This window comes from Photobacterium kishitanii (assembly GCF_003026355.1).
GTDB lineage: Bacteria > Pseudomonadota > Gammaproteobacteria > Enterobacterales > Vibrionaceae > Photobacterium > Photobacterium kishitanii.
Map to the genome: position 1 here is coordinate 57672 of NZ_PYON01000002.1, position 230686 is coordinate 288357.

196 protein-coding genes, 8 tRNA genes and 2 pseudogenes (1 of these 206 running past the window's edge) are annotated in these 230686 nt (G+C 38.4%); 115 read left to right on the forward strand and 91 right to left on the reverse strand.

Translation table 11 applies throughout. The features are described from left to right. The 10 genes from C0W29_RS02455 to C0W29_RS02500 all read left to right on the forward strand — a co-directional run. Positions 1–2195: the 3' portion of a GH92 family glycosyl hydrolase gene (locus C0W29_RS02455; RefSeq protein WP_045045329.1), read on the forward strand. The gene continues 718 nt to the left of window position 1, outside the view; 2195 of the gene's 2913 nt are visible here — the last part of the coding sequence; its start codon lies beyond the left edge, outside the window; its stop codon occupies positions 2193–2195. Between the two features lie 389 nt (positions 2196–2584). Then, entirely contained in the window at positions 2585–5110 is a 2526-nt protein-coding gene (locus C0W29_RS02460) for a GH92 family glycosyl hydrolase (protein WP_045045330.1), read from the forward strand. A gap of 541 nt (positions 5111–5651) precedes the next feature. Beyond that, the gene (locus C0W29_RS02465) at positions 5652–5894 is read left to right on the forward strand and encodes a hypothetical protein (RefSeq protein ID WP_036791784.1); all 243 of its coding nucleotides are present in this window, start codon (positions 5652–5654) and stop codon (positions 5892–5894) included. 256 nt (positions 5895–6150) lie between these two features. Further along, the gene (locus C0W29_RS02470; protein WP_107174120.1) at positions 6151–7302 is read left to right on the forward strand and encodes an iron-containing alcohol dehydrogenase; all 1152 of its coding nucleotides are present in this window, start codon (positions 6151–6153) and stop codon (positions 7300–7302) included. Positions 7303–7531: 229 nt separating this feature from the next. Next, positions 7532–7607: transfer RNA gene (locus C0W29_RS02475), tRNA-Gly, on the forward strand. A 350-nt stretch (positions 7608–7957) separates the two neighbouring features. After that, entirely contained in the window at positions 7958–8620 is a 663-nt protein-coding gene (locus tag C0W29_RS02480) for an HAD-IA family hydrolase (RefSeq protein WP_045044222.1), read from the forward strand. Positions 8621–9586: 966 nt separating this feature from the next. Continuing rightward, the gene (gene cspE / locus C0W29_RS02485; protein ID WP_045045873.1) at positions 9587–9799 is read left to right on the forward strand and encodes a transcription antiterminator/RNA stability regulator CspE; all 213 of its coding nucleotides are present in this window, start codon (positions 9587–9589) and stop codon (positions 9797–9799) included. Between the two features lie 339 nt (positions 9800–10138). Continuing rightward, positions 10139–10348, forward strand: coding sequence for a hypothetical protein (locus C0W29_RS02490; RefSeq protein ID WP_036791796.1), 210 nt, complete (start codon positions 10139–10141; stop codon positions 10346–10348). A 225-nt stretch (positions 10349–10573) separates the two neighbouring features. Then, positions 10574–10786: a transcription antiterminator/RNA stability regulator CspE gene (gene cspE, locus C0W29_RS02495; RefSeq protein WP_045044215.1), complete on the forward strand. Its 213-nt coding sequence runs from the start codon at positions 10574–10576 to the stop codon at positions 10784–10786. A 52-nt stretch (positions 10787–10838) separates the two neighbouring features. After that, positions 10839–11051: a cold-shock protein gene (locus C0W29_RS02500; RefSeq protein WP_036791793.1), complete on the forward strand. Its 213-nt coding sequence runs from the start codon at positions 10839–10841 to the stop codon at positions 11049–11051. Between the two features lie 649 nt (positions 11052–11700). Here the strand turns inward: C0W29_RS02500 and C0W29_RS02505 are convergent. Further along, entirely contained in the window at positions 11701–12117 is a 417-nt protein-coding gene (locus tag C0W29_RS02505; RefSeq protein ID WP_045045874.1) for an RDD family protein, read from the reverse strand. A gap of 315 nt (positions 12118–12432) precedes the next feature. Continuing rightward, positions 12433–12717, reverse strand: a complete 285-nt coding sequence (locus tag C0W29_RS21820) for a type II toxin-antitoxin system HicB family antitoxin (RefSeq protein WP_045045876.1) — start codon at positions 12715–12717, stop codon at positions 12433–12435. A 610-nt stretch (positions 12718–13327) separates the two neighbouring features. Here C0W29_RS21820 and C0W29_RS02515 point away from each other — a divergent pair. Further along, the gene (locus C0W29_RS02515; protein WP_107174121.1) at positions 13328–13570 is read left to right on the forward strand and encodes a hypothetical protein; all 243 of its coding nucleotides are present in this window, start codon (positions 13328–13330) and stop codon (positions 13568–13570) included. Positions 13571–13825: 255 nt separating this feature from the next. Next, a complete protein-coding gene (locus C0W29_RS02520) occupies positions 13826–14977 on the forward strand; it encodes an iron-containing alcohol dehydrogenase (protein WP_107174122.1) in 1152 nt (383 codons plus the stop codon). 136 nt (positions 14978–15113) lie between these two features. Here the strand turns inward: C0W29_RS02520 and C0W29_RS02525 are convergent, their stop codons facing one another. Both C0W29_RS02525 and C0W29_RS02530 read right to left on the reverse strand, forming a co-directional pair. Then, positions 15114–15644 (reverse strand): ankyrin repeat domain-containing protein, encoded by a 531-nt coding sequence (locus C0W29_RS02525; protein WP_045045841.1) that lies wholly within the window; start codon positions 15642–15644, stop codon positions 15114–15116. A gap of 2 nt (positions 15645–15646) precedes the next feature. Further along, a complete protein-coding gene (locus C0W29_RS02530; protein WP_052671734.1) occupies positions 15647–17011 on the reverse strand; it encodes a GH-E family nuclease in 1365 nt (454 codons plus the stop codon). Between the two features lie 981 nt (positions 17012–17992). On the opposite strand from C0W29_RS02530, the gene C0W29_RS02540 reads away from it, so the two are divergent. From C0W29_RS02540 to C0W29_RS02555, 4 genes are all read left to right on the forward strand, one after another. Then, entirely contained in the window at positions 17993–18388 is a 396-nt protein-coding gene (locus tag C0W29_RS02540; protein ID WP_146146382.1) for a hypothetical protein, read from the forward strand. Beyond that, positions 18385–18828: a hypothetical protein gene (locus C0W29_RS21780; RefSeq protein WP_045045844.1), complete on the forward strand. Its 444-nt coding sequence runs from the start codon at positions 18385–18387 to the stop codon at positions 18826–18828. Before C0W29_RS02540 ends, C0W29_RS21780 begins: the two co-directional genes overlap by 4 nt. Next, complete coding sequence (locus tag C0W29_RS02550; protein WP_045044163.1) at positions 18828–19214, forward strand: hypothetical protein; 387 nt, start codon at positions 18828–18830, stop codon at positions 19212–19214. Before C0W29_RS21780 ends, C0W29_RS02550 begins: the two co-directional genes overlap by 1 nt. 168 nt (positions 19215–19382) lie before the next feature. After that, the gene (locus C0W29_RS02555) at positions 19383–19691 is read left to right on the forward strand and encodes a hypothetical protein (protein ID WP_045045845.1); all 309 of its coding nucleotides are present in this window, start codon (positions 19383–19385) and stop codon (positions 19689–19691) included. A gap of 328 nt (positions 19692–20019) precedes the next feature. Here the strand turns inward: C0W29_RS02555 and C0W29_RS02560 are convergent, their stop codons facing one another. The 6 genes from C0W29_RS02560 to C0W29_RS02585 form a co-directional block, all read right to left on the reverse strand. Beyond that, positions 20020–20808: a M48 family metallopeptidase gene (locus C0W29_RS02560; RefSeq protein ID WP_045045846.1), complete on the reverse strand. Its 789-nt coding sequence runs from the start codon at positions 20806–20808 to the stop codon at positions 20020–20022. Further along, positions 20808–24086 (reverse strand): type I restriction endonuclease subunit R, encoded by a 3279-nt coding sequence (locus C0W29_RS02565; RefSeq protein ID WP_107174123.1) that lies wholly within the window; start codon positions 24084–24086, stop codon positions 20808–20810. The genes C0W29_RS02560 and C0W29_RS02565 overlap by 1 nt, the downstream gene beginning before the upstream one ends. After that, a complete protein-coding gene (locus C0W29_RS02570; RefSeq protein ID WP_045045847.1) occupies positions 24079–25131 on the reverse strand; it encodes a PDDEXK nuclease domain-containing protein in 1053 nt (350 codons plus the stop codon). Before C0W29_RS02570 ends, C0W29_RS02565 begins: the two co-directional genes overlap by 8 nt. A gap of 218 nt (positions 25132–25349) precedes the next feature. Then, complete coding sequence (locus C0W29_RS02575) at positions 25350–26618, reverse strand: restriction endonuclease subunit S (RefSeq protein WP_045045848.1); 1269 nt, start codon at positions 26616–26618, stop codon at positions 25350–25352. Then, positions 26608–28125: a type I restriction-modification system subunit M gene (locus C0W29_RS02580; protein ID WP_045045849.1), complete on the reverse strand. Its 1518-nt coding sequence runs from the start codon at positions 28123–28125 to the stop codon at positions 26608–26610. Before C0W29_RS02580 ends, C0W29_RS02575 begins: the two co-directional genes overlap by 11 nt. A 3-nt stretch (positions 28126–28128) precedes the next feature. Further along, entirely contained in the window at positions 28129–28737 is a 609-nt protein-coding gene (locus tag C0W29_RS02585) for a restriction endonuclease subunit S (protein ID WP_158260010.1), read from the reverse strand. A 129-nt stretch (positions 28738–28866) separates the two neighbouring features. Here C0W29_RS02585 and C0W29_RS02590 point away from each other — a divergent pair, with 129 nt between their 5' ends. Both C0W29_RS02590 and C0W29_RS02595 read left to right on the forward strand, forming a co-directional pair. Beyond that, positions 28867–29967 (forward strand): ComEC/Rec2 family competence protein, encoded by a 1101-nt coding sequence (locus tag C0W29_RS02590; RefSeq protein WP_045045850.1) that lies wholly within the window; start codon positions 28867–28869, stop codon positions 29965–29967. 5 nt (positions 29968–29972) lie between these two features. Continuing rightward, positions 29973–30602, forward strand: a complete 630-nt coding sequence (locus C0W29_RS02595; RefSeq protein ID WP_045045851.1) for a hypothetical protein — start codon at positions 29973–29975, stop codon at positions 30600–30602. Positions 30603–30604: 2 nt separating this feature from the next. Here the strand turns inward: C0W29_RS02595 and C0W29_RS21980 are convergent, their stop codons facing one another. Both C0W29_RS21980 and C0W29_RS02605 read right to left on the reverse strand, forming a co-directional pair. Next, the gene (locus C0W29_RS21980; protein ID WP_045045852.1) at positions 30605–30976 is read right to left on the reverse strand and encodes a TnsD family Tn7-like transposition protein; all 372 of its coding nucleotides are present in this window, start codon (positions 30974–30976) and stop codon (positions 30605–30607) included. Between the two features lie 194 nt (positions 30977–31170). Then, complete coding sequence (locus C0W29_RS02605; protein WP_045045853.1) at positions 31171–31764, reverse strand: recombinase family protein; 594 nt, start codon at positions 31762–31764, stop codon at positions 31171–31173. A gap of 511 nt (positions 31765–32275) precedes the next feature. On the opposite strand from C0W29_RS02605, the gene C0W29_RS02610 reads away from it, so the two are divergent. Continuing rightward, a complete protein-coding gene (locus tag C0W29_RS02610; protein ID WP_045044185.1) occupies positions 32276–32920 on the forward strand; it encodes a hypothetical protein in 645 nt (214 codons plus the stop codon). A gap of 116 nt (positions 32921–33036) precedes the next feature. Continuing rightward, positions 33037–33642 (forward strand): hypothetical protein, encoded by a 606-nt coding sequence (locus C0W29_RS02615; protein WP_045045854.1) that lies wholly within the window; start codon positions 33037–33039, stop codon positions 33640–33642. Positions 33643–33819: 177 nt separating this feature from the next. On the opposite strand, the pseudogene C0W29_RS21930 reads toward C0W29_RS02615, so the two are convergent. The 4 genes and pseudogenes from C0W29_RS21930 to C0W29_RS02635 form a co-directional block, all read right to left on the reverse strand. Continuing rightward, a pseudogene (locus C0W29_RS21930) lies at positions 33820–33933 on the reverse strand (metal-dependent hydrolase); the annotation flags it as partial. A gap of 279 nt (positions 33934–34212) precedes the next feature. After that, positions 34213–34680 carry a DUF4234 domain-containing protein gene (locus C0W29_RS02625; RefSeq protein WP_045045855.1) on the reverse strand — a complete coding sequence of 156 codons (468 nt, stop codon included), beginning with the start codon at positions 34678–34680 and terminating at the stop codon, positions 34213–34215. Positions 34681–34992: 312 nt separating this feature from the next. Further along, complete coding sequence (locus tag C0W29_RS02630; RefSeq protein ID WP_107174124.1) at positions 34993–36144, reverse strand: iron-containing alcohol dehydrogenase; 1152 nt, start codon at positions 36142–36144, stop codon at positions 34993–34995. Positions 36145–36400: 256 nt separating this feature from the next. Then, complete coding sequence (locus tag C0W29_RS02635) at positions 36401–36643, reverse strand: hypothetical protein (RefSeq protein ID WP_045045637.1); 243 nt, start codon at positions 36641–36643, stop codon at positions 36401–36403. 669 nt (positions 36644–37312) lie between these two features. Between C0W29_RS02635 and C0W29_RS02640 the strand changes: the two genes are divergently transcribed. Together C0W29_RS02640 and C0W29_RS02645 are read left to right on the forward strand one after the other, a co-directional pair. Beyond that, on the forward strand, positions 37313–37744 hold the full coding sequence (locus C0W29_RS02640) for a hypothetical protein (RefSeq protein WP_045043700.1): 432 nt from the start codon (positions 37313–37315) through the stop codon (positions 37742–37744). 912 nt (positions 37745–38656) lie between these two features. Further along, entirely contained in the window at positions 38657–39028 is a 372-nt protein-coding gene (locus tag C0W29_RS02645; RefSeq protein WP_146145248.1) for a hypothetical protein, read from the forward strand. A gap of 68 nt (positions 39029–39096) precedes the next feature. On the opposite strand, the gene C0W29_RS02650 is transcribed toward C0W29_RS02645, so the two are convergent. From C0W29_RS02650 to C0W29_RS02660, 3 genes are read right to left on the reverse strand one after another with little or no spacing between them, the layout of a single operon-like run. Then, entirely contained in the window at positions 39097–39534 is a 438-nt protein-coding gene (locus tag C0W29_RS02650; protein WP_052671717.1) for a hypothetical protein, read from the reverse strand. 40 nt (positions 39535–39574) lie between these two features. Continuing rightward, entirely contained in the window at positions 39575–41716 is a 2142-nt protein-coding gene (locus C0W29_RS02655) for a TonB-dependent siderophore receptor (RefSeq protein WP_045045636.1), read from the reverse strand. 2 nt (positions 41717–41718) lie between these two features. Continuing rightward, positions 41719–42726 (reverse strand): putative transporter, encoded by a 1008-nt coding sequence (locus tag C0W29_RS02660; protein WP_052671716.1) that lies wholly within the window; start codon positions 42724–42726, stop codon positions 41719–41721. Between the two features lie 736 nt (positions 42727–43462). Between C0W29_RS02660 and C0W29_RS02665 the strand changes: the two genes are divergently transcribed. From C0W29_RS02665 to C0W29_RS02680, 4 genes are all read left to right on the forward strand, one after another. Then, entirely contained in the window at positions 43463–44389 is a 927-nt protein-coding gene (locus tag C0W29_RS02665; RefSeq protein ID WP_045043703.1) for a porin, read from the forward strand. Between the two features lie 18 nt (positions 44390–44407). Continuing rightward, entirely contained in the window at positions 44408–45574 is a 1167-nt protein-coding gene (locus C0W29_RS02670; protein ID WP_045045635.1) for an ABC transporter substrate-binding protein, read from the forward strand. Positions 45575–45731: 157 nt separating this feature from the next. Beyond that, the gene (locus C0W29_RS02675) at positions 45732–46241 is read left to right on the forward strand and encodes a hypothetical protein (RefSeq protein WP_045045634.1); all 510 of its coding nucleotides are present in this window, start codon (positions 45732–45734) and stop codon (positions 46239–46241) included. Positions 46242–46303: 62 nt separating this feature from the next. Further along, positions 46304–46441, forward strand: coding sequence for a hypothetical protein (locus C0W29_RS02680; RefSeq protein WP_158260011.1), 138 nt, complete (start codon positions 46304–46306; stop codon positions 46439–46441). 34 nt (positions 46442–46475) lie between these two features. Here C0W29_RS02680 and C0W29_RS02685 read toward each other — a convergent pair whose 3' ends face one another. From C0W29_RS02685 to C0W29_RS02690, 3 genes are all read right to left on the reverse strand, one after another. Further along, positions 46476–46880, reverse strand: coding sequence for a helix-turn-helix domain-containing protein (locus C0W29_RS02685; RefSeq protein ID WP_052671715.1), 405 nt, complete (start codon positions 46878–46880; stop codon positions 46476–46478). Positions 46881–47808: 928 nt separating this feature from the next. Then, positions 47809–47934, reverse strand: a complete 126-nt coding sequence (locus C0W29_RS21895) for a hypothetical protein (protein ID WP_258179209.1) — start codon at positions 47932–47934, stop codon at positions 47809–47811. Between the two features lie 729 nt (positions 47935–48663). Continuing rightward, on the reverse strand, positions 48664–50025 hold the full coding sequence (locus C0W29_RS02690; RefSeq protein WP_036791829.1) for a GntP family permease: 1362 nt from the start codon (positions 50023–50025) through the stop codon (positions 48664–48666). A 167-nt stretch (positions 50026–50192) separates the two neighbouring features. On the opposite strand from C0W29_RS02690, the gene C0W29_RS02695 reads away from it, so the two are divergent. Genes C0W29_RS02695 through C0W29_RS02705 form a run of 3 tightly spaced genes read left to right on the forward strand, consistent with a single transcriptional unit; the run spans position 50193 to position 53152 of the window. Next, complete coding sequence (locus C0W29_RS02695) at positions 50193–50708, forward strand: gluconokinase (RefSeq protein WP_045045633.1); 516 nt, start codon at positions 50193–50195, stop codon at positions 50706–50708. Then, positions 50701–52494, forward strand: a complete 1794-nt coding sequence (edd, locus tag C0W29_RS02700) for a phosphogluconate dehydratase (protein ID WP_045045632.1) — start codon at positions 50701–50703, stop codon at positions 52492–52494. Before C0W29_RS02695 ends, edd begins: the two co-directional genes overlap by 8 nt. A gap of 19 nt (positions 52495–52513) precedes the next feature. Continuing rightward, positions 52514–53152, forward strand: coding sequence for a bifunctional 4-hydroxy-2-oxoglutarate aldolase/2-dehydro-3-deoxy-phosphogluconate aldolase (locus tag C0W29_RS02705; protein ID WP_036791834.1), 639 nt, complete (start codon positions 52514–52516; stop codon positions 53150–53152). 38 nt (positions 53153–53190) lie between these two features. Here the strand turns inward: C0W29_RS02705 and C0W29_RS02710 are convergent, their stop codons facing one another. The 6 genes and pseudogenes from C0W29_RS02710 to C0W29_RS02735 form a co-directional block, all read right to left on the reverse strand. After that, a complete protein-coding gene (locus tag C0W29_RS02710) occupies positions 53191–54198 on the reverse strand; it encodes a substrate-binding domain-containing protein (RefSeq protein WP_045045639.1) in 1008 nt (335 codons plus the stop codon). A 155-nt stretch (positions 54199–54353) separates the two neighbouring features. Then, a pseudogene (locus tag C0W29_RS02715) lies at positions 54354–54683 on the reverse strand (MarR family winged helix-turn-helix transcriptional regulator). A 320-nt stretch (positions 54684–55003) separates the two neighbouring features. Next, positions 55004–55294 carry a cyclic-phosphate processing receiver domain-containing protein gene (locus tag C0W29_RS02720; RefSeq protein WP_045045631.1) on the reverse strand — a complete coding sequence of 97 codons (291 nt, stop codon included), beginning with the start codon at positions 55292–55294 and terminating at the stop codon, positions 55004–55006. Between the two features lie 189 nt (positions 55295–55483). Next, a complete protein-coding gene (locus C0W29_RS02725; protein ID WP_052671714.1) occupies positions 55484–56128 on the reverse strand; it encodes a deoxynucleoside kinase in 645 nt (214 codons plus the stop codon). A gap of 12 nt (positions 56129–56140) precedes the next feature. Beyond that, on the reverse strand, positions 56141–56479 hold the full coding sequence (locus C0W29_RS02730; protein ID WP_036791838.1) for a DUF1971 domain-containing protein: 339 nt from the start codon (positions 56477–56479) through the stop codon (positions 56141–56143). A gap of 361 nt (positions 56480–56840) precedes the next feature. Beyond that, positions 56841–57866 carry a HoxN/HupN/NixA family nickel/cobalt transporter gene (locus C0W29_RS02735; RefSeq protein WP_036791840.1) on the reverse strand — a complete coding sequence of 342 codons (1026 nt, stop codon included), beginning with the start codon at positions 57864–57866 and terminating at the stop codon, positions 56841–56843. A 382-nt stretch (positions 57867–58248) separates the two neighbouring features. Here C0W29_RS02735 and tpx point away from each other — a divergent pair, with 382 nt between their 5' ends. The 4 genes from tpx to C0W29_RS02755 all read left to right on the forward strand — a co-directional run bounded on the left by tpx (position 58249) and on the right by C0W29_RS02755 (position 64624). Further along, positions 58249–58746, forward strand: coding sequence for a thiol peroxidase (gene tpx / locus C0W29_RS02740; RefSeq protein ID WP_036791842.1), 498 nt, complete (start codon positions 58249–58251; stop codon positions 58744–58746). Between the two features lie 394 nt (positions 58747–59140). Then, on the forward strand, positions 59141–60475 hold the full coding sequence (locus C0W29_RS02745; protein WP_045045630.1) for a uracil-xanthine permease family protein: 1335 nt from the start codon (positions 59141–59143) through the stop codon (positions 60473–60475). Continuing rightward, positions 60472–61839, forward strand: coding sequence for an amidohydrolase family protein (locus C0W29_RS02750; RefSeq protein WP_045045629.1), 1368 nt, complete (start codon positions 60472–60474; stop codon positions 61837–61839). The genes C0W29_RS02745 and C0W29_RS02750 overlap by 4 nt, the downstream gene beginning before the upstream one ends. A gap of 292 nt (positions 61840–62131) precedes the next feature. Beyond that, complete coding sequence (locus tag C0W29_RS02755; protein WP_045045628.1) at positions 62132–64624, forward strand: GH92 family glycosyl hydrolase; 2493 nt, start codon at positions 62132–62134, stop codon at positions 64622–64624. Between the two features lie 96 nt (positions 64625–64720). Here the strand turns inward: C0W29_RS02755 and C0W29_RS02760 are convergent, their stop codons facing one another. Continuing rightward, a complete protein-coding gene (locus C0W29_RS02760) occupies positions 64721–65347 on the reverse strand; it encodes a hypothetical protein (RefSeq protein ID WP_045043718.1) in 627 nt (208 codons plus the stop codon). A gap of 728 nt (positions 65348–66075) precedes the next feature. On the opposite strand from C0W29_RS02760, the gene C0W29_RS02765 reads away from it, so the two are divergent. Beyond that, positions 66076–68544: a GH92 family glycosyl hydrolase gene (locus tag C0W29_RS02765; protein ID WP_045045627.1), complete on the forward strand. Its 2469-nt coding sequence runs from the start codon at positions 66076–66078 to the stop codon at positions 68542–68544. Between the two features lie 66 nt (positions 68545–68610). On the opposite strand, the gene C0W29_RS02770 is transcribed toward C0W29_RS02765, so the two are convergent. Then, positions 68611–69483, reverse strand: coding sequence for a hypothetical protein (locus C0W29_RS02770; RefSeq protein WP_045045626.1), 873 nt, complete (start codon positions 69481–69483; stop codon positions 68611–68613). A gap of 257 nt (positions 69484–69740) precedes the next feature. Here C0W29_RS02770 and C0W29_RS02775 point away from each other — a divergent pair, with 257 nt between their 5' ends. Then, the gene (locus tag C0W29_RS02775; protein ID WP_036791856.1) at positions 69741–70019 is read left to right on the forward strand and encodes a hypothetical protein; all 279 of its coding nucleotides are present in this window, start codon (positions 69741–69743) and stop codon (positions 70017–70019) included. 91 nt (positions 70020–70110) lie between these two features. Here the strand turns inward: C0W29_RS02775 and C0W29_RS02780 are convergent, their stop codons facing one another. From C0W29_RS02780 to C0W29_RS02825, 10 genes are all read right to left on the reverse strand, one after another. Beyond that, a complete protein-coding gene (locus tag C0W29_RS02780; RefSeq protein ID WP_036791858.1) occupies positions 70111–71037 on the reverse strand; it encodes a N(4)-(beta-N-acetylglucosaminyl)-L-asparaginase in 927 nt (308 codons plus the stop codon). A gap of 13 nt (positions 71038–71050) precedes the next feature. Further along, complete coding sequence (locus C0W29_RS02785) at positions 71051–72448, reverse strand: leucyl aminopeptidase family protein (RefSeq protein ID WP_045045625.1); 1398 nt, start codon at positions 72446–72448, stop codon at positions 71051–71053. Then, the gene (locus C0W29_RS02790; RefSeq protein WP_045045624.1) at positions 72448–73470 is read right to left on the reverse strand and encodes an ABC transporter permease; all 1023 of its coding nucleotides are present in this window, start codon (positions 73468–73470) and stop codon (positions 72448–72450) included. The genes C0W29_RS02785 and C0W29_RS02790 overlap by 1 nt, the downstream gene beginning before the upstream one ends. Position 73471: 1 nt before the next feature. Further along, a complete protein-coding gene (locus C0W29_RS02795) occupies positions 73472–74458 on the reverse strand; it encodes an ABC transporter permease (RefSeq protein WP_045045623.1) in 987 nt (328 codons plus the stop codon). Between the two features lie 76 nt (positions 74459–74534). After that, positions 74535–76199 (reverse strand): ABC transporter substrate-binding protein, encoded by a 1665-nt coding sequence (locus C0W29_RS02800; RefSeq protein ID WP_045043723.1) that lies wholly within the window; start codon positions 76197–76199, stop codon positions 74535–74537. Positions 76200–76483: 284 nt separating this feature from the next. Further along, positions 76484–78946, reverse strand: coding sequence for a beta-mannosidase (locus C0W29_RS02805; protein WP_045045622.1), 2463 nt, complete (start codon positions 78944–78946; stop codon positions 76484–76486). Between the two features lie 255 nt (positions 78947–79201). Beyond that, positions 79202–80044 carry a helix-turn-helix transcriptional regulator gene (locus C0W29_RS02810; RefSeq protein WP_036791874.1) on the reverse strand — a complete coding sequence of 281 codons (843 nt, stop codon included), beginning with the start codon at positions 80042–80044 and terminating at the stop codon, positions 79202–79204. A gap of 288 nt (positions 80045–80332) precedes the next feature. Then, on the reverse strand, positions 80333–80647 hold the full coding sequence (locus C0W29_RS02815) for a PTS fructose-like transporter subunit IIB (protein WP_045043726.1): 315 nt from the start codon (positions 80645–80647) through the stop codon (positions 80333–80335). Positions 80648–80707: 60 nt separating this feature from the next. Beyond that, a complete protein-coding gene (locus tag C0W29_RS02820) occupies positions 80708–81766 on the reverse strand; it encodes a PTS fructose transporter subunit EIIC (RefSeq protein WP_036791878.1) in 1059 nt (352 codons plus the stop codon). Positions 81767–82093: 327 nt separating this feature from the next. After that, positions 82094–82873: an AraC family transcriptional regulator gene (locus tag C0W29_RS02825; RefSeq protein WP_045043727.1), complete on the reverse strand. Its 780-nt coding sequence runs from the start codon at positions 82871–82873 to the stop codon at positions 82094–82096. 323 nt (positions 82874–83196) lie between these two features. Between C0W29_RS02825 and C0W29_RS02830 the strand changes: the two genes are divergently transcribed. The 3 genes from C0W29_RS02830 to C0W29_RS02840 all read left to right on the forward strand — a co-directional run bounded on the left by C0W29_RS02830 (position 83197) and on the right by C0W29_RS02840 (position 86867). After that, positions 83197–85086: an acyltransferase family protein gene (locus tag C0W29_RS02830; protein ID WP_045045621.1), complete on the forward strand. Its 1890-nt coding sequence runs from the start codon at positions 83197–83199 to the stop codon at positions 85084–85086. A gap of 109 nt (positions 85087–85195) precedes the next feature. Further along, entirely contained in the window at positions 85196–85753 is a 558-nt protein-coding gene (locus C0W29_RS02835; protein WP_045043728.1) for a 3'-5' exonuclease, read from the forward strand. 223 nt (positions 85754–85976) lie between these two features. Further along, positions 85977–86867: a DMT family transporter gene (locus C0W29_RS02840; RefSeq protein WP_036791890.1), complete on the forward strand. Its 891-nt coding sequence runs from the start codon at positions 85977–85979 to the stop codon at positions 86865–86867. Between the two features lie 82 nt (positions 86868–86949). On the opposite strand, the gene C0W29_RS02845 is transcribed toward C0W29_RS02840, so the two are convergent. Together C0W29_RS02845 and C0W29_RS02850 are read right to left on the reverse strand one after the other, a co-directional pair. Beyond that, positions 86950–88209 carry an SLC5/6 family protein gene (locus C0W29_RS02845; RefSeq protein ID WP_107174128.1) on the reverse strand — a complete coding sequence of 420 codons (1260 nt, stop codon included), beginning with the start codon at positions 88207–88209 and terminating at the stop codon, positions 86950–86952. 597 nt (positions 88210–88806) lie between these two features. Further along, positions 88807–90111 carry an L-cysteine desulfidase family protein gene (locus C0W29_RS02850; protein WP_045045620.1) on the reverse strand — a complete coding sequence of 435 codons (1305 nt, stop codon included), beginning with the start codon at positions 90109–90111 and terminating at the stop codon, positions 88807–88809. A gap of 497 nt (positions 90112–90608) precedes the next feature. Here C0W29_RS02850 and C0W29_RS02855 point away from each other — a divergent pair, with 497 nt between their 5' ends. Further along, positions 90609–91967: an NCS2 family permease gene (locus tag C0W29_RS02855; protein ID WP_045043731.1), complete on the forward strand. Its 1359-nt coding sequence runs from the start codon at positions 90609–90611 to the stop codon at positions 91965–91967. Between the two features lie 140 nt (positions 91968–92107). Continuing rightward, complete coding sequence (locus tag C0W29_RS02860; protein ID WP_045045619.1) at positions 92108–93193, forward strand: linear amide C-N hydrolase; 1086 nt, start codon at positions 92108–92110, stop codon at positions 93191–93193. Positions 93194–93223: 30 nt separating this feature from the next. On the opposite strand, the gene C0W29_RS02865 is transcribed toward C0W29_RS02860, so the two are convergent. Further along, a complete protein-coding gene (locus C0W29_RS02865; RefSeq protein ID WP_045043733.1) occupies positions 93224–94390 on the reverse strand; it encodes an MFS transporter in 1167 nt (388 codons plus the stop codon). Positions 94391–95042: 652 nt separating this feature from the next. Here C0W29_RS02865 and C0W29_RS02870 point away from each other — a divergent pair. Continuing rightward, positions 95043–95222 (forward strand): hypothetical protein, encoded by a 180-nt coding sequence (locus tag C0W29_RS02870; RefSeq protein ID WP_036791905.1) that lies wholly within the window; start codon positions 95043–95045, stop codon positions 95220–95222. A gap of 120 nt (positions 95223–95342) precedes the next feature. Here C0W29_RS02870 and C0W29_RS02875 read toward each other — a convergent pair whose 3' ends face one another. Beyond that, positions 95343–95588, reverse strand: a complete 246-nt coding sequence (locus tag C0W29_RS02875; RefSeq protein ID WP_036791908.1) for a Rho-binding antiterminator — start codon at positions 95586–95588, stop codon at positions 95343–95345. A gap of 219 nt (positions 95589–95807) precedes the next feature. Next, entirely contained in the window at positions 95808–96830 is a 1023-nt protein-coding gene (locus C0W29_RS02880) for an acyltransferase family protein (RefSeq protein WP_052671713.1), read from the reverse strand. A 542-nt stretch (positions 96831–97372) separates the two neighbouring features. Here C0W29_RS02880 and C0W29_RS02885 point away from each other — a divergent pair. From C0W29_RS02885 to C0W29_RS02940, 12 genes are all read left to right on the forward strand, one after another. After that, a tRNA-Ser gene (locus tag C0W29_RS02885) sits at positions 97373–97463 on the forward strand. Positions 97464–97510: 47 nt separating this feature from the next. Beyond that, positions 97511–97586: transfer RNA gene (locus C0W29_RS02890), tRNA-Thr, on the forward strand. A 9-nt stretch (positions 97587–97595) separates the two neighbouring features. After that, a tRNA-Tyr gene (locus C0W29_RS02895) sits at positions 97596–97680 on the forward strand. Between the two features lie 19 nt (positions 97681–97699). Continuing rightward, positions 97700–97774 (forward strand) — tRNA-Gly (locus C0W29_RS02900). 6 nt (positions 97775–97780) lie between these two features. Further along, positions 97781–97856 (forward strand) — tRNA-Asn (locus C0W29_RS02905). Between the two features lie 100 nt (positions 97857–97956). Next, positions 97957–98047 (forward strand) — tRNA-Asn (locus tag C0W29_RS02910). A gap of 291 nt (positions 98048–98338) precedes the next feature. After that, positions 98339–98429, forward strand: a tRNA-Asn gene (locus C0W29_RS02915). Positions 98430–98687: 258 nt separating this feature from the next. Beyond that, a complete protein-coding gene (locus C0W29_RS02920) occupies positions 98688–99341 on the forward strand; it encodes an inorganic diphosphatase (protein ID WP_045045090.1) in 654 nt (217 codons plus the stop codon). 277 nt (positions 99342–99618) lie between these two features. Then, positions 99619–100281 (forward strand): EAL domain-containing protein, encoded by a 663-nt coding sequence (locus C0W29_RS02925; protein WP_045045089.1) that lies wholly within the window; start codon positions 99619–99621, stop codon positions 100279–100281. A gap of 140 nt (positions 100282–100421) precedes the next feature. Then, positions 100422–102146 carry a class I SAM-dependent methyltransferase gene (locus C0W29_RS02930; protein ID WP_045042214.1) on the forward strand — a complete coding sequence of 575 codons (1725 nt, stop codon included), beginning with the start codon at positions 100422–100424 and terminating at the stop codon, positions 102144–102146. A 300-nt stretch (positions 102147–102446) separates the two neighbouring features. Next, on the forward strand, positions 102447–103634 hold the full coding sequence (locus C0W29_RS02935) for an MFS transporter (RefSeq protein ID WP_045045088.1): 1188 nt from the start codon (positions 102447–102449) through the stop codon (positions 103632–103634). A 268-nt stretch (positions 103635–103902) separates the two neighbouring features. After that, a complete protein-coding gene (locus tag C0W29_RS02940; protein WP_045042213.1) occupies positions 103903–104838 on the forward strand; it encodes a LysR family transcriptional regulator in 936 nt (311 codons plus the stop codon). A 139-nt stretch (positions 104839–104977) separates the two neighbouring features. On the opposite strand, the gene C0W29_RS02945 is transcribed toward C0W29_RS02940, so the two are convergent. Next, positions 104978–105754: a glycine betaine ABC transporter substrate-binding protein gene (locus C0W29_RS02945; RefSeq protein WP_045045087.1), complete on the reverse strand. Its 777-nt coding sequence runs from the start codon at positions 105752–105754 to the stop codon at positions 104978–104980. A gap of 319 nt (positions 105755–106073) precedes the next feature. Between C0W29_RS02945 and C0W29_RS02950 the strand changes: the two genes are divergently transcribed. After that, the gene (locus tag C0W29_RS02950) at positions 106074–107099 is read left to right on the forward strand and encodes a zinc-binding alcohol dehydrogenase family protein (RefSeq protein WP_045042211.1); all 1026 of its coding nucleotides are present in this window, start codon (positions 106074–106076) and stop codon (positions 107097–107099) included. Positions 107100–107301: 202 nt separating this feature from the next. On the opposite strand, the gene C0W29_RS02955 is transcribed toward C0W29_RS02950, so the two are convergent. The 3 genes from C0W29_RS02955 to C0W29_RS21935 form a co-directional block, all read right to left on the reverse strand. Beyond that, the gene (locus tag C0W29_RS02955) at positions 107302–107619 is read right to left on the reverse strand and encodes a hypothetical protein (RefSeq protein WP_045042210.1); all 318 of its coding nucleotides are present in this window, start codon (positions 107617–107619) and stop codon (positions 107302–107304) included. A 170-nt stretch (positions 107620–107789) separates the two neighbouring features. Further along, positions 107790–108770 carry an oxygen-dependent tRNA uridine(34) hydroxylase TrhO gene (gene trhO, locus C0W29_RS02960; RefSeq protein WP_045042209.1) on the reverse strand — a complete coding sequence of 327 codons (981 nt, stop codon included), beginning with the start codon at positions 108768–108770 and terminating at the stop codon, positions 107790–107792. 138 nt (positions 108771–108908) lie between these two features. Further along, positions 108909–109592, reverse strand: a complete 684-nt coding sequence (locus C0W29_RS21935) for a prepilin-type N-terminal cleavage/methylation domain-containing protein (RefSeq protein ID WP_052671650.1) — start codon at positions 109590–109592, stop codon at positions 108909–108911. 216 nt (positions 109593–109808) lie between these two features. Here C0W29_RS21935 and dbpA point away from each other — a divergent pair, with 216 nt between their 5' ends. The 3 genes from dbpA (at position 109809) to ygjK (ending at position 116477) form a co-directional block, all read left to right on the forward strand. Then, positions 109809–111194: an ATP-dependent RNA helicase DbpA gene (gene dbpA / locus C0W29_RS02970; RefSeq protein ID WP_036791964.1), complete on the forward strand. Its 1386-nt coding sequence runs from the start codon at positions 109809–109811 to the stop codon at positions 111192–111194. Positions 111195–111478: 284 nt separating this feature from the next. Then, positions 111479–113269: a cation:proton antiporter gene (locus C0W29_RS02975; protein ID WP_045045086.1), complete on the forward strand. Its 1791-nt coding sequence runs from the start codon at positions 111479–111481 to the stop codon at positions 113267–113269. A 577-nt stretch (positions 113270–113846) separates the two neighbouring features. Beyond that, the gene (ygjK, locus tag C0W29_RS02980) at positions 113847–116477 is read left to right on the forward strand and encodes an alpha-glucosidase (protein ID WP_045045085.1); all 2631 of its coding nucleotides are present in this window, start codon (positions 113847–113849) and stop codon (positions 116475–116477) included. A 120-nt stretch (positions 116478–116597) separates the two neighbouring features. Here the strand turns inward: ygjK and C0W29_RS02985 are convergent, their stop codons facing one another. Next, positions 116598–117005: an NUDIX hydrolase gene (locus C0W29_RS02985; protein WP_045042206.1), complete on the reverse strand. Its 408-nt coding sequence runs from the start codon at positions 117003–117005 to the stop codon at positions 116598–116600. Positions 117006–117212: 207 nt separating this feature from the next. Between C0W29_RS02985 and eptA the strand changes: the two genes are divergently transcribed. Further along, on the forward strand, positions 117213–118820 hold the full coding sequence (gene eptA / locus C0W29_RS02990; RefSeq protein ID WP_045045084.1) for a phosphoethanolamine transferase EptA: 1608 nt from the start codon (positions 117213–117215) through the stop codon (positions 118818–118820). Between the two features lie 126 nt (positions 118821–118946). Further along, the gene (locus C0W29_RS02995; RefSeq protein ID WP_036791976.1) at positions 118947–119306 is read left to right on the forward strand and encodes a diacylglycerol kinase; all 360 of its coding nucleotides are present in this window, start codon (positions 118947–118949) and stop codon (positions 119304–119306) included. Between the two features lie 82 nt (positions 119307–119388). Here C0W29_RS02995 and C0W29_RS03000 read toward each other — a convergent pair whose 3' ends face one another. The 8 genes from C0W29_RS03000 to C0W29_RS21610 all read right to left on the reverse strand — a co-directional run bounded on the left by C0W29_RS03000 (position 119389) and on the right by C0W29_RS21610 (position 128590). Continuing rightward, positions 119389–120117, reverse strand: coding sequence for an ABC transporter ATP-binding protein (locus tag C0W29_RS03000; protein ID WP_080895392.1), 729 nt, complete (start codon positions 120115–120117; stop codon positions 119389–119391). Continuing rightward, the gene (locus C0W29_RS03005; protein ID WP_045045083.1) at positions 120110–121384 is read right to left on the reverse strand and encodes an ABC transporter permease; all 1275 of its coding nucleotides are present in this window, start codon (positions 121382–121384) and stop codon (positions 120110–120112) included. Before C0W29_RS03005 ends, C0W29_RS03000 begins: the two co-directional genes overlap by 8 nt. 1 nt (position 121385) lies before the next feature. Beyond that, positions 121386–122597: an ABC transporter permease gene (locus C0W29_RS03010; RefSeq protein ID WP_036791981.1), complete on the reverse strand. Its 1212-nt coding sequence runs from the start codon at positions 122595–122597 to the stop codon at positions 121386–121388. After that, positions 122594–123877, reverse strand: a complete 1284-nt coding sequence (locus C0W29_RS03015; RefSeq protein WP_036791983.1) for a TolC family protein — start codon at positions 123875–123877, stop codon at positions 122594–122596. The genes C0W29_RS03010 and C0W29_RS03015 overlap by 4 nt, the downstream gene beginning before the upstream one ends. Further along, on the reverse strand, positions 123870–125012 hold the full coding sequence (locus C0W29_RS03020; protein WP_045045082.1) for an efflux RND transporter periplasmic adaptor subunit: 1143 nt from the start codon (positions 125010–125012) through the stop codon (positions 123870–123872). Before C0W29_RS03020 ends, C0W29_RS03015 begins: the two co-directional genes overlap by 8 nt. 296 nt (positions 125013–125308) lie before the next feature. Further along, positions 125309–126226, reverse strand: coding sequence for an agmatinase (gene speB, locus C0W29_RS03025; RefSeq protein WP_045042199.1), 918 nt, complete (start codon positions 126224–126226; stop codon positions 125309–125311). A 106-nt stretch (positions 126227–126332) separates the two neighbouring features. Then, positions 126333–128252: a biosynthetic arginine decarboxylase gene (gene speA, locus C0W29_RS03030; protein ID WP_107174227.1), complete on the reverse strand. Its 1920-nt coding sequence runs from the start codon at positions 128250–128252 to the stop codon at positions 126333–126335. Positions 128253–128428: 176 nt separating this feature from the next. Further along, positions 128429–128590 (reverse strand): hypothetical protein, encoded by a 162-nt coding sequence (locus tag C0W29_RS21610; protein WP_155395126.1) that lies wholly within the window; start codon positions 128588–128590, stop codon positions 128429–128431. 438 nt (positions 128591–129028) lie between these two features. Between C0W29_RS21610 and C0W29_RS03035 the strand changes: the two genes are divergently transcribed. Continuing rightward, on the forward strand, positions 129029–129940 hold the full coding sequence (locus C0W29_RS03035) for a DUF808 domain-containing protein (RefSeq protein WP_045042198.1): 912 nt from the start codon (positions 129029–129031) through the stop codon (positions 129938–129940). A gap of 95 nt (positions 129941–130035) precedes the next feature. Here the strand turns inward: C0W29_RS03035 and C0W29_RS03040 are convergent, their stop codons facing one another. After that, positions 130036–130764 (reverse strand): oligogalacturonate-specific porin KdgM family protein, encoded by a 729-nt coding sequence (locus tag C0W29_RS03040; protein WP_045042197.1) that lies wholly within the window; start codon positions 130762–130764, stop codon positions 130036–130038. Between the two features lie 105 nt (positions 130765–130869). Next, on the reverse strand, positions 130870–132423 hold the full coding sequence (locus C0W29_RS03045) for a sulfatase family protein (protein WP_045045081.1): 1554 nt from the start codon (positions 132421–132423) through the stop codon (positions 130870–130872). Between the two features lie 396 nt (positions 132424–132819). On the opposite strand from C0W29_RS03045, the gene agaR reads away from it, so the two are divergent. From agaR to C0W29_RS03115, 14 genes are all read left to right on the forward strand, one after another. Beyond that, positions 132820–133596: a transcriptional repressor AgaR gene (gene agaR / locus C0W29_RS03050; RefSeq protein ID WP_036791998.1), complete on the forward strand. Its 777-nt coding sequence runs from the start codon at positions 132820–132822 to the stop codon at positions 133594–133596. A gap of 49 nt (positions 133597–133645) precedes the next feature. Next, positions 133646–134941 carry a tagatose-bisphosphate aldolase subunit KbaZ gene (kbaZ, locus tag C0W29_RS03055; protein WP_045045080.1) on the forward strand — a complete coding sequence of 432 codons (1296 nt, stop codon included), beginning with the start codon at positions 133646–133648 and terminating at the stop codon, positions 134939–134941. A gap of 4 nt (positions 134942–134945) precedes the next feature. Continuing rightward, a complete protein-coding gene (locus C0W29_RS03060; protein WP_045042195.1) occupies positions 134946–136118 on the forward strand; it encodes an SIS domain-containing protein in 1173 nt (390 codons plus the stop codon). A 20-nt stretch (positions 136119–136138) separates the two neighbouring features. Further along, positions 136139–136639, forward strand: coding sequence for a PTS N-acetylgalactosamine transporter subunit IIB (gene agaV, locus C0W29_RS03065; RefSeq protein ID WP_036792004.1), 501 nt, complete (start codon positions 136139–136141; stop codon positions 136637–136639). A gap of 41 nt (positions 136640–136680) precedes the next feature. Then, positions 136681–137451 (forward strand): PTS N-acetylgalactosamine transporter subunit IIC, encoded by a 771-nt coding sequence (gene agaW / locus C0W29_RS03070; RefSeq protein ID WP_045042194.1) that lies wholly within the window; start codon positions 136681–136683, stop codon positions 137449–137451. Further along, entirely contained in the window at positions 137441–138334 is an 894-nt protein-coding gene (locus C0W29_RS03075; protein WP_036792011.1) for a PTS system mannose/fructose/sorbose family transporter subunit IID, read from the forward strand. The genes agaW and C0W29_RS03075 overlap by 11 nt, the downstream gene beginning before the upstream one ends. 85 nt (positions 138335–138419) lie before the next feature. Continuing rightward, entirely contained in the window at positions 138420–138863 is a 444-nt protein-coding gene (gene agaF, locus C0W29_RS03080; protein WP_036792013.1) for a PTS galactosamine/N-acetylgalactosamine transporter subunit IIA, read from the forward strand. Positions 138864–138865: 2 nt separating this feature from the next. Further along, entirely contained in the window at positions 138866–140020 is a 1155-nt protein-coding gene (gene nagA, locus C0W29_RS03085; RefSeq protein WP_045045079.1) for an N-acetylglucosamine-6-phosphate deacetylase, read from the forward strand. A gap of 68 nt (positions 140021–140088) precedes the next feature. Beyond that, positions 140089–140919 carry a 5-dehydro-4-deoxy-D-glucuronate isomerase gene (kduI, locus tag C0W29_RS03090; RefSeq protein ID WP_045042193.1) on the forward strand — a complete coding sequence of 277 codons (831 nt, stop codon included), beginning with the start codon at positions 140089–140091 and terminating at the stop codon, positions 140917–140919. A gap of 81 nt (positions 140920–141000) precedes the next feature. Then, complete coding sequence (gene kduD / locus C0W29_RS03095) at positions 141001–141756, forward strand: 2-dehydro-3-deoxy-D-gluconate 5-dehydrogenase KduD (RefSeq protein WP_045042192.1); 756 nt, start codon at positions 141001–141003, stop codon at positions 141754–141756. A 12-nt stretch (positions 141757–141768) separates the two neighbouring features. Beyond that, a complete protein-coding gene (locus C0W29_RS03100; protein WP_045042191.1) occupies positions 141769–142821 on the forward strand; it encodes a glycoside hydrolase family 88/105 protein in 1053 nt (350 codons plus the stop codon). A 109-nt stretch (positions 142822–142930) separates the two neighbouring features. After that, positions 142931–143665 (forward strand): carbohydrate-binding family 9-like protein, encoded by a 735-nt coding sequence (locus tag C0W29_RS03105; RefSeq protein ID WP_045045078.1) that lies wholly within the window; start codon positions 142931–142933, stop codon positions 143663–143665. Positions 143666–143925: 260 nt separating this feature from the next. Next, a complete protein-coding gene (locus C0W29_RS03110) occupies positions 143926–145533 on the forward strand; it encodes an NAD(P)/FAD-dependent oxidoreductase (protein WP_045042189.1) in 1608 nt (535 codons plus the stop codon). 431 nt (positions 145534–145964) lie between these two features. Beyond that, complete coding sequence (locus C0W29_RS03115) at positions 145965–146642, forward strand: YoaK family protein (protein WP_045042188.1); 678 nt, start codon at positions 145965–145967, stop codon at positions 146640–146642. Between the two features lie 78 nt (positions 146643–146720). Here C0W29_RS03115 and C0W29_RS03120 read toward each other — a convergent pair whose 3' ends face one another. Then, on the reverse strand, positions 146721–147614 hold the full coding sequence (locus C0W29_RS03120) for a dihydrodipicolinate synthase family protein (protein WP_036792032.1): 894 nt from the start codon (positions 147612–147614) through the stop codon (positions 146721–146723). Positions 147615–147878: 264 nt separating this feature from the next. Between C0W29_RS03120 and C0W29_RS03125 the strand changes: the two genes are divergently transcribed. The 8 genes from C0W29_RS03125 to C0W29_RS03160 all read left to right on the forward strand — a co-directional run bounded on the left by C0W29_RS03125 (position 147879) and on the right by C0W29_RS03160 (position 154908). Continuing rightward, entirely contained in the window at positions 147879–148748 is an 870-nt protein-coding gene (locus tag C0W29_RS03125) for a MurR/RpiR family transcriptional regulator (RefSeq protein ID WP_045042186.1), read from the forward strand. A gap of 263 nt (positions 148749–149011) precedes the next feature. Further along, the gene (locus tag C0W29_RS03130; protein ID WP_045042185.1) at positions 149012–149728 is read left to right on the forward strand and encodes an N-acetylmannosamine-6-phosphate 2-epimerase; all 717 of its coding nucleotides are present in this window, start codon (positions 149012–149014) and stop codon (positions 149726–149728) included. Then, positions 149725–150618 (forward strand): N-acetylmannosamine kinase, encoded by an 894-nt coding sequence (locus C0W29_RS03135; protein ID WP_045045077.1) that lies wholly within the window; start codon positions 149725–149727, stop codon positions 150616–150618. The genes C0W29_RS03130 and C0W29_RS03135 overlap by 4 nt, the downstream gene beginning before the upstream one ends. Positions 150619–150664: 46 nt before the next feature. Further along, on the forward strand, positions 150665–152143 hold the full coding sequence (locus tag C0W29_RS03140; protein WP_045042183.1) for a sodium:solute symporter family protein: 1479 nt from the start codon (positions 150665–150667) through the stop codon (positions 152141–152143). A 60-nt stretch (positions 152144–152203) separates the two neighbouring features. Further along, positions 152204–152668: an N-acetylneuraminate anomerase gene (gene nanQ, locus C0W29_RS03145; protein WP_045042182.1), complete on the forward strand. Its 465-nt coding sequence runs from the start codon at positions 152204–152206 to the stop codon at positions 152666–152668. Between the two features lie 50 nt (positions 152669–152718). Beyond that, positions 152719–153876: an N-acetylneuraminate epimerase gene (locus C0W29_RS03150; protein ID WP_045042181.1), complete on the forward strand. Its 1158-nt coding sequence runs from the start codon at positions 152719–152721 to the stop codon at positions 153874–153876. 151 nt (positions 153877–154027) lie between these two features. Then, positions 154028–154687: an HAD family hydrolase gene (locus C0W29_RS03155; protein WP_045042180.1), complete on the forward strand. Its 660-nt coding sequence runs from the start codon at positions 154028–154030 to the stop codon at positions 154685–154687. Positions 154688–154689: 2 nt separating this feature from the next. After that, complete coding sequence (locus C0W29_RS03160; RefSeq protein WP_036792049.1) at positions 154690–154908, forward strand: TIGR02450 family Trp-rich protein; 219 nt, start codon at positions 154690–154692, stop codon at positions 154906–154908. Here C0W29_RS03160 and C0W29_RS03165 read toward each other — a convergent pair. Further along, positions 154892–155380, reverse strand: a complete 489-nt coding sequence (locus C0W29_RS03165) for a methylated-DNA--[protein]-cysteine S-methyltransferase (protein ID WP_045042179.1) — start codon at positions 155378–155380, stop codon at positions 154892–154894. The genes C0W29_RS03160 and C0W29_RS03165 overlap by 17 nt on opposite strands. 67 nt (positions 155381–155447) lie before the next feature. Continuing rightward, entirely contained in the window at positions 155448–156368 is a 921-nt protein-coding gene (locus C0W29_RS03170; protein ID WP_045042178.1) for a M14 family metallopeptidase, read from the reverse strand. A gap of 255 nt (positions 156369–156623) precedes the next feature. Here C0W29_RS03170 and C0W29_RS03175 point away from each other — a divergent pair, with 255 nt between their 5' ends. The 6 genes from C0W29_RS03175 to C0W29_RS03200 all read left to right on the forward strand — a co-directional run bounded on the left by C0W29_RS03175 (position 156624) and on the right by C0W29_RS03200 (position 163944). Continuing rightward, complete coding sequence (locus C0W29_RS03175) at positions 156624–157160, forward strand: Dps family protein (protein ID WP_036792057.1); 537 nt, start codon at positions 156624–156626, stop codon at positions 157158–157160. Positions 157161–157692: 532 nt separating this feature from the next. After that, on the forward strand, positions 157693–160536 hold the full coding sequence (locus C0W29_RS03180) for a xanthine dehydrogenase family protein molybdopterin-binding subunit (protein WP_052671648.1): 2844 nt from the start codon (positions 157693–157695) through the stop codon (positions 160534–160536). Beyond that, on the forward strand, positions 160533–161063 hold the full coding sequence (locus tag C0W29_RS03185; protein WP_036792060.1) for a (2Fe-2S)-binding protein: 531 nt from the start codon (positions 160533–160535) through the stop codon (positions 161061–161063). Before C0W29_RS03180 ends, C0W29_RS03185 begins: the two co-directional genes overlap by 4 nt. After that, a complete protein-coding gene (locus C0W29_RS03190; protein ID WP_045042177.1) occupies positions 161060–162310 on the forward strand; it encodes a cytochrome c in 1251 nt (416 codons plus the stop codon). The genes C0W29_RS03185 and C0W29_RS03190 overlap by 4 nt, the downstream gene beginning before the upstream one ends. A 73-nt stretch (positions 162311–162383) precedes the next feature. Further along, positions 162384–163367 (forward strand): XdhC family protein, encoded by a 984-nt coding sequence (locus tag C0W29_RS03195; protein ID WP_036792066.1) that lies wholly within the window; start codon positions 162384–162386, stop codon positions 163365–163367. Beyond that, on the forward strand, positions 163339–163944 hold the full coding sequence (locus C0W29_RS03200; RefSeq protein ID WP_235604250.1) for an NTP transferase domain-containing protein: 606 nt from the start codon (positions 163339–163341) through the stop codon (positions 163942–163944). The genes C0W29_RS03195 and C0W29_RS03200 overlap by 29 nt, the downstream gene beginning before the upstream one ends. A 66-nt stretch (positions 163945–164010) precedes the next feature. Here C0W29_RS03200 and C0W29_RS03205 read toward each other — a convergent pair whose 3' ends face one another. The 3 genes from C0W29_RS03205 to C0W29_RS21555 form a co-directional block, all read right to left on the reverse strand. Beyond that, the gene (locus C0W29_RS03205; RefSeq protein ID WP_036792071.1) at positions 164011–165063 is read right to left on the reverse strand and encodes a succinylglutamate desuccinylase/aspartoacylase family protein; all 1053 of its coding nucleotides are present in this window, start codon (positions 165061–165063) and stop codon (positions 164011–164013) included. A gap of 243 nt (positions 165064–165306) precedes the next feature. Further along, positions 165307–166638 (reverse strand): peptidoglycan DD-metalloendopeptidase family protein, encoded by a 1332-nt coding sequence (locus tag C0W29_RS03210; RefSeq protein WP_045042175.1) that lies wholly within the window; start codon positions 166636–166638, stop codon positions 165307–165309. A gap of 298 nt (positions 166639–166936) precedes the next feature. Continuing rightward, positions 166937–167248 carry a hypothetical protein gene (locus tag C0W29_RS21555; protein ID WP_045042174.1) on the reverse strand — a complete coding sequence of 104 codons (312 nt, stop codon included), beginning with the start codon at positions 167246–167248 and terminating at the stop codon, positions 166937–166939. 156 nt (positions 167249–167404) lie between these two features. On the opposite strand from C0W29_RS21555, the gene C0W29_RS03215 reads away from it, so the two are divergent. After that, positions 167405–167848, forward strand: coding sequence for a bifunctional diaminohydroxyphosphoribosylaminopyrimidine deaminase/5-amino-6-(5-phosphoribosylamino)uracil reductase RibD (locus C0W29_RS03215; RefSeq protein WP_045045076.1), 444 nt, complete (start codon positions 167405–167407; stop codon positions 167846–167848). A 108-nt stretch (positions 167849–167956) separates the two neighbouring features. Here C0W29_RS03215 and C0W29_RS03220 read toward each other — a convergent pair whose 3' ends face one another. Then, entirely contained in the window at positions 167957–168271 is a 315-nt protein-coding gene (locus C0W29_RS03220; RefSeq protein WP_036792082.1) for a hypothetical protein, read from the reverse strand. A 316-nt stretch (positions 168272–168587) separates the two neighbouring features. Here C0W29_RS03220 and C0W29_RS21615 point away from each other — a divergent pair, with 316 nt between their 5' ends. Then, positions 168588–168764, forward strand: a complete 177-nt coding sequence (locus C0W29_RS21615; protein ID WP_155395125.1) for a hypothetical protein — start codon at positions 168588–168590, stop codon at positions 168762–168764. A gap of 78 nt (positions 168765–168842) precedes the next feature. On the opposite strand, the gene C0W29_RS03225 is transcribed toward C0W29_RS21615, so the two are convergent. The 11 genes from C0W29_RS03225 to deoD all read right to left on the reverse strand — a co-directional run bounded on the left by C0W29_RS03225 (position 168843) and on the right by deoD (position 183456). Continuing rightward, positions 168843–169565: a DUF3726 domain-containing protein gene (locus C0W29_RS03225; protein ID WP_045045075.1), complete on the reverse strand. Its 723-nt coding sequence runs from the start codon at positions 169563–169565 to the stop codon at positions 168843–168845. Beyond that, positions 169562–171268: a hypothetical protein gene (locus C0W29_RS03230; protein ID WP_052671647.1), complete on the reverse strand. Its 1707-nt coding sequence runs from the start codon at positions 171266–171268 to the stop codon at positions 169562–169564. Before C0W29_RS03230 ends, C0W29_RS03225 begins: the two co-directional genes overlap by 4 nt. A gap of 109 nt (positions 171269–171377) precedes the next feature. Continuing rightward, positions 171378–172934, reverse strand: a complete 1557-nt coding sequence (locus C0W29_RS03235; protein WP_045045073.1) for a BCCT family transporter — start codon at positions 172932–172934, stop codon at positions 171378–171380. Positions 172935–173126: 192 nt separating this feature from the next. Then, positions 173127–174116 (reverse strand): membrane dipeptidase, encoded by a 990-nt coding sequence (locus C0W29_RS03240; RefSeq protein ID WP_045045072.1) that lies wholly within the window; start codon positions 174114–174116, stop codon positions 173127–173129. Positions 174117–174125: 9 nt separating this feature from the next. Beyond that, positions 174126–175598, reverse strand: coding sequence for an aldehyde dehydrogenase family protein (locus C0W29_RS03245; protein ID WP_045045071.1), 1473 nt, complete (start codon positions 175596–175598; stop codon positions 174126–174128). A gap of 293 nt (positions 175599–175891) precedes the next feature. Next, on the reverse strand, positions 175892–177886 hold the full coding sequence (gene tkt, locus C0W29_RS03250; protein ID WP_036792101.1) for a transketolase: 1995 nt from the start codon (positions 177884–177886) through the stop codon (positions 175892–175894). A gap of 82 nt (positions 177887–177968) precedes the next feature. Continuing rightward, positions 177969–178919 carry a transaldolase gene (gene tal, locus C0W29_RS03255; RefSeq protein ID WP_045042167.1) on the reverse strand — a complete coding sequence of 317 codons (951 nt, stop codon included), beginning with the start codon at positions 178917–178919 and terminating at the stop codon, positions 177969–177971. A gap of 450 nt (positions 178920–179369) precedes the next feature. Beyond that, positions 179370–179939 carry an outer membrane protein gene (locus tag C0W29_RS03260; RefSeq protein WP_036792106.1) on the reverse strand — a complete coding sequence of 190 codons (570 nt, stop codon included), beginning with the start codon at positions 179937–179939 and terminating at the stop codon, positions 179370–179372. Positions 179940–180120: 181 nt separating this feature from the next. After that, on the reverse strand, positions 180121–180912 hold the full coding sequence (locus C0W29_RS03265; protein WP_146146381.1) for a hypothetical protein: 792 nt from the start codon (positions 180910–180912) through the stop codon (positions 180121–180123). Positions 180913–181058: 146 nt separating this feature from the next. Further along, the gene (locus tag C0W29_RS03270) at positions 181059–182549 is read right to left on the reverse strand and encodes a lactate dehydrogenase (protein ID WP_045042165.1); all 1491 of its coding nucleotides are present in this window, start codon (positions 182547–182549) and stop codon (positions 181059–181061) included. 196 nt (positions 182550–182745) lie between these two features. Beyond that, a complete protein-coding gene (deoD, locus tag C0W29_RS03275) occupies positions 182746–183456 on the reverse strand; it encodes a purine-nucleoside phosphorylase (protein ID WP_045042164.1) in 711 nt (236 codons plus the stop codon). Positions 183457–183904: 448 nt separating this feature from the next. Here deoD and C0W29_RS03280 point away from each other — a divergent pair, with 448 nt between their 5' ends. Beyond that, on the forward strand, positions 183905–184111 hold the full coding sequence (locus C0W29_RS03280; RefSeq protein ID WP_036792112.1) for a DUF3283 family protein: 207 nt from the start codon (positions 183905–183907) through the stop codon (positions 184109–184111). Between the two features lie 94 nt (positions 184112–184205). Here C0W29_RS03280 and C0W29_RS03285 read toward each other — a convergent pair whose 3' ends face one another. Then, entirely contained in the window at positions 184206–184673 is a 468-nt protein-coding gene (locus C0W29_RS03285) for a copper chaperone PCu(A)C (RefSeq protein WP_045045069.1), read from the reverse strand. Between the two features lie 248 nt (positions 184674–184921). Here C0W29_RS03285 and C0W29_RS03290 point away from each other — a divergent pair, with 248 nt between their 5' ends. Further along, complete coding sequence (locus tag C0W29_RS03290) at positions 184922–185320, forward strand: zinc ribbon domain-containing protein (protein ID WP_235862079.1); 399 nt, start codon at positions 184922–184924, stop codon at positions 185318–185320. 100 nt (positions 185321–185420) lie between these two features. Here the strand turns inward: C0W29_RS03290 and C0W29_RS03295 are convergent, their stop codons facing one another. Then, positions 185421–185660: a hypothetical protein gene (locus C0W29_RS03295; protein WP_045042162.1), complete on the reverse strand. Its 240-nt coding sequence runs from the start codon at positions 185658–185660 to the stop codon at positions 185421–185423. A 310-nt stretch (positions 185661–185970) separates the two neighbouring features. Between C0W29_RS03295 and C0W29_RS03300 the strand changes: the two genes are divergently transcribed. Then, positions 185971–186204, forward strand: a complete 234-nt coding sequence (locus C0W29_RS03300; RefSeq protein ID WP_146145224.1) for a hypothetical protein — start codon at positions 185971–185973, stop codon at positions 186202–186204. Between the two features lie 74 nt (positions 186205–186278). Here C0W29_RS03300 and C0W29_RS03305 read toward each other — a convergent pair whose 3' ends face one another. After that, on the reverse strand, positions 186279–186446 hold the full coding sequence (locus tag C0W29_RS03305) for an addiction module component (RefSeq protein WP_107174117.1): 168 nt from the start codon (positions 186444–186446) through the stop codon (positions 186279–186281). A gap of 256 nt (positions 186447–186702) precedes the next feature. Next, complete coding sequence (locus C0W29_RS03310; RefSeq protein WP_045045068.1) at positions 186703–188184, reverse strand: C69 family dipeptidase; 1482 nt, start codon at positions 188182–188184, stop codon at positions 186703–186705. A gap of 293 nt (positions 188185–188477) precedes the next feature. Between C0W29_RS03310 and C0W29_RS03315 the strand changes: the two genes are divergently transcribed. The 5 genes from C0W29_RS03315 (at position 188478) to C0W29_RS03335 (ending at position 193774) form a co-directional block, all read left to right on the forward strand. After that, positions 188478–189146 carry an outer membrane beta-barrel protein gene (locus C0W29_RS03315; RefSeq protein WP_045042160.1) on the forward strand — a complete coding sequence of 223 codons (669 nt, stop codon included), beginning with the start codon at positions 188478–188480 and terminating at the stop codon, positions 189144–189146. Positions 189147–189309: 163 nt separating this feature from the next. Next, positions 189310–190191, forward strand: a complete 882-nt coding sequence (locus C0W29_RS03320; RefSeq protein ID WP_045045067.1) for a 6-pyruvoyl trahydropterin synthase family protein — start codon at positions 189310–189312, stop codon at positions 190189–190191. Positions 190192–190412: 221 nt separating this feature from the next. Further along, a complete protein-coding gene (locus C0W29_RS03325; RefSeq protein WP_045045066.1) occupies positions 190413–192788 on the forward strand; it encodes an ATP-binding protein in 2376 nt (791 codons plus the stop codon). Between the two features lie 318 nt (positions 192789–193106). Next, positions 193107–193433, forward strand: a complete 327-nt coding sequence (locus tag C0W29_RS03330; protein WP_036792119.1) for a hypothetical protein — start codon at positions 193107–193109, stop codon at positions 193431–193433. Positions 193434–193441: 8 nt separating this feature from the next. After that, complete coding sequence (locus tag C0W29_RS03335) at positions 193442–193774, forward strand: hypothetical protein (RefSeq protein ID WP_146145225.1); 333 nt, start codon at positions 193442–193444, stop codon at positions 193772–193774. A gap of 241 nt (positions 193775–194015) precedes the next feature. Here the strand turns inward: C0W29_RS03335 and cspE (C0W29_RS03340) are convergent, their stop codons facing one another. Then, entirely contained in the window at positions 194016–194228 is a 213-nt protein-coding gene (gene cspE, locus C0W29_RS03340; RefSeq protein WP_045027626.1) for a transcription antiterminator/RNA stability regulator CspE, read from the reverse strand. Between the two features lie 519 nt (positions 194229–194747). On the opposite strand from cspE (C0W29_RS03340), the gene C0W29_RS03345 reads away from it, so the two are divergent. Further along, entirely contained in the window at positions 194748–195119 is a 372-nt protein-coding gene (locus C0W29_RS03345; protein ID WP_036792123.1) for a hypothetical protein, read from the forward strand. A gap of 101 nt (positions 195120–195220) precedes the next feature. On the opposite strand, the gene putP is transcribed toward C0W29_RS03345, so the two are convergent. Next, a complete protein-coding gene (putP, locus tag C0W29_RS03350; RefSeq protein WP_045042156.1) occupies positions 195221–196708 on the reverse strand; it encodes a sodium/proline symporter PutP in 1488 nt (495 codons plus the stop codon). A gap of 1559 nt (positions 196709–198267) precedes the next feature. Beyond that, on the reverse strand, positions 198268–198837 hold the full coding sequence (locus tag C0W29_RS03355) for a hypothetical protein (protein WP_045042155.1): 570 nt from the start codon (positions 198835–198837) through the stop codon (positions 198268–198270). Positions 198838–199494: 657 nt separating this feature from the next. On the opposite strand from C0W29_RS03355, the gene luxC reads away from it, so the two are divergent. From luxC to C0W29_RS03410, 11 genes are all read left to right on the forward strand, one after another. Further along, positions 199495–200931: a long-chain-fatty-acyl-CoA reductase LuxC gene (luxC, locus tag C0W29_RS03360; RefSeq protein WP_045042154.1), complete on the forward strand. Its 1437-nt coding sequence runs from the start codon at positions 199495–199497 to the stop codon at positions 200929–200931. A 12-nt stretch (positions 200932–200943) separates the two neighbouring features. Next, positions 200944–201864 (forward strand): activated long-chain acyl hydrolase LuxD, encoded by a 921-nt coding sequence (luxD, locus tag C0W29_RS03365; protein WP_045042153.1) that lies wholly within the window; start codon positions 200944–200946, stop codon positions 201862–201864. Positions 201865–201901: 37 nt separating this feature from the next. Further along, on the forward strand, positions 201902–202975 hold the full coding sequence (gene luxA, locus C0W29_RS03370) for a luciferase subunit alpha (protein ID WP_045042152.1): 1074 nt from the start codon (positions 201902–201904) through the stop codon (positions 202973–202975). Positions 202976–203021: 46 nt separating this feature from the next. Further along, positions 203022–204008, forward strand: a complete 987-nt coding sequence (gene luxB, locus C0W29_RS03375; RefSeq protein ID WP_045042151.1) for a luciferase subunit beta — start codon at positions 203022–203024, stop codon at positions 204006–204008. 22 nt (positions 204009–204030) lie between these two features. Beyond that, complete coding sequence (locus tag C0W29_RS03380; protein WP_052671645.1) at positions 204031–204726, forward strand: LLM class oxidoreductase; 696 nt, start codon at positions 204031–204033, stop codon at positions 204724–204726. A gap of 83 nt (positions 204727–204809) precedes the next feature. Beyond that, positions 204810–205931 (forward strand): long-chain-fatty-acid--protein ligase LuxE, encoded by a 1122-nt coding sequence (luxE, locus tag C0W29_RS03385; RefSeq protein WP_045045065.1) that lies wholly within the window; start codon positions 204810–204812, stop codon positions 205929–205931. Between the two features lie 16 nt (positions 205932–205947). Continuing rightward, complete coding sequence (luxG, locus tag C0W29_RS03390) at positions 205948–206652, forward strand: flavin mononucleotide reductase LuxG (protein ID WP_045042149.1); 705 nt, start codon at positions 205948–205950, stop codon at positions 206650–206652. 160 nt (positions 206653–206812) lie between these two features. Further along, positions 206813–207469: a riboflavin synthase gene (locus tag C0W29_RS03395; RefSeq protein ID WP_045045064.1), complete on the forward strand. Its 657-nt coding sequence runs from the start codon at positions 206813–206815 to the stop codon at positions 207467–207469. A 35-nt stretch (positions 207470–207504) separates the two neighbouring features. Next, positions 207505–208596 (forward strand): bifunctional 3,4-dihydroxy-2-butanone-4-phosphate synthase/GTP cyclohydrolase II, encoded by a 1092-nt coding sequence (gene ribBA / locus C0W29_RS03400; RefSeq protein WP_045042147.1) that lies wholly within the window; start codon positions 207505–207507, stop codon positions 208594–208596. 120 nt (positions 208597–208716) lie between these two features. After that, on the forward strand, positions 208717–209187 hold the full coding sequence (ribH, locus tag C0W29_RS03405; protein ID WP_045042146.1) for a 6,7-dimethyl-8-ribityllumazine synthase: 471 nt from the start codon (positions 208717–208719) through the stop codon (positions 209185–209187). Positions 209188–209419: 232 nt separating this feature from the next. Beyond that, the gene (locus C0W29_RS03410) at positions 209420–210019 is read left to right on the forward strand and encodes a GTP cyclohydrolase II (protein WP_045042145.1); all 600 of its coding nucleotides are present in this window, start codon (positions 209420–209422) and stop codon (positions 210017–210019) included. 80 nt (positions 210020–210099) lie between these two features. Here the strand turns inward: C0W29_RS03410 and hcp are convergent, their stop codons facing one another. The 5 genes from hcp to C0W29_RS03435 all read right to left on the reverse strand — a co-directional run bounded on the left by hcp (position 210100) and on the right by C0W29_RS03435 (position 219674). Further along, positions 210100–211758 (reverse strand): hydroxylamine reductase, encoded by a 1659-nt coding sequence (hcp, locus tag C0W29_RS03415; protein ID WP_045045063.1) that lies wholly within the window; start codon positions 211756–211758, stop codon positions 210100–210102. A 178-nt stretch (positions 211759–211936) separates the two neighbouring features. Further along, positions 211937–213460 carry a nitric oxide reductase transcriptional regulator NorR gene (gene norR / locus C0W29_RS03420; protein ID WP_045045062.1) on the reverse strand — a complete coding sequence of 508 codons (1524 nt, stop codon included), beginning with the start codon at positions 213458–213460 and terminating at the stop codon, positions 211937–211939. Between the two features lie 149 nt (positions 213461–213609). Continuing rightward, positions 213610–217530, reverse strand: a complete 3921-nt coding sequence (locus tag C0W29_RS03425) for an AsmA family protein (RefSeq protein WP_045045061.1) — start codon at positions 217528–217530, stop codon at positions 213610–213612. 279 nt (positions 217531–217809) lie between these two features. Then, positions 217810–218637: a MurR/RpiR family transcriptional regulator gene (locus C0W29_RS03430; RefSeq protein ID WP_045042141.1), complete on the reverse strand. Its 828-nt coding sequence runs from the start codon at positions 218635–218637 to the stop codon at positions 217810–217812. 122 nt (positions 218638–218759) lie between these two features. Continuing rightward, positions 218760–219674, reverse strand: coding sequence for a LysR family transcriptional regulator (locus C0W29_RS03435; RefSeq protein ID WP_158260012.1), 915 nt, complete (start codon positions 219672–219674; stop codon positions 218760–218762). Between the two features lie 101 nt (positions 219675–219775). Between C0W29_RS03435 and C0W29_RS03440 the strand changes: the two genes are divergently transcribed. Beyond that, on the forward strand, positions 219776–223204 hold the full coding sequence (locus C0W29_RS03440) for a molybdopterin-dependent oxidoreductase (RefSeq protein WP_045045060.1): 3429 nt from the start codon (positions 219776–219778) through the stop codon (positions 223202–223204). A 99-nt stretch (positions 223205–223303) separates the two neighbouring features. Continuing rightward, on the forward strand, positions 223304–224209 hold the full coding sequence (murQ, locus tag C0W29_RS03445; protein WP_045045059.1) for an N-acetylmuramic acid 6-phosphate etherase: 906 nt from the start codon (positions 223304–223306) through the stop codon (positions 224207–224209). A 516-nt stretch (positions 224210–224725) separates the two neighbouring features. Here murQ and mltC read toward each other — a convergent pair. Continuing rightward, complete coding sequence (mltC, locus tag C0W29_RS03450; protein WP_045045058.1) at positions 224726–225886, reverse strand: membrane-bound lytic murein transglycosylase MltC; 1161 nt, start codon at positions 225884–225886, stop codon at positions 224726–224728. A 418-nt stretch (positions 225887–226304) separates the two neighbouring features. Here mltC and katG point away from each other — a divergent pair, with 418 nt between their 5' ends. The 3 genes from katG to C0W29_RS03465 all read left to right on the forward strand — a co-directional run bounded on the left by katG (position 226305) and on the right by C0W29_RS03465 (position 230398). Then, the gene (gene katG / locus C0W29_RS03455; RefSeq protein ID WP_045045057.1) at positions 226305–228491 is read left to right on the forward strand and encodes a catalase/peroxidase HPI; all 2187 of its coding nucleotides are present in this window, start codon (positions 226305–226307) and stop codon (positions 228489–228491) included. 514 nt (positions 228492–229005) lie between these two features. Next, entirely contained in the window at positions 229006–229374 is a 369-nt protein-coding gene (locus C0W29_RS03460; RefSeq protein WP_045045056.1) for a hypothetical protein, read from the forward strand. Between the two features lie 259 nt (positions 229375–229633). Further along, on the forward strand, positions 229634–230398 hold the full coding sequence (locus tag C0W29_RS03465; protein ID WP_036792195.1) for a TerC family protein: 765 nt from the start codon (positions 229634–229636) through the stop codon (positions 230396–230398). Positions 230399–230686 lie beyond the last annotated feature (288 nt).

Genomic DNA, 230686 nt, shown 5'->3' on the forward strand with positions numbered 1-230686 from the left:
TTAACTGGGATTACACTTCAGACTCGTTTATTCGTTGGGATAAAGAAAATAACCGTTTGATTGGTCATCGCTTATCTGATGGTTGGGCTGCATCTCAAAAAGAATATTTTGTGATGGAGTTTGATCAACCGATCAAAAATGTCCGTTTTGCTTATTACGATAAAGAAACCAAGCAATATGTTAATGCGCCAGCCGATTTTACTGAAATAGGCTCAATTGAAGGCTCTCAAACCTATGATATCGTTAATGATCGTGATCTGTTTGGTAAGTATCAATATGCGCGTGCTTATGTTGAATTTGATACCGAAAAACAAGAACTAACGGTTGAAGCAAAATTAGCCCTATCAAGCACAGCGATTGGTAACGACGGCACGAATAAAGCACCATTAAGCGGTGCATTCTTAAACTTAACTGAAGTTGCTGATAAAGACTTTGATGCTGTTCGTGCTGATGCCATTAAAGAGTGGGAAGATCTGCTCGGTAAGGTGAAAGTTGAAGGTGATGAAGCCTATAAACAAACATTTTATACCGCGATGTATCATGCTTTCCTTGGTCAAACCACCCACTCAGATCTTGATGGTAAATATTACCGCGCCTTCCAAGGCCGTAATGCTTATCCAAATGGCCGTCCAGCTTGGGGCCAAGAAGCGCCATTAGTCGATGATATTCGTTTAGCTGATGCTAACAATGACGGTAAGGCTGACTTTACTCGCTATGACACTTTCTCTCTATGGGATACATACCGTAACGTGCAACCACTAGCCTCTATCCTTACCCCGAATGCGTTAGCTGATGTTGTGCTGTCGATGTTGTCGTATGCAGAAGAAGAATTTACCCCGTTAAATGCTCAACATGAAGCAGGTCAACCACGTAAAGGCCGTTTACCTGAATGGACGTTTAAAGGTAACGAAACTGGGATGATGATGGGTATGCACTCAACCCCTGTTATTTATGATGTGCTGGCGAAAGGGATTCTTGATGCGCGGATGACTGAACTTGGCTTTAGTCAATTAGAGCAAGATGACATTAAAGCGCGCTTAATTACTGCGATGGTGACGGATGCGCGTAGTGGGTCTGCTGTCTCGTGGATCAAAGAGTACGAGCAAAATGGTTGGGTACCTGCACAGTTACATGATGTAGAGGCTGATGCGTATGGTAAGCACTCACCTTTTAAAGACTCATGGACAGCATCATACTCACTTGAATATTCAATGAATGATTGGATGATTGCTAAATCGATTGCGTTAGTGTTTGGTGAAGATGATCCGCGTTACACTGAATTTGCTGATCGTTCTAATAACTGGCAGGCACAGTTTGATTTCGGTGGTGAGCCTAATACACCGTGGAAAGGTTGGTTTAAAGCGCGTGATTATGATGGCCAATTTATTGATAAAAACTGGACCGATCCAGTCACGGGTGGTACGGCAGGTAAAAACTGGCGCCCTGATATGTTTAACTGGGCGTTCTCAGAGTCAAATGGTTGGCAGTATTTTTTTAGCGTGCAACACGATATGCATGGTTTAAAAGATCTCATGACCCAAGCAGATCGTAAGTTTAATCCAGACGCTAAAGATGGGGCATTATTTGCCGCTCGTTTAGATGAATATTGGTCAACTTACCCTGATCGTAATGCGGGTGACAACCAATTCCCAGTATTTAACACCGGTAACGTTGGTCAGCACGTTCAAGGTAATGAACCTGATTTACACGTTCCTTATTTGTATAACTACGCCGGTCAACCATGGAAGACCCAAGCCGCGATTGTGGCATCAACGAACGTTTGTTATGACAACACTGCCGATGGTATTTGTGGTAATGATGACTTTGGTACACTTTCATCATGGTTTGTTTTCCGTGCCCTCGGTTTCTATCCAGTAAACGCAGGCAGTATCTATGAGATTGGCACGCCAATGTTTGAAACAGCCTCGATTGATGTGGGTAATGGGCAGTCGTTTAACGTAACAGCTAAAAATGTTAGCCGTGAAAATATTTTTATTCAGAATGCGACTTTCAATGGTAAAGCGTTTAACCGTACGTATCTAACCCATGATGAGATTATGTATGGTGGCGATCTGGTATTCACTATGGGTGATACTCCGAATAAACTTTGGGGAGCCGCAGTAGATTTAACTCCGCCAGATACAGGTATTGGTCAATTCTTACATGCTGACTCGCTACCTGCAGGGGCGCGTTAATTAAGTAACCTTGTTTGAATTATAATCATCGATATAAATCCCACGATAATAATCGTGGGATTTTTTATTTAAAGGTAAAAATATTATTAGTGATCGTTATCATGGCTAAATAATAAACTGTGATATCGAGTCAAAATATAGTTATAGAGCAATGAGAGTTTACTCACAGCTATTTATTGCGGTTACAAAGATGCTGTGAATGCGTAATTTATCCTATATCACCTTATTTTTTTATTCTTAATAATACAGCCAATAACGCAGTGATATTTATTATTAGCGATTAGGACTGATAATAAATTACATCAAGCGCATTTCTTTGGTTGTTTTAATAAATATTGTCATCGTTCTGGTAAGGGATGGATGCCACTAAATATAGGGATGGATATACGATGTTTAAACTGTCAATAGTTGCTGCTGCAATCGCACTCTCGATAGGTCTTAGTGGGTGTAATCATGATAATGGATCAGGATCGTCTACCAATAAAGATGATCATCAGCCAACATTGGCGGTATTAAAATATGTTGATCCTTTGATTGGCACTGATGGTTTAGGCAACGTTAATCCAAGCCCTGTTACTCCTGAAGGTATGATTCAGCCAAGCCCTGATAATTGGAATCCTAATAACTGGGGCGGTAAAGGCTCACCTTCGGATTATCATCATTATTTAAATCAATTGTCGGGTTTTAGTACGACGCATATTTCTGGTGCGGGTAAAGGTGATCTCAATGATTTCGCTTTTCTACCCTATACTGGCTTTCATTCGACAGCAGTGACGATGGATAAGCAGACTGAGATCTCAAAAGTTGGCTATTACGCGGTTGATCTGATTGAAACCAAAGTAAAAGCTGAATTAACTGCCACTGATCGGGTTGCTTTTCAGCGGTATAGTTTCCCAGAGGGTACTGATCGTAAAGTAAAAATTGATTTACAACATGAACTGTTAGAGCAGTATGGTAACCATTCACGCAGTATCTACTATAAAAAAGTCGCTGATAATGCGATTGCAGGAGCCCGTACCAGTAATGAATGGGGTCAGTGGCAAACGGTGTATTTCTATGCTGAATTTTCAGAACCGTTCAGTGGCCATATGGCTTATGTTGATGGTAAACAAACAGCAGTGACGGAAGTTGGCCTAGCTGATTATCAAGGTTATGGCGATAAGCGTGATCGTGTTCGTGATGTAGTGACCCATTTAAACTTTGGCGAGGGTAAGCAACCGATCACCGTTAAAATTGCTATCTCTGGCACTGGTATTGATGGTGCAATGGCGAACCTAAATGCTGACACTAATGGCTATGATTTTGATGATGTGGTCGCAGATAATCAGCAGCAATGGGCTGATGTGCTCAATAAATTTACCATTAAAGGTGGCACTGAAGCAGATAAAACCATGTTCTACACGTCACTCTACCGTACTTATATTGCCCCATTTGTATATCAAGATGTTGATGGTAAATACCGTGGTATGGATGGCAAGGTACATCAAGCTGAAGCGGGGTTTACTAACTATTCGGTGTATTCAATGTGGGATACTTTCCGCGCTGCGCACCCACTTAAAACCATTATTGATAAAGATCGCGCTATTGAATATGCCTATGATTTAATGAATAAATTTAAAACAGGTGGGGTATTACCGAAGTGGGAATTACATTCTGACTACACCGGTGAAATGGTTGGCTATCCGGCGGTATCAGTCATTGCCGATGTAATGGTTAAATATCCAGAGGCATTTACTCAGCAAGATTTTGAATTAGCACTTAAAGCAGCCGATGTGTCAGCGAACTTTGATCTTACTATTACGCAAGATTGGGTACCTTATAAAGATGCTTGGAATGGTGATAAACGCTTTACGGTCATGACCCGTCATGGTGAATATGCTGAGCAGCATGGTTATGTACCTGCCGATGCTAAAAAACAGCCGCAAGATGGTGGCGTTGCCCAAGATAAATATGATGAGTTAGTCAATGAATCGGTGTCATACGGTTTAGAAAATGCGTATTACGATTGGTGTATTGCTCAAATCGCTAAGTTAGCTGGTAATGAAGCGCAATATGACCGTTATATGGCGCGCTCACAAGCTTATAAGCCTTACTTTGATCTTGATAAAGCTGAGTATGGTAAATATGGTGCGACTGGATTTATGCGCCCTAAAAATTATGATGGTTCATGGGTAAATAACTATCCATCATGTGCTATTGATAGCCAAGGTGATCCAATTACGCCGTTACCAGTAGACTGTGATATTAGTGATGCCACATCGTTTGATATTTTCTGGCCTTATCGCGCCGAGCACCGTGGTCAAGATTTTACGGAAGGTAATACTTGGCAATGGAGCTGGTTTGCACCGCATGATATTGATGGTTTAAAACAGACCATGGGTGGTGAAGCGAGCTTCTTGCAGAACTTAGATGCATTATTTACTGCCAACGATAAAGCTGATACCTCACAAGGGGATATGACAGGTTATATTGGTCAGTTCATTATGGGGAATGAGCCTGATCATCACGTGCCATACCTATATAACTGGACCGCAGAGCCATGGAAAACTCAAGAGTATGTCGATCAGGCAATGAAACAATTTTTCCATCCCACCAAAGCGGGTTTAATTGGCAATGAAGATGTCGGTCAAATGTCAGCTTGGTACATTATGGGGGCGTTAGGTTTCTATCAAGTAAACCCAGGTGCGCCAATCTATACCATTGGGCGGCCATTATTTGATGAAGTGAAATTTGATGTTGCTGGTGGTCAATTTACGATCACCGCTGAAAATAATAGTCCTGATAACTTGTATGTTGAGTCGGTGACAATTAATGGCAAGCCTCTTAATACTCACTTAACGTTTGCACATGATGAAATACGCGCTGGTGGCGAACTGCATTTCGTGATGACTCATAAAAAGCCAAGCAAAAACTAATTTTATTACAAAAAGGTATTAAACTTTCGTGATAATGGTTAAATAAAAGATAGTTATAATATTATTAGTTGTTGATTATAAATGATAAAAATCCGAGTTTGTGTAACTAGATTCGGATTTTTTTAATTTGAAGCAGTAATTATGAGGTCAAAGCCACAAAATAAAACAACAACTATTGTTTAAGCTAATGTTTGATAATAAATTTATTGTGCTACGAAAATCTTATGCCTCGTTAAGTTGATTCTGAACAATCAGCTTACGAGGCAGTCCTTCCTTGATTATCATTCTGATTTAGTTCTGGTTATCCTCTGATTCACCTTAGTGTGGCATGGGGACTTTTAGTGCGCGCTTTTGTTCAAGATCCTCCTTTTATATGCTAACTCTCGTGTATTCCAAGTCGTTATTCAATATAACTATTACCTGTGGGTAATAATCTTTTGTTTTTTGGTTGTATTGTTTGTTTTTGTGTAATTGTTAATATGACCCCATCGAAACGCAGACAGCGTTGACAAACAATTATAAAGACAAGGTTAGACGACTCATGAAAACAGTTATTAAAGCAATCATCGCTACCGCTATTATCGCCACTTCTTACACGGCATCTGCACGTGATGGCGCATTTACAGGTAACGTTAGTTTCAACAATCAAGCTAACAATGCTGTAGTTGCAAGCCACTATGCAGTCAATGGTAGCGCTGATAAATCACATTCAGGCATTGTGGTTACCAACAAAAACACCCACATGAGCTTTAATGAAAAACTGCTATCAGCCGCTGATAAGTAATATTTCACCACTATGGTAAACAAACGCTTGTTACACCTTCTTATTATTACATCTAAGTAAAAGTGTTTTGGTTTTATCTCTATTGTTACCAAATGGGTAGGGTGTAGAATGACGACATCGACACCAACAAGAACAAATAAACTCGATATAGCTTCTTACGCTATCACCCCTTTATAACGCGCTATCAAACAAATTCAGACTTATGGCTATCGCGGTAAGTCACTATAAATTATTTAAAAATTATCGGAGTTTTACTATGAGCAATGTATTTTACATGCCACCTGTAACCTTAATGGGTCCTAATGCTATCCAATCTTTAGGGGCTGAATTAGCGTCAAAAGAACTGAAAAAAGCACTTATTGTCACTGACGGTGTGTTAGTTGAAGTAGGTCTTGTTAGCAAGCTAACTGATGAGTTAACCGCTCACGGTATTGATTACGCAATCTACGATGGTGTGCAGCCAAACCCAACTGAGAAAAACATCGAAGACGGTCTTACTCTACTTGCACAAAGCAACGCTGATTTTGTGATTTCATTCGGTGGTGGTTCTTCTCACGATACAGCGAAAGGTATCGCATTGGTTGCAGCTAACGGAGGTCATATCCGTGATTACTCTAAAGGTGTGCACCTTTCTAAGAAACCACAACTTCCATTGGTAACCGTGAACACAACTGCGGGTACGGCATCAGAAATGACTGTATTTGCGATTATCACTAACCAAGAAGATGAAACTAAATATCCAGTGGTTGATAAGCACTTCACGCCTATTATTGCGGTTAACGATTCAGAGCTAATGGTCGCAATGCCTAAGTTCCTTACTGCAACCACAGGTATGGACGCATTAACGCACGCAGTTGAAGCGTATGTTTCAACAGCAGCGACACCAATTACTGATGCAGCTGCAATCAAAGCGATTGAGTTAATTGTTAATAACTTAGAAGCAGTGGTGAATAACGGTCAAGACCGTGAAGCACGTGATGCAATGCAGTACGGCGAGTACTTAGCCGGTATGGCATTCTCAAATGCTTCTCTCGGTTACGTGCACTCAATGGCGCACCAATTGGGTGGTGTTTACGACCTGTCACACGGTCTATGTAACGCAATCCTACTTGCAGAAGTATCACGCTTTAATGCACAACAAGTACCAGAGCGTTTTGTTGATATTGCGAAAGCAATGGGTATCGACACTGCAGCGATGACGCAAGAGCAAGCGGTTAATGCAGCTCTTGAAGCGATTGATGCACTCTCTGAAAAGGTGGGTACTAAGCAACGTCTAGCTGACCTGGGTGTTACTGAAGATAAACTCGCATTCATGGCACAAAATGCCCTAAATGATGCCTGTTCTCTAACCAACCCACGAAAAGCGAGCTTAGAAGAAATCGTAAATATCTTTAAAGCACGTATGTAATTACCCTGACTATCGGTAATGACTCTTAAATAAAAAGGCCGCTAAAGCGGCCTTTTTTAGATCTGGATATCGAAGGGATAATTTTTATTTAACCGTAAATTATTTATGCAATCCGAGATTGTAAACCCTGCTCATCAAGGTTAAGTTCAGGATTATTGTCATGGTATGCTTATAGAGAATAACTGCCCGTAGTGGGATGTCATGGGCTATTCTATTTAATGTTAGAAGTGCGGGCTTCGTATAATGGTATTATGTCAGCTTTCCAAGTTGAAGAAGCAAGGTTCGATTCCGGGCAGCCTGCTCCAACATTATAACCACTCATGATGAGTGGTTTTTTTGTATCTTATTTCTAAGATCTCATCAAAACATCACTCCGTTATAGCTTACTAATCACATCTAAAATCTACTATTCGATAACCAGCAAACACATCGTCACAAAGGGCGGTATTTAATATGAAAGATTTTATGTGAACTGAGAGCTGTAAACCCACGAGCTTATTATTTAATGCGTATCTAATTGAGCATCGTCACAAAAATAGTTTAAGTCTAGTGATAAATTTATTTAAAAGGCATTGCTTAAATAAATGTACTGTTCCTTAGTCTATCTCTTTTGAATAACCATTTTTTTAATTGTAACAAATGGAATATTATCTTGATGAACACAATTACAGTACGCGGCTTCATTTTTGACGTAGACGCAACATTGGTAGATACAACCTCTGTAATCGATGAAATCTGGAAAGAATGGTCTGCAGTGAAGCAGCTTAATTTTACCGATGTTCGTCCATTCGTGCATGGTCGAAAAATAAACGAGACGTTAGCTGAAGTTAATCCTAAGTACGATACTGAAGAGGGTGTACTTGAGGTGAAACGCATCGCGGTCGAGAAGATGAAAAAAGCCAAAGCAATCACAGGAGCATTAAAGTTTGTTAATCAAATTCCTAATGGAATGTGGAGCATTGCCACTAGTGGTCCTCGTCAAGTTGCAGCAACAAGTCTAAAAGCTTCAGGATTTAACCTTCCTGATGTCATGGTCTGTGGTGAAGATGTCACCCACGGTAAGCCACACCCAGAACCGTTTTTAACTGCAGCAAAGCAATTAAACCTTCTTCCACAACAATGTGTCGCATTTGAAGATTCACCTGTTGGAATCAGATCAGCACATAAAGCAGGCTGCTTTACTATCGCTCTTACAACTAGTCATGCAAAACATGAGCTTGAAGAAGCTAATGTAATTATTGATGATTTCGCTGATATCAACTTAATCTTTACTAAAGACAAGGAGATTACCCTCGTTTTTCATAAATGGTTGAACTAATAAACATTGAAATAGACGTAGTTATTAATGTACCTTTTCACGGCGTAATTACTTGGTTGTGTATTAAAAATATAATACTTTTTTGATGTTTTTTTTTTGGCTTATGATCTTGAAAATTAAAGATAAAAATCTTTTAATATAAAGCTGGAAACAGCTTTGTTTTACATGCTTCTTCTACAGTCGTTCCTCCTTTGTTTCTGTGGTTCAACCAGGCAAAAAAGCTTTGCAAATGTTTTGTCCCATTCGGGTAACGATCAAGGCTACTAAGTTAAACTGGCACATCAATCGAGCAGCGTATCACCGCTGCACCACTTAGGCTCTACTGCGATATGCTGGAGAGTACATTTACTAAAATGACGGGATTATATACGTCATTGTAGATGGTGAGTAGAAAGGACAAGCCTTGATGAGTGATCAAGGCTTTTTAGCGTATGGTGAATAATGTATTTAACAGTAAGACAATGAAGTGACTCTATATGTTGTAACGTTCAAGTATGAAAAATCACTCTAATTGACGATCATTTAACCTCTAACTTATTAGCACGACACTCATACAATACTAAATTTAATTTTCTTACTAACAAATATTAGCTAGCATAATTATTCAAATTAAAAATCGGCGCTTATTTGGTGATGATGAGTGTTCTTTATGATGTTGATTTATATGTAAAATAAATACTTACCCTTTGCCATGAACAGAATAAAAAGAAGATTGTTCATTTTTCTTTGAATATTTATGTTGACTTAGTTAGGTATTACTCTATTATTGACCTCGCTCTGTTGTTCAGAGTTATTAATTACAAAATGAAAAATCAAGTCCAAGTAAAACCTCAGATACATCTTCTTAGCAGTTTTTGTCCTCAGTTGTTTCCCTTAGCTTCATCATCATAGCAATTTAATAATTCAACTCTCAGCTCGTCGTATTTTCGCGACAAATTTCTGAATATTAAAAATTAAGGGACACATATGTCTAATTCAAATACTGGTCTAGTAAAATGGTTTAACGAAGAAAAAGGTTTCGGCTTTATCACTCAAGATAATGGCGGTGCTGATGTATTCGTTCACTTCCGTGCTATCGCTTCAGAAGGTTTTAAAACTTTACTTGAAGGTCAAAAGGTTTCTTTTGACGTAGAAAATGGCCAAAAAGGTCTGCAAGCAGCTAACGTTGTAGCGCTATAAGAATTTAAGTTGGCGCAAAGAGCAATATGCTATTTGCGCTGCTTTGAAAAGTAAAAATAATTAGTTATACCGTACCATCGAAAATAATAACCACTTCTAATATCTACTTTTGTTTGTATTTGTCGTTACGTTCCTATTTCCCTCGTTACCTATAATAAATAGATTTTATACTCATTTTATAATTTGAATGTACTAAGAAAAATCAAAAACACGCATTTAAGTTAATGATAAAGCTAAGGATATGCTTATGTCTCGAACTCTTGGTCGTAAACGATTTTGGTTTCAACAAAACCGTCCTATAAATACAATAAATACACAAACAAAAGAAGCAGTAAAATAATGAACGTAAACTTTAATTTATTAAAAAATAAACATTCTTGGAATTCGACTATTCATCAGTTAAATAGTGATGTATTAACTCGACATGTATTAATAAAAGGCAATGTTGATAATCCTGATATTAATTTCACATATTGTGAAAAAACCTGTAAAGGCGATATTACTAACGCTGATAATAAACTCATTGGTAATTTCACTATCTCTTATTAATACCTAAAGGGTATTAAATTAATCGAATAAACGAATTCGCTTAATTTAATAATCTTACTCGCTGAAAATTGAAATTTGTCATCCTTTTCGTAGAAGAAAACTGTTTATCGCTGCATTTATGTTGTTTTATCCGTGTTTCCCTTTGCTTTCTCGATAGTTCAAACATCGTTATTTCGGCCGTCGCGTGTTGCGACACCTCAATGAAATAAATATAAGGGACACATTATGTCTAATAAAACACTTGGTTTAGTAAAATGGTTTAACGAAGAGAAAGGTTTTGGTTTTCTAACTCAAGACAACGGTGGTGCTGATGTATTCGTTCACTTCCGTGCTATCGCTTCAGAAGGTTTTAAAACCTTGACTGAAGGCCAGAAAGTATCATTTGAAGTAGAGCAAGGTCAAAAAGGTCTTCAAGCTGCTAACGTTGTTGGCTTGTAATTAGATAATTCGTCTAATTTCTTACTTATTATTTAATTATCAAGGATACACTATGTCTATCAAATCAACGGGTTTAGTAAAATGGTTCAACGAAGCTAAAGGTTTTGGCTTCCTATCTCAGGATAATGGCGGTGCTGACGTATTCGTTCACTTTGCCTCAATTATCTCTGATGGCTTTAAAACACTTGACGAAAATCAAAAGGTTTCTTTTGATGTAGAAAATGGGCCTAAAGGCCTACTAGCTACCAATGTTGTTTGCTTATAAGAATATATAAATAAGTGCAGCAACGTTGCATTTATTATTAATCTCATTTTTGAAGTGTGATTAAGAGAAGGCCCATCGAGAAATCGATGGGCCTTTTTTATTGTTTAATTTCACAATAGTCAACACATACCAAAATAGGAATGTTTATCCTTTCCCATGATACAAGTGTGGTAATTTGAGTACAGGATCACACTTTTTCTACTTGGGTCGCGCTATTATTTTCGTAAGCATTGAGGAGGTCTTATTTTTTTAGTATTCCAATTAAAGTTCCATATAAGCACCAATAAAAAACCACACCTTTATGATGTGGTTTTTTTTGTACTTAAAAGACAGTCTAGGAAATTTCAACTAAATAGCTCTATTTAATAGTATCGAATCTATGCGTTATAACGACCAGATACAAAAAGACCGCCTCGATGGACGGTCATTTAACATCACAAATTTAAAGCGATCCGATACCACGTAACATCCATTACGTTAACTTGTTCATTTTTAATACGTTAAAACAAATCATTCTTATCACTTGATAGTGCAGCTTGATATAAATGTTTGTTGTTCTCCCTAATAACATAGAGATCATATCATCTATAAAAATTAAAATGAATGATAACCATTGCACTCATTATAGGTAACATCTAAAGCTTATATATTACTTTGTGCTAACAACTACGGTGTTTGCCATCATATCTCCTAACCTTTGTTTATTTCCAAAAATAATAAATATGCAATCAATAATACCAATTAGCGGTGTTAATATATTTCTAACTAATGATTGTACTAAATCACATGGCTTACCCGAGTCCTTATCAATAACAGCCATTTTCAATATTTTTTTCCCTATACTTTGTCCTTTAGGTAAAGCATCTGACAATACAAAATAAGCGGCTGGAATTGCTAAAGCTAAAATTTCAATCCATTTACCCTCTAATTTGAAAAATTGAATCACGTACATAAATATTAAAAAAATTACAATAGTTATTAGTCCATCAATACATTGTCCTATGTATCGCCTTCCCGCTGTAGCAAGATCTGTTCGTTTCCATGGGTAACGTTTTAAATTATTCATATTAATTGATGAGTTAATTATTTATAAATACATCATACATCGAAAAATATAGGGGCAATAATTTGCCCGATACCATCTGCATTTAACAGTATCCATTTAATGCGTTCTGATACGCTGTAACGTCTCAGGCAAAAAAAAAACCGCTAACTAAGAGCGGTTTATTTATTACATATTTTTTATTTTTTCCTCGAAATCCATTCATTTCCTTTAATGCTGCTACCTGTAAAAAGTAAGAACAGTCTTTGTATTCATCACCAAATTGCACAAAACCATCAATTTTTTTTAAAAGTAGTCTTGGGAGGTTCACATCAATTTTTACTGTCCCCCCATATAAGGACTAACATCAATCTCAATAATCGACCATAAAAAAACAACATATTCAGGGTCATTGATGTGAGCTTCTATTTTTGTTGGTATTGGTGGTGTCTTACCATTATCTGCCAAATCTTCAAGATACATATCAATCGCATCAGGCGCATTTATTAGGGCTTCGTCATAAGTATCGCCAGCCGTAAAACAACCATCTAAATCAGGAAAACAAACACCATACGCGGTTTTTTCGTCGCCTAGTTCAATAGCTACGGGGTATAAGTATTTCATTATTAGATCTTTTTATTTGTTACTATTCACATTTAGTGAAAATTAATTGTAGTTAACAGTATGCATCTATTACGCACTTTGTGATTGTGCTTCATCTTAAACTGGGGTTATAAGGCTCATTTTAAGACGTTTAGGGTGCCGATAATCACCGTAAATCAGTATTGATTGTTTGGTGTGTATGTTACGAACTGAAGCTAAAAGTGATTAGAGCTTATATCAAGCTGACAGTACTAAGATACTGACTTTCCTCACCAGAGATAATGCCGGCCAGCTAGCGAAATTTTTTAAGATTGCGCCTCCTCGGCTATCACATAACAGTACCGCCATGGTTAACGACATTCAGACAAGCTAAATCACCACTGCGGTAAATGTCATGATCTCAAAGGCACAAACTTTCTCGATTTAGCTAGCCTATTAAAAGCCTCTGCCAACCCCTAACCTCAAGCATGAGGAAGTTACAAAGATCACGATGCACGATCAATTATTACTATTTGGTAATAATCTTTTGTATTTTTGGTTGATTGTGTGTTTTTGTGTAATTGTTAATATAGCCCCATCGAAACGCAGACAGCGTTCAGCAATAATAATAAAGATTAAGGTTATACGACTCATGAAAACAGTTATTAAAGCAATTATCGCTACCGCTATTATCGCCACTTCTTACACGGCATCGGCACGTGATGGCGCTTTCACTGGTAACGTTAGTTTCAACAACCAAGTTAGCAATGCTGTGGTTGCAAGCCACTATGCAGTTAATGGTACGGCGGATAAATCACATTCAGGCATTGTGGTTACCAACAAAAACACCCACATGAGCTTTAATGAAAAACTGCTATCAGCGGCTGATAAGTAATATTTCACCACTATGGTAAACAAACGCTTGTTACACCTTCTTATTATTACATCTAAGTAAAAGTGTTTTGGTTTTATCTCTATTGTTACCAAATGGGTTGGGTGTAGAATGACGACATCGACACCAACAATAACAAATAAATTCGATATAGCTTCTTACGCTATCACTCCTTTATAACGCGCTATCAAATAAATTCAGACTTATGGCTATCGCGGTAAGTCACTATAAATTAATTAAAATTATCGGAGTTTTACTATGAGCAATGTATTTTACATGCCACCTGTAACGTTAATGGGTCCTAATGCTATCCAATCTTTAGGGGCTGAATTAGCGTCAAAAGAATTGAAAAAAGCGCTTATCGTCACTGACGGTGTGTTAGTTGAAGTGGGTCTTGTTAGCAAGCTTACTGATGAGCTAACAGCTCACGGTATTGATTACGCAATCTATGATGGTGTTCAACCTAACCCAACAGAGAAAAACATCGAAGATGGTCTTACTCTACTTGCACAAAGCAACGCTGATTTTGTGATTTCATTCGGTGGTGGTTCTTCTCACGATACAGCGAAAGGTATCGCATTGGTTGCAGCTAACGGAGGTCATATCCGTGATTACTCTAAAGGTGTGCACCTTTCTAAGAAGCCCCAACTTCCATTGGTAACCGTGAACACAACGGCGGGTACTGCATCAGAAATGACTGTATTTGCGATTATCACTAACCAAGAAGATGAAACTAAATACCCAGTGGTTGATAAGCACTTCACGCCTATTATTGCGGTTAATGATTCAGAGCTAATGGTCGCAATGCCTAAGTTCCTTACTGCAACCACAGGTATGGACGCATTAACGCACGCAGTTGAAGCGTATGTTTCAACAGCAGCGACACCAATCACAGATGCTGCTGCAATTAAAGCGATTGAGTTGATTGTTAATAACTTAGAAGCAGTAGTGAATAACGGCCAAGACCGTGAAGCACGTGATGCAATGCAGTACGGCGAGTACTTAGCAGGGATGGCATTCTCAAATGCTTCTCTAGGTTACGTACACTCAATGGCGCACCAATTGGGTGGTGTTTACGACCTGTCACACGGTTTATGTAACGCCATCCTATTGGCTGAAGTATCACGCTTTAATGCACAACAAGTACCAGAGCGTTTTGTTGATATTGCGAAAGCAATGGGTATCGACACTGCAGCGATGACGCAAGAGCAAGCAGTGAATGCCGCTCTAGAAGCGATTGATGCACTCTCTGAGAAGGTAGGTACTAAGCAACGTCTAGCTGACCTAGGTGTTACTGAAGATAAACTCGCATTCATGGCACAAAATGCCCTAAATGATGCCTGTTCTCTAACTAACCCACGTAAAGCAAGCCTAGAAGAAATCATTAATATCTTCAAAGCACGTATGTAATTACCCTGACTATCGGTAATGACTCTTAAATAAAAAGGCCGCTAAAGCGGCCTTTTTTAGATCTGGATGTTGAGGGGATAATTTTTATTTAACCGTAAATTATTTATGCGTACTAAAATAAATGTCGTTAAATTATTTAATATTTTGCAAATAGATCTTGTATGCTCTTAGGTATTCCAGCAATAACAGTTAACATCTGTCTAGCCGTTTTCCAACCGTCTTTTTTAACGTCTGGATCAGCTCCAAACTGTAACAAAAGATCAAATACCTCATAATTAAGAGGCATACTATCAAATCCCATTCTCAAAGCACTTACCCCTTCAAGATTTTCATGCTCTATCAATTTATCTGCCCCATTTTCTAACAGTAAGCGTATGCCTTCTACATTACGTTGACGTACTGCATACAACAATGGAGTATTGCCATAAGAATCTATCGCATTCACATCAAGACCTTTTTCAAGTAAGAACTGAATAGAACTTAAAATTGGTGAGTCCTTTATATCAAATGATGTTGATGTGAACATTTTATGTAGATATGTCCATTGCTCTGATTCTGTTACTTGATGAACATCATAACCTTGCTCAATTAGCTCTTTTGCAAATTCAACATTTCCTTTTTTCAGCGCTTTAAAAAATTTATATTCGGGGCGTTCCGTGTATTTCATGACTATAGCCTTTTTTCTAAAAATTCTTCCATATGCTCAATAATTTCATCCAAATCACCAGAACCCGGTTTTTCATTCTTGTGGCTTAGATTTGTTTTGGCATCCTCTATTTGAAAATGATCAGGGTTTGCATTCACATAATCATTAAATTCTGCTTGGGACATACCCAGCTCTTCCGCGGCTCTCACTAAACGGCGATGTTCAAACCCAGGTTTATGTCCATAGTGCCTATTAGAAATGATGTTACCTTTATCATCAATAAAATTACCATTCACATCTTTACGTGCTGTATTTTGTATTTGACGTTTTGTTTCAGCTCTTAATGATGGACGGTCTAATAATGGTTTTGGTTCGCCTGATGATATAAATCGACCGTCAGGGCCATGTAACTGAAACACCACATACATTGGTGGTAAGCCAGTCGTCGGAGGGAATATTAGAATGTAGTCATTTGGATCTGTTTCACTTATAGGAGTGATATAAGTATTATCAAACTCCTTTCCTTGCTCATGCTCGGGGTGAATATAAATGGTATGCGAATCAACATTAGGAATAGGGTTAACTAGAATCTTAGTTCCTGCAATTTCTTCAGATACAGGCACCCATTCAATAGATAGACCCGGTTCCAAATCGACAACAAACTTATTACCGACTAAGTTGACAGAACGCTTTGGAATTTCTGTTTTATCAACATGATAGCCATGAATTATCCCTTCACTATCAAAGCCGAACCTAATGAGAGTTTCAACGCCTTTTAGGAGCTGTATATCTTCATCACCATATAAAGTCCCATCTCCCATCCGTGTAGGAGATAACGCTAATAAAATACCAATAGGTCCCACGACTTGCATTGCAAACCCAGCGATATCAACGAGACCAACGCCTGCTATACGACTTAATGCCGCAGTAGACAATCCATCGATATCAGCGAGACCAACGCCAGCTATATGACTTAATGCCGCTGTAGATAATCCACCGACAGCAACAGCATCCATTGAACCCGCAGCATAAATACCAATATTACCAACAGAAGAAGCTTTTTCTCTATTTTTGCCTACAGAAACCTTCCCGAAAGGTAACATTGAAGACTTACAGAAAACTTTATTAATTGGCTCATTCGCTTGAGTAACTTCACGCATAGCTAAAATTTTCGCTCGATGCGCAGCATATCGTGCGTCATTATCTTGAACATACGCCCATGTTTTATCTGACTGTTCATGACGTTCTCTTCGTTGCCGTTGTATTTTTTCCCTAGGCGTTTCAGTTTTACTATCAAGCTCTGAGTCAGGCTCTGGGTCTAATACGTTATTATCAATCTTGGCGAATTTAACACTCGCTTTTGCGCTAACTTCAGTTGGTTGCCCCATTGTTTTATCCGTAATTTTTTCCTAGAGGATAAATTAAAAATCAAACGGGCAATAATTTGCTCAAAATGGCTGTATTTAACAATATGCATATTTTATGAACTGACTCGTATCAGTATGATGATGCGGTAACGTTTTCGGCCGAGTTCGCAGCACTTGGCGCGCCTAAAATTGGCGTGGTGGCCTAGTACCTATTTAAAAGCCGCTTTTAATGGCGGTTTTCTAATGCAATACCTTGAGATGGCGGTAATTTATTACTTCGATTTTTTTGTGGCTAAAATCCTCGGAAAGTCTATACCTCAACTAACCATTAAGGCTTACAAAATGATTAAGGGCGCATTACTATTTATTTTTAGTTTATTATTGTTTTAGGCTCTCTCGTTCAATTTATTTATTTTGTTGAAAGTATCGAATCTTTTGAATACTCGTTTAAACATAGTTTTTCTGATTTTGTAAATATAATCCCTAGTTTATGTCTGTTTTATTTCGCTACTATTTTGCTTTTTAAAGTAAAATCGGCTTAAAAATACAAACGTACTACTAACATTAACCGCCGGATTAGGCGTTTTTTTTATCTGGCAAAGACACAAACCCGCCATATCTTGACAAAAAGTCAAATAAAACCCCTTTATTGTGTTTACATGTGTACATAGTGCACATGTAATGCGTCCATACCAATAAACTGAATCCAAAAACGGTGTCCAGTAGGTACAGTGTCACGATCTACTAATCCTGACTTTGAATATAATCCCGAAAATATCGGCACTAAGATCAAAGATGGTTGCGTATATTGTCCTAATCACATGTATTACGTGTTTATGGCGTTGCACAGTAACGGTTATTTTAAGCCGTTAGCGAATGGCACAACTAACCTAGTAAGTATTAAAACCTCAGATATTAAGAGGGTTGCATTCAAACCAGATAAGGGGAGGCGGGGCGATTGTCCCGCTTTTGAACATGACTAAATTAATAAATGTTATGAAAATGGCAGGATTAAAGCCTATGCCAAGCCTTGAAGAACAAAAAGAGCGCGTTAATAAACTTGAATTATTAACAAAGCAATGTGAAGCCCACGCCGTAAACATGTATTTAAGCGACCACAACGGCATTGATATTAATAACCCGTCACTCTTACCAATAACTAACCCCGACTACGTGCCGCCAACAAAGGCGCAAGTAGCCGCCGTGGTTGATCTCCTTATCAGCAAAGGAATGGCACGTACTGACATTAGTAAGATGCTTGGCATTAGTCCTACAGGCAACAGGACGCTAAATTATTGGGTTACAGATAGCCGAGATACACAGATCCCGTATTGTGCATGGCGACAGCTTACAACGCTGGCGGGGCTAACAATGGTTACTATGGTTGAATCCAAATGAAAACAATTAACCCTAAGCTATTGGCAGAAACAGCCGAGAATCAAGATAAGATCTTGGCAGAATTTGAGCATGATATAGAGCTAACCCGCCGCCATTGTGCACAAGTTCACTTTGTATCGGAACATATCTACCGCCCCGATTCTTACCGCTCGATTGATGATCCGTTATACCGAGATCCAACGGGTGAAGAAATCAAAGAAGTATTCGAGCATTTGGCAAGCCTACACAGCAAAGGCATTGTTACTAAAATGCTTGGCATTAGGGGCACATCTAACCCCACGCGCACGATCACGCGTTGGATAGATGGGACGAATATGATCCCGTATTGTGCGTGGCGTTTAATGCTTATCTTAGATGGCCGCGCAGTTGAAACAAACAGGATACCCGCTACCGACGGATCCAAGCCTTGGGAAAAATTCTACATAACGAGGGCAAAATAATGACAATCGCATTTTTAACACTTGATGAATATGAAGCCGATCCCCAACGCTACAACCAAGCATTAGACCGCAATGACGAATTAAAAAAGCTAGCAGACGCGCACGTAGGCGGTATGGTGTTTAAATGCAGCGGTATTGATAGCGAATGTTTATTACTAGCCACAGACTCGCGCTACAAAGCCCCCACAGCCGCGCATGTAGCCGAGGTATACGATTATCTAGTTAAAGAACTTGGGGCAGATATAGCAGATATAGAGGCGTTAACGGGGTATAAGGCTGGCGAGCCCGTAACATACCCAACGTGGCGGCTTATGTTGTCTATGGCTGGATTGTCTATTGATTTAATGCATATCAGCAAAGAAATAAGACGCAAAATATTAAGATAGTAATTAATTTTGTTTACGCAGAAATAGCAGTATTTAACGGGGAGCGCATGGCGGTAGCGGTGTTGCTCTCTTTTTTGTATTTCCGCACAAATTTAGCGCCTAAAAATAGCCGTTGAAAGCTGTTTTTTTCTAGCTGGAATACGCGTTTTATCAATTGGATAACAGTAAATGAATGATTACAGTTTTGATGTAATAGCAATAGTTAAAGTGGGCATTAGTGCCGATGAAATACGGGCTATCAATAATGCTCTGTTTTATCTTGGGGCTACAGATTGCGACATTGTAGAAGCGGGCCGGATAATAACGATTTCATTCATCAAAGAAGCTAATACGCTTGTTGAGGCGATCAATTTAGCGCATGCAGACGTTGCAGCGGTGGATAATTTGGAAGTTATGCCGCTTGATGTTGAATTGATAGAATTGGCAACAGAACGCCAAAACTCCCCACGGATAAGGGTTTCATTAGATGATATTTAAATTACTTAAAGCGTTATTCGTCGCGTTCGATAAATTTACAATTGAATTTGAACGCACAGCAAAAATAGCTCCCCGCGTTAAATGGCTACTTTAGGTTTTGGTTATGTCTTTAGTGTGTTTATTGCGGTTGTAGTATCATTGGCAAAATTAAGGCGCGGGGCGGGTGTGCTGGTTGTGGGGTGATAGCTGAAATTCATACAACAGATGTTATGTGAAATGGGTGGTGAAATTCGTCGATATTACATTGATAATAGCACATATGGTAACAACGAAAAATAATAGGGAATAAGCTAGTGTGGGCTATTCCCTTCTAATTTATTAGATAAAATCATTCATTCAAATACAACTCCGCCATACCATCTAACTTACTTTTCACTTCTTTCCAGTTTGGCATTACGCTGGTTAATAAGCGCCAGAAGTTCTCGCTGTGGTTGTATTCAGCAATGTGGCAAAGCTCATGTAAGATCACGTAATCAATACACTCTTTGGGTGCTTTGATCAGGTGAGGGTTGAGCATTAATGTGCCTTTTGCTGAGCAGCTTCCCCATTGTTTGCGCATTGGCATAATACGAAATGAAGGGATGCCTTTCACCCATGTAGCTTGCGGTAGAAGTTCAGCTAAACGTTGGTGGAAAACTCGTTCTGCTTTAATGCCATACCAACCTGAAATTAGGGCTTTTACTAGCTTGGGCTTATCATCATTAAAACGATTAAGGGTGACCAACAGCTTGCCTCGATCCATCTTCACGTTGGAAATTGCATCTCGGTCTTCAACCACTTTCAACACATAGCGACGACCCAAATAGAATTGCATCTCACCACTGACGTAATGTTTGGTTTGAACATATTCTAAATGGGATCGAAAGTCTTTCAGTGCATCCCAGATCCAACGTGCTTGGAGCATAACTGCTTCGTGAATAGCCGATTTCTCGGCATCTTCAGGGGCTGTTACGGCAATACGGCAATCAGGATGAACGCGAATAGTGACCTTCTTTTTTTTACCTTCAGCAATGGTTTTACGAATAACCTCGTAGGTAACAGCTTCATCACCATAGATGAAGCTGTATTCCTCAATGCTATTTTCTTTGCTGTCTTTCTTGTTATTAATGGATGCCATTAATGGTGACCTGCTAATCCCTGTCGAGTGATTTGAATAACATCCGTGATCAGTGTTTGTGCTTTATCAATCCCTAAATCATTAAACAGTAATGGTAATAGACCTAATCGAATTTGGTTTTCAATCTCAGCAGGGTTAATGGAATATTCACTCACCGCCTTGCGTACAATCGTATCAATATCCAGTGCATATTGAATGCATTGCTCTTCGGATAAAGGCAGTGGTTCACCTAATACTTTTAAGAACAAACCATAGAATGCTTGAACATGACGTTTGATTTTTGGATCGAGTTCAGCAAAGCGATCTTTAGGTATTCCTGCCACATCGCGATCTTTTACTTGTTGTTCAAAATCAGCGAATAAAAGGTATTGTTTAACTGGGCTATCAAACATCTCTTTAGTTTGGGCAATCGCTTTTTTTAACAGGTTAGAGAAATACTCTTGTGCATAAGGATCATCGGCTAAGTCTTGCTCAATCATCTTGGTGACACGGCCTGTGATAACGTCTTTTTTGTTATTCGCTTCATCATCGGTCATTTGCTCTGGCTTGGCATCTTTACCCATGTTGCCAACCAAATACGCACCTTCAGGCTCTTTAATATCAACGCCACCAATGTGTTTATCTAACATTGCACGAATGCTGTCGGCATACTCATCGTAATCAACGGTTTCTTCTGCATCTTCACGAACTTGTTTACGCAGTTGAGACATACTTTTTAAGGTTTGTTTATACAACTCACGCTTATTATCAAAGCTCTTATCATTGAAGTAATTTGCTGACTGTAACGCGACCTTTAAACAGTTGGCAAAGGCGGTTAACGCATCATAAAAGTCATTACGTAGCTTTAGATTAGTATCGGTTAGTTGACCCTCAATGGTATCAATTTTAGGGGCTAATACCTGACGCAGTGCCTGACCGTCTTGCTTGTTATTAACGCTCGCAAAAATATACCATAATGCATCGTATAAACCCGGTAGTTTTTTATACTCGGTGTCCATACGGTTATATAAACCTTTAAGATCATCAATATCAAAACCACCTTTAATGCGTTCTTCTAGCTCTTGGTAGTTTGCTATCGATGCATCAAGCTCTTTTAAAATGCCGCGATAATCAATTAGGTAACCAAACTGCTTTTTCGCATGTAAGCGGTTAACACGGGCAATGGCTTGAATGAGGTTGTGCTGTTTTAACGGTTTATCGATATATAACACCGTGTTTTTGGGTTCATCAAAGCCTGTTAACAGCTTATCGACCACGATCATAATGTCGGGGCCTTCATCCTTTTCAAATTCTTGAATGATGTGTTTGGTATAGGCTTTTTCGTCCGTCCAACCTTTATCGATAACATTGGTTTTCCACCAATTTTGCACAATATCAGTACTTTCACTGTCAACGTTATCGTGTCCTTCACGAGTATCAGGCGGCGACATCGCAACCACAGAGGTGACTTTACCAATTTTATCTAACAGCATCTTGTAGCGGATCGCAGAGGCTTTAGAATCACACGCCAATTGACCTTTTAAGCCTTGGTTTTTGAAATTCTGAAAGTGATCTGAGATATCATAAGCAATTAACTCTAAACGACCTTCAGTTTGATAAACTTGACCTTTTTGAGAAAATTTACGTTTTAAGTCAGCGCGTTGTTTTTCAGATAAATCTTTTGTGATCCGTTCAAACCATGCATCAATGGCTTTATCGTTGGTGCTGAGATCAGGAATGCGCTCTTCATAGAGTAATGGGGTAACGGTGCCATCTTCTACCGCTTGTTGCATGGTGTAAGAGTGGATGATTTTACCGAATTTATTCTCGGTCTTATCGTCTTGCAGTAGCGGTGTACCCGTAAAACCAATATAAGCCGCTTTGGGTAGGGCTTGGAGCATACGGATATTGTTTTCACCGTTTTGGCTGCGGTGACCTTCATCGACAAGTACGATAATATCGGGGCTATCGTTGTAGCATTCAGATAGGTGAATTGCAGTACCAAACTTGTTGATAATCGAGAAGATAATACGTTCGTTGCCTTTACCAATTTGTTCCGCAAGGCGTTTACCTGTGGTTGCCATTGCCGCGGTTTTATCTTTATCAGATAGGGCACCACCGGATGCAAAGGTGCGAGCCAGTTGATCTTCTAAGTCCACACGGTCGGTAACAACAATCACGCGACATTTGGCGAGTTCTTTTAACCAAATAAGTGCTTTGGATAAAAACACCATCGTAAATGATTTGCCAGAGCCTGTGGTATGCCAAATCACACCGCCATTACGCGCACCTTTATCATCAAAGGATGTAATACGCTCCACTAAGGCTTTAATGCCAAACACTTGCTGATAACGCGCAACGATCTTGCCTGCTTTTTTATCAAACAGAGTAAATAAGCGCGTCATTTCTAACAGACGATCATGATGAAGTAGCGAAACCAACAAGCGATCTTGATCGGTTACCACTAAATCACCGCCAGCGATTAACGATAAATATTCATCTTTTAATGCAGATGGTCGATGGTTAAAAATCGCATTCAGTTGTGGGGCTGTTAGAGCGTTGTTTTTCAGGCGTTCAACCGTGCTTTCTGTGGTTTGCTCTTCTTTCCACTTTGCCCAAAACTTTTCAGGGGTGCCGCAAGTGCCATATAAACCGTCATGACCATTAATCGATAACAACAATTGGCTGTAAGCAAACAGATGCGGAATTTCATCGACCTTTTGGTTACGAATATTTTGTGAAATACCTTCGGTGATCGTCGGTTTGCCGTTGGATGATGAATCAGGGCGTTTAGCCTCAATCACTACCCACGGCAAGCCATTCACAAAACAGACAATATCTGGTTTACGGTTACCTGTACCATGAGCATTTTCAATAACCATCTCTTCGGTGAAATGAAATTGGTTGTTTTCAGGTGTTTCCCAATCAATGATCTCAATGGTTGGGTTGGCTTTTTTGCCATCCACAAACTCAGTCACACCAATGCCATAAGTTAGCGCGTTATAAAGCTTTTCATTGGCAGCTTTTAGCCCTTCATTCATGGCTGGATTGCTAAGCTCTTGCACGATTTTATCAATTGCAGACTCTGATAAATGGCGATCTTTACCCATGAATAAATAGGTTTTAAAGCTCAGAACCTTGCGCAATACCGATGGCAGAATAACGGTGGTTGTGTTGCCACGCATTGCCATACATTCACTCGGTGGAATGAACTGATAACCAAGGTTAGTAAGCAAAGTGAGTGCTGGGATTTTTGCGCTTTGTTCTTCTTTGAAATTGGGTAAATGAGGGTTAGTCATTGTCAGTCTGTCCTTGTTGCGCCAATAACTGTTGGCGTTCTTTTTCTAATTGGTGACGCAGTTCTTCTTCGCTCGGCAGTTCTAACATGTATTTCGAGGCAAACAGATGCTCACTGTCATTCAGCACCGAATACTTGGCAACGGTGCGGTTGTTGTCAGTACACAGAATTAAGCCAATGGTCGGGTTATCGTCACTACGGCGTTTTTTCTCTTCATACATGCGAACATACATATCCATTTGCCCTACATCTTGATGGCTGAGTTTATGCATTTTAAGATCAATAAGCAGGAAGCATTTCAAATGGAAGTTGTAGAACACCAAGTCAATAAAAAAGTCACCATCCTCAGTGACAATACGCTGTTGGCGTTCAACAAACGCAAACCCTTTACCCAGTTCAAGTAAGAATTTTTGTAAGTTATCAATCAGAGCTTGTTCAAGTTCACTTTCTTGTAATGAAACGCTCGGTAGCCCTAAAAAGTCAAAGATGTAAGGATCTCGCAGATAGTCTTTTACTGTTAATGCCAGCGCGGTCGTTTTGTGGTTGGCTTCATCGATAACGGGTTGCAGATCTTGTTGTTTGGCTTGCGTTGACAGTAATCGCTCATAATATAACGCACCAATTTGGCGTTCTAATGCACGAGCCGACCATGCTTGGCTAATGGCTTCGTTCATATACCATTGACGTGCGAGTGGATTATCGATTCGTAATAAACTGCGATAATGGGTCCAACTCAATTCGTGACGCACTGCGTCACAATTTGGATAAGCCAAATAAAACAAACGCATATTACGCAAGTTAGAGCTATCAAACCCTTTGCCAAATTCTTTAGTGAGTGAGGCGGATAATGCTTTGAGCGTTCCTTTACCATATTCAGCGCGAGTTTGCCCTTGTTGCTCGTCTTCAACAATCAAGCGACCAATTTGCCAATAGGTTTGCACCATTGCGCTATTTACCGCGAGAGCAACTTGTTTACGGCCTACGGTGAGTAATGTGCGAATATTATCGAGCAATGGGGTTGAAGATGGCAAAGAGGGTGTCGTCATGTGTCATGTCCTTTGTTTCAATGGATACAGTAAACCTATCTGAACAATAGGGCTTGCACACACAAGCCCTGTGATTATTCGCATTAAGAGGCTTCGGTTTCAGCAACTTGTTCCCTTAAAGCTTAGGGTTTGTCGCTAGGCGGCAAGCTTTTCTAGTCCATGAGCATAGTGCGCTATGTGATTGGGATAGAAAAGCGTAGCCAACAACGCGACAGGCACTAAGATGACAGGGAGACGCGACGTTTTCCTGTTAACAACTGTTGCATCAATGCCTTTTTCTCTTGCTTCAAGTGCGCAAGTTTGGCTTCTAACAACTCGATATCTTTGTCGATAGCGGTTAGAACTGATGCGATTTTTTGTTGTTCTTTAAATTTTGGTAATAATATGGCTAAACTGTTTACTGTTTTTTGATTTATGCTTGTTTGTGCACCAATATTAGCTTTCATTAATATTTCAGAACGTGATTTTTCTGAACTTAATATAAAATTAATAAACTCTGAGTTAGCTTTTTCTTTTATTAATCGAATTCTCATTAAATTAGACTCATAAACATAATTTTTTTCAGAATCAATATTAAAAAGAGCAGCAACTCCGACTCCATCAGGTTTTAGAGATACTCTATTTATTAATATGTCTCCAAATTCTAGTTTGTATTTTTTAATTTCATTATTTGTAATATTTGCTATTCTTGCTTTTTTTATTGATACGATATTATTTTTGTAAACACAATTAATATCTAATACTGCAGAGTTACCGTTATCTGAATATGACTCGGCTGTTTTATAAATACCATTAGAAATAGTATTTTCTGTGAGGAATTCTAACTTAACCTCTTCCCAATCCCCCTCAAACGCTTTACCCGTTTCAGGATCAACCAAACGTTTTTTACCCGTCAACAACTGCTGCATTAATGCTTTTTTCTGCTGCTTGCTGGCATTAATTAGCTTTTCTGTGGTTGCAATACCGCGATCCCATGTAGAAAGGATTTGAGCGATTTTGCGTTGTTCTGGGAGTGAGGGTAACAAACAAATCACTGATTTAAGCTTATCTGGCGATGTGTGCTTTACTTTTGTTCCTGTAGATTGCTCTGCAATTTGTTTTCTAATATATGGCGAATTGTAAGTTAGATATAGAAACTCAGGGCAAATACCATTTTTATCTTTTATTTGAATCAGACCAAGCCGTTGATTATGCAAATAGCGATCATGGCTTGGGACAAACAACGTACTCCCTAAAAGCCCAGCAGCTTGTTCGGTCATAGCAACAAGTAACTCGCCTTTTGATAGTAAGTACCCTTTTGGAATATCACCCACATAATACTTAGTTTTGCTCTTTTGGTCGCGAAAGCCACCTGGTTCATAGAAGCTACCAGGAGTTAAAAGAACATAATTACCTTCTTCTCTAAAGAATTCGCTCTTAAAGGCAAAACCATGTTTGATATCTATAAAGGGATTGAGATCAGTTTTAATCCAACCATTAGGCACCATAACCCAACTCCTCTAGGTAGCCCGCCATTTCCGCTTCTAGATCTGCTAACTCAGTTTGTAGCGCTAAACGCTCACTACGCACTGCCATCAAATCAATTTCCGCTTCTTCTTCAAAGGTATCGACATAGCGAGGAATGTTGAGGTTGTAGTCGTTCTCGGCAATCTCTTCTAATGTAGCAAGGTAAGCGTACTTATCCACGCTTTGACGCGCTTTGTAGGTATCAACAATCTTCTGAATGTTATCGCTCGTTAATACGTTTTGGTTTTTGCCCGATTTAAACTCACGCGAGGCATCAATAAACAGCACCTTGTTGTCTGTTTTGTGCTTTTTGAACAACAAAATAGCGGCTGGAATGCCTGTACCAAAGAACAGTTTTTCAGGTAAGCCAATCACGGTATCTAATAGGTTTTCATCAATCAGTTGTTTACGGATTTTACCTTCTGAAGAGGCACGGAATAACACACCATGTGGCACAACCACACCCATTCTGCCTGTCTCTGGCTTTAGGGTTTCAATCATGTGTGAGATGAATGCGTAATCGCCTTTGGTTTTTGGCGGTACACCACGACGGAAACGACCAAAGTGATCGCTTTCTGCATCTTCATGACCCCATTTATCTAGTGAGAATGGTGGGTTTGCGGTTACCACATCAAAGTGCAGTAAGCCACCGTTGGCATCTTGTAGCTTAGGGTTACGAATGGTGTCGCCCCATTCAATGCGGTGGTTATCTTCGCCATGCAGGAACATGTTCATTTTAGCCAGTGACCACGTTGAGCCAATCGCTTCTTGACCAAACAAGGCGTATTGCTTTGAGCCGCCAAAGTTCTTTTGAATTTGCTTACCACACTTCATCAATAGCGAGCCTGAACCACAAGCAGGATCGCAGATCTCATCGCCTTGTTGTGGCTCAAGAATGATAGACAGTAGATCCGATACCTCTGGTGGGGTATAGAATTCACCTGCCGATTTACCACTGCTCGCCGCAAAGTGTTTGATTAAAAACTCATACGCATTACCAATAACATCCAATGAACCGACACGGCTAGGGCGTAGGTTAAGGGTTGGCTTACCAAAGTCTTCCAGTAGGTGACGTAGAATGTCGTTTTTTTGCTTTTCATCACCCAGTTTATCGGTGTTAAAGCTGATGTCTTGGAACACGCCTTTTAGTTTGGTGCCGTTTTCTTCTTCAATCGCATGTAAGGCTTGGTCGATACGAGAGCCATTACCTGCTTCAAAACGGTGCTCATACAAATCCCAAAATGTTGATCCTGTTGGAATTTTGAATGATTGGCTCGCCAGCATCGCTTCAATCATGGCTTGGTTGTCACCAAACTGCGCTGTTAGCTCTTCGACTTTGTCTTGGCGCACATCAGAGATGTACTTTAAGAACAACATGGTAAGCACGAAGTCTTTGTAGATTGATGGGTCTACGGTGCCACGGAAGGTGTCACAGGCACTCCATACCGTTTTATTGATGTCGTCTTGGTTGATTTTAGAGTTTGGCATTTTCTATCTCTTATTTTTTGTTTGTTCGTTTAATACATGATTGGCGATGGCTTGCATCTCCATCTGTCGTAACTCAATTAGTTCTTGATATATTTTTTCTTCTCGATGCGCTCGTTGGCTTAACGCTACCACCTTACGTTGTATTTCTATTGGTGGAATGGTGATTGGCGTTTCCTCTAAGACCGAACGTCGGATGCTCACTTGCATTGTTCCCTCGGCAGATTGCTGAAAATAACGTTGTGCTACCGATTGATTGAGTTGCCATGCAAGAAACTCTGGTAATAGCGCTGTAGCTGAGTCAAAACGAATTTGAAAATAGTGCGGCGAGCAGATCACTGGCAATGCTAAGCCACTCAAATCGTTCTCTGATATCCAAGACGCTAGGTTTCTTATTCCACGCGCAGCAAATATTACATCGCCCGCTTGAAGCCACTCAGGCTCTTTCCGCCCAGCAACATCAGTACGAATAAGATTTGACCAATCCATTCGTCCGTCTGCACTTTGATCTCTGGTCTGAATTACAAAACCATTCCCATCTAAGGTTTCTTTTATCGAACCTCGAAAAGAGTGACCAGAACGAACCTCTGCGATTTCTTTTAGTCTTACAAGCAAAAAATAAACCTGCATCATGTCATGTGATGCACAAATAATGCTTGACTATGAACAAAATGTCAACGTAATCTAGGGAGAATAAAGCATCATAATGAATGATGCACTAAAAACACTAAAAGGAGTTAATTTATGGGATATGAAATAGACGTACTTGCTGTTGGTGAGAAATCAAATAGCGGGGATGCCATTGCCATTCGCTATGGAGACTTATCCGGTGGGCGTGAATCTCAAACCGTTGTTGTCATTGATGGCGGATATAAAGCTGATGGGGAAAGGCTCGTTGCACATATTAAAGAACACTATGGCACCGAGAAGGTTGATTTAGTTATCTCCACTCACCCAGATCAAGATCATATCAATGGTTTGACAACAGTACTGGAAGAGCTAGAAGTCTCTGAACTATGGATCCACAAAGCTTGGGATCACAATCAAGGTCTCGCCGAAAAATTTAAGGATGGGCGCATCACCGATAACAGCATAAGCGAGCGACTCAAGAGCAACTTAGAATCAGCTTTTAGCCTTGTGACGCTGGCAGAGAAGAAAGGCATCATAGTTAAAGAGCCATTCACAGACCTAACCTTCGATTCAGTAAAAGTCCTCGGTCCCACCAACCACTACTATGAAGAGCTACTATCCCAGTTCGATGGCATGCCAGAACCCAAAAGTAGCGAAGCTGCTCTATCAGATTGTGGGTTGTTTGAAAGTCTGTATAAAGCGGCTGAAAAGGTCTTTAAAAAAATCTTCGCAAACTGGGGAGAAGACAAAATTGATGATAAGGACACGACCTCTGCGAAGAACAATTCCAGTGTTATCACACAAATTATCGTAGACGGAAAACGGCTACTGTTCACTGGCGATGCAGGGATCACAGCATTAGATAAAGCAGCAGATCAAATCGATGGATGTACCTCAGGCGCTGAACTTAGATTTATGCAAATTCCTCATCATGGCAGCAAACGCAATGTGGGTCCTTCTGTCCTAAACCGCATTATTGGCGAACCAGTGATAAAAGGGACTGAGCGCGGAATTACCGTTGTTGCCTCATCAGCAAAAGAAGGTGAACCAAAGCACCCACACAAAGCAGTTCTCAATGCATTTACACATCGAGGAGCAAAAACACTGGCGACACGAGGGGGTCATATATGCCACTCCTCAGGAGCACCACAACGAAACGGATGGACTAGCCTAACCGCCGAGCCTTATCACCACGAATATGAAGAAGAGGTTTGAATAACATGCAGAATCTGAAGGACCAGAACAAATTCACCCTTGCTGCATTAACTGGATCACCGCTTCTTATCCTCTTTGTGCTTGAAGTAGGTATTTCTGATGCGAAAAGTGCCATCGACTACGCAGCAACTGCGGGCCTAGTCGTTCTGGCAGTAGCACTGCTGGTATTGTTGTCCGATATCATACCGCAGTCACTGAAAAACAAGATCGTCTTCTTGAGACTATGGAACGAACTTCCGGGTCATCGTTGCGATAAGCTATGCTTTGCAGACCCGCGACTGGAAAAGAGTGAACTTCAAACAACCTGGCAACACGTATTTGGAGGCGAAATTTGTGATGGTGAGAGAAACAGCCTTTGGTACAGGCATATATACAAACCCGTAATGGATGAACCTCAGGTTCAATCCGCTCACCTCAAGTTCTTGCTTTACAGGGATGTGACCTCTAGTTCGCTTATCATTTTAAGTATGTTAATTGTCTGGTCGGTAAGCGGTATGCAGTTACCCTATCTCGGCACAATACACCCTTGGGCCATAGGTATCGAGGCCACTTTCTTGCTCTTTGCACTGATTTGCGCACAAACCTACGGCAAAAGATTGGTGGTGAATGCTACAGCGATAAGAACAGCGACTTAATCCTACCTGCGAACCCTTGCCGCAGTCGGCGGCGGCAAGGCCAGCTCCAGCCAATCCGAGTCATTCATATACAACCAGAAAAACGCTGCATTACAGTCAGCCTTAATATCACGACGTAGAGCATCAGGACATCTTTGCCTGTATCGTTGAACCTGAACTCGATAACAACGCCTTTTCGACTCCCAGTGACATTGTTTGCGCCACTCCACTAACCCAGAAACATTAGCGATCGCTTGTTCAATCGAACCAATCCCGATGCAGCAAACTTGCGAGATTCTAAGTCGGTGCACACCTAATCGAGCGAGCCTGATGATTCTATGTTTGAGGGCCTCATTTAACTGTTTTGGTTTCAGGTTTAATTTGATTCCATGCATTATTGCCAAGCGCTTTAAGTAGCACCCAGTTAGATGACCTTTCTTGCTCTACACTATGACCTCTTTATACCTTGTTGTTCTGTGATTACTGCGGTCGTTTTAGGTATGTCCCAGCGAAACCAGTTCACTAACCACACCACCTGCATTGTATGGTTTACGAAACCACTTAAAACGAACTGGCTTACAAAACCAACCTATATTGAACTGATCTTTTTAGCTCGTTGAACCGTGCTAGGATTACATCCTACTTTCATGGCCACTTCTCGAACGGATAAGCCTTGTTCTAACAGTTCGATAATTTTTGCTTTACGTTCCATGTTTGGCTTCCGTCCTGAAAACTTTTCAGCCCATAACTTTGGATCTTGTTTAATTGCTTGGCGTCCAACTTCGGCACTGGCTAAACGGTTCTTACGTTCTGCTGCTGCCATTGCAGTGATCATGGTTAATTGAATATTGGTTGTCATGTCTTGCATATCATTACCAGAGTAAGCAAAGGTCATATTCTGATTAATGGTTTTGATTGTCACACCACGGTTTAACAGCTCGCGGATAGTTGTCTCTGAATCGTGATAGTCTCGGCCTAAGCGATCTATCCACCAAACTACCAGTACATCATCTTTTCTTAATTTATCGAGTAACCGGCTTAATTGTTCACGCTCTGCTGCTGGTACCGTTCCACTACAAACATCGGTTGATATGTCGATACCAGGATATGACTTTTGAATGTCGCTAACTTGGCTATCTGTTGTTTGTGTGGTTGTTGATACTCTAACGTATGCAAATTCCATTTTATCGGCCCCTTGTGTGCTTATGGTTGCTGTGTGCTAAATGTGGTGTATGCATATCGAAAAGTAAACATAAAAAGCATACGGAATAGGGAATGTTTACATGTGTGCAATAGAGTGTGATTTAAAGCACACGTATTTTTAAGGTAATACCGACTAGGGACGTTTATTGTGTTGAAGTGGTGATTTGTGAATTAGGTAACATGGTTAACAAAATAACAATGCTACTTTTTTATCGTATGTTAATGACAATAAATCGAAAAATAAGCGGTTTATGTGATGTTTGAGGTGAACTCGGATCTCGTAGTACGTGATAGATAGCATATGTTAAATACCGCCGTTTTTAGGAAAAACATAGTACCTATTAAATTTTCATATAAAACGGCCTCTTGTTCAGTGTTCGATTTAGGATGTTCGTTACATTATGAATTGATATTAGATGCAAATTGTTGCTTATACTTTTGATGCGTGTATAAAATCCATAACTTATAAGTATTAAATGGAATTTATAACGATGAATATCAAAATTATCTCTGTGGCTCTTGTCGCTGCTTTGAGTTTGGTTGGCTGTAAAAGTACATCTTTAACTAAAACGAAAGAGACTAAAAGAAGTTATGCAGTTTATGATCTTAAGGTATCTAAAGGTGTTTCCTCTTCGGATATGTCAAAAGCAATTAAAAAGGCTTTACAGGCTAATACTTCTAGCCTGAGGATAACTGAAGATTTGCCTCCATATCCTATACCAAAAGAATCACCTAGATTTCAGTTGGTTAATCCTTTTGGTCATAACTCAGCGCTCGCTGCTTTATCTGGAGGAGCGATGAAGCAACCTACGTGTGAAGGTGCTTTAGTTTATGCTCAGGCTACAGATTCATCTATGAATTCTCAGGGAGAAAACACTCAATTCTATACGTGTTTGTGGCAATATGATGGTGGTTATCATGTTGATATTTATGCTCAATTTGACATAGTTAGTGGCGGGATAGATAATTTAGGCAAAGATTTTATTCGTGGGATGATGGGGAATTCAAGTCAATTTATACCTCGAACTATTGCAAGTATTCGAGATAACCTTGAAGCTTTAAATGTAGAAAGTAAATTGGTTACTGCTTATCCTTCGGATTTTGAAGATCTTCTTAAAGAACGTCAAATTCAATAATAAAATAGTACTTTTAATGTGACCTTTGATTATTCTCCTCATTAATAAGTTTAATATTAAATGACCGCCCATTGAGGCGGTCTTTCTGAAATTGTACTTTAGGAATCATTGTTATAATGAAAAAAAATTTAGTTGTATTGATATTAGCATTATTAGTGCCCCAATCAGCATTGGCTGCATTTAAGTCCAATAACTGGAGCGATGAAATGAACGATGTAAAAGTGTATGAACAATACACCTCTAATCATGGTAGTTCTATTGGCTTCAGGTGCGATGTTGAAAAAGGCAAAAACAAAGATTTTATACTTACTTTCGAAAGTAAGGAAAGTATAGCTACACCAAGTAATGACAAAGTCGAAATCAAAATGCGTGTAGATGATGGTGAAGTCTACAACTTAAAAGGAAAAACATACTCTAACTCATATAAGGGCGGGGTTATTAGGGATATTCCTGAACAGTTGTTAAATAATATTAAAAATGGCAATAAGTTGCTTGTTAATATCTATGTTTATAACCAACTCAAAATGAATCAAAGCTTTAGTTTATCTGGGTCGTCTAAGGCATTGCAGCTGACTGCTGATAAATGTGATTTAGAGGTAAAGAACAACCCTGAATTAGAGCAAAAAATTAAAGAAATAGAGCGAAAGAGAGACAAGGAAATAAAAGAAATAACTAGTAAGTACACAAATGAAATTCAAGCACTTAAAATTAGTTATAAGTAAATGGTATAGCTAACATTTAAATATTTGCATTGATTTTGTCAATACGCATAAATTGATTTACTGTTAAATGACCGTCCATCTGGGCGGTTTTTTTATGCCTGAAACGATATGTTTTGGTAGCTATTGGTAAATAAATTACCAAACATATTTTTATTCCGCGGCTTACCTCCATGGTTCAACGTATTCCATCCAATCGGGGACTGTTGCGCCAGCTACGCATACTGCAACGTGTGGTGGTGATACTACGACGCACAATGAGCCAGCTATTAAGGTGTGATTAAGCCACTTCATTGTGGCTTGTCTGTTTTTGGTTATGGAGGTGGTAGGTAGACGATTTTCTTGAGGTGGGTGTTTACGTGTTTGCTGTTATGGTAGGCAATGATTATTAACACCGTTATAAACGTTAGCGACATAGGCTTGCACAAGAGAAAGGCAAATACTGAGGTATAAAAGGATAACATCGCTGAGGTTTAACGATTGCTTGAGGTTGTATGTAATAACGACGGTTCGTTTGTTGTTTCTTAAGCCGCACTCATACATTGTGCGGCTTGGTGTTTTAGCAACGGGGGGTTAGTTTACCTGTTCTGTTGCTTGCCCAGTGAGTATCTGTTGTTTATTCAATGCTTCTGGAAGGTCATTAACGCAATAGTTTATATAGTACACATTAAAAAAGAAGGTATAAAAAATATTCATCTTTAATTCAAATCTAAATTCATTAAGAGCGTACTTTTGAAGTGCCTTTTTAGCTTTAAAAGCCCAGACAATATAAAGAACTGTTGAAGATATAGATAAAATAGCACCTAACACAAGGAATAAGCTTTGATTATGACGAGAAAAAAAACCACCTAATCCAACACAGACTGCAATCCAAATTATATAGGTGTCACCAGTGATTTTAGATTTTGTAATGTCACTAATCGTTAGATTGCTTCTATACAACCATAGTAAAGGGTATATACCCATAGTTGCGATCGATAATAGGAACAGGTTAAGAGTTTTTGTGTTTATGTTATTTTTTAAAGTTGAAATATTACTCATTATGAATGCGTCAATTAGATATAAGTGTTACTGCATATAATGTCACATTAATCACATAAATAAAGAGTTTATTATAGTTTTTAACTATCTAATTGGTCAGTATTATTTGTTTTAGGAATGTAAGTTTTATTAAAAAATCATATGATACTACTTGGTTATAAGTTGGTGAAAAATATATTAACTAATGAAAGTATCTCATGTGATGATAGTCGCAGATTAAATATACCAATTATCCTTCATCAACATCCAGATCTAAAAAAGGCCGCTTTAGCGGCCTTTTTATTTAAGAGTCATTACCGATAGTCAGAGTAATTACATACGTGCTTTGAAGATATTAATGATTTCTTCTAGGCTCGCTTTGCGTGGGTTAGTTAAAGAACACGCATCGTTTAGGGCATTTTGTGCCATGAATGCTAGTTTATCTTCAGTAACACCCAGGTCTGCTAAACGTTGCTTTGTACCTACCTTCTCAGATAGTGCATCAATCGCTTCTAGAGCAGCATTCACTGCTTGCTCTTGCGTCATCGCTGCAGTGTCGATACCCATTGCTTTAGCAATATCAATAAAACGTTCTGGTACTTGTTGTGCATTAAAGCGTGATACTTCAGCAAGTAGGATTGCGTTACATAGACCGTGTGACAGGTCGTAAACACCACCCAATTGGTGCGCCATTGAGTGCACGTAACCTAGAGAAGCATTTGAGAATGCCATACCGGCTAAGTACTCGCCGTACTGCATTGCATCACGTGCTGCACGATCTTGACCGTTATTCACTACTGCTTCTAAGTTATTTACAATCAACTCAATCGCTTTAATTGCAGCAGCATCTGTGATTGGTGTCGCAGCTGTTGAAACATACGCTTCAACCGCGTGCGTTAATGCGTCCATACCTGTGGTTGCAGTAAGGAACTTAGGCATTGCGACCATTAGCTCTGAATCGTTAACCGCAATAATAGGCGTGAAGTGCTTATCAACCACTGGGTATTTAGTTTCATCTTCTTGGTTAGTGATAATCGCAAATACGGTCATTTCTGATGCCGTACCCGCAGTCGTGTTTACTGTTACCAATGGAAGTTGGGGCTTCTTAGAAAGGTGCACACCTTTAGAGTAATCACGGATATGACCTCCGTTAGCTGCAACCAATGCGATACCTTTCGCTGTATCGTGAGAAGAACCACCACCGAATGAAATCACAAAATCAGCGTTGCTTTTAGCTAATAGAGTAAGACCATCTTCGATGTTTTTCTCTGTTGGGTTAGGTTGAACACCATCATAGATTGCGTAATCAATACCGTGAGCGGTTAGCTCATCAGTAAGCTTGCTAACAAGACCCACTTCAACTAACACACCGTCAGTGACGATAAGCGCTTTTTTCAATTCTTTTGACGCTAATTCAGCACCTAAAGATTGGATAGCATTAGGACCCATTAAGGTTACAGGTGGCATGTAAAATACATTGCTCATAGTAAAACTCCGATAATTTTTAATTAATTTATAGTGACTTACCGCGATAGCCATAAGTCTGAATTTATTTGATAGCGCGTTATAAAGGGGTGATAACGTAAGAAGCTATATCGAGTTTATTTGTTATTGTTGGTGTCGATATCGTCATTCTACACCCCACCCATTTGGTAACAATAGAGATAAAACCAAAACACTTTTACTTAGATGTAATAATAAGAAGGTGTAACAAGCGTTTGTTTACCATTGTGGTGAAATATTACTTATCAGCCGCTGATAGCAGTTTTTCATTAAAGCTCATGTGGGTGTTTTTGTTAGTAACCACAATGCCTGAGTGTGATTTATCCGCTGTACCATTGACCGCATAGTGGCTTGCAACCACAGCATTGTTAGCTTGATTGTTGAAACTAACGTTACCGGTAAATGCGCCATCACGTGCAGAAGCGGTATAAGAAGTGGCGATAATAGCGGTAGCGATGATTGCTTTAATAACTGTTTTCATGAGTTGTCTAACCTTAATCTTTATTATTATTGCTGAACGCTGTCTGCGTTTCGATGGGGTCATATTAACAATTACACAAAAACAAACAATATAACCAAAAAGCAAAAGATTATTACCTCTTGGTAACAATTGTTATTTTATCCAGTAACGGTGATTCAATCTATTATGGGGTTAACAAATATAGAGTGAGTGTTGTAATCGAATATTAGAAAGCAAAACCATACATTAGTATTCAGGTCAAACTATCTCAGTAAATAATGATGAGAGTTTAGTCTGTACGTCAGTATATAAGAGTTATTTAGGTATTGGTGAGAGTTACAAAAAAGCATTTTTTATTGTCATTCTATATGATGGATGTCAGATAAAATTTTGTCATGACATGAGCTTAAATACGGTTTCATTGTTAAAAGAGCGAAATAAATCGGTTGGTTATAGCAAGGTTGGCAAGCGAGTTTAATAATGGATGGAAAGAAAACCTTTCGTATTAAAATGTTTACACCTGTAAATAAAATACTGTGTTAATGATAATCAATCTCCCAATGGAGAATTGCATAGTATTGCATGTATCAATACTATTTATGCCCTAAATGAATGCAAGAAATAGTCTTGTATGTGCAGTATGGATACTTAGTAAGCTAAATGAAATGTTCAACCCAAATAGGTATATTAATGAAAGCTGCTCTTAAAACGTTCACTCTTGCTTCTTTATTAACATCATTTACTGTGAGTGCTTCAACAGGTTGGATTATTACTGATAATGGTGTCATCGGTTCTCCTCAGGTTAAGCAAGGGGGAGTGACAGCCGTTTCATCGTTTGAAAAAGGGGATGGTGATTTGGTCTTTTCGGTCATTATGGTAACTGACAATAACGCCGATGATGTAGGTATAAAAATGATTGAGGTTGATTCCCCAATCATGGTTAACGGTAAAAAGATCGTTATGCAAGCACAGTTACAAGGGCAAATGAAAAGCTATAACCCTAAAACGAAGGCTGAAACTCAATATATTTTAAATGAGTTCAAGACCAAAGATGGCGTGACAATTGAAAATCTTACTTATTCAACTGCTGGTTTTAATAAAGCATTCCATGAACTTAAATAATTTAACTTATATATAAGTTATTAAATGATTAAATTGGTAATAGCTAGAGGTGGATTTGTGACATTAGTAAATAAAATAATAATAGCCCTGTTAGTAATATTAATATTTGGTGTTTATCTTGATTTTTTCCACTCAGGATCTTGTGATACTGCAGGATTAATTAATGAGTGCGATTTATCTGCTATTTATTTAAGTTAAATATATCAACTATTAATACTATTTCAGGGTATAAGTTAGAGATTGATTAATCCATTATTAATCAGATGGATAAGATGATATTAATAGTTTGATATACAACATAAGATCAGCAGTGATAGCCGTCGCTATTATTCTAATAACATCGTTTTAGCTTTAGTTATGAATATTGTTATTAGGTATAAATGTTGGATGATTAGCTAATGTATATATCAAATTTAGAATTTCTTATGATGTGTATAGCGTAAAATATCAGATATATTTAGACAAAAAAGGTCACTGATTACTCAGTGGCCTTTTTATTGACAGTATAATTACTCATAGCCGAGGAATTATATTCATCCTTTGAGGGTATTAATGATTTCTTTTAGGCTCGCTTGACGTGGGTTGGTTAGTCGCTACCTTTTCAGATTATACATCCATTGCTTCTAGATCGGCATAACTGGTTGCTGTTGCTGTCGATACCTGTAGTCAGTATTGGTGTGGCCGTTTATTTTTTAGAGAGGCGAGAGAAATATAAAATAAGTTTGGTACTTTTAGTATAATATGAACTCTGTCTATCAATGAATTTTGGCAAATTGTTAATGCTATAAAGTGATAGACATTCCTGCTAATAATAGAAGTATATAAAAAATGAGATATTTGTTGTTATGTCTGTCTTTGATGATCGTTGGTTGTAATAGCCAACCTAATTTCAAACCTAATTTGAATAAATCCGTGTCAGAAGCTACTCATGAAACGAAACCTCTTTTTGATGTTGGATACTCAGATCTAAATGGTGATGGGTTAAAAGATGCACTAGTATTGCTCAAAGGATCTAATTGGTGCGGCTCTGGTGGCTGTAGTTTTATGGTTTTTGAAAATCTTGGTAGTCACTATAAATTGGTATCACAAAGTTCGATAACAAGTCCACCAATTAGCGTCGCTAACAGTGAAACTAATGGCTGGAAAAACCTAATTGTTTGGACGGGTAATATTGGCTCAGTATTAATGAAGTTTAATGGTAAGACATATCCTTACAACCCATCATTAGAGCCTGTTGCGAGTAAATCACAACAATTAGGTTCACAATTAATTTTAAAAAATTAGTATGTTTATTCAATAATATAATAAACACACTTGGGTTTGCGCTTGTCGCCGAGTGTGTTTATTTAATTTTATTGGTATCTATCTAATATTGAATCAACTAAGCGCATAAACTCTTTGTCATCAGCGTATTCAACGCGACAACGTTGCATTTCTTTATCAATAAGTTCTTTATGGCCATTAGGAAATAGACGCCCCCAAGCATAAGGAACAAAAACGCATGTCTCTGGTGAATAATGTTTATTGCCAGGGATCTTTAAGTCACGGCTAACATAAAACCGTTCTTTTTTGTTGGCGTCGAACCATGCTTTATATTTAGAGAAATAGAACCAGTCATCACACACCGTTAATCCCTCTACTCGACGGTTTTTAATATTAGCGCCGTAGGCTTGACGAATCATCGCTCGCCACGTCCGATATTGATTGATATATCGACCGTTTTCTTTTAATTCGATATCGGTATCGATAATTCCTGCCCCGCAAATAAGGCGTGTTATTTCTGTTGTCATAATGATTACCAGAAAGCCCGCACAGAGGCGGGCTATTTATTTAAAAGTCGTATTGAGCAGATAGCATGTAGTTTCGACCTCGACCAATAGTTGTGCCGCTATAGCTACCGCCGCCCTCGTATTGTTTATCGAGAACATTATTCACCTTAAATCGGAACGTTAGCTCGCTAGCGTCTTTCATTGGCATACGGTAAATTGCGCCCGTATCAACTAAGGTATAACCCGCTTTTTTGCCTTGGTTATTATCATCGTTACCGTAACGAGAGCCGACATAGTAAACCCCCGCGTTAATGTCGATATTGTCGTTAACTTCATAGTTACCCCAAGCGTTAGCGGTAAACTCCGGAACGTCGGCTGGCGTTTTCCCGTTATGCTTCGGTTGGCCTTTATACTTGGCTTTCATGAATTGCATCCCAGCCTTCACGGTTAGCTTGGCCGTTACTCGACCAGTAATCCCAGCATCAATACCCGTATGAATGCGCTTTCCGCCTTGGGTAGTAATACGGCTAATGCTTGGGTTATTTGGATCGTTATAGTCGCTAGTTACTGAGATATTATCTTTTACGATCTGGAATACTGATGTGCTAACTATTGCACGATTGCCAAAGATTTCTTGTTTATATCCTAACTCGTATAAATTCCCCGTTTCTGGCGAACGTTCCATCCCGTCATTGGCATCACGGTTACTATCAACCGGAGATTTAGGCATAAATGATTGAGAGTAAGTTGCGTAAATAGTTGAGTCAGGGTTCGGATGGAACATTAACGACGCATTAGGGATCACATTGTTATAAATCTTGTCAGAGCCTTTACCGTCACGCTTATCATTCGCTGAGCGATCCTTGCGGTAATGGTCAAAACGTAGACCTGCAAGCACTTGCCATTGCTCATTTAACGTGACCAAATCTTGAACATATAGGCCATAGGTTTGATGAGCATATGAGTTACCGTTTGCAGGATTCATAACCGCAGGGTTAAAGCCCGGCGTCGGCTTTGATGGATCTAAGCTCGCGGCTGTCTTCTTACCCCCCCAACGACTATTGCGGTTGTAAACGTGGTCGACAAGGTTTGCACCAATCAACACTTGATGGTTTATGCTACCGGTGTCGAAGTCGCCGTTAACGTCAACTGACGCAGTATGAACAGTGTATGAATTATCACGTTTGCCCGTTCCGAACGTATATTCGCCAGTTTTTGCGCTGTCTTTGTTTAGCTTAACGCTAGAGGTTCGCGCACTATTAGACATGTCTAAATAGTGATAGCTAGCCTTCGCTGACCAACGATCATTAATTTGATGAGACAGCTTAATTCCATAACTGTTTTCTTCTTTGGTATTATCTGACCAAGGCATATCAAGAATGGTGTCACGGTTTCCGATAATATTGCCGTTATCGTCAAAGTGAGCGCCGCTATCATTGTGTCCGTCTTGCGTTTTATGGTCATAGGTCAATGACAACATAGTGTCGTCGCTAATGTCATAATCCAACATGATCGCTAACAGATCACGATCAGTTTTAGGATGATTACCATCAGCATAATGACGCCAATTTTCTTTACTTTGTTTTGAGCCTATAAAGCGATATCGAAGATTTTCTGTCGCAGATCCGGTCGTATCGACAACAGAACGGAAGAAATTATCACTGCCGATATCTTGAGATATCATCGTGTGACGTCTTGCTTCTGGGGTCTTGGTTATCATATTAACCAAACCGCCTGGCTCTGACTGTCCATAGAGTAAGCCTGACCCTCCTTTTAGGATCTCGATATTTTCGTACATTTCGACGGGCTCTTGAATAAGAGAGTATTTTTGTTCGCCGTCTCTCAGATAACCTTCATTAGTGGTTAACTGGAAACCACGAATATAAAAGTTTTCGTGTCCGTCGCTTTCATGAGTTTGCACTGTCGAAGCATCATTTTTAAATGCTTTTTCTAGCGATGTTGCTTGTAAATCATCTAATAACTTTCGGTCTATTGTGTTTGTAGATCGTGGGGTCTCTAGCTGACTAACATCCATTTTAAACGCGGTATTTGTCGTTGAGGCTTTATAATCTGGACGCTCAGCCTTAACGACAACCTCATCAAATATCGAAGTATCGTTCGGATCCGACTCAGCGAAAGCAGAGAACGACAGGAAAGTCGAAGCGACTAAACATGCAACAGTAGATAACTTAAAATTATTCATAATTACAACTTTATTATGGTGACTTTTTGCCCGAAGGCGGCGGCATCTATTTGCGACTCAAAGGCTCTCAATCGCTTATAGATCGACATTAATTCGACGCAACTTGACCAGCGACGAATTAAAAATCGTAAAGAACTTTCAACTTTTGAATATGACGAGGTGATTTGTTTTAGAACACCTAGCGTTATAGCGGCTTGTAGAATTGTTGGGCTCATAAATATGTAAACAGTGAGCTCTGAATATTTACCATAGGCACTCGAGAAACTGTCAAACATCAAGTAGCCGCGATACATATTGAAATAATTATGTCGAACATCATTAAATAATGCTTTTACTGTTTGAGGGGCGGCTTTGTCGACATTGTCTTCACCAAGAACAAGTTCTTTTCTATATGCTGCTTCTACACGTTGATTGTTATATTCAAGTCCAGGAAGCTTTCGGCCAACATACATCAGGAACGCCATTCCTCCGAACGAGGAAATAACGGCAACGATAACCATCGAGTGCTCAACTTCGCCAAAGAATGGGATAACCTTTACTTTTTTTGATAGCTCCCACAGTAGTGGAATAAAGGTTGCCAAGGTCATAAAGTTTCTAAGGATACTGATGCCAAGATCTTCGACAAGTTTTGCAAATCTCATCGTATCTTCTTGGATTCGCTGGCTTGAGCCCTCAATGTGACGAATCAAACTCCAATGTGACATGTAATGTTCGTTCATTGCACAGCGCCAACGAAAAATCCAATGGCGGACGAAATAGTCAACGACGACAGAGATAACGACGTAAATACTTGTTAGTTTGAAAAAGTCGATGGCGGTGTTTTTAAAATCATTAATAGATACTGTATTTGGAGCGACTAAAGCGGCTTGAATAAGATCGTAAAATTCACCATTCCAATAGTTTAATTCGACATCGACACCAACACGAAGCCAGTTAATCAGGACGACAGCTGTAGTACCGTAAACCGACCAAAAGACCCACTTTTTATTAAGGTAAAAACAACGGAACATGAAAGTAGCCTCTTGGATTTAATTAAATGATAATAATTATCATTACCCTTTATTTGTGACAAATGTTAACCCAAGAAGCAACAAAGTTAAACTAGAAATTAAATTTTATTGACGATAAAGAATGATATTAAGGTGATGCTTATAGAGGTGTATTGGCTTTGCTTATTTGATGGCTAATATTGATATACTCAGTAACTTAATCATATTTCAGAGTAAATAGAGGGTTTTTATTAGGATTTATAGTGAGGGAGAGTTTACCGTTAACATAAATAGATGGTGATTTTCTTAGTTAAGATAACCACGTTTGAAAAACTGGGATGATGCAGGATGAAACTATAAATTGTTAACCTATAAGGTGCTAATTTTTATAGGGTAACTGCAAGCTTAGTCTAGGTATGTTTTATTATCTGGCTCCTCTCTAACGATAAACATTATAGTTTCTTCTGTTTTTAGGCTATCTATTGGGTGTTAATCGTTAACCTGAAAAACAACTAAATTTATAAAAATTAATAATAACTAAATCTAAGTAAGCATAACTAAATTACTTGAATCGCAGCACTTTTATAAATGAAATATATTATCAATTAAAAATCATAATCTTAATGAAAAAATACCTATTTATTATGAATAAAAAGTGTAACAAAAATTGACAATCAAACACAAATGCTTATTATTCTCATCTTCAGGTTACCTTGAGGTAACATTAATGGTGGTTTATTAGTTGAGGTCATCTTTGATGAACAGAAATAAGCTTGTCCTTGGGTTGTTATGTTTGGCTAGTACAAGTGGCGCTGTAAACGCTGCAAGTATTTATAAAACGGATGATTCTAAGCTTGAAATTGGTGGGCGAATTGAAGCAAGAGCAGAGAATCGCGATCACGATATTAGTGATCTAAGTCGAGCGAGAGTTAAGATTTCAGGCGAAACTAAGCTGACAGATACTATTAGCGGAATTGGTGTATTTGAACAGGAGTTTAAGGCCAAATCGGAAAAGACTCGTCATTTATACGTTGGTATTAAAGCTTTTTTAGATAATGGTTACGCAACACTTGTTTACGGTAAGACGGATGGCTCGATGAGTGCTGTTACTGATCTTACTGATATTCAAGCTGCTTATGGTGCGATAGCTGCTGACAAGTTCAAAGTCGGTAAGCGAGTTGCAAACAGTATTGCCGCCACTTATGCGAATGACTCCGGAACCACTTTAAACGCAAATTATGCCGGAGCAGAAGGGAAAGCCAAAGGTGACTTTGATGGCGGTTTTTCTATTGCTGGATCACAAGTAATTGGTGATAGCGGATTAATAGCTGGTATTGGTTATGCGAAGCAAGCCAAGGTTGAGAAGAAATCGAAACAGCAATTTGATATAGGTTTAGGTTACCAATTAGATAAATTATATCTTGGTGCTTTATATACGAAGCAGAAAGTTAAGGATAAGACCGGTAACGGTTATGACCTAGTTGCAGCTTATAAAATTAACTCAATCTATAAGGCAACTATTGGTTTCGGTGAATTGCATTTTGATAAAGGTGATGCCACTCGTGCAGTTAATACTGATATTACCGCAAAGTGGAATAAGCAATTTCGAACTTATGCCGCAATTAATTACGATACCGTTAATAACACAGTGCAAGAAATGATCGGCGTTCGTTACGATTTCTAATCTCTAATAAGGTTTAATATGACAACTAGTTTAAAAGTCTTAACTCTGACGTTAGGCGCGATCATATCTTGCTCTGCGCTTGCTGCTGATTATCCGATGACAGTGACAGATGTAACGGGTCGAGCAATTACTTTCGATCATGAGCCTGAGCATATTGCTTTAGGTACGGCGAGAAATTTCCCACTATTAGAGATCGTTTACGGTAAAGATGCCGGTAAGCATCTAGTCGCTATGCGTGATGATATGAAGAATTCAGCACCGAGTATGTATGAACTTTATGTTAAGCGTTATCCATCGTTAGCAAACGCTCACACTATCGGTAAGATTAGTAAAGGGCAGTTTGATGCCGAAGCCTTTATTAATATGAAACCAAAACCCGATGTGTTAATTATTGGTTTAGACAGTGCCAAAAAGGCGGAATCAACTGGATTAATTCAAAAGTTAGATGATGCTGGGATCAAGGTTATAACGGCTGATTTCCGTGATAAGACGATTGATAATACATTAAAATCTGTTACCACAGTTGCGAAAGCATTAGGACAAGATAAACGAGGTCAAGCATTCTCTGATTATTACCTCGAGCATTTAAATCATATTAAAGATGTGATTGCGAAGCATCCTGACATCAAGACTAAAAATGTTTTCTTAGAGACCGCTGCGGGCTACACGTTTGAATCTTGTTGTGACACATATGCTGGCGGTAATATGAGTGATTTTATTACCTTACTTAAAGCTGAGAATATTGCCACCAAGCCATTAAAAGGCGCTCATAAAGGTGTTATGTCACCAGAAACAATTATTACAGCTAGCACTGATGTTTATATTATGCAATCAGCAGGATGGATTGATAAAAAAACGGGTAAAGCTACGCATGGAATTCCGCTAGGTTATGCGATGAATAAAGAAGAAATTGCGAGCCAAACTGCAATGCTAATGTCGCGTGATTGGCTAAAAGCGACCAAAGCTTTCCAAACTAAGAATGTTTATGCTGTTTATAAACCGTTTTATAACTCACCTTATAACTTGGTAGCGCTCGAATATTTTGCTAAGTGGATTCATCCTGATTTATTTAAAGATTTAAATCCAGAAGCGACTTTTGAAGATATGAATAAAAAGCTCGGTAATAACGATGTAAAGGGTATCTTTGGCATCAATAACTTTGAAGCAATGTCCAATAAACTTTAAATTCAATTAGATTCAATCATATAGATATCAGATTGAATATACCTTTTGCTGTAAATATTTAGCCTCGTAATTGCGAGGCTTTTTATTGTTAACTTTAAGTTTTGTATTTGTTGTTTTTTAAAAGATATAAAAATGAATAGTAACAAAGAGATCTTCGATGATGAAAAAAGTTATTATATTAACAGCTCTGTTTTTATTTAGTGGTTGTGCAAAGAAGCCAATATTATCAGAAAATGCATCGCCTCACGGATTGAATGTTGCAGCTGCATCTTCTAAACATTGGGAGTTAATTAAACCAGGGATTTTAGTGAGTCCTGAATTAGAAGCCAGTGCGGGCAATAGTAAAGGTAAATTAATTTATTTCATTAGTAATGATAAAAAACTAGAGACAAAATTTGTTATATTCAATGAGATGGTTTGCAACATTGGAGAGACAAACTTTGTTAATACAGACGTCAATCTCGAACAGAAAGATATTGATGTTGCGATGAAGTGTTCGCAGCCAAACACATTATTAATTTACCCATCAGTGACTGGCAGTAAATATATAACTAACGAGTTAATCCAAAATCATTCGGTTAGGTTTGGTACATTTGTGATCCCCTCGAAGGGCTTTATTGACGGATTTTCGAAGGCTATTGATATTCGTTACGGAGGGACAGTATGATTTCACGTAAAATAGCAATTAAATTAGGTATATACGCGTTATTTATTTTTCTCGGTATTCTCATGAGATACTCTACTGATGATACTGTCGATAAGGTTATTGAGCTTGATGTATCGGCAAAGCAGCCTCAAATTGATTTGAACAACATGAGTGAAAATCCGTGGGGGGATGCATCAAAAGGCGAAATAACCTTATTTTAAATAATAAAAAGCCCCATTTATTGCGGGGCTTTTACTAATTGTTTTGTTTGTCTTGTTCTTCTTTCATTCGTTTAGCAATTCGAACAATTGCTTTGATATCCCGTTCTGAAATTATTCCGAGTAGTCCTTCGGCGATAGTTTGATTGGTTGAGGTATCAATCGAAATAAATCGTGAATTAGCTCCTGGCGCGATAGTAGGGACAAGATCTTCAACTTCACATCGAAAAACTTGGGTCATCTTTTCTAAAACATCGAGGTTAGGCATTGACCCCGTTTTTTCGTCGTCAGAAAGGTATCTAGTAACAGATGATCGAGATACACCTAATGCTCTGGCTAACTCAGCATGAGTCATGCCGTCGCGGTTCATGTACTTGATTAAGTTTTGTTTGAACGCTGCTCGTAACTCGATGTATTTGTCGTCTGTTCTTCTGAATCTCATTTTTATTACTCCCGTACAAAAATTCCCTAAAAAATAGGAGAACGATTCGGAGAAACTACCCATTTTTACTGAGTTTGATTTTGTTATTTAATTGAATCACTCCGAACATAAAGTATATACCTTTAAAACAACTGACGGCATAAAGTTTTTCTATTTTTTATAGGGTTTTTGAAAGATATTTTTTAAATATAGCACAAATATTCAACAACACTATTGTTATGTTTTTATAATAATTATTATTTTTTGTTTACTTTAAGGTGAGTTGTTGTTTTGTTTATTTTTATTATAATGTTGTATTATATGATTTTATTTAATAATTTGTGATTTTTAATAAAATTAAAATAATTAATAGTTGATTTTAAGGTAAACAAAATAGTGTTTATATTTCAGGGTTTGTTAGTGAAAGACAAGCCGTTTTCTTTTATTCGTTGCGGTATATTAGCGATAGCAGAATCGACGATTAAGCTTGTAATTATTATCAAGCTAACATTTTTGGTAACCTTTAGGTCGCAATGATGCATAATCTTTGATATGAATTAACTTACTTATGAGTGCTAGATTAGACCGTTATTGTCAATGCATCGCAGTGTTAACCTAACCTAGAATAGGTATAAGCTGGGATAGCAGAACAGCGTTTATAAGCCCCTCAAACAGGTGCAGAATAACTCTAGCTCATTGGCTAAATCGAACTCAAGAAATAGAGCAAAGATTTAATGTAGCGTTTTTCAGTGACGATTAAGGATCTGATGACTAATTAGGTTGTAACGCTATAAATATAATTGATGACGTGTGACGTTTAAGAACGATCTTTTGGGGATTTTTTGTTGATGAATACCCATGTTGCGAGGCACTCAACATAAGTTTGAATTGTTATTTGTTTGTGTGAGTTTTTAACATTTATTGGCAACAAAATGACTCCTCCAAGTTGTTATTGATCGGGTATTTTTACGTCTTGTTTTCGAGTAATGATATGGACCAAAATTTTACCATCTTCGTCGACTGATAGTTGTACAAATGCGTCATTGTTTACTTCATTTTGAGATGAATTTTTCAAGAGAAATCCTCTTTTGTTAGTGATGGTTTATTAATTGCCACTTACTATTATGAATAAGACAACAACAGATATTCAAGAAAAAATCTACAGAAAATGTGTCATAAATGGCCAAAAAACATGGGTGCTCTGGAATGCGATAGCGAGATATCAGCGTAAGATCATTATTATACGTAGTGGTTGCGATAGGAGTTGTGCGATTTAAGCACGTAGATAAAAGATAAAATATTTTTATAGCTTAAGTACGAAATATGTACAATTAATGTGAATGACGAGGACGTTTGTTTTTTATTGAGTAGTAAATGGAAAGCTAGCATTGGTTATAATGGCGACTTTATTCACTTTTATAGGGCATTAAATTAAACGAAATAAATGAAATCCTAAATTTTTCGGCTATGAAATATTTTGGTGTCGGGGGCTATTTTAAATAATATAACTCGACAGCTGATACTGATAATTTAGTCAAAGGATAACTATCATATTGAGGCACTATAAAAATCGAAACACGAATAATAGTTGTTAACATTTATTGGGGTTCGTTATCAATTCTGAAACTGATTAGTAGGTGCCTTAATTGGATATAATGTTTAATATCAGCGATGAAACATCGAGCTGTGTCGGCATGAGTAGGTGCTAAATGATCAACAAATTTGTACTTTCGATTAAATATAAAAAAAGGCTAAACATTAATGTTTAGCCTTATTAAATTAATACTTACTAATTATGAGCTCGTTATAAGAAAATACTCAATGTTGCTGCAATAGTGAAAGCGATGGTTCCTAATAACGTTTCCATTACTGTCCAAGTCTTAAGTGTTGTTTTCTCATCCATATCAAGTAGTCGACCGACTAGCCAGAAGCCTGAGTCATTAAAGTGCGATAATACTGTCGCACCAGATGCAATCGCGATTACGATAAAACATAAATCAAAAGCACTAAGGCCGGTAGTTGCTGCTACCATTGGAGCAATTAATGCAGCAGTCGTTGTTAAAGCTACCGTTGCCGATCCTTGAGCAACACGTAGTGCGGTTGCAATTAAAAATGCCGCCACAATAACAGGCATACCTGTATCGGTAAGAACACCAGCTAGCGCATCACCAATACCACTTGCACGTAATACCCCACCAAACATACCGCCAGCACCCGTTACCAGGATAACGGCACAAATAGGTGCTAATGAATCACCACATAGCTTTTCTAGTTTTGCCATGCCGTAATCTTTGGCAAATACCGCCAAACAGAATAGTAAGGTAATCATTAATGCGACAGGTGTTTTACCTAGCATACGCAAAATGTTTACCCAAGTTGACTGGGGATCAACCATGCCCATGACTGATAATGTATTCAGTCCTGTATCCATAAAGATAAGTACTAGTGGTAGCAGTAGAATTGTAATAACAAGTGAAAATTTAGGAAGTTTATCTTCATCAATAACACTTTGAGTTGCTAAAAATGCTTGGGGTAGCGGTAAATTAAAACGCTCACCAGCCCATAAACCATATAAATAAGCACCTAAATACCAAGTTGGTAAGGCAATCACCAGACCAACAAAAGTTAATAGTCCAATATTAGCGCCTAATAACTCACTGGCAGCAACTGGGCCTGGGTGCGGTGGCAGAAATGCATGCATCACGGCAAAAGCACCGGCAACAGGTAATGCATATTTAATAGTCGAGCCGCCAAACTGTTTAGCAACACTAAACAGAATCGGCATCATAACAATCAGTCCCGCATCAAAAAAGATTGGGAAACCAAACAGTAATGAAGCGACACCCAGTGCAAACGGGGCTTTATCTGAACCAAATCGGCCAATGAGTGTGTCGGCTAATACTTTTGCGCCACCAGTCACTTCTAGAATACGACCAATCATGGTACCGAGACCAACGAGAAGTGCAACAGATGCTAGCGTGCCACCAAAACCAGACATCATTGTTGGTACGACTTGATCAGCTTGCACGCCAGTAACAACTGCGGTTAAAAAGCTTACTAATGTCAGCGCTAAAAAGGCATGTATTTTAAAGCGCATAATGAGGATCAATAACAGGGCGATTGAGCCAGTAGCAACTAATAATAAGAATGTAGGATCTTGCGTCATACAGGATTTCTCCAGCAAAAATTAAAATTGAGGTAATAACGTTCTGTTTTTTTTATTGTGAATAACTTCACACACCGCGAAGTTACGGGTAACATGTTACCCGTAACATGGTAACTTACAAGCAATTCGATAAGCCCGTATCCAAAAATGAGAGGAAGGTAGAATAAATGACAGGCAGAAGCATCATTGTTATGGGCGTGTGCGGTTGTGGCAAATCAACAATCGGTGAAAACATTGCTAATAAGCTCAATGCAAAATTTATTGATGGCGATGATTTACACCCTAAAGCAAATATTCAAAAAATGGCAAGTGGTACGCCTTTAGAGGATATCGATAGAGCACCGTGGCTTGAACGTATCCGTGACGCAGCCTATAGCATTGAAACTAAGAATGAAACGGGTGTAATTGTTTGCTCTGCTTTGAAAAAGAAATATCGCGACCAAATTCGTGAAGGCAATAAAAATGTACAGTTTATTTTTCTTGATGGTAGCAAGTCACTCATTTTAGGTCGAATGCGTGCGCGCCAAGGGCATTTCATGCGTGAAACCATGCTGGATAGCCAATTGGAAACATTAGAAAGACCGGATCAAGAAGCTGGCGTATTTACTATTTCAATCGATGGTTCTATCGATAACATTGTGGATGCTGCTGTTGCCGTATTGGTAGGAAATATCAATGAATAAGATTATTACTCGTATTACTCAACGAATTAAGCAACGCAGTGAGATCAGTTACCGTCAATGGTTAGATATGACATTAGCGATGGTCAATTCTGGTCGAGGTCGTCGTCAGTTATCTTGCGGAAACTTAGCCCATGTTGTTGCGGCTAATTGCTCTCAAGAGAAAAGCTCGATTTTAGATTTGTTACATTCAAATCTTGGTATCGTAACAGCCTATAACGATATGCTAAGTGCACATCAGCCTTACAAATTTTACCCTGATATTATCGCAGAAGCATTGCGACCGTTAGGGCATACCTGTCAAGTTGCTGGAAGTGTTCCTGCAATGTGTGATGGTATTACTCAAGGGCAACCGGGCATGGAGCTGTCGCTCTTTTCGCGCGATATTGTTGCTCAAGCAACGGCGATTTCATTAAGTCATAATGCGTTTGATGGCACATTATTACTCAGTATTTGTGACAAAATTGCACCGGGCCAATTAATGGGTGCGTTATCATTTGCTCATTTACCGACGGCTTTTATTCCTGTTGGCCCGATGGGTACAGGGATCAGTAATGATGAAAAAGTGACTGTTCGTCAGCAATATGCGGCAGGATCGGCAACCAAAGAAACCTTATTAAATATGGAATGTCAGGCGTATCACTCTCCAGGTACCTGTACATTTTATGGGACGGCGAATACCAATCAATTAGTTCTTGAAGCGATGGGATTAATGCTTCCAGGATCTGCTTTTGTGGCTCCAAATAGTGCGTTACGCCATGCTTTAACTCAAGCGGCATCATGTAAAATTGCGGCTATGCATAGCCAATCACAACAATACCGCCCTTTATATGAAGTCTTTACTGCGGAAAGTCTCGTTAATGGTCTTGTGGCTTGGCTAGCTTCGGGAGGAAGTACCAATCACAGCTTACATATGGTTGCTATTGCTCGATGTGCTGGACTTATTTTAACTTGGGATGACATTAGTGAGTTATCTGATGTGGTTCCGTTATTAGTACGTATGTATCCAAATGGCCCTGAAGATATTAATGCCTTTCAACAGGCAGGCGGGGTGCCAGTATTAATGAAAAATCTGCATGCGTTAGGATTATTAAATACCAATGTTAAGACAGCATTTGGCGAGTTTGCTGACTTAATGACGACGCCGATTGTAAAAGATGAGCAGCTGGTTTGGGTTCCTTGCGGTGATAGTACCAATACTGAGGTGTTGGCAATACCGACACAAGTGTTTAGTGGTAGCGGTGGGTTAAAAGTATTGAGCGGTAATATCGGTAAATCAGTCATTAAAGTATCAGCCGTTGCGACTGAATATCAACAGATAACCGCACCAGCAAAAGTTTTTCAATGCCAAAATGAAGTCGAACAAGCATATAAAAATGGCGAATTAAATCAAGATGTTATTGTTGTTGTGACTCATAACGGCCCCGCAGCTAATGGTATGCCGGAATTACATAAATTAATGCCTATTTTGGGGAATATTCAAAAGTTGGGTTATCGTGTCGCGTTAGTTACAGATGGCCGACTATCTGGCGCATCAGGTAAAATAGCGGCGGCAATACATGTTACTCCAGAAGCTTTTTGTGGTGGTGAAATAGGCTTGATCAGAGATGGCGATATGATTGAGTTTGATGCCGTACGTGGCGTACTTAATGTTAATGCTGATTTGTCACTACGTCATGTGCCTGAGTTTACTTACCAAGATCAACCACAAACCTGGGGCCGAAATTTATTCGCAGGTTTTCGTTCTCAAATTTCAAGTGCTGATACTGGCGCGACTATTTTAAACTGATTTAGCATAAGGATATAAAATGAATTGTTGGCAACTAGACCCTAAAGACGTATTTAAGGCATCACCTGTTGTTCCTGTTATGGTTATCGAAAAGCTAGAGCATGCGCTGCCGATGACACAAGCATTACTCGATGGTGGGATAACAGTCTTTGAAATTACATTACGCACACCTGTAGCATTAGAGGCTATTCGTATCATTGCAGCAGCGATGCCGGAAGCAATGGTGGGTGCTGGAACGGTATTGAACTGTGAGCAGTATGATGCTGCTGTCGCCGCGGGTGCAAAATTTGTTATTTCACCAGGAATGACACCTGAATTATTAGCTCATGCTAAAAAAGGTCAAGCACCATTAATTCCTGGAGTGAGTTCTCCATCTGAAGTCATGCAAGCACTTGAACTTGGCTATCAACAGCTTAAATTCTTTCCAGCAGAAGCCAATGGCGGCGCGAAAGTATTAGCGGCAATTTCAGCACCATTGCCACAAGTGAGCTTTTGTCCAACGGGTGGTATTAGTCCAGCAAATGTTGATCAATATAAATCACTACAATGTGTAGCAACAGTAGGCGGTTCTTGGATGCTACCTAAAGATCTGATAGATAATGGCCAGTGGGATAAAATCACCCAGTTATCAAAACAAGCCGTAGCGTTACTGAGTTAATAGTATTTAAAGCGCATGATGTATTAGCATGATGCGCTTTAACCTAAGCTATCCCCTAAAAAGATTGAATAACCAATATTATTAATGGGTTTGGTTATCTTTTTATTTGATAGTTTTTTTAATAGTAACTCTGCCGCCATTTTACCCATTTGCTCTCGTGGTGTTTCAATACTGGCTAATGTGGGTGAAATAGCTTTACCTATATCTAATGCATTACAGCCAGCAATCGCAATTTGCTGTGGTATGACGATATGACGTTCTTGGCATAACATCATGGCACCAATTGCTAAATCATCATTGGTACAAAAAACACCATCTAATAATGGGTAGTCCAGAAGTGACTTTGCCATTAATAATCGCCCTTGAGTAAAGCTTGAGTGTTCTTCTGTAGCAATCATGATCGGCGTTAAGCCATTTTCGGTTATGGCGCGAGTATAACCATCGCAACGTAATTGAGTACGACGATCCATCCGCGCGGCAAAATACACAATCTGACGACGTCCACGCGCTATCATGAGTGATACCATTTCATAAGCAGCTTGCTCATGATCTAGGCCAACGACAAGCTCAATCGGTTTTTCCGGCAAATCAATCGTTTCTACAACAGATACCCCTGCTGACTCGATCATTTTTAATGTACGTTGAGTATGAATGCTTTCCGTTAAAATTAAGCCATCAACGTGATAGGACAATAAAGAGCATATTTTTTTCTCTTCTTCTTCGGGGCTATAACCGTAGTGGGTAATTAAGGTTTGGTAGCCTTGTGCTTTAGTTACTGCTTCAATTCCTTGAATTAAAGAGGCAAAGACTTGGTTAGAAAGGGAAGGAATTAAAATGCCAATCGCTTTACTATTACGGTTAGATAAAATATCCGGCGCTCGACTTGGTACATAACCCATTTCTTCAATCACAACGGCTATTTTTTCTCTTGTTGCAACCGCCACAGAGTTTGGATCGCGTAAGTAGCGACTAACCGTCATTTTGGTAACACCAACGTGTGAAGCAATATCATTCAGTGTTGGACGATGTTTAGGTATTGAAGACATAAAGTAGCCAAATCGAGATTTATTAAAATAGTCTAACATTTTATTAAGATAGACTCATAATGATTAAGACAATGTAAAGCAACAACTCTCATATTAACGAGATCTAAAAAAGGCCGCTCAAGCAACCTTTAACAAGATATTTAAGTGTTGTTACTCTAGATACCTTTTATCATTTTTTGTAACAGTAACAGCATTTGTTGCTGTTCATCAGTCGATAATGGGCTAAGAAGGTTGTGGTTAACAGTAACCGGCACTGGTAATAAATGATGGCCATCTTTTGTGAGATAAATACGGAATGAGCTATGGCTATTTGGATCATTGCGTCTTTCTACTAGCCCTAGTTTTTCCAACTTATCTAATGTACGAGGTGTGGTTGAATTCTCAACTTTAGATTTTTCTGCAATTTCTCGTTGAGTAACTCCTTCCTTTTCCCGTAATTACATCATCGTTGGCCATAACGCAGCAGTAAGACCGTAGGGTTTGATGGCTTCTTCCCTTTATTTGCAGGTACTCAAGCTCTTGATTCTGAGATTAAACAACGTCAGCAGGTGTTTTCAAATATTGAAATATTGTCAGAACAAGGAATGGAATCATCTCAAAGCACCTGCCGTTTATTGCATTTAATGGGTTGTTAATTTTATTGCCCTGTGCGGTTTATTTATATCATTTGGCAAGTCTGAATCAGTTTGACAGTTGGCTTTATATTGTGCAGGTAGTTGAGTTGATCGCTGGATTTATTAACTTAATATTGATGACATTAAATATTCGTGATGCCCACAGGTTAAGTCGGTAAGGTAATGGCAATTTATCGTATAACTTTATAAATATTTCTGATGCCTGATTCCATTTTTATTCTAGCAGATGAATTTGCAGAATGAACAGAGATCTTTGGTGGTTTAAAGTTTTGAGTATAAACAGCTTCTTCAATCCATAAGATTACATCGTAGCCTGTTCCACGCTCATCATCTCCTAAATCATGATCAATACTTATCTCTGTAACATGACCTGTTTTTAATAGCTTTATTGCTTCATCTGGCCAATATACTCTTATCCAACTATTAGGTGTTACTCGTTCATCATCAAGAAAGACTTTCAAGGTAAACCTCTATAAATTAGTGACTTTTTTATCAATAAAAAACAGGTAATATTTAAAAATTCTTATATCGAGAACTTATTATAATACTTGAGTTAGCTATAAAGACTAGATTTTTATAAAAAGTTATAGAGAGAAGATCCATTCTTTTTTAAGTAATAGTTCTTCTCTCTATTTTAAGTGTTTAGATATTCATAGCGATCTATTGGATAAATTTAAACCTGATAATTTATCTTTTAAAAGCTCAATAGCATTTGGATTATTCCAGTTAACCTCGATTAACTCAGTACCCATTTTGCGACATGCTTGAGGTAGTACTGCATCATGAAATGCACTTATATCTTGTAAATATCTTAATGATAATGTCATTTCCTCTGGGCGTGCCCTTTTTTTCATTCGTTGATAAGCTATTTCAGGTTTTGTTTTTAAATAAATACAATAATCTATTGTTGGATAATCATGAATTTTAGCGATTAGATGCTTATAGCAATCCATATGTTTCGCAGCATCTTCAATTGTGTTTTCATAGTTTGACATGCAGGCATGAGTAAACACTAGATCACTTAATAACGATCGTTCAATAATATAACAATTATTAGGATTTAGGTTTTTTAATAAATTAGCTCTTTGTGTTGTGATGTAATATTGGAAATTATTTCGAGCATTTACATCCGCTGGATTAAAGCTAAATAATCCTAACAATCGTTGGAATTCAGGATCTGAATCTACGGGTTCTAAAATAGTAGTCGCTTGTAACATTGCTGCTAATTTAGGTAATAATGTTGATTTACCTGAGGCAATATTACCTTCGATACATATAATGAGTGCTTTTTGCATGAGTATTGTTCTCTATTTTTTACCTGAGAATAATATGTCTTTTTGCTTATTTTTATTCGACCAGAAATTAATATTAAACTGAGCATCATCTGATAACTCAATACGATGCCAGTATTGTGGTGGGCTGGTAGCAAATTGACCCGCATTTATTTCTACCCGTATTTCAGGTTCAGTTGCAGTACTATTTGCAAAGCCATAATAAATAACTTGACCCTCCATGACACATAATTGACCAAATACATCTTCAGCAGTGTTGTGATGCGATAAAAGTACTGGTGGTACGTTTTTTTTAGTAAAAAATGATGTTGAACGTTGAATTGTCCAATTTTCTGGAATTCTCAAATGACTCATATAAACCTCAACTTTTTAATTCAAAAAAAACATGTATTAATAATACATGTTTAAGTTGATAGTTCAATGTAAATGATAATTTTTATCATTAAGTTGTTCGTCTTGGTACGAAAATCATCGCTATCATCATTGGGCGAATTTAATCATTTATTATTTATCTATCTGTTTTTTTATTGTTTTTTATTGGTGTGGGAGGTGGTGTTATATCTTGGGTAGAATGTCTTAATGTTAGAGTGAAATGTGAGCAAGTAAGATTGGTTTGCTGAGAGAAGAATAGATTTGTTTAACAGGTTCTGTATGTCATACAAAGGCCGCAGTGGGTGCGGCCTTTTGTTTTAAGTAAAAGATGTTAATCAACTGGTCAACTGGTCAATTGGTCAAGTTTGTCATAACTACGCAGTTTATAATTGAGGATAGATAATACCCAACAACCAATGAATATTGCGATAACAGCAATACCAACCATACCGAAGTGATCGGTCATTAGATTAATAGCATCCCAAAAAGAACCCGTTAACTTTAAACTTGATGCTAGTGCGCTAAGTGCTTCTAAGCCACCAATGATGACTGCGACAATGACTGATATTCCAGTGATGGTCATATTGTAATAGAGTTTACGTGACGGTTTTGAAAACGCCCACCCATAGGCTCCGACCATGACTAGATTATCAAGGGTATCAATTAATGACATGCCAACGGTAAATAAAATCGGGAAGATCATGATTAACCAAATATTCATCCCTTGAGAGGCATTGGTCGCTGATAATGCTAATAAGGTAATTTCACTCGCGGTATCAAAACCAAGTCCAAAGAGGAAGCCAATAAAATACATATGCCAGCTTTTATTTATAAATTTAAATGAAAAGTGGAAAAGTTTATTTAATGGTCCGGTTAATTGAATATTTAAATCCGCATCGGATGGGCGAATACCTTGTTTATAGGCATTAAATTTTTTATAGACCGATAGAAATATACGAAGGTTGATATAGGCCATAATTAATAAAAATAAAATTGATACGCTCGTGCCAATAATACCGCCAATATCACTAATAAAAGGGATTTTTGATTTAAAGGTGCCAACGGTTAGCGCAATTGCTGCTGCAGCTAACATTACAATCGTTGAATGACCTAATGAGAAAAAAGTGCCGATAGTGATTGGCTTTTTACCTTGCTGCATCATTTTACGGGTAGTGGTATCAATTGCCGCAATATGGTCAGCATCTACCGCGTGACGTAAGCCTAATGACCATGCTAAGAGTGACATTCCAAGCATTTCAGGGTGTTGATGAAAGGCAATTACCGCAATTACCCAGACGGTTATATTGATAAATATAAGGCTAGATACCAGCCATATCGCATTTTTTTTGGTGTTATCGCTGATTTTCATTAGATGTAGTCTCTAATATTTGTTGTTTATAATAAAAAGTTACGCTGCGAGGGTGAGTAAAATTTACTGTTTATCAACAACACAAAGCAAATATAATATCTCTGTTTTTAATAATAGTTATCATTCTCTTTTCTTTAATTGTTATGTAAATTTAAGTATTGGTATCATGTGATTAAGTTTATTATTTTCATATGGTTATCATTTTTAAATGATGGTTTTAATACCATGTTTTATGTGTGCTTATTATTTCTCTGTCATTATAAACATCCCTAAGGCGGATGTATTTATTTTTTGAGGGTTGTTATATATCAAAAAGTAGCACAGTATATTTTGGCTCTTTAATTTGATAATTAGTTTAAAATAATAAATAAAGGTGAATGTTATGTCAGTAACAGCTGAAGGAAAAAAAGTATCAATTTCAGGTTCATTTCCACAATCAGGGCAGCAAGCGCCTGAGTTTACACTTTGTGCCGCTGATCTAAGTGATTTAACACTCAGCTCATTAAAAGGAAAGAAGGTTGTTTTAAATATCTTCCCAAGTGTTGATACTCCAACTTGTGCGATGAGTGTTCGTGCCTTTAATAAAGCTGCTGCAGATGTCACTAATACAGTGGTAGTGTGCATCTCCGCTGATTTACCGTTTGCAACTAGTCGTTTCTGTGCTGCTGAAGGCATTGAAAATGTTAAAACAGCGTCGTTCTTCCGTGCGCCTGAATTTACCCAAGACTACGGCGTTAATATTAATGCCGGTCCTTTAAAAGGCTTAGCGGCTCGTGCGGTGATTGTTATTAATGAGGACGGACAAGTCATCTACAGTGAGCTTGTTGCTGAAATTAAAGATGAACCAAACTATGAAGCAGCAATAACGGCTTTACGCTAAAATTATTCCCCTATAGCCCATAGGCTATGGGGGTCTTTAGCTTCTATTTTGTTCGGCTTCGTTTATTATTACGGCTTATTCTTTTTATAGAAAGATGCGTTTTAAGATAATAGCCATACCCATAAAGCAATAGTTATCCCTATTTATAGTGTTAATAAAAATCATAAAGCAAACGATTGCCTTTGGTTTTTTTTCAGGTAAAATCCCGCCATCTTAAATTCTGCTTGGTTAATATTAACGAACAATTCATTACGCAATATATTGAACAATAAGTGTTTATTGTTCTGATGTGTTATTTGTTGATGGTGAATTGTCATAATTCAATATCAACAATATTAGCTGCAGTTTATACGCAATAGCTGCCTCGTTAGTTTATTAATTGGTATAACGAAACATGATTAATATTGATGAAAAAATATCACTGCCTCGCTCTCTTTCTTTAGGTGCGCAACATGTTTTAGCGATGGATTTATATATTGTTCCTATTATTTTAGCGGGTTTATTATCATTAACTGTAGCTGATACTTCGGCACTGATTCAAATGACATTTGTGGTCGCAGGACTAGCAACCATTATTCAATCACGGTGTTTATTAAAATTACCCGTCATGCAAGGCCCGTCTTATATACCTATTGGTGCTATTGCGGCGATTGGCCAAACCATGGGAATGGGGGCGGTTTATGGCGCATTAATTCCAGTTGCATTATTGGTAGCATTACTAGGTAAGCCCTTAAATTTATTTAGTAAAGCGGTGAGAAAACTGGTGCCACCAATCGTTGGGGGAACAGTGATCATTGTGGTGGGGATATCATTATTACCGATCGCGTTTAATGGTATTTACAGTGGTGAACGTCCCACTGCAAATGTTGTGATTGCACTGGTGAGTATGGTGTCACTGTCGAGCTTTATTTTATTGGGCTGTTTATTTAAATCATTGCATTGGTTGCGGTTAACCTCGGTGTTAAGTGCAATTGTATTAGGTACGTTGACTGCATCTTTTTATGGCATGACAGATTTTTCATCAGTGGCGACTGCGGCTTGGTTTGAATTGCCGAGTTTATTACCTTTTGGAGCGTTAACATTTGATCCGATTGCCATTTTGACGATGCTGTTTATCTCAATGATTGTGTTAGTTGAAACCACTGGCACATGGTGCGCTGTGAGTGCAGTGACTGGGGTTGAGTTAAAAGATGAGCGTTTAAACCGCGGTGCAACGGGTGAAGCTGTCGGGCATTTCTTTTGTGCAGCATTAGGTGGGAGCCCTGTTACGGGTTATTCAACCAATGCTGGCATTATTGCAGTAACTGGCGTTGCTTCGCGTCGTGCTATTATTGCCGGTGGCTTTATTTTGTTATTACTTGGATTAGTGCCTAAATTAACCAGTATCATTGCTTCTATTCCACATGCAGTGATTTCGGGGATTTTTACCGTTATTTGCGTTGTGATTGCGATGAATGGTTTTCGCGTTATTCAACATATTAACCTTAATGAACGTAATATGTTGGTGGTTGGTTTACCGATTATGTTGTCACTGGGCGCAGTATTAATGCCTCGTGAATTAGTTTACGCATTGCCGGAATTAATTGGTTATTTAGTTAATTCAGGGATTGCGATTGGTGCATTAGCCGCAGTAATACTGAATTTTGTTTTACCGAATGAACCTCAAATTGTAGCTGCTGAAATGGCAACTCAAACCGCGACTCAAACAAAAACAGAGACTAATGCATGATTGATATAACGATGATCAAATTTGCCGTTGTTGCTGATTGCTTTCATTGTCCGGTTAAAGGTGAGTTTGAGTTTAATGTTGATTGGTTATTATTAATCGATCATCAAGGGGATATAGCTGCAACCTATATTCCTCAACATCCACAATATGCCGATTTATTAGCGATATTTAAACGCAATAGCATTTTACACGTGATACCTAAAGGCGAATATTTATTACCGGGTTTAGTTGATTTACATTGCCATGCACCGCAATGGCCACAAGCGGGTAAAGGGCTTGATTTACCCTTGTATGATTGGCTACAAAATTACACTTTTCCGCTTGAAAATCGTTATTCAGATAATGCCTTTGCAGCGATGGTATACCAAGATGTTACCAAAACATTATTAGCAAATGGCACTACCAGTGCGGTCTACTTTGCGTCTATTCACCGTCAATCGACAGAGTTACTTGCACAAACATGTTTGAATGTCGGTCAACGTGCTTTTGTTGGTAAAGTGAATATGGACAATAGCGAACAGTGCCCAACATATTATTGTGAGCCTAGTGTTACTGCCGCGATTGATGAGACGGAATTGTTTGTTAATAACGTGTTTGAGCTTGCGGGTAACCAGTCACGATTAGTGCGTCCGGTAATTACACCGCGGTTTGTGCCAAGCTGTACTAGTGAGTTATTACAGCAATTAGGCGGATTAGTTCAGCGTTATGATCTGCACATGCAAACTCATTGCTCTGAAAGTGATTGGGCGCGTGATTACAGCATGCAACATTACGGTGCCAGTGATGTCACGATTTACGCGGATATGGGATTACTAAATAATAAATCGATTCTGGCACATTCTATTTTTCTAAATGATGCCGATATCGAAAAAATTAAGCAATTTAATGCAGGTGTTGGCCATTGTCCATTATCTAATATGTATTTTGCTAATGCAGCAATGCCAGCACGTGAGTTGTTAGATTTAGGTGTTCAAGTGGGCTTAGGAAGTGATATCGCAGGTGCGCCATCACCGTCTATTTTTCGAGCTAGTTTTGATGCTGTGAGTCATTCTCGTGTACGTGAAGAAGGGGTGAATATTTACTTACCGGCTTCTAAGCGTGGCACTGCCAATGTGCGTATCAGTTTTGTGGAAGCATTTTGGATGGCAACGGTTGGCGGTGGGCAAGTTCTTGATGCTAAAGTGGGTTTATTCAATCAGGGTTACCACTTTGATGCGATTGTCATTAAGTCTAATTCTGCTATTGGTAATTTACGCATTTGGCCTGAATTTGACAGTGCAAAAGATATTCTAGAAAAAATAATCACTTTAGCTCAGCCTGAAAACGTGGCTAAAGTATGGGTACAAGGTGAAGTAGTTATTTAATTTCGTTATTCTATTTGTTAATTATCAGCTTATTGATAATGCCGTTATATGTTTATGCATATAGCGGTTTTTTTATCTTTAATATAATGAAAAGTGTGATATTGAGCCAAGAGTAGCGGTTAGAAGAATATGCGGTATGTCACAGCGTATAATTGCTGCTACAAAAAGCCAGTGAATGCGTTATTTATCCTATATATCCTAATGTAAACTTTATTGATAATCCTGCCAGTATTTTTAACTGTAGTTATAAAAATAACAAGCTACAGACAATGTGATGAGCTAGGGAATGGATATGTCGACAATAAAAATAATGCCTTTGACGCTGATGGTCGCGGCAGTACTTGCTGGGTGTAACAATGAAACCATATATAACACTACCACGGTTGTGCCAGATAAAGATCGACCAGCGATTGAGTTAACGGGTAATACTAAGTTTGTCGACCCATTTATTGGCACTGGCTTTAACGGCCATACATTCCCTGGTGCAGTGGTTCCTGAAGGTATGATCCAATTATCACCAGATACTGAATTGCTCGGGTGGCACTCTTCATCAGGTTATCATTACGATAAAGATACCTTATTTGGTTTTTCTCATACCCACTTAAGTGGTACTGGTATGGGGGGATTAGGGGATATTTCATTTTTACCTTTTAGCGAAGATAACCAAAATTACATTGAAGGTAATGATGATTACCGTAAAGCTATTTCAGTTAAAATGGATAAAACAACTGAACATGCGGAAGTTGGTTATTATAGTGTCGAAATTGCAGATAATAATATTAAAGCAGAATTAACCGCTTCGGAACGTGTTGGTTTTCACCGCTATACTTATCCTCAAGGTGCTGATCAGAAATTAAAAATTGATTTAAATTCGATTTTAAACAGTGACTGGGGTTCTACTTCATTACGTAATCAATTAACCGTTAGCGATGATGGTTATACGATTACGGGTGAAAGAGATGCTGCCCATTTTTCTGGATGGGCTAAAAATCAGAAAATTTTCTTCCATGCAACGTTTGATAAAAAAATCAAACATGTAGTTATTCTTGCTAATGGTAAAGTTGTGGATGGCTTAACGGCAGAGCATGTTTCAGAATTACTGAGAGATGACGCTGGTAAGCCACTTAAACGTACTAAAGCTGACGTTACCGCCTATGTTGAATTTGAAGCAGGTGATACTCAAGTCGTGAATGCCGCAGTGGCTATTTCTGCCGTTAGTGCTGATGGTGCGAAAGCTAACCATGACGCAGAAGCACATCAATCCTTTGATGAAGCTCGAACAGCTGCGATAAAGAAATGGCAACGCGCCCTAAATTTTGATGTTAAAGGTGGTACCTCTGAGCAAAAAGAGATTTTCTATACCGCGCTTTACCATACAAAAATTGCCCCTCAAGTGCATCAAGATGTCACCGGTGAATTTAGAGGGATGGGGAAAGGTTCTATTCGTAATGGTGACGGTAATTACTCGATTGCCTATGGTCAAGCAACGGCAGAACAACCTAACTTTTCGGTCTATTCACTGTGGGATACCTTCCGCGCTTTACACCCACTAAAAACCATTACCGAGCCTGAGCGCGCAGTACAGTACGCTAAAAATATGGTTCAAAAGTGGGAGGAGAGTGGTTTATTGCCAAAGTGGGAACATTTGGGTGATGAAACTGGCACCATGATTGGTTATCCAGCAGTCGCGGTTATTGCTGATGCTATCACTAAATTCCCTGATGCATTTACGCCACAAGAGAAACAACAGGCGTTGCAAGCAGCAGTAGAGTCATCGACTTATGATAACCATACGACATTAGCACAAGAGTGGGATCTCGATGTTTTAAAACGGGTGTTACCTGAGGCGATTAAGTTTTCTCAGCAGCATGGTTTTGTGCCGGTAGCTAATGAGAATACTGAGAATATTAAAGAATCGGTGTCTTACGGCTTAGAAAATGCGTTTTATGATTGGGCGATTGCACAAATAGCAAAAGCGGCCGGTAATCCACAACTTGAGCAACAATATTTAGAGCGCTCACAAGCATTTCAACGTTACTTTGATCACAATCCAACCGAGTATGCTAAGCATGGTGTAACTGGGTTTATGCGCCCATTAACCATGGATGGTGAGTTTATTTCACCATTTGATCCGTATAAAACCGCCCATGAATCTGGCCCATATGCTGAAGGTAATGCATGGCAGTGGACATGGTTTGTACCGCACGATATTAATGGTCTTCAAGCTCAAATGGGCGGGCAGGCAGCGTTTGCTCAAAACCTAGATGCTACCTTTACTGCTGGCAGTGAAGGCACAGAAACTGCTGATATGTCTGGCATGATTGGCCAAGTTGCGTTTGGTAATGAGCCTTCGCACCATATTCCATACCTTTATAATTGGACGGCTGAGCCTTGGAAAACCCAAGAGGTTGTCGATTACATTTTAGATGAAATGTACTTTGCTGAGCCTGCTGGCATTATTGGTAATGAAGATGTGGGTTCAATGTCAGCTTGGTATGTGATGTCGGCAATGGGTTTCTATCAAGTTAATGCGGCAGAGCCGGTATATACCGTTGGGCGTCCGTTATTTGATGAAGTACGTTTACCTGTTAAAGATGGCTTCTTTACTGTCAAGGCATTAAATAACGCCGATGATAATATGTATATTAAATCGGTTTCAATTAATGGTAAGGCTTTAGATAACGGATTGTTCTTCAATCACTCAGAGTTTAAAGCGGGCGGTGAGCTGAAATTTGTGATGACAGGTGATAAATCACAAGTCATGAAATTACCAATGGTTGAATAAATCACTAATAATAAATAAAAAGGGAAGTTTAATTAACTTCCCTTTTTTATTCATTGTAATTACAACTATTAAATATAAAAAGTAGGGTCGTAAAATTTAATTATTTGAAGTTTGATGCTTAAAGTAGCTATAAACATAATTTATTGACGCATAAAACATCAAAACATATCCTAATAGCTCAGAACTTTCTTCGGCAATATTTTTTACTATACGATGGTAATCATGCCCTAAAACTTGATGCCACATGCTTCCCATACCAAATAATCGGGAGTATACCAAGGTGATACCAAGCCCTAAACATAGGATTGGAAAATAGTTGTTTTTCATAAACTCAGCTAAGGCTGAAAGCGTTTGTTCTCGTTCTTGAGAAGCATAAATAACGGTAATGAGTGCTATTATGGATGCGGGATAAACCCAAAAACCATGAAAGACTAATTGATCAAAAAATAAGTCTAGCTCTCTAATTAGCATACAGCTAAAAAAACCAGCAATAAGAAAGGCACAACGCCTATATAATGCTTGAGTCATGCCTAAATAAGCAAATGAAATGGAACAGCCGAATAATAATAACTCCTGAGTATATTCAGTTAACGATTGCTCCGGAATGTTATTTTTTAAATAAATAACATCATAGTTTATAATAATAAATGGGGTTGTTAATATCACTAAAAGAAAAATAAAATTAATGATTTTTAAAAAAATTATATTAGTATCTGAACGCATGTTATTACCAGTGGTATGGTTAAGCTATAAATTCTATTTCTTGTTTATCAGCATAAATAAAATATAGATATGATTGCAATGCTTATTTATATAAGTTCAGTATATGTTCAGAATTGTAATTTAGTAATGGTCATTTTTTCGATGAAATAAATATTCCGATCTAGGGTGTTGTTGTTATTTTTATTGTTTTATTTCATAGTGTTATGTTATTTGTTTTTTTAGTGCCCAAATAAAAATTTAATATTTATTAAAATCATTATTACTGCTAAGTAATAATGATTTTACGAGGGAAGATTATTCATATGGTTTTATTGTTGTTGTTTTTGAGTTAAAACCAACGCAAAAAAGCAATGTTTAAGTGATAACTATTGGATAAATATCTCGCTATAAATAAAAAACATTACAATGAGGAGTTAATATTTGTACAAATAGCATTTATTTTCATCTTAAATATTAATATTTAATAAAGTAAAAATAGTTCTACTTCCGCATGTTTATTATAAAATGAAATAACAAATATTATAATGGTCTGCAAAAAATAATTTAAAACGGATAGTTAATATATTGAAGCAATGTCACTAAATTATCTTTCAGTTATAAAAATCCAGTAAATGTTCTTTTTTGCTACTACTTAAAGGTTATGTTTGTTTTTATTATTGAGCAATAGCTAGTTGACGATAGATTTCTCTATGTCGCTTCCCAATAATAAATAATATAGGTCGAAAATAATGACAAATAAACTGAGTCCAGTAGCACTCTCTATTGCATTAGCAATGGGATTAGTTGGCTGTAATTCTGATGATACTGCGGTATCTAAAGATAATATTGCTTCAGTTTCAGACGTATATTTACAATATGTAAACCCATTTATTGGCACTGGTGCTGATGGCCATACCTTCCCTGGGGCGGTGTTCCCATCGGGTATGGTGCAGTTAAGTCCAGATACTGAAATGGAAGGTTGGGGATCGGCAGCTGGTTATTTTGATCATGGAAAGCAGCAAGATATCCCTGTATATGGCTTTTCTCATACCCATTTAAGTGGTACCGGTATTACAGATTTAGGTGATATATTAGTATTACCGTTTACTGAAAAATCGAATGTTACTTATAATACCTTTGATAAAGCCAATGAAACCGCTACTGCGGGTTATTATGCCGTTGAATTAAATCGTGGTGAGATTAAAGCAGAATTAACCACTACCGCACGGGTTGGCTATCATAAATATACCTTTGCTAAAGGTAGTACGCCTTTTATTAAATTCGATTTAGATCATACGCTAAATAAAAGTTGGGGTAACCGAACCACTGTCGGTAATATTGAAATTCTTGATGAATATACGATTCGAGGTCAACGTAGTTCCGACGGTTGGGCAAATAACCAACATATTTACTTCTATGCTAAATTTAACCAGCCAATTGTAAAAGCAACAGCATTAATCGATGGTGTTGAAACGGAAGTTAACTTAAATAACGAAAATATCGAAGCCACCAAGACCATCGCTTACCTAGAATTTGCCCCAACCACTCAACCGCTGGAATTAAAAGTTGGTTTATCTCCTACTGGGGTTGAAGGTGCAGAGAATAATCTTAATACTGAAGTACCAAGCTGGGGCTTTGACGGAGTTTTAGCGCAATCTCAACAAGCATGGCATAACGAGTTAGCAAAGGTTGAAGTTGAGGGTGGCACTGAAGATCAAAAAGAGATTTTCTATACTGCTATGTATCATGCCTCGATTGCACCGATGATTTTCCAAGATGTCGATGGTAAATACCGTGCTATGCGTACTCAAGAGATCAAAGAAGCCGGTGAGACGCCTAACTATTCAGTGTATTCAATGTGGGATACGTTCCGTGCTTTCCACCCTCTACAAACAATCATTAACCCTCAACGAGCAACTGAATATGCTAATGATTTAATTCGTAAATACAAAGATGGCGGTATGTTACCTAAGTGGGAGCTACAAGGGCATTATACCGGCACTATGATAGGGTTCCCTGCGATTTCAATTATTGCAGATGCGATGGCAAAAGATTTAAATGTTAATGCTCAGGATGCGTTAGAAGCGGCAGAGTTTACCGCGCGTTATCATGAGAAAAGTGAATTTCCTGATTGGACTGAAGATCAAAACATTGGTGCGGCTAACGTGGTACAAGTAAAGGTCTATGAAGAAAATGGTTTTGTTCATCATGGTTATTGGAACTCGGCATCATACACCTTAGAGTTTGCTTATGGTGATTGGGCAGTATCAGAAATTGCACGTATGGCAGGGGATGTGCAGTTACAAGATGAATTTCTGAAGCGTGCCGATAACTGGTTGCATCATTGGGATAAAGAGACGAGCTTTTTGCGACCAAAGAACCATCCATTAAGTGTTAGCCCTAATAAACCAGCATTGCAGTTTAATCAACCAATCGATGAGTCACGCAAAGATGAATGTGTGACGATTGATGTGGTGCAAACTGATGGTTCTATAAAAGAGATGGAAGACTGTCCATTATTGCCATTTGACCCATACTTTGTTGATGAATTTGCCTTTACTGAAGGTAATGCATGGCAATGGAAGTTCCAGCCAATGCACGATTTTGAGCGTTTAAAACAAGAAATCTATGCTGCTGATATGGCTAAAAATAAACCTGATATGACGCCTGAAAAATCATTTCGTGAGGACTTAGATGAGTTATTTACTGCCCGTTCTTCAAATACGGGTGAAGAGCTGCCGGATCTAACCGGTTATATTGGTCAATATATGCATGGTAATGAACCATCGCACCATATTCCATATTTGTACAATTTGACCGATGAGCCATGGAAAGCTCAAGAATATTTAGATCAAATCATGAACCAATTCTATACCACAGAACCAACGGGTTTAATTGGCAATGAAGATGTTGGCCAAATGTCAGCATGGTATATCATGAGTGCATTAGGCTTTTATCAAGTGACACCTGCTGATCCTAGCTATTCAATTGGTCGTCCATTGTTTGATAAGGTGTCTATTGACGTTAAAGGCGGTGAGTTCACTATTGTTGCTGATAATAATAGCCCTGTGAATAAATATGTGCAGTCGGTAACAATTAATGGTCAAGCGTTGGGTGACAACTTAACCTTTAAGCACAGTGATATTAAAGCGGGTGGTGAATTACGGTTTGTTATGACGGGTGATAAGAAACAAGCTTTGCAGGCAACATTTAATTAGAAACGGCAATAGTCATTAATCGTTAATGAAAGCGTGCTCTTATATAAGAGCACGCTTTTTTTATTATTAGTCAGTTGATAGATCTAACCCAAAATGATCATCACATGTCGTTTGACTGGGTTGATTGGTATTATCATAGCCACAATGATCTGTTGCGAGAATATTATATTCAGTTCGAGCTTCTGCGAGTAATTGAAAAAATTCGGTTTTAGTTACTTTGCGCTCTCGGTAATAACTCGCATAAGTCGGACTGCCAGAGAAAAACCCTTGAGCGGTGCGTACTCGAGTATCATTTGGCGGTAAGGTCGTGAGCTGATTTTGCATAATACTGCCATCTGGCATCCGCACCTGATAAAGTACACTATCATCGCCAATAAGAGTCGTTTTTGTGTCTAACGTCATACCAAAAGACTCAAATGGCCCTGATATGTTACCACTGCAATCACTGGCTTTTTGATCTGCACTGAAGATCTTTTCATTACCATTAATACCGCAAATACCATTACCTAATGCGACGGTGGTTTCATCACATAATTCTGCTAATTTGGGTGGGTATAAAAATACATTACGTTGTTTAATTGCATTACCAAGCACTTCTAAATGAATAAAACCTTGGTAATTATCATAACGATATGGCCAGCGGCTGGAGACTTGAGGCGTACCATCTGCGCCAAGTAAGGTATATTCACCAACCCAGTAGCCGTTTTCTCGTTGCCATGGCGTAAAATCAAGTAATTGAAAATTTTCGACATCACACTCATCGTCTGCGGCAGCTAAAACTGGTGCTGATTGTTCAGTTTCAGTGATTGGTATTGGCGTTTCAACGACAGAGGATTCGGCATTTGTAGCTGTACTGTTGGTATTATCGTCATTACAAGCACTGAGCATGGCAGTACTTAAACATAATAATGTAGGAATAAGATAAGGAAATTTAGGCATAAGGAAACCTACGTTATGGCAAGAATATATAAAAACCTAGCCAATTTAGATGGTTATCGATGACTTACTTTTAAGAATATGTTGTCAATTATTATGAAAGAGTAGACTTTGTTACAACTTCGTATCTTTCATACAAATTGAAACATATTGCTGATATTTAAAAGAAACCAGAGCGAGTATATTTTATTTCAACACCCTTTCTTCTTTTTCCATTTTCACGGTTGTTGATCTTCTCAATCGTTTCAAGGACAGCAACAATGACAAGGTTTAAGTTAAGGATAACTCATGGTCTATCCCATCATCCTGATATTATAAAAGAGACCACGAATCCTCGACAGGCTTTACGTTTTCTTGAACGTGAAGTATCACCTTATACGTGTAGCTTTACTAAAATTATCACCACAGATAATAAACAGTATGTGAAAAGTGTGGCTGAGGATGATAGCCAAGCATTTCGCGATGATTATGTACCTGATAATCAGTTTGTTGTTTGGTGGCAAAGAGTGTGGGGGTTTATATCCAATAAGAGTAAATAATGACAATTTTTAAAAGCGCCACCCCGCGAGTATGATCACGGCAGGGTGGGGTTGGTGTTAGCGTGGTTGCATCATTTGAAGAAGGGAATGATCACTTGGTCATGATCACTTCAGCTTGACGTTCTTCAGGCTTATCCATTCCAGTTTGCCATAACCAGTAAGTAATATTACCTGGGCAATTTAAGCTCACTACTTTGTGATTACCGTGGCAATCAATCGCGTGAATAGTCACGCCCTCGGTATAACCATCCTTTAGGTAATCGAGATCACGAATCGCTTCATACACCGCTTCATCTAAACTCATGCCCATTTTCATATACAGCACCACAGCATGAGCAGTTGAACAACGAATACTCATTTCACCGGTGTGAGTACAAGCACAAGCACCATAGCGACTGTCAGCATAAGATCCTGCCCCAATAATTGGACTATCCCCTAAACGACCTGGGTATTTCCATGCCCAGCCAGATGTAGAAGTTGCTGCGGTAATTTTGTTATTAATATCACTGCTAAGAAAAACCGTGGTATCACGTACGCGCTCAGGATCAGTGGCGTTGTTAGAAAGTGGTGCGAGTGGCACGTTGGGAAATGCCGCTTGCTGCTCAGGAGTCATTGCGAGTGCTAATTTCTGCCACCACACTTGTTTTGAATCTTCGATAAGGTTATTACCTGCAACAGCGTCAATTTCATTAGCAAAAATAGCTGCGCCTTCACCGACTAAAATTTCATGATTGAGATCGGTCATCACCTTGTAAGCAACTTCAATCGGGTGGATATAACCTTTTAATGCACCGACAGCGCCAGTACGTAAGTTGTCACCGTCCATTACCGAGGCATCTAATTCCATTTCACCTAATACATTTGGCCAACCGCCATAGCCAACGGTGCGAACTCGTGGGTCTAACTCAACCAATTTAATGCCTTCAACCAATGCGCGTAAGCCTTCTTCTCCAGCTTGTAAGCGACGAGCTGAGGCTTCAATGCCCGGATAGGCTTCTGAGTTTGCTAATAAGATCATTTTTTCGTCCTTGTTATTGGTGCAACTGATCTTGCAAGATCAGCTGTTGGCAGAGTTCGGTTAATAATAGGGTGCCGTAGCCTGTGGCTGCTTTGCTGTAAATTTTGCGGTGAGTCATACCGAGTGACATTGCGGCTGAATCAATATGGATCCATTTTTGATTAGGCTGAATAAAGTGTGATAAAAATGTCGCTGCCACGCAGGGACTGCCGTCAGGCTCTTCACTACCATGGCGAAGATCAGCAAAGTCACTTTCAAGGGCGGTCGTAAACATGCCACCTACTGGCATCGGCCATAGAGGCTCTGAACATGCTTGACCTGCGATGTTAGCATTAGCTATCAAGTCATGATCATTACCCATCAATGAGGCATAAGCTTTGCCGAGCGCAATCCCAGTACCGCCGGTTAAGGTCGCAATATCAACTAAATAGTCTGGCTGATAGTGCTGTTGGGCATAGTGGAGTACATCGGCAAGTACCATCCGTCCTTCAGCATCTGTAGTGATGATCTCAACACTGGTTTTATTGAGCATGGTGACCACATCGCCGGGTTTAATTGCTTTACCAGAAGGCATGTTTTCAACTAATCCACACAATCCAATCACTCGAATCGGTAATTGCAGTTGTGCGATGGCATTTAATGCACCAACTACCGCCGCCGCACCGCCCATATCAACTTTCATGGTGCTCATATAACGTGGCTGTTTAAGGCTAATACCACCAGTATCAAAGGTGACTCCTTTGCCGACTAAAGCCACTGTAAATTTTGGGTTTTGAGGATGATAATCGAGGCACAATAAACGTGCTTCGCGATCACTGCCTTGAGCGATACTCATTAAACCGCCAAAACCTTGTTCAAGCATCATGGCATCATCAAGATATGATAATTCAATGTGGTTAATGGCTAATGCTGTCACCGCTTCTACAAATGATTGCGGGTAAATAACATTCCCTGGTTTGTTGATTAATTCACGCGCAATGAGTTGACTGTGAGCCAGAATTTTACCATGGTCAAACGCATTGCTATCGGCACTATTGGCATTAACGAGGGTGAAATCTGCCACTCGCGGTGCTAAGTTAGAGTTATTACTATGGCAATAATGATAGCTTGATAAAGCGAGTCCAAAAGACAACCATTTGAACCATTGCTGGTGGCTAAATTGAGTCGCAATATTATCGTCAATACATAGCTGTAGCGTTGTCGCTTGGGTAAATGTTGTTGCGATTAAATAACCAATATCTTGAATGTCTGCTACCGTAATTACACCTTTACTGATCTCGGCATTAAAATGACTAATGTCTTGGTTAACGGTTAATTGCTGACTTTTTCCTAGCGTAAGATGGACTGTACGGATTAACTGATCGCACGGTTGGACACGGGAAAATGTTATCGTAAACAAAGAACTGTTCATTATTTAGTTCCGCCATCAGCAATTGGATGAGGCATTTCAGTTTGGGTTTGAAGTTGGTTGGTATCGCTACGCTGTTGCCAACGACGCATACCTTTGTGAGAGCGCAATTGTGGGTTCGCAATTTCATCCACGGCGAAGTTTAATAACGATAACCCGATGGCAATAAAGATTAGTGCCAGACATGGCGCCAGAATTTCCCACCAAGCACCAACTAGCATTGATGATGAGGTTTGGACGTTATACAGCATCACTCCCCAGCTAATAGAATTGGGATCACCAAGACCTAAGAATGACAAACTGGCTTCAGTCATAATTGCGAGTAGTACACAACCAATAAAACTCGCGCCAACAATGGACATTAAGTTGGGAAGGATCTCGACAGCAATAATTCGCCATGGTGATTCGCCGAGTACTTCGGCTGCCCGAATAAATTCTTTTTCCCTAACCGATAAGGTTTGAGCGCGCACGACACGCGCTCCCCATGCCCATGAGGTAATCGCAATAACCACAGCAATTGTCAGCGGCCCTGCTTGACCGATGAAAGCCGCAATAATAAAGAGTAATGGTAACTGTGGAATCACCAGCATGATGTTCATTGCTGCAGTTAGGATTTCATCGACCTTGCCACCAAAGTAACCAGCAGAGACACCAATAAGGGTTGCTAAAAAACACACCATTAGTCCAGCACCAAGTCCTACGGCAATGGATGTACGCGCACCATAGATCACTTGCGACCATACATCACGTCCCATACGGGTTGTCCCCAGAATGTGATCCGCGTCTTTTGACATCAGCAGGGTACGTTTGTTGGTGGCGAGGTTCGTTGCTATCCAACCATCAGGATTGTTCTGAGCCGCTTTTACCACAAAGGCTGGGTATTCATGTGGGTAGCCAGTACCACGGTCAGGGGCGTGTTGGGTGATCAATGGGGCAAAAATAGCGGCAAATCCAAAAAGCAGCAGGAGACATAAGCCCGCTAGTGATTTTGGGTTACGGATTAATAGTTTAATAAGACCCATCATATTATTTATCTCCTTTACGCAGGCGAGGATCTAGCACCACAATTAACAGATCAGCCATAAAATTAAAGAACAGCATAAACATGGTCATTAACAGTAATTGTCCTTGCAGGACTTGATAATCACGGGCGTGAATGGCATTTAATAGCACAGTACCAAGCCCTGGGTAGTTAAAGATCATTTCAACGATTAACTGACCACTAATAGCTGTACCTAGTGCCATTGAAAGTGCAGTGACGCTTGGTAACATAGCGTTACGTGCGGCATAGTTAAAAATCACTCGATGTTCGCTAAGACCTTTGGCTTTGGCCATGGTGATAAAATCTTCATTAAGAAGGTTAATCATGTTGTTACGCATGCTAATTAGGAAACCACCAATTTGGCTAACAGTGGCACACAATAATGGTAGGGCGGCGTGGTACATCACATCTTTATAGAAAGCCCAACTTGACCAGTCTGGCGTGGTACCTGACGTGTAGGCATTTCCCGTTGGAAACCACTCTAAACCAATAGCAAAAGTGAACATTACCAGCATGGCAATAACGACCGATGGGATTGATTGCACCACCAACATACTTGGTGAAATAAAGCTATCGTAATAACTACCACGACGCCAAGCGGCAAAAATGCCCATTATCGAACCGATACAAAACGATAAAATAACCGCGCTGCCAGTTAAAAATAATGACCAGCCAATAGCGCCGCCTAATAAATCATTAACCGATAACGGATAAAATTTAATTGAGGTTCCCCAATGACCCGTAAATATATTGATAAGGTAGGAAAAATATTGTTCATATAAAGGACCATCGACAAAGCCAAGTAATTTCTTCATGGCTTCTATACGCTCTGGACTTACATGTGCTGTAGCGTTGGCAAACATCATTGTCACCGGATCACCGGGCATTGCTCGAGGTAATATAAAATTTAATGTCGCCGCAAATAATAATGCGACAAAATAAAACGATAATCGCCGAAAAAAGAATCCCATCTTAGTTATCCCTAATAAAGATATATATTCGAGAAATAAAAACCGCAACCGAAAGTGCTGTTGCGGTATTTATTTATTATGCTTTTGGTTTAAGATCTAATACGTGTAATAAACGCTCAGGTACACCAGACCAAGCTAAAGGACGGCCTTTAGGATTGTCACTGCTCCACCAACCGGTGTAACGACTTTCATTGAATTGGTAGACATCAACGCCAGACATTACAGGAATGGTGATTTGATTTTCTGCAATGATTTTCTGGATCTTATGGGCAATATCTTTTTGTTGATCTTGATTGGCTGTTTTGTAGAAGCTATCAAGCAATTGGTCTAGTTCAGCGTTTTTAAAGAAGTGCATCGCAAAGCGTGGCATGCTGGCACCTTCTTGGTAACGGGAGTGATAGGCGCTGTTCCAATAACGGTAGGGATCGGCACCGTTGAAGTAATTAGTGTAGGCCATATCATAACTACCACTGGTCATCGCTTGGTTATAAACAGCAAAGTCAGAGGTTCTGGCTTTAGCATTAATACCGGCTATTTGCAGTTGTTCAACCCCGAGTTGAACGGTGTTATTAAAATCGGTCCAACCTGTAGGTGATTGAATTTCAATTTCTATTTTTTTGCCTGTTGGGGTTTCAATATAGCCATCGCCATCAATGTCTTTAAAGCCCGCTTGAGCTAATAGTGCCTTTGCATTATCAATATTATAGGTGTTGAAGCCTTTGTATTGATTATAAATATCTTTATTTGCCCAGAACTCTAAGCCTTTTCCTAGCCCTGATGCGTAATCATTAACAATGCCATTACCATAGAAGGCGACATCAATGATTTTTTGGCGATCGATCGCCATAGAAAGTGCGCGGCGGAAATCAATATTATTAATGGCTTCGTTATTACCAGGGTGCGGCGATTTGAAGTTCATCATAAAAGCTTGTGTGCTAGCAGCAGGGTACCAGTATTTATGGTTGGGGTTACGGGCGGCATAGATCATATCAACGTCAGGAATAAAGGCACTGGTCCAGTCGAGCTCTGACTTAATGATTTTATTGAGTAACTGATCGTTAGTGGCAATTTGTGGTACTCGCAGACAGTCAACTTCAAGATTGTCATTATCCCAATAATTAGGGTTACGACATTGCACATATAGCTGCGGAGTAAAAGTCTCGATTTCTGTAAATGGACCTGAGCCGATAGGGTTTTCATTAGTAAATAGTTCCGGGTTTTTAATGTCTTTCCAAATATGTTTGGGTACGATAGGAATCGTAGATATTTCATAAGGTAAGTTAGAATTCGCTTCAGTTAATTCAAAAATAACCTTGTTACCATCTTGATAAACACGCTTGATCCAGTTGTCCATGCTTTTAGGATCAAGTTCTGGCTTATCATGAATAAGTTGGAATGAATATACGACATCTTCTGCGGTAAAGGGCTTACCATCAGACCACTTTACACCTTCACGGATTTCAAATGTCACCTGCATAAGATCATCAGACATGTAGTAATTTTTAGCTAACCGCATAACGGGCTTATTACCGTGCATTTGGTTAAAAATGACTAAAGGCTCATAAATAAAGTCGGAGGTGGTACGTAAGTTTGTCGCAAGGTAGGGGTTAAAGTTACGTATCATCGTGGGGTAAAAATCAGCCACAATCGTTAGGTGATTTTTTTCTTCAGCAAAAGCTGTTGGTGCGCTAAGGGCAGCTAATGTCACTAACGCTAAGCTATGCGCTTTATTTATAATCATGAAGATTCCTTATTATAGATGTAGGGTTTAAATTCCGTGTTAAACATGGTGTAAGCTGGTTATATGTATTAATTACTATTATTTCTTTTGAATGTGATTAATTTGAACATGGTCGCAAATATTATTTTTACTTTTATTATTTATTTAATATGGTGCTGATCTCATTTTTATATTTAAAGATTAAATAGGAATAAAAAGTTTGAAAATAAAAGTCGTAACAAGATACGCATATAAAAATATGCGTATTTGAATTATTATTAATATGGTTTAATAAAGTTTATAAATTAATATGTGCCTCGAAGATGATATAAGGTTAAATTTTGTTTTAGTGTTTCAAGATCACACTCACCAATATAATCAATTCGATGTTTAGCACCCGTTATATGGCTTGGTAATAAAGTAAAGCTACTGTCATTAAAGCGCCCCTGACATTCAAGTTGTGGTTCAACAAATAATGCTGGGTGATCACAGTCTAATTCTAGCCAAATACTATCGTTATCTTGCTGCCAGGTGGCGGCAATAGTCGAATGCTGTAATTGTGCATGTTTAAATAAACACGGGAAATGATCATTTTCTGTCACACTCCCATCTGCACAAGTTAAGCTAACATGGTAAAAAAACTGTTTGGTTTCAGCCGCTGTTAGAGCTTCATCAGATCGCCATAGAATAGCACTGCTATCTGGGGTTAACTGTGTCTCTAATGGCCATGTCGCAACGACATTACCTTGCCAATCTACCTTGATCACCTTTCCGGTAATTGGCATTGATTGATGATGATCATTAACCACATGTAGGCATAATGGCTGTTGCGGTTGCTGAATAAATGTTGCTAATACCGGTGCGAAGAAACGTTTAGCATGGTGATGGAGCTGTTTCCAGCGTCCGGTATATTCAATGCTCGACCATGAGCTTACAGGCCAGCAATCATTAAGTTGCCAATAAAGAATGCCGCGACAATGTTGTTTATTTGCACGCCAAAATTCAGTTGCGGTTTTTATTGCTAATGCTTGTTGGACTTGGCTTAAGTACAACATATTGGCAAAACCGACCGGGAAGCGGAAATAACGGGTAAACATCTCGGTAATAATACTGTTACCACGGCCATTTTTTTGATGCTGTTCAAAAGTCGGTGAGGTGACGTTCCAATCTTCAACATCAGCAAAGGTTTTGACCGTTGGCAGTGATGGCCATGATTGATAACCAAATTCGGAACAAAAACGTGGCTTAACACTGTGGTAAGCATCAAACGATTTACCTGAATGCCATACATCCCAAAAATGCATATCACCACGGTTATCATCATGCCATGCATCACCAAAATCGAGTTCGCCATTACACGGTGAACTGGCCCAAAAACGACGACTTGGATCGTACTGTTCAACCACTTGTTGCAGCATGCGATTTAAACGGTCGTAGTTAACCACATATTTTTCACGATTGTGTTTAGATTCGTCATACCAGCCAATAGCACCAATCACTTCATTATCACCACACCATAATGCCAGTGATGGGTGAGCGGCTAAGCGTTTAACTTGATCTCGAATTTCTAATTCAACATCCGCTAAAAATTCAGGGGTTGATGGATACAACGCACAGGCAAACATCAGATCCTGCCATACCAATAATCCGAGTTCATCGCACAATTCATAAAAAATATCGTGCTCATACATACCACCGCCCCAAACGCGGATCATATTCATATTAGCCGCAACGGCATCTTCTAATAATTGACGGTAACGTTCTGGTGTCTGACGACTAGGCAGGGCATCTAGTGGAATCCAGTTAGCTCCTTTGGCGGTGATTGCATTACCATTAACGACAAATGTCATTGCACTACCAATATCATCAGCTTGAGTATTTAATACTAATTCGCGCAAACCGAGTTTTTTGGTGATGGTTTGATTATCGAGGGTAACAACCAATGGATATAACGGTTGAGCACCATAGCCCGCGGGCCACCACCGTTGTGGCTTAGTCACAATAACCGTTGTTGTTATCGTTTGGTGGCCTTTGGTTGCACTATCTAGGCTAATAGTGTGCAGTTGCTGATTAAAATCGAGTGTAAGTGTTTGCTCCGCATGTGCAGTTATTACTTCGTATTCAATAGTAAACCTGACTTCACAGCTGCCATTGGTTAGCCATGTTTGTTGAGTACCAACATGGTGTAAACGGGTGTGATACACAGGGGTTAATGTCAGTGACTGGTATACGCCAGTTGATAATAAACAAATGCCCCAATCCCAACCAGCATGACATTGCGTTTTACGAAGGGTATTCATATGCGGAATTTGATTATTACCCACGGCCCACGGTACAGCAAAAGGCAATCTATCCGCGCGGCGTTTGGCTTCAATATCATTACGCGCCAATGCAATACTAATATGGTTAATACCGCGCTGTAGATAAGGCAGTACATCAACCTGATAAAGACGAAACATATTACTGCAGGTCAACACTTGGGTACCATTAATACAAATTACCGCCATGGTATCAACAAACGATAAATCTAAATCAAAGGCTGTTACATCAAGCTGATCTTGTTCGACAGTGAATTCACGAGTAAGTAACCATTCACTTTCACCAACCCACTGAATTAACGTTTCGTTACAGCCATAGTAAGGTTGCGGTAATAAATCTGCAGCGATAAGAGCAGAGTGAACATCACCAGGTAAGGTGCACGTTGTATGAATATGAGAATGCTGAGGTGAAGTGAGCGTCCACTGACCATCTAATGAAATATGTGACACGTAACAATCCTTATTATTGTGTGAAAATGAAGCAACACGAAACACAATGAAATAAGAGTGTATTACTATATAAAGTGAATTAGCAGTGGATTAAACATGCAATAACTGGACTTTTGTATCAATTTGATGGATTTGTGACCGGCTTATATCACTTTTGTCGTTAGTCACTATTGTTGCAATTAACAATAAGTTACGCTGAAAATTTTTAATTATGTGGATTAAAAAAGCAGTAGTTAACAACCACTGCTTGGTTAATTAATGGACTCGGTATTCGGTAGGAGTCTTGCCTGTTTTTCGCTTAAAGACTCGACAAAAATAATTAGAATCATGGTAGCCACAGCGAGTCGCGACTTCCTCCAAACGGAAGTTGTAGCGTTTTAACATAAATTTAGCCCGCTCCAATCGTACCCAGGCAATATAATCGGCAAAGCGCATATGGCCTTCTTGACGAAATAAACGTGACAAGTGATTTGGGGAAATATTAAACCGCTCAGCAACAGTATTGCGGTTGATATTGCGATGGAAGTTTTCTTGCACGTAAATACAAATACCTTTAAATAAATCTTGGCTACGGCGAGTACAATCGGTGGTCGGCATTTCCAACATATCTTTGCAGTAACACAGTAATGCGATTAATAAAAATTTATCCGCCGGCTGTTTTTTCTTTTCGTGGGTGAGGCTTGATAGCGCATTGAGAATATGATCGATAGCATGGCTACTACGTTGTGGCACACTGTATTTTTGGACATCATAAAAACCATCTTCATTCTCACGCTTACTGACTAAGCTAAAGCCAAGCTGACTTTTACCAAATAATAAGCTTAATACTGAGCATTCGTGTTGCCAGTCAGGTTTATTCCACGCGTTGGCGGGAATGAATAATGCGTCACCAACCCCAAGCGTGACATCGGTGATGTCTGGTTGTTGGTTATCAAAACTATTGGCATAGCGGCCTTTAAATACTAATTCTAAGCGTGGAAAGTTAACTTGGTAACTCGATTCAAGTGGCAGTAATGAATCACCTGCAAACCAGATGTCATTTAAAGATTCAAAATCAGAAATGGCACTATCGAGTAAATCGATAAAAATATTATGCATGTCTTGCGTCTACTTATTGTTATTTTTCATGGACGTGGACTAACAAATCGATACAGACGTATTAAACGTACCTTATGTGTTAATGTGCGTATTATTATTTAGCTAGTTATTGAATGCGATACAATGCTTTTGAATTTGTTATGTTGATACAAGTTTATTGAGTTGGTAGAAGTATTATGCGCATTTTTGAGTTGTTATAGAAAAAGCCACCTTAAAGAACGTGATCTAAGGTGGCTTTGTTTTAGGGGGAAATTGAGACACTTTAATTTAGTCGTGTCTTATGTGGCATTAAGCTTGAGCTAGATGCGCTTCAATTTTATCCATGATTTGTGGTGCTTTCTTTACCGCATCAGCCACACCAACACGGACAATTTTTTTACCCGCGAAACGCTCTTCGTTTTTAATCGCAATGTCTTTCGTTAGAATCACGATATCAGCGTCAGCTACATCACTCATCGTAATTTCATTTTCAATGCCGATAGAGCCTTGTGTTTCAATCTTAACATCCCAACCTTTTGCTTTTGCCGCTGTTTCTAGTGCTTCTGCTGCCATGTACGTGTGTGCAACACCAGATGGGCAAGATGTAATACCTAATAATTTCATGTGAATCTCCAAATTTATTATTGAATGCATTTAGCATGTTGATAAGTGAATGCGATGTTATTAATCAAAACTTAGGTCAAGGTCATCAGAAGCAGCGACTGGTGCTTTATCATTTTGACGTTGTTCAATCGGTTTTTTAAGGAAGTTAACCATTAGTGCTGTTGTTACTGAGCCGGCAATGATAGCAACCACGTAGAAGATACGACCATCAACTACGGGTAGTACAATCAGACCGCCCCATGGCGCATGGTTTAGTACACCAAATAAGAATGCTGTTACGTTACCAACGATGCCACCAACGACGATTGAAGGGATTACACGCATTGGATCTGAGGCTGCGAATGGGATTGCACCTTCAGTGATACCGATACAGCCCATGATTCCAGCTGCTTTACCTGCTTCACGCTCTTCATCAGAGTAACGCTTAGGCGATAAAAGAGTTGCAAGGAACATACCTAGTGGCGGTACACAGATAGCAACACCAACACCACCCATTAACCATGGTTGAGTACCAACTTGTGTTTGAGCAAATAGGGTTGCTACTTTGTTGATAGGGCCACCCATATCAAAGGCAGTCATACCACCTAGAATGACACCTAAGAATGCTTTAGATGTGCCAGCCATGCCTTGAAGCCATGCATTCATGCCTTCCATTGCCATTGCAATCGGCGCACCGATAACCCAGATAACAAGACCTGAAACAATGAACGTACCACCAATAGGAAGAATGAAATAAGTTGAGATGGCTTTGAGTTTGTTCGATAGCGGAATACGTTTTAGTTGTAGTACTACGTAACCGGCAATGAAACCGACAATGATTGCGCCAATAAAGCCGGCGTTAACTTGGTTAGCAAGGTAAGCACCAATCATACCTGGCGCAAGAGCTGGACGGTCAGCGATAGAGTAAGCAATGTAGCCACCTAGCACTGGTACGAATAATGTGAAACCTGCGATACCCATGTCCCAAAGGCCTTCAAGGAATACACCTTGAGGAACTGCGCCTTTACCACCTAGCATTACTGAAAGTGCAAGTAATACACCGCCAGCAACAACGAACGGTAACATATGACTGGTACCAGTTAATAGGTGCCGTTTTAATTGCGACAATTGGTTTTTCATAAGAATAACTCCATTTCGTTATGACAACGTTGGCCACGGATAAGGACAAGAACATAACAGGTTTAAGATGGCGATAAGCCGTTTTGTTGGAGCCATTATGTGCGGCTAAAAAAATTATAAGTATGGGATAAAACGTGCATTTGCTGGACATTTGTAACCAGCCAAATGAGATGTGATTTAACTCTCAGGTTTGAGGTGGGGATAAAGAGATCTAGCGCACATAACATGCGCGAATGGTGTTTGCTTTTGATTGCAGCAACAAAAATTAAGCTTTAACAGCCTAATATTATGGTGCTTTGTATAATTGATCGTGGCAGTAAAGGTGGATTAATCTAACCGAAGACGATATTGATCTGGTGTTGCACCAGTGTATTTTTTAAATAGCGTAATAAACGGTGAGGCTTGATGATAACCTAACGTTAACGCCGTTTCGTTAACTGACATTCCTTGGCGTAATAGATGGAGCGAATAGATAAATCTACGTCGTTGTCGCCACTCTGTAAAACTGATCCCCAATTTATTTTTATAATGGCGTGCTAAGGTACGTTCAGTCGTGTGCAGTTGTTGTGCCCATTGTGCTAAGGAAAGGTTATTAATCGGATTATGTTCTAATTCAATTAAAATCGGCTGTAATAACTTATCTTCGCTGGTGGGTAAAAATTGATCGTGTTCTTCACACAGTAATACTTGATCAAATAATACCGTGATTAAGTGTTTATCCTGTTCGCTGGTTGCGACCGTAATCTGACGCTGACGTAGATCCTCAATGATAGCGGTCATAATTGCACTGACTTCTAATAAACAAGGGTAAGCGGGGAGTTTATCTGACAGCGGTGGACAAATATTCATTGAACAGTAATTAAGACTGCGTCGAATGTAGCTTTTATGCTCTATCATCGGTGGCATCCATAGTGCATAACGTGGTGGCGCTAAAAAACGTTTGCTCGCAGTGCTAAGTTCAATAATACCATTGCTTACAAGATGTAACTGTCCCCAGTAATGACTATGATTGAGGGTGCTTGTATCTGGCTCAAACACTTCATGGACAAAAAATATATCATCAGGAGGATTGTTATTATCAATAACAGGGTTGTAAATAGTAGCCATGATTTGATCCAAACAACATTGCGAAATTATAAGTATATCAGCCACTAAGAAGGAGATGAAAGAGGCAATTGATATGAGTAATTACTTTTATAGTGCCAAGTGCTAATTAAATAACGTAATTTAATATTAATCCAATAATTAATAAATATATTTTAAATAATAATATTGTATTTGTTATTCATGTATATTTTTTATTTTGAAGACTATTTTTGCAATTAAAATTATTATTGTTTTTTTTATGACATTCGCATTGATGTAATCGTTTATTTTCTGACTCTTTATTTTTTTATCACAATTCCACCCGTGAGCTATATAGGAATGTTATGAGATTTAGAACTGATATAAATGGCTTACGTGCCTTAGCCGTTATTGCGGTGGTATTGTTTCATTTTAATCCGCCTTGGGTTCGTATTCCTGGTGGTTTTGCTGGCGTTGATGTTTTTTTTGTTATTTCTGGTTTTCTAATGACCAGTATTATATTTAGAGGATTAGAAAATAATAATTTCTCTATTATTAAGTTTTATATATCCCGTGCTAATCGTATTATTCCTCCATTGATGGCGATGTGCTGTGTATTATTAATATTAGGTTGGTTTTACTTAACGCCCGTAGATTATCGAATTTTGGGTAAGCATATTGCTGGCAGTAGCGGTTTTATCTCTAACATTTTTTATTTTAAAGAATCTGGTTATTTTGATGCTGGATCTCATGAAAAATGGCTATTACACACTTGGTCTCTCTCTGTGGAATGGCAATTTTATATCATTTACCCTGTAGTATTGGTTGTTCTTGAAAAAGTTTTTAGTATCAATAGTATAAAGAAAATACTAGTGATTATTACTGGCTGTGGTTTTGTATTTAATCTGTATATTAGTTATCAAAATCCGACTTACGCCTATTTTCTTCTTCCTGCGCGTGGATGGGAAATGATGTTAGGTGGATTAGCGTATTTGTATCCAATTCAACTTAATGAAAATAATAAGAAATATTGTCAGTGGCTAGGGGTACTCTTAATTATTGCTGCTTATAGTACTATGGGTGAGCAAGACATGTGGCCGGGATATTTAGCATTAATGCCCGTTGAAGGCGCTTTTCTTATTATTATTGCTAATCGTCACCATAGCTTTTTTGATCACCCTATTTTACAACGATTAGGTACATGGTCGTATTCCATTTATTTATGGCACTGGCCGTTAGTCGTAATTGGGTATTATCTATCTATCCCATATTTTGAATTTGTCGGTCTTCCTATTTCGATATTATTAGGGTATTTAAGTTATCGCTATATTGAAAATCGTAAAGTGTTGACTAAATCAGTATCAATACCGCGTCAAATAATAACCTCTATACCATTGTGGTTAATTATTGTGGTTGGGGGCGTTGCTGCGGTGGTATTTAAACATCATGGTTTCGCTGTTGATAGATTTCCAACCAGTGTGAATAATATTGTTAAAGATATAAAGCCAACCCCTAATCGTGATAATTGCCATATTTATAGCTACCAAGACCCGACTAAAGCATGTGAATATTATGGTCATAATATTGATTGGGCGGTATTAGGAGATAGTCATGCTATTAGTATTAGTTATGCCTTAGCTAATCGCCTAAAAGCCACTGATCAAGGACTTAAACACTTTAGCTTTGCTGGTTGTATTCCCTCGTATGGCCAAAAAAATAACTTCAGCCTCTGCTCACGGTGGTATAACGAAGCTGCTGACTATATTTTACAAAATAAAAAGATTCAAAATGTGGTGTTGATTAATCGCTACTCAGCTGGGTTATATGGTGAAAATGAAGGTATATATCCGCAGTTAGCACATAAAAAAATGCCAGAGTATGCGGGGATATTAACCGCATTTGATAAATTGGTTTTACAATTAGCTCATACCAAAAAAAATGTTTACGTGATAAAGCCTGTACCAGAAATGGGACGTAGTATTAGTAAGTTATTCTATGAAAATTATTGGGTAGGTAAGCCAGTTAAAGATATTGTATCAATGTCAAAAACCTATTATGAACAGCGTAATTACGATATTCTGCATCATTTTAAACAAGCTCGATATCCAGCTAATGTTCATTTTATCGATTCACAAAAAGAGTTTTGTGATGCTCGTTATTGTTACGCGGTGCGAGATTCACATCCTTTGTATCATGATGCTCATCATGCCTCACAGCAAGGGGCTGAGAAACTTGTGTCGCAGATAGTCATTTAGTTTTGCTGTTTATATATTAGGAATAATAATCTGCCGCGGAAGGATGAACCCACTGTGACAAAATGGTATTATCTGCGCCCGTTTTACTCCGTGACTCTTGGATAACTTAATGAATTTTGATCGTATTGTCTGTTTTGACCTCGAAATGTGCTGCTGGAATGATGGCCGCACATCGCGAACTGGTGAAATCATCGAAATTGGAGTGGCGGAACTGGATTTAAATACCGGTCGTATTGTGCGACGTGCTCAACATTATGTTCGACCTGAACATGATGAAATTTCGCCTTTTTGCACTGAATTAACGGGTATTAAGCCTGATTTGATTGAAAAAAATGGTAAGCCATTAGCGACTATTTTACGTTCTATTGAACAAAAGTTTGGTGGTCGTCATAAAATCTATGCCGCTTGGGGCCATGATGATCGTATTTTAAAGAAAGAATGTGCAGCTAAAGAGTTAAAAGTACCATTTCGTGAGTATATAAATTTAGCGACGCTATTTAAATTACAACGCCATGTAACGAATAAGCGCCTTGGGCAACGTGCTGCGATGGAAATTGCAGGTGTGAGTTGGGAAGGGCGTCAGCACTCAGGTTATGTTGATGCTTATAATCTGGCTCGATTAGCCGCGACGATGTTCTGTGATAAAGAGTCATTAACGAACGATTAGTGTGGTTGGTGAATAAAAATACTCCCTTTTCTAAACCTTAAATTTTTTACATTCTGACACAGAGTAAGAAATTTAGGGTTTTTTCGTTTAAATCCATAAATGTCCGACTAAGCATTTTCTATGTCCGATCACGAATATATGTTTCTCATAGGAAGTGACAAAATAACCTCGTTATCTATTTCAATTTCCTTTATTGAAATGACTGTTTTATCTAAGGCCGACAATGTTCTATTTATTACCTTTTTTTACTGTTGCAATCTGGGCAGGGAATGCCATTGTCAATAAGATGGCATTTAGTGTCATCGATCCTGGAGCGATTTCTTTTTATCGTTGGTTTTTTGCTTTAGTTGCGTTAACCCCTTTTTTAGCTAAGTCTGTGTGGCGTGAACGAGCAATTATTAAACCTTATCTCACTAAGTTAGCTTTTTTGGGCTTACTTGGAATGGTTCTTAACCAATCATTAGGCTATTTTGCCGCAGCGACCACGAGTGCAACCAACATTGCATTGATTATTTCATTGGTGCCATTGGTGAGTATGTTTTTAAGTGTGCCATTATTAGGTCAACGCTTATCACCTTTCGCACTCGTAGGGGCGGTTTTATCATTAAGTGGTTTGGTATTAATGTTAAGTCATGGCCATGTAAGTAGCTTAGTGAGTCAGGGTATCAAGCAAGGCGATGCGTTAATGCTGATCGCAGCTGTGGTGTATGCCTTATATTGTGTGTTACTTAAACGCTGGAAAATGCCGATTTCAAATTGGCACTCAGTTTATGTGCAGTGTCTATTTGCGGTAGTGATGTTAACGCCGTTACTGTTAACGAGTCATCGCATGGCTATCACAGCAGCAGCTGCACCTCTCATTATGTATGCTGCATTACTCGCATCAGTATTAGCGCCATGGTTGTGGATGCAAAGCATTGAGCGTTTAGGCGCAGATAGGACGGCGATGTTCATGAACTTGTTGCCAATTATGGCGGCAGGTATTGCGAGTGTGATGTTAGGTGAGCATTTACATACCTACCATTATGTTGGTGGTATTATGGTGTTATCCGGGGTTGCAATGGCGCAAAAACGTGCGAAAGCGAAGAAGGTCGTTGAAGCGGTTATCGCATAGTTAGAGTGTTATTTAATGTATAAATAAAAACGCCGCAATCATCATGATTGCGGCGTTTTTTTAACTCTCTATAACGCTGGTGTTAAATAAAAGCCAGTAATGGTGAAATACACAGTAAAACACCAGTGACAATAATAAGGTTAGTTGCGATGCCTTTATATTGGTGTAACTGAGGAACTTGATACACTAAATACGCTGGAATCAAACAGCCAACAATACCGAATATCGGTGAACAGATAGAGGTAAATGATAGGATGGGTAGATTTAAAGCAACGGCGCCCCATGCCACCAAGATAATAAAAAGAGTGGTAAATTTATCAACCAGCTTAGTGTTAATCTTATGACTTTCAAATTTACGCTCTAATATATTCATTGCTAAACCACGACACGCTTCTTTAAAGGCGAGGAAAACCCCAAAGAATGATGTCACTACGGCAAAGATATTGATCACAATTCCAACAATCGTCGCCCAACTACCAGGAAAGTAATGGGCAATCATGGCGAGAGCTGAAATATTCAATGCCATCGCATGTTTTGCTTCGGTTTGATTGATTGCAAAAGTAAAGGATATTGCAAAGAAAAACACCACCACAAATAGAATAGTGAAAGCAATTTTCATGGCTCGAGTTGCTTTGTAGCGTGCAACTTCAATCGATTTTTCATGTGAGCGGTAAGAAATAACCATTGGGCTCAATGATTGAATGAACAGAATCGATGTCAGTGTAAAGGGTAAAGTAATAATGGCATTTTTAAGCATTAAGCCCCAGTTTGCCACCGGGGTAATATTATCAAAACTCCATTGTGGGACTAATAATACCGCCATCACTGCAACTAATAGCAATACTGTTACCGCCATAAAGCCAGATATTTTAAATAAGAACTTTTCACTTTTCGAGCCGATATAACTTAATAAGCTAATTAAGGCTAAGCCATAAAATACATTATTGTTGAGATGAGTTTTGGTTATTCCAAAGGAATGTAAGTAAGAGGCGCTATCATTGGTCACGGTTAATGAATAAACCAACACCCAGATCACTAACATTAAGAAATATAATATCCCTAATACAATGCCCCAGTTTTTGCCTAAATAACCGGAAATTACACCAGGATAGTCAGTACATTTTTTTGATTCAGCTAAAGTATTAATAAATAATTTTTGGAATAAATACATCGCAGGGTAGCCAATTACTGCGGATAGCAAAAAGACCCATAACCCCATCACTCCGACTTGAACCGGTAAGAATACTATCCCTGCACCGACAGCCATACCAATGCTCATCACTATCCAACCGATGTCTACATTGTCAAATTTGATCGCTTGTTGCCATTGTTCTTGGGTCATATTGGCTCGAACATGCAATGGCGTGTTCGTTGTTGCTGGAGATATCTTGACTGTTTGGTTCATATTAATTTCAGCCTTGAATAGTTAACCCAAACACAATGTTTGGCTTATTATTTTGGCGGCGGTATGGCCAACCGTGTTCGCGTCTTGTTAGAAATATAAAACCGTCAAACTATAACTAAAGAGCAGTGAAAGAGTGCTTATTGCTCATGAAGTATGCTTTAAGTTGATGTTATTTAAATGTTTTATAACCACTTATCAAAAATAATAATAATGCGTAAACGCACAAAATGTCGTAATAACAGAATGTAGGGTAGTGTTATTTTTATAAGTTAGGCAGTGGTTTTTCTAATAGTGTTCGCGTTGTTTATTGCGGGAATTATTGCGCTAATAGGGTGTTTTTTAAATAACTAGAGGTAATAATATATATCTAAAAAGAATATCAAGGAGGAGTAAAACGCAGTTTTGACTGTTTTTTGCTGAGGATTATAGGAATAAGACAATATAATCCTCTAGATAAACATAAAAAAGCAAACGAGTTACCTAGCCTTTTCTATATATCTAGAGGAGTTACTCTCTATCTTACTGAATGTATGGTTATTTATTAATCATGATATCAAGGATCTGTACATCCGTTTGTGTCATTGAGCCATTGGCCAGTGCTGATAAGTTACGAATTGTACTGTCAACATCGTGTGCAACAATACCTTCATTACCCGTGACCCCAATGCCATCTAGCGCCATCAATGCTGATTTTACGGCAGAGCCTGCTGACGATGATACTTTCATTGCGCAGCTCGTTTTTGCACCATCACAAATCATACCTGCAATATCACCAATCATGCTGTTGATTGCCGCGCTGATTTGCTTGATATCGCCACCGAGTAGCCATGTCATGCCAGCCACTGCACCCATTGATGCGGTGGTTGCGCCACATAATGCAGATAATTTGTTTTGGTAGCTTTTAATATAAATTGCCATTAGGTGCGACAACATTAATGCGCGAATAAGTTGCTCATCGTCAGCTTTGATAAATTCAGCAACTACAACAACGGGCATGGTGGCTGCAATACCTTGGTTACCAGAGCCTGAATTACTCATCGCAGGCTTCATCGCACCGCCCATACGGGCATCGGAAGCGGCAGCAGTGCGAAGTAATACGTCAGTTAATAAGCCACCGGCAAGTAAACCGCGTTCAACACTGCGTTGGAATGTCGCACCAACTTGAAGGCCATAATTACCTTGGAGACCTTCAATAGAAAGATCGTTGTTGAGCTGATAAGCCTGCTTAATAAATTCAATCTCAGCTAGCGGTGCTTGGGTCGCAAAATCAAAAATGTCTTGTGCACACGCATCAATAAAAGGATTACTCTTAATGGTTTTTTGAGCAGGATTGAGTGTATTTTGTGGCTCAGCAATATAAGTTGTGATGCCATCTTCTTCAATTGCTAATACATGAGTATGGCTATCTGCAATTGTCACCGTTGCTGAATGGTTGGCACTAAAGATGGTGACTTTGGAGTAAAGAATATTACTAACATTGGCAACATTAACCGTTACCATTTTTTTATCCAGCATTGTTTTTGCTATAGCGACATTGTCAGTCGTTAGATTTTTGAGAACTTCCAATTGCGCGCTGCTATCACCAGCAACCGCACCTGCAGCGGCTGCTATTTCTAGTCCTACCATACCTGTGCCAGGAACAGTAACACCCATACCATTTTTCATTAGATTAGCAGAAACGAGGACATTGATAGCTGTAATGTCTTGATGATTTATATTGAGCTTATTGACAGCAATTGCTGCGGCTAAGGCAACGGATACAGGTTCGGTACAACCCAGAGCAGGAACGACATCGCGCTTTACAACATCAATAAATGCTGGCCAAAGTGTGTGTTTCATTGCAATCACCTAATACTCTGTATAAAAGAGTCAAAAATTACGGCTAAAAGAAAAATTTCATATTTACGAGGTAAATAGTTAGTCAGCGGAGCATGTCATTTATTGATTGCGAGTATACATTTAGTCGTAAAGAAAAAAATCGTATATTCATTACTTACAATCAGGCTAATTAGCAAATTTTGCTAAAATAATAACTCATGGTGGTGTTTTTGTTGTATTGATCACAGTTTTATTGGGTTTATTTTTTGTGTTAGTGATGGCTGATTTTTATGGTGATGATAAAAAAATTGTTGTTATAAGGGCTGAAATATCAGTTTATGGTGGCAGGGATAGTCACTTTCTAGGTATCATTGTCATTTGAAAGATTATCTAAAGGTTGAGGAGCAATAACTTCAGCCTTTTATTTTCTTTAAAAAGGTAAACGTTTGCGTTGGTTGAAGATGAGGATTAACGACCAATGATAGCGGATTGAAACCAGACAATTATAGGAAGCCATCATGTCTGTTGACAGTACACATAATACTCCAAGTGAATCAACACGTGGTTTAGACCGTTATTTTCAAATCACTGAGCGCGGTAGTAGCGTTAAACAGGAAATTATTGCCGGATTAACCACCTTTTTAGCAATGGTATATTCGGTAATTGTTGTACCAAGTATGTTGGGTTCGGCAGGGTTTGATCAAAGTGCAGTCTTTATCGCGACCTGTTTAGTGGCGGCATTTGGTTCACTGTTGATGGGGCTATGGGCTCGTTTACCTATGGCTATCGGGTGTGCAATATCATTAACGGCTTTTACTGCATTTAGTTTAGTACTTGGTCAAGGGGTAAGCATTCCTGTTGCATTAGGTGCGGTGTTCTTGATGGGGGTAGTGTTTACCTTTATTACGGTTACCGGTATTCGCGGTTGGATCATGAGAAACATGCCAACGGGTATTGCTCATGGTACCGGTATTGGTATTGGTCTCTTTTTATTATTGATTGCCGCAAATGGCGTTGGTTTGGTTATCAAAAATCCACAACCAGGCTTACCTGTTGCGTTTGGTGATTTCGTATCATTGCCTGTGATTATGTCGCTAGTTGGTTTAGCGGCGATTATTGGCCTTGAGAAACGTCGCGTACCAGGTGGTATTTTATTAGTGATTATCGCTATTTCAGTCTTTGGGTTAATTTTTGATCCTAATGTGAAATATCATGGTTTATTTGCATTACCGACATTCGGTGGTGACGGTTCATTATTAGGTTCTCTTGATATTATGGGCGCGCTTAACCCGGTGATCTTACCGACAGTATTAGCGTTAGTGATGACGGCTATTTTTGATGCAACTGGTACGATTCGAGCTGTTGCTGGCCAAGCTAACTTATTAACTGAACGCGGTAATATTATTAGCGGCGGTAAAGCATTAACTGCCGATTCTGTCAGTAGTATTTTTGCGGGTTTAGTGGGCGGCTCACCTGCTGCTGTTTATATTGAATCAGCGGCAGGTACGGCAGCTGGTGGTAAAACGGGTTTGACAGCAACTACGGTTGGTCTGTTATTTGTATTAATGCTGTTTTTAGCGCCGTTAAGTTATTTAGTACCTTCTTATGCGACGGCTCCGGCATTAATGTATGTTGGTTTATTGATGTTAAGTAATGTTAGTAAACTGGATATGGACGATTCTGTTGATGCATTATCAGGGTTGTTATGTGCGGTCTTTATTGTCTTAACGGGTAATATTGTTACTGGCATTATGCTCGGTTTTGTAAGTTTAGTGATTGGCCGTGTTGTATCTGGTGACTTTAAACGACTCAATATCGGTACGGTTATTATTGCAATAGCACTAGTTGTCTTTTATGCCGGAGGCTGGGCTATTTAAGCTCACAAGACTATTTATTTATAATCAACCCGCGAATTAACGCGGGTTTTTTTATGTTCAAAATTATTATGTAGATATGTTTTTTTCAGATGCTCAAGCGTAAACTATTGTCAGATCTCTTTATTTTGGAGTTGTTATTTATGAAAAAAACCTTATTGGCGTTGGTTGTTGCCATCGGATTTAGCCAAGCTGCCAATGCCTGTACGGGGATCACATTAGCAACCACTGGCAATGATCATATTCAAGCGCGTACCATTGAGTGGGGACACAGTAATCTCAATAGTAAACTGGTTATTGTGCCACGCGATTATTCTTATACCTCAACCATGCCCGATCATAAATCAGGGCTAACGTGGGTGAGTAAATATGGTTTTGCTGGCATATCTGTTAGCGATGATAAGTTTATTGCGGAAGGGATTAATGAAAAAGGGTTAACTGCGGGGCTATTTTATTTTCGAGGTTATGGCTCGTTAGCAACGTATAATCCTAAAGATACTGCAAATAATATTACCGATATGGATTTTGTACGCTGGATGCTAAGTCAATATTCTACTATTGCTGAAGTAGAGGCGGCATTAAGTAAAATTAAGATCGTCACCGTGTATTTTGATGAAAAAGGCCAGCCATCGCCGACTGCGCATTGGCGAGTGTCAGATAAGCAAGGTAATAGCATCGTCATTGAAATTATGGATCACGGAAAGATCAATATCTATAAAAACACCGCTAAAGTATTAACAAATTCTCCTGATTATAATTGGCAGGTAACTAATCTTAATAACTATATTAATTTGCATCCTGGTATTAGTAAGCCTCAGCAAATTAATGGTGTTGCTGCGCAATCTTTTGGGGTTGGCTCTAACTTTGTTGGCTTACCTGGGGATATTTCACCACCGTCGCGCTTTGTTCGAGCTGCATTTTACGTAAATAGCGCACCAGTATTAAAAACAGCACAGCAGGCAGTATCACAAGCATTTCATATTCTGAATAATTTTGATATTCCGATTGGGAGTGAATTTAACGATAAAGCGCATATCCCTGATTTACCTAGTGCCACTCAGTGGACATCCGTAATCGATCAGAATAACGGTGAATTGTATTACAAAACTATGTATAACAGCACTATTCGTCGAGTTGACTTAGCAACACTTAATTTCAATGCTAAACAAGAACATATTCAAGCATTAGACAATGGCACATTTAGTTATCAGAATGTGACTATTAAATAAAGAAAAGCCAGCGTAAATGCTGGCTTTTTATTAGGTTAATTGTACCTTTGGCGTCGGTGGTGGTGCTTTATGGATAAGCATATAAGCAGAAATACCGACAAAAATAAGAATGAAATAATCGAGTAGCCCATGTGGAACTGTCATAAATGGATGGGCAAATAAAGGACTGAGCACCGCGCCAATACTAAATGCAAAAAACATTATTTGGGCATTAGCAAATAAGAGCTCATCCGTCAGGGATTGGGTTGATTGTGCAATGGCTATTGGATATAGGGCAAAAATAGCGCTGCCAAATAGCGTTGTGCAAACAATTAGGAGTGGCGTATTTTCGGTTATTTGAAAACCTAAAATAGCAGTAATACCAATTATACTAAATAATACAATTGATTGTGGTTTTGTTAGTTTCATTTGAATGATTTTGGATAACGGTTTTGTCAGTATACCGCCAATAATAATGCAGGCCATTAAATAGCTAGTTTTGTGTTGGTCATAACCACAATTATGGAGCTCTAATGGCATCAAACCGTATAGTGAACCTAAAATTAGCCCGGATGCTAAACAGCCAAGTAAACCTTGAATATTAATCTGACCAATAATATCTAAACTAATTTTAGTTGTACTGGTTATTATTGGTGCTGTTTTACACATTATGATTAAAGGCACTAGCGAGAAAGTAATCATTGCTGCAATAGCAATGAAAGGAGCGTAACCTTCAGTTCCCGTTATGCTGATCCCTGTTTGGCCAACGGCACGGCCTAAACAAAGTACTGCTGTATTCGTTGCTAATCGTGCTGCTTGTTGTGATTTTGGTGTGACTAATAATAGCCACGACTCACATGAAATAAAAATACCTGCGACAGCTATTCCAGCAAAAAAACGACATATTAGCCAAATGGAAATATGAGGATAAATAGCCAAAATAACAACGGTTACAATATACAATAAGATAAAGAGTAAAATCCCACCTTTATATTGCAGTTTATTAACGATCGGTTTTGTTACAAACGCACCCAACAATACACCTAAGTAAAAGATACTGGTGAGATCACGTGCAAAAGATTGGTCAAAGCCAAAATTTTTAAAAGTAAACGGTAAAATACTCATTAAGAAAGCAGTACCGATAGAAAAAAGCCCAAGAGAAACTAAGACCCCATTATAACTTGTATATTTGAGATGATTCTCTGTAATTCGAGTCATTTACCCCTTCCACGTATAAATTATTTTTATCTATTTTATGTTATAAGGGGTATTTTTTTCTACTAATAGCGTAACAAATGTAACTCATGTGAGATCTTGGTTACAAAAATAGAATAATTATTACAAATTGTTCAGGTGTTGTTATAGAAGCCTGTGATAGACAGTTGTTGATAAATTATAGCGATCAATATAATACTCACGTCTGTTAGCTATTAAACAAAGCGGTTGTTAATTGACCTTAATATTCATATTTGGTGTATTGTAACGATCAAAAATGGAAACTTGCTTTGCGAGATCTGCATTTTGTCTAGGTTAGTTTATTAACTTGAAAACTGTCGAAATATAGACAAAATAACAAAATAGCGTCATTTAATTGCTATTCAAGGACACTTTCGTTTTTAAACTATTTAAAATCAGTCGCTTATTTTTATTTTGTTACGTAATTGTAATGAAAAAATATTCATGGTTAATGAGAATATAACCTCAATTAGCATTTTTAATGATAGTGATTTTTAATTCATTCTATTTGTGTATCTAACGTTGCAATTTACATGGGATGACAATTAATTTAATGCTGGTAGATTTTAGAAAAAGACGAGTTACCTTAGGGTTTTGTCATTATTTTATTATTTATTAAACGTTGGGGTTAACTATGAAAGTTGTTATTGAAATTTTAGAATCAGGCACATACCGAGATCAGGCGTGGGAAGGAACGTTCTTATCTACTAAAGGTGAGTTGCGTGCCGTTACACCATCTTATGCAGCCCAACTGATTGGTCAATCAAAAGCCGCGCTTTATCTTGATGACCATGGGGAAATGAAATTTGCATAATTACCTATATGGTATCCAAAATTAGAAATGGCGTTTCTATTAACTAAAAATAGAAACGCCATTTTTTTAAGAATGTATGTTAATAGTATTTACAATGTAAATTTGTTATTAATCAATTCATTACTTAAAATCAATGGTGGTAAAGTGTGGATTTTTTGTGATTGCAGTCATTGATGAAAGATTACTTAATACTACCGGCTGCTGCTGTTGCTCAATCAATAACATAATACATTCTTCACGGTTCTTATTATAAAATGTATCGTGTGCAATACCTATAATATGGCTGCCATCATTTAACGTTAGCTTAATGTTCAAATGATGCATACAGGCTATTTCGATATAATCATGTTGGTGACAACTTAGCATGCGATTATCCTTATAGAATTGATAACTATCATTAAGTAATTATACTAATAGTTAGCGAAATAAATCTAATAGGTTATGTATAAAGGTCAGTAGCATACCTAAAAAATCCATTAGTCCTGCAAGAAATGAAAACATCGTGATATCTAATTTATGAGTAATACTATAAACAATAGCAAAAGGGTCGTAGAAAACGACCCTTTAATTGCATTCTTTATTTTATTACGCGGTGGCAGGTTGCTTTTTGATCTTTGCTTTTAAGAAGCGATCAATTGGCATTTCTATTAGTTTATAACATAGGAAACCAGCGATGGCGCTACCGATAATCATTGCTATAACATAAAGCGGTCCAATATTAATAATACCAAGCTTACGCATTACGATAGTAACACCAGTAATAATAAATGGATGTACTAGGTATAATGCATATGATGACATGCCTAATTGATATAAGAGGTTAATCTTTGGTATTTTGGATTCTAAAGAAACAAAGCCAATAAATAATAGAAACATTGGAATGCCATAAACAATAATATGTCCTAAGGTATGGATCCAAAGTGAACTATAGAAATTATTTGTTATCATTATTGCTATTGCTATCAGTGTAGTAATGATAGCTGTTTTAGTTGAAAGCATTTTATTAGTTATAATCTTATATGCAACAATTCCCATTACAAATTCTATTAGTACTGGGTTTGTAATAAATGTGGTTGGTTTTAGCACCCATTTTGGATCTACTGGTGGGAATACTAGACCTATTATTACAAGAATAATTAAAGTAATAGATGTAAATAACTTTTGATTATTTTTAGAGAATAAAAAGAAAGCAAAGACTAAATAGAAGAAAAATTCATAGCTTAATGTCCACGCATTATTAATTAAATAAGGGTTTCCATTAGGTATTAAAGTAAAAGAAGAAAATATAGATGTAGGCCGCGTTGATGATGAATTGACTAAATCTGGATTGATTAGATAAATAGTTAATGCGACGCAGGTTAAAATCCAATATAAAGGTGCGATTCTTACTACTCGAGCTTTCATAAATGAAGTAAAAGACTGTCGATTTCTATCTACAGTTAAGCACATGATAAAGCCAGATATAATGAAGAATAGATCGACACCACTACCGCCAATTTTAAATGAGCTCAGAAGGTCAATGTTATAAATTGTTGCCTTATGGCTTGAGTGGGCAATAACCACCATAATTGCAGCTAAGGCGCGTAGATATTGTATCGATAGGTACACAGTAAATCTCTTTATATTTAGTGGATAGAAATTTTTAAAATATGTTAACACTAGCCAATATAAAGACAACCAAAGCACAATTATTATTTGTGAAATACACTTAAAACCATAACTATAAGTTATATAAATAATTTTATCATTTTCTTTGTGAATACAGTTCTGAGTCTAAATAATCATTATTGCCTTTGTTTGTTTTTATTGTCGTTAATAAAGATAAAAAATCATAAATGACTAGGATTAAACATTCAGAGGGAGGAATCGCGTTTTAAGAATGTTGACTAACACTATGATAATGATTTGAATTTATTAAGTTTGGTATTTTGATAATAGTGTTACTGGAAATCATATAATTAGCTAATTTTGCTTACTCGAAGCAACCATAATTATCACCTACATTTATATTGTGACATGGAAGGCAATCTATCATTGCTCGTGTTTTCATCTATTTTAAATATTGCGCTCAAAAAGTGGCTGGTTGGAACTTTTTTGTGTTTTTTTGCTTTACAGTTACCGCTGATAACTATAATATTCACCGCAGTTACGGAGAGATGGCTGAGTGGTTGAAAGCACCGGTCTTGAAAACCGGCATACGTTTATAGCGTATCTAGGGTTCAAATCCCTATCTCTCCGCCAAATTTAATTGTTGAGTTTCGACTTGGCAATAAAAAAGAAATTAGTGTGCCGACTTAGCTCAGTAGGTAGAGCAACTGACTTGTAATCAGTAGGTCACCAGTTCGACTCCGGTAGTCGGCACCATTAAATTTCGGTGGGATTCCCGAGTGGCCAAAGGGAGCAGATTGTAAATCTGCCGGCACTGCCTTCGAAGGTTCGAATCCTTCTCCCACCACCATAATTTGTAAAGATACATCGCAGGTATCGTATAATGGCTATTACTCCAGCCTTCCAAGCTTGAGATGCGGGTTCGATTCCCGCTACCTGCTCCAAACAATTCCCTCTTAGTTCAGTTGGTAGAACGCCGGACTGTTAATCCGTATGTCACTGGTTCAAGTCCAGTAGAGGGAGCCAAATAAAGAAGCCCGTAAGTAATTGCGGGCTTTTTTACGTCTAAAATTTGGTAACAGTAGGGTGTTAATCCTTAAATAGTGGTTCATCATCACTAGATAATTCCCTCTTAGTTCAGTTGGTGCTTCTTTATTGGGAAGATTAGCGGACGGTTAATCCGTATGTCACTGGTTCAAGTCCAGTAGAGGGAGCCAAATAGAAAAGCCCGCAAGTAATTGCGGGCTTTTTTACGTCTAAAATTTGGTAACAGTAGGGTGTTAATCCTTAAATAGTGGTTCATCATCACTAGGCAATTCCCTCTTAGTTCAGTTGGTGCTTCTTTATTGGAAAGATTAGCGGACGGTTAATTCACATATCATTGGCTCAACTCCAGTAGAGGGAGTCAAATAGAGAAGCCCGCAAGCAATTGCGGGCTTTTTTACGTCTAAAATTTGGTGAAAGTAGGGTGCTAATCCTTAAATAGTGGTTCATCATCACTAGACAATTCCCTCTTAGTTCAGTTGGTGCTTCTTTATTGGAAAGATTAGCGGACGGTTAATTCACATGTCACTGGTTCAAGTCCAGTAGAGGGAGCCAAATAGAAAAGCCCACAAGTAATTGCGGGCTTTTTTATGTCTAAAATTTGGTAACAGTAGGGTGTTAATCCTTAAATAGTGGTTCATCGATCACTATATAATTCCCTCTTCGTTCAGTTGGTGCTTCTTTAATTGGAGTGATCAGAGCCTCGAGTAGATCTTAAATTCGGTATACTTCAAAACGTCATAATTTAGTCATATTATTTTCATTGAATGACAAGAAGATAGGTTACCTTGTTTTATAAATATGTAATTAACTATGAAAAAGCACCTTTTCCTTATTAGCCTACTAATAAATTGTACGTCAGCATTTGCTATACCAAATTTTTCAAAAATTGATACCTATACAATAAAAGCCGATCAAAATTATCTTGCTGCAACTCCAGCTAAAAATCAAAATGGCACTATTAATGCCATCATTGAAATTCCGACAGGAAGTAATGAGAAATGGGAAGTAAGCAAAGTTGATGGCTCTATAATCAATTGGGAATTTAAAAATGGGCAGCCGCGTATTGTTCATTACCTTGGCTATCCAAGTAACTATGGCACGATTCCAAATACGGCATTACCAAAATCTTTAGGTGGTGATGGTGACCCATTAGATGTGTTAGTGCTTGGCTCTGCAATGGTACAGGGAAGCATTGTACAAGTGCGCTTAATTGGTGGTTTAAAAATGTTAGATAATGGCGAGCAAGATGATAAATTACTGGCCGTTCCAATTACAGAGCAATCTCCATTTAAAAAAATTAACTCAATAAAAGAAATGCAACAACACTTTCCTGGGGTATTAACGATTATTGAAACATGGTTCTCTAATTATAAAGGCCCTGATGCAAAGGTTGATATTCAAGGTTTAATATCTAAACAAGAAGCATTAGACGTACTTGATAAAGCAATTAAACATTATAATTAGAATAGATTCTTAATATTGTTTTATGTGATTAATTTAAAGTTGCTCTGAGTAGTAACTTTTTATTGGTTTAAATGTTGAGATAGAAGAAGTATTTTAAGCTATAAAATAATACATGATTCAGTCGTTTTTAATGCAGTATTAATAATTATTTAATATAAAAACACCATGAGTAATTATATACTAAAAATATATTCATTATAGGTAGTATGTAATTCAATCTATATTTGTGTTTTATTATAAATAATGAAGATAAAATATGTGCAATGATATATTTTTCATGTACCAACCTAAATATCATAATGAAAAGTTATTTGGGTATGAAGCATTATTAAGAGAAGTGAGTAATGGGGACGTTATATTTCCTGATTATTTGATTAAAGAAAATAGTGGTAATAATGATTTTGATTATTTTATAATAAATAGTGTAATTGATAGTTTATCGAAGTTAACATTAATAGATATTGGGAGTAAATCAATATCTATTAATGTTAGTGCTAAGTTTATGTCTACAGATATTGAATTAAATAAAATAAACTTATGTATTGTTGATGAGTTTAATTTGAAAATAGAGTTTGAAATTTTAGAAAACGGTAATATTACTGATTATAATATATGTAATAAAAACATTGAGCTATTAAACTCTATTGGTATTAGTGTCAGTGTTGATGATTTTGGAAGTGATTATGCATCTATTCGTCGATTGATAAACCTTAGAAATATAAATTTTATAAAACTCGATAAAAAATTAATTGACGATATCAAAGATTGTCCATCCCTTCTGCCATCAATGAAAATATTATTTGAATTTATTAATAGCTTTAATTTTAAAATTCTTGCTGAAGGTGTCGAAAATAAAGAAATATTTGAGATGTTACGGTCTGTTGGTATCGAGTATTTCCAAGGTTTTTATTTTTCTAAGCCACAGCTGTTAGATAGCTAATTTCAAAAAAGATATGTATCTGTTATCAAAGTTATAAACGATTACATATGCTGTATCATCTTCTATATCGAGTTTATCATTAAGTAGTATTACCCTCCTTTTAGCGTATGATAAATCTATGTTTTTTTAGGTTATTCATCATGTCAAAAACCATTGATTTTTATCACCAAAATGCTGGATTTCTAACTGAGCAATACCAATCACTTACTTTTGAGCAAGTTCATCAAAGTTGGCGAGCATATTGGCCACTGACTTCAGGAAGTGACGTTGCGAAAGTATTAGATGTAGGTGCAGGAACTGGACGAGATGCACTTTGGTTTGCGCAGCATCAGTGTGATGTTTATGCTATTGAGCCAGCAGCGGCATTGCGCGAATTTGGTCAACGTTATACGCAAGACTGCTTTGATAAAATCACATGGTTGGATGATAAATTACCCGAGTTAAATAGTATCACTGAGCTAGGAATTCGATTTGATTGTATATTGCTCTCGGCGATATGGATGCATATTGCGCCTAAATTTCGGGAACGTTGTTTTAGAAAGTTAGCTAATTTATTAGCACCGAGTGGCCGGCTTGTCATTTCTCTTCGGCATGGTGATTTTAATGATGCTCGAGTGGCTTATGCGGTGAGTGTAGAAGAACTCGAACAACTAGCGAAAAAACATGCCTTACAAGTGAATGCAATATCATCACTAGATACCGATGAATTAGGCCGTAGTAGTGTACAGTGGCAAACTGTTGTAATGCAATTACCTGACGATGGTACAGGTGACTTAATAAAAATACGGCAGATTATTGTTAATGATGCTAAATCGGCAACTTATAAACTGGCGTTGCTGCGCACTTTGTTACGCATTGCTGATGCGCACCCTGGAGCTGTGCTCGAGCGAAAAAATAATAAAGTTAAATTGCCGCTTGGGTTAGTCGGTTTATATTGGATTCGACAATTTAAACGTCTTATTGATATCGACATTAACGGCTTTGGTATCCAGCAAAGTAATGCGTCGAAAAAAGGCTTAGGCTTTGTTAAAGATGCAGGTTGGAATAAATTAAAACATCTTACAGCAGATGACTTAGCTATTGGTGCTATTTTTATAGGCGATGAAGCTAAAGCATTACAAACGGCTATTCGCGACACATTAACAACCATTCAAAATGGGCCTGTGACCTTTATTTATCAAGGAAATAAATCGAATACTTTATTTCAAATAGAACGGCAGACGTTGCGCTCAACGCCTACCTTGGTCTTAGATCTTGAGACATTAACAAGCTTTGGGCACTTCATTTTAGATGAGAGTTTGTGGGAATGTTTACGGCTCTATAGCAGTTGGATAGAGCCATTGGTCGTTAACCAGTGGATAGCTGAGATGCGGCGTTATAAGTGTAATGAAGATCGTGGTATTCAGTTACAAACCTACTATGACTGCTTAAAATGGATTGATGAAAGCCATGATACTCGTGATGTTAGAGGAAAAATCACGCATTTACAGCAAGCAGGCTATGAATTAGAGAGTGTTTGGAGTGGTAAACGTTTACAAGCCGATTATCAAGTCGATCATTGCTTACCTTTTGCTTATTGGCCGAATAATGATAAATGGAATTTATTGCCAGCGAGTAAAATTGAAAATAATAACAAGCGTGCTCGCGTACCTACTAAACGTCGTTTGAATGAATCTCGCGAACGGATTGTAAATTGGTGGCAAATAGCATGGCAAACTGAGACTGAGCAAAATCGTTTTTTTGATGAAGCCATATTATCATTACCTCATTTACCGCTAACGTGCCGTAATTTTGATGATGTTTTTCAGTCCATGGGACTTCAAATTTATGGTGTCAAAAGTCGTTTACTTGTTGGTGAGTGGTAGTTGGTTAATAAAAGTATATTTAAACTTTTTATCTTTGTTGTGAAGATTAATGATGTTCAGTAATAGAGACTTTATTATTTAGTATAAGGCTCTATTGCTATTTTTAGATTATAACTATCAGCTAGTTTCCAATACCCACATACGTTTCCAGACCGATAATATTTCACCTCTATTGTTCATTTTTTATAAATAATGAATTCATGTTATGCCTAATTATTTAAAATATATTAAATAAATATAATGAGAACGATTAAGGCGAAATAACAAGTAGAGACAAAAATGAGTCAGGGTAACGAAATAATGAAACAAGATAAAATGCCATTTCAGGTGTGGATATTAACACTTGCAGCATTCGCAATTGGCACTGCAGAATTTGTGATTGCAGGTATTCTGCCGCAGTTAGCAACATCATTATCAATTACAGAAGGTCAAGCTGGTTATTTAATTAGTGCTTACGCATTAGCAATCGTTATTGGTGGGCCAATATTAACGATCTATTTGACTCGATTTAATAAAAAAGCAGTATTAAGTGGATTGATGGCGCTTTTTATTATCGGAAATCTATTATCAGCTTTTGCACCAAATTATCACTTACTCTTAGTTAGTCGGGTTATCGCTGGTCTTACTCAAGGTCCATTTTATGGTATCGGTGCCGTTGTGGCGACTAACCTTGTTGCTGAAAAAATGGCTGGGCGCGCTGTTGGGCAAATGTTTGCTGGTTTAACGCTGGCTAATGTACTTGGGGTTCCTGCTGGCACATGGATCAGTTTACAGTTTGGCTGGCATAGTACATTCATTAGTGTTGCTGTATTAGGTACGTTAGCAATGTTTTCTATTCTAATGTTTATCAAAGCGGCGGGTCATAGCGAGGCAAAAGACAGTAAAGCGCAATTAATGGCATTCAAAAATCCGTTGCTATTAATAAGCTTAGCGATCACTGCTCTTTCATGGTCTGGTTTTATGGCGTTGTATGGTTATATTGCGCCTATTGCGATGCATATTACGGGTTATAGTGCTGGTGCTATTACTTGGCTTCTTGTTGTGGTTGGAGTTGGGTTGATTATTGGTAATATTCTTGGTGGTCGTTCTTCTGATAAAAACTTAAATAAAGCATCTATTTTCTGGGCTATTGCAATGATCCTTTCACTTATTGCTGTGGGCTTAGTGGTTGATAATAAGATTTTATTTGTAATTGCTGCTTTTATATTTGGTATTGCATCTTTTGCAAATGTACCAGCAATGCAACTTCGAGTTATGAATCATGGTGGTGAAGGCCAAGAACTGGCAGCAACAGCGAATATCTCAGCGTTTAACTTAGCCAATGCATTTGGTGGCTTCCTTGGTGGTATAGTACTTGATAGTCAACTGGGGGCTGGAATGATCCCATTTGCCGCTGCAATTATTCCTGTTTTTGGGGTAATACTGATTGCAACTATCAACCGCCGAGAAACTCAGCAGGGGCGAGCGGTATTGGATACAATAAGCTAACAATATTAGAAATAGTTACTTGTACGGGCTTTAATTAATGACGATGGTTACTTAAGCATTAATCGAGCTATTATTTCCGTCATAATGATAAGACAACTGCTGATATCTTGATAAGTAAATGTTTGTACTTATTAAAAGATGATAGCCGTTGTCTTTTTATCTTGTTATTGAAAAAATCTTTTATTTAGCGTTTTTCGAAGATCAGTTAGCTATAAGTAACGATATCATGTGGCTATATTAATTTACGTATTAGAGGTGGATTACTAACGTGTTACTTCAAGATCTTGAGGTTATATTAAAGGTTGCAGAGTTTCGTAGTATTACACTTGCAGCAACCCATTTAGATATGAGAATAGCGACAGCAAGTGCTGCTGTTAAACGTGTAGAGGCTTCACTCGGGGTAGAGCTATTCATTCGAACAACCAGACAGTTACGTTTGTCTCCTGCTGGGGAGCACTATATACCGCAGTGTGAGCAAGCAATGTTAATACTGAAAAGTGCCAAACAAAATGTTCGTGAAGATTTAGGTATTATTGATGGTGAAATTAGAATCGCACTTTCGTCCGATCTGGGTAGGAATATAGTAATACCTTGGCTAGATGATTTTTTGGAACAACATCCTAAAGTCAGTCTTAGGGCGAGTATTAGTGATCGTAATATTGATTTTTATCATGACTCAGTGGATATGGCGCTGCGTTATGGTTCGCCGAGTGAAGCGAATGTATATGGATTTAAAATTTGTACGGTGCCGCGAGTATTATGTGCGAGTCCTGAATATTTGGACAAACATGGAACCCCGTTGACGCTTGAGGATCTTAGTGATCATAATGCGCTGTTATACCAGTTAGATAGACTTATTCATGATGAGTGGGTATTCACTAACAATGGCAGTTTGAACAAAATAAAACTTAAGGGGAATCGGGCTTCTGACGATGCTGATTTAGTAAGACGTTGGTGTGTTGCTGGTTTAGGGATTGCTCTTAAATCGAGCTTAGATATGTCCAAAGATCTACTGAATGATAATGTTATTAGTATTATGGCGGATTATCAGCCAATAGGAACGGAGTTGTGGTTAATCTGTCCTAGTCGACAGTCAATTACGCCCACGGTTCGATTACTAAGAGATTACCTTAGAGCACAGACGAAAGACGTGTTTAGTCGTTTAGTTGATAAAGGTATTTTAACTGCAGATATGCTCAAGTAATTTTTGATAGAAAGTCAGTGGAAAAAGAGCGAGAGATTTTACTTTTTAGGTTAACTGTTATGCAGATAATATTTTGTAAAAATGACGAAATTACGACGATACAATGCTCATAACTTATTTATAAGCATTGCATATAATATTATTGTTGATTTAGCCAATTACGTGTAACGATATCGATATCTTGTCCGTCGCGGGATACTTGATAATCTAATTCAGCAATGATTGCGTTTGAAAATCGTAAAGCATCTAATTTAGCCAGTTGATTTTTAGTGAATAGATTTTTGCGGTCTTGGCGAAGTAATAAAACGGCTTTATCAATGCTACCTAATAACCCTTTGGGTTCTGAAAGCGCTCTAATTTTAAATGTATGGTGAAGAAATTGAGGTTTCCATAACGGCACGATGAGCCACTGTTTATTACTAACCGTCTGTTCAAACGCAGTAAAGCAATCTTCCTCTGTTCCTGTATGAAAGCGATAGCCAGCGCTATTTAATCCATATTGCTCCATCATTTTTAGTGAAAAACGAGTAATACCTGCTCCTGGGTTAATTCCTTGGATATCTTTAGCCATTTTTTCAATGACATGAGGTTTTAATAGATCGCTAATCTCTGCAACGTCTTCACTAGGAATATAGTTAGGCACTCCCCATAGTGCATAGGGCTTATAATGTAGGCCAAGCTCAATTAATGGCTGAACAGCTTCAACATTAGCTTTATAAATACCATGGCTAGACGGAAGCCATGCAGAACAAAGTATATCTATTTCGCCTGATGTTAGTTTTTCGAAATTTTCTTGATGCGGAGAAAAAATACGTTGTACTTCAAATCCCATGTCAATCAGGGTATGACGAACGAGAGAAGCCGTAATACGATGAAATGAAAGGTCAGTGACACCAATAGTTATAGCGTGATTCATAATAAACTCGTTTAGTTTTATTTGGTTATGAATATGATATTAAATCTATTATGAATTTTTTAAACAGGATAAGGGTTGATAAATTATCTAATTCTATTTGATAATTAACCTAGTTAAAGACATCGTAAATATTCACTATTTTGTTTTGAACGCGCGTTAATTTAGATAACTACTCGTGAAGAAACAGGAGCTGGTGTTTTATCTTTAAAATCATTATCAAATCTAATTTGATAATGATTCAAGTCCCACGCTATTTTTCATTTGAGCTATGTTTATTAATCTCAGGCTTTCCATATCGAAAATAATAGGATTGCCTCAGATGTCATTACCCTCTGAAATGAAGATGATCGGCTTTAAAAAATCGTTACCAATAATAGCTACCGATAGCCTGATTGAAGTTATAGCCCCATTGCCAACGATCGGTGATAGCGAAATTCTCGTCAAGATAACAGCCAGTTCAATTAATCCGGCTGACGCGAAGGTTCGTACACGTAGTGCTAAAGATAAAGCGCTTGAGCAACTTAGAGTTGTTGGCTTTGATGCTGTGGGTGAAGTCGTTGGTTGTGGGCGTGATGTTATTGGGTTTGATCTCGGTGATCGCGTTTATTATGCGGGAGATATTACTCATCAAGGTGCTAATGCGGAGTATCAAACAGTTGATTATCGTATTGCAGCGCATGCTCCTGCAAGTTTGTCTGATGAATCTGCCGCGGTAATGCCATTAGCAACGTTGACAGCTTGGGAAGCACTTTTTGATCGCTTACGTATTCGTCCAGAGGAAAAGAAAACCTTACTTGTGATTGGTGGTGCGGGTGGCGTTGGTTCTATTGCTATTCAATTGGCAAAACAATTAACGAACTTAACGGTTATTGCAACCGCATCACGCCCTGAAACAACACAGTGGGTGATTGATATGGGAGCTGATTATGTTGCTGATCACTACCGTCTTGTTGAATCTGTTCGTGAGCATGATATTCAATATGTCGATTATATTTTTAATCTTGCAGATACTAAGGGTCACTGGGACTCGATGGTAGAGTTAATTGCGCCACAAGGAATGATTAGTTCTATTGTTGAATTTGATGGTGGGATTGATCTCTCGGCACTTCAGGGAAAATCAGCCGGTTTTATTTGGGAATTTATGTTTACTCGCTCATTATTTAAAACAGAAGATATCCAAAAGCAGCATGAGATCCTATTCCAAGCAGCAAATTTAATGGATTCTGGTCGCCTAAAGTCAACATTAACAACAACTTTAGAGGGGTTTAATATTAATACTTTAAAAGAAGCACATCGCTTAATCGAGACGGGAAAAACCATTGGTAAGATTGCAATAAAATATTAACTTAAATTTTAATATCATACTCTTAATAGATTAATTTCATTGATATATTTAATTAAATGCTATTGTAGTTTGACGACACAAGATATTGATGAAGTTTACTAATTTTGTAGATTGCTATCCGATAGTCAAAAACTAAATAAAGATGAACAACAACCCATTAACAACTTAATTTATAAGCGATTAATGGGTTGTTTGATGTAGATTATGCAAATATCTGACTAATAAATAAAAATACACTCGTGAGCATAGGGATAGCACTGTATTTCGTTACTTGTTTAAGTGTCAGCTTGGTCATTTTTGGTGCGAAAATATTGACTAAGATACTGATATTACAAAAAATGAATACACCATAGGTTTTTATATCTATATCGTGATTTTTTAATAACTTTATTTGCGCCAGAATTAATATCACATTAAATGTAATACTAAGTAGTCGGGCTATTTGAAACTGTGGTGTTTTAAATTCACTTCTTGAGTCACTTTCACTTGCTTTGATGAGGTCATTTTCTGGCTGACTCATTAATATTAATTCCTGATATAAAAGGGATCATTGTTGCCCAGTTCATCAATAATATGGTTAATGATGAGTGATAGTGAGCAACAGGTTTTTAAATCTGTAATATTATGATCGCACAGCAACGTAGGTTGTGCAATTATTCGCAAAGCGAACTTAACTTGCATTAAATAAGGTTAGTTTTGGTTTCGTTGATCTTTCTTCCTTGCGAGTTTCTCTGCGCGTCGTGCTAGTCGGTGATGAGTACTTTCTGCACCAATATGTTGTTCACCTCTTGCGATGGCTAAAGATATTTGTTTTTCACGCTCACGAAAGCGTGCAAGTTGTTGTGGTGAATGTTGTCCATGGCACTTAGCACAACTGACGCCTTGCTCGTATAAATCTGATTGTTTATCAGCTTCAGTAATGGGTAATCGACACGCATTACAAATATCATAATCGGCTTGTTCTAATTGATGATTGACCGCAACTCGGCCATCAAAGACATAACAGTCACCTTGCCATAAGCTGTCTTGTTGTGGGATTTCTTCGAGGTATTTTAAAATGCCGCCTTCAAGATGATAGACCTCTTCAAAGCCTTGTTGCTTCATATACGCAGTAGATTTTTCACACCGAATACCGCCAGTACAAAACATCGCGACTTTTTTATGTTTAGCCGGATCCATATTGTTTTTAACGTAATCAGGAAATTGTGTGAATGTCTCGGTATTGGGGTTAATAGCGCCTTTAAAGGTACCGACCTCGATTTCATAATCATTACGAGTATCTACAACCAATACTTCTGGATCGGCAATAAGATCATTCCACGCTGTCGGTTTGACGTAAGTGCCTACGACATGGCGAGGATCAATACCTTCAATGCCTAGTGTTACGATTTCTTTTTTGAGTTTTACTTTGGTGCGGTTGAAAGGCTGAGAATTTGAGAGGGATTCTTTACAAACAATGCCAGTGAGAGAAGCGTCAGCATTTAACCACGCTAACAAGGTATCAATTCCGTTACGATCGGCTGCAACAGTGCCGTTAATGCCTTCACTTGCTAGGAGTAAGGTGCCACGAATGTGATGTTTTTCCATTAGAGCGAGCATGGGTTCACGTAACTCAAGATAGTGCTTAAGTTCCACAAACTTATACAGCGCACAGACAACATACTGATTCATGATATTTCCTTGTTTTAATAGGGGGTAATAGCCAATTAAATTTATGGAAACAAGTATACCTGACTAAAATAGTCAGGTATATGCGGTGAATTAAATATTTCCTGAAAGCGGTTTATTTACTTGGGGGGCATTTGATAATTATTTACAAGGTACTAATTTAAGCGTGTAATTTGCGCCAGCTGTTGTTGGTGGCGCATAAGTAATAAAACAGTTATCGCGAGCAAGGACGGTATTTTGTTGGTTGTTCCCCTCTGAGTCTGTGATCGCTTCTTTTTTGGTGTATTTTTTAAAGGTAATATTAACGGCGTGTCCACCATTTGCTAATGTTGCACGTGTAATCGCTAAATCGCCGTTACTATCAAGATTACTTATTAATAATGGTAGTGAGTATTCCTCTGGGGATGGATACCCATAGTTAAAGGTGCAAGATGAAGTACTGCCCATGCTACAACCTGGAAATGGTAAATTACTCATGGGATTAAACGTCGTGCAAGTCATATCTAAACAATCATTAGATTTATTTGATACATAACGACGTTGCTCGAGCCCAGCAATCGCCATTTTGCTATAGCCCATTTTAAGTCCGGAATTTACAGCGGCTTCGAGGCCTTTTAGTGCGGCATTATTGGCATCTTTTTGGGTGTTAAGGAAACGGGGCATAGCAACAACAGCTAAAATACCGAGAATGATAATAACTACAATGAGCTCAATAAGAGTAAATCCATTTTTTTTCATATTCAGTTTAGGCGTGTATATTTGCGGTAAGAGTATAAGTGATGGATTTTGTTTTTTACTGGTAGTGGTGTCAATCTTTACAGGCATTATTATGCTGTTGTTGTGTGGTCGTACACGGTTTTCAAAAATAAATTTAATTTGCTAAAATAGATCAGTTGATTTGTAGCATTGTCAGCGTAGCCATTAGCTGTTAGTGTCGCAGCCCTTATGCATGTATTACAGCGTGCAACCTTATATTAAACAACATATCGATACCTCTTTTTAATGGTAATAGCGGTATGTTGACGTTTACAGGACATCATTTTGAGTCAGACGGCATTTTCTACCCTAAATCTTCATTCTGATCTATTGAGCAACCTAGACTCACTAGGTTATGAAGCAATGACACCTATTCAAGCTCAGAGCCTTCCGCTTATTATTGATGGCAAGGATGTTATTGCTCAAGGTAAAACGGGATCAGGTAAAACCGCAGCGTTTGGCTTAGGATTACTTAATAACCTTAATGTAAAACGTTTTCGCGTACAGACATTAGTATTGTGTCCAACGCGTGAATTAGCCGATCAAGTTGCTAAAGAAATTCGTCGTTTAGCGCGCGCAATTCATAACATTAAAGTACTGACTTTGTGTGGCGGTATGCCATTTGGACCTCAAATTGGTTCATTAGAACACGGTGCGCATATTATTGTTGGTACGCCTGGACGTATTGAAGAACATGTTCATAAAGGTTTCTTACGCCTTGATGAATTGAATACGTTAGTGCTTGATGAAGCTGACCGTATGCTAGAAATGGGTTTTCAAGATTCATTAGATACGATTATTGATGCCGCACCAAGTGATCGCCAAACGTTACTATTTAGTGCGACGTTCCCTGATCAAATTGCTTCTATTGCAAAACGTATCATGAAAAATCCAGTACAAGTGAAAGTCGAATCTAATCATGATAATAGCAGTATCTCACAGCATTTTTATAAGGTAAGTGGTAATGAAGATCGCTTAGATGCGGTACGTTTGTTACTGAATCAACACCGCCCTGAATCATGTGTGATTTTCTGTAATACTAAGCGTGAAGCGCAAGAGATGTCTGATGATTTAGAAGACTTTGGCTTTAGTTCTATTGCGCTCCATGGCGATTTAGAACAACGCGAACGTGATCGTACTTTAGTATTGTTCTCTAATAAGAGTAAATCAATCTTGGTTGCGACAGATGTTGCTGCTCGTGGTTTGGATATTGATAATCTTGATATGGTGATTAACTACCATCTAGCACGTGATACTGAAGTCCACGTACACCGTATTGGTCGTACTGGCCGTGCAGGTAGTAAAGGCGTTGCTTGTTCATTATTCAGTGATAAAGAACACTATAAAGTTAAATTACTTGAAGATTATCTTGATCGTGAAATTGAGGGTGAAGCATTACCTGCCGGAAATTTATTAGATCAACCGACTTTCCGTCCAGAAATGATCACATTAATGATCGATGGCGGTAAGAAGCAAAAAGTACGTCCTGGCGATATCTTAGGCGCGCTAACTGGCGATCAAGGGATTGCAGGTACTGCGGTTGGTAAGATTAATGTGTTTGACCACTGTGCTTATGTTGCAGTTAAACGTGAAGTTGCACGTGAAGCACTACAGAAATTAGAAAAAGGTCGTATTAAAGGCCGTAATTTCCGTTCGCGTCAATTGCGTTAATCGATCCATAGACGCAGATAAAATACTATGATGCCGATGGTGTGCTTTAAAAGCACACCATCGGCTTTTTTGTTACTGTAATATGTGATTACAACAATTGCCGTATTCAGTAACGATTTTTAGCGTTGCATTTGAGAAGGCTAATATGACAGTATTGTAAATTAATTGTAACCATTAGGGATTGGTACTGCTGTTTCGTATATAAATTAGTATTGTTAAGCTAATGATTTAAGGTTATTACACCGTATTGCTACTTGTCTTATATTTAAAAAGAGTATCCATCTATGCATCAAGAAATGATTGGATTGACGATTGCAGGCCTTGGCGTGTTGGGGCTTGGGTGTCAATGGCTTGCATGGCGTATGAAATTACCTGCGATTTTATTATTGCTTATTGCCGGCTTAGTAATAGGTCCTGTGGCTGGCATATTTAACCCTAATATTCTGTTTGGTGATTTATTGTTTCCGCTGATCTCATTAGCGGTAGCAGTTATTTTGTTTGAGGGTAGCTTAACCCTCAATTTTGCAGAAATAAAAACGGTTCGAAAAAACGTTAAAAGTATCGTCACTATTGGTGCGATTATCACATGGATCATCACCAGTGTTGCTACACATTATCTGTTAGATTTCAGTTGGTCATTGGCGTTCTTATTTGGCTCGATGACTGTTGTGACTGGCCCGACAGTGATAGTGCCATTGTTACGTACCGTCAGGCCACAGGCTAAACTTGCTAACATTTTGCGCTGGGAAGGAATATTGATCGATCCGATTGGGGCTATATTTGTCGTGATCGTGTATGAGTTTATTGTTTCTAGCAGCAAAATGCACAGTTTGGCAGTGTTCGGTTTAATGCTATTGGTGGGATTAGTTATTGGCGCTATTGCTGGGGGGCTAATTGCTTATGTTTTGCGTAAGCATTTAATCCCAGAGTATTTACAACCGTTTGCTGTTTTAGCCGTTGTGCTTGGCGTGTTTGCTGGGGCTAATGCGCTTGAATCAGAAGCTGGATTATTAGCGGTAACGGTGATGGGAATGTGGCTTGCGAATGCCAAAGATGTTGATATTCGCCATATTCTTCATTTTAAAGAAAATCTGACGATTTTGTTAATTTCAGGATTATTTTTAATTTTAGCATCCCGTATCCAATTGGCAGATTTCCATGCGTTAGGCTGGGGTGCAATTACATTATTTGTTGTTATTCAGTTAGTCGCAAGACCTGCTTCTATCTTCATATCGACAATGTTTAGTCAATTAGCGTTTAAGGAAAAGTTATTCTTAGCATGGGTTGCACCAAGAGGTATTGTTGCCGCGGCAATTTCAGCATTATTTGCGCTTAAACTAATCGATGATGGTGTTGCTGGGGCACAACTATTAGTGCCACTGACCTTTATGGTAATTATCGGTACGGTAGTGTTGCAGAGTTTAACTGCTCGTCCAATAGCGCGATTACTAGGTGTTGCTGAACCATCACCGAAAGGATTTTTGGTTGTCGGTGCTAATGATGTGGCACGACAAATTGGTTTAGCCCTTAAAAAATATGATTGTCGCGTTATGATGACCGATTCTAACTGGGATTATATTCGTGCTGCTCGAATGGCGGGTTTAGAAACCTATTATGGCAATGCGGTTTCTAGCCATGCCGATGAGTATTTAGATCTGATCGGTGTTGGGCATTTATTAGCACTAACGCCAGATAAACATTTTAATGCTGTTGTTACTAATCATTATGAAACTGATTTTGGTCAGCGTAATATTTTTCGCTTAAATGGTCGTCGCCATAATAGTGGCTTAGAAAAGCACTCAGCGACTCAAGCTCATAGTGGTGCGGTACTTTTTGGGGATGATATTAGTTATAAAAAATTAGCGAGTTTAATTAACCAAGGGGCTGAAATTAAGCATACTAGGTTAAGTGATAGTTTTACTATTGATGATTATTATCAACAATATAAAGGGATGCCACTTATTCCTTTATTTGCAGTTGATCTAAAGCAAAACATTCACCTATTTACAGTTGCTTCAACCGTGGAAGCCAAAGCTGGTTGGACGATTATCGCTTTAGTAAAAGAAGCAGATTAACGTTAATTATTGACTAATAATGATTGAAATTTAAAAGCACCGTTAATGGTGCTTTTTTTTATCCTAAATAGAGAGTGATGAAGTTCACGGTTTTATTAAAAATCTAGCTTGTTAGATGTTACGTTAGCCATTGAAAACAGTTACAAATGTTACAGAGAGGTGGTTTTTAAACGCTGATGTTATTTTTGGATAGTAAGTCGCACTATTTTTTATTTAATGATCTATTCCTTGAATTAATGTCACATTGACTTTTATTATAAATAGTAATGATGGTCTTATTTTATAAGATTATTAATAACTGTATTTTCTATTCCTTATGGGGGCTATTTTAAAGGTGTGATATTCCTTCATATATATCGCCGTTATTTGGTTGAAAATGTTTCTAAATGTTTCTGTTGTCGTTTACCCTCTGATTTTAGTAAAAGAATAAACGTGATTTACCTCTATTTTAGTTGTTTTTTTTACCTTTATTATCCTCCGCAATCACAGAGTACTTGGCAGTATTCTGACTAAACACAAAGTAGCTGTACAAATAATAATAAGATACGGCTCATCATTAAATCTCAGGGGATTTTAAATGATCAAGCAACAGACGTTGGCAAAGAAGACCTTATTAGCAGCAGCCATTGGCTCGTTAATGTTTACGGCAGGGTGTAATAGTGATAACACTAATTCCACTACGGAAGAGAAGAAAAAGCCACAACTTGCAGTAAAATTTCAAAATATTCTTGATCGCACCGGCACACCTCAACACTTAGCAGAAGTGAGTGCTGGCAATCATATGGCTTATACACCATTGCATGATGATGGTGCATGGCATGGCCACTTACTACCAGATTTAGCCAAATATCCTCAAAACAAAGGTGGCTTTGGTGTTACTGCTATTGCTGAAGAATATAACACTTCGGTTGCAGAGTATTTTGATAAGCTTTCGATTTTAAAAGATGGCCAGCCTGTTAGTTTTACAGCGAATGCATACAGTATTCCTGGCGCGTTAATTCAAACCATGGTTGCTGACGGTATTAAAGTTGAAATGAAGTTACAGTTTGTTTCTTCGCGTTCATCGGTTGTTGAAACCATTATTACTAATGATACTGGCGCAAACCTAGAATTGGTTTGGGATGGTAAATTAGTTGATGGTTATTATGCTAAAGATGGTGTTGCAAGCTCTGAAACTGTTGCTGAAAAGCTACCGAATTTAACGCGTGATATGACAGGTGATAAAAACGGTAATATTGACCTTAAATTTGGTGAAGAGCGTGATTCATGGTGGGTACGTACTCGTGGTGATTCTGCATTCAATATTCAACGTAGTATCATCACTGATACGCATGTGAATGGTTTAGAGTATCAATCAATCGCCAATATCGGTGCTGCTTCTAAAACTATCTATACCGTTTTTAGTCATACGCTAACCGCAGATGAGTGGAAAAAAGAACAGTCTGTTGTTAATGATATTTTGGCTAACCCAATCCATTACATGAACGCGAGCACAACACGTTGGGAAAATTACCTAACGAATGGCCTCGTTAATAAAAAGGCAACACCAGAACAAGAACGTGTAGCAGTTAAAGCGATAGAAACCTTAACCGGTAACTGGCGTAGTCCCGCTGGTATGGTGAGCTATGATACGGTGACGCCATCTGTAACTGCACGTTGGTTCTCTGGTAACTTAACTTGGCCGTGGGATACGTGGAAACAAGCGTATGCAATGGCGCATTTTAATCCAGATTTAGCAATGGCAAACATTCGCACCGTATTTGAGCATCAAGTCAAAACTGATGACGTGTTACGTCCATACGATAAGGGCTATTTACTTGATGTGGTTGGCATGAACATGTCTAAGCAGCGAGGAGATGCGCTTGGTTTAACAGAGTTTAATGATGCTCAAACATGGAATGAGCGTAACACTAAACCGTCTCTGGCATCATGGGCTGTGTGGGAAGTTTACACAACCCTTAAAGATAAATATAACCGCGCTGATGATGCTCAAGCTTGGCTACAAGAAATGTACCCTCAGCTGGTGGAATATCATAACTGGTGGTTAACTGCACGTGATACTAACCAAAATGGTATTCCTGAGTATGGTGCGGCAGTTGATCCAGAACATACTAAAGATGGTCAGCTTATTTATAAGTATAAGCTGGAAGGTGATACCGAATGGCGAGTTGATTATGGGATTGAAAAGTATAATGCGTTATTAGACTCTGGCAATTATGTTGATATCAGTAGTCCTGCACAAACCGCTGCATCGTGGGAATCTGGACGTGATGATGCGGCAGTATTTGGTTTTATTGATACTATTGCTGATGCGCAAGGCTTAACCGATCTTACTTCTGAGCAAGCAAAGGAAATTGATCAGCTTGGCCGCTATGCAAAAGATAAGTATGAGTTTAAGAATGATGTAATCATTACAATTAATGACGAAGGAAAGTCAGTTGTAAAATATACTGACGAAACCCCAGATAATAATAAATTACTGAATCTGGCTAAGAAAGATTGGCAGGTTAAATTCAGTGAGAACAAAGATGCTTCTGGCGAGGTTATCGGTTATTCATTGATGCAAGAATCTGTTGACCAAGCATCATATTGGTACAGTGATAATAAATACTTAGCACAAATTGCGACGGTATTAGGTCATGATCAAGAAGCAGCAGCCTTTACTGAGAAAGCGGCAGAAACTAAAGATTATATCAATCAATGTATGTTTGACCGCGAAACAGGTTTCTACTACGACATTAATATCGATGCTAATCAAGCGCGTTCATTAAATAATGGCTGTGCAGGTAATCCGATTGTTGAACGTGGTATGGGTGCTGAAGGTTGGTCACCGCTGTTTAATGGCGCAGCCAATCGTATTACCGCTGCGGCAGTGGTTGAGAATATGATGGACCCTGCGAAATTTAATACCACAGTACCGTTGGGTACTGCTTCAGCAGATAATCCAGCATATGGTGCAGATATCTACTGGCGTGGTCGAGTGTGGGTTGATCAGTTCTACTTTGGTGTTAAAGGGATGGCTGACTATGGCTATACTAAAGAAGCCAATGAGATGGTTAATAAGCTATTTAAAAATGCCGAAGGCTTAACCCTTGATCGCCCAATTCAAGAAAACTACAACCCAGAAACAGGCGCAGTACAAGGTGCTAATAACTTCTCATGGAGTTCAGCGCATCTATACATGCTTTACAATGATTTTCTAAAATAGCGTTAGTACTCTATTGAGTATACCGCTGACCGAGTCTATAACGGATACTTTTCCCCTTGTATTCGTTTAAATCACGCCAATACATCAACATGTATTGGCGTTTTTTATGGCTGTTATTTCTTAATCAATCAAATTTTGTGCTTTTAATTGCGCTAAAATCATTAAGGTGGCTGTTGAGCTAATTTCGGTGTCGTTACTGTTGAGCCATCGAATTTCTTCAATTTCAGATGCTGGTAATAAATCGCCATTATATTCAGCATAGTAACAGGTCATGTTCACCATAATTCCTGTCGCTTTACCATGGGCTTGGGCCTGAAAGCTTCCCGCATGGCACAATGATGTTGGAATAAGATCTACCGATAACTCTTCTTTAATTTCACGGACTAATGCTTGAGCGTCTGTTTCGCCAGCCTCTCGTTTACCACCGGGGATATAATAAGCTGTTTTTCCATATGATCGAGCGCCTAACAACTTTCGTTGGTCAATATGAAGCCAAGCAAGTTTATCAATGTGTTGAGGTTTGTTCACGCTATTCTCCTTTGCTGTCGTTAGTGTAACAGTTTCAGCAAAGATAAAAAAAGTGACTATCATTATTTCAATCTATGTTTGCATTTGTTTTGTGGAGCAAACTGTTTAGATCCATGTCTATTGTAAATATTTATAGGCATAATCATCACCCTTTTTAGTTGGTAGTGGTTAAATTTTACTTTGTTTTTAACTAAGGAATACGGCGTAATGAAATTCCGTTTAACGAGCACTTCTTATATATTATTAGTCGCTGTCTTTTTTGCTGCAATACAAAACCTAGCGTTGTGGAAGCATTTAAGTGAGTTATTTTCTGAAAGTGCCGCCAATGATGGAATTTTTATTGCTACGATTCCGTTATTTATTATTGCAGCATTAAATATTATTTTTAATTTACTGCTTTGGCCGTGGTTACAGCGACCATTAGTTGCGATTTTGATATTTATCTCAAGTTTAGTCACGTATGCGATGTATAGCTACGGGGTTTATTTTGACTATGGGATGATTGTTAATGTATTTGAAACCAATCCTGCAGAAGCTGGAAGCTACTTTTCTATAGTGGGTATGGTATGGATTATTGCGATTGCGATTATTCCAATCTTTATATTGTGCCGAATTAACGTTGTTTATCGCTCAGTATTAAAAGAGCTTATTGCACGTGGTGTTAGTATATTCGTTTCGTTATTAGTGATTGTTGTCATTGCGGCTGGATATTATAAAGATTATGTTTCATTAGTTCGTAATCACTCTGAAATTAAAGCACTTATTAACCCTACTAATTATATTTCAGCGACTTTTCGATATGCTAAATATCAATTAATTGAAGCGAAAATGCCCTTTACTGATATTGGCTTAGATGCCAAAGACTCGCATTTAAGTGATAAGCATAATGTTGTTGTTATGGTTGTCGGTGAAGCCTCGCGATCAATGAATTATTCATTAAATGGTTATGATCGTGATACAAACCCTGAATTAGCTAAGCGTAATGTGATTAGCTTTTTGAATGTAAAATCATGTGGTACGGCGACTGCGGTGTCATTACCTTGTATGTTTTCAGTGATGACTAAAGCTAATTACGATGCTATAGCGGCTCGTCATCAAGATACAGCGGTAGATATTTTACAACGGGCTGGTATTGATGTTTCCTGGAAAGATAATGATAGTGGTTGTAAAGGCGTTTGCGATCGGGTTAAACATATCGTAATTAACGCTGATGTCGATCCTAAACTTTGTCATGATGGCACATGTTACGATGAGGTATTGCTTAAAAATTTACAGGCTCAGATTGATGATGCCAAGCAAGATACCTTTATTGTGCTCCATATCATAGGTAGTCACGGCCCAACATATAACGATCGTTATCCTGCGAAATTTAAAGTATTTAAGCCGACATGTAATACCAGTAATTTGCAAGAATGTAGTCGTCAACAGGTAACCAATACCTACGATAATACCATTTTATATACTGACCATATTCTAAGTAGTGTGATTGATATGCTTAAAAGTGATGATCATAATGCCAATACTGCGATGATTTATATGGCCGATCATGGTGAGTCTCTTGGTGAAGATGGAATCTATTTGCACGGTTTACCGTATTCTATTGCACCTAAAGAGCAAACCACAGTCCCTTTAATTTTATGGTTATCGCCTGCTTACCAGCAGAGTCAACATTTAAACCGCCAGTGTTTACAACGTGAAGCTGCTGCTGGTGGTTATTCACAAGATAATTTATTCCATTCTTTATTGGGTATGATGGATGTTAAAACCAAGGTTTATGATGCGAAGTTAGATATATTTGCTCAGTGTCGGCAATAATATTATTTAACCCTACACAAATAAAAGAGGGCATAGGTCCTCTTTTACTTTTATTTCACTGGTCAAAATGTATCATTCGGCCATCAATAAATTCATTATTTAAAATAATAAGACAGAGAGATAACCATGAAACCTGGTGCAACGGGCTTAAAACGCATTATTGATGCAACTGGATATTCAATGCAAGGTTTAAAAGCCGCGTGGATAAACGAAGCTGCTTTTCGCCAAGAAAGCATTTTATTAGTTGTTATGACAATAGTTTCATTTTTTATGCCTGTTACAAAAGTGGAACGATTAATGATGATTGGATCATTATTTATTGTTGTGATTGCAGAGCTGATTAATTCAGCTATTGAAGCAGTGGTTGATCGTATTGGGCCTGAACGTCATGAGCTGAGTGGTCGAGCGAAAGATATTGGCTCAGCAGCCGTATTTGTTGCGTTGGTATTAGTGGTAATCACTTGGGGCAGTATATTATTTTTATAATGATTATTGTGATAATTTAAAGATTAGTTAATTAACGCCAGTATTTTTAATTATGAAAATAGTGGCGTTTTTTATTGACTTGCTATGGCTGATAGCCCGTGGCTTTATCTGAAATAATTTGTCCATCTTTGATGGTGATAATTCGCTTTGTACGTTCAGCTAAACTTACATCATGGGTTACAATTATCAGAGTACGACCTTGTTGGTGTAAATCATTAAATAACGCTTCAATTTCTGCCCCCGATTTAGAATCAAGTGCGCCTGTGGGCTCATCAGCTAAAATTATTTGTGGATCATTGACTAAGGCTCGCGCAATCGCTACCCGTTGTTTTTGGCCGCCAGAAAGTTGATTTGGCTTGTGATGCATACGATCGCCTAACCCCACTTGTTCAAGTAAAGCGGCTGCTTTTTGATGGCGTTGCTTGGTTTTAGTGCCTCGATACACTAAAGGTAGAGCGACATTATCAAGTGCTGTGGCATATTCTAATAAATTAAAGCTTTGAAAAACAAAACCTATATTATGATTTCTAATTTTGGCCAGCTGGTGGCTGGTTAAGGTAGCAACATCATCATCGTTAAGGAGATAATCTCCACTGGTGGGAATATCCAAACAGCCTAATACATTCATCAGGGTTGATTTACCAGATCCTGATGGGCCTAAAATAGATAAAAACTCACCTTTATTTATAGTCAGTGAAACATTATCCAATGCTTTTACGAGATGTTCCCCTTCACCATAATATTTACAAATGTTGGTCAATGAAACTAAAGGATGCTGATTCTTAGCAAGAATGGTGGGTATTTTACTCACTTTGTAATGCCTCTAATGGAGTAATAGTTGCGGCTTTATTGGCTGGAAACCAAGCAGCAGCAATGCCGACAATAATTAATGCCAATACCACAATAGCCATAACGGAAATTGATAATTCTGGTTGTGGTTTACCTAAGGAGGTATAAATATAACTATTAGAGATGGGGATTCTCTTTATAATATTGATTAAGCCAACCGTTAATCCTAACCCGATAACACCGCCAATCATCATGGTCATCATGGCTTGAATAAGATAATGGCAACGAATGTTATTAGGAGTGGCACCCACAGCCATACGAACGCCAATATCACGAGTAGCACGTTTAACGCTGGCATACATCACATTGGCAATACCAATACCGGCTACCATCAGTGTAACAAACCCAATAATGCCTAAAAATGTTTGCAAACCAAGTAGAAAATTTCGCATCGACTCTTGATTAAGCAGCATATCATCAGTTTGAATCAGTGTTTCATCATCGATGCTAGCGTTATATTTCTTGGCTAAGACTTGACGAATAGTAATCGCTAAACGTTCTCGGTTAGCGTGTGATTGAGGCTCAACATTAAACGCTTTAATCGGTTGTTGTGGAAAAAAACGCTGCCAAGTGACTAAAGGAACAAGCGTGGTATACGTTGACTCTGAGCCTTGTTCAATACGTCTTGGATCATCCAATATGCCGATAACGGTGAAATCAACATTACCTATTTTAAGTGTTTTACCAATTGGATTTGTATCAAGCTTATTGTTTTCACTGTAATGATAAGGCTTTTTATTAAATAACATCATCGCGGTGACTTTACCTAGAACGACCACCTTACGTTGCTCGGAAATATCGGTGGGATTAAACCATCGTCCTCCAGAATGGATTACTAAGTCATTAATATCCTGATAATTATTTTCTACTGCTAATACTTGAGTAAAAGCACTACGGTCGCCTTTGGTAACGGGTTCATCCCAAAGAGCGGAGCTTGAAAGGCGTTTTATTTCAGGTAATGCCGCTAAGGTTGCTTTATCTGTGATGTGTAAATCAACCTCTTTACCACGAAAAAAGCGCCCCTGAGTAATACTAGCAGTGCCGCCAGTGACATAAATAAGATCGCCATTACCGCTGGTGGTGTTTCTGATGAGTCCTTGGCGCAGCCCTTCTCCGGTTGCTAACATGGTACTGATGCAGACGGTTGACCATACAATTGCAAGAATTGTCAGACATAACCGCAGTTTTTCTGCAGCCATTTCATGAAAAATTTGTTGAAATGGAAACATATTATGCCCTCGCACTTAATGCTATAACGGGGGTGAGGTTAGCCGCTCTTCGTGCAGGAAAAAATGCTGCCAGCAAAGCTAATATCGCTGTGATGGTTAAGGTCAGAATAATAGCAGTACTGGTTAGGGTGGGAATGCCGAGCCATTGTGGTAACTGACTCATCGCTAAAAATTTAATGATTACCCATGATAAACTAAACCCCATCACCGTACCTATAATAACTAATACAGCTCCTTCAACCATAAATTGAGTCAAAATATGGGTTGGAGTAGCACCAATAGCAAGCCGCACCCCAATTTCACGGGTACGCTCTGTCACTGATAAAAACATAATATTAGCGACACCAAGTGCACCAACGGCTAATGTCATTGCACCACTGGCGGCTAAAAATAGTTGAATCCCCCTAAATAACGCTAAATATGTCTTAGCGAAGCGACTAAAATCAGGCATGTTAATGGCTTGAGTATCTTGAGGATTAAATTGAAGCACATGGGCAAAATAGGTTTGTACTACGTTACGTAATTTAGTCCGAGAGACCGTATCTTGAGGCTCAATGATCGCTTCTGATGGCAGATTTTGCCAAATATTGCCATAAGTCGCCGAAGGAATAATGGCGCTCTTAGGTGAGAATTGAAAATTATATTCACTTTTAGGCGCAATACCAATAACACTAAAAGGAATCGCATTAATTTTTATTTTATCCCCAATTGACAGCTTGGCTTGTTTTGCAAGTCGCCAGCCAACAATAACAACCCGAGTGTGATTGTGTTGATCGCTTATGGTAATGGGGCGTGAACCTGATATCAGTTTTATTTTTTGTAAAGGAATAAAGTGAGTATCAACGCCACTGAGTTTTGCTTTTAATTTGATCCCTGCCATATCTGTTATCTGTGGCTTGTCGGCATTAAAGATAATGGAAAGGTGTTTTACTTGTGGCAAGGTTGCGAGTGCCTCATAGTTTGCTTGAGTTGCATTGAGTGCTCGTCTTGCTGGGTAACCTTGCCAAGGCTGTGATGTTTTTCCCATCGATACTGTTTGAGTGTTTGATATGAGAGCCGACATTGATTGTTTATTGACTTGATAGAACCCCTCGCCGAGGGCAACTAACACTAACACGGAAATGATCCCCCAAATAATAGCAATAATTGCCAATGAGCTACGTAGTCGATGAGCAATGATTGTTTGTAGGGTTTGTGATAATAGCGCTATCATTGTTGCAGTGCCTGCGATAGCTGTACGATGCTTTTATCGTTTAATTGCCCGGTTAAACTCAATAATTGGATGCGGTGTAACCAGTAGGTATAAAGTAAATCTTGTAGACTTTCTTTGCTTTTATAAGCTTTTTCTTGGATCTGAATAATATCGAGTGCCGTAGTACCGTCAGTGCCAGAGGTATAAATGATTTGTTTAGTTTTAAGCGCTTTTAGATCGGCTTGTAATTTTTTACTTCCAATATCAACTCGTTGCCAATCAAGGTCTAACTGATTAAAACGGGTATTGATATCATTGGTTAAATCCAATTCAACTTGACGCAATTGTTGCTGAGCGATTTGGACACCAACTTTAGCTTTACCGACTTGTGAGCGTATTTTTCCGTTAAGATCGAGTGGCACCTTGAGGGTGATGCTAGTACTAAGGTCATCACTATGGCCATTAAAATCATTGCTATAACTAATATTACCCGACAGGTTAGGATAATATTCTACTTGTTGTTGCTTAACGGTTAGTTTGCTTTGATGCAGTTTTTGCTGAGCTGCAAGTAGGTTAGGACTGTTATCTTGCGCCAGTTTTAACCATTGTTGTTTGGTGTTCTTTTGTAGCGGTGGTCGATGGAAATGATGACTATTAATTTCATCAACCTGTTGTGGTGGTTGATTGATCAGTTTTGCCAGTATCGCTTGTTTCTCTGCCAGCACTGATTGTCGACTTAATAAATCACTATAAGCGCCAAAGACATTGGTATTGGCATCATCAACCTCTGTTGACAGAATAAGACCTGCTTGATATTTCTTTTGAGTGAGGGTTAATAAATGTAATGCATCTTGATGTTGTTCATGCGCGATATTAACTGAAACTTGTGCTTGAGCGACTTTAAAATAAGCATCAATAACATTATAAGCGAGACGATTCTGTTCTTTTTTTACATCTAGTTGAGCATAAACGACCTGAGCTTGTGCTTGATCAAGCTCGACCCATGAACGACTATCCCAAATCGATTGACTGAGGGTAATTGTATAGCCTGGGGTCGAATTTTGGTCGTGATCAGCCCATGTTTTACTTGCTGTGGTTGATAAATCAGGCAATAAAACGCTTCTAGCGATTCCGGTGTCAAATTGGTTTTGGGTTTGCTGGAGTTGCTTGATTTTATAATCGGGATTAGTGGCTTTAGCCGCAGTCCAAGCTTGCTCCATCGTAAGCGCATGACTTGATAAACTCCATAATGAAAAACTCATCGCAATAATGAGTGTTGTGGCTGAATGTATTTTAGTCATTAGTATCACCTACTGTACTGGCATCTATCAGTGATTGCTTAGTATCAATACCTTTTTTTATCTCTACATTAATGCCATCAGATAACCCCAGAGTGACAGCTTGGTAGTGATAACCTTGTTCTGAATCGTCAGGGATTAATACTTGCGCGGTATCGCCATCAAAGTGAAGTGCACGTTCAGGCAGTGTAATAACATTGTCAGCCTTGGTTAAGGTGATCTCTGCGGTGGCTGAAAACCCAGAACGAAGTGTCATACCTTTAGGAAACTTAATCTGGCTGACTTCAACCGCAAAGCCATTATCAAAGCTTTGTTGCGCTTGATTGCTATTGGTATTGCTGTCAGCATTGAGTTTTTCTGATTGCACTGCAACTTTAGTGAGTATGCCTTCAATTTTTGTCTCAGGATAAGGAGATAAGGTTAATGTTACTGGCATACCTTCAGATAATTGTGCTGCATCATGCTCACTTACCGCACCTTTAAAGACAATATTACTCATATTTGCCATGGTCATAATTTCAGTGGCGGCTTGGTTTGATTCTGTCGATATGATGGGTTCACCGACATCAACTTTAATATCAATAACCGTTCCTGTAATCGGCGCACTAATGATTGAGGTTAATTTCACATTACCTGCAGTCGATTCACCTCGACTTTTTAAATCCATATCTTGTTGTTTTTGTTCGACATCAGCTAGTGCAGATTTTAATTTAGCTTTACTCTCTATATATTGATCAAAATTAGAGGGAATGATTTTTTGGGCTACCAGTCGTTGGTAGTTTTGCAGGCTTTTTTTTGCACGTTCAAGTTCAGCTTGGCTTTTGAGTAAATTAGCATGTGCTGCAGTAAGATCTTGTGGGGTCGGATTTGGGCGTAACTTAACTAACGGACTGTGGGCTGTAACGTGTTCACCGACACGGACATAAATATCATCAATAATGCCAGTTATTTGAGACTTCACTTTTACCACTTGTGCCGGCATGATTTCACCGACAGCTACCGCTTGTTTTTTTATCGTCGCTTGTTTGGCGGTTAAGGTTGTAAAACTATGTTCCGGTGGTGAGTGAGTTGTAGCATAGTAAATGCCACCTAAACTGATTGAAGCTAATGCAGCTGCGGTTATCCAGCGTTTTTTCATATTAATGTCCAACAACAAGGTAAAAATAGAATGAGTTGGTCAGTAGGTTTTCTTTTCTGAGATGATAATTTTAAGAAATAGGTGCCTAAACTGATAACAAGATAGGTTAACAAGATAACAATATTTTGCCATGACATTGTTAGGATTCAGTAGTTTTTTTGTATGACAAAGGATGTCATAAAGTATGATAAGAGCTAAATTTAGGAAGGTTAAGATAAGAATAGCGGGTTATAGCCGATAAATCTGCCTGTTTTGCGTTGTTTTTGAGCAACGCAAAACAGGTTAAAACGTAACAATTATTGTTTTTGGATTGCCCAAAGATGTAATAGATCTGTTGCAATGGTTGCCGCTGCAAGCGCAGTAATATCAGCATGATCATATGCTGGTGCTACTTCAACTACGTCCATGCCAACAAGATTAATACCTTGCAAACCACGAATGATTTTTAGTGCTTTATCTGATGTGATACCACCACACACAGGGGTACCAGTACCTGGCGCATAAGCAGGATCTAAACAGTCGATATCGAAGGTTAAGTAAACCGGCATATCACCGACAGTGGCTTTAATTTTTTCAACTATCTGTGCCACACTCCAATCATTAGCAGTATCGGCAGAGATGACATTAAAGCCAAGTTTGTCACTGTGTTCTGTACGAATACCAATTTGTACTGAATGAGTAGGATCAATTAAGCCTTCTTTCGGTGCATGGTAGAACATAGTGCCATGATCAAATTTACTGCCTTGATCGTAAGTGTCAGTATGAGCATCAAAGTGAATTAATGCCATTTTGCCAAATTGTTTAGCATGAGCACGTAATAACGGTAGCGTTACGAAGTGATCACCGCCAAAAGTAAGCAGGGTTTTACCTTGCTCTAATAAACCAGTCGCGTGTGCTTCTAAACGTTCACACATCTGACCTGCATCACCACAATCAAATACTAAATCACCACAATCGGCAATTTTAATTGATTTTAATAGGTTAAAATTCCATGGCCAGCGTTTGCCTTCCCATGCAAGGTTGGTCGAGATTTGACGGATAGCACCAGGACCCATACGACTGCCAGAACGACCAGTGGTCGCCATATCAAACGGTACCCCAGTAATAATAACATCAGCGTCAGACTCCAGTGGTGAGAAGTTTAACGGTTGACGTAAAAAACCAAATGCATTGGCGTATAAAGAATAATCTGGGTAATTAGCTAGTGTTGCCATGGTTTTCTCCAACAACAATATTATAGGGCGAAGGCCCACTAAAAGACCTATCACTGCCTTATTGCAGTGATAGGATGCTCAAAAATAGGGTGACTAATTTTTAGTCTTAAATTGCGCGAACATCTTCTAGATAGGTATACCCTTCTAGCCCATCAGCTAGCTCTTTGAGAATACTCTCTCGTTCATTTTCTGCAAGGTGTTGCTGTGCCATTAGTTGATATTGATGCAAGAATTCATTGGAATCTAAGTGCACGTAGCGCAGTACATCACCAACGTTATCACCACGATCAATTTTTTCGATGTTATAACCACCATCAGCAGTACAGCGCACAACGGCAGTATCAGTATCACCAAATAAATTATGCATATCGCCTAAAATTTCTTGATAAGCGCCCACCATAAAGAAACCAATACGGTAAGGTTGTTCATCACTCCAAGTTGGTACTGGTAATGTGCTTTCGATACCTTGGTTTTCAACATATTGATCAATCGCACCATCTGAGTCACAAGTGATATCAAGAATAATCGCTCGACGCTCAGGGGCTGTATCTAAATTGCTTAATGGCAAAATAGGGAATACTTGTTCAATACCCCATGCATCAGGTAATGATTGAAACAGTGAAAAGTTCACAAAAAACTTATCCGCTAAACGTTCATGCAGCTCATCTAAAAGTGGGCGATGTGCTCGGTTTTTAGTTGATAATGTTTTTGCAAGTTCATGGCATAAACGCAAACTCACTTGTTCAGCCCATGCTCGATCAATAAAGCTGATCATCCCAACGGCAAATAATGAGTGAACTTCAGCTAAATCACTTTGGTTATCGTGGTAAAGCTCGACTAAAGAACGGTGATCGGCGTTATCCGTCAATTCTTTCCAAGAACGCCACATGTTATGCAAAATATGTGGCGCATCTTTAGCTGGCGCATTAATACTTTCCGCTTTATAGCTTTCGATGCCAACGACATCTGTAATTAATACAGCATGGTGCGCAGTCAGGTTACGACCTGACTCTGAAATAATACGTGGCATTGGCATGGCGTATTCTTGGCAAATATCACCTAATACATACACCACATTATTTGCATACTCATTGATGCTGTAGTTCATAGAACAACTGCTTTGGCTACGAGTACCTTCATAATCAACCGCCAAACCACCACCTACGTCAACGGTTGTAATTCCGGCGCCTAATTTTTTAAGCTCAGCATAAACACGTCCAGCTTCACCGACACCATTACGTACATCACGGATATTGGCGATTTGTGAGCCTAAGTGAAAATGCAGCAACTGTAGACAATCGAGCATTTCTCGTTGACGCAATTCTTCAACCACGGTTAACACTTGTGATGCCGATAAACCAAATTTAGATTTTTCACCACCACTTGCTTGCCATTTACCTTTGCCTTGAGAGGCTAGACGTGCACGCAGGCCTAAGCGTGGTGCGACACCAAGTTCAGCGGCTTCTTGTAAGATGATCTTTAGCTCGGAGAGTTTCTCAAGCACGATATAGACTTCGTGACCCAATTTTTCGCCAATTAACGCTAATCGAATATATTCCCGATCTTTGTAACCGTTACAGACAATCACTGAGCTTGCTTCTTGTGCCATAGCAAGTACAGCCATCAGTTCGGGTTTACTGCCTGCTTCTAAGCCTAATTGACGCTGTTGCTTGGCATATTGGCTTTTTAAAATCTCGCTAACGACTTCTTGTTGTTGGTTAACTTTGATCGGATACACGGCAAGGTAATCACCTTTATAACCATAATTTTCAATTGCTTGATTGAAAACACTGCATAAACTATCAACACGGTGATGCAGAATATCAGGAAAACGTACCAAGACAGGTAACGATGCGCCTGCTGCAATTAATTCATCCGCAAGTTGCGATAATCCGATAGCATTGGTTGGGTTATTTACATCGGGACAGGCAACAACTGAACCGTCTTGAGCTATATCAAAATAACCTTGGCCCCAGTAAGGTGTATTGTAAACGTCACGGGCATTATTAATTGTCCAATCACTCATTGTTTAATCTCTTCCTGAGCGAAAATACTTCAGCCTTAAAATATAGATGCATAACATCCCTGCTTGGCTGCAGTAAATATCGAAATAGTGTGGCGACTGACGCGATAATGGTCAGAATAAAAGTACTTTGTTATTGAAATCTAGTGGCGCTGTTATTAGCGTTGTAGCATTTTCAATTACAAGCTACTGGGACTACCTGAACTGGCATCATCATTACAAGTCATGAACAAGCGTGTTGTTCTTCTTGCTAGGTTAGGCTTGGCTTTGGTTATTGCGTTGTCGCATACTTTATTGAGACTAAAAATAGCCTTCGAGTATAATGCTGCGAGAGTTGTCATTGCCATTTCCATTAAAGGTCGTGCTATTACAGCAAGCACAGTATGACAGGGAATAAGAATGCCCGATGCAATCTCAATCTACACCTCAAACCAATAATTGGGTGCGTTGCGATTAGACAATTGAATCGTTTTTAGCGCAAACAAAAAAGATTTATCGTTATGATGAAATATAATTGTTACGATTACAGCAGAGGATTAGCATTAAGAGAGTAAGCACAATAATTGCGTATTTAGTGACAGTTATGCTTAATTAACTAACGACTAGATAATTAAATCATTGATGTGAAAATAAGATTTTTCATTGGATAAACCAGTGAAGTGAATAGTATGTAATTATAATATGTAGTTGAGAATAGTGTATTTTAGGCACTTATTCTCTTTATAAATATGAGATTGTTAATTTAGAACCATATTGGTTCAGATTTTAAGGAGTATTCAGTGGCAGGTGCAAGTTTATTAACATTGCTTGATGATATAGCAACCGTACTTGATGACGTTGCATTGATGACCAAAGTGGCAGCACGCAAAACTGCTGGTGTACTTGGCGATGATCTGGCATTAAATGCTCAACAAGTCTCAGGAGTACGTGCTGAGCGTGAACTACCTGTAGTGTGGGGAGTCGCTAAAGGCTCTTTTAAAAATAAACTAATATTAGTGCCAGCGGCATTATTAATCAGTGCAGTTGCGCCATGGTTAATTATGCCGATGTTATTACTTGGTGGTTTATTTCTGTGTTTTGAAGGCGTAGAAAAAATAGCAGAGAAACTGTTTCATCATTCGCAAGATAGTGATCACGATGCTCAAATAATACCAGATGATGTCGATATAGTTGCTTATGAGAAAGAAAAAATTAAAGGCGCAATAAGAACCGATTTTGTTCTATCTGCTGAAATTATCGTGATTGCGTTAGGCACAGTACAAGATCATCCCTTTTTGACGCAAGCGATTGTTGTGAGTGTCATTGCGGCAGTAATGACAGCAGGTGTTTATGGTATTGTTGCGGGCATAGTGAAACTTGATGATGCAGGGTTATACCTTGTTAATCATAGCAAAGGCGCTGGTTTTAAACGTAGTTTTGGTTCACTACTGGTGAATGTTGCTCCTTATTTAATGAAGGCATTGGCAGTAGTAGGTACTATCGCGATGTTTTTAGTTGGGGGCGGGATTGTTGTCCATAGTATTCCACACGTACATGTTGTGGTTGAGCATCTAGCCCAGCTAATCTCTTTTCCTGGTGCTCATGCTATTGTGCCACCACTATTGAATGGTGTTGTCGGTATTCTTGCTGGAATAGTAGTGCTGGTGGTTGTTAGTTTGATTAATAAAATACGCGGCAAATCAGCACATTAATTACTTCTTTTAGTTGCTGTAAATCATCGTTGTATAAAATTGGAAATGCCAGTGGTATGACTATCACTGGCATTTTTTATGGCTATTTTATGCTATTACCACGTGTATTTAATACCCATACGGTAACGAGTTTGGCGGTTATCGGTATAGCGGCTTTGACTCACATTACCCACTTCTACGAATGGACGCCACATTGTACCTTCAGCTGTTTTGTAGGTGTACATTAAACGGAAGTTATGTAGGTAGTTAGTATCTTTATTATCAAATTGTGGTAGGGCGTCACCTTCCATTTCTTGCCAAATTTGGAATTCATATTGGAAGTCCCAATTATTAGTATTGTAGCCTAGCCAGAAATCAACTTCTTGAATTTTAGAGATATAATTTACCTTATTAAGGTTTGTTTGGTTGTAATCCCAGAACTTCCACTTATAACGACCTTGAACGCGAATACCATTATCAAAGCGGTAATTTAAACGCGCGTAAGGCACATAGACTAAACCTTGTGATGTAAAGTCGAGTGAGAGACCGCCAATACCCATGATATTGTCAGTTAACTTTTTGTAGTAATACGCTGAAAACTCAGAGCCATTCATGGTCATACCATCAAACATGGTATTGAGTTGATCGTTGTTATAACGTGCGTCTAATTCAAAACCAATATTCTTACCCGTATCTAAAAAGGCTTTAATACGATCGCCATGTCGTTGGGTACCATCACGATATTCATGGCGGTATTCAATCGTGGTTTTGTAATCATTGGCATAGCTAAAACTTGTCGCAGACAAAAGAGTGGTCGCAAGGATTACTTTAGTAACAGTGTTCATTGATTGTCCTTAATTATAATGAGTGTTGTTACGCTTGCTCTATCACAAAGAGCAAGCGTTAATTGTTGTCGTTACAGGTATCGCAAATAATCGTTTTGGCTAATGCTATAAATAGGCATTGGCACTATGTGCTGGTACGGTTGTTGGGCGCCAAGGATCACCGGTATGTTCAAGCCATGGAATTAATTCTTCAGTAATTAATTTTTCAATAAGCATTGGGTTCGTGGCGGCAATATTGTCCATTTGATAAGGATCTATCTGATTGTCATGCAGCACATAAGTGAGTGGCTTCCCAATTTTTCGATCAATCATTAAGGTATAACGCTGGGATCGGATTCCACGGCGGCCATATGATTGACCGCCATAAGGCATGAAAGTATAAAATTGTGATGTTGGCTGAATGTCACCATCAATACCGCGTAAAGTATTGGCAAAGTTCGTTCCTTCAACGGTATCTGGAATCAGATCCTCCATGCCCATTAAACCAAGCATGGTTGGGTAAATGTCTGGAGCGGAGAACAGTAGGTCATTCTGCTGTGGGTTAAGCTTGCCCGGCCAACGGAAGATCATTGGAATACGCATCGCTTCGTCATAATGAACATTTTTGGTTGGGTTACCGTTAGATCCCATACAACAACCGTGATCTGAGAAAAACACTACGAGGGTATCTTCAGTAAGATTGAGACGATCTAATTCATCAACAATGCGTCCGAATTGCTCATCAACACCATTAACCATCGCCATATATTCTTTGAAAAATTGCGGCCCATAACCTTCTTGGTAGGCTTTATCCCATTGTACATTTGGGCGGGTATTTAATTGTTGTGACGTTTTACCACTGAAACGATCTAAGTATTTTTGCGGAACTTCGTCGTAAGGCGAGTGAGGTGGATTCATTGATACTACAAGAGTAAATGGTTGATCTTGTTTACGATATTGCCCATTTTCATTACGTAAGTATTTAATCGCAATGTCAGCTTCGTGCTCTGGACTCCATTGATTAATACGTAGCGGTTTATCGCGAGTTGTATCATTAGTCCAATACATTGGCGTCATATGCTTGTCATAGGTGCCATAGGCATACCAGAAATCAAACCCATGGCGACGATCTGGTGCTGTCCAGTCATTCCAATAACGGCCTTCTGCGGGATTATTATAACTGGGCACAAAAGGGGCTTGTGGCGCATCGAGGTGCCATTTACCGATATAACCCATGCTATAGCCTTGTTTTTTTAGAACATCAGACCATGTTAGGGTGCTTTTTTTTAGTTCAATTCCAAAATCTTTACCGCCAAATTGACCTTCAACACCAGTATGGCTGTTTCCCTGAATACCGTTGCGATAAGGATATTGTCCGGTCATTAACATGCCACGGAAGGGAGTACATAGTGGAAAATTAGAGACCGCTTGACGTAATACTGCACTTTGACGAGCAAATTTATCAATATTAGGCGTCATTGATGGATCTTGCTGCATAAAGCCTAATGCTTGAGCTCGAAATTCATCAGGAAAGATGATGACTAAATTCGGTTTTTTTAATGCTTTTTCTGAGCGTGTTTTTGAAGTCGTTGCAGCTTGGGCATAACCTGCAGATAAGGTTGCAGCAACAGCACCACTAGCAGCCATACCTTTCAGTAATCCTCGACGTGATATAGACATCAACAAATCCTTATTAATTGAAAATATATATTATCTGAGCATGAGCTTTTGAATTGCTTCGGATCGTAAGGTAATGAAGGTGTTTTGGCTGTGTTATTGGTCACACAAAAGAGATCGAAAGTAAAATAATGTAATTATTTGCGGTTTGGCTGTAAATCTGAGAGATATGAAATGATATTTTATAAATCTAAGCTATGAATAGTTGGTTTATTTACTTTCGTTCTATATGATAGAAGGACTTACGTAACCTTACGTAACATTTTAGTGAAAGATATCGAAAGAATGTGAAAGAGATCAAAAGTTTTGTCTTGTCGCATTGTGGCTTTGTTTTTTAAGTGTAAGATTATTTCGAAATCAAATGAAAGAGATTTTATTTGATTTCACAAGGAGACAAAAGTGAAAAGTGCAATTGAAAGGCGAATGGAAATCGTCAATGTGGTTAATCTGGAAGGAAAAGCCCGTGTCGAAGATCTCGCTGAAAAATTTAATGTCTCAAGTGTCACCATTCGCAGTGATCTGAGTTTCTTGGAAAAGAATGGTTATGTTGTGCGCTCTCATGGCGCCGCGATTCCTAACTCAGGTGTGATTGCGGAATTAACCATTCATGAAAAGCGGCGGCACAACGCGGGTGTTAAATCACTCCTTGGCCAAGCAGCTGCCAAGCTTATTCATAATGGTGACACCGTGATTCTAGATTCGGGGACAACAACACGCGAAATCGCAGCCAGCCTTAAAAGTATGGAAAATGTTGTTGTCATGACTAATGGTCTGGATGTGGCAATGGAGTTAGCTTCAGCACCTGGTGTTGAAGTGTTAATGTCTGGTGGCGTACTTCGTAAAGAAGCGTTATCTTTTTCAGGCTCACAAGCCGAAGCTGGCCTAAAGAACTTTCGTTTTGATAAAGTTTTTCTAGGTGTTGATGGTTTCGATTTACGAGCAGGTATCACAACACACAGTGAACAAGAAGCAAGTCTGAATCGTTTAATGTGTGAAATTTCTGAACAGGTTATTGCGGTTGCAGACTCTACTAAATTTGGTAAACGTAGCTGCCACATGATTCGTGAGTTCGGAAACATTGATATCTTAGTAACGGATGCAGGTATTCCTGAAGATTATTTAGCTGGTCTTCGAGAAATGAAAGTTGAAGTTATTATTGTAGAAAAAGAGCACTGACTTATTAACTCCATAATCACATCAGAGACTATGATTGTGGAGTTAATTAATGAATACGCTACAAACTCTCGTTCAACGCCATAAAGCAGGCGCTAACAATGGTATTTATGCTGTTTGCTCTGCACATCCGCTGGTAATCGAAGCAGCATTTTCTCAGGCGTTGGATGACAATTCAGTTTTATTAATAGAAGCAACGTCAAATCAAGTGGATCAATTTGGTGGTTACACTGGAATGACACCGATTGATTTTCGTGAGTTTGTATTAGCAAAGGCTGAACAATTTAATTTTCCTACCGACAATCTTATTCTAGGTGGTGATCATTTAGGCCCTAATCGTTGGCAGCATCTTCTTGCTGAAGAAGCAATGTTGCATGCCGATGATTTAATTGCAGCTTATGTTGCTGCTGGCTTTAAAAAAATTCACTTAGATTGCAGTATGTCCTGCGCCGATGATCCTATCCCATTATCTGATGAAATTGTAGCTAACCGTGCAGCTCGTTTAGGTGCTATTGCTGAAAAAACCGCGATAGCAACTTTTGGCTATAGCGATTTAGTGTACGTCATTGGAACTGAAGTTCCTGTTCCTGGTGGTGCCGCTGAAACGTTAAATACGATTGAAGTTACTTCACCGCAAGCAGCAATGAAAACAATCGAAACCCATCGTTGTGCATTTGCCGCCGCAAATATCGCAGATTGTTGGACGCGAGTCATTGGTCTTGTGGTTCAACCTGGGGTTGAGTTTGATCACACTGGTGTTATTGATTATTGCTCAGAAAAAGCTAATGCATTAAGTGGTGTCATTGATAATTTTCCTCATATGGTGTTTGAAGCCCATTCGACTGATTACCAAACTCATGCGGCTTATCGTCAATTAGTTCGTGATCATTTCGCTATTTTGAAAGTCGGTCCTGCACTGACATTTGCGATGCGTGAAGCGCTATTCAATTTATGTGAAATTGAAGCTGAGATTATACCTAAAGCGCATTGTTCTAATTTACGTGAGCGTATTGAAGCGCAAATGTGTGAAGCCCCACAGCATTGGCAAAAATATTATCACGGTAATGAGGCTGAACAACGTTTTTCACGCTGTTTTAGTTTCAGTGATCGTATGCGTTATTACTGGCCTGATAGTGTTATTAATCAGGCTCAAGAAACGTTATTTAGAAATTTATCTCGGGTTGATATTCCATTACCCCTTCTTAGTCAATATATGCCACAACAATTCCAACATCTGCGTGAAGGTTTGATTACAGCAGACCCTAAAGCATTGGTATTAGACACTATTCGTCAAGTTTTACGTGCTTATTCTCAAGCGTGTACTGAAAAATTAATCGCAGAGGTTTAAATATATGGAACAGTATTTAGGTTATTCAGAAGCAGAACTACAACGCTTATCGGGTTATTGGACAGCGAAAGAAATCAATCAACAACCAGATTGCTGGGCACAAACGGCAGCAATTACACGTGAGTGTGAAGCTCAAATTAAACGCTTTATGGATAATGTTTATAGTCACTCAAACTTGCGTATTGTTTTGACTGGTGCTGGTACATCTGCCTTCGCTGGACGTGCATTAGCTCTAGGGCTTTCGCAGCGTTTACAACGTCGAATTGAAGCTATTTCAACCACTGATATTGTGTCAAACCCTAACCAGTGCTTTGCCGAAAATATTCCAACATTGCTAGTGTCGTTTGCGCGTTCTGGTAACAGTCCTGAAAGTGTGGCTGCGGTTGAATTAGCTAATCAAACATTAACTCAGTGTTTTCATTTGGTGTTGACCTGTAATGCTGACGGTAAGTTGTACAAATGTTGCAATAAAGATAAGCAATCACTTGCACTTTTAATGCCTGCGGAAACGAATGATCAATCTTTTGCCATGACATCAAGCTTTTCATCAATGATGCTAGCTGCTTTTTCGATATTAATGTATGGGAACGATTACACGAAAGATATCGAAAGCATTTGTAAGTGTTCTGTGGGTTTGATCAAAGATTTAAACGCACAAATAAAGGATACTGCTAACCAGGAACTAGAGCGGGTTATTTATTTAGGCAGTGGTGGTTTACAAGGTTTAGCTCAAGAATCTGCATTGAAATTACTTGAGTTAACTGCCGGTAAAGTTGTAGCGACTTACGACTCACCATTAGGGTTCCGCCATGGGCCAAAATCAATTGTAAATCAAGAGACTATGATTGTGGTGTTTATCAGTAATGATCCATACACCCGTAAATATGACCTTGATTTATTAGCTGAAATTTGTCGCGATAACATTGCTGCTCGAGTAGTAGCGATTACGGCACAAGCGGATGAGATTGAAACGCGCGCTGATGTTATTTGCGTTCCAGGCATGGAAGCTGCGACGGATGTTGAATTACTTTTCCCTTATATGTTGTATGCACAAATGTACTCTTTTCATCGTGCATTAGCGTTAGGGAATACACCTGATAACCCATGTCCTACTGGTGAAGTTAACCGTGTAGTGCAAGGGGTAACTATCCATAAATTACATAACAATTTTAAATAATTACGAAAGGTAGAACAATCATGACAACGCCAAACATTGTATGGACACGAATTGATGAACGTTTGTTACATGGTCAAATTCGTATTACTTGGGGTAAACACTCAGGCGCTAACCTTATTTTAGTCGCTAATGATGACGCTGCTGAAGGCCCTAATGCAGCTTTTATGCAAGCAGGTATGAAGGCATCTGCGGGCGGGGAATATGCAGTACGTTTTTTCTCAATCCAAAAAACAATTGATGTGATTAGCAAAGCATCACCCCAACAAAAGGTCTTTATTCTGTGTAATAACCCAACGGATGTTGCACGTTTAGTCGAAGGCGGCGTACCAATTACTCATTGTAATGTCGGTAATATGCATTATCACGAAGGTAAGCGTCAGATTAATAAAACAGTTTCTGTTGATGCAAAAGATATTGACGCTTTTGAGCGTATGGTAGCAAAAGGAGTGACTTGTACGATTCAAAACACTCCAGATCAAAAACCAATCAATGTACTTGAACTGGCTACAAGCGCCGCTTAATCGCGATAGTCAAACTCCAAACGTGTAAAAAGGAATAGATCATGTTTTTAGAAGCTGCGTTAGTAGCGGTTTGGGCCTTCTTTTGTGGTATCGATAAATACGATGTTGCATTGAATATCCACCGTCCACTTATTACAGGTCCTGTTGTGGGCTTGATCATGGGTGATATGCAAATTGGTTTGATTGCAGGTGCTACTTTAGAACTTGCTTGGTTAGGTCTAGTTCCTAACGCGGGTGCTCAGCCACCAGATGTGACATTAGGTACGATTGCTGCGGTTGCCTTTGCAGTGATGACAGGTCAATCAGCTGAAGTCGCGATGGGTGTGGGTATGCCAATTGCGGTAATGATGCAGATGTTGGTTATCGGCTTCTTTGCAATGACATCATTCACTATGGGTAAAGCGGATCGCTTTGCTGAACGAGGTGATTCATCAGGCATCGATAAACTATTAATTATAACCATTTTACTGCGTGCCATGCTGTATGCCTCGGTTGCCTTTGTAACGGTTTACTTTGGTGAACATGCTGCAACCTGGATTGATGAAAATGCACCTAAAGCACTACTAACTGGTTTAGGTATTGGTGCCAAGATGGTTCCTGCGATTGGTTTCGCAATGTTGTTGAAAATCATGTGGTCAAAAGAAGTGGCAGGTGTGTTCTTCATTGGCTTCGTAATGACAACCTACTTAAAACTACCAATTATGGCTGTCGCAATTATCGGCGCCTCAATTGCAGCACTGTACTACTTCTTTAGCGGTTCAAACAACGGTGGCTCTAACAATAAACCTGGAGAATTTGAAGATGGCATCTGATATCACAGCGGGAACACTTCGCGATAAAAACACGGAAGAACATGTAAATTTGGTTGATGATATCGATGCGTATGAAGATACCACACCACGTAAAGTGATTACCAAGAAAGACCTCTGGATGTGTTCAATCCGCGGTTTATTCATGGAAGGTAACTTTAACTTTGAACGTATGCAAGCGGGTGGTTTTGCTTACTCGATTATTCCGGCACTTAAAAAGATCCATGGTGATAACAAAGCTGATTTAGCCAAGGCACTAAAGAACCACCTGCAGTTTTTTAATGCTTCACCTAAGCTGTTTACCTTCTTATTAGGTACAGCGATTGCGATGGAAGAGAACAAAGAAAAACCATCAACTGTTAACGTAATGAAAGTTGCTGGTATGGGACCAACAGGTGGTATCGGTGACGCTATCGACCACATGACATTGATGCCATTAACGTTAGCGTTAGGTGCTTCAATCGCAATGGAAGGCTCTATTGCAGGTCCATTTGTATTCTTCTTCTTGTACCAAATTGTTCACTTTGCGGTTTACTTTGGTTTGATGTTCATGGGCTATAAAGCGGGTACTGCCGCGATGGTTAACATGAGTGATTCAACTGAGAAACTGGCTAAAGCGGCCAATATTATGGGTATCTTTGTTATTGGTGCGCTCTCCGCGACCTTTATTAAGGTGCAGACCACCCTCAGTCTCGAACTGGGGGGAAAGGTGGTGGACTTGCAGACCGCATTATTTGACAAAGTAATGCCGAATATTCTGCCACTGATGTTGGTGTTCTTCATGCTTAAGATGGTGAAAGGCACTGGATTCTGGGCTAAGCCACCAGTATTGATTTTCAGCACACTTGCTGCAGGCGTTGTTGGTCACATGTTGGGTATTTTGTAATAACACCATCGTTTAGTAGTGATGAGAACCATCATTAATAATCTCAAGGGGGACAGCGCTCCCCCTTATTTTCAAGGAAAGAATCATGATTGGTATCGTTGTTTCAGGTCATATTAACTTTGCATCAGGCATGGAATCTGCCGTATTAGCGATTGCTGGTGAACAACAGCAAATGGCGTATGTTGATTTCGTTGAAACTATGTCAACTGATGAGCTAGAGCTAGCTTTACGTCAAGCAGCAAAAGATGTTGATAGCGGTGATGGAGTATTGTTTTTAACTGATATTCCAGGTGGATCTCCTGCTAATCGTGCGTTAGCAATACTGATGGATACGCCGAATGTTGAACTTATTGGTGGTGCTAATTTACCCATGATTGCCAATGCTGCATTTGAGCGTGATGATGCAGATTTAACTGAACTTGTAGATACTTTGCTTGATATTGGTATGTCATGCATGAAAGACATGCGTCGTGAACTTAATAGCATGATGACGCAATCGGCTGAACTTGAATGTGAAGACGGACTGTAATTATGCGCTTTGCACTTCATCCACAACGTATATTCACCCCCACTGGGATTCGCTATAACCACTATGTAGTAGTGAATAACGGCAAGGTTGAAAGCATCACTGATAGTCAACCTTTTGATTGTGAAGTGATTGAATTAGATGGTCAAACATTAGTCCCCGGTTTTATTGATATTCATATTCATGGTCGTGCGGGTGCTGATGTAATGGATGCCACTCCGCAAGCATTACAAACGATAGCACAAGCATTGCCAGCGACAGGAGTCGTGGCGTGGGTTGGAACAACAGTAACTGCACCTTGGCAAGATATTGTCTCAGCCTTACAGCAAGTACGGCACTTTTGTGAGCAACCACAGCAACAAGGCGCAAGGTTATTAGGCGGTTTTCTGGAAGGGCCTTATTTTACGGAGACTCATCGCGGCTCACACCCAACTCAATATTTAACAGCGCCAACCATTGCGGCGTTAGCAGAATTAAAAGAAGTTGCTGCAGATTCATTATTACGCGTAGCCCTTGCACCTGAATATGACGGTGCTAATGAAGCCATTCAATGGCTAACTGCTAACGGTATTAAAACCTCGATTGCACATACGAATGCTAATTTTGAACAAGTGACCCAAGCACATCAACACGGTGCTGATTGTGGAGTGCATTTATTTAACGGTATGAGTGGCTTGCATCATCGAGAGCCAGGCTGTGCTGGTGCTGTTCTGTATCACGATATGTTAGTTGAACTGATTGCTGATGGTATTCATGTACATCCAGTAATGATGCAACTTGCTTATCGAATCAAGGGTTATCAGGGCATGGCATTAATCACTGATTGTATGCGTGCTGGTGGGCTTGATGATGGTAAGTACCAACTTGGCGCGCAGATGGTTAACGTCATCAATGGTGAGGCTCGTACTGACGATGGTTCACTTGCAGGTAGCACTTGTAGTTTAGATCAAGCGATTCGAAATATGATTTTGTTAGCCAATGTGCCTGAATGGGAAGCTATCCAGATGGCAACAATGGTACCTGCAAAATATTTAGGTATTGATCATCAACTAGGTTCGATAGCAACGGGATATAACGCCAGCTTTGCAGTACTTAATTCTCAATTTGAAATTCAAGCAACCTTAATCGACGGTGAGTGGTATTACCCAACATCGCATTAATAATAATTCGTAATCATTCACACCTTAGTTAAGTGTTGTGAGTAATGTAATGATTTAAGAGGTTTTTCATGGAAATTCGTCAACCAATTCATAGTCAGCATGCCAAGCAATTAGACACTGCAGGTATTCGTGAGCAGTTCTTAATTGAAAATATGTTTCAAGAAGGTGAGATCAACCTTACTTACAGTCATATTGATCGCATCATTGTTGGTGCAGCTGTACCGACAACGAGTGCGATTGCTTTTGAAGGTGGTAAAGAGATCGGGGTTGATTACTTTTTGCAACGTCGTGAGTTAGGCATTATCAATATTGGTGCTCCTGGCTTAGTGATTGTTGATGGCGAAACCTTTGAAATTGGATCGCGTGAAGCTATTTATGTTGGTATGGGCGCACAAGATATTCGTTTTGAAAGTGTGGTTGCTAATAATCCAGCTCGCTTTTACTTAAATTGCGCGCCTGCTCATCATAGCTACCCAACCCGTAAAATTACTCGTGAAGAAGCATCACCAGAGCAAATTGGTAGCCAAGAAAACTGTAACGTTCGTACTATTTATAAATATTTGCACCCATCTGTATTACCGACTTGCCAGCTACTAATGGGCATGACTGAACTCGCACCTGGTAGTTTGTGGAATACCATGCCATGTCATACGCATGAGCGTCGTATGGAAGTGTATTTGTACTTTGATATGAGCCAAGACAACATCGTGTTCCATTATATGGGCGAGCCACAAGAAACCCGTCATATCGTGGTGCGTAATGAACAAGCTGTGATCAGTCCAAGCTGGTCAATTCACTCTGGAGTGGGCACTGCGGCCTATACCTTTATTTGGGGTATGGTCGGTGAAAACCAAACTTTCCACGATATGGATCATGTCGCGATGAGCGATCTTAAATAAGCCGTTGTGGTTAATTATTAATGAATTTAGCTGGTAACGCAGGCAGTGATTGTCAGCGTTATTATACAAGGATAGAACTCGATGAAGATGTTTGATTTAAGCGGTAAAGTTGCGATTGTAACTGGTTGTAATACAGGCCTTGGCCAAGGTATGGCACTTGGACTTGCAAAAGCTGGGGCAAATATTGTTGGTATCGGCCATCAAGAAGCACCTGAAACCCAAGCACAAGTTGAAGCACTAGGACGTAAATTTCACTACATCACTGCCAATTTAATGCAGCAAGATAAGCTTGAAAGTATTGTTGCAGAAGCGGTTGAAGTAATGGGAAGTGTTGATATTTTAATTAACAACGCCGGCATTATTCGTCGTGAAGACTTACTTAAATTCTCTGAAAGTGATTGGGATGATGTGATTAACATTAACCAAAAAACCTTGTTCTTCTTATCCCAAGCCGTTGCTAAACGTTTTGTTGAGCAAGGTAATGGCGGCAAGATCATTAATATCGCGTCAATGCTGTCTTACCAAGGTGGTATTCGCGTACCGTCATACACCGCGAGTAAATCAGCAGTAATGGGCCTAACCCGTGCATTAGCGACTGAATTAGCTGAGTATAATATCAACGTTAATGCGATAGCACCTGGTTATATGGCGACAGACAATACAATCGCACTGCGTGCAGATGCTGAGCGTAATGCAGCGATCCTAGAGCGTATTCCTGCCAATCGTTGGGGCTTACCCTCTGATTTGGAAGGTCCAGCGGTCTTTTTAGCATCAAGTGCTAGTGATTACATTAATGGTTATACCATCGCTGTTGATGGCGGTTGGTTAGCACGCTAAGGAGAGCTGCTCATGACAACATTAGGTTCAAAAGAAACGATTTTAGCAGCAATGAAGCGAGTCTATCGTTACCAAGCGCAAAACCAAACTCGCAGCGTGGTACGTCGCAGTGGTAAAACGCGTTTTATTAAAGATACCGACTGGGAACGTGGCGTGTTTTGGTCGTGTGTCTCAGCGGCATGGTTAGCGACTGATGATAATGAATATCTTGATGGGGTGATGAATTATACCCTCCATACGGGATTCCGTACTGGGCCGAATGATCGTTTTGCTGATGATCATATTTGTTGTCAAGCCTACCTTGATATTTACCCATTAGTTGATCAAATTGAAGCATTAGAGCCAACCATTAAAGCCTTGGATCTTATGGTTGAAAACCCACAGCTTGGTCGTAAAGATTGGTGGTGGTGTGATTCATTATTTATGGCCCCACCTGCATTTGCTGCGTTAACTCAGCGTACTGGAGATAGTAAATATCTTGATTATATGAATACGGCATTTTGGGATTCCGTTGAGCATCTACTCGATCCTGAAACAGGTCTATTCTACCGTGATTATCGTTATATTCCTGATGGCAATGGTGGCGAGTTACGTGAAGCCAATGGCAATAAAGTTTTCTGGAGCCGCGGTATTGGTTGGGTATTAGCCGCTATACCACGCTTATTAGCGCGTATGCCTGAAGATTATCCTCATCGCGATAAATATTTAGCATTATTTACTGCGCTTGCTGCTGAAGTGATTAAGTATCAACAAGCCGATGGTTTTTGGCGTACAAGCTTGCTTGATCCTGAAAACTTCCCGGCACCAGAAAGCAGTGCGACTGCACTATTCTGTTATGGCTTAGGGTGGGGTATTAAGCAAGGCCACCTTGATGCTGAAACGTATATGCCAGTGGTTGAAACATCATGGGCTGCATTACAAACCTGTATTCACGATAATGGCATGATGGGTTGGGTACAATTACCCGCTTTCAATCCTCGTGATGTCGCGTTTGAGCATAATATTGATTACGGTGCAGGGGCTTTCTTATTAGCTGCAACCGCAGTCGCTGATTTAGTGTCATAAATAATAATAACGTCAATGTGAGTTGGTGAAAAAGCGAGGTTATGTTAAGCCGATTTGCTCGTCAGATCGGCTTTTTTATATCTAAAAAACAATAAATAAGGATATTTTAATGAATAAGTTAGTCATGATTGCTACCGCGACTATTACGGTGATGGCTAGTTATAATGTCGTTGCTGAAACAGTTGTACCTAAGTCTGCAATATATAATATTAACCATACCGAAATCGCGCCCGTTATTGATGGTATTGCGCATGATAATGAATGGAAGTCAGCACAAGCGTTAACAGCTTTCAGCTTTCCTTGGCGTGATACTCCAGCTCCTGCAACAGAATTTAAAGCATTATGGCATGCTGAGACACTCTATTTTCAATACACAGTGACGGATAAGAAGGTTGCAATAGGGACTGATCCTGAGCGGGCGATTTTAGACTCCGATAGAGTCGAGATATTCCTTGCTAAAGATGCGGAATTATCGCGTTATTACACCATGGAAATTGATCCTAAAGCACGAGTATTTAGTGCACAAGCAAGCTATGACATGGTGAATAAAAAGCGTGCGTCACTTGATAGTAATTGGACATGGAAAGGATTAGAAACTAAAGCCAGCCTAACTGACAGTGGTTATATTGTTGAAGGTAAACTGCCATTGCAGACATTAACAGATTTATCGCTATGGCAAAATAAACAACAAACACAGCTATTGTGTGCATTAATGCGAGCTGAGTTTACTCAACAAGCCGACGGTAAGTTAGATATGGGTTGGATGACATGGGTTGATCCTAAAACACCGACACCAAACTTTCATAATCCACAAACATTTGGTAGCTGTCGTTTAGTGAAGTAATTGCTTTAAAAGAAAATCACGGTAGTTAAAAAAGGTTTATGCCAGTATTTAGATAATACGGTGTAGGCCTTTTTTTATTTTAGGTTGATGTTTTTTATCCTTAACCGTTAGCTTTTAGGCGTGAAGGGCTGCAAATATTGGGATAATCACTAAACTCTGTGAGATAATACTTGGCTAAGGTATAAATCGGCCAAGATTAGGGCTAGATTTATTCTCTCCGAGATATTTTTATTGTATTCCCAATCGAGTTAGTGGACTTAATGATACGTATTAATGAAGTTAAATTACCGTTAGATCATAGTGAAGTCGCTTTACATGATTTTGTCATCAACAAGTTATCGATAAATAAAGATCAATTGGTTGATATTCATGTTTTTAAACGAGGCTACGATGCCCGTAAAAAGAATGATATCTATCTTATTTATACTTTAGATATCACCTTGAAAGATGTTGATGAAGAGCAATTACTAACGACATTTGCTGACGATCATCAGGTGAAAAAATCACCAGATACTAGCTATAAATATGTTGCTCAAGCACCTGAAAACTTAACCGAGCGTCCAATTGTTATTGGTATGGGTCCATGTGGTTTATTTACTGGACTTATTCTCGCGCAGATGGGATTTAAACCTATTATTCTAGAACGTGGAAAATCAGTACATGAGCGTGCTAAAGATACTTTCCGTTTTTGGCGTACGCGCGAGCTCAACACTGAATCAAATGTTCAATTTGGTGAAGGTGGTGCTGGTACATTCTCTGATGGTAAATTATATAGCCAAGTGAAAGATCCTCGTTTCCTAGGGCTTAAAGTAAAACAAGAATTTGTTGCAGCGGGCGCACCGGCTGAAATTATTTATGTGAGTAAGCCTCATATTGGTACCTATAAATTGGTAACAATGGTTGAAAAGATGCGCCGTAAAATCATTGAGCTTGGCGGTGAAATTCGTTTCGAAACCCGTGTTGAAGAAATCAATATTGATGATAATCAAGTGACTGGCGTGACATTATCAACCGGTGAAGTGATTCCATCAAAACACGTAGCATTAGCTATTGGTCATAGTGCGCGCGACACCTTTAAGATGTTGCACGATAAAGGTGTTCATCTTGCGGCGCAATCATTCTCAGTTGGTTTCCGTATTGAACATAAACAAGAAATGATTGATACGGTACGTTTTGGTAAAAATGCAGGTCATCCATTGCTTGGCGCCGCTGATTATAAACTGGTTCACCACTGTAAAAATGGTCGTTCAGTTTATAGTTTCTGTATGTGCCCTGGCGGCGTGGTTGTTGCTGCGACATCAGAGCTTGAATCAGTGGTAACTAATGGTATGAGTCAGTACTCACGCAGTGAGCGTAATGCTAATAGTGCGATTGTCGTTGGTATCTCACCGGAAGATTTTGCTAATGATCCAATGCAAGGTATTGCACTACAGCGTCAGTTAGAGCGTAATGCTTATATTCTTGGCGGTAGCAGCTATGATGCGCCTGCACAATGTGTAGGTGATTTCTTAGCGGGTAAAACGGTTAGTCAGATGGGCGATGTTGAACCATCTTACAAACCTAATGTTAAATTGACTGATCTAAGCACGAGTTTGCCGGCTTATGCGATTGAAGCTATCCGTGAGGCATTACCTGCGTTTAATAAAAAGATCAAAGGTTTCTCAAATGCCGATAGCATGCTAACAGGTGTTGAAACTCGTACATCTTCGCCGGTACAAATTAAGCGTGGTAAAGACTTCCAAAGCATTAATACCAAGGGGTTATATCCTGGTGGTGAAGGTGCTGGTTATGCTGGTGGTATTTTATCTGCGGGTATCGACGGTATTAAAGTTGCCGAAGCTATCGCACTTGATATGTTAAATGCGTAATTAGTTAAATATAGAGGTGTGATAACAACGAATCCGTGTTTGTTATTGCACCTTTTATTCTCGCTCAGCTACCTTGTTGTTATCTTTTTTAGCTTCGCTTCTCATCCTCATTTATTTTCACATCTGTAAAAGAATCGACCAGCAGAACATTTGCTAATTACACGACAGCTGTAATTTTAATGGTTAGTTTGTAAAGTAAAAAAGTGTAATGTCAAAAAAACGACAGTTTTAGTATTATTGATAAGAATATTAATTAATACCAATTGTTGGTTTTTTTAATGGTTATTGTTAATAGTTTTAAGTTGCTAGTCATGCTGAAATATTTGGTTACAATAACGCAAAATAAGAGTAAATAGCCTTTATCGATTGATAGAGTGCTAAGGGTTTACTGATAGTAATAATATGGAAATATAGTCGGATATAAATAGTAAATGTTAAATGAAAGGCGGTTCTTTTTATCATTAATGCCGTATTTGTTATTGCTTGTAGCGGGTATTGTTGATTCGGTTGGTTTTTTGCACCTCAAAAATGGGGTATTTGCTTCTTTTATGAGTGGTAACTCGACTCACATGGGAATGATGCTGAGTTATCACGATTACCCTCGTGCTTCTATTTATATTGCAATATTGGGTATTTTCATTATAGGGGCAATGTCTGGCGAATTAATTGCTTTATCTAGTCGCCGATTCTACCGTGGTGTTGTTATGACTTCGGTATCGATTGTGCTGCTATTTGCCACTATTATGCAGTACTATGTGCCTTTTTTAGTGATTAATTTTATTATTTGTTATGCCATGGGGATGCAAAATATTGCCTTGCGATTAACTATCGAAAAAGCGATACCATTAACCTATGCTACTGGTTATTTAGTTAATATTGGTCGTTTATTGGCGTTAGCCATTGTTGGCAAAGGTGATAAAAAGCGCTTGATGCAATACCTTGGTCTATGGGGATCATTGATCAGTGGCGCAGTGATAGGAGGGATCATTATGCAAACAATACCTCAATACTCATTATTACTGCCATTAGCATTAACAACTTTAATTGCTATTACATTGCTCTATATTGAGCATACTCATCGCTCGACGCCAATTGATACTGAGTTGTAACCGCGCTTATCAATTCACACTGTAAATAATAAAAAAGCCAGCATTAAAGATGCTGGCTTTTTTAGTTATATTTGAAATTTAAGCGCTTAAAATAGCATCACGCATTTTACATATAACATCTTGTTTTTGTTCCGTTGTTAACGTGCGTAATGGTAAACGTGGATCCCCTGCGTCAATATCATGCAGCATCATTGCCGTTTTGCCTGCAGCAACACCGCCGTATTCAACTAAGACACGAATAACAGCAATCACATTATCCATTTTATTGATCACAGTTTGGTGATCGCCTTTAGCAAAAGCATCAATCATGTCGTGATAAAGTGGTGCGGCATAATTATAAGTACTGCCAACGGCACTGATAGCGCCAACCGCTAATGCACCAGGGAAGTGCTCATCAACGCCCCATGGCACATCAAATTTACTATCACAAACACGTAAACAGCGTTGGTATTCATATAAATTAGTGCTATTAAATTTCACACCGTATAAATTAGGAATAACCTTATCTGCTGCCAATAAGAACTGTTCCATATCAACCGTTACGCCGCTCATTTCTGAGTGGTAGTAATAAAACCCTTTTGATGGAGCAGCTTCGGCAACTGCTTTACAGTAATTGACGAGATCCGTGACATTATTAGGTTTGAAGAAGCAAGGACCGATAGCAGAAGTCGCATAAATGTCTAATTGATCAGCATGACGCGTTAATTCAAGCGTGTCAGCGATACTCAAAGCACCAGTATGAATAATTAGTTTTAATTTACCTGTACTTGCTTTTACCCAACGCTCAGCGACTGCTTTACGTTCAGCCACTGAACAATGAATACCTTCACCTGTTGTTCCTAATACATAAGCGCCAACAACATTGGTGGCAATTAAATGCTTAGCAATTGCATCGATGGCATTATAGTCAATTTCACCATTAGCCAAAAATGGAGTATGAGGGGCTGCAATTAAACCTGTTAGCTTTTCCATGTCTCAGATCCTTACCTGTGAAGTTTAACTTCTAAATAATAATATTTGTGGAGTTGAGTTATCATACGAAGTGATATTTAGGTTGGCAATAAAAAAACAATGGCATTAACTGCTTTTGCTAGAAACTGTGATCTATTGCTATTAATTGCAAATATAAATTTATAAATGATTATTTTGCTGCGAAATAACAGTTAGATTTGATTTTGGAGTAAAACTTCATAATGATGATGACGCCATCAAGGCTAAAAATTGCAAGGATAACCTATGAATGCAGCCACCGACGCGATTCAAGTTGGTAAAATTTTAGACACGCTAGGCAGTTTACGCGATAGTTTGACTCCATCCGCTCGTCGAATTGCTGATTATGTTTTAGCTCAACCGCAGTATGTTACAGAGCTTTCAATTGCTGAACTGTCACAACAAGCTAAAGTGGGTGAAGCTAGTATTATTCGTTTCTGTAAGGGGCTTAATTTTAAAGGTTTTCAAGATCTTAAAATGAAGTTAGCCATTGAGGTTGCTACACCTAATGATACAGAAAAACATATGCTTGATACCGAGTTAACCCCAGAGGATAACGCTGAGCATATTGGTCGAAAATTGCAGCAGACAATCAGTAATGTACTAGGTGAAACACTCAACTTATTAGATTTTTCTGAATTAGAAGCGGTTGCGAGTGCTTTTCAACAGCAAAAACGGATTTACTTTTTTGGCGTTGGTTCATCAGGTATCACCGCAGAAGATGCTAAAAATAAATTAATGCGGATTGGTTTTGATGTCGATGCATTAACTAATAACCATTTTATGTATATGAAAGCTGCGTTATTGACTGCTGACGATATTGCGATTGGTATTAGTCATTCAGGGACATCAAAAGAGACCATCAAGGCGTTAGAGTTAGCAAAAGAATGCGGTGCTATGACCGTTGCCTTAACTCATAATCCTTTATCACCATTGGCTACATTGTCAGATTACGTGTTAATTAATGGCAATCGACAAGGACAGTTGCAAGGTGACTCTATTGGTACCAAAATCACCCAACTATTTGTATTGGATATACTTTATACGTTGTTAGTTCGTGATAACCCTGACTATACACGCCAGCAAAAATATAAAACAACTCAAGCTCTTGATTGATTAATTAATAGAGCAGCAGCGAGGCCACATTCTAATGTGGCTTTTTTTATGAGTAAATTTTAACGTTACATTATATTTTTCCCTTGAATCAATGGGCGCTTTTTTGAGCATTCAAGTGTGATTAATATCGTTGTTTTGAGGTTATTTTAAACAAATAGTGTGCAATATATCTCTATTTAAAATGTTTATTATTGCGTCACTCCAATGATAACGACAGTATGGAGTCAAACTTCATAACGTTGATATTTTTGGAGCTAACGATCATGGTTCAGCGCTCACAAGCACTTCTTGCACGTATAAATAATGGCTTTATTTCTTCTTGTCAGCCAATAGATGATAGTCCAATGGATCAGCCACTGATTGTAGCTGCAATGGCACAATCATCTATTTTGGGCGGAGCCTCTGGTTTACGTATTGAAGGTATTGCTAATTTACGTGCAACTCGCCCTCACGTTGATGTTCCTATTATTGGCATCGTAAAACGAGATTTAACTGATTCAGATGTAAGAATTACGCCATTTTTACAAGATGTTGCAGATCTTGCTGCTGCAGGGGCTGACATTATTGCCATTGATGGTACGCAACGCCAACGGCCTGAAACCGTTGCTAACCTCATTAATGCCATTCATCAATACGGCTGTTTAGCTATGGCTGATTGCTCCAATTTAGCTGATGGTGATATGTGTCACCAACTTGGTGCCGATATTATTGGCTCGACATTATCAGGTTATACGGGAGGAAATATCCCTACGAAACCTGATTTAGAATTAGTGATGGCATTGCATCAGCGTGGTTATTTTGTGATGGCAGAAGGGCGTTATAACTCGCCAGATTTAGCTGCTCAAGCTATTACGGCTGGTGCTAATTGTGTCACTGTCGGTTCTGCAATTACGCGTATTGAACATATTTGTCAGTGGTTTAAAGAGGCTGTAACTAGTGCATCCGCCGCTCATGAGTTACCAGCTAAGGATATCGCATGAGTGTTTGTCTAGCGGTGGATATTGGTGGTACCAAAATAGCGGCGGCACTCGTGGATTGTGCAACTAGTCATATTATTGAGCGTTGCCAAATAGCGACCCCGAAGACGCAACAGCCTGCTATTTTATCTGCAGCATTAGAGTCACTATTAATTCCATTTATAGCCCAAGCAGATTTTGTTGCTGTTGCTTCAACAGGCATTATTAATAACGGTATTTTAACTGCTTTAAATCCTACTAATTTAGGTGGCTTAAATCGATTCGAACTCGTTGATTGTATTTATAAAATCACGCAATTACCTACTTATGCAATCAATGATGCCCAAGCGGCAGCATGGTATGAATTTATTTCACTTAATCCCAATAGCAACACTGACAATATGTTGTTTATTACTATTTCTACCGGTATCGGTGGTGGATTAGTGTTGAATCAACAATTACAAACTGGTGCTCGTGGTATTAGTGGTCATATAGGTCATACCGTAGTGAATGCGAATGGCCCTTTGTGTGGTTGTGGCCGTCAAGGTTGTATTGAAAAAGTCGCTTCAGGTACTGCTATTGGTGAAATTGGGACGTCATTATTTAATCATTTATACAGTGGACAAGACGTTTATCAATTGGCACTTGAAGGTAATAGTGCTGCGTTAAATATTATTCATTCTTCAGCTGCTGCGGTGGCTGAGTTAATCGCTAATCTGACCATTACATTAGATCTCGATACCGTTGTTATCGGTGGCAGTGTTGGTCTAGCGCCAAATTATTGTAATTACATTCAGCAATATCTAAATGAAAAACCAGAACTTTATCGACCTCGTATTATCCTCGCTCAATCAGGTGGAGATGCGGGTTTATTAGGTGCTGCAAGTTGGTTTGCACAACAACAAAGTCATTAATAATTATTTAAATATTTTATCTCAACCCCTATATGGTGAGGCTTATATGGAAATTCAAGCATTTGGTACGGTAAACTATATCGTGCTGTTCGCATATTTAGTAGGCGTAATGTTGGTGGGTGTTTATTTTGCCCGTCGTCAAAAAACTGCAGATGATTATTTTAAAGCCGGTGGCCGAATACCTGGCTGGGCTGCGGGGGTCAGTGTGTTTGCTACCACATTGAGCTCTATTACTTTTATGTCTATTCCTGCTAAGGCTTATACATCAGATTGGACTTTTCTTGTCGGGCAGTATTTAGCGATTCTTATTCTGCCAATCGTATTTTATTTTTATATCCCATTTTTTAGAAAGCTCAATCTAACCTCTGTATATGAATATTTAGAGCGTCGTTTTGATATTAAAATGCGTTTATTCGCCAGTATGTCATTTATGCTATTTCATATTGGTCGTATTGCGATTATTACCTACTTAACCGCACTTGCATTAATGCCTTTTGTGAATATTGACCCACTAACAATTGTATTTTTAATTGGTGTGTTATGTATTGTATATACTTTCCTTGGTGGTATTGAAGGGGTTATTTGGACCGATGTAATTCAAGGTATCATGTTGTCCGTTGCCGCGGTCTTAATCTTTGTCACTATCTGTTTTCATGTTGATGGTGGTGTTTCTGAAGTGTTCCGCTTAAGTGCTGAACAAGATAAATACTTCCCTAGTTCAAGTTTTGAATGGAGCTGGACGAACAGCACCTTGCCAGTACTTATGATTGGTTTCTTATTTGCTAACTTACAGCAATTTACGGCGAGTCAAGATGTTGTACAGCGCTATATTGTTACAGATTCGATTGAAGAAACGAAAAAAACATTGATCACTAATGCTAAATTAGTTGCTTGTGTGCCTATTTTCTTCTTCGCTATCGGTTCGGCTTTATATGCCTTCTATAGCCAAAATCCACAGTTGATACCTGAGAATTTTAATACTGGCGGTATCTTACCTTTCTACGTTATTTCTCAAATGCCAGCAGGTATTGCAGGATTGATTATTGCTGCGATTTTTGCAGCATCACAATCAAGTATTTCAAGTAGCTTAAATAGTATCTCTGCATGTTACACCATGGATATTTATAACCGCTTTGGTGCAGAGAAGAATATGCAGCAAAGCTTTAAGACTGCACGTATTGTTACGGTTGTTGCTGGTGTGTTAGGTGTTGCCGCCTCTGTGTATCTAATTAAAAGCAATGAAAGTCAATTATGGGATGCGTTTAATAGCCTAATTGGTTTAATGGGTGGGCCGATGACGGGTCTGTTTATGCTGGGTATCTTTGTTCGCCGAGCGAATGCGGGTAGCGCGCTATGTGGTGTGATTGCGGCAGTGGTAGCAATATTGTTTGTTCGTGGTTTTACTGACCTTAACTTCTTCTTCTATGGTGTGATTGGTACTTTAATGGTGGTGATAGTCGGTTTTATAACCGCACCTTTCTTTAAAAATAAATCAGCTGAAGAACTTGACGTAGTGACTGAATAATAAACTCAAAATAAAGCGGAAAAGATTGATACTTTTCCGCTTCTTATAAAGGATAAGAAGATGATTTTTGGTGAAATTAAACAACCGTTACACGCATTACCAATGGCTTTTCAGCAAGCGATAAATTTTATTAATAGTAATGATATGGCGTTATTGGAAAATGGCCGTTATGAAATAGATGGTGATCGTATTTTTGCTAATGTAATGAGCTTTGAAACCCAAGATGCGGCGAATAAACAGGGTGAAGTACATCAACAATATATTGATTTTCAATATTTAATCAGTGGTGAAGAACGTATTGATGTTTCACTAAGTTTAGCTGGCTGTATACCTGCAACTGATTATGACAGTGATAATGATTTTGCTTTAGTTGAAACGATGCCTGATACCAGCTCGTTATTATTAAAGCCGGGGATGTTTCTTGCTATTTTTCCACAGCAACCACATAAACCAGGCTGTGTTATCACGACACCGATGGTGATTAAAAAAGTCGTCATTAAAATTCATCAAGCGTGTTTGTCGTGATTTTACGCTCAGCGTGATTGTAATGAGAACTAACATTTATTGGAGATGTTATGAATAAATCATTTACTCAATTCGCAATAATGTGCTCACTATTATCATTATCAACCAGTGCTATGGCTGAGCAGCTATGGCCTGATTTACCTCAACCGATTAAAAACGGTATTAGTGCCCAAGCTGATAATATTGTTTATGTCGGTTTAGGTGCTGCTGGTAAGTCGTTCTATGCAATGGATACTGCTAGCAGTAAGCCGCAATGGAAAAAGCTGGCTGATTTTACAGGTCCGGTTCCTGACCAAGCAACAGCAGCGGCTGTTGATGGGAAAATTTATATTTTTTCTGGATCAGGAAAGCTTAAAACAACGGATAAATCGCCAATTATTTTTGATAGTGTTTATGTTTACGATATAAAAAATAATAACTGGCATAAGCAAAATACTCGTACTCCCGTTGGTCTGTTAGGGGCGGCTGCTTATCCCTTAAATCAAACTGAAATCGCAATCTTTGGCGGTTATAATAAACCACAGTTTGATCATTATTTGCGCGCTGTTTCTACGATAGATAAACATGCTGAACCTCATAAATGGCAACAAACAGTGACTGATTTTATGGCACGTGCACCAGAGTCTTATCAATGGAACCAAGACATTCAGGTTTATCATACTGATACTAATAGTTGGTCTACCAAAGGCAAGAGTCCTTATCTCGCTAATTGCGGTGCAGCATTAGTGGGGGAAGGGGATAATATTACTTTAATTAGTGGTGAAATTAAGCCTGGATTACGTACTCCGATAGTAAAAACTGTCACTATAAAAGGCTCTCAAGTTGATTGGCAGCAGTTGGCATCATTACCTGATGCTGCGAATGGTCAATTACAAGAAGGTGTTGCCGGTGCTTATGCAGGTAAAAATCACGGTGTATTAATTGTGGCTGGTGGTGCTAATTTTCTTGGCGCAAGGGCGAAAGCGGAACAAGGCGATTGGTTTGCGCATGACGGCTTGAGTAAGCATTGGAGTCAAGATATTTACACTTACCATAATGAAAAATGGGCGTTGGCGACGACTAAATTGCCGCAAGGATTAGCTTATGGTGCTGCTTTTTCCACACCAACTGGTGTATTGATGGTTGGAGGAGAAAATGCTACGGGTAACCCACAAACAAAAGTATATATGCTGCGTTATCAGCAATCAGATATTCGTGTGATTGATTAACTATACAGTAACGTCAAGCTACTGTTTTTGAAGTAGCTTGATGAATAAAATAGGCAGTGATCATACTCTCTGAATTTATCGCTGATGATTGCCATTAAGTGCATATGTTCTTACACTGATTATCGTTGCTTTGTTGATAATGGAGAATGATATGTATACGCCTATTCCTTGTAATATTATTAACGGCGTTATTTTTGATTTAGATAATACACTGGTTAGTTCAAAATTAGACTTTGATTGGTTACGGCAGCAGTTAGGTTGTACGGCTGATACTGATTTATTACAGTATATTGATGGTATCGCGGATATTTCTTTGCGAACACAACTAGAAAACAAAGTGATTGAATATGAATTAGCAGACGCTCGTCAATCAGCGATTATGCCTGAATGTGATGAATTATTGTCTTATCTTGGCCAACAAAAAATCCCTACTGCGGTTGTAACCCGTAATTGTTCTCAAGCTGCAATGTTGAAGATAAATCACCATAAGCTGCAATTTGAACGTATTGTTTCACGTGAAGATTTCCCACCTAAACCAGCACCTGACGCTTTAATTGATATTGCAGATCAGTGGCAGTTAGATCCTCAAAATATACTTTATGTTGGTGATTACGTTTATGATTTACAAGCAGCCTACCGTGCGAATATGCCATCATGTTTAGTAACTAATGGTGAGGATTTACCTTTTCTTAATCAGGCATCGGTTGTGGTTCAACAGTTGGGAGGCTTAACCAAAATTTTACGCGAGCAAGCATATATGTTACCGCAAGAGCATGATAGGGTAGAGTCTAATGTCCAGTCAGGAAATTAATTATGGCTAATCCAGTGAACCCAAAAGCATTACTTCATAGCAAATGGACTAAAGTGGTTGTGGATAATAAAGAAAAGCATTTTGAGATAGTAACCGTATTATTTAATGATAATCAGCAAGTCGAAAAGTGTGTTATTCAAGCAGTAATGACTAATCGACTTTATGATATTAATTGGCAAGATTTAAAAGACGATCAGATTTGGCTTATAGGTTGGAATTAAGCGTTATTTTCTCAAGTTCCAGTAATGTTTGTTTTTTATCGAGACCGCCAGCATAACCAGTTAATTTTCCATTTTTGCCAATCACACGATGGCATGGAATAACGATTGATAATGGATTTTTACTGTTTGCCATACCAACAGCTTGGCAGGCTTTTGGATTACCAATCGTAATTGCGAGTTGTTGATAGCTCCAGTTGATGCCATACGGAATAGTCAGCAATGCTTGCCAAACACGTTGTTGGAAATTTGTACCTTGAGGGGCTAACGGTAAATCAAATTGTTGTCGTGTTCCTGTGAAGTATTGTTGCAGCTGTTGCTCACATTCAATTAAAAGTGGGTGTTGCGGTGCGTAAGTTGCTACTTCAATTGTTGGTGTCTGGTGTTTATATAAAATTGCAGTTAACGCATTATCAGTGGCATATAACGTTAAACAGCCTAATGGTGTGTCTATAGTGCGGTAATAAGTCGACATTATAAAAACCTTCGCGCTATACATTGATAATCAAGTATAGCGCGATTAATTATAGGTAAGAAATTGATTACTTGTGCTGTTTTAAATACTCAAGTGCGCCTACGATCGCAGCAACTTGCGCCATATTACATTCATTATCTGTAACACGAGGGCTATCAGGATAGACTTCTGTGGTTGAGGTATATTCTGCATCAGTTACGCTAGCACATAGCCCTAACGCTTTTAGAGAATAGTTTATAACCCCTTCTTGAGTTATCGGTTCACCGATAATATTGCCATTGCTATCTGCTGGTGCAATATGGGTAACATGGCGAACCGAATCAATAATGGCTTTTTGGAAATCATACTGAGGGTTTTCACTGTCGCCAACACCATAAAAGCCGTCAGGTACGGTATCTTCGATATATTCTTTACCATCACGTGCTGCTAGCGCTGGTCTAAATTCACTTTCATCACTGTCTGTGGTTTCATGCAAATCGAGATGAGCAAGGAAATGCGTTTGCTGAGCTTGGACTAGTTTCATTAAGGCCGCTGATTCTTCTGCTGGACTATTAGCATAAAATGAACGGTTAGGATCAACAGCATTGGGGTTCCAACGATTAATCGTTTCATATCCCCACGGGCTGACACAGGGCACAACCAGAATATTAAAGTCAGCACTATATTGTTCAGCTTTTAGTGTCAGAAAAGCTAATGCGCCATGGACACCACTTGTTTCATAACCATGAATACCGCCAGTAATAAGTACCGTTGGTTTAGTTGGATCCCAATTATGAGTTTTAATCGCAAACAGTGGGTATTTTTCTGGCGCGTAAGACAGTGCACCGTATTGCTCAACGTCGAACTTTTCACTTAAAGTGTGGATTTTAGAAACAACTTGCTCAAGATAACTACGTTTAATAGTAGTTTGTGCTAACCATGCTGCTTTTTCTGTGGCACCCCATTTAATACCTGGTGTTCCAATTGCATATTTAAATGAATTATCCATTGCTTTACCTATTCATTATTATTGATTTGTCTGTTTTAGAGGGTAAACAGCTGGCAATATTTAAGCAAATTTTATTAAATCATCATGTCACAGAAATAGAAATGTTGATCAGTATAGTCAAATAAAATAGGGGTTATTAACCTAGAAGAAAGCAAATTTATGTTGCATTAATCTGCCGTTAAACACTATTGTCATACAAGTTGTTTGGCCTATAGTAACTATGTTCACAAAATTGTTATTATTAAGGAAAAGACGATGAGTACTACAATCTTGACTGAAGTTCAAATTGAAGACGCTAAGCAACACCTTACTCGTCCTCTAGCCACACCTACAGATTTATGTGTAGACGCGACTAAAGAGATCAGTGGAGCTCTAACTGCAATTTTAGCTGATGTATTTGCTATTTATATGAAGACCAAGAATTTCCATTGGCATATGAGTGGTGCACATTTCCGTGATTACCATTTAATGTTAGATGAGCAGAGTGCGCAATTATTTGCTATGACTGATGATATTGCGGAGCGTGCGCGTAAAATTGGTGGTCGAACAATACGTTCAATTGGTGAAATTTCACGGATGCAACGTATTTTAGATAATGATGCTGATTATGTTGAACCTGCTGATATGCTTGCTGAGTTGTGTGAAGATAATAAACAATTAGCTGCCGAACTTCGTGCTGCGCATATTTTATGTGATGAACGTAATGATTTCTCTTCAGTGAGTATGATTGATAATTGGATTGATGAAACAGAACGTCGTGTTTGGTTTCTTTATGAATCATACCGTCATTGAGTGATATAACATTTACTTAATTGTTAATTATGAAGGATAGATTTAATAATCTATCCTTTTTTTATTACCTGAAAAGCGGATATTTAAAACGAAAAGTTAGTTATTAAATTGATAACTTATTAATCAATATTTATTGGTCTTTTTGTTGTTTTTTAGAGGTGGGATACTTGGCATTTATAAATGTGAATAAATTATAGTTGGTATATTAAAGAATAAATATTTTATATGAATTATATTGTTATTTTTATGTGTATTTGTGTGTGTTTATGACTCTTTTTCTTTTTTTATATGTCTTTTTTTGAATATGTATTCATGAGTTAGGTTCTAATTGACTGTTGTTTATATTGGTTGTGAGTATAAAATGGCGATGATAAAGAATATTTATTGTGTGTGAGCCGCTGTTTTTGGTCGATATGGTTGTTGGTTTTTATGTTTACTATTTAGCTTAGATAGTATTTAGCATAAATGAAAAATAACTATCGACTTGAAATAACCTATAAAAAAAATAATTAAAATGGTCAAGGAGTTAATCATGTCAATGGAACTTTCTCGAAGGAGTTTTATTAAGCATGGTATCATCGCTGGTATTTGTGTTTATACCGTCCCTGCATTAGCTAGATTTAATCTTAATTTAGATGGTAGTAATAGTTTAGTTGCTCCGGAATTAGCATCATCTTGGAAGTCTAATTTTAAAGTACGTTTTCGAAGTGACGCTATTGCTAAAGTAACGGGTGAAAAAGTATATGGTCGTGATTTACGTTCAGCTGATATTGATGGTTGGCCAAGTCAACAATCATGGGCTTATTATATTCGTTTAAATCGTGCCGATCGTATTTATCAAGGTGTTGATTTAAGTTTATTACCGGCGAATGCTCAGCCGAGTAAAATAGTTACTGCTGCAACATTAATTAAAGATAATATTGAATTACCGCAATTTTATGGCACTAATATGTTAGTGGCTGAAGGAGCAATGCCTGACTATATTGGTCAAGCTGCAATGCTACTTATTTTCGATGATTTTCTAACTTATCATCGAGCTAAAAATATGCTGCAATTTAATACTGACATTATTAAATATGGTAAACAACATCCTTTAGTGGCTGCTGGTAAAGACCCTTGGGGTGTGTGGCGCATCACTCGTGAGCAAGGTAATGCTCAAGGGATCCTTCCTGATAAATATAGTCCATTACAAAATGGGGTTAACTTTCCGAGTTATGTGGATCATAAACCATTTTGGCCTCAACCTGATCGTTTAGGTTCGCCATTGCAACAACAAATGGCTGTAGCAAAAGATATTGAGGCTAGCCTCGCTGCTGACAATAATTTTGTTTTAAAACGTGACTATCAAACCCAGTTTATTGACCCGATGTTTATGGAGCCTGAGTGCTTTAATGGTTGGTTTGATAGCAAAACACAGACAATGCACACCATTCCTTCTTCACAATCACCGAATAACTTTTTTGGCTTTGCCACCTCAATGCTTACCAAAGGGCCTCTTGCTGGCAAAGTTAAAAATTTAGTGGTTCATTCGCCATTTATTGGTGGTGGCTTTGGTGGTAAAGATCACTCAATTTTGCCTTATTATGGTTTATTAGCGGTGATGTACAGTGATCATCCAGTGCGAATGGCGAACGATCGTTTTGAACAGTTTCAAGCAGGTTTAAAACGTCATCCATTTACGATGACTAATCAATTAGCGATAGATAAAACAACCGGTAAGTTTCAGGGTATTGTCAGTAATATGGAGCTTGATGGCGGTGGTCGTGAAAATTTCAGCTCTGTGGTCGCTGAAGTAGGAGCGAGTGCATTACAGTCTATTTATTATTTCCCTAAAAATGATATTACTGCTGTCGCTAATGTGTCTGAAAATCCAGCATCAGGTTCGATGCGTGGTTTTGGCACTTTACAAACCATGTCTGCCATGGAAATGATGGTTAATGAAGCGGCTCAGTTACTCAATATTGATCCGATTGAATTAAGATTGCGTAATGTTATTAAAACGGGGCAACTTAATACTCAAGGTGCTGTACCAACCAGTACTGAACATTATGCTGAAATATTAACACAAGCCCAGCAGCATGAAATGTGGGTTAATCGTCACCAACGTCGTAAGGCATATGAAGCGAAGCATCCCAATAAACTCTTTGGTACTGGTTTCGCCATTTGTACTAAAGATTATGGTGCTGGTGATGATGCGCCAGCAACTTATATTGAAATGGATAAAACCGGTCGCATTGTGATGGGAATTTCTGCCGTTGAAATAGGTACTGGTGCACAAACGTCTCAAGCCGCAGTGTTAGCTGATTATTTTGGTCGTCCGGCAGATACGATTAATCTTGCTGAAGTGCATGGTTGGGATCCGCTCCAAATGATCAATACCCAATCACCGTTTACGATGAGCCAAGCCTACCAAGATAAAATGCAACAAAATCCGCGGTGGACACCTATTATTCCATACGCCTCTTCTGCATCGACATCAGCATATTTTCAATCGAAAGCGACCGAAAATGCCGCCAAAGTTATTTTTGAGTATGGGCTATGGCCTGCGGCGAAAGCAATTTGGAGTAAATTGTATTATAGCGGCGATCTCGCAGCGATGGATTTTGGTGCAATGGAAGATGCGGTCTGGGTTGACGGTAAATTAAGTGCCAATGGTATGGAGCCTTTACCACTTGATATGCTGGCTCAACATGTCCATCAACACGGTTTAGTAACCGCTGCAATGGTGCATACATTTAACCGTTGGGGTTGGGTTGAAGCTGAATTTACCGTTGAAGGGCAAAAGCAAACCTATCAGTTAGATGCAATGGCCATTAAATATGGTCATGGTGCCGATGATAGTAAGAAAAAATTAATGACCAGTAGTGGTTGGCATTTATTAGATCGTAATAAGGTTAATTATCCTGCCACTTCTTTGAATAATGCGATGGTCGTGTATTACGCGCCATGTGCAACCTTAGTTGAATTAGCGGTGGAAAAAGGCTCTGGAAAGGTTGAGGTTATTGCGACTCAAACTTGGCTTGATGCTGGAAAAGTGATCGTTAAAGAGTTGGTTGAGGGGCAGATTGAAGGTGGCTTAGTAATGGGTATGGGCCATGCATTATATGAGTATTTACCAGCAGGTGAAGAGGGGCCAGGCAACGGTACTTGGAACCTCAATCGTTATCAGGTGCCATTAGCCACTGATGTTGGTATATGGCAAATGAACCATACTATTTTACCGCCATTTAATAACTCAGATCAGCGCAAAGGTATTGCGGAAGTGGTGATGATCCCGATTGTCCCTGCAATTACAGAAGCATTGTATCAAATTACCAATACACGTTTTTACCATTTACCTGTTACCGCCGCTGATATTAAGGAAGCACTCGCATGATCACTGTAACTATGACAATTAATGGCAATATTGTGGGTCCAGTAGACGTTGATGAATCAGTTAAAATGATCGACTTTTTACATGAATATCAAGGGCTAACTGGTACCAAGTTTGGTTGTGGTATTGGTGTTTGTCATGCGTGTACCATTATTGTTGATGATGCGGATGGTAGCTCACACACTGAGCGCACTTGCATTAATGGTGTTGGCAACTTTAATGGTAAAAAGCTGCGTACTGTAGAAGGTCATGCTAAGCGTAATCTGATGGGACAAATTACGGCCTTAAGCCCAGTACAGCAGACCTTTGTCGATCACTTTTCCTTCCAATGTGGTTGGTGTACTTCTGGTTTTGTGAATGAGTCTACGGTGTTAGTTGAGCAATTAGCTAAGCAACCAGTAGATAAAGCACAGGTTGAAGATGTGATTGAGAATGCCTTGAAAAATCATATCTGCCGTTGTTCTGGTTACCGTAAATATTATGTTGGCCTCCGTGATCTAGTACTTTCACAGCCGGGGTTAGTAAAATGAAACCGAGCCTAAAAGTTAGCGTAATCTGCGGTTTGCTATTAAGTTCTGGCGCGGTTTACGCACAAGCGCCATTACCTGCAAACATGGCACAATTAATTGCTCAAGGTAAATATTTAGCGACAGCGGGTGATTGCGATGGTTGCCATACAATTGCGAGTGGTCAAGTCTATGGTGGTGGACGAGCATTCGACACCCCTTTTGGGACATTATATTCAACCAATATTAGTAGTGATAAACAATACGGTATTGGTAACTATACTTATCAGCAATTTGTTGATGCGGTGCGTAATGGTGTTGCACCTATAGGTAATTTATATCCTGCGATGCCTTATGCGTCTTATCACCGTATTAGTGATCATGATATGCAAGCTTTGTATGCTTATTTTATGCATACCAAGCCAGCGACGCAGCCAAATCGAGAAAATGGTATAGGTTTCCCTTTCAATATTAGAATGGGATTAAAACTATGGAATTTGGTTGGTTTTGATAAAGCAACATTTAAGCCAACAGCTGATAAAAGTCCCCTTTGGAACCGAGGTAAGTATTTAGTCCAAGGTTTAGGCCATTGTGGAGAGTGTCATACTCCTCGTAATTTTATGATGGCAACTGAACAAGACCATGCGCTGGAAGGTGCAGTCGTCAATTACCTTAATGCGCCTAATATTACCGCGAAAAATCTGACTCAAGAAAAGTGGACATTTCATGATTTAGCACAATTCTTAAAAACCGGTCAATCACCGAAAGGCACTGCGTTTGACGATATGTATGTTGTCGAAAAACACAGTTTAACTCAGCTTAATGATCATGATATTACTGCGATAACCAGTTATTTATTAGATCAAGCACAGCCGCAATCAAGCTCAAAATCACAATCTAAATTAACACCCTTAGCTGTCTCACCGTTGGACACTAAGCTACCGGGATACCGTATTTATATGGATAAATGCTCTGGGTGTCATGGTTTAAGTGGTCAAGGATTACCAAATGTTGCACCGGCTTTAAAAAATAATGCCACGATTGAAGATAGCAATATATTCAATACTGTTGCGGTATTAACCAATGGTATTAGCCAGCAAGGTTATAATCAGCAGCAGTCTTATTATACGATGCCGGGTTATAAAAATAGCTTAAATGATCAACAAATGGCTGATTTGATAACGTATTTGCATCATAGTTTTTCTACGCAAATAACAACAACGACTGCAAAACAAGTTGCTGCAATTAAAAAACAACTGTCGAACAACTGATCATGAAATTAGCCTGTGTTATCGCAGGCTAACTTCATTTTTGTTGTCATCTAATTAAAGTGATAAACAACCTATGAATGCATTAGATAAACAGGTGTTGCTTGATTGTCAAACATGGTTAAACCACGGTAAATCGGTGTGGTTATGTACTATTTTATCAACTTATGGTTCAGCACCTCGTCCAATCGGCTCGTTATTTGCGACAGAAGGAAGTATCCGTTCGGGATCAGTTTCCGGTGGCTGTATTGAAGATGCTTTTATGAAATTAATTCAACAGCATCAGTTAGATAAACCGATGCAGGTCTTTGATTATGGAAGTCATTTAGCTGCTGATGGTAGTCGATATGAATTACCTTGTGGCGGTCATATTTCGTTGTTGATTGAGTATTTACAACCGAATATTAACTATCATTGGCTTAATGAGTGGTTAACGGCGGCGATGACAAATAATGCTTTTGTGCGGCTGATAAATATTGAATCAGAGCAGCGCTGTATTACAACCGATCTTGATGCCTCATCTTTTACTACGCCGTGGTTAACGGTTCATTACCAACAACATTGGCAACTATTATTATTGGGTATTAGCCAAGTCAGTGAAGAGGTTGCGCGATTAGCGGTTAGAGCTGGGTTTGCGGTTCGCTTGTGTGATATGCGTGATAATTATCAACAAAACTGGCGTTGGACATCAGCTGATGGTGGCATTGATGTTGAGTGGTGTGCTGCTGATGATTTTGTTGAGCGTTATGCTAATGATTATACTGCTGTATTAGCGCTAGCACATGATCCTCGGGTTGATGATCTGGGGCTAATGGGGGCGTTAGAGTCATCTGCATTCTATATTGGCGCTTTGGGATCACAGGCTAACAGTGAGCGTCGGCGGGAACGATTAATGCGTATTGGTGAGTATAAACAACAGCAATTAGCACGCTTACATGCACCCATTGGCGTGGCGATTGGTAGTAAAACACCGATTGAGATTGCTATTGCTATTATGGCTGAGGTGATTGCCGCTAAAAATGGTATTGAGTGTGATTCATGGCACTATCGCCATGGTTGATTGTGTTATTCCTGCTGCGGGGTTGTCATCTCGAATGGGAGCATGGAAACCAATGTTAGCCTATCAAGACAGCACATTATTAGATATCGCAATCAAACATGCGTTAATGTTTTGTTCTCAAGTGATCGTCGTTGCTGGGTATCGCGCCGAGGAGTTGATACGGCATTATCAACATCAACAACAGATTACAGTGGTGGTTAATCAGGATTATCAGCAGGGGATGTTAAGCTCAATTCAAGTGGGTATTAAGGCAGTAACAAGCTCGAAGTTTTTTATTACCCATGCTGATATGCCTTGTATTGAGCCGCAAGTCTTCAGGTGGTTATGGCAAGCTGGTTGTGCGCGAGTTGTATTTCCTGGTAATAAACACCAGACAGGACATCCTGTTCTGATTACTGCAGAGTTAATACCTCAAATTCTAGCACTACCTGTTACTGCTACCATGAAGCAAGTATTACAAACGGGATCAGAGCATTATTTACAGCTAACAGCGACGAGTGGTATTTATCTAGATATTGATACGCCTGAAAAGTATCAGCAATTAATAGCTGGAAATAAACAGCAAGCAGTAAAATAAAGAGTATAAAAAAGAGAAGCCGATATGCTTCTCTTTTTTTATTTTTGGCTTAATGATAAAGCTAATTTAGCTTGTCATGCCCCATTTTAAGTCATCATCAAGCTCTTCAATCGCCTCGTAAAGATAAGATTCAACTTGCTCTTCCACTAAGCCATCAGGCTCTTCAAAGAAAGCGATATGGAAAATAGCGTCACCTTCATTCACTAGTGGTAATGTTTGCTGGCCAATTACAATACCACCTTGTGGGGCAATAACCGTTGCTTCACTGCTGCCAGCCGGATCACTAATAGTAGCAATAACTTGATTTTTATCTACTTTCTCACCTAATGCTACATGTGAGCGTAGTAAGCCATCAAAATCAGCACGTACCCAACGTGTCGCCTTAGGTACCATTGGCTCAACCACTTTTTTACTACGACTAGTACGCAACATTTCTAAGTGATGCATCACTTTTAATACCCCTTGTACGCCAGAGCCAACGGCATGGGCATCAAGGCGGAGTGCTTCACCTGCTTCAAAGGTGATCACTGGAATATTAAACTCTTCTGCCGCAGCACGTAATGATCCTTCACGTAAGCTGGCATCAACGACGACTGGAGATCCAAAAGCCATCGCCATTGCTTTTGCTTGTGGATTATCAAGGTTGGCACGAATTTGTGGCAAATTAGTACGATAGATAGCTGCAGTGTGTAAATCGACTACATGTGTCGCGCGGCGTACAACGTGATTAAAATATTGATAAGCCATTCGTCCGGCAATTGAGCCACGCTCTGCCCCTGGGAAGCAACGGTTAAGATCACGACGATCTGGCAAATAACGTGATTTATGGATAAAGCCAAAAACGTTAACCACTGGTACTGCAATGATAGTACCGTGAAGTTTTGATAAATCTATTTTTTCAATAACTTGACGGACAACTTCAATGCCATTGAGCTCATCACCATGAATAGCTGCATTGATCAGCAATACTGGGCCTGGATGTTTTCCATGTAGAATATCAACCGATACCGATAAGGGAGAGTGGGTATATAGGCGAGCAATTTCGAGTTCGCAGTTGGCATGGTTTCCCGGTTCAACCATTAAATCTGAAAATTCAAACGGGATATTTTTTGTGGCCATGGATACGTCCTGTATATGGGCTATTAGGATATGATGATCGTTTAATGTTTACGCATAGATAATCATGGCGTTATAACATATTGAGAATAATCATAAATTCCATTTTAAAACAGGAACAATATCACATTTAATTGGATTTAAAGTAGCGTAAATGTATCAATTTGTATCAGATGTAAAGATAAATGGTTGCGAAGTGTATTAAAAAAGCACTGCAATTAGCTTGCAGTGCTTTTATGAGGATAACTATGAGTCTTTAGGTTCGTTAACGGCTACCTGAATCGCACTGTTTTTATTGGCTAATGGTTGGCGCATTAAGCGATTATATTGTGCCACATCAAGCTCAAAGGCTTTTTTCTGTTGATGTGAAACCGATGCTGCTAATGGGATCTTCGCAGTTAATGGGTTAACAGGTTTTCCACGAACTAAAAATTCGTAATGAATATGTGGCCCTGTGACACGGCCTGTTTTACCTGATAGCGCAATTTCTTGGCCACGTTTTACACGTTGACCAACTTTGACCAGAATACGACTGTTATGTAGGTAGCGAGTACTGTAATTAGCACTATGCTTGATCACAACATAACGACCTGCATAAGGGTGGTTTGTAACCCGTGTTACGACCCCATCGCCGGTAGCTAAGACGGGTGTCCCTATTGGCGCGGCAAAATCAACGCCGTTATGTGGTTGAATTCGCCCCGTTACTGGGTGTCGACGGTGGGGATTAAACGGTGAGCTAATACGGAACCGTTTTGTTGTTGGGTAACGTAAAAATGCCCGTTGCAAGCTTTCGCCATGTTGGTCATAAAAATTACCATCACTGTTTAAATACGCGGAAAACTGTTGTTTATTGGTATATAAACGGACAGCCTGAAGTTCCGTATCGCCACTGGCTTGATTATTGACATACTTTGCTTTGCGTACAACTTCAAAGCGGTCGCCTGTTCTTAGATCACGATCGAAATTTAGTTTATCTTTAAAAATAGCCATAATTTCATGAATATCAGTGTAATTTAGGCCTGCTTTTTTTGCCGATGAACTAAAGCTACCATGAATTTCACCATTAATGACTTTTTCACGCCATATGCCAGGTAAGGTGATTTCTTTAACACTAAAGTCGTTATTTTTCTCTCGAGTATAGTTAATCATATGTGCAACGTTAAACTGTAGTTGCACTTTATTTAAACGATGATCACTATCTGTTACCCAAAATCGTAAGATATCACCTGGACGTAAGTTATCAATTTGTAAGCTATTTAAATCAGCTGCCATGATGTCTTTTACATCGGCTTGCGGTAAGTTTAATTGCGCAAAAATCTCACTGAGTGTGTCACCATTTTTGACTTTGTACTCATAAGTTGGTGGTAGCACAATATCTTTAGTTACAGCTGCTGGTGTCAGGGTTTTTAATACCACTTGGGGGGTGGTGATTAAAGGCAGTTGTATCTCTTTATGATGTGTTGAAGGGGTGGTGTTAATTGAGAATACGGCAGCAGCAGTAACAAGAGATAGTCCAATAAGACTAATAAGGCGGTAGTTTACAAAATTAGTTAGTACTGTCGTTTTAAACGTAGACATAATGCTCGTCAGTTCTTTTATTTTTAATGAGTGCGTCTGCACTTGGCTTATTTAGCGAGCATGTATGAAAACATACCCTTTCTGAACCTTAAATGAATTAATACCTTCCACGCGATTTTTTTGCTTAATTTTTCGATAATTACGCGCATAAAGTATACAAATGATTGTTATACGATATTTTGGCTCTCAGTTGAGTAGAAATTGCAGTTTCGTCCAGCAAGGGAAACAAGGTTAAGCTGGACGAATGTTGTCCTAATAAGCATAAGTAATATGGTAATGTTTATTACCTGAATAATTATTAGGGGTGAGTATTGGCCTTGGTGTAGTAGGCGCTAGTGTATTTTTTCTTTGGCCGTCGCGCTATTTCTCGTTGTTCTAAATGCGCGTCTTTGTGAGAGTTTATTTGTAAATAATTATTTTTATTGATCGAGCTTACCACATCAGTTTGGACTTTTTCTGCCGTTGTTAATTGATGGGTATGATCGATATATTCAATCATCTGTTGAGTCGATAATGGACTTGATATAGTGGTTGAACTTGGCATTGACGCAAATGCCGATAATGAATGCAGTGCAACCGATAATGTTAGTGTTATGATCAATCGTTTCATGAAAAACCTCATGTTATTCAGTGAGGGTATTTAATCCTACAGCACCTGAATTGAGAGTGAGTTGTTAATTCATGTATAATTCATGTTATTCGCATAACAGATGAGCTTTATTTCGGTATAGAATAGTCTCTCTGAGATAATTAAAGTGAAGGTGTTATGGCAGAGTTAGCGCAAGAAATCGGTTTTATGCAGCGTGCATTAGCATTATCGCAGCAAGCACTTCCCGCTTGTCGTCCTAATCCTCCTGTTGGGTGTGTATTGGTGAAAGAGGGGAAAATTGTTAGTGAGGGTTTTACCCAACCGCCCGGATTACATCATGCAGAAGCAATGGCATTGGCAAATTATGATTTACCATTTAACGAGGTGACAGCATATGTAACCTTAGAGCCTTGCTCATTTGTCGGTCGTACACCGTCTTGTGCGCATACTTTGGTTGCGAAAGGTATTAAGCGAGTTGTTGTTGCGGTACTTGATCCAGACCCACGCAATAGTGGTAAAGGAATTGATGTTTTAAAGCAAGCTGGTATAGAAGTGAGTATTGGTTTGTGTGAGCAAGAAGTCTTTAACTTTATATCACCTTATTTATTAAAAAATAAATAATATTATTGTGATAATAAAACGAAAAGCCGATTTAAATGGATAATAAATATATTACCACTATTAAATCGGCTTTTAGAATATCACGAATAACAACGTAAACTTAAATAATTATTTAGTTGAAGTTTTGTGATGTTCACGAGATGATTCTTTATGATCATGCTCTTTAGTTTTGTGATGACGATGTTCGTCATGTTCGTGGCGATCGCCATGAGTTTGCTCTGGGTGTTTATGACCTTTAGGATCACCACCGTGTTGAGTATGTGGATGGCTCTTCTCATGTTCGCGGTCTTCGTGATGGTCACGATTATGCTTATGCTCTAAACCATCGTCATAACGACGTTCCATTTTCTCATGTTCGAATTCAGCACCGTGTTGATGACCGCCTTGTGAACCTTTGTGCTCTTGACTATTGTTATGACTCATATCTTAATCCTTCAATAAACAGCGTTAATAATAAGTTGGTGTCTGTCTATGGGATTTAATTTACGCCGATTTTAAATTTGAACAATATTCTTTTTTATAATCAAATATTTTATTTTTGATAATTGCCGAATATTAAAAATAGGTCTATTAAGTAAAAATATACTGTGAGGTAAAATAAATTAAATTGGCGGTTAAAATTTGTTCGATAGCTTATGAAAGTGAAAACATAGCTATTAAAAATAAACATTTATTTACTGAATGATAAGAGGATTATCAACTAAAGAAAAATCACAAATTAATTAAATAGGTATTTATTATGATTGATAAACGTTCCGAGCATAAAGAACATTCTCATCACAATCATCGTCAAGAGAAAGTGAATGCGCCAACAACTAAATTAGAACAAAAGCAGCATTCACATCCTAAATTGAATAAGCAAGATCATAGCCATAAAGAAGAAATTACACCTAAACCTAAACATAAAATGCATTGATTTAGATGTGAGTCTTTTATGATAAAAGTCTCTATTAATCATATTGTTAGAGGCTTTTTTTGTTTCGATTTTTTATAGTTAGTATGTATGTTCATTTGATTCAACTAATATAGCTCCCGCAAGCTGCTTAATAGTTTTCCATGCGGTTGGAGTAATTGTGATGCCTTGTTGCCAAGTATTCTTTTTTGTAGTTAATAGGGTTGTCGATGCAATATGCTGAAGTGTGATTGATGGCATGGGTAATGATATACGATGCTTGTTAATTTCAATCGATAAGTAATGTAATGGATCGATATGTGTGTCTTTTATTGGCAGTAGCGTGGTTGGATAAAGATATACTTCAGGTAATATTTGGCCTGCATTTAAGATATAGGTCACATGATGAGATGCTAAAGGATTAAACCAATAGGCTCTGACTGATAAACCAATATTTGATAATTTAATTAATTCGCTAAATGCTAACCAACGGTTATGGCATTGTTCTATATTTAAAATAACTTGTGATTGGACGGTGAGTTTTTCAACCGCATAATCGAGTAATATTGGTAAGTGACATAAAATACTATAACCATGCAAATCAACCATGATTTGTTGTGCTGTTTCGGTGGTAATTTCAACGGGGTAATCTTGCTCATGGGCTAATAGTGCTAATGCATTAATAAAGTGATCGATGCCATGCAATCCTACCATTTCTAAATCTGCAACCATATTAGCAATAATGTCGGCCTCACCATTATACCGATGTAGACCTGCAAAGGCTTTACTACACATAACCACTAATTCATTGTGTGAGATATTCATGAATGGCGCTCCTTTATCTCAGAGTGAGATTTGGCTGTAGGAAGTATTGGAAATAACCATTCGTTAGCATGTATTTCATCGATAAGTGGCGCCCCTTGATAAAAAGTGACTCGTAGCCAGCGATCAGAACGCGGATCAAATTTAGTTGCACCAAGCATAGCTAACTTACAGCGTAATAAATGTATCGGTAAGGCATGACGAGATAAAATATTGATTTGAATATCACCCATTGGGCAGTGTCCAAGTGTCCAAGTTCGGCGTGCAATAGTGCGAAAATGTGGCTGTTGTAATAAGAATGTCGTTAATTTTTTTTTGGGTGATACTTGCTTTAAAGCGATATATAAAGCTTGTGTTTGGCGGGCGATATCTAATGGTAATTGTTTTTCTTCACCGAGATCGTCACCGCGAATGCCGATGCGAGGCTCTTCTTTATCAGCAGAGCGATACCAAAACCAGTAATTATCATCCGGTTGTTCAAAATCAATCTTTAAAGCCCATTGATAACGTTGTTCTAATAATGCAGTAAGATCACTAACCGTCGTGCCACTGATTAAAGTTAATGTTTCATCAGCATTCATTTGATGTTCAAGATTATCCGTTTGTTTAGGGTAAAGTTCTAATAAACACGCGATGATTATTTCTTGTGCTTCTTCGCTCAGAGATTGACAGTGGTTTAATAATGTTTGCCAGTATTGATGAGGGATAGCTACGGCAGAGAATTGAGATAAAACGTGCTGTAATTCAGATATTGCGGTGTGATTTAAACGTTGTTGGTGGTTATCTATAGTGACAATTTGTTGTAAATGTATGACAGCTCGCCGCAGTAACGTAGTCAGCTGTCGTTTTGCAGCGAGAGTAATGGTATAGGTAGAAATTATTGCAATTGCTGTTTCTCGAACAAACATCCATTGATCAATGATCCGCGGGTGACAAATTAAATAAGGTGCCATCCCAAGTCCTGTTGCATTACCGATACCTAAATAACGTTGTAGAGGACGCGAAAGCTGAACTGCTGTTTTCCCCCCTTGTTGTTTCGCTAAAAAATGCACCCAATCAAGACTGAATTGACGCAGAATATACACTGCACACATTTGGGCACTAAACGATAAGTTAAAATCAGGGTTATCTGCTAATAATTCAAAATCGGCAATACCAAACTTACCGTTGCCATATACTGCGGTTGTCCGCAAAATATAGCCAACATTGACTAACATATCATGATCTGGTTGTTGACCGTTGGCCAGTCTATCTACGAGATGATTAAAAACGCGCACGCTTTTATTGGCTCTAGCTAGAACAAGAACGTTATTTTTATTTCTTCCCGCTTCTTGTAATGGAACATTATTTCGCAGTTGATGTAAGCAATTATCATCAACTGCGCCTTGTATTAATGCAAAAGTAATGTCCCATTTTTCGGCAATAACCCGATCGTTACGATCTTCGTCATTGATTGCATTAGAAAATATGACTAAATGATAATACTGTGAAGGTGTTATTAGACGATAAATTACGGTGCCAAAGCCTTGAGAGGATAACTCCCACAGGGCCACTTTTATGTGCCATTGCTGATTAGCCATGCGACGGATCAAACTACGTACGAAACTAAGCCGATGTTGATGCATTGCACCAAGTTTATAGGGATCCATCACCACATTAGGGGCGCGAAGAGCTAATAAGTTACGAGAAGAATAATGTGCATTCATAGTGCTCACCATATCTATTATCGCTAAAGTCAGTCATATTGTGGATGTTACAGGCTGAGCATTATTCGTTCGCGAGAGATACACACTACTACCCGCAATGGAACTTATGCTATAAGCCTTGTGCTTTGGCCATTCGTAGCGCAATACGTGGCGCATCCCATAATGATGGTAGTAAAATCAAAGAGACAGGCACTGCAGTGATCACAATAAAAGATTGCAATGCCGATACACCACCAGAACCTAAAGAAATTAAGATAATTGCGGTTATTCCCATAACAACCCCCCAGAAAGCACGAATTAATGCATTAGGTTCAGTACTACCACTGATGACAACACTAATGGTATAAGTCATCGAATCTCCGGTAGTGACAATAAATATCGTGGTGAGAATAAGAAATAACAGAGAAACAATCGTCGGGAATGGTAGTTGTTGGGTGATTGCTAATAATGCCCCTGGGAGATTGAATCCTTCAAATGCTTTACTTACTGAGCCAGGATCAGCGATTTCAAATGCGACACCTGTACCGCCTACAATGGTGAACCAAAAGCAGGTAATTAAGGGCGCGCAAAGACTTAAGGTTAAGATTAATTGACGGATGGTGCGTCCTCGTGAAATTCGAGTGATGAAAATGGCCATCATAGGTCCATAACCAAGGAACCAACCCCAGAAAAAAACGGTCCACCAACTTAACCAATTTTCATCACCGCGGTAGGTTGCCATTGGAATGATATTATCGATCATCGTACCGACACCTTGTAAGTAACCACTGATAATAAACCCTGTTGGACCAACGAATAAGATATAAGCCATAAGTGCTACTGCAAGGATGATATTCCAGCGACTAAGTATTTGAATTCCGCGATTAAGGCCACTTAACGCAGATAATGTATAAATGGCGATTGCAAATAAAATAACAATAAATTGGGTTGTGAAACCATCGGGGATAGCAAATAGAGAATTAAGAGCAAAGCTGATTTGTAATCCTAGAAAGCCAATCGGGCCGATAGTACCGGCCGCAACTGCAATTACACAACAAGCATCAATAATTGCCCCAGTTGTACCTTTGAGGGCTCGATCACCTAATAATGGATATAACAACGTACGAGGCTGTAAAGGTAAACCTTTGTCATAATGAAGGTGAGATAAAATGATAGAAGTTAAGCAACCGGTAATCGACCATGCTAAAAATCCCCAATGCATAAAGGATTGTGCTAGAGCATTAATTGCGCGTTGCCATGGTGATGCGACTTCACCATATAACGGTGGTACGGTGATGTAATGGGCTATTGGTTCAGCGGCTGCCCAGAAGACTCCTCCGCCAGCGAGAAGTGTACAAAGTAGAATTGGAATCCAACGAATAGTTTCAATTTCTGGTTGTTCAAGATCACCGAGCTTAACATTACCAGTACGACCTAAAGCGAGCACTAATCCGATAATAAAAGTCAGTAATAATAATAATTGCCAGTAAGGGCCAAAAATTTTAATAGCCCATCCAAAGCCAGTATTTATTAAACTCGATAATAAGACGCTATCATATAGAGCTAAGGCTATAAATAGTGCAATAAATCCGCCACTTAACCACAGTACCGGATTGGTGAGACCGAAATTTTCAGCGGCAGAGGGTGCTGTTTTATTGCCTTTTACCGTGTTGGTCAAGTCGGACATTGGTTGTCTCCACACATGAGTGAATTAGCTGCAGTCACAGCGTCTAAAAGGTCATTGCCAACTTGGTTGTTATTGTTATTGGGCTAAATATTAATAATAGGCGGCAAATAAAAGTTGAGATCCTATTACTGGGTTAGAGTGTAGTATTGCTTGGTTGTTACAAACTTGATGACGTTGGATTATTGTTATTTATCAGATGGCTATGAGACCTTTTTTTAAAAAATTCAGCCAATTAGTACCGATAATTTGATTGCATTCGTGTTGATTAAAACCATGATCAAGCAGTCCTTGGTAAATATTCATCATGCCAGTGCTATTTTTGAACCAAGATAATGGCTCTGGCCAGCCCGCGTTATTTGATGAACCTTCACCATAATCAATTGTTTTTGACCAGCGGCCATTACGCATCCACTCGAGTACATGTTGAGGTTGGTTAAGGCATAAATCACTGCCAATACCGATATGTTCAATGCCTATGAGTGCAGCAGTATCTGCAATCATGTGGCAGAAATCAGTCAATGTGCATTGACTGCCATTGGGTAAATGAAACGGATATAAACTAAAACCAATTAGGCCATCTCGTTGGGTAAGTGCACGTAGTACGGTAGCTGATTTATTACGTAATGCAGAATGTGCAGTGCTCGGGTTCGCGTGGCTAATACAAAGGGGGCGCGAAGATAAATCAATCGCTTCTAAGGTTGAACGTTCCGCGCTGTGAGACATATCAATGATCATGCCGACTCGATTCATTTCACTGATCACTTGTCGACCAAATCGAGTTATTCCACCGTCATGTTGCTCATAACAGCCACTCGCGAGTAAGCTTTGGTTGTTATACGACAATTGCATGATTAATAATCCTTGCTGGCGCATGACTTCAACTAAGCCTATTTCATCGTCAATCGGTGAGCAGTTTTGAGCGCCAAGTAAAATCCCAATCCGCTCACTGGTTATGGCGAGAATAATATCTTTTGAGGAGCGAACTGGCATTATAAGATCTTGATATAATTCAAAATAGTGATTCCATTGAGCGAAACGAGTTAATGTTTCTCTGGCTGTCTCGTGATATACCAAAGTGATATGTACTGCTGTTATGCCACTATTTTTTAATGATTCAAAGTAGGCTCTATCCCAGCGACAGTATTGTAATCCATCGATAATAATCGGATTTTCGTTAGACATAGCAACCCCTCAATAAGCACGTTGATAGGTTGTTTTTACAATGGTGTAGAATTCTTTAGCGTATTGACCTTGTTCACGGGGGCCAAAACTGGATTGCTTTCGGCCGCCAAAGGGGACATGGTAGTCTGTGCCTGCGGTGGGTAAATTGACCATGACACAGCCAGTTTGTGCTTGTTGCTTAAACAATGTACTACTCGATAAGCTTTGGGTAATAATGCCACTGGTTAAACCAAAGCGAGTGTCATTTACTGTAGCAATCGCTTCATCTAAATCATGCACTCGAATAACACAGGCCATTGGTGCAAATATTTCTTCTTGGTTAATATCCCATTGATTTTTAGTATTTAAAAAGAGTGTTGGTGCCATATAAAAGCCATCATGCGCTAAGGTTAGCTGGTGGCCACCAATAGCAAGTTCAGCGCCATGTTGATGAGCTTTATCAACCCATAGCATATTATTTGTTAATTGATGACCATCAACGACGGGTCCCATAAAAACATCGTCTTCTAGTGCATGACCCACCTTCAAGCTTTCAATACGTTTAATGAGTGCCGAAATATAAGCATCATGAATATTGTCCATAACCACTAATCGTGAAGATGCAGTGCATTTTTGTCCTGTTCCAGAAAAAGATCCCATAATGGTTGCTTCAACCGCGATATCTATGTCGGCATCATCTGCGATAACTAAGGCATTTTTACTGCCCATTTCAAGTTGACTGCGCACAAAATTGGGTGCTGTAGCGGTCGCCACTTGGCGACCAACCTCAACTGAGCCTGTAAAGCTTACTGCATTAATTTGAGCTGAGTGGATCAGCGTATTACCAATCGTATTGCCACTACCAAGGATCAGATTAAAGGTACCGCGAGGAAGACCTTGGCGATGAATAATTTCAGTTAAAGCCATGGCACTGGCTGGGGTGAGGTTAGCTGGTTTCCAAATAACGCTATTCCCAAAGGCTAATGCTGGTGCTATTTTCCATGCGGCAGTTGCTGTCGGAAAATTCCATGGTGAAATAATAGCCACTACGCCAACCGCTTCACGATTTATTTCTATTGATACCCCTGGACGAGTCGATGTCGCGAGATCACCGATTTGACGGAGGACTTCTGCGGCAAAATACTGAAAAAATTGTCCTGCTCGGAAAATTTCACCACGGCCTTCAGCGATGGGTTTACCTTCTTCTTGTGATAATAAGCGGCCTAATTCATCACAGCGGTTAATGAGTTCATCACCAATAGCGTGTAATATTTTTTGTTTTTGTTCTAGGGGGGTTTTTTCCCATAGCGGCTGAGCTTCAATAGCTGCCTCAATCGCTTGTTGGAGTTGTTGTTCGCTAGCTTGAGCAAAATAACCGATGGGTGTAGAGATATCAGAGGGGTTGATATTGGTGATAGTAGTAAGACCACGTTGCCACTCTCCATTGATATAGAGGGCGCTTTCTGCTTGTCGAGGGATATCAAACTTAGTGGTTTCTATCATATAAAATCCTTTATATTCATTGTGTTAATTTATTTATTAGCAAGCAATGATAGACAGTGATCAATATAAGTATGTATCTGAAAATCAAACAGTGTGTATTTTTATCAGATTATTTATTAGCGGTGAGAAGGAATATGAATGGCAGAATCAGCAATTTCGGCAAGATATAAAATGGTTAATTACTTATAAGCTCTTATTATAATAAGAAATTTAGTAAAAAAAATGGCCTAACAGATGTTAGACCATTTTTAGATTCGTTATTTAACAACAATGTTGTTCTTACGAAGAATAACTTATGCTAGTAATTCGTTCGCAGTGTTTACGATGTTTTCAACAGTAAAGCCAAACATTTTGAATAGTTCTTCAGCTGGCGCTGACTCACCAAATGTTGTCATACCGATGATGCGACCGTTAAGACCTACATACTTGTACCAGTAATCAGCAATACCCGCTTCGATAGCAATACGAGCAGTAACATCTGCAGGTAATACACTTTCACGGTAAGCAGCATCTTGCTTATCAAATAAGTCAGTAGCTGGCATAGAAACTAGACGTACTTGACGACCAGCTGCTGTTAGCTCTGCGTATGCTTCTGCTGCGATACCTACTTCAGAACCCGTAGCGATCAAGATTAGCTCTGGCTTACCAGCACAATCTTTAAGGATGTAACCACCCTTAACGATGTTAGCTACTTGCTCAGCTGAACGATCTTGTTGAGTTAGGTTTTGGCGAGAGAAAATTAAAGATGTTGGACCATCTTTACGCTCAATCGCGTACTTCCAAGATACTGCTGATTCAACTTGGTCACATGGACGCCATGTGCTCATGTTTGGTGTTAGACGTAGAGACGACACTTGCTCAACTGGTTGGTGAGTTGGACCATCTTCGCCTAGACCGATTGAATCGTGTGTGTACACTTGGATGTTCTGAATTTTCATCAGTGCAGCCATACGTAGTGCGTTACGTGCGTATTCCATGAACATTAGGAATGTTGCGCCGTAAGGAACGAAACCACCGTGTAGCGCCATACCATTGATGATTGCAGTCATACCAAATTCACGTACACCGTAGTGAATGTAGTTGCCTGATGCATCTGTAGGTGTGATTGACTTAGAACCAGACCACATTGTTAGGTTTGATGGTGCAAGATCAGCAGAACCGCCCATGAACTCAGGTAATAGTTTACCGAATGCTTCAAGTGCGTTTTGTGATGCTTTACGTGATGCAATGTTAGCTGGATTTGCTTGTAAATCAGCAATAACTTTGCTTGTTTCAGCTTCCCAGTTAGCAGGTAGACCGCCGTTCATACGACGAGTAAACTCAGCCGCTAGTTCAGGGAATGCTGCAGTGTATGCTGCAAACTTCTCGTTCCAAGATGCTTGCTTAGCTTTACCTGCTTCTTTTGCATCCCACTCAGCGTAAACTTCAGTTGGGATTTCAAATGGGCCGTGGTTCCAACCAAGGAATTCACGTGCAGCTTTGATTTCTTCAGCGCCTAGTGGAGCACCATGACAGTCGTGAGAACCTGCTTTGTTTGGTGAACCAAAACCGATGATTGTCTTACAACAGATCAAAGTAGGCTTAGCTGTTTCAGCTTTAGCTTCTTCAATTGCAGCATTGATTGCAGCAGCGTCATGGCCATCAACGTGACGGATAACATGCCAGCCGTATGCTTCAAAACGCTTAGGAGTATCGTCAGCAAACCAGCCTTCAACTTCACCATCGATAGAGATACCGTTGTCATCCCAGAAAGCAACTAGCTTACCAAGACCTAGTGTACCCGCTAGAGAACATGCTTCGTGAGAGATACCTTCCATCATACAACCGTCGCCCATGAAAGCGTAAGTGTTGTGGTTTACGATATCATGACCTTCACGGTTGAATTGTGCAGCCATTGCTTTTTCAGCAAGCGCCATACCAACAGCGTTAGTAATACCTTGGCCTAGAGGACCTGTTGTTGTTTCAACACCAGGAGCGTAACCGTATTCTGGGTGACCAGGTGTTTTTGAATGCAGTTGACGGAAGTTTTTAAGATCGTCAATTGATAGGTCGTAGCCTGTTAGGTGAAGTAGAGAGTAAATAAGCATAGAACCGTGGCCGTTTGATAAAACAAAACGGTCGCGATCAGCCCATTTAGGATCTTGTGGGTTGTGGTTCATATGACCACGCCATAGTACTTCTGCGATATCAGCCATACCCATAGGTGCGCCAGGGTGGCCAGAATTTGCTTGTTGTACACCGTCCATGCTTAGAGCACGGATAGCGTTCGCTAACATTTTACGTTCCATAGAATTTTCACCAAATATTTAGGTAAATGTAAACTTAAGAAAGCGGCTACATGAGCCGCTTTCTGAATATAGTGCTTAGCTATTAAAGACGATCTGCGATCATTGTCTCTAGTTTGCCTTGGTCAACTGCGAAGTTACGAATACCTTCAGCTAGTTTCTCAACAGCCATTGCTTCTTGGTTGTGATCCCATAGGAACTCAGAGTGAGTCATCGCTGCAGGACGATCTTTTAGCTCAGTTGTTGCAACAAGTTTTTGCTCAACAACACCAGTCGCATCTTCAAGTTCTTGAAGAAGTTGTGGGCTGATAGTTAGACGGTCACAACCTGCTAACTCAAGGATTTCGCCGATATTACGGAAGCTTGCGCCCATAACTACAGTGTTGTAGCCATGCTCTTTGTAGTAGTTGTAGATGCTAGTTACAGAGATAACGCCTGGATCTTCTTGAGCTTCAAAATCACGGCCTTCTTTCGCTTTGTACCAATCCATAATACGACCAACAAATGGTGAAATTAGGAATACGCCAGCTTCAGCACATGCACGCGCTTGAGCGAAAGAGAATAGAAGAGTTAGGTTACAGTTGATGCCTTCTTTTTCAAGAATCTCAGCTGCACGGATACCTTCCCAAGTAGACGCTAGTTTAATAAGGATACGATCATTGCTGATACCAGCATCGTTGTAAAGTTTGATTAGGTGACGTGCTTTAATAACACTTGCTTCAGTGTTGTAAGAAAGACGAGCATCAACTTCAGTTGAGATACGGCCAGGAACAACATTAAGAATTTCTTTACCAATGTTTACTGCAAGCATGTCGCAAGTATCTTGGATTTGTTGTGCTTTATCATTGCTCTGTGCTTTTGCGTAAGCAATAGATTGGTCAATTAGAGGTGCGTACTCAGCAATTTGTGCTGCTTTTAAGATCAACGATGGATTTGTTGTCGCATCTTCAGGCTGGTATTTGCTGATATCTTTGATGTCACCAGTGTCAGCAACAACAGTAGTTAGTGCGCGTAGTTGTTCTAGTTTTGTGCTCATATCTATCGACCTTATGTATAGGGCTTATGTCATGATGGCATCAGTTATAGCCTGAAATGCCCGCATGTTCAAAAGAATTCATACTGACTCTTAACCACATTGATTATAACCATTAACTCACCAAGTGAGCAGATGGAATGCGCAAGAGCATTTGATGGATTGATAATTGTCTTTTTTGTCTTTATTGTCAATTTAAAATGGGAATAAATCATATTTAGATCGCAATAAAAGCGATTTTAAATTTCATTTATTGTTAATTCATGAGTTGGAGGCGTTTATTTACTTTTTAGAGGGTGAGCATTTGATCTGCTTGATGATCAAATGTTTGGTTGTGCGACGGATATAAAAGTTAAGGGTATAAAAGATATTGTTAAAATAAGATTAAAAAAAACCATCAGATCGTAATCTAATGGTTTCTTGTAGTGGTTTAACTTTAACTGTTTGATAAAATTAGAATTTGTAGTCAACACCCACAGAGTAAATCGTTGTATCTGAATCGATATTTAAACTTCTGTCATTATGACTATCTTCAAGTTCGGCTGTTAAATAATCAACACCAGCACGAACGTTTAAATGTTCAGCAACTGCAAAGTTAACTCCGGCGCCTGCCGTCCAACCAAAACCATCAACATCAATATCGCCACGATTTATGTCTTCATGGCCGTTATAATTAGCATCAGCAGCGACGTAAGCGATACCTGCTTTGCCGTAAACAGAGAAACGATCATTAAGTGGGAACATAATACGTGGCGTTAATGTCGCATAACCTTTTTTAACATGCTCTTGTTCACCGGTTTGACCGATTGTTGCTTCAAGGCCTAGGTTTTCAGTGAAGTTATAACCACCGTAAACACCGTAAGCAAGTACATCATCATCTAAGTTAAAGCTCTTGTCGTGTCCATGGGCACTAAGGTTAGTTGATGCATTACCGATGTTACCACCAATGTAAGCGCCTTGTTGATCGGCAATCGCTGAACCTGAAGCAAGAATTAATGCTAGTGGCAATAGTACTTTTTTCATGATGTTGTCCTTTTATTTCAATGAATAACTTGTGTTCTGATATTCATAGTACGGATAACATAATGAGAAATGTCAGGGTTTTGAAAGGTGTTTTATTATGAAGCGTTATTTTACAGATAGCTGATACTATTCTGACGTTCAGCTTACATTCAGCATTTTTTGCGGTCGGTTTTATGATTAGTTAGCGATTAATGATGCTTAGCGTTGTATATTTGAATGTAAATAAATCTACGGTTTTGGCTGTGATCGATTGGCTGTTATAGGGGATCATGTCAATCGTACATAATGGTAGTGAGGTGTTGTTAGGATAAGTCGGAGCCAAACTGAGCGTCGTTTTTGTTTGTATATAATAAAGGTTAATAGTGTCACTGATTGCAATTAGAGTGCTAAATAACGGTAAACGTGGTGATAGCTTATATAAAGTATATTCGATTGTGTAAAAGCTGTTGCTGTAACTGCGAGAGCCTCCTTTATCAAGATAGTCCTGATAAGCACTATTTTGATATACATGTGGTAATTGTAATAATAATGGCACTAAGAGATAGCTAAACCCAACCGCACTGACACTGTAAGTGATTAATGTGGATTTAGGAAAGGGAGCTAAAGCGAGGATCAAAGTGATACCGCTGGTTATTAGTATCTCAATAACATGATGTTGACCAAAATTGATGATGTCGTGGTTAGAAGCATTAATGATATTAACAATAATGTTAATTGTTAATGTAGAGTGATAACTGAGTTGTACAAAAAAAGTAATAACAATCAATAATACGATGCTATAACGGATTAAGTAAATTGAAGCACACAAGCGTAATAAAGCATAAAGCAGTGTGGCTTGTAGCAAACTGTGGGTCATTCCTCGAATAAGCTCAGCGTGTATTGTGGCTTGATTTGATACGATCCCTACAAACATACAGCTTAAAATAAGAGCGATATGACCAGTATATTGATTGACTGTCATTCTACGCTTCATGGCGTACTCTCGAAGTTAATAAGCTTTGTTTGCCCACTAATATGAACCTCATCGTCTATATTATTGCTGGTATCTTTTAACTATAGGCGAAGAAATTGTGTTGCTTTTAAAAAGCGTTTATTAATCCTAAAAGCACGACATAATAGCTATTGTAATAATTGTTCTAGTGTCATGGGAGAGGATATTAAGCCTAATTCTTGTGCTGGTGTGACCCCTGCTTTATTTTGGTGACAAAGGTTGTGCCAAGCGCGATAGATATCCAACAACGGTAATAAACTTGCAGGACGAAGTTTACGACGAGGCTCATTAACCATATGGCTAAATTGGTCATAAAACCGCTGTTGATAGCTAATTACCGCTCGGTGTGTGGCAACTGTTAACCAATGCTGCTGATTTTTTTTACTGCCACCAAGATGACAAATTCCTTTATTACCTGTTTTATTACGACTAAATGCCCACCGATCTCGCCACCATCCCATCAGTACGATATCAATTTTTTCAGCATGTTGTCCGTGTTGCCATTGATTGTCTTCAACAACATAAAGCGGGTCGATGGTGTGGTTATTAATACGATCAATAAAAACAGATAGGCAAGCTGAACGTAGTAATGTTTCCTGAGGCATAAATACCGTTAAGCTAGGAATACTCTGACTAAGTAATTCACGTAAATATAAAAAATGACTATATACCGTGTATTGAGGACGAATAAGGCAACCTTTGGTCGGGTAGTTAATAGTTACTTCACCACTAAGCGGATTTTCCATATTTTTTCGCGCTAAAATTTGACGATAAGTTGCATCAATATGAGCTAATAGCCCTTGTGATGTTGTCGATGTAGCGTGAGGATGATGGTAACTATGAGGCGCGATAAAACGTGTACCTATACGGTATGCGTCGTGATGAGCAACATATGTAGCTGCTGGTTGAGTTTGATAATTCACATGTTGACTAACAACATAGCCTGAATCTGTCTCAGCCGTTGCTATCCATAATACGCCATTATTACTGTGAGGTTGCAATGGAGCAAGATCAGTAGCTAGATGACATGCTTGCGCTTGTTTGCCTAGTCGTGCATCAAAAATCGTCAGTTGGCGACGACAACGAGCTGCAATATTATTAAGCTGATCATAAAAGGTCTTAGGATTCATAGTAAGACGGCGGCAAATTTCTCGTACCGTATATCCAGTAAATAAATACGCTAATATTTTTTGCTGTAATTGATGTTTGTTATTACTGTTTGACCATGGATCAACAAAAGTATGCTGACAGGCTTTGCAACGATAGCGTTGGCGTTCTCCACTAAAACCAAAGGCATGATAAAACTGACGATAGGTGAGAACGGGTAGTCCGTTATGTGGACAAGCATTATTTGAACAGGCTGCGAGGCCACTATTTTGTTCTAGTGTAAAGCGCTGTTTTTCTGCAACAACGTCATGATTACTGAGTACAGGCGGAAAAGCACCGCATTCGCGGCAAATAAGTACTGGACGTTGTAAATTATTATTTTGGAGTACATATAATTGTGGATCGGTACGACTAAAATTAGCACAAGCGACCGTTTTACAATAATTGAATTGAATATTATCACAGGCGGGTGGCAACTGATCCAACGTTGTTTGTGTTGAAGATAAAGTCATGGAGCGTCGCCTTTTGCATGTTAGGTGGAGGTGATTATACCCAACGGCAATGATGATGCTGAGATATTATTAACATTATTACTTTTATGGATAATTTAAATGCTAGCAGGTATAAAAAAGTGAAAAACGTGTCAGGAAGGCACGTTTTTCACTTTATGCTATAAAACTCTCGTCGCAGTATTACTGCTGTAAGAAATTATAGATTGATTGCAGTTTCTAGTGCGACGTTCATCATTTCGTTGAATGAGTGTTGACGTGCTTCGGCACTTAATTTCTCGCCGCGCTTAATGTGATCAGAAACCGTTAGAATAGTTAATGCTTTAGCACCAAGTTCAGCTGCAACACCATAGATACCAGCTGCTTCCATGTCTACACCTAGGATGCCTAGTTTTTCCATTTTATCGAACAAGCCAACTTCTGGGCTGTAAAATAGATCTGCTGAGAATACATTACCGACACGCACTGCAACATTTTGTGCACGAGCTTGGTTTACTGCTGTTTCAAGTAAGTGGTAGTCAGCAATAGCAGCGAAATCATGGTTAGCAAAACGAATGCGGTTAACTTTTGAGTCAGTTGAAGCACCCATAGCAATGATTACGTCCATTAATTTAACGTCATCATGAACAGCACCACAGCTACCAATACGAATGATGTTTTTAACCCCAAAATCTCTGATTAGCTCATGCACATAAATAGAGCAAGATGGGATCCCCATACCATGACCCATTACTGATACTGGTTTACCTTTGTAAGTACCAGTGAAACCGTACATGCTGCGAACATCACATACACGTTTTACATTTTCTAGGTAAGTTTCTGCAATAAATTGTGCGCGTAGTGGATCACCAGGCATTAAAATTGTTTCTGCAAAATCGCCAACTTCAGCATTGATATGTGGAGTAGCCATGAAGTGCTCCTTGGTTTATGAGTTATTCAGAAGCAAAGTTTATGCTTCAATTTATGGTAGTAGTTTATGGAATAAAATATTCACGCCTTGAGATCTAGATCACAAAAATCAGGCTGTTTCAGTAGATTAATGATGTTGATTACCATATCTGTTGAAAGTGTGAAGGGTATCGTTTTCTTTTTTATGGCTGTTTAAGTGAATTATTAGGCTGGAAGTGATAATTAAAATATTTAATTGATTGATTTATATATTTTTTGTTTTTGATCGATAGTTTTATTTATCTGTACTTAAAAAATTAATAACCACTAAAATGTAATGGATTACATTAAGCTGATTGTTATTGATGGTGTTTATGGTAAAAACAGTCATTCAAATAATGAGTGTTGAAAGAGGTTCTTCTTGAACATGATCTTGGGTAGAATTAACCCAAAAGGTCGCTGAGAATAATATGTATAATTTAACCCAATTATCAGACAGTGAGAGAATGCGTATCGAGTTAGATAAGCAAGCTTCTTACACCGTTTGGAAAGTGAAAAATGGCAAAGTCGGTTATGAGGCTTTTGCTGAATTAACCAATAATATTGAAGATGATGACGAGCGTGATTTTTGTCAGCAAGCCATTATGAAATATAAGACACTAATGGGTGTTAACTAATACCGAATAATAGCCATATAAAGCCCAGCATACAGATCCTATGTATGCTGGAGAAAAATAATAATTGATGCTAGATACTTAAATCATCTGAATGTTAATGATGATGCATTTTAGCCTGTTCATTACCAGTGTATGTCGCTGGTTTAACAGCAACATCCACTGTTATTTCACCAGCGTATTTAAAGATCAATGTCAGTGGAAAGTGTGAATCAATTGTTGGCACTTCGGTGAGATTAAATAGCATTACGTGAAAGCCACCAGGCTCTAATTGTTGCTGATGTTCAGCGGTAACTGTAATGGTATCAACCTGTCGCATTTGCATTAATCCATTGCCATTATTTAAAGTATGTAACTCGACAATTTCAGCGATAGGTGAGCGTGCTGCTATAAGGGTATCGTCAATCTTGCTGTGATTGATAATTGATAAAAAAGCGGCAGCAACCTTAGATGTGGGTGGAACAGCTTTTGACCATGGGTGATCGATTTCGATAGCCGTTGCAGCTACTGCGGTAGGGGTGGTGACTATAATAGTCATTAATAAGGCAGTAAGTATTTTCAACATAATGGCTTTCCTTTGCCTGTAATATGAAATTGAATGTACTTTAATAGTGTAGTATCTATGACGATATTTCGCCGGATGTGCCAAAAATTTACACGCTAATGGTTGCTGCTAATTTATTCGAGGGTGATGATAGTAACGATTATTTATTGAGCTTAGTGTTAATATTGTGCTCGCAATGATATTAATTGAGACTATTATTTTAATATTGCGTATTCTGTGTACAGAAACTGATCAAATGGTGAATTACAGTGAAAACAACTGAATTTTCTGCACTTGATGACGACAATGATAAACATGAGGTGTCGTTTTCATTACACGCAGAAAAACGTTCTGGGAATAGAGCGTCCCCGACGAATACTCCTGACTTTAGTCAACCAGCATCTAGCTCTGATGTTGTTAATGATAGGATGGTGACTGAAACAATGACAAAGCCACGTTCTAAGCGTTTAACGGATTGTCCTGCTTGTGATGGTAGTGTTTCTCGTCGTGCCCATTTTTGTCCTCATTGTGGTGAACCCGATCCTTCGCGTCATATGCAGCGAACACAATGGTTTTCTCGTATTGTGTGGACAATCATTATTGTTGCGGCTGGATGGTATGCTTATACTTCTTTGGTGCCGTTGATTGTTGATCGCCTTAAAGGCTGATGCCATAGATATAGCTATTAACACATTTTCGCTAATATTTAGGTATAAATATATTTACCCCAATAGTCGCTTATCGATTATTGGGGTTTTTTGTAGGTAATCAATGTGTTTTTTGCATGCCACGAGTTTGATTCATTGTACGTGAACCTGCGGTACCATAACTATTAATATCGTATCGATTAGGAGAATAGCCAATACGTGAGCGGTAACGTCGGTCGAGTGGATATAAATTAATATTGTAATTATCAATAAGTTGCTTGATCACCACATTCATTTCTTTTTGTGGTGTATTTTGTTCCCTAAGATAATAATAAAGGTTCTCTGCGCGTTGTTGATTCATTGTGCCCTCCAATAGGAAATGTTTGCTGATGAGCAATCAGGAATACACAGGAATTGGGGTTAAATAACATCAAAGGGGTTGATGTTGTGTTGGACTAATTATATTAAATTTAAAGTAAATGATAATAAGGTTAATACTTAAATTACTTTTACTTAATAGTAATAATGTATCGTTGATTGCGTTAATCGTTTCGTTATTTGAGTGCAAGTAATAATTTTAGTTGCTTAAAGGATTAATGCCCCTAACAATCAATTAGCCGTTAAATTAAGAGAAGACTCAGATGTTCAAGCAAAGTACCAAGATAAATATAGTGAGTATCGGAGTTGGGATATTAATTTTACCATGGCTACCGCTACTTATTAGTCAACATTCATTACTCAAAATGATGACCGATGCCATTGGTGGAATTGCGTTTGCATTAGCATGGGGAATTGGTTTGCCTGCGGTTGTAAGTTATGGTGTTGCGATAGTCGTTCTACTGGCACCAATGGCATTAGTGTTTTATTGGATAAAACACACACTAACGACCATCGCGAAGGCGTAGATAATTTATTCTGTAGTAGTAAAATCAAACACAATAACTACTACAGAATAATTAAGATCAATAATTAAACCAATTTATGCTTCGCTGATGGTAATAATGCTGATTTTTTGGTTTGGATAACGAATCTCAAGCTCCTGCTGTGCAGTTTTATGCGAGTCTAATTCACTGGCTGCATTAATGTTGTATTGGCAAGGAACATCAAAATGTGGCGATACAACATAAGTAACTTTGAAGTTTTTCATTGATAATAGCCTTAATTATTTAATCGAATAACTAAACGAATCGGCTGAAATTCTACAAATAATGCAGTGTTTTTAAATTGATCTGGCAACGATAAAAAGTGCTTTTAAGTAAATAATTGAGCAAACTTAAATGCCGGTTTTGTGAGCGATTTGGTGGTGATTGTTGCTGGAAGGCGGTTTAAAACGAATAAAACAAGAAGATTAATGATGATCTTCTTGTTTTAATTGACAGTCGATCTGCGGTAATTAATTAAACTTACGCACCTTCAAAATGATAAGTCATGTCTGTGGTATATGTCATTTTGGTAAATAATGTATTGGTTAACTGCTCCGTTAATGCCAATGCATCAGCGACCGTTTTTTTCTCAAACTCGTTGATTAGAGCCTGTGCTTTTTTAGGTTGGCGCTTGTAAATTTTTAGATAATTCTTTTCAAGTTCGCGTTGTTTAGATGCCGTCTGTATTTCAAACTTGTGATAAGCCGTTTGTACGATTGGAGAGAAGTCTTTCCAGTTTGTCATCGCTAACGTTTGTAGTTTACGGAATGCCCAGTTTGCAGATTCACTATCGGCTTTATTGGTACCGATAGTTAGTGCATGTGGAACTTCGGTCATACCTTGGTAATAAGGCAAGTAAACCCCAAGTGCAGTCATGCCATATGAGATGTATTCTACATCACCAATAGCTGTTGGTAAGTTAGGGCGCACTTGTAAGACATGTGATTCTTGGGTACGGAATACAGAAATAGGGCGGTAAGCTTCTTTAGGGTTTTGGGTTGCGTATGGGTCATGTGACGTACCTTGGTAATGATTACGTAACCCTTGTTCAACATCAGCAACGCTAAGTTTTTTGGTTGGTTTCAAGAAAACAGGGAAGGTTGTACCTTGATCTATCTTGGTTGTTAAACCTTGAGTGTACATGTGTTGTAATGTCCACACTCGAGGATAGTTATAAGTCACATCATTGGGTGTGTCTTGTGAATAAGCAGCATGGAAATTGAATGGCTTACCAGCTTCTGGTTTATATAAACCATGTTGTTCCGCAAAGCTAACTAATGTTGGTGATGCCATATAATTAGGGTTATTAGGTAAGTAAGTCGTTAAACGTCCTTGGTTTGCAGAAACAAAGTATTTATTTGCAGGAATTTTTTCTGCCATCCATTGATGACCACTACCACTTTCTAAATACCAAATACCGTCATTATCAACAAATGCAACCCCAAATCCTTCAGCAGCACCTTGAGTTTCAATGATCTTACCAAGTAACTCTACACCTTCTTTTGCAGAGTGAATACGCGGTAAAATCACGTTTTCAATAGCGTCTTCACCAATACCTGTTTTGGTTACATAGGGATCAGCTTTTAATGCTTTAGCGCCATTATAAATGGTTTCTGTTGCTGACATACCTACACCAGCAGAGTTAAAGCCTACCTCTCCCATACTTTTATTATGAGTATCAAAATCGGACATTGAGGTGTATTGCAATGCATCTTTTGCTGCAGGGTAGCTAAAATTATTCGCATTAGAATGGAAGTCACTTTGCTGCATTTTTTCTGCTGGGTGTAAAACAAAATGTTTAGCGTTATTTGCTTGGTAATCTTCATTACGAGCAATGATATAAGAACCATCCGTTGTGGCTTGGTTTCCGACTAAGATAGTAGTACAGGCACTGGCTGGAAAAGCGACAATTGCGGTTAATGCTGTGGTTACAGCTGATGCTAAAAACGTTATCTTTTTCATTTTATATATATATTGATTGAATAATAATTTAGTTATACGGGGAATCTTAGTGTGATTTTGTGAGGAAGGTCACTTTTGTATATCGATGATAGGTATAATTATTTTGCAGTTTTATACCTTATTATATTGATTTAAATTAAAATATTCGTTAATTAAGTATAGCAATTTGTGAGGATGTAGCGGTTATTTCTCGGGGTTGATGAATTATTAAGGTATTATAAATAATAGAAATTTATGATAAATATCAGTGATGTAATGTCATTTACTAGGGAATAAGAGGACGAGATTAACCCATGAGAAATAAAACATTCATTATCAGCGCATTTACTACGTTATTACTATCAACGTCGGCACAAGCTGCTGAATCTTTTGTTTTACAACCTGTTAGTGATAGTAATGCGATTGCACCGTTAGTTAAATTCGATGATAGCACTCATTATTTTGTTGGTATAACGGGTGGTACAAGTGATATTAGTATGACAGCTATTACGGCTAATAATACTCAGATATCTTCGCCTGATGCAGCAGGGTTTGTTGGTGCTGATATCGGTTTTTATACTGCTGGTGGTGCAGGGCGTATTTATTATAGTTGGCAGAAAATGTCAGCTCAGTCCAATTTGAATGGTACTAAAGCAATTGAAACTGATGTGACGTTGCATTTATTAAATGCTGATTATATTTTCCGTGCGGATAAAACAATTAATCCTTTTATTGGCGCTCATTTAGGCTACATGATGGCAGATAGCAAAGGTCAGGATTATGGTTCAAATAGTCAATCAGATAAAGTGCTTGGTATTCAAGCTGGCGTCGCTTGGCGTATTTCAAATCATATTACGGCTGAAATTGGAGTGCGTCATACCGCAACGCAAAGCGAAGATATTAAACCGTGGTCATCAAAGAAAATGACGTCACAAATAAAAAGTATTTCAACAGGGTATGCATCATTAAATTATCGTTTCTAAGATCATGTTTTGATTATATCCCCGTGTGATCATTGATTTGTGTAATAGCCTCGTTGAGTTATTTTCTTAAACGGTGAGAAAACTGAAGGTTTACTCATCCGTTTAGCCGCGTATAATGCATCCCCCTAGTAAACGACAACCATTATCAATAAAGGACTTCACCTTGAAGCTATTCGTTAGAGATCTCACTGTAATTGACGCATCTTACTTGTGCCCACAACGGGGAATGGTGGGTGAGAGTTGGATTCTTGATGTGGTGATGTCGGGTGAGTTGAATGAAATGAGCATGGTGCTTGATTTCAGCCGCGTTAAAAAGCAAATTAAACAGTTAGTTGATCAATATGTTGATCATCGGTTATTGATCCCTGCTGCATCAGCTGCAATTCAAACCGCGACAACTAAAGCAGAATACATGACGGTTGATTTAGTGAGTGATCAACACACGATTCACTTACATAGCCCTGAACAAGCATTTTGTTTTATTGATGCAGAAGCTATCACTATTGAAAGTGTGACGAAACATGTACAGCAAGTGTTGCTTGGTAATTTACCTGCCAATGTACAAGGCTTAGAAATCATTTTGCGTCATGAGAAAATTGATGGGGCGTTTTACCATTACAGCCATGGCTTGAAAAAACACGATGGTAATTGTCAGCGTATTGCTCATGGCCACCGTTCACCGGTTGAATTAGTAGTAAATGGTCAACGTAATGCTGATTTAGAGCAACAATGGGCGCGACGTTGGCAAGATATTTATTTAGGTTCACAAGAAGATGTTATCGGTGTCCGCGAGTTAAATTTAAGTGCGGCAGCGGCAAATATTAATGATGAAACGCATTATGGTTTTCGCTATACCGCCCCACAGGGTGAATTTGAATTAGCGATAGCAAAGTCAGTGACTGAAATTTTAGCAACCGACACCACTGTTGAGTTATTAGCTTGCTACATTGCTGAACAAATAAAACCACAATTAGTTGCAACTGATCGTCTTGATGTTTTTGCTTACGAAGGCGTAGGTAAAGGCGCGATGGTAACGATAGGCTAAAACTCTGTTTATTGCTTTGTAATTGATTAAAAAATAAAAAATAAGCCCAATGTGATATTTGTTTTTAGGAATAATATCGGATTGGGCTTTTTTTGTGGTTGCTTTTTCATCAAAAAATGGTCAATAGTGAGAGCTTTCGCACTAAATCTAGTTATACCACTTAATAGTCAGTCATTTATGCGTAGACTTAGAATAAGTGTCATAAACAAGAGGGATCGATTATGCCTTTAGCGCCTCTAACCAGTGACAAGCTGTATCGTATTGCAGCCTTAAACGGATTGAATGATGCGTGTAAGTCAACCAAGCACCTTACACCATTAGATGAAATCGTAGGACAGGAGCGAGCTCAACATGCGGTTGAGTTTGCAATGTCGATAAAAGAAAAAGGTTATAACATTTATGCTATTGGCCGCAATGGCTTAGGTAAACGTACCATGGTGATGCGTTATTTAAATCGTCATGAGCCTAATGGCAATAGTCATACATTGTATGATTGGTGTTATGTGTCTAATTTTGGCGATACACGTTGCCCTAAGGTACTTAAACTTCCAGCAGGGGATGGCTGTAGCTTTAAAAAAGACATTGAAAACCTGATGAAGCGATTAGTTAAAGCGTTTCCATTAGCATTTGATAATGAGCTTTATTATTCACGCGCGGAAAAATTAAAAGCAGAACTAGCGACTAAACAAGAAACGACTTTAAAGTCGCTCACAAAAAGCGCTGAAGAGCGTGGTGTCAGTGTATCAATCACAACTCAGGGTGATTACCAGTTAGTCGCAATGAATGGTAAAGAGCCGCACAGTGAGGATAGTTTCGCGGCATTGTCAGCTGAAGATCAACAATTGTTTGAGAATACCATTAATGATCTGGAAGTTGAACTGCGTGGTATCGTGCGTAAATTGACTGAATGGGAAGAACAATATTCAAATAAACAACAAAAGCTTGATGAAAATATCGCTCAAGAAGTTGTCGGTCATTGCATTAAAGATCTGCAGTTAAAATACAAAAAAGTAGCTGATGTAAAAGCATATTTAGCTGATATGTATACTGATATTTTAGAAAATATTGATATTTTTCTTGAAGAAAATGAAGAACAAGTAGCACTAGCATATGCTTCATTAGATAAGAAAATGCCGCGGCGTTACCAAGTAAATGTCTTAGTACATCAGCTTGATGAGCGTAAATTTCCTATCGAAGTTGAAGAAAGTCCTAGTTACCATTCAATTTTTGGTTATATTGAAAATGCGACTTATAAAGGAACGGTATTTACTGATTTTTCTTTAATTCGAGCAGGTAGTCTTCATCGTGCCAATGGCGGGGTGTTGATGATGGATGCGGTGAAAGTGCTTGAACGTCCGTATGTGTGGGATGGTCTGAAACGTGCACTGCGTGCGCAAAAATTAAATTTAAGCTCACTTGAGCGAGAAGTTACCCTTTCAGGTACGATTTCATTGGAGCCTGAAGCTATTCCGTTAAATGTGAAAATTATTCTGTTTGGTGATTATCAGACTTATCAGCTATTACAGCACTACGATCCAGAATTTAAAGAACTGTTTCGTGTTACCGCCGATTTTGAAGATGATATGCCGCGTAATGATACATCAGAAGAGCAATATGCACGTTTCATTGCCAGTATTGTGCATGATAACGACATGCTACATTGTGATCGTAAGGCCATTGCTCGTATTATTGAATACAGTTCACGCCAAGCTGATGATCAAAATAAACTTTCATTGCACTCGGCCGATATTGCTAATCTATTACGTGAAACTAATTACGTTGCGCGAGCTTCTAATGCCACGATGATCCGCAGTAGCCATGTTGAACAAGCGATGTTAAATCAAGAGCTACGGGTTAGTCGTTTAAAAGATCATGTTATGCAAAGTTTCGTTACCGGGACAACATTATTAGATGTTCATACACATGCAGTTGGACAAGTGAATGCATTATCAGTGATCTCAACCTCCGATTATCAGTTTGGTGCGCCGAGTCGTATCACCGCGACTACTGCTTATGGTAGCGGAGAGGTGTTTGATATTGAACGTAGTGCTGAATTAGGCGGTAATATCCACTCAAAAGGAGTGATGATTCTATCTGCTTATCTGGCTTCTGTATTTGGTAAAACAGCGAAAATCCCCTTAACCACTCATCTTACTTTTGAGCAATCGTATGGCGGTGTTGATGGTGATAGTGCATCTATGGCTGAAGTATGTGCAATTATTTCGGCTTTTTCTGGTTTACCCCTACGACAAGATATTGCGATTACAGGTTCAATGAACCAGTTTGGTGAAGCACAACCGATCGGTGGTGTTAATCAGAAAATTGAAGGCTTCTTTGATGTGTGTGGTATTAAAGGCAGAACGGCTGGCCAAGGTGTGATAATACCTGAGTCTAACGTGCATAATTTAATGTTACGTAAAGATATTGTTGAAGCTGTTTCAAAAGGTGAGTTTCAGATTTGGGCGATCAGTCATGTATCGCAAGCGATTGAAATTTTCACCGGCAATGCAGTTGGTATTGAGGCTGAACAAGGTTTTTATCCATCAGATACCGTATTTGGTTTAGTACAAAGTAAGCTTAATGCATTACGTCGTTAGTAATGATTTGTGCTTTTATATCTGTAAATGAAATAATTACATATTTTAGTTCAACCAATATAAGCTGGCCACATTGTGGCTAGCTTATATTATCCTGAAAAGGAATAACTGTATTCTTAGGTATGTTAACTAACAGAATAATTCCCATAACATATAAAATATCGTTACTATCAACGTCATTTTAAATTAAAAATAAAAATTCAATAAAAAATTAATTCTAATCATTGTCATAAATTTTTACATTTTATATTTATATATTATTGATACAAATAATGTATAAGATTATTGTAATATGAAATTTGTAACTATGAGTTTTAAATGTTAAGTAAAAAATTGGTTTATTTATTTGCTGTAATCTCACTTTCGGGTTGGTTAGTATCTTCTTTACTTATTGTTTTGGATAATAGAAATGAAAAACAATATATTAATGAAAAGATAACTGAAAATGCTTTCAATATTGTCCATCAAGCTTTGCAAGATAAAAAGAATGATGCTGAAATTGTTGCTCAAATGCAAGAATGGTTTGAAAAAGGATGGACAGCACAAACTGCTTCTATAACAACTATTTGCGATAATAATCGCAGGAAATTGAATCAAATTTTATCAAGTGATTCAATTGCTATTGTTTGTAGATTGCGTATTTAGTGGGTCTTATGAATAAAAAAATAACTATTTCACTATTATCAATCTTGGCCCTTTCTGGTTGGATTACAACTGCTGTACAAATATATTTAGCTAGTGAAAACAAAGCACTTCTTTTGGATAAAATATTAGATAACCCTTTTAATTTGGTGTCATTACAACTACAAATTGAAAGAGATATAAAAGATCCGGTAGAAATAATTCAATTTTGGGTTAAGAATGGTTGGACGGCTGAAACAGGATCATTATTAACTATTTGTAATAATAATAAAGACAAATTATCGTCTATATTATCAAGTGATCAGATTAATGAGGCATGTCGTTTAGTTAATACGGGTATTTAATAGGTATGTTTTTTAAAGTCGCTTTGGCGGCTTTTTTTAATTTAAAGACAGCCAGAAATGAAGTGAGTAAGTCGTATATAAAAGTAGTTTGTAATAAAGATTTTTATTTGGATATATATGTTTTGTTGGCTATCAACGTTGTTCATTGTGAAAGATGATTGGCAACAAGATATGGCAAATTATAGATATAAAAAATGCCGGCCATAGCCAGCATTTTTTCATTTATCTATAAAAAGATAAATTATAGAGCTACAACGTTTGCAGCTTGAAGACCTTTTTGGCCTTGCTCTACTTCAAAAGACACTTTTTGGCCTTCAGCAAGAGTTTTGAAACCTTCAGAAGCGATAGCACGGAAGTGAACGAATACGTCAGCACCGCCGTTGTCTTGAGTAATAAAACCAAAACCTTTCTCTTCGTTAAACCATTTTACTAGACCAGTTGTTGTGTTAGACATGAGATGTCCCTTATTAGTTGAGATTAATTAACCGCTAAAATGCGATGTGCTACGTGGTTAAATTATTAATGTTACTGCCAATACAAGGGAAACACAGAGATACAAAACGAAACCGTCAATGTAGCTTTAGTTTAACTTTTACTTGGTGTTGCATTTAATAACTCTTAAACAACAGAGCGAGACGGATAATAGCAGTTGTGATGCTGATGTACATCTATTTTTGCGTGTTTTTTTTAAAAGTGTGACATTAACGGGGGAGGTATTCGTGGCTTTTTTTATCTAAGATGCTGATAATAATTGATTTTAATAACAAATAAACGTAGGTGGAGAACTTTATTTATTGTCTTCATAATCTAGCGCATTAGAAGGCGTTATTATGCTAAAGTACTAGGTGTAGCTTAGCTTTATGATTAAAACAATATGCTAGATTGATGGTTTAAGCGTAATCATCGTTCGTAGTTAGGGATCATATAAACATAAAACTAATCCTAGAGATGAACGAGAATAAGGAAAGCAATAATGACTCATGAAACTAAAACAATGGAAGTACCTGTTGCTATCGCTGATAGGGTACAGGCGCTTATTGACGGATTTAAAGCGAAAGAAATATTTAAGGCTGAGCGTAAAGCTGTGGTAAATAATTTTCTTGCTATGGATGGTCTTAGTTGTGAGATGGCGGTGTACAGCTTACCGCAAAGTGAGTTGCTTGATACACTTCGATTTGTATACGAATTATCGGGTACAAATAGCAAATTCATCACAAATATTTTAATTCAATCAAGAGAAAATCCTAAGAAAGTGTTGTCTGATGCTCAGAGAACAGCAGCTAAGAGCTTATTATTTAACTTGATTAATGATCCGTCTGTAGTCTCGGCAATGAAAGAAATTTAATCGTCGTACATAGATTACAAATGATAAAAAACCCGCATTTATTCTCTATAAAAGAGCGTTATGCGGGTTTTGTTTATCTGTAACGTTTATTTATGAATGGATTATTTCTGTTGCTGTAGATGTAGTTTGTGACAATGTTCATTAACCTCATCAAAATGACGTAATGTTTTTTCGTTGGGCTTTTCGCCTTTTAAACTAACTACAACCAACGCAATAGATGCTAATAAGAAAGCTGGAATAATTTCGTATAAGCTAAAGACAGTTGAATTCGGCCATGCTGAATGAGCGGCAATCCAACATAGCACAACTGTTGCACCAACAACCATACAGGCGATAGCACCATGAGCACTACAACGGCGCCAGAATAATGAGAATAAAACCACGGGTCCAAATGCTGCTCCCATACCGGCCCATGCGTGGCCTACTATTGATAAAATAGTACTTTGTGGGTTACTCGCAAAAATCATAGCAACTAATGACACTGCAACTACAGCTAAACGGCCAAGAAGAACTTGAGACTTTTCAGTAAGTTTAATATCGAAGAAATGAGCAATATCTTCGGTTAATGCACTTGATGATGCTAATAGTTGTGCTGCAACCGAGCTCATTACAGCAGAGAGTACCGCTGCAATCAGAACGGCTGCAATCCAGCTTGGGAATAAGCCTTTTGCTAGTTCTAAAAAGATCATCTCGTTATCGAAGTGATGGTTTGCTCCTGAGTAGTACATGGCTCCAGTAATACCTACGGCAAATGCACCTACTAAAGAAACAATCATCCAACTCATACAAATTTTTCGAGCAACACTCATGCCTTTTACATCACCAATAGCCATAAAGCGAACTAAGATGTGCGGCTGACCAAAGTAACCTAGGCCCCATGCAAGTAATGACAGCACACCAATCGTACTTGTATTATCACTAATAACTGAAAAGTAATGGGTGGGTAATACGCTTTGATCAATTGCTGGATCTAGGTTATACCATGTCACTATCGGTGTAATTAATAGTGCAAAGAACATTAATGAGCCTTGGAAGAAATCAACCCAGTTAACGGCTAAAAATCCACCAATAGCAGTGTAAACCATTAAGAATATTGCCCCGATCCATACTGCTTGTGTATAAGGAATGTGGAATAAGGTTTGAATTAAGAAAGCACCACTTACAAAACCTGCAGCAGCATAAAGTGTAAAGAAGATAAGGATAACTAATGCAGTCATTAATCTGAGTGTGCGATTATCGCTGCCAAATCGAGCATAAAAATAAGAAGGGATCGTTAGCGCATCACCGACATTTTCAGTATAAATTCGTAGTTTTCTCGCCACGAAATGCCAATTTAAATAAGCACCAATGGTTAAACCAATAGGTAACCAAATTTGATCTAAACCTGAAACAAATACAGCTCCAGGTAAACCTAATAATAACCAACCGCTCATATCTGAAGCACCAGCACCAAGTGCTGTAACACCAGGGCTTAAGCTACGACCACCAAGAACATAATCTGAATTTCCTTCTGTTTTTCGTGCCGCGACTATTCCGATAGCAAATATAATACAAAAGTAAACTGCTAACACGATATAGTAAGTAGACATTGAATCTCCTTTATTGTTTGACCAGTAGTTTTTAACCAAGAAATTAGTTTTGGTATAAAGGTTACTGGTACCTTATTTATTACTTGATTTAGATTTTTATATCTATTTATTATTCTGACGGAATTAGTGTTCTGCTAACTCGTTAAAAATATCAAAATGAAACTTTTTACTTATAATAAAAAGTTTCAAATTACTGATGGTTATTAAAAATACCTAAAATGTGTTAATTATGCAAATTAAAGATTTGTTAGTATTGAGTGGCTCTAGTTTTTTATTGTTTTTGTATTCTTTTTTACTTAAACCTCGTTGTTTATTTATTTCATTTAATTCAATTGGTTATGTGGGGTGTGTTGGTTTTCATTGTCGATTCTATATTTGATGGATTAGCTGTTTTTTAGCATGACTCTTTTATTTGTGAGTAATAATTATTCGTGATTGTGAATTTCAGGTTGGTCGTAAATATTCAGTTTTATTTGTGTTGATATATATGTATTAGAAGGCGGTAAGTGAGTTATTATTTATCTTGCTTATGATTGATGTTGATTAATAATACACATTGTAATGTGGTTTATTTGATTAAAACTAACATTAGTTGGCAGTGTTTAAGTCGATTGTAATTAACGTTCGATACGATGATAAGTTGTTATTATATTGCTTTTATTTTCGTAGGATATAAGCCATAAATTTTTACTGGATGGAGGCAATTTATATCTTTTATATATTTAAATAAAAATGTAATGAGCTTTTATTTCTTTAGGCAATGTATAGATTTTGATATCTATGATTGACTATAAATCATATGCTTTGTTGAGGCCATTATCTCTATTTTTATGTGAGTTATCATGATATGGCGACTTTATTATATAGAGATAACCTGAATAAAATACTTTTCGCGATCCAAGAAGGAATCTAGCATCTTGATGGCTGTTATTGGTCGTTTGCTTTTTAAGCGATCCTAACGACTAAAGTAAAATGTTGTACAGTATTTTTTATCACTTATTGTTATTAGCATGTTCATCTGAGTTAAATTGGCACTTTAGATAAATAGGATAGTTTAGGTTTTATAAAAAGAGACACTTTAGCTTTGTGACTCTGTATTTATCGAATGCAACTTGATGTACTCATTGTCGCGTCAAGTGTTCATAATGACAACATGATGTTATCTGAATTTGTAAAGAATAGTTAGATGACTAAACTTATTAAAATTTATAATATGTTTTTTTTGGTTGTGACGATAAAAACAGGCTAATTTATGAACTAAATTTGATGATATCCATCTTATAATTAAATTTAATAATAAATATATTATTTATGCTCTTTATAGGCTTCGGCTATAAAAATAGAGAGGGATTTATATATAATACTTTACCAAGTTTATAGCATTGTAATGATATTTTTATTGATATAACCATGAGTGGCAGGCGCTAGGTGAGATTTATATAACTGATGGCGTTATATGGTTAATTTATTTCTATAATAATAAACACGAGTAGTATTGATATTACTCGTGTTTATAAAGAGTCATATTTAGATGTGTTTAGCTCTATAAGTTGTTTTTATTACCATTCATTTGATACATTTAATGTTTCTACGTTAACCTTCGAACCTGCTTCTAAAGTGCTAAGGTTGGTGGTAATAGATAAATTTTTGGGATAATTAATGCAAATAATATCATTGGAAACTTCTTCAATAGAATTAGATACACCATTAATTCCAATATGATCTTCTGCGGAAATATTTTTGGTTAGGTTTTTAGGAATTTCAATATAAACTTTAAGAAGATCTTCTTCTTCAGTAATATTATCAACAGTAGCGACCCCCTTTATATTTCCAGTTAAAGCACCTTTCCCAAGGAGTGAGCCAAATTCTGGACGTAGTTCTAAGTTTACCTTGTCACCGATTTCTAATGAATCAAAGGTTGTGGTATTAAGTGCCTGATCTATATCGAAATAAACGACATCACCTGTGATGCGAACAACAGTTAATGAGCATCCATTTACGAGCATGACAGTATCTTTTGCAACTAAGTCCAATATATTTTTTGGAAAAGTAATGCCATGTCTTTGGGTATCATCATTTTTTGATATTTTTTTAATTATTCCAGTGCCCTGAACTATACCTTTGAACATAATAATCTCCTTTTGTAGACAAACGTATTTAAAATGAAAATCTTCATTTTGAAATTAGTCTAATGGTAAAAAAATAAAATTCAATACTAAATAATATTTTTTTGACTTTTAATCTGTTTTTGATAATAAAATTTTGATTTGTTATTTCTATTCAAGACGATTTTTTAAGGTTTAAGTTTTTTTAAATGGATATTTTTAGTTGAGATTTAGGCTGGTAACTAGATGATTTTAAACTGGTATTTAATAAACTAAGTAATTAATTACAGACACTTTAATATTAATCTAATATTAAACTTTTTATGATATTTTCATTTTTTAATTGTTTATATTTTTATTGTTGTTGATATTGCAATTTATTTTAAAATCAAGTATATGCATCAAGTTTTTTTGTTTTTATAGAAATATAATTCTTTAAATTAATATGTAGTTAAATGCTCTTATTTTATATTTAAAGGTGTTTTAAAATAGACATGAATTATTAAAAAACAAAATTCCATATTAAAAATGTGACATTAACCCAATAAATTTAACAATGCATCCATATCATACAAATTTCCCTTACATACCTAATGAATTTTAGTTAGTCTCTAGCCATACCTATGCAGCAGGGTTGTATGCTGATTGAGTATGTGCAATGCGGAATTTAAAGGAGATTGTATGATAAAGAAAATCCCAATGATTATTGGTGGCGCAGAGAGGGATACTTCAGAACATGAATATCGTGAACTCACACTAAATAGCTATAAAGTTAGTATACCTATCATTAATCAAGATGATGTTGAGGCGATTAAATCACAAAGTGTGGAAAATAATCTAAATATCAATCAGATAGTGAATTTCTTATACACTGTTGGTCAGAAATGGAAAAGTGAGAATTATTCTCGTCGACTAACCTATATTCGTGATTTGGTAAGATTTCTCGGATATTCTCCTGAAATGGCAAAGCTAGAAGCTAACTGGATCTCAATGATCTTGAGCTCAAAAAGTGCCTTATATGATATTGTTGAGACAGAGTTAGGTTCTCGTCATATTGTAGATGAATGGTTACCTCAGGGTGATTGTTATGTTAAGGCCATGCCAAAAGGAAAATCTGTTCATTTGCTAGCCGGTAATGTGCCTCTATCTGGTGTTACTTCTATTATTAGAGCAATTCTGACTAAAAATGAATGTATCATTAAAACATCATCAGCTGATCCATTTACGGCAATAGCATTAGCTTCAAGTTTTATTGATACAGATGAACACCATCCAATTAGCCGTTCAATGTCGGTAATGTATTGGTCTCATAACGAAGATATTGCAATCCCACAACAAATTATGAATTGTGCTGATGTTGTTGTTAGTTGGGGTGGATATGATGCAATTAAATGGGCAACAGAACATACACCGGTAAACGTAGACATATTAAAATTTGGGCCGAAGAAAAGTATTGCGATTGTTGATAATCCTGTAGATATTACAGCTTCTGCTATTGGTGTGGCTCATGATATTTGTTTTTATGATCAGCAGGCCTGTTTTTCAACTCAAGATATCTATTATATAGGCGATAACATTGATGCGTTCTTTGATGAGCTTGTAGAACAATTAAATCTATATATGGATATATTGCCAAAAGGCGATCAAACATTTGATGAAAAGGCATCATTTTCATTAATTGAAAAAGAGTGTCAATTTGCAAAATATAAAGTTGAGAAAGGCGATAATCAATCTTGGTTACTTGTTAAATCACCGCTAGGATCTTTTGGTAATCAACCATTAGCTCGATCTGCATATATTCACCACGTCTCCGATATATCAGAAATAACGCCTTATATAGAAAATAGAATTACTCAAACTGTAACAGTTACTCCTTGGGAGTCATCATTTAAATATAGAGATGTTCTAGCCTCTCATGGTGCTGAACGTATTGTTGAGTCAGGGATGAATAATATTTTCCGTGTTGGTGGTGCGCATGATGGTATGAGACCTCTTCAACGTTTAGTTAAATATATTTCACATGAAAGACCTTATACATATTCAACCAAAGATGTAGCAGTAAAAATCGAACAAACACGTTATCTAGAAGAAGATAAGTTTTTAGTCTTTGTACCATAAAAGGGAATTAATATGAAAAGTGAAAACAATTCTGTACCAATTGATCATGTTATAAAAGTTGATAACGAACGTCATATACGTGTTTGGGAAACTGTCCCTAAAGATCAATGTGATAAAAGAAATAATACTATTATTATTGCTTCTGGTTTTGCTCGAAGAATGGATCATTTTGCAGGTTTAGCTGAATATTTATCAACTAATGGATTTCATGTTATTCGTTATGATTCACTTAATCATGTTGGATTAAGTAGCGGTGAAATTGATCAGTTCTCAATGTCAGTAGGTAAGGAAAGTTTATTAACCGTTATTGATTGGTTGAAATCAGAGCATGGTATTGATCAGGTCGGTTTAATTGCATCGAGTCTTTCTGCTCGAATTGCTTATGATATTGTCGCTGATGTTAATTTGTCTTTTTTAATTACCGCCGTTGGTGTGGTTAATTTGCGAAATACTCTAGAACAAGCACTTAAATATGATTATTTGCAGATGGAGATAGACGAAATACCAGAAGATCTAGATTTCGATGGATATAATTTAGGTTCGAAAGTATTTGTTACAGATTGTTTTGAAAATAATTGGGATACATTAGATTCAACTATAAATAAAACAAAAAATTTAAATTTCCCATTTATAGCTTTTGTCGCCAATGGTGATAGTTGGGTACAACAGCATGAAGTCGAAGAATTAATTAGTAATATCAATTCAGATAAAACCAAAATTTACTCTTTAATAGGTTCATCACATGATTTAGGTGAAAACCTAATTGTGTTAAGAAATTTCTATCAATCAATTACTAAAGCAGCAATTGCATTAGATAGTAATTTAGTAGGATTGGTGAGTGAGATTATTGAACCACAATTTGAAGCTCTCACTATTGCTACAGTAAATGAACGTCGTTTGAAAAATAAAATACAAAGTAAGTCATTAGCTTAATTACAACTGATACATAAACCAACAAAAGGAATATATTATGAAGTTTGGAAATATTTGTTTCTCATATCAGCCCCCAGGTGAGTCACATAAAGAAGTCATGGATCGCTTTGTTCGTTTAGGCGTTGCATCAGAAGAACTAAATTTTGATACTTACTGGACTCTAGAGCATCATTTTACTGAATTTGGACTAACAGGTAACTTGTTTGTTGCTTGTGCTAACTTACTTGGTCGAACCACCAAACTTAATGTTGGTACTATGGGTATTGTTCTTCCAACAGCTCACCCTGCACGTCAGATGGAAGATTTATTACTTTTAGATCAAATGTCAAAAGGTCGTTTTAATTTTGGTGTTGTGCGTGGCTTATACCACAAAGATTTCCGCGTTTTTGGTGTAACGATGGAAGATTCTCGTGCTATCACTGAAGACTTTCATACCATGATTATGGATGGTACAAAAACGGGTACACTTCATACTGATGGTAAAAATATCGAGTTCCCAGATGTAAACGTTTACCCTGAGGCGTATTTAGAGAAAATTCCAACATGCATGACTGCTGAATCAGCAGTAACAACGACTTGGCTTGCTGAGCGTGGCTTACCGATGGTTCTTAGTTGGATTATTACAACGAGTGAAAAGAAAGCTCAAATGGAACTCTATAATGCTGTTGCTCGAGATAGCGGTTACAGTGAAGAGTACATTAAAAACGTTGACCACAGTATGACCCTCATCTGTTCTGTAGATGAAGATCCAAAAAAAGCTGAAGATGTGTGCCGTGAGTTTTTAGGTAATTGGTATGATTCATACGTAAATGCAACCAATATCTTTAGTGAAAGTAACCAAACTCGTGGTTATGATTATCATAAAGGTCAATGGAAAGATTTTGTTCTTCAAGGGCATACCAATACTAAACGTCGTGTTGATTATAGCCACGATCTAAACCCTGTAGGTACACCTGAAAAATGTATTGAAATTATTCAGCGTGATATTGATGCAACAGGTATTACTAATATTACCCTTGGTTTCGAAGCAAATGGTTCAGAGGAAGAAATCATTGCCTCTATGAAACGCTTCATGACGCAAGTTGCGCCATTCTTAAAAGATCCAAAATAAATAAATCACTCAGATTAACTTTAATAAATAATATAAGGAATATAACATGAATTTTGGATTATTCTTCCTCAACTTTCAGCCTGAAAATACATCGTCAGAAACAGTTTTAGATAATATGATCAATACTGTCTCTTTAGTTGATAAAGATTATAAAAACTTTACAACTGCTTTAGTCAACGAGCACCATTTTTCTAAAAATGGTATTGTCGGTGCCCCGATGACAGCTGCGAGCTTCCTATTAGGATTGACTGAACGTTTACATATTGGTTCTTTAAATCAAGTAATTACAACGCATCACCCGGTTCGTATTGCAGAAGAAGCAAGTTTGCTTGATCAAATGTCAGATAGTCGCTTTATTCTAGGTCTAAGTGATTGTGTTAATGATTTTGAGATGGATTTCTTTAAACGTCAACGTGACTCACAGCAGCTACAATTTGAAGCTTGCTATGACATTATTAATGAAGCTATCACAACTAATTACTGCCAAGCTAATAATGATTTTTATAACTTCCCTCGTATATCAATTAATCCTCATTGCTTAAGCAAAGAGAATATGAAGCAATATATTTTGGCTTCTAGTGTGGGTGTTGTTGAGTGGGCAGCTAAAAAAGCGCTTCCACTAACATATCGTTGGAGCGATAGCCTTGAAGATAAAGAGATTCTTTATAAGCGTTATTTAGACGTTGCAGCAAAGCATAATATTGACGTTTCTAATGTCGAGCATCAGTTCCCACTGCTTGTAAATCTAAATCATGATCGTGATGTTGCTCATCAAGAAGCAACTGCTTATTTAGCAAGTTATATTGCTGAAGTATACCCACATCTAAATCAGCAACAAAAAATTGCTGAACTTATTAGCCAACATGCGATTGGTACTGATAATGATTACTATGAATCAACATTAAATGCGTTAGAGCGTACAGGTTCAAAAAATGTATTACTTTCTTTTGAATCAATGAAGAATCATGATGATGTTGTAAAAGTGATTAATATGGTTAATGAGAAGATTCAAAAGAATTTACCAAGCTCGTAAGCATAAAGGAAGCGGTGTTATTATGAATAAATGGAATTACGGAGTTTTCTTCGTTAACTTTTATAATAAAGGCCAACAAGAGCCATCTGAAACGATGAATAATGCGTTAGAAACATTACGTATTATTGATGAAGATACATCTATTTATGATGTAATTAATATTGATGATCACTATCTTGTAAAGAAAGACAGTGAAGATAAAAAGCTAGCGCCTTTTATTGCACTAGGGTCAAAACTATATGTGCTTGCTACCAGTGAAAACACAGTTGATAGTGCAGCGAAATATGCATTACCGCTAGTTTTCAAATGGGATGATACAAATGAGGAACGACTTAAATTGTTGAGTTCTTATAATGCATCCGCAAGTAAATATAATAAGAATATAGATTTGGTTCGACACCAGCTTATGTTACATGTCAATGTTAATGAGGCTGAAACTGTAGCAAAAGAAGAACTAAAATCATATTTTGAAAATTATGTAGCATGTACACAGCCTAGTAATTGTAATGGCTCGATTGATAGTATTATTCAGAGTAATGTGACTGGCAGTTATAAAGACTGTTTATCATATGTAGCGAATCTTGCTGGTAAATTTGATAATACTGTGGACTTCTTACTTTGTTTTGAGTCAATGCAAGATCAAAATAAGAAAAAATCAGTAATGATAGATCTTAATAATCAAGTTATTAAGTTCCGCCAAGATAATAATCTAATCTAATCTACAATCATTGCCTCTTATAATGGCAGTGCTAAATTAAAGTTCTGCCATTATATTTAATTATATTTTAAATAGGATTAAACATGACTATTACATTAGATATTTGCGAAAAAGATATTATTGTAAGTACAGAGATCGACGATATTATTTTTACATCTTCACCTCTTGATATTACTTACGATGAACAAGAAAGAATAAAGCATAAATTAATATTAGAATCATTTCGTTATCACTATAATAATAATGAAGATTATAAGTATTTCTGTAATGCTCAGGGGGTGGACGAAAATATTTCATCACTTGATGATATCCCTGTTTTTCCGACCTCAATGTTCAAGTATGCAAAAATATGTACAGCAGATGAATCTAACATTGAAAACTGGTTCACAAGTAGTGGTACGAGTGGTGTAAAAAGTCATATTGCTCGTGATCGTGTAAGTATTGAACGTTTACTTGGTTCTGTAAATTATGGAATGAAATATCTTGGTTCATTTCATGAAAATCAGCTAGAACTGGTTAATATGGGCCCTGATCGTTTTAATGCTAAAAATGTTTGGTTTAAGTATGTAATGAGTCTTGTTGAGTTATTGTATCCAACTACATTTACTGTAAATAACGATGAAATAGATTTTGAACTTACCATTAAAAGTTTAAAAGAAATCTATAATAAAGGAAAAGGTATTTGTTTAATCGGTCCTCCGTATTTCATTTATTTGTTATGCCAGTACATGAAAGAGAATGATATTGAGTTTAATGCTGGTAATCGTATCTTTATTATTACTGGTGGTGGTTGGAAAACTAAGCAAAAACAAGCACTAAACCGTCAAGACTTTAATCAACTATTGATGGAAACCTTCCATTTAGCACATGAAAGTCAGATTCGAGATACATTTAATCAAGTTGAATTAAATACGTGTTTCTTTGAAGATAACCGTCAGCGTAAGCATGTTCCGCCATGGGTTTATGCACGTGCACTTGATCCTGTGACTCTAAAACCTGTTGAAGATGGTCAAGAAGGACTTATTAGTTATATGGATGCATCATCAACGAGTTACCCTACATTTATCGTTACTGATGATATCGGTATAATTCATACAATTAAAGCTCCAGATCCACACCAAGGTACTACGATTGATATTGTCCGCCGTTTGAATACGAGAGAGCAGAAAGGGTGTTCATTATCAATGTCATCAGGCTTGAAATAGCTCACAAGGAAGATTTATGATTTTAAATTGTAAAATAATTAAAATTGAAGCTTCTGAATGTAATATTTTTAAAGTATTTATTAAGCCTGATAAGTGTCTCAATTTTAAAGCTGGGCAATATGTTTTAGCATATTTAGATGGTAAAAAATTACCTTTTTCAATTGCTAATTGTCCAACATGTAATGAACTTATAGAGTTACATGTTGGGAGTTCGGTAAAAGAAACCGCAGTTAAATCTATTTCTCATTTTGTAGATGCTTTTGTGAATAGCTCTGAAATACAAATAGATGCACCTCATGGTAATGCTTGGCTACGTGAAGATAGTAATTCGCCATTATTACTTATTGCTGGAGGTACTGGGTTATCATATATCAATAGTATTCTGAGTAATTGTGTAAATAGGAATTTGCCTCGTTCTATTTATGTTTACTGGGGAGTTAATAATATTGATTTATTATATGCAGACACTCAATTAAAAGCTCTTTCTAGCGATTTTAACAATGTTAAATACGTACCTGTTTTGGAAAATTTTGACAATAGTTGGTATGGAAAAAAAGGCAATGTTATTGATGCAATAATAGAGGATTTTTGTGATTTATCAGATTTTGATATTTATGTTTGCGGCCCTCAAGGCATGACTCGTAGTGTTCGTGAAAAGTTAACATCACTGAAAAAAGCTGATGCTGATAAAATGTTTGCCGATGCTTTTGCATATATGTGATACTAATTTAAATTAATTAAAATCTAACTGATACCTTAATATTTATCTAAAGGTATATTGATGTAAATTAAATTATTAACTCTATTTTTTGGTTTGTAATCTTACCAATAAATAGAGTTATCATCAGATTTTTAATTAACTTTAAACTAAGAGGTTGAATATGTTTACCGGAATTATTGAGGCTGTTGGTAATATATCGGCCATCACTTCAAAAGGATCTGATTTTGAAGTCTCAGTTAATTGTGACACGCTAGATCTAGCTGATGTGAAAATAGGTGATAGTATTGCTACAAACGGTATATGTTTAACGGTAGTTAAACTGACAGACAATAGTTATATAGCTGATCTATCTATAGAAACATTAAGTCGAACTGCTTTTAATTATTATAAAGTTGGCCAAGCAGTTAATTTAGAAAAAGCGATGTTACCGACAACTCGTTTTGGTGGTCATATTGTCTCTGGCCATGTTGATGCTGTCGCTGAGGTAATTGAATGTCGAACTTCTGGGCGTGCTATAGATATTTGGGTTAGAGTACCATCCCAGATAGAAAAGTATCTTTCGGAGAAAGGTTCCGTTACGGTTGATGGCGTTAGTTTAACTGTAAATGCAGTTAGAGGTAACGAGTTTAAATTAACAATTGTTCCACACACAGTAGTTGAAACGACAATAGCTGACTTTAAAGTTGGAAATAAAATTAATATCGAAGTTGATATTCTTGCTCGTTATATTGAGAGGTTATTGTTAGTTGATAAACCAGAAGATAAGCAATCTAAAATATCAATGGATTTATTAGAAAGAAATGGTTTTCTCTTATAAGTTTCCCTTCAATAGAAGATAATAAAGGAATAATTATGACTTTAAGTACAGCTCAAGAAATCATTGAGGATATTCACCAAGGGAAAATGGTAATATTAATGGATGATGAAGATCGCGAAAATGAAGGCGATCTTATCATTGCATCAGATAAAGTAACGCCTGAAGCCATAAATTTTATGGCAACTTATGGTCGAGGTTTAATTTGTCTGACATTAAATAAAGAACGTTGCCAGCAATTAGAATTGCCTATGATGGTGAAGAGTAATACCGATAAATTTGCCACCCCGTTTACTATTTCTATTGAAGCTGCTTCTGGGGTTACAACTGGTATTTCAGTAAACGATAGAGCGCGGACTGTTCAAGCGGCTGTAGCGACAACAGCGACGGCGGAAGATATTGTTATGCCAGGACATATTTTTCCATTAATGGCTCAAGATGGTGGTGTATTAGCGCGTGCTGGTCATACTGAAGCTGGTTGTGATGTTGCACGTTTAGCAGGGTTAGAGCCGTCAAGTGTTATTGTTGAAATATTGAATGATGACGGTACGATGGCGAGACGTCCGCAGTTAGAAGTCTTTGCTAAAAAGCATGGTTTAAAGTTAGGCACTGTTGCTGACCTTATTGAATATCGAAATAAATATGAGACCATGATTGAACGTATCTCTGAGTGTAAATTGAATACTGAGTTTGGTGAATTTGATATGATTACTTATCGAGATAAAATTAATCATCAAATTCATTATGCGCTACAGAAAGGTAATATTGAGCCTAACTCACAAACTTTAGTTCGAGTACATTTACAAGATACATTCAAAGATATTCTGCAAACAGGATCAACTCGATGGACATTACCGGCAGCGATGGAGCGTATTAGTTCTGAAAATGGCGTTCTGGTTATAGTTACTAAAGAAGAAGATCCAGAGATAGTTATCAGTAAAATTCAGAATCTAGCTTTGGAAAATAAAGAAACACCTGTAGTCAATAGTCAATCACGTCAGGTTGGATTAGGTTCACAAATATTATCGGATCTTGGCATTAGAAAAATGCGTTTATTATCATCTAGTAGTCAGCTTTATCATTCATTATCCGGTTTTGGTCTTGAAATAGTTGAGTATGTGTGTGATTAAGATTTTATTTGATATAGAAAGAATTCATTAAATATAGACGGTCACTCCCTATGCCTTATGCAGGAATAAGGCTAGCCGTTATTTATACTAAAATTAATTATAAATATTATAGGAATAACCATGAAGGTAATTGAAGGCGCCATCGTAGCACCAAATGCAAAAGTTGCCATTGTAATTGCACGTTTTAATAGTTTTATTAATGAAAGTTTATTATCTGGTGCGCTCGACGCATTGAAACGTCAAGGTCAAGTTAGTGATGATAATATTACAATCATTCGTTGTCCTGGAGCTTATGAGTTGCCTCTTGTTGCTCAGTTAACGGCCAAAAGTGACCGTTACGATGCAATTATAGCCTTAGGTTCTGTCATTCGTGGCGGAACGCCGCATTTTGAATATGTAGCCAGTGAGTGTAACAAGGGTCTAGCACAAGTTGCGTTAGATTATAATATTCCAGTTGCTTTTGGGGTATTAACCGTTGATTCAATTGAACAAGCCATTGAACGTGCAGGTACTAAAGCTGGTAATAAAGGAGCAGAAGCTGCCTTAAGTGTACTTGAAATGGTTAATGTTTTGGCTCAAGTTGAATCTTGATAGAAAAGAAGTAGCAATATAATGAGAATATGATTTTACTATCGTAATTATTATAAAACTGTTTACTAAAATTAAATTACGAGTGTTTAATTACACTCGTTTATAAAAATATTTACTTAACGATAATTAAATAATATATAAGTAATATTAGCTGATTAAGTTTGTTGTCATTGAGAAAGAAAAATGCTTCTTTATTTTACTTAGAAGTATTTAAGAAATATTTAGGAAAATTATGGTCAATGTTAGGGAAAGAGTATCTTTAAAAGTGGGTATTAATAGTAATGCTCCTGCTGAGTTGCTTTCGTTTAATGGTCTTGAATCGGGTAAAGAACATATAGCACTCATTTTTAAAGATGCAGATAAAGCTTTGGTTCCTTTAGTTCGTATGCACTCTGAGTGTTTAACTGGCGATGTTTTTCATTCATCACGCTGTGATTGTGGAGAGCAGTTAGATGAAACCATGGAAAAAATGGCTGAGCTAGGTGGAATTATTTTGTATCTACGTCAGGAAGGCCGTGGGATTGGACTTTATAATAAGATCGATGCTTATAAGCTACAGAGTCAAGGTATGGATACTTATGAAGCGAATAATTATTTAGGTTTTGATGATGATTTACGAGAGTTTTCTGAAGCCGCTCAAATGCTTACAGCTCTTGGGATTAAGGATATACGCTTAGTAACGAATAATCCTAAGAAAATCTTAGATTTACAGCAAAATGGTATAAATATTGTTGAAGTTGTAGGCACTAAAGCTCATTTAAAAGAGGGTAATGAAGGATATTTAAAAGCGAAAGCTTCTCATGGCCATCATTGCTTTAATTTTGATAAATGAATATTGATTCTTTTCATGAATAAAATAAGCCTGCTTTTGAGCGGGCTTATTTTATTTAAAACACATAAATTAGATTAAGTTTATGCGCTTAAAATGGTATTAAGATCTGCCTCTGGAGTTGATATCGAACGCATATCAAATTTTTCTGCAATAATAGCGAGTAGGTTATCAGTTAAAAATGCAGGTGCAGTAGGGCCGGTGTAAATACCTTTAACACCAAGTGCAAATAAGGTTAGTAGAATTACAATCGCTTTTTGTTCAAACCAAGACAGCACTAAGGTCAGTGGTAATTCGTTAATGCCACAATCAAATTCATCCGCTAATGCGAGTGCAAGTTGAATCGCTGAATAAGCATCATTACATTGACCAACATCGAGTAGACGTGGAATACCATTAATGTCGCCAAAGTCATTTTTATTAAAGCGATATTTACCACAAGCTAAAGTTAATATTAACGCGTCTTGAGGTACTTGTGCTGCAAAATCTGTGAAATAACTACGTTCTTCTTTAGCACCATCACAGCCACCAACAAGGAAGAAGTGGCTAATATTACCTTGTTTAACTTGATCAATAACGGCTGGTGCTGCATTCATTAGTGCATTACGTCCAAAACCGATAGTGATCATATGCTCGATTTCTGTGTGCTTAAAGCCGTCTAACGCTAAGGCACAATCGATCACTTGACTAAAATCATCGTCTTCAATATGTGTTACACCTGGCCATGCCACGATACTACGGGTAAAGATACGATCAGCATAGTCACCAACATTCGGATTAATCAGGCAGTTTGAAGTCATTACTATCGCGCCAGGGAAGTTGGCAAACTCAATTTGTTGATTTTGCCATGCACTGCCGTAGTTACCGACGAGATGTGAATATTTCTTTAATTCAGGATAACTATGGGCAGGTAACATTTCACCATTAGTATAAACATTAATATGTTTACCTTCAGTTTGTTGCAAGATTTTTTCAAGGTCGTGCAAGTCATGGCCTGAAACTAAAATACACTTTCCTTGAATAGGTTTAACGTTCACTTGGCTTGGTAGTGGATGACCGAAAGTGTTGGTTTCGCCTAAATCGAGCATTTCCATCACTTTGTAATTCATCAGACCAATTTCCATTGAACATTCAAGTAATGCATTAAGATCGGTTGGATCCGTACCTAACCAGCTCATGATGTGATGATATTGAGCATAAATAGCATTGTTTGTTTGCCCTAATACACGTGCATGCTCCATATAAGCAGCTGCGCCTTTCAGGCCGTATAGACACAATAAACGTAAACCAATAACATCTTCATTTATGGTTTCATAACCGCGGTTAACCGCAACTTGTGGCGCGAGCGCTAGGATGGCATCGATAGTATTCGGTAATGTAAATTCAGCCACGGCAGGTAGGGTTGGTAATGGTTGCTGCGCTAGTGTTGTTGTTATTACCGCTTGTTTGAGACGTGTTTTATAATTTTCTGCGAGGTTAGTTAAAGCTAAAATACGTTCACGATCAAAGTTGACATTGGTTAAGGTTGCAAAGAATGCGCGTGGTGCCCAATGGTTAATTTCATCATCAATAATATCAAATTTATGCGCTAAATCAGCCCAATAAGAAACGCCTTGTAGTGTGTAAACTAACACATCTTGTAGGTCAGAAATTTCAGCGGTTTTGCCACACATACCTGCAGCATAAGCGCAGCCTTTCTTTTTAGGGGCTTCAAGGGTTTGTTCACATTGAATACAGAACATCAAAAAATCTCCAGCGTGGTGATTATTGTTATAAATAATAATTAAGCCATCACTAAGCAGTAACTATGCCAATATTTAAGTTGCTGTTATATAATAGTTTTATTGTTGATGCGGCTTGTTTTGATGTCAAATACACATCGGCGAGGTTGTGTTTATGACATCATTCACGCGATAAATATTATTTAATACCGAGTTTTTTACCCATACGATAAAGATTGCCACGGTCCATTTGTAAAAAGGTGGCTGCTTGGGACCAATTAGTATTTGTTTTTTCAAGTGCGTGCTCAATAAGTTGCTTTTGATATTGCTCGATTAGTTGCCGCATTGACTGGGGGTGAGATGGAAAAAATGATGATGTGTTTTTAACATCATTAGTCAGGGGGATATCGAAATAGTGGCTAGCTATCGTATGTTGGTTATCTTGAATAGCGCGTAATGCTGCGCGCGTTAAGGTGTGCTCTAATTCACGAATATTCCCCGGCCATTGCTTAGTTTCGAGCATACTCAAGACACTCGGTGATATATGAAGGTTAGGAAGATTGAATTGGTGTCGAACTTTTTCTAGTAAGTAGCCAGCAAGAACAGGAATGTCATCATGGCGTTCACGTAATGATGGCATAAAGATAGGAAATACATTGAGACGATGGTACAAATCGGCTCGAAAGTGACCGAGTTCGACTTCTGTAACTAATTGGCGGTTAGTGGCTGCAATAATGCGGACATTGACATGCAAATGCTGATCACTACCGACGCGTTGGAGTTCACCTTGCTGAAGTACACGCAGTAATTTCGCTTGTAGTAAAAGAGGCAGTTCGCCAATTTCATCTAAAAATAATGTGCCACCATCAGCGAGTTCAAATTTACCCGCTCGGTGGTTATTGGCTCCGGTAAACGCGCCTTTTACATGGCCAAATAATTCGCTTTCCGCTAAGCCTTCAGGTAGAGCTGCGCAATTAACATAAATCATTGGCGTGTCTGCGCGCGAAGATTGAGCATGAAGGGCATGAGCGACTAATTCTTTACCTGTACCTGTTTCACCACTGATTAATACGGCATAGTCAGATGTGGCAACTGTGGCGATATTGGTGCGTAACCGTTGCATGGCTTGACTAATGCCAACCATCTCTCCTTGTTGTGATCGTGCTTGCTGGATCAGCGTATTGGTTAGCGATTTTTGTTTTTTATGTTGATCTTTAAGGGCATTAAATTGGGCTATATTGCGTAATGTTGCTGCGGCTAGAGCGGCAAATGTTTCAATGGCAACCGTTTCTATATTATCAAATGCACCTACTGTCAGTGAGTCTAACGTAAGTACGCCAACAAGTTGTCCTTCAACGTATAAACTACAGCCAAGGCAATCATGGATATCAATGGCTTGATTTTCATTTAATAAAAGACCGTCAAAAGGATCGGGTAGTGCACAATCGGCATCAAACCGTAGCGGATGTTTAGTGGCCATTATCGCTTCTAAGCGCGGATGTGCTTGAGGGAAAAAACGTCGACCGAGAACCGCAGGAGATAAGCCTTTAACAGCAACCGGAATTAACAGCCCTTGTTTATCGAGTACAAATAAAGCACTTGCATCGCAGGGAAAGACTTGATCAATACCATCAATTAAATGTTGATAATGCTGATCACTGGCGAGGTTAGCACTAAGATTAAGGGCAATATTAAGTAATACATTATTGAGTTTTGAATTCATAACAACCTAGCTAATGTGAATTATTCTATGTCAGCAATATTGATGTCTTTATCACATCACAGCTTGGGTGGTGATTCTTTATTTGAAAACAATAAAAAATAAAAAAGATGGATCTGAGATCCATCTTTTAAGTTGAGGAGATCTGCTGATTATTGCGCTTGCCAAATTCGTTGGCACTCAGCACTACCGTTAGCAGCTATTGGTTTTTCAAATAGCCATTGCAGCGGCGCAACTACAGGACTCGTGGTGAACCGAACTGAGGTTTTAAGAATGGCTGATAACGGTACTTCAAGATTAAATTTGTCAAACGTTCCGTGAACTTCAATCGGAGTTTGTAGGCTGAATATTTGTGCTTTTTTGGATTGCGGTGATAAATACAAATTGAAATCACGTTTCTTATAGCTGGCATCAAATGCGCCATGAACTTGAATGCGTGAAGTATCAAGCAGTAAATCACGTTGTTTCATGTTGCCATTATGAATATTAAAGCCGCCAGCGACGCAATTTAGTACTGAGTTATCTTTAGTGGTAAACGTTGGCAATACCGCATCAGCTAAACTGACCGCCCACAGGTCAATTAAGTTTGCTTGAAAGGCTTTAGGCCATGCTGCAAATCCAATAAAACCGTTGGCGTTATTCATTAAGCTTTCAGGTGTGTTAGCAATGCTGCTGAGATCAAATTTAGCGCTGATCTTACCGTGCATATCGGTTTTGGGATCGATACGGCGGGCAATAATGCCGTAGTCGAAATTTTTAACCAGTCCATTAAGTTTAATCGCAAATTTATCACCTTTAGCGACAACGGAACCATCAATATTGATATCACCACCAGGTAACTGGATATGTAATGGTTTCAGCGTTAGTAGACCATTATTTAAGGTCCAATCTAATTTACCTGCACCTAACCAATCTTTGCCTGAACGTACGTTACCGACATTAAGTTTAAAATCAGCGTTGAGTAAATTTAATCCTTGTGGGCTAATTGCGTCGACAGGTTGATGATTTGAGGCAGTCACTTGCTTCGACTTTTGATTCTCTGGTAGCCATGCTTGCCAGTTTTTAAGTTTGAAATCGTTGATCTGAATAAAAGGTGCATTAAGGACCAATTTTACATCGGGGCGATTGCGGCCATCACCTTTAAGTGGAGGTAAGAAATCACCATGGCCTTTAAGAGTACTACTACCAACGTTGATTATCATGTTACGTAGGTGGTAACCAATTTTATCCATAGATAATGATGCCGCGACTTTAACTGGCCCATAAGGCGGTAACTTTATACCGGTAAAGTCATCAAAACGATTTAAGTTTGGCGTGGTGGCTTCAAAAGTAAGATTGAGTTTTTTGGGATCAATCGGTAACACAACTTGCGATTGGGCTTTAAAGTTAATCTCGCCAACATTTGCGCTGAGCTTTACAGGAATCGACTTACGGCCATCATTGGCTTGTTTTAACGATACTGAATCGAGGTTAATCGCAACGGGTTTATTGGCTGCTCGTCCATCAAGTGTGAGGTGAGTTGCTGTATTTGGGCCTGTAACGAAATGACCTTGGTTAAGGATGATATTAAATGCTTTACCAGTATAGCTATCGGCAAGTTTTAATTTACCACCATTAAGCTGAGCATCAATTTTTGCCTGTTCCATTAATTCTAACAGTGTGCGTCCTGATAACGACACTGCAAGTTTGGCGCTATCTAAACTCATGCCTAGATTATTAACAATATCAAATTGGTGTAAAATGCGACCAATGTTTGGTTTATCGACGGCTAAATTTAATTGTGAATTAATAAGTTGATTATTAATGTTAAACGCAATATCACCATGATAAACACTCCCTGCATAGCTAGCACTAAAAGGCGATTTACTTAGTTTTCCGTCACGTACTTTGCCTTTAAATGCCATATTATCGACTTGTTGTTTTGCCCATAGCATCTTATTGACGTGCAAATTAACATCAGCATCTGCAATAACGACTTTATTGCTCAAAATCGGTACATCAAGGTTAACGCCTTGGGTAGGAACTGTTTGTTCAACTTTCGGCAAAGCCGCTTTATCAACAAACTGACTAAGCTGAGTAAAATCAAGGGTGTTAAATTGGCTGTTAAGTTTTAAAAACTGATGGCCTTGTTGTGGTCGCCACTGTAAATCTATTTTTCCCTGACTATTTAGTAAGGTTACATCAGGAATCGCAAGATCCAGCCACTCACCGGTATTCGTTAGTTTGCCCTTGAAATTAATTTTGCCATGCATAGAAGCACGAGTACCTAACCATGGACTCAGTTTGCCAGCATCATTACTGTGGACGTTGAGATCAAACCAACTACCTTGTTGCCAGTGCGTATGGACTAATTTTCCTTGAGCTTTGATGTCGATCACTGGGCTTGAAAAGTGCAGTGATGGGGTCCAATCTCGATGATTAATAATGTCTGATAATGTGCCAGCCTTTGCAGTGATAGTGACGGGGATATTCATTATCTTACCGCTAACATTAGAGCTGAAAGGTTGTTCCATTCCGGAGTGTAGCTTGGCTTTATCAATTGCAAATGAAGCTTTAGCGCCCCAGTCGACATTGGCATCATCAATCGTGAGTCCAAGTTGGCTATTATCTAGCCATTCTTGTAGTTTTGTTCCTTCAGTTGTTAATTGCAGTTGAGCACTTTTAAGATGACCCGTTGCGTTAGGTAAACCTGAAATCCAGCCAGCCATTTCGCCTAATTGTGAATTTTTAGCACCTAAGGTTACGTCAACTTTAGATGTCCATTCGGTAGCATCGATACTAGCGTTACCTTTAAATGCCACATTGGCAATATTCGCAGCCATTGGTGCAGATAATTTGCCTTTTTCACCATCAATATTGAGTGAGATAGTGTTAACGGGAGTGCCGAGCCCTTTAATCTCACCAATCGTCAATGCGAAATGAGTACGGGTTTTTACCAACCATTGATCTAATGCTTTCTGTAGTGGCGACTGTTGTGGTGCTGCCGCATACATATTAGCGCGCATCATTTGTGGCTGTGGTTGTAGCCATGGACGAAGGTCGATTTCAGGAATATCTAACTTGCCATCAATGATGTTTAATTGCTGTGCATTTTGCGCAAAACTAACGTTAATATGCCCATTAGCAGAGGTAATGGGGCTACGAACTTGTATATTTTTAAAGGCAAAACCTTTATTTGATGCACTGAGTTCTGTAGTGATAGATAAGGGAGCAACATGTTGTAAATCAAGATCTAATAGACTCGCAATTTGATTAGTATCTTTCCAATTTAAACTTATATTTGCAGTCGAATCATCACCGCTACTAAATGGTGTTATGTTGGCATCAACATCTAATTCTGCACCTGCAAAACTGCCTTTTGCAAATAATTGACCATGTTGATTATTAATTAATTTTTGCAGATCACCCGTCAATGAAAGGTTATATTCGCTACCCATGGCATCACCTTTAGCGACTAATAACCATTTATCAGGCTTGGTAAGTGCAAGGTGATCGAGGTAACCATTGTAATAAGTGTTTTTAGCTTGATCTTCATAATTAACACGAATTTTTTCGGCATTGATGTTATTACTCAATACCAGTTTAAATGCTGTTGATGATGATGGTTGCTTTGATGGTGTTGGTTGTTTATTAAACACCCAGTTTTCATGACCTTGTTGATCACGAAGTAAGTTTAGAGAAATATCTTTAAGATTAAGATAATCAATTTTGAGGGTATTTTGTAGTAATGGTAATACCGAAATTTTGGCAGCAATGTAGCCTGAACTTAGCATTGGCTGCCATGGCATTGATTTAAGGTTGGCAATAGTCACATCGCTTAGCTCTATTTCAGGGCTAAAGGAAAGTGTTAATGCCATACTGCCTTTAATATCAGTTTTGCGGTCAAGGGTCTTAGTTAACCATTGATTAATTTCACTACGATGAGTACTTAGATCAAGTTTAACACCATAAGCGAGTACACCCGAGATCGTGACGATTGGCGTTAACAGTGCAACTATTGTCCATACTGCCACTTTTTTAAGTGTCTTTTTTTTGCGGACAGTAGGTGTGGTTTGGGGGGTATCTTGTGTCATTACTTATTCGGTTTCTATCCGTGGTCATGAAAGATAAATCCAGCAGTGATTATGAGTAAAATGATGATGTTTTACTTGGTTTATTGTTAGCGCTGGAACAGTATTTTATGAGATCTATTATACAGTGTGACATTCCGCAATGTCTGTGGTTCCATTCATTTTTCGTATTTTCATTGCTAAAAATGCATTGTTAGTGGATTTTTAACGAAATATGTCGGCATACCTTAGCTATTAATTGGTGAAGTTGTTAATTATCGACTGGTGAGCTATGCATCATAACTAAGTGTGATACTGGCTTTGTTGAGTTAATGCCATAAATAAGAGGTCAGTCAAGGTCTGCTGTGCTGCATGTGCTGCAATTGAATAATTGTGTGGTTGATATTGGCGATGATTCGATGTTTCGATTGCTAGTGTATCAAGAGTAAATTGTGCTAATTGCCGTAATGGGGTGGAGTGAGGTGACGTTAAAGCAATTAATGTTGCGCCTTGCATTTTTGCACTATGAGCGGTAAGTAAGGCATCTTGATGATTACCGTCATAACAAATATGACATTGAATATCGGCCGGACCAAGGGTCTTTGCGATATCAATTTGGTTCTGACTGTCTTGTTCTGCAATCGTCATCATGCCAAGTGTGAGTAACTTAGTACCGAAATCTTTAGCGATTACGGCGGAATGACCAAAACCAACCAGTTGAATACGTTGTGCATTAATAAATAAATCAACGATATTTTTAAGATTTTGCTCATCAATTGCATTTGTCGTTTCAATAATGGCATCTGTTTTTTGATGCGCTAATTTTTGGGCAATGGTTATTAATGTATCACTATGGCTAATTTGGTTTTGTAATTGTTGAGGATCATTACCAATCGCTTGTTGGCGAGCTAATTCTTCTTTTATGGCATTTTTGAAAGCAGGAAAGCCAGTAAAGCCGAGTTTTTGGGTAAATTTAACAATACTCGATTGACCAACATTCGCTTGTTGTGCGAGTTGGAGAGAAGACAATGACACGATTGCTGTGGGTTGTTGTAATATCAAGGCGGCAATTTTTTGCGCACTCGGTGATAGTTGTGATTTTATATTAGTAATTTTAGCAATAATGGTCATAGCGTTATTATCTGTCGATAGTTATGTATTTATCATAAGCGATAGTAGCTGATAAAAGCATGATTTTTCTCTTTTTTGTGTAGCAATTATTGATCACTATATTTTGATGGCTATAGCGGCGATCACTGTTGCGAGTCGGTGATTTTCTTACGAATAAATTCAATAACTTCAGAAAGGTTTGGCACTAATGGTGGTTGTTTTTTCCATATACAACCGACATTCATGGTGGGTAATTGTTCATTAAGTGGGCGGCGAATAAGACGGCGACCTTCTAGCGAGAATTGGCGATAGACTAAATCAGAAAGAATGGTCACACCTTGCCCCATCGCAACGAGGCTACGAACAGATTCTAGTGAGCGACTGTGAAAGTGAATATTAGGTGCTAATTGTGATGCTTCCCAGTAGGCGGCCGCATTAATAAGATGTTCGTCCATATCTAATAAAATAAACGGCTGTTGAGCGACATCTGCTAAGGTGATCGTTGTTGAGTATTGCAATGGATTTTCGGGATCAAGCCATAGATTGCGCTCAGAACGTAACATTACCTCATAATGTAAATGCGTTTTTTCCTGTAGATTAGAAACAATAATAATGCCGAGATCGAGTGTATTAGCAAGGAGAGCTTGTTCAATATCTGCTCGATCGCATTCATGGATGTTAAATATGATATTGGGAAATTGCTTACGAAGTGCAGGAAGTAATGTCGGGAGTAGATATGCCGAAAAAGTTTCGGTAATGCCTAATCGGATTTGTCCTGTCATGTCTGCTGGTGGCAATATAATGCTTTCCATGGCATGTTCAACATCGTTTAGAATGTTGCGAGCTTTTATAACAAATACTTCACCCGCAGCGCTAAGGTCGACACCTTTAGCATGTCGAATCAGTAGCTTGCAGTCTAGTATGTGCTCGAGTTTTTTTAATGCAATCGTCATTGATGATTGCGACACATTACAACGTAATGCTGCTCGAGAAATTTGACCTGTTTCAGCTACTGCCACTAGGTATTCCAACTGACGTAAAGAAAGTGGATTGCTCATATTGTTTTTATCTATATTGGTTGTTAGAAAATATATATTAGCAATATTGGTGGTGGGTTTATACATTAGTCTTATTGTGTACCCAAGAGATTTATTTGTTTATGTCGATAGAATATAAGAAAGGTTATTGCTCATTATGTCGTTCTCGTTGTGGGACGATAAATCAGGTTACAAATGATAAATTAATAAAAGTTGAGCCTGATCCTACACATCCAACAGGAGCTGCGATGTGTATGAAAGGGCGTGCTGCTCCTGAGTTAGTTCATAACCCTAATCGTATTCAGTTTCCGATGAAAAGGACGACCCCTAAAACAAATCCAGATCCTGGCTGGCAACGAATTTCCTGGGATGAAGCATTGGATATCGTCTCTGAAAACCTCACTAAGATAAAAAAACAAAGTGGTGCCGAGGCTGTCGCATTTGGAGTAACAACTCCCAGTGGTACGCCAATGTCCGATAGTATTGATTGGGTAGAGCGCTTTATTCATGCATTTGGTAGCCCAAATATTTGCTATGGCACCGAAGTGTGTAATTGGCATAAAGATCATGCTCATGCTTTTACTTTTGGCTGTGGAATGCCAATTGCTGACTATAGCAATGCAGATTTAATTATGTTGTGGGGACATAACCCTACCAATACGTGGCTCAGTCAAGCAAATGCTATTGGCGAAGGGCGTAAACGCGGAGCGCGAACATTAGTTATAGATCCTCGCAAGACGCCACTCGCTGCTAGTGCTGATGTATGGCTGCAAGTAAAGCCAGGCACAGATGCTGCTGTTGCAATGGGATTAATTCAGTTAATGATTACTGATGATATGTTTGATCAATCGTTTGTTCGTTGTTGGACTAACGCGCCATTTTTAGTACGCAGTGATGATCAGACATTATTAAAAGCGATTGATTGTGCCGAGATAACAATTGCTGATGGCGATTATGTGGTGTGGAATACCCAGCAGCAGCAATTAATGTCTTATAACAGTGATCTGGTGATTGCAGATAATCTTGGTGCAGAATTAGCGTTATCAGGCCAATATCCGATCCCCTTAAAAGATGGCACTACTGTTGTTTGTCAGCCCTCCTTTTCTTTGCTTAAACAAGCATGTGAGTATTACACCGCTGATCAAGTAGAAGCTATTTCCGGTGTAAAGGCACCAGATCTACTCAAGGCTGCCAAGTTAATTGCCTCCAGTCATCGAGTGGCTTATCACGCATGGACAGGTATTGCTCAGCAGTTGAATGCCACCCAAACTGAGCGTGCAATTGCGATTTTATACGCTTTAACGGGAAGTTTTGATCAGCAAGGAGGAAATCGTCGTTATACACAACCGCCAATTAATAAAATGAATGGCTTGGATTTTATGACTAAGCAGCAGCGAGCTAAAGCCTTGGGGTTGAAAGAGAGACCATTAGGGCCAGCTAAACAGGGCTGGATTGGTACGCGAGATATGTACCAAGCAATCATTACAGCTAAGCCTTATAAGGTGCGTGGTTTTGTTGCTTTTGGCGGTAACTTGTTATTGAGCCAAGCAGATACTGATCTTGGTATAGAGGCCTTTCAGCAGCTTGAGTTTCATGTTCATTGTGATTTATTTGAAACTCCGACAACTCGATATGCAGATGTACTATTACCCGTAAATACGCCATGGGAGCGTGAAGCGATTAGATCTGGATTTGAGATTAATGCCGAGGCCGTTAGTCATATCCAATTGCGACAACAAATGGTGACTAGCCGCGGAGAAGCTAAATCAGACACTGAAATTGTGTTTGCTCTGGCAAAAAAATTAGGTATGGGGAATGTTTTTTTTAACGGTGATATAGAAGCCGCTTGGGATCATATGTTGCATCCATTAGGTTTGACTGTCGCCCAACTTCGAAAAAAACCAGCAGGCATAAGCTTCCCTTTGCAGCAGTCAACTCTGCAATATCGCCATCTTCATCAAGGAAAAGTGAATGGTTTTGATACGCCATCAAAGCGGGTCGAAATTTATTCTGAAACGTTACTTAATGCAGGTTATGCACCATTACCAGAAATAAAGCAGTCTAATGCCGTTAATGTAGCCTTGCCGTTGCTATTGACTTCCGTTAAAAATGGCTATTACTGCCACAGCCAACAGCGTAATTTAGTTTCATTACGTAAGCGTGCACCATTACCGATGGCTTTTATTAGTCGCTCGGTGGCGACAAAGAAGGGGATCAATAATGGTGATTGGATAATAATTAAAACAGCAGAGGGGCAAGCGCATTTTTGTGTCTCAGTAGACCCTGATTTAGAGGATAACGTAGTGGCTGCCGAATACGGTTGGTGGCAAGCATGTGATGATATTGGTCGTGACGGTTTTCCTGTTTCAGGTTTGGGAAGCAGTAATTATAACCGTCTTATCAGCGCTAGAAAAACCGATGCTATTAGTGGCTCTGTACCAATGCGAGTCGGTTGTTGTGATATTGCATTATCAACTGAACTTGTGAGTAATAGGCGTCCATGGGCAGGAAAGATTGCCTTTGTTATCACTAAAAAGAAATGGCTTGCTAATGGGGTAATGGAGATAACCTTTACGGCGAATGATAACCGTCAGCTCCCCGATTATCTTGCAGGACAGCATATTAGTTTATGTGTTAATCAAGGGACGGCGGCGGAAATGACTCGAGCTTACTCTTTAACAGGGGCTGCTCAAGTTGCAGATCGCACCCATTATACGATTGCTGTACGACATCAAACTGGAAGAGATGAACAAGGAAATATTGTTGAGGGTAAAATGTCGAGCTACCTTCATCAGCATTTACAGCAAGGCGATATTGTTCATTTGAGTGCACCAAGTGGTAATTTTACTCTGCCGCAGAATATTGACTATCCAGTAGTCATCTTTGCTGGCGGTATAGGGATCACTCCGTTTATTAGTTTTCTAGAATCGATTTCAGAACCCGAGACTATGCCTGAGGTGTGGCTATATTACGCTAACTTAAATAGTGACACACATGCATTTGCAGACAGACTGAATGCGTTAGCTCATCGAATGCCAAAATTGCATGTTATTAACCATTATAATGATCCTCTGCCACGGGATAACAAAGGAGAAGATTATGCGACGAGTGAGCTTATTACCGCGGCAGTAGTCAGTGAGACTTTACTTGAACAGCGCGCACGATTTTATTTGTGTGGACCTGAACCGATGATGCAAGCAATTACTGAGCAATTGATTGAACGAGATGTGGCAAAGTTTGATATTTTTAGTGAGGCTTTTCAAGCTCAGTCAGTTGTTAAAATAAAAACTAATCAGCAGTTTAAAGTGAAATTCTTACGCTCTAAAAAAGATGATGTAACTTGGACTTCTGCTGATGGTTCTATTTTAGATTTTGGGGATAAAATGAAAATTGCGATGCCTAGTGGTTGTCGAGTAGGGCAATGCGAAAGTTGCGCCGTTCGTATTGTTTCAGGACAAGTAATCCATCTTAATGGCAAGCAACCTGAAGATCCTCAAATGTGCTTAGCTTGCCAAGCGATACCAACGAGTGACTTAATCTTAGATATATAAATCGAGCAGCTATTTGAAATAAATAATGAAAATTGTTACTCAAATAACAGTATTTATCGATTATGCTATCGATAACGTTATAGGTATTAGAGAATGACAATGAAGATTGATTTAACGCATTTAGTCACTGAGAGTCGTAACAGTGCTAGCGAAGCGATAGATACTTTGTCTACGCTAGATATGCTGAAAGTTATCAATGATGAAGATAAGAAAGTGGCGTTGGCTGTAGAACAAACATTACCAGCAATTGCACAAGCTGTTGATGCCATTGCTGCTGCTTTTCAAAATGGTGGCCGATTGGTTTATGTTGGTGCAGGTACTTCTGGACGATTAGGCATCCTTGATGCAAGTGAATGTCCGCCTACATATGGCAGTGCTCCAGAACAAGTTGTTGGTTTAATTGCTGGTGGCCATCAAGCTATTTTAAAAGCGGTTGAAAATGCTGAAGATAATACAGAAATGGGTGCTGAAGATTTAAAAGCAATTAATTTTTCAGCGCGTGATGTTTTGGTTGGTATTGCTGCTAGCGGTCGGACACCTTATGTATTAGGTGCAATGGCTTATGCGCGTTCAGTTAATGCTATTGTTGCTTGCGTAAGTTGTAATCCACAAAGTCCCATGACGGCTGCAGCTGATATTGTGATCACTCCAGTTGTTGGTGCTGAAGTTGTGACTGGATCTTCTCGTATGAAAGCAGGCACAGCACAAAAATTAGTACTGAATATGCTAACTACCGGCGCAATGATCCGTATTGGTAAAATTTATGGTAATTTGATGGTAGATGTTGAGGCCACTAATGCCAAACTGGTTGAGCGCCAAAAAAATATTGTGATGCAAGCTACTGAGTGTGATCGTGCACAGGCTGAGGCTGCATTAGATGCGTGTAATGGTCATTGTAAAACTGCAATTGTGATGATATTAACGGGAGTTAATAATGTGACAGCGAAAATACTTCTACAGCAAAATAATGGTTATATTCGGCCTGCAATTGCGAAAAACGGTTAAGTAATATCATTGTTAATGATAAACACACACCAACACGTGGTGTGTGTTTTATTTATTAACTAACATTATTATTATATTTTTTTGTGTGCTTATGCTGTACTACAGATTGTTCGTTAGAATTATCATTAAATCTACATAAACGCAAAGAAATAACTAATGCGGATGAAGACAATATAAATAGTACTAGTAAAGAAGTCATACTGTAATAAAAATACTTATATCTGGAGTAGTATTGATACCATATACAGAGACAGTCGTCCTATTGTTATCGTTATGTCAGATCTGCTATATAGCGAGTAAACATTTTTAAAATAAATGTTGAACTATTCGTTTATAGTAAATAAACAATGTATTAAATAATTGAATTTATTTTAAGTTATTAATATTTATTTGTTTTTTATATTACATTTTGCTATGTGTGATTTTTTATCTATTTTATATTCATTTGATTTATTTTTAATTTAATACTTTATTTATACCAAAATTTAAAAGCCGCTATAAAGCGGCTTTACTGGGTTACATAGATTCAAATTCTTTTTGAAAATTGAGTACTTTTTCTAAATAACGGCGGGCTTCTGCTTTGGGGTGCTTATTGGTTAATGCCCAATAAACCTGATTGGGTTGTAATTGATTGATATCTTTCATTGCTTGTTTTCGATCAGTATCAAACGTTGCCAATACGCCACCAGTGCCGCCATTATAAGCTGAAATCATAGCGTAGTCTTTTGTCACTGGATGCTGGACTTCTTTTAAGTAACGGTTTTTTAAAATATAGAAATAGGCAGTGCCAGTATCAATATTATTTGCGGGATCAAATAAATATTCTTTTGTCGGAATACCTGGCTTGTTTTTTACCAGATTAAAGACATCTGCACCTGCAGTTTTAGGAATAACCTGCATTAATCCATAGGCGCCAGCATGACTAACTGCGAATGGATTAAAGCTACTTTCTGTTTTGACGATGGCATATATTAAATCTTCATCGATATCGTAACGTTTGGCTGCTTGACGTATAAGATCTGCATATTGATATTCACGTTGCTCAAGATGATCATTTACCATATCAATTTCAACATAATACGCAGTGCCATGCTGGAGTTTCTTTGTTTTAAGTTTATTAGCTATCAGATAGTCAGCATATTTACCCGCGCGCCAAGGCCATTGAATATTTTGATTTTCATGATCTTTTACTTGGCCTAATAAAAAAGGTTTACCATTTAATGGGATTGACTTATCACTAAAAATATCAACTTGAGATGGATCTGCTGGCATTAATAGGGTTTCTTCAATCGCTTTTTTGAGCGTCGCTTCTGGAGCATAATTCGCAACCGTAGAGACATAAATCTTACCATTGTCAAAATCAATATGCGCTCGTGTACGGTAGCCATCAAAATATTTTACATAGCGGTGTTTACCTGCTTGTAAATAATCTTTGTCACCCCATTGCTTTTTGACTTGGTTCTCGAGGTATTTGAATAATGCTTGACGTTGCGCTTCAGTAAGAGCGGCATGATTGTTATTACCATTATGGTCGTGGTTACCATTATGGTTACTGTTATGATTATTATTGCCAGCATTAGTCGAAGGCGCGCAATTATAAATACAATCAGGTGTCGGAGATGATGAACATGATACGGTTAATAAACAAGCAGTGACCGCGAGCCAAGCCTTTTTCATTATGATCCCTAATTATTTTGAACCATGGATCTGCTTTGAAGGTATCAATAGCATATCTATGATATTTGATGCTAAATGTCATTGATTTTAGAGGGTTTAGTTTACCTAAGCTATAGCGTTTATTGATGCAATTTTTTAATGGTTACGATGAATTATTTTAATCATAAATAGTGTTATTTATTAATAACTATCACCTATTGAATTAATAGAAAACTAATATTGTCTTTATCTCTTTTAGTGCTATAAATTATGTCAATAGAATAAACGAGCTGGTCACTACGATGGGTAAATCTAAAGAATTAGATTTTAAATTTATCCATAAAAAGAACGTTACTATGTTTTTTGATTACGCTATGTTTATAAACAATATGATATTTAATGATTATCAATAATCATACGAACAATTAGGATAATAATAATGTCAAAGTGCCCTTTTAATCATACACAAACCGTTAATCCATCCATTAACCCAGGTAATGGTACTTCTCCAAGCGATTGGTGGCCAAATCAACTTAAATTAGGTTTATTACATCAACACAGTAGTGAATCAAATCCAATGGGTGCCGATTTTGACTACGCAGCTGCATTTAAAACATTAAACCTAGAAGCAGTTAAGCAAGATCTTCGTGATTTAATGACGGATTCTCAAGATTGGTGGCCTGCAGACTTTGGTCATTATGGTCCTTTCTTTGTTCGTATGGCTTGGCATAGTGCAGGTACTTACCGTACTTCTGATGGTCGCGGTGGTGCAAGTACTGGTAACCAACGTTTTGCACCATTAAACAGCTGGCCTGATAACGTTAACCTTGATAAAGCACGTCGTCTAATTTGGCCTATCAAGCAAAAATACGGTAATAAAATCTCTTGGGCTGACCTAATTATCCTTACAGGTAACGTTGCTCTAGAATCAATGGGCTTTGAAACAATCGGTTTTGCTGGTGGTCGTGTTGATATCTGGGAACCTGAGCTAGATGTTTATTGGGGTAAAGAAAAAACGTGGTTAGCGGATGATACTCGTTATGAAAAAGATGAGGCAGTTCGTGAATTAGAAAATCCATTAGCAGCTGTTCAAATGGGTCTTATTTATGTGAACCCAGAAGGTCCAGATGGTAATCCCGATCCATTACTTGCGGCTGATGATATTCGTCAAACGTTTGCTCGTATGGCAATGGATGATGAAGAAACTGTTGCACTAATCGCTGGTGGTCACTCATTCGGTAAGACTCACGGTGCAGGCGATGCTGCGCATGTTGGTGCAGAACCTGAAGCTGCTGCTGTTGAAGAACAAGGTTTAGGCTGGTCTTCAAGCTACGGTAGTGGTAATGCTGCTGATACAATTTCAAGTGGTCTTGAGGTTACTTGGACAACAACACCAGCAGAATGGAATCATACTGGTTTCTTCCATAGCCTATTTAGCCATGAGTGGGAATTGGAAAAGAGTCCAGCAGGTGCACATCAGTGGATCGCTAAAGATGGTCGTGATGAATACCCTGATGCATTCGGTGATGGAATGCACAAAGGTACAATGTTAACAACAGATATCTCATTACGTGTTGATCCTGTTTATGCTGAAATCTCACGTCGTTTCTATGAGCACCCTGAACAATTTGCAGCTGCATTTGCTCGTGCTTGGTTTAAACTTACTCACCGTGATATGGGTCCTCGTGCTCGTTACTTGGGTTCTGAAATTCCAACTCAAGAGTTCATCTGGCAAGATCTGATCCCTGCAGTTGAATATGATCTTGTTAATGATGCAGATATTGCAACATTAAAAGAAGAAATCGCAGATTCTGGTTTATCAGTACGTGAGCTTGTATCAACAGCATGGGCATCAGCATCAACATTCCGTGGTTCTGATATGCGTGGTGGTGCTAACGGTGCACGTGTTCGTCTAGCACCTCAGAAAGATTGGGAAGTTAACGAGCCAGCTCAACTTGATAAAGTACTAACTGTACTTGAATCAATTAAGGCTAACTTTGCCAAAGAAATTTCTCTAGCTGACCTGATTGTACTTGCAGGTGGTGTTGGTATTGAAATGGCAGCGAAGAAAGCTGGCCGTGATGTATCTGTACCGTTCGCTGCTGGTCGTGCGGATGCAACTCAAGCACAAACTGATGTTGATTCATTTGCAGTACTTGAGCCTATTACTGATGGTTTCCGTAACTTCGAAAAAGCGAAGTACACTGTTGCAATGGAAGAGTTATTACTTGACCGCGCACAGTTGCTAACTTTATCAGCACCTGAAATGACAGTGCTAATCGGTGGTATGCGTGTTCTTGATACTAACTATCAAGCTAGCGAATTCGGTGTATTCACTGATCGTAAAGAAACATTAACTAATGATTTCTTCGTAAACCTACTTGATATGGCAACAGTATGGAAACCAACATCTGTTGACCAAGATATCTTTGCTGGTACTGATCGTAAGACAGGTGAGCAGAAGTGGATGGCAACACGTGTTGACTTAGTATTTGGTTCTAACTCTCAACTACGTGCAATCGCTGAAGTTTATGCGTGTGCTGATGCTGAAGATAAGTTCATTAATGACTTTATCAATGCATGGGTTAAAGTAATGAATGCTGACCGTTTTGACCTTAAAAAATAAGGTTACAGCTCAGTAGTAACACTACTCGATAATATTGAATGAGAGGCGCTGATAATCAGCGCCTCTTTTTTTATAGGTATAATTCCGTTATTGTCCAATTCCCCCGTCATTCCCTGCCTACAGTGAATGCTAACCATCTTCCGTCATTCCCTGCCTACAGTGAATGCTAACCATCTTCCGTCATTCCCTGCCTACAGTGAATGCGAACCATCCTCCGTCATTCCCTGCCTACAGTGAATACGAACTCTCCACCGTCATTCCCTACAGTGAGGTTACGAACGAGATAGGGAATCTATTATCAGCGTGTTGTATTGGTAAAAAAGTCAGTAATTAAAAGATGAGCCTCGATTTTGTGATTTATCTTGGATGTTAAATGTAATAAACCATCAGAGCTCTAATGTTTTTTTATTATTATGCGAAGAATATGAACATATTTTCCAAAGAATAACTGCAGCTAAGTTTTGAATATAATAAGTTGTTGTGGGTTTGATAATATCTGAGGGAGATAATTTAAATGGTGAAGATGATTGAAGAAAAGAAACGAGGGTTTTGGCTAACGGTATTTTTGGTGTTCATGATGGTCATAAATCTTTTGTCTGTCTTTGTTTATTTTTTAAATCCAGACATGATTATAACTGCATTTCCAAAGACATCTTTAGGGGTAGTTTATCTGTTAGGAGGTGTGTCCTTATTTAATGTATTTTTAGCTATTAGTATATGGATGTGGAAAAAGATAGCGATATATGGGTTTTATGCTGTTGTTATATTTGGTGTTTTAATGAATTTGTATATTGGTGTTGGGCTCATTGGTTCACTGTCTGGTTTAATGGGAGGTATTATTTTGTTTTTAGTAACAAAAAACAAGATGCAATATTTCGTATAATATTTTTGCTGGTGTCTTTAATGCTCAGTGGCACCGTAAATAGATCACGGATAGCTCATGCTTCGCTTTCGAGATGACGGATAATAACCAACGTCATCTTTTATGAAAACCATTACATTTCGTTACACTTGTTGTGTTTTCAACTATCGTATTTATTGCTTAAATACAGGCTCATTCTTTATTGAGGTATCAAAACACATATGGACGACCCCTCGAGTTGTTCTTTAATTCCTAACTCCTCTTCTATGGAGTTTGTTCAATGCTAGAATTATTTCTTCAACCTGAAGCGTTAATGATCTTTGCGACCCTATTTGCACTGGAAGTGGTATTAGGTGTCGATAATATTGTATTCATTTCTGTACTTTGTGAACGTTTACCATTACATCAGCGCAAAATGGCTCGTAATATTGGTATAGCGTTAGCTGTTGCTGCTCGTATCGGACTAGTATTTTCTATTAGTTGGGTAATGTCATTAACACAACCATTAGTGAATGTGTTGAGTTATGATTTTTCTGGGCGCGATTTGATTATGATTGGTGGCGGTGCATTCTTATTAGCGAAAAGCTTAAAAGAATTGTGGATGTGCTTCAGTCATGCTCATCATCAACAAGCAAGTACAGTGAGAGCGGGTATTGCGCTAGTATTATTGCAGATTGTTGCAGTTGATGCAGTGTTCTCAATGGATTCAGTAATCACTGCGGTTGGTTTAACAAGCGAAGTTCCACTTATGGTTGCTGCTATTTTGGCATCGGCTGTGATTATGGTGCTGTGTGCTGAGAAAATTAACGATTATGTGATGCGCTACCCTGGATTGAAAACGTTAGCACTACTGTTCTTAGTTATGTTGGGCGGTATGTTAATGGCTGAAGGTTTTGCAATTCATTTGAACAAAGGATATGTGTATTTCGCAATGGCTTTTGGTTTAATTATTGAAACTTGTCATATTTTGCTTAAGAAGCAGAACAAGAAAATAATTAAACGTGTATATCCACAACAATGTGGTTGGGCAATCAAAGCGAAGTAAGCTTCAAATAAAAAATAGGGCTAATACCGTTCACTCTAAATGGACGGTATTAGTTTCACTTGATAGTTATTTAATAGCAAACAATACAATATTCATATAGCTACATTTTCCTCATCAATATTCCAATCGCTAAAAATAAAATCCGCATACTCCCTTCTGTGAGACACTATTCCTAACGGTATGTATTGATATATAGTTAAATCATGTATTGGTTTAAAATATAGTGAATACTGAACCATCATTAAAATTAAAAACAGTTTAGTCCAGATCTTCTACCATCAATAAATT

Bases quoted from the DNA above. Each gene is read 5' to 3' on its own strand.
- C0W29_RS03130 (WP_045042185.1), top strand. From the start codon at position 149,012: ATGGTTCAGCGCTCACAAGCACTTCTTGCACGTATAAATAATGGCTTT.
- C0W29_RS03285 (WP_045045069.1), bottom strand. From the start codon at position 184,673: ATGTTGAAAATACTTACTGCCTTATTAATGACTATTATAGTCACCACC.
- C0W29_RS02505 (WP_045045874.1), bottom strand. From the start codon at position 12,117: ATGAATAATTTAAAACGTTACCCATGGAAACGAACAGATCTTGCTACA.
- C0W29_RS03460 (WP_045045056.1), top strand. From the start codon at position 229,006: ATGGTGAAGATGATTGAAGAAAAGAAACGAGGGTTTTGGCTAACGGTA.
- C0W29_RS03325 (WP_045045066.1), top strand. From the start codon at position 190,413: ATGCCTTTAGCGCCTCTAACCAGTGACAAGCTGTATCGTATTGCAGCC.
- C0W29_RS02625 (WP_045045855.1), bottom strand. From the start codon at position 34,680: ATGAGTAATATTTCAACTTTAAAAAATAACATAAACACAAAAACTCTT.
- C0W29_RS02660 (WP_052671716.1), bottom strand. From the start codon at position 42,726: ATGTTCCGTTGTTTTTACCTTAATAAAAAGTGGGTCTTTTGGTCGGTT.
- C0W29_RS02850 (WP_045045620.1), bottom strand. From the start codon at position 90,111: ATGAAACACACACTTTGGCCAGCATTTATTGATGTTGTAAAGCGCGAT.
- C0W29_RS03465 (WP_036792195.1), top strand. From the start codon at position 229,634: ATGCTAGAATTATTTCTTCAACCTGAAGCGTTAATGATCTTTGCGACC.
- C0W29_RS03020 (WP_045045082.1), bottom strand. From the start codon at position 125,012: ATGAAAAAACGCTGGATAACCGCAGCTGCATTAGCTTCAATCAGTTTA.
- C0W29_RS03295 (WP_045042162.1), bottom strand. From the start codon at position 185,660: ATGAATCAACAACGCGCAGAGAACCTTTATTATTATCTTAGGGAACAA.
- C0W29_RS03180 (WP_052671648.1), top strand. From the start codon at position 157,693: ATGTCAATGGAACTTTCTCGAAGGAGTTTTATTAAGCATGGTATCATC.
- C0W29_RS02590 (WP_045045850.1), top strand. From the start codon at position 28,867: ATGGGATATGAAATAGACGTACTTGCTGTTGGTGAGAAATCAAATAGC.
- C0W29_RS02565 (WP_107174123.1), bottom strand. From the start codon at position 24,086: ATGACTAACCCTCATTTACCCAATTTCAAAGAAGAACAAAGCGCAAAA.
- C0W29_RS02780 (WP_036791858.1), bottom strand. From the start codon at position 71,037: ATGATCTTATTAGCAAACTCAGAAGCCTATCCGGGCATTGAAGCCTCA.
- C0W29_RS03045 (WP_045045081.1), bottom strand. From the start codon at position 132,423: ATGTCTATATCACGTCGAGGATTACTGAAAGGTATGGCTGCTAGTGGT.
- C0W29_RS03075 (WP_036792011.1), top strand. From the start codon at position 137,441: ATGGCATCTGATATCACAGCGGGAACACTTCGCGATAAAAACACGGAA.
- C0W29_RS21610 (WP_155395126.1), bottom strand. From the start codon at position 128,590: ATGACAACTCTCGCAGCATTATACTCGAAGGCTATTTTTAGTCTCAAT.
- C0W29_RS02840 (WP_036791890.1), top strand. From the start codon at position 85,977: ATGTTCTATTTATTACCTTTTTTTACTGTTGCAATCTGGGCAGGGAAT.
- mltC (WP_045045058.1), bottom strand. From the start codon at position 225,886: ATGAAAAAGGCTTGGCTCGCGGTCACTGCTTGTTTATTAACCGTATCA.
- C0W29_RS02655 (WP_045045636.1), bottom strand. From the start codon at position 41,716: ATGAATAATTTTAAGTTATCTACTGTTGCATGTTTAGTCGCTTCGACT.
- C0W29_RS02560 (WP_045045846.1), bottom strand. From the start codon at position 20,808: ATGGCATCCATTAATAACAAGAAAGACAGCAAAGAAAATAGCATTGAG.
- C0W29_RS21935 (WP_052671650.1), bottom strand. From the start codon at position 109,592: ATGCCTGTAAAGATTGACACCACTACCAGTAAAAAACAAAATCCATCA.
- C0W29_RS03060 (WP_045042195.1), top strand. From the start codon at position 134,946: ATGGAACAGTATTTAGGTTATTCAGAAGCAGAACTACAACGCTTATCG.
- C0W29_RS02710 (WP_045045639.1), bottom strand. From the start codon at position 54,198: ATGTCTTCAATACCTAAACATCGTCCAACACTGAATGATATTGCTTCA.
- C0W29_RS02760 (WP_045043718.1), bottom strand. From the start codon at position 65,347: ATGCGTTCAGATACTAATATAATTTTTTTAAAAATCATTAATTTTATT.
- cspE (WP_045045873.1), top strand. From the start codon at position 9,587: ATGTCTAATTCAAATACTGGTCTAGTAAAATGGTTTAACGAAGAAAAA.
- C0W29_RS03165 (WP_045042179.1), bottom strand. From the start codon at position 155,380: ATGTCGACTTATTACCGCACTATAGACACACCATTAGGCTGTTTAACG.
- C0W29_RS02730 (WP_036791838.1), bottom strand. From the start codon at position 56,479: ATGAGTCATTTGAGAATTCCAGAAAATTGGACAATTCAACGTTCAACA.
- C0W29_RS02670 (WP_045045635.1), top strand. From the start codon at position 44,408: ATGACAACTAGTTTAAAAGTCTTAACTCTGACGTTAGGCGCGATCATA.
- C0W29_RS21615 (WP_155395125.1), top strand. From the start codon at position 168,588: ATGATTGATAAACGTTCCGAGCATAAAGAACATTCTCATCACAATCAT.
- C0W29_RS02770 (WP_045045626.1), bottom strand. From the start codon at position 69,483: ATGCCTAAATTTCCTTATCTTATTCCTACATTATTATGTTTAAGTACT.
- C0W29_RS02745 (WP_045045630.1), top strand. From the start codon at position 59,141: ATGATTAATATTGATGAAAAAATATCACTGCCTCGCTCTCTTTCTTTA.
- C0W29_RS21820 (WP_045045876.1), bottom strand. From the start codon at position 12,717: ATGAAATACTTATACCCCGTAGCTATTGAACTAGGCGACGAAAAAACC.
- C0W29_RS02925 (WP_045045089.1), top strand. From the start codon at position 99,619: ATGTACCAACCTAAATATCATAATGAAAAGTTATTTGGGTATGAAGCA.
- luxB (WP_045042151.1), top strand. From the start codon at position 203,022: ATGAATTTTGGATTATTCTTCCTCAACTTTCAGCCTGAAAATACATCG.
- C0W29_RS03185 (WP_036792060.1), top strand. From the start codon at position 160,533: ATGATCACTGTAACTATGACAATTAATGGCAATATTGTGGGTCCAGTA.
- kduD (WP_045042192.1), top strand. From the start codon at position 141,001: ATGAAGATGTTTGATTTAAGCGGTAAAGTTGCGATTGTAACTGGTTGT.
- C0W29_RS02490 (WP_036791796.1), top strand. From the start codon at position 10,139: ATGAACGTAAACTTTAATTTATTAAAAAATAAACATTCTTGGAATTCG.
- murQ (WP_045045059.1), top strand. From the start codon at position 223,304: ATGAAGATTGATTTAACGCATTTAGTCACTGAGAGTCGTAACAGTGCT.
- ribBA (WP_045042147.1), top strand. From the start codon at position 207,505: ATGACTTTAAGTACAGCTCAAGAAATCATTGAGGATATTCACCAAGGG.
- C0W29_RS02570 (WP_045045847.1), bottom strand. From the start codon at position 25,131: ATGACGACACCCTCTTTGCCATCTTCAACCCCATTGCTCGATAATATT.
- C0W29_RS03345 (WP_036792123.1), top strand. From the start codon at position 194,748: ATGACTCATGAAACTAAAACAATGGAAGTACCTGTTGCTATCGCTGAT.
- C0W29_RS02685 (WP_052671715.1), bottom strand. From the start codon at position 46,880: ATGAGATTCAGAAGAACAGACGACAAATACATCGAGTTACGAGCAGCG.
- C0W29_RS02835 (WP_045043728.1), top strand. From the start codon at position 85,196: ATGAATTTTGATCGTATTGTCTGTTTTGACCTCGAAATGTGCTGCTGG.
- C0W29_RS02800 (WP_045043723.1), bottom strand. From the start codon at position 76,199: ATGATTATAAATAAAGCGCATAGCTTAGCGTTAGTGACATTAGCTGCC.
- C0W29_RS03235 (WP_045045073.1), bottom strand. From the start codon at position 172,934: ATGTCCGACTTGACCAACACGGTAAAAGGCAATAAAACAGCACCCTCT.
- C0W29_RS03155 (WP_045042180.1), top strand. From the start codon at position 154,028: ATGTATACGCCTATTCCTTGTAATATTATTAACGGCGTTATTTTTGAT.
- C0W29_RS02875 (WP_036791908.1), bottom strand. From the start codon at position 95,588: ATGCTAAGTTGTCACCAACATGATTATATCGAAATAGCCTGTATGCAT.
- C0W29_RS02920 (WP_045045090.1), top strand. From the start codon at position 98,688: ATGAAAAAGCACCTTTTCCTTATTAGCCTACTAATAAATTGTACGTCA.
- C0W29_RS03195 (WP_036792066.1), top strand. From the start codon at position 162,384: ATGAATGCATTAGATAAACAGGTGTTGCTTGATTGTCAAACATGGTTA.
- cspE (WP_045027626.1), bottom strand. From the start codon at position 194,228: ATGTCTAACACAACAACTGGTCTAGTAAAATGGTTTAACGAAGAGAAA.
- kbaZ (WP_045045080.1), top strand. From the start codon at position 133,646: ATGAATACGCTACAAACTCTCGTTCAACGCCATAAAGCAGGCGCTAAC.
- C0W29_RS02630 (WP_107174124.1), bottom strand. From the start codon at position 36,144: ATGAGCAATGTATTTTACATGCCACCTGTAACCTTAATGGGTCCTAAT.
- ribH (WP_045042146.1), top strand. From the start codon at position 208,717: ATGAAGGTAATTGAAGGCGCCATCGTAGCACCAAATGCAAAAGTTGCC.
- C0W29_RS02530 (WP_052671734.1), bottom strand. From the start codon at position 17,011: ATGGGGCAACCAACTGAAGTTAGCGCAAAAGCGAGTGTTAAATTCGCC.
- C0W29_RS03425 (WP_045045061.1), bottom strand. From the start codon at position 217,530: ATGACACAAGATACCCCCCAAACCACACCTACTGTCCGCAAAAAAAAG.
- trhO (WP_045042209.1), bottom strand. From the start codon at position 108,770: ATGAATCAGTATGTTGTCTGTGCGCTGTATAAGTTTGTGGAACTTAAG.
- C0W29_RS03305 (WP_107174117.1), bottom strand. From the start codon at position 186,446: ATGAAAAACTTCAAAGTTACTTATGTTGTATCGCCACATTTTGATGTT.
- katG (WP_045045057.1), top strand. From the start codon at position 226,305: ATGTCAAAGTGCCCTTTTAATCATACACAAACCGTTAATCCATCCATT.
- C0W29_RS02650 (WP_052671717.1), bottom strand. From the start codon at position 39,534: ATGACAACAGAAATAACACGCCTTATTTGCGGGGCAGGAATTATCGAT.
- C0W29_RS02950 (WP_045042211.1), top strand. From the start codon at position 106,074: ATGTCATTACCCTCTGAAATGAAGATGATCGGCTTTAAAAAATCGTTA.
- C0W29_RS02500 (WP_036791793.1), top strand. From the start codon at position 10,839: ATGTCTATCAAATCAACGGGTTTAGTAAAATGGTTCAACGAAGCTAAA.
- C0W29_RS03215 (WP_045045076.1), top strand. From the start codon at position 167,405: ATGGCAGAGTTAGCGCAAGAAATCGGTTTTATGCAGCGTGCATTAGCA.
- C0W29_RS02790 (WP_045045624.1), bottom strand. From the start codon at position 73,470: ATGATGGGTCTTATTAAACTATTAATCCGTAACCCAAAATCACTAGCG.
- C0W29_RS03150 (WP_045042181.1), top strand. From the start codon at position 152,719: ATGAATAAATCATTTACTCAATTCGCAATAATGTGCTCACTATTATCA.
- C0W29_RS02755 (WP_045045628.1), top strand. From the start codon at position 62,132: ATGTCGACAATAAAAATAATGCCTTTGACGCTGATGGTCGCGGCAGTA.
- C0W29_RS03210 (WP_045042175.1), bottom strand. From the start codon at position 166,638: ATGTCTACGTTTAAAACGACAGTACTAACTAATTTTGTAAACTACCGC.
- luxE (WP_045045065.1), top strand. From the start codon at position 204,810: ATGACTATTACATTAGATATTTGCGAAAAAGATATTATTGTAAGTACA.
- C0W29_RS02525 (WP_045045841.1), bottom strand. From the start codon at position 15,644: ATGAAATACACGGAACGCCCCGAATATAAATTTTTTAAAGCGCTGAAA.
- C0W29_RS03040 (WP_045042197.1), bottom strand. From the start codon at position 130,764: ATGAACACTGTTACTAAAGTAATCCTTGCGACCACTCTTTTGTCTGCG.
- C0W29_RS02855 (WP_045043731.1), top strand. From the start codon at position 90,609: ATGTCTGTTGACAGTACACATAATACTCCAAGTGAATCAACACGTGGT.
- C0W29_RS03120 (WP_036792032.1), bottom strand. From the start codon at position 147,614: ATGGAAAAGCTAACAGGTTTAATTGCAGCCCCTCATACTCCATTTTTG.
- C0W29_RS03435 (WP_158260012.1), bottom strand. From the start codon at position 219,674: ATGAGCAATCCACTTTCTTTACGTCAGTTGGAATACCTAGTGGCAGTA.
- C0W29_RS03010 (WP_036791981.1), bottom strand. From the start codon at position 122,597: ATGATAGCGCTATTATCACAAACCCTACAAACAATCATTGCTCATCGA.
- C0W29_RS03265 (WP_146146381.1), bottom strand. From the start codon at position 180,912: ATGAAGCGTAGAATGACAGTCAATCAATATACTGGTCATATCGCTCTT.
- C0W29_RS03315 (WP_045042160.1), top strand. From the start codon at position 188,478: ATGAGAAATAAAACATTCATTATCAGCGCATTTACTACGTTATTACTA.
- C0W29_RS02580 (WP_045045849.1), bottom strand. From the start codon at position 28,125: ATGCCAAACTCTAAAATCAACCAAGACGACATCAATAAAACGGTATGG.
- C0W29_RS02865 (WP_045043733.1), bottom strand. From the start codon at position 94,390: ATGACTCGAATTACAGAGAATCATCTCAAATATACAAGTTATAATGGG.
- C0W29_RS02935 (WP_045045088.1), top strand. From the start codon at position 102,447: ATGAAACAAGATAAAATGCCATTTCAGGTGTGGATATTAACACTTGCA.
- luxC (WP_045042154.1), top strand. From the start codon at position 199,495: ATGATAAAGAAAATCCCAATGATTATTGGTGGCGCAGAGAGGGATACT.
- C0W29_RS03330 (WP_036792119.1), top strand. From the start codon at position 193,107: ATGTTAAGTAAAAAATTGGTTTATTTATTTGCTGTAATCTCACTTTCG.
- C0W29_RS02575 (WP_045045848.1), bottom strand. From the start codon at position 26,618: ATGGTGCCTAATGGTTGGATTAAAACTGATCTCAATCCCTTTATAGAT.
- C0W29_RS02735 (WP_036791840.1), bottom strand. From the start codon at position 57,866: ATGAAAATCAGCGATAACACCAAAAAAAATGCGATATGGCTGGTATCT.
- C0W29_RS02605 (WP_045045853.1), bottom strand. From the start codon at position 31,764: ATGGAATTTGCATACGTTAGAGTATCAACAACCACACAAACAACAGAT.
- C0W29_RS03220 (WP_036792082.1), bottom strand. From the start codon at position 168,271: ATGAGTCATAACAATAGTCAAGAGCACAAAGGTTCACAAGGCGGTCAT.
- C0W29_RS03355 (WP_045042155.1), bottom strand. From the start codon at position 198,837: ATGTTCAAAGGTATAGTTCAGGGCACTGGAATAATTAAAAAAATATCA.
- C0W29_RS03015 (WP_036791983.1), bottom strand. From the start codon at position 123,877: ATGACTAAAATACATTCAGCCACAACACTCATTATTGCGATGAGTTTT.
- C0W29_RS02765 (WP_045045627.1), top strand. From the start codon at position 66,076: ATGACAAATAAACTGAGTCCAGTAGCACTCTCTATTGCATTAGCAATG.
- C0W29_RS02695 (WP_045045633.1), top strand. From the start codon at position 50,193: ATGACAGGCAGAAGCATCATTGTTATGGGCGTGTGCGGTTGTGGCAAA.
- C0W29_RS03100 (WP_045042191.1), top strand. From the start codon at position 141,769: ATGACAACATTAGGTTCAAAAGAAACGATTTTAGCAGCAATGAAGCGA.
- C0W29_RS02615 (WP_045045854.1), top strand. From the start codon at position 33,037: ATGAAAAAAAATTTAGTTGTATTGATATTAGCATTATTAGTGCCCCAA.
- eptA (WP_045045084.1), top strand. From the start codon at position 117,213: ATGAAATTCCGTTTAACGAGCACTTCTTATATATTATTAGTCGCTGTC.
- C0W29_RS03140 (WP_045042183.1), top strand. From the start codon at position 150,665: ATGGAAATTCAAGCATTTGGTACGGTAAACTATATCGTGCTGTTCGCA.
- C0W29_RS02775 (WP_036791856.1), top strand. From the start codon at position 69,741: ATGACAAGGTTTAAGTTAAGGATAACTCATGGTCTATCCCATCATCCT.
- C0W29_RS02930 (WP_045042214.1), top strand. From the start codon at position 100,422: ATGTCAAAAACCATTGATTTTTATCACCAAAATGCTGGATTTCTAACT.
- ygjK (WP_045045085.1), top strand. From the start codon at position 113,847: ATGATCAAGCAACAGACGTTGGCAAAGAAGACCTTATTAGCAGCAGCC.
- C0W29_RS02465 (WP_036791784.1), top strand. From the start codon at position 5,652: ATGAAAACAGTTATTAAAGCAATCATCGCTACCGCTATTATCGCCACT.
- C0W29_RS02815 (WP_045043726.1), bottom strand. From the start codon at position 80,647: ATGAAATTATTAGGTATTACATCTTGCCCATCTGGTGTTGCACACACG.
- C0W29_RS02870 (WP_036791905.1), top strand. From the start codon at position 95,043: ATGAAAGTTGTTATTGAAATTTTAGAATCAGGCACATACCGAGATCAG.
- C0W29_RS03410 (WP_045042145.1), top strand. From the start codon at position 209,420: ATGGTCAATGTTAGGGAAAGAGTATCTTTAAAAGTGGGTATTAATAGT.
- C0W29_RS02540 (WP_146146382.1), top strand. From the start codon at position 17,993: ATGGCAGGATTAAAGCCTATGCCAAGCCTTGAAGAACAAAAAGAGCGC.
- C0W29_RS02635 (WP_045045637.1), bottom strand. From the start codon at position 36,643: ATGAAAACAGTTATTAAAGCAATCATCGCTACCGCTATTATCGCCACT.
- putP (WP_045042156.1), bottom strand. From the start codon at position 196,708: ATGTCTACTTACTATATCGTGTTAGCAGTTTACTTTTGTATTATATTT.
- C0W29_RS03310 (WP_045045068.1), bottom strand. From the start codon at position 188,184: ATGAAAAAGATAACGTTTTTAGCATCAGCTGTAACCACAGCATTAACC.
- agaW (WP_045042194.1), top strand. From the start codon at position 136,681: ATGTTTTTAGAAGCTGCGTTAGTAGCGGTTTGGGCCTTCTTTTGTGGT.
- C0W29_RS03430 (WP_045042141.1), bottom strand. From the start codon at position 218,637: ATGACCATTATTGCTAAAATTACTAATATAAAATCACAACTATCACCG.
- C0W29_RS02675 (WP_045045634.1), top strand. From the start codon at position 45,732: ATGATGAAAAAAGTTATTATATTAACAGCTCTGTTTTTATTTAGTGGT.
- C0W29_RS21980 (WP_045045852.1), bottom strand. From the start codon at position 30,976: ATGCATGGAATCAAATTAAACCTGAAACCAAAACAGTTAAATGAGGCC.
- agaF (WP_036792013.1), top strand. From the start codon at position 138,420: ATGATTGGTATCGTTGTTTCAGGTCATATTAACTTTGCATCAGGCATG.
- C0W29_RS03105 (WP_045045078.1), top strand. From the start codon at position 142,931: ATGAATAAGTTAGTCATGATTGCTACCGCGACTATTACGGTGATGGCT.
- C0W29_RS02975 (WP_045045086.1), top strand. From the start codon at position 111,479: ATGCATCAAGAAATGATTGGATTGACGATTGCAGGCCTTGGCGTGTTG.
- C0W29_RS03160 (WP_036792049.1), top strand. From the start codon at position 154,690: ATGGCTAATCCAGTGAACCCAAAAGCATTACTTCATAGCAAATGGACT.
- C0W29_RS03260 (WP_036792106.1), bottom strand. From the start codon at position 179,939: ATGAAAAAAGTACTATTGCCACTAGCATTAATTCTTGCTTCAGGTTCA.
- C0W29_RS03205 (WP_036792071.1), bottom strand. From the start codon at position 165,063: ATGGCCACAAAAAATATCCCGTTTGAATTTTCAGATTTAATGGTTGAA.
- C0W29_RS03240 (WP_045045072.1), bottom strand. From the start codon at position 174,116: ATGTCTAACGAAAATCCGATTATTATCGATGGATTACAATACTGTCGC.
- tal (WP_045042167.1), bottom strand. From the start codon at position 178,919: ATGAGCACAAAACTAGAACAACTACGCGCACTAACTACTGTTGTTGCT.
- agaV (WP_036792004.1), top strand. From the start codon at position 136,139: ATGACAACGCCAAACATTGTATGGACACGAATTGATGAACGTTTGTTA.
- C0W29_RS03280 (WP_036792112.1), top strand. From the start codon at position 183,905: ATGTATAATTTAACCCAATTATCAGACAGTGAGAGAATGCGTATCGAG.
- cspE (WP_045044215.1), top strand. From the start codon at position 10,574: ATGTCTAATAAAACACTTGGTTTAGTAAAATGGTTTAACGAAGAGAAA.
- speA (WP_107174227.1), bottom strand. From the start codon at position 128,252: ATGAGTGATTGGACAATTAATAATGCCCGTGACGTTTACAATACACCT.
- C0W29_RS02820 (WP_036791878.1), bottom strand. From the start codon at position 81,766: ATGAAAAACCAATTGTCGCAATTAAAACGGCACCTATTAACTGGTACC.
- nagA (WP_045045079.1), top strand. From the start codon at position 138,866: ATGCGCTTTGCACTTCATCCACAACGTATATTCACCCCCACTGGGATT.
- speB (WP_045042199.1), bottom strand. From the start codon at position 126,226: ATGGCAACACTAGCTAATTACCCAGATTATTCTTTATACGCCAATGCA.
- hcp (WP_045045063.1), bottom strand. From the start codon at position 211,758: ATGTTCTGTATTCAATGTGAACAAACCCTTGAAGCCCCTAAAAAGAAA.
- C0W29_RS02725 (WP_052671714.1), bottom strand. From the start codon at position 56,128: ATGCAAAAAGCACTCATTATATGTATCGAAGGTAATATTGCCTCAGGT.
- C0W29_RS02810 (WP_036791874.1), bottom strand. From the start codon at position 80,044: ATGCATAATATTTTTATCGATTTACTCGATAGTGCCATTTCTGATTTT.
- C0W29_RS02640 (WP_045043700.1), top strand. From the start codon at position 37,313: ATGAAAGCTGCTCTTAAAACGTTCACTCTTGCTTCTTTATTAACATCA.
- edd (WP_045045632.1), top strand. From the start codon at position 50,701: ATGAATAAGATTATTACTCGTATTACTCAACGAATTAAGCAACGCAGT.
- C0W29_RS02955 (WP_045042210.1), bottom strand. From the start codon at position 107,619: ATGAGTCAGCCAGAAAATGACCTCATCAAAGCAAGTGAAAGTGACTCA.
- tpx (WP_036791842.1), top strand. From the start codon at position 58,249: ATGTCAGTAACAGCTGAAGGAAAAAAAGTATCAATTTCAGGTTCATTT.
- C0W29_RS21555 (WP_045042174.1), bottom strand. From the start codon at position 167,248: ATGAAACGATTGATCATAACACTAACATTATCGGTTGCACTGCATTCA.
- C0W29_RS03125 (WP_045042186.1), top strand. From the start codon at position 147,879: ATGAATGCAGCCACCGACGCGATTCAAGTTGGTAAAATTTTAGACACG.
- C0W29_RS03225 (WP_045045075.1), bottom strand. From the start codon at position 169,565: ATGAATATCTCACACAATGAATTAGTGGTTATGTGTAGTAAAGCCTTT.
- luxA (WP_045042152.1), top strand. From the start codon at position 201,902: ATGAAGTTTGGAAATATTTGTTTCTCATATCAGCCCCCAGGTGAGTCA.
- C0W29_RS03380 (WP_052671645.1), top strand. From the start codon at position 204,031: ATGAATAAATGGAATTACGGAGTTTTCTTCGTTAACTTTTATAATAAA.
- C0W29_RS02825 (WP_045043727.1), bottom strand. From the start codon at position 82,873: ATGGCTACTATTTACAACCCTGTTATTGATAATAACAATCCTCCTGAT.
- C0W29_RS02750 (WP_045045629.1), top strand. From the start codon at position 60,472: ATGATTGATATAACGATGATCAAATTTGCCGTTGTTGCTGATTGCTTT.
- C0W29_RS03175 (WP_036792057.1), top strand. From the start codon at position 156,624: ATGAGTACTACAATCTTGACTGAAGTTCAAATTGAAGACGCTAAGCAA.
- C0W29_RS02705 (WP_036791834.1), top strand. From the start codon at position 52,514: ATGAATTGTTGGCAACTAGACCCTAAAGACGTATTTAAGGCATCACCT.
- C0W29_RS03115 (WP_045042188.1), top strand. From the start codon at position 145,965: ATGTTAAATGAAAGGCGGTTCTTTTTATCATTAATGCCGTATTTGTTA.
- C0W29_RS02995 (WP_036791976.1), top strand. From the start codon at position 118,947: ATGAAACCTGGTGCAACGGGCTTAAAACGCATTATTGATGCAACTGGA.
- C0W29_RS02785 (WP_045045625.1), bottom strand. From the start codon at position 72,448: ATGAACAGTTCTTTGTTTACGATAACATTTTCCCGTGTCCAACCGTGC.
- C0W29_RS02665 (WP_045043703.1), top strand. From the start codon at position 43,463: ATGAACAGAAATAAGCTTGTCCTTGGGTTGTTATGTTTGGCTAGTACA.
- C0W29_RS02595 (WP_045045851.1), top strand. From the start codon at position 29,973: ATGCAGAATCTGAAGGACCAGAACAAATTCACCCTTGCTGCATTAACT.
- C0W29_RS02550 (WP_045044163.1), top strand. From the start codon at position 18,828: ATGACAATCGCATTTTTAACACTTGATGAATATGAAGCCGATCCCCAA.
- C0W29_RS03135 (WP_045045077.1), top strand. From the start codon at position 149,725: ATGAGTGTTTGTCTAGCGGTGGATATTGGTGGTACCAAAATAGCGGCG.
- C0W29_RS03190 (WP_045042177.1), top strand. From the start codon at position 161,060: ATGAAACCGAGCCTAAAAGTTAGCGTAATCTGCGGTTTGCTATTAAGT.
- kduI (WP_045042193.1), top strand. From the start codon at position 140,089: ATGGAAATTCGTCAACCAATTCATAGTCAGCATGCCAAGCAATTAGAC.
- C0W29_RS02945 (WP_045045087.1), bottom strand. From the start codon at position 105,754: ATGAATCACGCTATAACTATTGGTGTCACTGACCTTTCATTTCATCGT.
- C0W29_RS02680 (WP_158260011.1), top strand. From the start codon at position 46,304: ATGAGATACTCTACTGATGATACTGTCGATAAGGTTATTGAGCTTGAT.
- C0W29_RS02860 (WP_045045619.1), top strand. From the start codon at position 92,108: ATGAAAAAAACCTTATTGGCGTTGGTTGTTGCCATCGGATTTAGCCAA.
- nanQ (WP_045042182.1), top strand. From the start codon at position 152,204: ATGATTTTTGGTGAAATTAAACAACCGTTACACGCATTACCAATGGCT.
- C0W29_RS02480 (WP_045044222.1), top strand. From the start codon at position 7,958: ATGAACACAATTACAGTACGCGGCTTCATTTTTGACGTAGACGCAACA.
- C0W29_RS03230 (WP_052671647.1), bottom strand. From the start codon at position 171,268: ATGAATGCACATTATTCTTCTCGTAACTTATTAGCTCTTCGCGCCCCT.
- C0W29_RS21780 (WP_045045844.1), top strand. From the start codon at position 18,385: ATGAAAACAATTAACCCTAAGCTATTGGCAGAAACAGCCGAGAATCAA.
- C0W29_RS02830 (WP_045045621.1), top strand. From the start codon at position 83,197: ATGAGATTTAGAACTGATATAAATGGCTTACGTGCCTTAGCCGTTATT.
- C0W29_RS02515 (WP_107174121.1), top strand. From the start codon at position 13,328: ATGAAAACAGTTATTAAAGCAATTATCGCTACCGCTATTATCGCCACT.
- C0W29_RS03395 (WP_045045064.1), top strand. From the start codon at position 206,813: ATGTTTACCGGAATTATTGAGGCTGTTGGTAATATATCGGCCATCACT.
- C0W29_RS02610 (WP_045044185.1), top strand. From the start codon at position 32,276: ATGAATATCAAAATTATCTCTGTGGCTCTTGTCGCTGCTTTGAGTTTG.
- C0W29_RS02460 (WP_045045330.1), top strand. From the start codon at position 2,585: ATGTTTAAACTGTCAATAGTTGCTGCTGCAATCGCACTCTCGATAGGT.
- C0W29_RS02555 (WP_045045845.1), top strand. From the start codon at position 19,383: ATGAATGATTACAGTTTTGATGTAATAGCAATAGTTAAAGTGGGCATT.
- C0W29_RS02520 (WP_107174122.1), top strand. From the start codon at position 13,826: ATGAGCAATGTATTTTACATGCCACCTGTAACGTTAATGGGTCCTAAT.
- C0W29_RS03170 (WP_045042178.1), bottom strand. From the start codon at position 156,368: ATGGATAATTCATTTAAATATGCAATTGGAACACCAGGTATTAAATGG.
- C0W29_RS03270 (WP_045042165.1), bottom strand. From the start codon at position 182,549: ATGACTTTATCTTCAACACAAACAACGTTGGATCAGTTGCCACCCGCC.
- norR (WP_045045062.1), bottom strand. From the start codon at position 213,460: ATGAATTCAAAACTCAATAATGTATTACTTAATATTGCCCTTAATCTT.
- C0W29_RS02845 (WP_107174128.1), bottom strand. From the start codon at position 88,209: ATGACCCAAGAACAATGGCAACAAGCGATCAAATTTGACAATGTAGAC.
- C0W29_RS03335 (WP_146145225.1), top strand. From the start codon at position 193,442: ATGAATAAAAAAATAACTATTTCACTATTATCAATCTTGGCCCTTTCT.
- luxD (WP_045042153.1), top strand. From the start codon at position 200,944: ATGAAAAGTGAAAACAATTCTGTACCAATTGATCATGTTATAAAAGTT.
- luxG (WP_045042149.1), top strand. From the start codon at position 205,948: ATGATTTTAAATTGTAAAATAATTAAAATTGAAGCTTCTGAATGTAAT.
- C0W29_RS03245 (WP_045045071.1), bottom strand. From the start codon at position 175,598: ATGATAGAAACCACTAAGTTTGATATCCCTCGACAAGCAGAAAGCGCC.
- C0W29_RS02690 (WP_036791829.1), bottom strand. From the start codon at position 50,025: ATGACGCAAGATCCTACATTCTTATTATTAGTTGCTACTGGCTCAATC.
- C0W29_RS02470 (WP_107174120.1), top strand. From the start codon at position 6,151: ATGAGCAATGTATTTTACATGCCACCTGTAACCTTAATGGGTCCTAAT.
- C0W29_RS03005 (WP_045045083.1), bottom strand. From the start codon at position 121,384: ATGTTTCCATTTCAACAAATTTTTCATGAAATGGCTGCAGAAAAACTG.
- tkt (WP_036792101.1), bottom strand. From the start codon at position 177,886: ATGGAACGTAAAATGTTAGCGAACGCTATCCGTGCTCTAAGCATGGAC.
- C0W29_RS03440 (WP_045045060.1), top strand. From the start codon at position 219,776: ATGTCGATAGAATATAAGAAAGGTTATTGCTCATTATGTCGTTCTCGT.
- deoD (WP_045042164.1), bottom strand. From the start codon at position 183,456: ATGGCTACTCCACATATCAATGCTGAAGTTGGCGATTTTGCAGAAACA.
- C0W29_RS02795 (WP_045045623.1), bottom strand. From the start codon at position 74,458: ATGGGATTCTTTTTTCGGCGATTATCGTTTTATTTTGTCGCATTATTA.
- C0W29_RS03110 (WP_045042189.1), top strand. From the start codon at position 143,926: ATGATACGTATTAATGAAGTTAAATTACCGTTAGATCATAGTGAAGTC.